Genomic DNA, 208,607 nt, shown 5'->3' with positions numbered 1-208,607 from the left:
CCGTCTTTGGTCTGCTCAATTTTGACGCCCCACATGGCATTCCACTTATCGTTGGCGTCCTTCCACTCTTTCGAAAACTCATCCAGTTTGCTGGCGTTATCCTCCGTCAGGTCGACTTTTTCCAGCAACTCCTTGCCGAGATGAGATTCGGTTATCTTGCCTTTGAAAAAATCCAGGTAACCTTCCGCATCATCGCTCGCCCGACCGACAGCCTCCACGAATGCCGATTTGCCAACGGTGTTCACACTACGAACGTAAAAATAATAATCATGGCCCGGCCTGATATTGATACTGGCAGCTATCCAGTACAGCGCCGTGCCAAGATAGCGGGCTGTGGTTTCAACCTGCCTGATATCAGCAATCCGTTTTTCCGAGAACCAGAACTCAAACTGTACCGTCGGGTCATAAACCGCAAGATGCGGCGTGGCGGTTATCTGAAAATAGCCCGGTGTCAGCTCAATCCGAGACGGCGCTGCCGGTGCGGCAATCCGGAACGATACCGATGCCGGATCGCCCTGCTGTCCCCACGCATTTACCGCCCGGACTGTCAGCCTGTAGTTCCCCAGCGCCAGTTGCGTGAAGCGGTATGTGGTTTCCGTCGTCCGGGCCGTGCTGACCAGCCGCTCACTGCCGTCATCCGCTGCCACGGTCAGGCGAAGCATAAAGCTCACCCCCTTCACCACCTTCGGCGTGTCCCAGCGCGCCAGCACCTGATATTCCCCGCTGTCTGCGGTGACTTCGGCAGTCAGGTGCTGCACCGCTGGCGGCGTGACACCATTCACCGTGCCGCTCTGGTCGCCGTCAAAGTGCGCCCCGTTATCCACGATGGCCTCTTTTTCCGGTACATGCTGCACGGCGGTGATGGCATACGTGCCGTCATCGTTCTCACGGATACTCACGCAGCGGAACAGGCGCTGGCGCAGCGTCGGCAGCTTCAGCCCCCATACGCTGTATCCGGCAACGCCGTCAGGAACACGGCTCACTTTTACCTTCACGCCGTCGGTGACGGACTGGACCTCCACGCTGACCGGATTGCCACTTCCGTCAACCAGGCTTATCAGCGTGGTACCGGAGGATGGCAGCGTGATTTCACGGTCGAGCGTCAGCGTCCGGGTCTGGCTGTTCACAGCCAGCACGCGCCCGCCGATGCGGATACCGGCATAGTCATCATCGCAGATTTCAATAACATCACCCGGCACATGGCGAAGCCCTTCGGCACCCACGCTGAAATCCACGGTCTGCGTCTCCAGCAGCTCCGTTTTAATCAGCCACAGCCCGGCGCGGTGTGCCTGCCCCCGGCTGGTACAGCCAAAGGCATCCATCTTCGTGACGTTACGACCGTAACGGGCAATGGCCTGCGTGTCCTCCACAAGCTCTGTTGCCGTCTCCCAGCCGTTGTCCGGGTCAATCCAGTTCACCTCAACGGCATTATGGCGGTCCTTCAGGGCGCTGAAGCTGTAGCGGAACGGCGCGTCATCATCCGGCATCACCACATTACTGCGGTTATAGGTCCACACCTTATCCGACGGTCGGTCCTGCACGAACGTCAGCGTCTGCCCGTTCCATACCGGCATACAGCGCATCGCCGAGCAGAAATCACTGAGCACATCCCACGCCTTTCGCTGTGTGGTCAGGTACGCATTACAGGCGATGCGCGGCTCCGTGCCGCCAAAGCCGTCCGGCACCGACTGGTCGCAATACTGGCCGATGACATACAGCGCCCATTTGTCCACATCCGCCGCACCAAGACGTTTCCCCATGCCGTAGCGCGGATGGGTCAGCATATCCCACAGACACCATGCCATATTGTTGCTGTATGCCGGTTTAAACGTCCCGTCCCAGATACCGCTGTATTGCCGCGTCTGCGGGTTATAAGTCGACGGCACCTGCAGAATACGCCCGCGCAGATGATAATTACGGCTCACCTGCTGGCTGCCGAACTGCTCCGAGTCCACCTGCACGCCGACCAGTGCCGTGTTCGGGTAGCACTGTTTCACATCGATGATTTCAGTGTATGACGACCAGAGCGTTTTGTTCTGCAGCTGGTCTGTGGTGCTGTCCGGCGTCATCCTGCGCATCCGGATGTTGAACGGGCGCGGCGGCAGGTTACCCACCACCACCGAGGCCAGATACTGCGAGGTGGTTTTGCCCTTAATGGTGATGTCTTTTTCCGTCACCCAGCCACCGTTACGTTGTATCTGAACCAGCAGGCGGACTTCCGACGGATTCCTGTCCCCCTTTGAGGTGGTTTCCACCAGTGCCTGTACACCGAAGGTAAAGCGCAGACGGTCGATGTTTGCAGACGTAATGGTGCGGGTGATCGGCGTGTCATATTTCACTTCCGTACCCAGCACCGTCTCGGAGCCGGAGGATTCAAATCCCTCCGGCCGTGTCTGCTCCTGCTCACCGGCCCGGAACACCACCGTGACACCGGCGATGTTGGTATTCCCCTCACTGTCCAGCACCGGCGTACTGTTCAGCAGCACGCTTTTTAATCCATCCACCGGACCTTCAATCGGCCCTTCACTGATGGCATCAATCACACTCAGCAACTGCGTGGATTTCAGGTTGTCCTTCGCTTCGCGCGGGGTATGCCCCTTACTGCTGCCTTTACCCATTCGTCACGCTCCATAAACGACAAACCCGCCCGCAGGCGGTTTCACATAAAACATTTTTCATCAGCGACCAATCACCACAACCTGACCACCATCACCTTCATCTGCTGTGCTGATCTCCTGAGAAACCACCCGCGACCCCACGCGCATTTCACCGTACAGAACAGGCAAAACATTGCCCTGGGCAACCATGTTATCCAGTGAGGAGAAATAGGTGTTCTGTTTGCCGTTATCCGTTGTCTGTGTACGGGGAGTTCTGGCTTTCGGTGCCAGCATCTGCGCCACACCACCGAGCACCATACTGGCACCGAGAGAAAACAGGATGCCGGTCATACCACCGGCCCCAATGGCTGCCCCCCATGCTGCAAGGGTGGCTCCGGCGGTAAAGAATGATCCGGCAATGGCGGCAGCCCCCAGGACAATCTGGAATACGCCACCTGACTTGGCCCCGGCGACTCTGGGAACAATATGAATCACAGCGCCATCAGGCAGAGTCTCATGTAACTGCGCCGTTAACCCGGACGTGCTGACGTCCCGCCCGGCAATCCGTACCTGATACCAGCCGTCGCTCAGTTTCTGACGAAACATCGGGAGCTGTGTGGCCAGTGCGCGGATGGCTTCAGCCCCCGTTTTCACACGAAGGTCGATGCGGCGGCCAAATCGTTGCAAATCCCCGTAAAGGCAGATGCGTGCCATGCCTGGTGACGCCAGAGGGAGTGTGTGCGTCGCTGCCATTTGTCGGTATACCTCTCTCGTTTGCTCAGTTGTTCAGGAATATGGTGCAGCAGCTCGCCATCACCACAGTAAATGGCGGCATGATTCGGCACCGATGAACCAAAACAGCACAGCAGCACATCGCCCGGTTGTGCTGATGACAACGGCACCTGATACAGCCCTGTGGCCTCCAGATTATCCAGATAGAGATTCTGACCGTGACGCCACCAGTCATCCTCGCGATGAAAATCCGGCATCTCAATCCCCGCCAGATGATAAGCATCCCGGAACAGCGTGTAACAGTCCGTCACCCCGTGCTCAAAGCGCCGCCCGGTGAGATGCGGCACACAGCGGAACTTATGAATCGTCCCCCGGCAGACCAGCCACCACGGCAAATCACTCTGCACCTGCAGCCGCCGGTCGGCCTCACTCAGCCAGGGCAGACCACCGGGGTGGCTGTGGACCAGCGCCACAATCTCACCCTGCATTTCTGCCTGCAGCCAGTCTTCCGGCGACATACGGAAATACGCCTCCGGCTCACCGGAGATATTCACGCAGGGGAAATATCTTTCCCCCTCCGGCGTGCTTACCACGAAGCCGCACGACTCCGCTGGCGCACATCGCCGGGCGTGCGCCAGAATCGCTGATTCTGTCTGTGTCATGGGATTTACTGCGAAAGTTTGTTAATGGAAAGGAAGCCGCCAAAGTTGCCGACATTATTGCGAAACTTACAGCCACTCAGGCATTTGCTGCATTTATCCTTCGTGATATCGGACGTCGGCTGGTCATATTCATCCGCGACCGCCGGACCGTTATAACCGCACTCATCACCGCGATAGGTCCAGGTGCAGGTATTAGCCAGCATGATGCGCCCCGGAAAAACGGCACCATCCGTTTCAGTCGGCGTGGACAGTACAAAGGAGGCACTGACCGCGCTCAGTTCGCTGCACTGCTCGATGCGCCAGCGGCTAATCACCTCCTGCTCCGGATCGGCGTCGCTGTTTCCGTTGACGAAGTTCACCGCATCCAGAAAACGGGCATAAACCTTACGCCTGACCACCGTTCCGCCGACCAGACTCTGCAGATCTTCCGCCATCCCGGTGACCATGCCATACAGGTTAGAAACCGTCAGCGTGGGGCGCGTACTGGTGCCTTTGCCATTCAGTTCGAAACCACTCCCCTGAATGGGATACGCCTGATACTGTCGCCCCTGCCAGGTGACCGGCTCACCTTTTTCGTTCTGCTCATTACAGAAAAAATAACGTTCTCCACCAACCTCTGTCAGATCGATTTCCCAGAGCACCACGCTGGCCGACTGCTCCGCACGGGTGCATTCATTCAGTGTTTCCTGTCGGATATCCTGCATCAGTTCACCACCTGTTCAAACTCTGCGCTGAACTCAACACGCAACATACTGACCCGCGACGACCATTTTGCGCAGGTCACCTTTATCTGCCGGTAGCCATAAGGCGGCGTCCACAGAAAGGATTTCCAGCCCCCGTGCTCAGCCAGAAACGACTCAAGCGCCGTGGCCTCCCAACGGGGAACAGAAAGCGTCACGCTGTACGTTTTCAGGTCGGCATTCAGCCCGGCAGGCGCTCGCTGGGAATAGCCATCACCAAAGCGCACCTTTCTTACGGAAGGGGCCGAAGCCACATCCATACCGGGTTTCACTTTCCAGCGGAAGGTTTTCATCGTCCACCTCCGGAGAACAGACCACCATCGCGCATCTGCCCGGTCACAACATCCATTGCCGCCTTACGGGCTACGTCATAAACAGCCTTCAGTGCCTGTGGCCCTATCTGACCGTTCGTGCCGTCGTTGTTAATCACCACATGGTTATTCTGCTCAAACGTCCCGGACGCCTGCGACCGGCTGTCCGCCATGCTGCCCGGTGTACCGACATAACCGCCGGTGGCATAGCCGCGCATCAGCCGGTAAAGATTTCCCACGCCAATCCGGCTGGTTGCCTCCTTCGTGAAGACAAACTCACCACGGTGAACAATCCCCGCTGGCTCATATTTGCCGCCGGTTCCCGTAAACCCTCCGGTCGCAAAATGGAATTTCGCCGCAGCTGCCTGAATGGCTGTACCGCCTGACGCTGATGCGCCGCCGCCAATGGCGCTGCCTATACTTCCGACAATCCCCACCATTGCCTGCTTAAGCAGAATTTCTGTCATCATGGACAGCACGGAACGGGTGAAGCTGCGCCAGTTCTGCTCACTGCCGGTCAGCATCGCCGCCATATTTTGTGCAATACCATCAAAGGTCTGCGTGGCTGCACTTTTTACCTGCGACATACTGTCCGTGGCGCTCTCTTCCCACTCACTCCAGCCGGACTTCAGGCCTGCCATCCAGCTCCCGCGAAGCTGGTCTTCAGCCGCCCAGGTCTTTTTCTGCTCTGACATGACGTTATTCAGCGCCAGCGGATTATCGCCATACTGTTCCTTCAGGCGCTGTTCCGTGGCTTCCCGCGCTGCCTGCCGGTCAGTCAACCCCCGGCTTTTCGCCTCAATGCTGGCCCGTTTTGCCCGTTGTTGCTGTGCGAATTTCTCCGCCTGCTGTACCAGTTCGTTCAGCCGTTTCTGGTGTTCAACCTTATCGCCAAGTTCAGCCAGCTGACGTTTGTACTCCAGCGTCTCTTTTTCATGAGCAAGAAGAGATTTTTCCTCGATACTTAGCGATTTCTTCTGTCCATCCAGAACGTCAGCAGACAACTTCTTATGCAACACGGCATACTGGCTTTCGGCTGTCCACAAATCCCGGCGCTGCTGGCTGATTTTCTCATTCGCTCCGGCATGCTTCTCCAGCGTCCGGAGTTCTGCCTGAAGCGTCAGCAGGGCAGCATGAGCACTGTCTTCCTGACGATCGCCCGCAGACACCTTCACGCCGGACTGTTTCGGCTTTTTCAGCGTCGCTTCATAATCCTTTTTCGCCGCCGCCATCAGCGTGTTGTAATCTGCCTGCAGGATTTTCCCGTCTTTCAGTGCCTTGTTCAGTTCTTCCTGACGGGCGGTATATTTCTCCAGCGGTGTCTGCAGCCGTTCGTAAGCCTTCTGCGCCTCTTCGGTATATTTCAGCCGTGATGCTTCGGTATCGCTCTGCTGCTGCGCATTTTTGTCCTGTTGACTCTGCTGTTCAGCCTTCTTTCGGGCGGCTTCAAGCGCAAGACGGGCCTTTTCACGATCATCCCAGTAACGCGCCCGCGCTTCATCGTTAACAAAATAATCATCCTTGCGCAGATTCCAGATGTCGTCCGCTTTCTTAAACGCAGCCTCTGCCTTAATCAGCATCTCCTGAGCGGTATCAGGACGACCAATATCCAGCACCGCATCCCACATGGATTTGAATGCCCGTGCTGTCCTGTCTGCCCAGGTTTCCAGCGTGCCCATGTTCTCTTTCAGGCGTCGGGTCTGGTCATCAAACCCTTTCGTTGCGGCCTCGTTCGCCGCCTGCAATGCCCCGGCTTCATCGCCGGAACGCTGCAACTGAGCAACATACGCAATCTGCTCCGCCGTCACGTTATGGAACTGGCGCGCCATCGCCGTCAGCCCCGACGTCGGGTCAGTGGTCAGCTTCCCGAAGGCTTCAGCGACCTTGTCCACCTCCACGCCGGATGCAGAAGAGAAACGCGCCACACTCTGGCTGATGGACGCAATCTGAGCCTCACCGCTTACCCCCGCCTTAACCAGTGCACTGAGTGACTCGCTGGTCTGGTTAAACGTCAGCCCTGCCGCCTGCCCGGCTCTGGACAGGACCAGCATACGATCTGCCGTCAGACCCGACTGATTACCGGAAAGGACCAGCGTTTTGTTGAAATCGGACAGGGTTGAGTTACCCTGATACCAGGCATACGCCAGCGCACCGGTCGCCACCGCCAGCGAGGTGGCCCCGACCATCGGCAGGGTGATCGCACCGGCAAGCCCCCGGAACATGGGGATCATCCCGCCGAAGGAGTCCTTAACCTGACCACCCTGTTGCAGCAGGATCAGCCACGGGCTTTGCCCGCCTGCAAGCTGCGTGGCCACGTCGGTGAACTGTGCAGGCAGCATACGCATGGCGGCTTTATACTGCCCGACGGAAATCCCCGCTTTCTGTGCAGCCAGCGCCTGTCGGCTCAGCGACTGTTCAACGACTGCCGCTGTTTTTTTCGCATCAGTTTCCGTACCGGAAAAATGACGCCTGACTCTGGCCATCTGCTCGTCAAATCTGGCCGCATCCAGACTTAAATCAACGACCAGATCGCCTACCGGTTCAGCCATACCGGACTCCTCCTGCGATCCCTTCTGATACTGTCATCAGCATTACGTCATCCTCCGTCATGTCCGCCACATACGGGGAAGCGGGGATAACTTCATTCCCGTCCGGGCCAAAACGAACGCCTCCGGCAAGCCCTGCCGCTTTCTGCATCAGCACATCATCTTCAGGCTCTTCGTCAGCCTCGCGCCGATTCAGCAGACTGAAATCCAGCGGATGCATCTCCGGATCGCTGAAAAACAGGCTGAGCACGGTGTACGTCAGCCCGGAAAAGTGCATATCCAGCAGAACATCATGAAAATAATGGGTACTGTAAAAGCGGTGCCAGTCGGCATACTCCGTGGATGACATCCCGGCAAGCATGGCGCGCCAGTCGGGTCGCCCCATCTCACGCGCCAGTTTCAGGGCAAAACTCAGCTCACCGTCGAACACTTTCCCGCAGAAACAGGCTCTGCAGGCCCGGCGTCCTCTGCCTGTTCAGGAGCATCATTCACCACAAACTCATACATACCGGACAGCCGGTACACCACGTTTTCAGCATGAGAAATTGCCTCTGTGGGCCAGGTGGTAAGCACTTCCTGCTCAATCTGTTTAACGGCTTCATTCATGGAAGGCAGCTTTGTCTTCTTCGGATGGTTATGCCACAGGGACATCGCCACCAGAAACGCGCCGGTTCTGATGGCGTCTTCCACAGTAAACCTCCGGTTGCTGTCTGACTCCGCCTGTTCTGCCTGCCGTTTCATCAGGGCGAGATGCTCAATACGCTGCAGGGCTGACAGTTCAGAAAGCGTGACGGTCACACCGTTATGTTCAAATGATTCGGTTTTCAGGAACATCGCTGACTCTCCGGATTAACTGGCGGTGACGTTGATTTCTGCAACCGCAGCAAACTCACCATTACCAGATACGACCGGAATGTTGACCTTGCCTGCAGCAACACCTTTCACGGTGATGGTCATACCACTGACCGACACGGTGGCTTTTGTTTTATCCGAAGACACCGCACGGAAGCTCTTGTCGGTTGCGCCCTCCGGCTGGAATGCCACGGTCAGCGTGGTGCTCTGCCCTTTCACTACGGAAGCACTGGCGGGTGTCACCGTCATGCCGGTTGTCGCCGTCACCGTGCTGCGATCTTCTGCCATCGACGGACGTCCCACATTGGTGACCTTCACCGTGCGGGTAATCACTTCCTTCGCCGTCACCGCCTTACCGATACTGCTGACCCAGCCACGGAACACATCGACCGTGCCGTTCGGGAAGCGGATTTTATAGGCACGGGTATCACCTTCATTAAACCACGCCAGCAGCGCCTGCTGCCCCTGCTCTCCGGGCATCCACGCCAGCGTGAAGCTGGTATCTCCGGCAGATTTCTGCCCCTGCCCGGTCGCAGTCCAGTCTGCATCTTCATCATCGAGATAGCTGTCGTCATAGGACTCAGCGGTCAGTTCGCCGGGCGTCAGGTCTTTAACTTTTGCCAGACGCGACCAGTCAACGTCTGAAAGCGGGTTCGCATAAGGGTCACCGCTCCCCTTATAAACCCACAGGGTGGTCCCGGCACCTTTCACCGGCATTGTAGGATTTGGTACAGGCATAGCGTCCTCACATTTCATAGGTAATGACATAAGTCAGATCGGCTGAACTCCACAGGCCCACATCATCGTCGCGCCGGTAGTCATAGCCACTGGCCACCATACTGGTGATCAAATCTGACAGTGCCGGGATATCGCTCATCACCGGATAAATCCGGGACTCCATCCACGAATCCAGCTCTGAATCCGGCACCTGAGCAGGCAGGAAAACTTCAATATGCAGCTCCGCCTGCCAGGTATCGCTGTCCAGCTCTTCGCCCGTGTATTCAGCGCCGGTGAGATAAACGGCAATTGCCGGAAAATCTTCCTCATCAAAAACAGCGGGGCGACCATCAAAAAGCGTCGCCCCGGTGTCATGCTTCTCCAGTGCATCCAGTACGGCTGCACGGAGTTCAGTATGTTTCATCGCTTTATTACCATTCTCAGTTGATGCTGCAGCGCATAGCCCAGCTCTTTCGGAAGACGCTCACGCCGTATCCGCTCAATATTCTGTTTAAACGCCGTGGTCAGCGGCACCGCCATCGGGATTTTCACCACATCAATGGGGTAACGGTTTTTCCCGGCCACACGCTGCATGACATGCCACCGGCCATTTTTCAGTTGCTGAATAAACGCGCCGGGAATACGACGGTTTCCCACCACAAGCACGCTGCCGCCACCTTTCAGGGATGAACGCTGCCCCTTTTTACGACGCCTGCGGCGGGACAGGACAACCCGCGCATTACCCAGCTTGATTACGGGCAAATCCCCCCGGTTAACCCTGATTCTGGCCTGCGGATTTTTGACCGTGGCCCTTTTCAGCCTGGCCCTTTCCTTTACCAGTTTCCGGCGTACCTTTGTCTCACGGGCAACCTGTGACGCAGACTGCGATATCGCGGATGACGCAACGCGGTTAATGGCCATTGCGGCGGCACCAGGCACCGCCGTTTTGCTGATACGGCTGAGGTTTTCAACGGCCTGCTCAAGACCTTTTATGGCCATACATCCCCCTTTCAGCGGCGACGGTTAACGGCAGGCGGCACGCCACGCCCAAGCCAGAGATGACAGCTTCCGCCATCATCCGGCGAAACCCGGTCTATCCAGAAGTTTTCCTCACCGATGGTCAGCGTGTCTCCACGCCGCAGCTGCCGCACCTCATCAGTCCGGACAAACAGGGACGGGCTGGAGCCTTCAACGCGCACGCCCTGTCCGGCATAGCTGATATTTTCAGGGTCATCAAAAACACCACGTATCACAGCACCGGACTGCTCACCGGATGTCATGGTGGTTGACGTTCCCATGTACCCGCGTATCGTTTCATCGGCGCGGGCAATGGCAGCATCGAACAGGTTATCGAAATCAGCCACAGCGCCTCCCGTTATTGCATTCTGGCCAGGCCGCGCTCTGTCATTTCGGCTGCCACACCGGCAGAGACACGAAACGCCGTTCCCGGCAGCACAAATGCCACAGGTTCATCCCGCGTGGCGTGAAGTGCATCAGTATGCAGCTTCACCAGTGCCACGACCGTGACCAGTTCAGACGTATCCAGAATCACGGTATCCGGCTGCGCTGATCCCACCTCATTTTCATGTCCGGTCAGCACATTTTCCCGGCTGAGAGGGGTGTCCTGACCGGCAGTTTCATCCGTGTCATCAAGCTCCTCTTCCAGCTCTGCCACACGGAGCGCCAGTTCTTCTTTCGTCCCCGTCAGGCTGACATCACGGTTCAGTTGTTCACCCAGCGAGCGGAGACGGGCAATCAGTTCATCTTTCGTCATGGACTCCTCCACAGAGAAACAATGGCCCCGAAGGGCCATGATTACGCCAGTTGTACGGACACGAACTCATCAGGGTCAGCCAGCAGCATCAGCGGTGCTGACTGAATCATGGTGAACTCACGCGCCGGATCGCCGGTGGTCACCCAGTTTTTCGGGTAACGGGCAGAGGCGTTAATGCCTTCGCGCTGTGCGTCCGCATCCTGAATGCAGCCATAGGTGCGCAGACCGCGTGCCTGAGTGTTCCCCAGCACCATCGTGTTGTCCGGCAGGAAGTTCTTTTTGACGCCGTTTTCCACGTACTGTCCGGAATACACGACGATGGCCACATCGCCATACATCCCCTTATAGGACACCGCTTTGCCCAGATCTTTCACCGCTGTCTCCAGCTCGGAATTAGAGCCACGACGGGTATCCAGCTTCTCCCTGACGGCTTTGAAGGAACGGAACAGCGCCCAGCCTTTCGGATCGAACACGATGATATTCACCACACCGCTGGCGTTCAGCGCGTAGGCTTCGATATCGTCGGTCGGGTCATACGTGGACTTGTCACGCTTGCTCCACTCCGTGCCGCCGGACTGCGTGATGTTATTCTCCTCACTGCGGCCCATATCCACCTCAACCGGATCGAAGGCTTCACCGGTCATGGTGTATTTGCCCTTAAGCACGGCAGAAACTGCCTGCATCTCTTCGACCTGAGCAATGGCCAGCTCTTCGTCACGCATGTTCTGCATGATGATGCGACGGCGGCGGTAAGCCGGGTCCGCCAGATTCTGCGGATCTTCATCCGGCAGGCGACGCAGGGTCATCTGCGGATTCACTTCATGCTTCGGCTTGACATATCCCGGCGTAAATTCAGAGGTGGAGCCGCCACGGGAACGGATAACCTCACCGGAAACAATCGGCGAAACGTACAGCGCCATGTTTACCAGTCCCGGAATTTGTGAGAGATAGACTTTCTCCGTGGTGAAGGGATAGCTCTCACGGAAAAAGAGACGCAGAAACAGCGGATCAAACTTAAATTTCTGCTCATTTGCCGCCAGCAGCTGGGCTGTTGTGTACATCGACATAAAAAAATCCCGTAAAAAAAGCCGCACAGGCGGCCTTTAGTGATGAAGGGTAAAGTTAAACGATGCTGATTGCCGTTCCGGCAAACGCGGTCCGTTTTTTCGTCTCGTCGCTGGCAGCCTCCGGCCAGAGCACATCCTCATAACGGAACGTGCCGGACTTGTAGAACGTCAGCGTGGTGCTGGTCTGGTCAGCAGCAACCGCAAGAATGCCAACGGCAGCACCGTCGGTGGTGCCATCCCACGCAACCAGCTTACGGCTGGAGGTGTCCAGCATCAGCGGGGTCATTGCAGGCGCTTTCGCACTCAATCCGCCGGGCGCGGTTGCCGTATGTGCCGAGTCACTGTTGCCCAGCGGCTGGTAATGGGTAAAGGTTTCTTTGCTCGTCATAAACATCCCTTACACTGGTGTGTTCAGCAAATCGTTAACGGCATCAGATGCCGGGTTACCTGCAGCCAGCGGTGCCGGTGCCCCCTGCATCAGACGATCCAGCGCAGTGTCACTGCGCGCCTGTGCACTCTGTGGTGCAGCTGCCAGAATGCGGCGGGCCGTTTCCACGGTCATACCGGGGGTTTCGGCCAGCACGCGTGCCTGTTCTTCGCGTCCGTGAGCCTCCTCACAGTTGAGGATCCCCATAATGCGACTGTTTTCTGCCGCAACCGCTGCGGTGATCTGCGCGTTCACGTCCGGCTGCGCAGCGCTGGCGTTCTCGCCCTCCGTCGCTTGCACCACGCCAGTAACGTCAGCCTGCGAAGCAGTGGCTGAAACAGTTGTTGATTGAGTCTCTTTGGTCATTCGCCCTCCTGAGAGACGGGATTTACGTGCATCCAGTGCATCACGCATGACGGTGATCGCATCGGTGCTGTTAACAAGTTCATCAGCCAGTCCGGCATCAATGGCCTCCTGACCGCTGTACACTGCAGCCTCGGTATCCAGCACAGCCTGCACGGACAGGCCGGTATATGCCGACACTTTCTGCGAAAATATCTGGCGGGTTGCATCCATCCGGGACTGCAGTGTTTCCCGGACGTCATCCGGAAGATGGCTGTAGGGGTTGCCATCCACCTTATGGCTGCCGCTGTAAATCAGCGTGATTTCCACGCCCTGTTTCTCCAGCGCTGCACCGTAATTGCTGTGAGCCATCATGACGCCGATGGAGCCTGTCCGGGCGGTCTGCGTGACCAGACGCCGGGAAGCGGCACTGGCAAGCAACTGACCTGCACTGCAGTTCATGTCGTTGGCAAGCGCCCATACCGGCTTTATGTCACGCACACGGGCGATGATGTCAGCGCAGTCAAATGCCCCTGCCACCATTCCGCCGGGCGTGTCCATATCGAGCAGAATGCCGTCCACCATCGGGTCGCTGGCAGCCTGTTGCAGACGGGCAATAATGCCGTTGTAACCGGTCATCCCCGAGTACGGCTGCAGCGCCCGCGTCCGGCTGACCAGCGTGCCGGACACCGGCAGCACGGCGATGCCGTTCATGACCTGATAACTGCGGGCCTGTCGTGGTCCGTCATCATCACCGGATAACGCCAGCGCCGCGGGTGCCTCTCCGGCAGTCAGGCTGTCGCCGGATACTGCATCCGTCAGGCGGCTGATCCCAAGCTGGCCTGCAAGCGCACAAAAGAAAACCCGCGCATAGGCGGGTTCAAGCATCAGCGGCTCATTAAAAGCCATGCTGGCAATATGCGGGAGATTACGCAGCTCTGCTGTCACTCTTCTCCTCCTCTGTTGATTGTCGCAGTCCGGATTCAAATGCCGCAGCCGCCCAGGCGGGTGGTTTAAGACCGGCTGCACGGCGCTCCATCGTTTCACGGACCTGCTGGGCAAAAATTTCCTGATAGTCGTCACCGCGTTTCGCGCACTCTTTCTCGTAGGTGCTCAGTCCGGCTTCTATCAGCATCACCGCTTCCTGAACTTCTTTCAGACCATCGATGGCCATACGACCGGAGCCTATCCAGTCGCAGTTCCCCCAGGCACTGCGGGCTTCCTGAAAGCTGAAGCGCGCTTTTGAAGGTAACGTCACCACGCGGCGAACGATGGCCTCTTCCAGCCAGCACAGAAACATCTGGCTCGCCTGACGGGATGCGACGAATTTTCGCCGCCCCATAAAGTACGCCCACGACTCGTTCGCACTGGCCCGTGCCGTGGAGTAGCTCATCTGGGCGTAATTCCGGGAAAGCTGCTCATACGAGACACCCAGCCCGGCAGCGATATACCGCAACAGTGACTGCTCAAACACGGAGTAGCCGTTATCCGTGTCCTGAGCCGTCTGCAGGTTCAGTGAGTCCCCCGGCATCAGGTGCGGCACTTTTGCGCCTCCCAGACGGACCGGTGCTGCGGCGTAATACGCGGCAATTTCACCAATCCAGCCCGTCAGCCTTTCCCGCTGCTCCTGACTGTTCGCGCCCAGAATAAAATCCATCGCTGACTGCGTATCCAGCTCACTTTCAATGGTGGCGGCATACATCGCCTTTATGAAAAGACAGGAAAAAATAAAATTTAAAAACAGTACATTACGAATGCTCAGACCTATCGTTTAAAGGAGTCGCAATACACACTGCAATACACGATTATTTATAAGATGAGCGGCATCCGTCATAAAGCTGGTGGATGCTTTTTCTATGCATATATGCACAGTTTTAGTGGGCGTTAATGTCGATATAGGGATCCCCATATCGAGATTGGATACCTGGCTTTTTTCCGGTTAACCTTTAATCAGGCTGGTGGGCTTTACCTGTTTTGTATGAGTGGTCATCATGACCATGTCATAACAAAAACCCCATATTCGTGGTTTTTCTGTGTCGGGCTATTCTGTCGTTGCTGTGCTGATTTGGCTGGTGGGCTGAATCATCATTACGGCGATGCAGCTATGTAGACGTTCCGGCCTCCTCAAATTGAGGATTGTGGAAGAATCAATGGGTTAGTCTTACTTTCCCGACATCCCCCAATGGGGGTTTTCGAAACAATCAATAGCTTAGGCTTACTTCTCCGATTTCCTGCATTGCAGGTTTTCGAAATAATCAATGGGTTAGGCCATCGTGCAATTTTGCACTTTGCCAGCCAGCGCAATGTCGCGTTATCAGTCCTCAGATGTGAGGGATGTAGCCAGCTTTTCCCCCAGTGGGGGATATCCAGCACCGACGGCTTAACTGTGCGTGCCAGCACAAGGTAGCCTTGAACTACTTACTGCATCCCATCTTACAGGCCGTGCCTTCCTGCTTAACTTTTTGCAATGCAACAAGTCAGCCAGCGCAATTTTGCGTTATCGGGAATATCAGCAAGTTACCGCCGCAATCGTTCCGGCTTCTTCCACTGGTAAGTGTTTTTCGCGCTCTCCCTCCGTTGTTGAGAACGGCGACGATATGCCAGCAACTCAAGGACTCTTGTTCGTATGTTGCGCATATCCACGCCGTTAAGCTCAATACCGTCACGGCGCATCACCTCAGCCACTACACGCACATAATTATCTGCGGTCACGCTGTCCGGCTGCGTGGCCTGTTCGTCATGCTGCTTGCTGATTCCACAAGCACGGCGGATTAATCGCAGTATTTCGGATTCAGTCATAGCGTACTACGTTACTTATCTTTATTCGGCTGCAACTTATCCGGTACGTTTCCGGCAGTTTCCATCAGATAATCGGATAGCATCAGCGGTATGTTTTCGTCAAGTTTTGCGCATGCGTTACAGGCTCTGATAACTTCTTTTTTCAGTCCATCCAGCATAGACGGCTTCATGTCGGGAAACTTCCTTGTCATGGCAAGCGGCAGGCTGTCCATGATTGAAGAAATCTGACTCGCCAATTTTGAAAGCACGTATATACAAAACGCGGTATCAATAACGTCGCCGCGTTCGCGCTCGTTTTTAAGCTCCTGCGCCTCTGCCTGTGCTGTCAGCAATCTGATCCTGACTCGTAGGAGTTCATCATCATCAATCTCGCCTTTGTCGTCTGTAATCTGGTTAATTGCATTGCTAACCCGATTGTCTATTACGCTGGCAACATCATAAAACGCCTCGCGGCCTTTACGTTCAACGGGAGTCACTCCCCACTTGTCGAACGCTGTCGCACTTACACGGCAGCTTTGCGCCATGTTTTTTTTGTTCATCAGGTGCGATTTCATCAATATCCCCACTTAAGTAATGTTTCAGGTTGGTGTATTGGCTTTATCTTTTCCTTTTTATTCATAGAGATAGAGCGAACAACAAAACCACCACCAGCACCCGAAAAAGGCTCATAAATAGCGAAAACCCGCGAGGTCGCCGCCCCGTAGCCTACCGGATCGCCGGAAAGGACCCGCCAGCCAGAACGGGCCCTAATTTCATCAACCAATCAACTTATAGCGACCATCCCGTGCATTGCGACGTACACGCTCAATCTTGAGGCATAGCGCCGCATCTGGCTTTTTTGGGACAGGTACGCGGCAATATTCAGAAGATCGAGGAATATTGTTTATCCAGTCGATCACTTCACTTAAATACCAGGCCTTACGCCCTTCCGTAACCTGTACGCGTTCGGGGAACTCTCCGCGAGCCTCAAGGTTTAGCAATGTGCGACGGCTAAGGGTAGTAAGTTCCATCACCTGATTCATATCAACAAGGCGTTCACTTAAACGCATTTTGTCAGCAATAGCCTTTAATTCCTCTACTGCTGGATCCGGATACATCATTTCGGCAATTGGCTTAAGGTCATTGTAATGATTCTGCATTGTATCCCCCTTTACACACGAGCCAGCGGCTGAACAGAAATACCTGAGCCAACAAACGCGGCAACCTTTGCCGACAGTTCTTTTACAGACTCAGGCCAGTTCAGAGCATCAACATTTAAAACACCTGTCTTATAAACCTGTGCCTGTGTTTTTTTCGCTGTGTCGATTTGTACAGCGGAAACATAAACCGCTTTACCTACGCTCGAACCATCCCATACCACCAGTGCACCTGTTGCATCTTCCTGCATCAGTGGCGTAAATGCAGGAATTACCCCTTTATTAGCTGAAAATATCCCCAGCGTAGTCACCAGTGCTTCAGTGCCAGCCATGAGTTCAGTGTAATGAGTAGCCATTGCTCCCCCTTAGCCAATGCGAACGGTAACAAAACGATTGATGCGGGCCGGTATTGGCTGTGGTGCTGAATGTGTCTGCACATATTCAATAGCCGGATCACCAGGCACAATATAGTTTTTCGGTGCAAGTTCGGCTTTAGTCAGCCCCATTCGGATTAGCTCCGGATCCTGAATACCGCCATAGGCGACAATCCCCTGAAGAGCCGTATTGCCAAGCACCATCAAATCAGGATCAAGGAAATGTTTTTCTGTTCCGTCCTCGTCGGTATAACGCCCGCTGTAAACAACAATCGCAACATCGCCCATATACCCTTTAAAACTCACCGAATCACCAAGGTCTTTAAGGGCCGTTTCCAGTTCGGAATTAGAACCACGACGGGTATCCAAAGCCTCTTTTATCGCTCTGAATGAACGGTATTTCTTCCATACATTACCACCCATAATGATGATATTAGTGACGCCCTCACTAAATTCTGCGTAGCTCTCAATATCATCATTTGGATCAAAAGTTTCTTTATCCTTACCTGACCACTCAGTACCGCCAGACTGAGTGATGATATTTTGTGGTTTTATATTCCAGTCCAGCTCATAACGTTCAATACCATCGCCCTCAATGATATTTTTCCCCGTTGTGATTGCCTGAACAGCAAGCCATTCAATACGTGCACGAATAGCTTTAGCCTGATTTACAATCGCCTGTTTAACTTTAATATTACGCGCCCCAAAAGCATTGTATTGCTCAGGTGACACACCAGCAGGGCGCACAGCTAACTTATTTGGATCAATGCTGCTTTTCGGCTTCATATAACCTGGACGAATTGTTTTTGATTCGTATCCCTCATCTCGTGAAACTTTACTGCCCACCATAGGAGAGCAAAACGCCGCGATCGGGATATTTGGATCGTCGATCGTATCAAGAATAATGTCTCTCGATTCAAACATTACCGAGCGAGTGAAAAACAAACTGGTAAACAACGCATTTAATTTTTTTTGCACATCTTCAGCATTAGCCACCTGCACAAGCTGTGTAGGCGAATATAAATCAACCATACTCATCCTCTTTACATTCATTACAAATAATTGTGAATATATTCTATTACCGATGTCTGCTATGCGAATACATGCAACCAAGTGCAATGTTGTATAAAATATGCCGTAACAACTTCAGTGCTGATAATTCGTGTTAATGTATTTACTTCCTTTGGTCGGGATTTATGTAGCATGCCGGAAAATCTATTTTTTTCCGGCATCTTTTTGTTTGCAGAATTTAAAACGGTATATTATCGCCGTACGGATCATCATTCCCCGACTGTTGTTTTGCCCTGTTCAGTGCGTCAGTGGCCTGCCCCTGCTGGCCTTTTTTGCCGCCCGGTCGCGCCGTTCGCGCACTGATTACGCTGTCTGCGATAACCTGCCAGCCCCGCCGCGTTTCGCCGTTCTGGCCTGTCCACTGGCTTACCTGCATGTTACCCGCCACGCTCACCAGTTCGCCTTTGTGGTGTTTTGCCAGTGCGTCGGCCTGTCTGCCAAACGCCAGGACGGATAACCACATCGTCGCCGTTCCGTCATCTGCCTGGCTGCACGGCAGGGGAACCGCCATACTCGCCATCGCCATTTGTGTCCCTTTGCTGGTGGTCTTTAACTGCGGGTCAGCCACCAGCCGCCCGTAAGCCGCTATCTGTGCTGTCATGCTGTCTGCTCTCCGGTTTTAACATTGATGGTTGTCACCTGTTCCGCTTCGGCAATCTCCCGTTCTGTCAGCGTGGCAAAGTTTGCCGCTGCTGTGGTCATGAATGCGCTTATCAGGTCGGGATGTTCCTTCGCGTATCCTGCCCGTGTGTGGTGGTCTATCGCTTTGATTGCCACCTTTAAGGAAAGCTCTGTCATGTCTAACGCTTTATATTTTGCCTGTGTTCTGTCTCTGCGAATTTTGGTCATTTGTCGCCCCTGATTCATGTTTTCGGCTGGCATGTTTGTTAAGTGATTTTTATGTATGCGCATTTATTTTCACCCCCCCTCGTTTAAAAAGTTTTTAGTTGTGCCTCCCCCCCTCTACCCATCTACCCGAATGCTCATCATGTCAGTAATGGCGCGGCTTTCAGCGGGTAGATAGCTTTTTGACTCCTCTACCTGCCGTCTACCCTGCTACCTGAAACTGATAAAATCAGGTAGAAGAGGTAGAGAGCTTTTATTAGCCTTCTACCTAGCCCTATACCCACTTATCATGTTGAATAATATGCGTTTATTTTGTTCAGGTAGATGGGGTAGATGGCTTTTACAAAAAATTATAAAAACGCGTCGCAATCGTCTGTTGTAATTGCGTTGGTCTGCGTTACTCCCTTAACTTTTCGCGTAATATATTCATGCCCGTAAACTTTCGCCGCTGGCTTCATGGCCTTGCTGAACTCAGCCACGTTTAGCGGTTTGCTCCTGCCCGCGTATGCCATAAACGCCAGATAGACGCGGTAAAGGCTGTTCCTGGTCGTGTACTTCACTGAATCACCACCGCCACCCATCATCAGGCCGCGCGCTTCCTCCAGAAAATTCAGGAACTGGCAAAACTCAATAACCGGATCCGTCTGTTGCTTTATTGCCAGTGCTTCATCACCGTCACGCTGTTCCAGTAGTAAAGCCCGTGCCTTCTCAGGGTCGGTAAAGTTCGCCAGCAATCGGCGGATAATAACGGGGATTTCAGCCGCAATCTTTTCCAGTAGCTCCCTGTCTTTTTCGGCCTCACTGACGATATTGTCGAAACGGAAAATCACGCGACGACGTGCCACACCTCCGGCCCGTTCGGTGAATATCATCGGGTTGTTGTTGGTCGCCAGCACCACCGCCCTGATTACCGCCGTGAAACGCTTTTCATATTTCGGGTTAATTTCCACGGGGTCGCCGCCTGTGATTTTCTTGATGCCCGTTCCTTCGCCTGTATATTTCGGCTGGTCAGCCAGGACGATAAGACGACTCCCGACAACCTGCGCACGTCCACCAGCATCATCAAGCGATGTCATTTCAGCGCTTACCGTGTTCTGTTTCCCTGCCAGAAGGCTGGCTATGTGTGTGAATGTACTTTTACCGCTCCCGCCGTCTCCGGTGGCCTCAATAAACATCTGCCAGTCGTACCGGTTCGCCATAATCATGTACAGCGCGGCACATATACGCATCATCTTGCGCGGGTCTTTTCCGGCTGCGTGCTCAAGCCATTTATGAAAGTTTGGCGCGTTATCGCGGATGTTCTCCCCTGGTGCTGGTGGCGTGTACTCAATGCCGTTGTGCGTGGTGATCCAGTTCTCCGGCGTGTGCGGGGAAAATTCCCCCGTTTTCAGGTCAAGCGCACCATTGGCGAACGGCAGCAAATCGCCAGACGGCTCGCCCATTGGTTCGGCAATAACTTTTAACGCTTCCACGGCGTTATTGATTACGCGCTTGCTGAAAGTGGCCCTGTGCTCTGAATAGATCGCCACCATTTCGCGGCTAAGTTCCATTGTGCTGACCGGACACCATACCCCGCCGCGCCATACGTGAACGATTTCACTTTCAGGATGTACGCAAACGCCATCAAAGCGATCGGCAAGCAACTGCGCGCGCTCACTGTCCGCCATCTGCGAAAGTTGCGCCTTTTGCTTTACCGGAAGCTCAATGACCAGACCATCAGAAAGATTCTGGCGTTCACGGGCCAGATATTCGCGCCAGTTCTGCACCTCCTGGCCGTGCATACCCTCAGGATAAAAATTTGCATCCTGTACGCCTGCTGCCGCCAGCTTCTGACCAATCGCCTTTATCATTACAGGCGCAAGATATCCGGCCCTGTATATGCGTGCTGATTTTCGGCCTTCCGGCACAATTTGCAGATTATCCAGTTCGGATAGCTGCTGCTCCCCAAGCCACACAGGAGGCTCATTATCTCCGGCCATACGCGCATCATGTTCCTGCCATTGTTTCGCGTGTGCCCAGGCATCACTACCCGCAAAAATAATGACTTCTGTTCCTTTGTGTTTTATGCCGCGTGACTGCTGTTTTACGTTCGGTGCCAGTTTCATTTTTTACCTCTGAATCCGTTAATCATGGTTTTCATTTTCTGGATATTTCCCCACGCTTTTTCCCTGCTGATGGGCTTACTGCGGGGTGCGGCATATACCAGGGAAAAATCACGCCGGAACTGATAAACAGGCATCACGCAGTCATAGCTATACCCCTCACGGCGGTAAGTGATGCGCCGTTCTGCCACGCCTTTAATCGTTACCGTGCCGCCGTATTTATCGCGGTAAATATCGCCGTTCATAAATTCAGGTCGAGCGGGGCCGCTGGCAATAAAGCCAGAATTTTTCATTTCCATATTATTTATTCCTCGACTTAACTCGACTTATTTGATAGCAGGGCACTATTTATTGCGTCATTGAGTTTTTCTGCTGATTCATCAATAAGTGACAACAGGCCATAAGCAATATTTGCATCTTCATTGTCATTTATGCAATCAAGCCACATATTTAATATTGCTTTTGCTGAATTATTTAAAGTTAATGAACTTTCTGCACATGCTAACAATTTAAAAAAGACTTCCCGTTCTGTATTCATTTAATCCCCCACCAGCTTACTTTCTTCCTCAATCAAAAAACTAGCGACACTTCCCGAAAGACGCGCCAGTAGGCTCGCCAGTGCGGATATATCAGCATCTGTAATTTTGTTCGGGTATACCTCAAGAAGGCGGCAAATAATTTCTGTCTGGTGCGCACGTTCAGCGGCTTCGTGTAATGTAATTTCCTGCATTAATGCACCTCTTTTAATTCATACACTGCTGAAATAATGACTTGTGATAAGCCATATTCTGATGATTCGCTTCTCACCGCAGCAATAGCCGTCTGAACATTAACAGCCTTCACATTCTGAGCGATACCAATTGTGTGGCCTATTGGGTTAACAGCTCGGGCAAATACACGGAAGGTTTTAAGCATGACTCACTCCCTGGCGGATTTTTGCAGCGAATACAGCAACACAACCGGACGGGCAACGGCTACGCGCTTCGCGTTCCGTCCAGGCGGTTACGTGGATGATTTGAGATTCTCCGGCACTCAGTGCCAGAAAACGCCACACAAAGGCCGTTTGTGTGTGTACAAGGTGTGGTATATGATTTACAGCAACCATAACGGCTCCTAGTTTACGTTGTTGGTTAGACGCCCCGTATGTGTTCCCAGCACTGCGGGGCGTTGCTCTTTGTATTTCAACAATCCTTTCGGTGTGTTTCATGTTATGAGCGCATGAAACACACGTCAAGGCTTTTTGTATTTCTTTTTTTGTGTATACTGAAACACACCGATGATTAGGAGTTTCAGAAATGGCAACGGCTAACAAAAACGCAAAATCACAACTGACAACTGTCAGAGTCCCACTAGATGTTATGCAAGGGATGGAATCCGTTAAGCTGGACGGTGAAAGCAATGCCGGATTTATCGTAACCGCCATGCGCGGAGAAATAGCCCGCCGCCAAGCAGAAGGCAGCGGAGAAAATCCCCTTGTGTCGTCACTGGATGCCCTGGCTAAGGTCGAACAAATCGGCATCAAAGCAGCCGAGGAGATCGGGCAACTCGTCACCGTCGCGCGTGAAGAACTCCAGCGACGCAAGGTCAAAGAGCATGAATAGCCAATATCAGCGCCATAGTTTGAGGAACGCAGGCGCATTGCTTTACAGGACAGCACCATGAGCGACACAGAATCAACCAAAACACCATCACCAACTCGTAAGAGACGACGCAAAAATATAGCGCATGAACATGAATCAGAAAGATTCGCACCTTGTTCGTTTGCTCTTGAGAAATTCCTTAAAGAGCACAGGAAAAAGCTCTCGTTGCAAACCTTGGAACGAACCAAATCTGACTGATCACATTGCCCACCAGCCGCAAATGTGGCATTGTTGGTGATGCTTTTGTTTTCCCTTGTTCCCACTGGCGACCCTTTTGCGGTCGCCTTTGTTTTGTCACTGAATGCGGTTACCAAAGTAAAACTCAGGCTGATATTCACGTATCAGCGTTTTTTCTTCTTCCTCCAGCTCACGCTTTTTGCGCTTACATGCCTGTAGCTCCCTCCCCTTCTCGCTGGCACTTATTTGATATTGCTCTTTACGGCGGGAAAAATCCTGTAATGCACCCCACGGGATACCATAAGTCCCCGTTTTTCTGATACCTGGTATCACATTTCTGAATACCCAGTTACTGAAACGATGAGCAAATGTGCCAGGCGTCGTTGCTTTGCGGCTGCGGGCTATTAGTTTGTAGAAACCTGACTCAGAGATAATTCTCATATTCTGATTTCCTCCTGGGGTGTAAGTTAAATTTACTCCCTTTTCATCATCATCAAGCATCTGCAACGCCGTACGCGAATTGGTTAGTTCCAGCGCAGCACAAACATCTTTTGCAACAAACCACGGATCGCCGTTCAGATACACCACACGAACGTTCACACTATCAAAGCGCAGAACGACGAGATCACGAATATCGCAGAATTTTTTCACTGGACGAGCGTACCCCTTGCCCGTCACGGCAATATTTTTATTCATCGCGTTTTTACCTTATAGACAAAAAACCCCTCGTGATGAGGGGCATTATTTACTGGTTATTGCTGTTTTGTTTTTCCAGGTTTCCATCCAGGATGCCACTCACCACGGATCCATGCCTGAACCTCTGAAAGTCGATACCCTGCAGCACGTTCACCGATCTTGATACGTCGCGGGAATTTACCTGCCTGCTCCATTTTCCAGCGTGTTGAGTTTGCCAGCGTGGTAAGTGCTATGCACTCTTTTTCACGAATGAACCGATCAATGTCCTTCATTGTGCGCAAATCGTTTTCATCAACAAGAGAATAAATTGCCATATCACACCACCTCTTTATTAAGCTCGATAACGTTGTTGTTAAATCCTGCTATCGTATTAAGGTAATTAACCCAAATATTAAGCACCTCAAGTTTTTTCTTTATATGCCTGCTTTTATTGTAAACACCAGCAACCCCTTTCACTTTATGACCTAAAAGAAGTTCGACAATATAAGGATCCGCCCCCATATCATTAAGCGTAGTGGAAAATGTGCGCCTGAAATCATGTATGCACCACAAGCCATTAGTATCATGACCAAGACGCCTGCATATTCTGTTTGCAGCCCCTGTTATTGTCGCCCTTTGCAAAGCACAACCGACAACATAACCGCGATTTTTTGTTTCTGCGTAAAGATTAACGATCCATTGTTTTATTCCGTCAGGAACAGGCCTTACTATAGCCTCCTTGTTTTTGCTGTGCTCTTTTGGGACTGTCCATACCCAGTTTTTTAAATCCCATTCGTCCCAGGTGGATAGCCTCGCCTCCTGCTGTCGGCAACCAAACACCAGGCAGATAACCATTATTCTTCGGTTATATATTGATGACAGAGTTAGCAAATTATTACCGTAAGCATAAGACCATACATCAGCGGTTTCATTGATATTAAGAACACGATCCCTTATACCGGATGAGCGCCCGACATAACTTACGTTAATATCTCCAAAGGGATCGCACGCGATGTATTGCCTGACGCGACAAAAACGCAACGCCTGTTTGATATCAAGAAAAATTGCACCAGACATAACAGGCGCATTTTTTTTGATCCTGTCAAAGACGGTAAGCCATGTGTGTAATTTGCACTGTTCTATAGCCATATCACCGATATAGGGGAAGATATGCTTTTCAAATCGTTTTATTAAATATTCATGCTCTTTTCTGGCTGTTGTGGCGTGATTGTCGTACCAGTAAAACAGCGCATCCCTTACGGTCACTGGTTGCATAGTTTTTTCGGCAGCAAGTTTTATTTGCCTGCGGGGGTCCAGATTTTCAGCCAGCCATTCACGGCACTGATCACGCATGCGCCTGGCCGTTGCAAGAGATATGTCAGGATAGCGACCAAGTGTAAGCCATACCGGAGGGGATTCCCTGCCACCAAGACGATAGTAAAAAACAAAGCTGATCCCCCCAACCATGCTTACACGCACAGACAACCCGCGCCCATCCGCTATTGTTTTTTGTTTGTCCTGCCGTTTTCCGACAAGACTCTTTAACAGTTTGTCACTGAGTTTGTTTTCAATAGCCATTAAAAGCCCTCAAGAGATTTGCAATACACACCCATCCCGATCGCCAATTTGCAATACACATTGCAATACACAAAACCGCGAAAAACTGGAAGGGTGATGAACGGTCATCAAAAGCATGGAAAACGACATTCCAGACGCAGCAAGGGTTTCAGTGGAGTTGGCGAACGATGCGGGCAACTACGGTGAGATGATAGACATAAATCGCCTTCACAATGGCGCTCTGCAGCTGCGTGTTCTGCAGCGTGTCGAGCATCTTCATCTGCTCCATTACGCTGTAAAACACATTTGCACCGCGGGTCTGCCCGTCCTCCACGGGTTCAAAAACGTGAATGAACGAGGCGCGCCCGCCGGGTAATTCACGGGGTATCCATGTCCATTTCTGCGGCATCCAGCCAGGATACCCGTCCTCGCTGACGTAATATCCCAGCGCCGCACCGCTGTCATTAATCTGCACACCGGCACGGCAGTTCCGGCTGTCGCCGGTATTGTTCGGGTTGCTGATGCGCTTCGGGCTGACCATCCGGAACTGTGTCCGGAAAAGCCGCGACGGACTGGTATCCCAGGTGGCCTGAACGAACAGTTCACCGTTAAAGGCGTGCATGGCCACACCTTCCCGAATCATCATGGTAAACGTGCGTTTTCGCTCAACGTCAATGCAGCAGCAGTCATCCTCGGCAAACTCTTTCCATGCCGCTTCAACCTCGCGGGAAAAGGCACGGGCTTCTTCCTCCCCGATGCCCAGATAGCGCCAGCTTGGGCGATGACTGAGCCGGAAAAAAGACCCGACGATATGATCCTGATGCAACTGGATGGCGTTGGCGGCATAGCCGTTATTGCGTACCAGATCGTCTGCGCGGGCATTGCCACGGGTAAAGTTGGGCAGCAGGGCTGCATCCACACTTTCACCCGGTGGGTTCCACGCCCGCAACTGCCCACCAAATCCGCTGCCACCGCCGTGATAACCGGCATATTCACGCAGCGATGTCATGCCGTCCGGTCCCAGAAGGGTGGGAATGGAGGACGTTTTCATACATAAAATCCTGCAGGTCCCCTGCGTCGCTGTGTCATGCCGGTCTGCACTTCCAGCTCCGCAATGTATTTTTTCAGGTCAGACACGGAAGTGGCCGTAAACTCCACTCGCCGTCCGTCTTTCTGTACCGTTGCCACCCGTTTTCCTGTCATCAGGTCATGCAGTGCCGCACGGGCAGCGGCAAGTTCTTCCTGTCGCGTCATTCATCCTCTCCGGATAAGGCACGGGCGTAATCTGCCAGTGTTTTCTTGTTGGTTGCTGCACCATCCTCTTCCTGCAGGCTCGCCAGCAGTGCACTGAGATCCAGCTGCCAGCGGGAAATACTGATGCGCAGCGCCGCCAGCGCATAAACGAAGCAGTCGAGCGCCTCATTGCGTCGCTTTTTGCTGTCCCACAGTATTTTTTTCCTGCCATCCACCCATTTTTCGACCTGCTCTTCAGCAGTCAGCTGCTGCGCTTCGGTCAGATCAAAAATATCCGGGTTATTCGGGAAGTGAACGGCACCGGGAAGCGGTTCATCCCCTTCCGGCGTCAGTGTGAAGCGGTTATAAATCTGCTCTTTCGCGGTATCCGTACCGATTTCGGTAAGGTAAACCCCGTTTTTGTTTCGCTTACGTGGCATGCTGGCCACTGGCTTTCCGTAGACGGATGCCCCTTTAATGGGGATCACCCGGAACAGCCCATGCTTTTTCGAGCGTTCATACACAATGGTCGGGTCAATCCCGCCAGTATCCCAGCAGATACGGGATATCGACATTTCTGCACCATTCCGGCGGGTATAGGTTTTATTGATGGCCTCATCCACACGCAGCAGCGTCTGTTCATCGTCGTGGCGACCCATAATAATCTGCCGGTCAATCAGCCAGCTTTCCTCACCCGGCCCCCATCCCCATACGCGCATTTCGTAGCGGTCCAGCTGGGAGTCGATACCGGCGGTCAGGTAAGCCACACGGTCAGGAACGGGCGCTGAATAATGCTCTTTCCGCTCTGCCATCACTTCAGCATCCGGACGTTCGCCGATTTTCGCTTCCCACGTCTCACCGAGCGTGGTGTTCACGAAGGTTTTACGTTTTCCCGTATCCCCTTTCGTCTTCATCCAGTCTTTTACAATCTGCACCCAGGTGGTGAACGGGCTGTACGCCGTCCAGATGTGAAAGGTCACACTGTCAGGCGGTTCAATCTCTTCACCGGATGACGAAAACCAGAGAATGCCATCACGGGTCCAGATCCCGGTCTTTTCGCAGATATAACGGGCATCAGTAAAGTCCAGCTCCTGCTGACGGATGACGCAGGCATTATGCTCACAGAGATAAAACACGCTGGAGGGATCATCCGGCATCCATTTGAGGCCAAACGGCGTCTCTTTGTCGCCAAATTTAAGGTACTGCTCCTTCCCGCAGTGCGGGCAGGCAACATGAAAACGCATAAAATGCGGGGATTCACTGGCTGCACGCTCAATCTGGCAGGTGCCTCTCACTTTGGGCGTGGAGCCACGGATGGACTTTGGCCAGACCGAGCCTTCAATACGCTTGTCGCCCAGAAACGTCGGAGAGCCTTCCTGTTCAATATCCTCATCAAAGGCAGCAAGTTCATCATAACCCGCCACATCCACTGACTTTTCACGGTAGTTTTTTGCCGCTTTACCGCCCAGGCACCAGAAGCCACGACCATTGGTGAAACGCTTCATGGTGAGCGTGTTATCCCGGTGCTTTTTGCCATACCACGGGGCCAGCGCCAGCAGCGAAGGAATATCACGGATGGTCGGCTCAACGTGAGTTTTCATAAAGTTCTCGGCATCACCATCCGTCGGCAACCAGATAAGGGTGTTGCGCTGCTTATGCTCTATGAAGTAGGCATAAACACCCAGCAGCATTTTGGAATAACCAACACGGGCAGACTTCACCACATTCACCTCGCGGATGTAGTCACTGCCCATCGCATTCATGATGGCCCGCTGAAAGGGCAGTGTTTCCCAGCGCCCTTCCTGGTATGCGGATTCTTTTGGGAGATAGTAATTAGCATCCGCCCATTCAACGGCGGTCTGTGGCTCCGGCCTGAACAGTGAGCGAAGCCCGGCGCGGACAAAATGCCGCAGCCTGTTAACCTGACTGTTCGATATATTCACTCAGCAACCCCGGTATCAGTTCATCCAGCGCGGCTGCTTTGTTCATGGCTTTGATGATATCCCGTTTCAGGAAATCAACATGTCGGTTTTCCAGTTCCGGAAAACGCCGCTGCACCGACAGGGGGATCCCGTCGAGAATACTGGCAATTTCACCTGCGATCCGCGACAACACGAAAGTACAGAATGCGGTTTCCACCACTTCAGCGGAGTCTCTGGCATTTTTCAGCTCCTGTGCGTCGGCCTGCGCACGCGTAAGTCGATGGCGTTCGTACTCAATAGTCCCTGGCTGGAGATCTGTCTCGCTGGCCTGTCGCAGTTCTTCAACCTCCCGGCGCAGCTTTTCGTTCTCAATTTCAGCATCCCTTTCGGCATACCATTTTATGACGGCGGCAGAGTCATAAAGCACCTCATTACCCTTCCCACCGCCTCGCAGAACGGGCATTCCCTGCTCCTGCCAGTTCTGAATGGTACGGATACTCGCACCGAAAATGTCAGCCAGCTGCTTTTTGTTGACTTCCATTGTTCATTCCACGGACAAAAACAGAGAAAGGAAACGACAGAGGCCAAAAAGCCCGTTTTCAGCACCTGTCGCTTCCTTTCTTTTCAGAGGGTATTTTAAATAAAAACATTAAGTTATGACGAAGAAGAACGGAAACGCCTTAAACCGGAAAATTTTCATAAATAGCGAAAACCCGCGAGGTCGCCGCCCCGTAACCTGTCGGATCGCCGGAAAGGACCCGCAAAATGATAATGATTATCATCTACATGTCACAACGTGCATCTACGCCATCAAACCACGTCAAATAATCAATTATGACGCAGGTATCGTATTAATTGATCTGCATCAACTTAACGTAAAAACAACTTCAGACAATACAAATCAGTGACACTGAATACAGGGCAACCTCATGTCAACGAAGAACAGAACCCGCAGAACAACAACCCGCAACATCCGCTTTCCTAACCCAATGATTGAACAAATTAACATCGCTCTTGATCAAAAAGGGTCTGGGAATTTCTCAGCCTGGATCATTGAAGCCTGCCGCCGAAGACTGTGCTCAGAAAAAAGAGTTTCGCCTGAAGCAAACAAAGAAAAGAGTGACATTACTGAATTGCTCAGAAAGCAGGTCAGACCAGATTGATGCAATTTAGATAATCGTGCAGACTAGGTACCCTCATATCACATGGAAGGTACTACAATGGCTCAGGTTGCCATTTTTAAACAAATATTCGATAAAGTGAGAAATAATTTAAACTATCACTGGTTTTATTCTGAACTAAAACGTCACAATGTCTCACATTACATTTACTATTTAGCCACAGAGAATATTCATCTTGTTCTTGAAAACGATAATACGGTTTTAATAAAAGGACAGGGTAAGGTTGTAAATGTAAGATTTTCAAAAAATAAATGCCTTATAGAAGCCACCTTAAAAGGATTCAAATCAGGAGAGTTATCATTTTACGAATACAGGAAAAATCTTGCTACAGCAGGGGTTTTCAGATGGATTACAAATATCCACGAAAACAAAAGGTATTACTATACCTTTGATAATTCATTACTCTTTACTGAGAACATTCAGAACACTACACAAATATTTCCGCACTAAATCATAACGTCCGGTTTCTTCCGCGCCAGAACCGGACTCGCTGGCATGATGAAATATGTGTACCCGGTAACCCCGGTGTGCATCGTTTTTGATTATTCCCGCACACTCGCGCAGAAGGAGTTCCCCGTCGGGCTACGGTCTCTGTTAATACGGGAATACGGCGACGATACAGCGCATGATGTGTCAGGCTTGAATACCTTTATCCTTTAAAAGGGATATCAGTTAAGTTATCCCGTGTAGGGTATAAGCCATTATCAAAGCCACTCTGTAGGAAGTGGCTTTTGTAATGGCAATAAAAAGCCCCGCGAATGCGAGGCTAAATCCTGGTATTTGTAATGACTGGCTCTTATCTCAACGCAGCCCCTTACCGCGCGCAAAATGCTCAATATCAAGCATCAGCAATGAGATGTTTAATCTGGATTCACTCCAGAAGTGAGCACCACCCTGTCTACAGAGCCAGATGTGAAGGATGATGAGTAAAATTATCGCTATCATCGAAGGCATTGCGTCCTGATGTATTCCTGAAGCGTTCTCAATGCTGTTTGGTCGCGGATAATTCCGTCCCGGATACCGAGAACGTTTCGTCCAGCAACTGGAGAGAGTTCGACGGTGGCATCATTGCCCATGCCGGAGGCGCTGGAGGTTTCGGCTGAGGATGGCACAGGGCATTTTCCTTTGACGAGCACCCGACCACCATTATCAAGCTTGCGCCGAAGAGCATCATTTTCAGCTTTCGCATCAGCTAACTCCTTCGTGTATTTATCATCGAGTGCATCAGCATCACGCTGGCGCTGCTGCATGTCAGTAATGGTGGCGTTCGCCTTCTCCAGTTCACTGGCCTTGTTATCGCGCTGTTCTTTGTAGGCGATTGCATTATCACGGTAATGATTAACAGCCCATGACAGGCAGACGATGATGCAGATAACCAGAGCGGAGATAATCGCGGTTACTCTGTTCATTGCTGACCCCACAAACAGATTTCACGCTCAATCTCACGACGAGTCATGAGACCTTTCCATTGCTTACCGCCAGCGTATGTCCAGCGCCGTAGCTGATCACATGCGCCTTTGATATCACCCTGGTTTATTTTGCGAAGAAGCGTCGATGTTCTGAAATTGCCAGCACCCACGTTGTAGACGAACGAGTAAAGAGCGCCGCGCGTTGTTTCCGGTATATCGACTTTGATGTACGGGTTAATTTGTCTGGCGACAGTGGCAAGGTCTTTATTCAGGAGGGCTTTGCACTCTGCTTCGGTATACGTTTTACCGGGAATGATGTCTTTTCCTGTATGCCCGTAACATACAGTCCATACACCAACTATGTCTTTGTAAGGATTATGTCTCACACCTTCCAGACCATCGTTACCACTTGGGCCAGTGATTAACACAGATGCTATAGCAATAGCCCCGCCACCAATAGCAGCAGCAACAGCTTTTCGTAATGATGGAGGCATTATTCACCTCTCGCAGCCTTGCGCTTATCTTCTTTAATCTTGAAATAAAGGTTTGTCAGGTACGTCAGCAGGCCAAATACCAGGCTACCCAGCACACCTATTGCTGCCCACTGTGAGGGCGTGACTTTATCGAGCAGCTGTAAAAACCAGTACCCGGCACTACCTGCTGAGGTGCCATAGGCGACACCCGTTGTTAACTTATCCATGGATTTCATAACCCCACCTCGCAGACAAAGCGGGTGTAAATTGAGGGAATACTACGAAACGTAACAGACTCGGAGTCAGTGAATAACTCAGGTATTGGGTTATCAGCTAATATCGAGACTCAAAAAATGGAAAAACCCGCTCGACGGCGGGTTTAAGCTGTGTGACGAAGTAACCACTCTTAACAGCATAACCAATTTTTTACGTACGTAAACCACTAAATGATATTTGCGAGAATGCTACCGAGTATTGAAAACACCACTACAAATACATAAGCAAATCTCAACAAATAACCAACAAATAATTTCCAGCGTTATTTTTAGCCAATTTAAATTGAACCTTCAAATTATAGAGCACTTATAAATAACAGCCATTAATATAAATTGGCTAATAGATTTATTTTTATTCAGCCAAGAGCCATGAATAGGATTCGATAGAAAAAAGTTCAGATAAAAATAGAGATCTACTTCACAAATTAAACGAGAAACCAAAACTTACATCTTGAAATAATCACATTGATTAGATGAATATTTATCGCGCAGTGACATCATTTTTTAATAATAGTTCAAAAAAAAGGGCTCACGATGAAAAAATTAACAGTGGCAATTTCTGCTGTAGCTGCATCAGTACTGATGGCGATGTCTGCTCAGGCAGCTGAAATTTATAATAAAGACAGTAACAAGCTGGATCTGTACGGGAAAGTTAATGCTAAGCACTACTTCTCCTCTAATGATGCAGATGATGGTGATACTACTTATGCCCGTCTTGGCTTCAAAGGTGAAACCCAAATCAACGATCAACTGACTGGTTTCGGTCAGTGGGAATATGAATTCAAAGGCAACCGCGCTGAATCTCAAGGTTCCTCCAAAGATAAAACCCGTCTTGCCTTCGCTGGCCTGAAATTCGGTGACTACGGCTCCATCGATTATGGCCGTAACTACGGTGTAGCATACGATATTGGTGCATGGACCGACGTTCTGCCAGAATTCGGTGGCGATACCTGGACCCAAACAGATGTATTCATGACTGGTCGCACCACAGGTGTTGCAACTTATCGTAACAACGACTTCTTTGGTCTGGTTGATGGCCTGAACTTTGCAGCTCAGTATCAGGGCAAAAATGACCGAAATGAAGTAACTGAAGCTAATGGCGATGGTTTCGGTTTCTCAACTACTTATGAGTATGAAGGATTCGGCGTGGGTGCAACCTATGCTAAATCTGATCGCACTAATAATCAGGTTATCCACGGTAACAACGGTCTGAATGCTTCTGGTCAAAATGCTGAAGTATGGGCAGCTGGTCTGAAATATGATGCGAACAACATCTATCTGGCCACCACCTATTCTGAAACCCAGAACATGACTGTTTTTGGTAATAACCATATTGCCAACAAAGCACAAAACTTCGAAGCTGTTGCACAATATCAGTTCGACTTCGGCCTGCGTCCATCCGTTGCTTACCTGCATTCTAAAGGAAAAGACTTGGGTGTTTGGGGTGATCAGGACCTGGTTGAATATGTTGATGTAGGTGCAACCTATTACTTCAACAAAAATATGTCCACTTTTGTTGACTACAAAATCAACCTGATTGATAAGAGCGATTTCACGAAAGCATCTGGCGTTGCTACCGATGATATCGTTGCTGTAGGTATGGTTTACCAGTTCTAATTTGATTACTAAAAGATATGTTGTGGGAGGCTTTGCCTCCCCAACATATAAGTGGCTCCCTCAAGCCACTTCCTTTAGAAGCACAACCTTGCTTCTAACTATATAAACCTTCTGTTATATATTACCCTTTATTTTTGGGGGCGTCTCAACGCCCCATTTTTAATAATTTTTAGTAAACAATTGGCATATTAATTAGAGTTATTAACAACGATATCCATCTCTAACCGGATATCTAATGCCATTAACATCCCTTCAATTATGCCCTCAGCCTTCTGTAACCTTTTCCCGATATAACCATCAGAGCAGCAATGCTTACCTGCCAGTGACATGAATGTCATACCGACTACATAATAATCTACTAATAAATCGTGCAAATCGCTGTTGTTCTTTTTCAGACGGGCCATGCACCCGCAAATGATCATCGCGTCATCGTCACAACATTGCGGGCGAGATTTTACTTTTGAAGTAATTAATCCCTTAAAACCGGCGGCAATGGACGACCAGGTCACATCTTCATGATTATTAGCCGCCCACGCTCCCCAACGCTCAAGAACCATCTGAATATCACGCATCAACTTACTCCACAAAAATCAGACCAGAACGCCAATTACAAGCAAAAATCAACAAAACAGTATTAGTTGATTGTTATCTCTGACTTCATACTCCTGCTCCTGTCAGGGTTTTGGCGTAATTCTTCAGTATTCGGTAATCGGTCAAAACAGAACCGGGGAAACGATATAAGCGCAGACGCCCCCAGCGGTGGCGAAGAAGTTCTGCCATATTAAACTCAAACATCATTCATTCCCCATTTCGGTGATGGTCAGTTCCAGCCTCCCACCTTTGGTAACAGGCATCTTCACAACGCGGTAATCAACGACCTGAGCATCATCCAGCCAGAAACCTGCTTTAGTGAGTGCGTCAAAAGCGGCTTTTTGCAGATTATCCAGGTCACGGCGACGGCGATCCGGCATGTGGCACTCAATGCGGATTTTCACAGGCATAGCCAGGCCGATATCCAGCATTGCGTTTTTAATGATTCGGGCGACGTTATCGCGGTATGCCTGCCCCTCTGCGCTGACGTGCGTGCGCCCGCGATTATGGCGGTAATAGCGATTATTGCTCGGAGGCCAGGGTAATGTGATGCTGTAGGTATTCACGCGTTAATAACCCCCTCTTTCAGCCAGATAACCTGTGTTCTCGCCATACCTTCCAGCGCGCATTCTTTTGCATATCCAGCGTCAACAAAATGCGTGCGACGGTCGATCTCATCGTGACAGGCAGAACATGCAATGGTGGCAATCAGGTCTGGCGGTTTGGTACCGGTGCCACACAATCCAGCCAGCCGGATATGTGCCAGTACAGACGTTTCAGGGTTGCCATTACATATGCCAGGGATTCTTACCTGGCATTCCCGACCACGCGCTGCTTTTCTCAAATCAGCCATGATTCCTCCTTGCTGCCAGTCGCAACCATTTTTTATCAACCAGGCTGGCGGTATACCCTAGCAGTGTTGGTATTTCGGATGGCTTCAGCTCAGGCTTACGCTTACGACGATTTGGTACTCTGTAGATGTGTCCGTTCATGACACGAATAAGCGGTGTAGCCATTACGCCTCCTGCTTGTCGCGGAGCTGCTGGAACTCGCAGCTCTGCGGAATAGTCAGGTGGCAGCCAATATTCATCGCCCAGGCTTCAACCTTACAGAGGAAGACATACATCTCTCCGGTATCAAGATCGGAGGTATGGCGTAACGACTGGATAGTGGTGATATCACCGGTTACGACATCAACCAGGTCTTTGGTTTCATAACCGAGATATGTGTGTTTGAGAGCATCTTTTACCCAAGCTGGAGTGGCGAACGTTTTACCCTTGCTGATGAGGTATTCACTGATTTCGCTGTACCACATGTGGCTGAGTGCATTCTGGGAAAGACTGCGTCTCTCGCGCCACGGTTTAAGCACCATGCGAAAGCATTTGCCGTCCTCCAGATAAGGCTGGATCTGCCGACCGATAGCGGTGAAGTTACCGCGATGCAATTTGATACCATCTTGTGGGAGGTTCACGCTTCACCTCCGCAGAGATCAAACGCTGGATGCAAAATATCGCAGGTGCATTTCTGCATCTGTGAAGGGAGAAGAGAGTTTGGATTGTATGTGCGCATAAACGTCCCCGTTTAGCGCAGAAGTCACCGGAGTTGTTCAAGCTCCAATGGCATGATTATGGCTGGTTGATTATTGGAAATCAAATGTGCTGAAAATTAGTCTGCCAAGTCTTCCTCAGTCGCAACTGGGTAATTCCAAATATCAAAAAAAGCTATAGCCTCCTGCCATTTGCTCCATAAGTTATCAAGTACTTGTGTAGGTTCCGTACTTTTAAAAACAGAATCAGCCGCATCACCGTTATGAACTTCCTCGTACAGTTCCATTATTAGCAGATTAACAAAGTACTGTTTCAACATTAATGCCTGATTACCTTCTTTCTGCTGGCTATCCTGCTTGATGAGCTCCATCGCCCGTACTAGGCACCTGATGATATCCGCTGCATCATTAACGCTCCATTCAGATCCGCGCTTATCTTTAGCTGATGAATTGGCTCTCTCAGCGCAAGCCTTTAAAGACTCATAAAGGTAAACTCTATTTTGTAGCTGCAGCGCTTTTTTTGACGTGCACCAACTTGCAAGCGCCGACCCCGCTGCGGCTAATGTGCCAAACGCAGAAATGCCTGCTGCTATTGCACTTAAGTCGGCACTGTCAAAGTTCCACATCATCGTTACACCTTATATAAACACCCCTCAGTAATATCCAATAAGGTATGTGAACAATCAATATAATTTATATCCGTATCGGCACATAGCGATTTTAATGCTACTGATAATGGTATCTTTTAGATTATATCGTCCAGTTCCAGTACCCGTATTTTATGAAATGGACTCGCACATTACCAAAAAAAATGCCAGCACTTCCGTCATCGCAGAATGCTGGCAGTATTTCTAACTAGTGACTTTATTGCAACAGATTCTGACGGAAATATGGTAACACACGACTCCACTTATCATCCTGCCACGGTTGGAATTTTACATGCGCCGTTTCTCTGGCAAGGATTTCTCGCGCCCTGTTGAGTATCCGAGGATATTCTTGTTCGATTGAAGTGAATCTACCTGCTTCGCGATGCTCTGCGACCTGAAGAAGGGGCGTAACGTTCTGGCAGGCGGTTAACATCGTATCACTTGCTCGCCATAACCAGGCGAGTGTGCAAAGTTCGTTATCAGTGAATTGTTTTGTGATTGGGGATTGTTGAACTTCTCGATCGAGAATATCCAGAACCCAGCGGCGGAATTCTTTGGCCACAGGAGTACGAGCAAACATGGCGATCAAATGGGCTCCGCGAAGGCTAAATACTCGAGACTCCTGCATTCCACGAGGGGTGGTCACTTTGACCACCCTTGTCATCATATCTGTGAATTCATCTGAGTGCCGAGAGTAAATGCGCTGAACTGCTTTATCGTCCGCATATTCCAGTGCTAAACCAACTTCAGTGGCAGTAAGCCAAATTCTGTTATTGTGGCAAATCGGGGTAAACGTCGTTTTGTGGAATGCTAATTGAGTAGTCATAGTATCACCTCATCAGGTTAACCATCACCACCAACGACGCCAATCGACTGGTGGTGAACTGTGTAAGGTTGGCGTAACCGGCTACTCAAACCCGGCGCTTCCGAAGAAGCCCTCACACAGCCCACCATAATTTGGGCATAGCCGTGCTTAGCGCACAAAAAAACCGCTTAACGCGGTATGCGTTGAGTAGTATCCCGGGACGCCAATCCCGTGTGCCGATTTTGCGGCAACGCACAGAATATAGCGCCGGATAAATCATGTCGTCAACCCCAGTAAATGGACACCATGATGATCACAGCCATAGCTGCTACAACAGTTACAACTACCTCAGGCCAAAACATAACGATTTCCATATCACCTTTAGCCGCCAGACGAATAGAGACTCCCAATTCTGGCTGTCGAAGTAAAACACCGAATGTAAAAAATCGTAGGTGCATTTCTGCATCTGTGAATGGAGATGAGAGTTTGGATTGTGTGTGCGCATAAACGTCCCCGTTTAGCGCAACCCCACCACCGGGTGTTCAGGCCGACAGTAACTATATTATTCCCTACTGATTTTTGAAAATCAAAGGTCTTTATACGTCACACGAGAGCAAATATTTCCGAAGAAGAAACCTTTCGCCTTGAAAGGATAAAGAGTTCATTTCATAAATTGAAATATTCAATAAGAATATTGCAAAAAATGAAATTATTTACTAGCGAGTCTATCTAACTGATAATTATGAAGATTGTAAGCGGTAGCAATCACCCGCATACACATTGAACAGGATTTAATACAAAACGTCTTAAATTGTCCGTAAGGAATAGCACGAATGACTCAAACTCCTCTATTACTTGCAATCATATTTTTATTGGTTGTTCTTGTTCTTTATATAGCTGCAATCAAACGCATCAAAAAAATACAATTAGAATTAAGTGATAGCAATCAAAAAAATGAAGAATACAAATCTCGCTTTGCAGATTATTTTAATGTAGAAGAAGAATGTAAGAAGCTTATTGAGAAAACAGAGCAAGAATGCTCCATAATAAAAGAAGAATCCCTAAAAGTAAAAGAAAATGCCAATAATGAACTAACAAACACCATTGAAAAAATGGATGGTATCAATAAACAAATCCAAGAGCTAAGAAGAACTTATAAAGAGAAGAAAGAAATATATGATAAACTAGTAAGGCAAATTTCTATTTATTCAGAAGATGTTGAGCTAGCCGAACTAGGATTTTACGAACCTCATTTTAATTTTGAAGATTCAGAGCAATTTAAAAACAAAATAAAATCCATCAGGGATGAACAGAAATTAATGCTGCGGGATAAAACCCACTCTGGCGCAGTATATTGTACAACCCAATGGACTGTTGAAGGCTCTCGAGCAGAGGGTAAAAAAATGACAGACAGAAATATCAGGCTAACTACTAGAGCATTTAATAATGAATGTGATGCTGCAATTAGCAATTGCACGTGGAAAAACATCACTAAAATGGAAGAACGCATCACAAAGGCATTTGAGGCCATAAATAAACTAAACGAGCAAAATCACATATATATAAACACTAAATACCTCAATAAAAAACTTGAGGAATTGTGGCTTACCCATGAATATCGTGAGCAAAAACAGAAAGAAAAAGAAGAACAGGCAGAAATAAGGGCACAAATGAGAGAGGAGGAGCGTGCACAACGAGAAATAGAAAAGGCCATGCAAGACGCAGAGGCAGAAGAGCGCCGTTATAAAAAAGCAATTGAAGCTGCAAGAAAGGAAATGGAAAAAGTTACTGGTGACATGAAGCAGCGCCTCGAAAATCGCATTGCCGAACTAGAACAGAGTTTGTCGCAGGCTGAATCAAAGCATCAAAGAGCATTATCCATGGCACAACAAACCAAACAAGGTCATGTTTATATTATTTCGAACATAGGTTCTTTTGGGGAGAATGTTTATAAAATAGGCATGACACGACGTCTTGATCCGCAAGACCGTGTAAATGAGCTCGGTGATGCATCTGTTCCTTTTATTTTTGATGTACATGCCATGATTTATTCGGAGGACGCTCCATCATTAGAAAAAAAACTACATGATGTCTTCGATAAAAAGAGAGTCAATCTTGTAAATCGTAGAAAAGAGTTTTTCTATGTTACTCTGGATGAGATCAAAGAAGCTGTTAAAAAACACTCTGATTCAGAAATTGAATTTATTGAGACAGCAGTCGCAAAAGACTTTAATGAGTCATTGGCTATTCGTAATCATGAAAATAAAAAAAGTGACAACAGCAACTCATCAATTATACCTGAGCGAAAAACCCCAGAGTTTGCAGATGCAATTTAATTAATTTGTAGTAGCAATAAAGCAGGCATCGTTGAGAATATTTTGTCAGCGATGCTTACTTCTCTAACAAAAACGGTGATTACCAACGAACTAACGGACTTCAGGTAATCATAAGACAAATGGAACGACTCTCCGGTGATTAGATCCCTGCAATAACAGTAATTTTCTACTAACTGAAAAATCTTTAACTGCCGCTCCTATTTCTAAGCTGACTGCTAGATTACATGGTGTGTTACCGATGAAAACCGTCACAGCAAGTTTAAGTTCATATCTCCATACACCGCCAACACCCGCTTCATCGCGGCACTCTGGCGACACTCCTTAAAAATCAGGTTCGTGCCCACCTTCCCTTCCCGTTCTTCCCTGGTAGCGAACCGGTAATACACCGTTCGCCAGACCTTACCATCAATGACTAAGATTCCTGCCCGCGCCATTTTAGCCGCAGCCTGATTTATGCTGGTTACTGTTGCGCCTGTTACCGCAGCAACGTCCGGCGCACAGAAGCTCTTATACATCCCCAGGTAATGAATAATTGCCTCTTTGCCCGTCATACACTTGCTCCTTTCAGCCCAAACTTCGCTTTGATTTCTGCGATCTTCGCCAGAGCCTGAACACGATTAAGCGGTCTCCCGCCCATAACAGGAAGTTGTTTTACTGGTTCAGGTATCGCCTCACCACGGTTAATTCGCGCTGTCATACAGGCCAGTTCATCGGCAGCCTTGCGCCGTAATTCCGCATCAGTCAGCGCATTGGCCCGCATGTTCTGATACAGGTTGGTAACCAGCCAGTAGTGCGCGTTTGATTTCCACGGATAAGACTCTGCATCCGGATACAGGCCACGTTTCCGGCAATACTCGTAAACCATATCAACCAGCTCGCTGGCGTTTGGCAGCCCGGCGGTAACGGATGCTTCTTCCCGGCACCAGGCAACAAACTGCCCGGGTGATGGCAGGAATGGTCGATTCTGCCGACGGGCTACGCGCATTCCTGCGTTAACCTGTTCCATCGTGGTGATCCCGTTTTCCCGGAAAGCCAGAACCCACTGGCGGCGGATTTCGTTCAGTTCGTTCTGGTCCCGGTTAGCCAGGCTCGCCGGGAAAGTTGCCAGTAACTGGCTGAACACACCATTGATGATCTGCGCTACCTGTTGTACCTGCGGCTTTTCGTCGTACTGTTCCGGCATGTTGTTGGCGATCCGGCGCATCTGCTCACGGTCAAAGTTAACCATCTGTGCGGCGATGTTTTTCATAAATCCACCCCGTAAATCCAGTCAGTGTTTGTCAGGTCGAGTTTTGATTTTCCGGCTGTCACGCCAGCCTGTTGCTTGTTACGGTTGATTTCGAGTTGGGTCCACTTGTCGCGGAGTTTGGCCGGACTTAGCACGTTACCGGACCAGAAGTTGTCCTGGCATGCCCAGCGGAACAGCACGCACATGTCGCGGTGGTTACGGCCGTCACGTTCACGCATCAGACGGATATCGTTAGCCCACCCTGCAAAATTCGGTTTTCTGGCTGATGGCGCGATGGTCTTCACCATGTCAAACATCCACTCTGCGGCGGTCAGGTCTTCTGCTGTCCCCCACTTGCTGCCGCTCTGAATCGCAGCATCCGCTTTCACCACAGGAAGGTCGTTTTCTGGCAGGTCAGAGGATTCGCCAGAATTCTCGGACGAATAAGGTTTTATATTGTCTTTTGTTAGTTTGTCTTTTGTGTTTACCTGATTCGGGTAAGTGCCTTTACCTGATTTGGGTAAACTTTTCTTACCTGATTCAGGTAAATTTACCTCTTTCAGGTAAACTTTATTTTTCTTACCTGATTCGGGTAATGTTGACCATTCACTGACCACATTATTAATGCCTATATTCCGCCCGCTCTGAATAAAAATCCCACGCTTTACCAGAGCACTTTTTGCAGCAGAACACTTGTGCGGCAATATCCCGGTTAATTCGGAAAGTTGCTCGTTGCTAACCCAATCCAGTTTTTTATTAAAGCCATATGTTTTGCGCATGACAGCCAGAAAGACCAGAAGCTGGTGCTGTGTTAATCCGGCCAGCATCACAGCTTCCAGCAACTCATTTGCAATGCGCGTATAACCATCATCGAGATCTGCCACGCGCGGCTCCTTTTGTGCCGCATCCGGCACTGGAAAATTGAATATCTCAGCAGTGTTTGCCATAATTCCTCCCGCAATGAGTGTGTTACGATTTGCACCTGAAAGTCGGTTCTGTTCCCGCAGACCGACTTTCGCCATTTTTGAACCTGTCATATTGCCCCCAGCATGGTGGTGACCATCGCCATCAATGGACCAGCCAGATCTGGGTCCACTCGAAACATCGACACAATGCCTTCACTCATCTCCTTCAGTTTCTGGTGGCGTGGTGCGTTGAGAATGACCGCCTGCTTTGCCTCACTGAGTTCCTTTTCCATTTCAGCCAGCCGAGCCATGAAGCTATCCTGCTCAACCAGGTGGCCGCGATATTCCAGCGGTAGTACCGCCAGAATTGCCGGGGTCAGTTCACGCACGTTATTTCGGTATTTTTCAGAATCGAATTTGTTATCGAGGAAGCGGAACAGCTTCTGGCGTGCACGACTGACATCATCAGGAAAATCGATGGTGCCGCCGCCCTGTGCTCGATACTCATTCACAATGAGTGCGGCAACTACATCCTGATTATCTTCAGCAGACCAGGCGCGGACGGCATCACGAATTTTTTCGTGGCCTGGCACCTGTTTTATTTGAGAACGATTTATCACCGCAGTCGGGCTAAATCCGCTAGTCTGTTGGTATGTAAGTGGTTGCATAATCATCGCCTTATCAGTTAACGCCGCAGATTAGGCGGCAGAATTACTCGCGTTAAACAATGGTGCGAGGTCGGGACGAATATCTGCTGGCTTAATCTTTCCACCAGTGGCTGAGACAATTTTCATTACATAGCGGGCATCAATTCCGCCACCGTGTAGCCAACGCCAAACAGTGGGCTGGGCTACACCGCATAGATCTGCCAGTCGTTTTTGACTACCTGTAATACTGATTGCGAGTTGAATGGTTTGATTTGTCATTATCAATTCCTATTGGTATTACAATGAATGGATAATAGCAATGCGTATTAACCATGGCAATAGCAAAACGTGTTTTGACCATCAATACGCAAGCGTATAAATTAAAACTTATGAAAAAAGAAACTCTTGCTGATCGCTTAAACCTAGCGATGGAACAATCTGGGATGTCTCAAGGCGCTCTTGCAAAGGCGTCTGGCGTAGCTCAACCCACAATCTGGAGACTGACAAGCGGCAACGCGCGCGGCTCAACAAAAATTGTTGAAATAGCTAATGCATTGGGTGTTCGAACAGAGTGGCTCTCATCAGGCATAGGCCCGATGAGAAATGACGGTCAACAATCAGGGAAGCCTACTGTCAACCATTCCAAATACTTCAAGATTGACGTTCTTGATATAGAAGTGAGTGCCGGGCCGGGAGTCATCAACCGTGAGTTTGTAGAAGTCCTACGCTCGGTTGAGTACTCGTTTGACGATGCTCGTCACATGTTCGATGGCAGGAAGGCGGAAAATATCCGCATCATTAACGTACGTGGTGACAGCATGTCAGGAACAATCGAACCAGGTGATCTGCTGTTCGTTGATATCACGGTTAAATCTTTCGACGGTGATGGCATCTATGCGTTTCTGTACGACGACACAGCCCATGTAAAGCGCCTGCAAATGATGAAGGATAAGCTGTTGGTTATCTCTGATAACAAGAGCTACTCACCGTGGGACCCGATCGAGAAAGACGAGATGAACCGGGTGTTCATCTTCGGTAAGGTTATTGGGAGCATGCCCCAGACGTACAGGAAACATGGATAATCAGTACTGTGCTGATGAGTCGTTTAGGGGATAGTAAATTTAATTAGAATTAGACGAGAGCGATTTATGGATTGTGACGCTTTACAGGATATAAAAATCTCTCTTAGGTATGACGGAAAAGATGCTTTAAATCATGAAATAGATTTGAACTGCCTAGGAGAATCCCTAAAGGGTTTTTCTAAAGTTCTCTCAACAGCAGCTTCTTTCTCTGTTACACAAAAATATAGTAAATACATTAATTATCAGGAAGTTAAGGTTTACGCACGCGAAGCAAAAGCTAACTGCTTTACTCTTGAAGCAGTTCTTAACTTCGCCACTCAGAACCAGTTGTTCTCGGGGATCGCCGCAACTATACTTGGCGCAATACTACAATATATTTTTGCGAGAAATTCTAACAAGAAAGATGAAATGAAAGCTTTGCAGCAGTCACTTGAAAAGGCCATAGAGGCACTAGGAAACAAGGATGCTGGAACCATTGATAAGTTGATCTCTTTGATTGACCGAATGGCTGTAGAGCTTCGCCCCTCTGTAAGGCAGGCAGTATCACCTATTGGTAATACTTGCGATCAGATAAGTGTTGCAACAAATGTTGACGGCTGCCTTCTAAAAGTTAACGAGAGAGATAAAGCTGAAATTGATAGGCTTGATGATGATGAAGTTCTCGGTCTTCGTGAGTATCGTGCTTTTCTTACAGAATTTGATGCACAAAATATGACAGCTAAAATAATTTTAGATGGTGATGACTCAAAAAAGAGAATCACTGCTGAAATTAGCGATCCAGCTGCAGGAAAGAAGAATAACCCGTATATTAGAGCTCTTAGTGCATATATATCAACCAAAGGTGATCCATCTGCAGTATTCACTATAACCGCAAAGGCTACTGTTAAAAAAGGCCAGATAAACAGGTTATTTATTGTAGATGCGAAATGATTTCCCCGGCCGTCGAGCCGGGTTTTCTTTTGCCTCCCCTCATCACACACCGTTCAAAAAACCACCACAACCCCCGCTTCAGTTATCGCTATGCGATGCAAGTCACAAAATTAATTCCTTTTGCTATCAAACAGTTAATATCAAAATACATCAATCAATAGCAATAAGTATTGATATCACCAATAGCAATAGCTATTATCACCATGTCGCAACAACACAACGATACGGCAACCACCTGTTTCACCGTTGCGATGACCGCTTAGATCCGCAGTTTGAATTTCAGCAGGCTTCGGGGAGTGCGAGGGGTGAAACGGACGCGTGAACGTCGGTGTGACCAGCTGAAATCAACACAACACTTTATACCTCAGTCGCTTCAACGAGGCGGCTTAGTTATGACAACCGGCGGCCATCCACCGCCTGAATACGCGCAGAAGTCTCTATATGTTCAGCAGCCCAGCTTACGGGCAGGAGTTTTTATGGTTCATCAACATTACGGAACGCAGACCGTTAATCGCGGCGCGGTCATGCCAGGAATGCTGGTCAAACACAAAGATGGTACCTGGACTGCATCAGCTAATTTACGCGGGCGGCTTTATCTGCATCGCGGCATCGAGCGCACTTATACCCGTGATTTGCTCGTAGAAGTTTTTCTCGACGGACGCGGTAACGGCCTGAATCACTAACCCCCCTTTCCTGTTTTCCTAATCAGCCTGGCATTTCGCGGGCGATTTTTTCACAGCCATTTTCAGGAGTTCAGCCATGAACGCTTATTACATTCAGGATCGTCTTGAGGCTCAGAGCTGGGCGCGTCACTACCAGCAGATCGCCCGTGAAGAGAAAGAGGCAGAACTGGCAGACGACATGGAAAAAGGCCTGCCCCAGCACCTGTTTGAATCGCTATGCATCGATCATTTGCAACGCCACGGGGCCAGCAAAAAAGCCATTACCCGTGCGTTTGATGACGATGTTGAGTTTCAGGAGCGCATGGCAGAACACATCCGGTACATGGTTGAAACCATTGCTCACCACCAGGTTGATATTGATTCAGAGGTATAAAACGGATGAGTACAGCACTCGCAACGCTGGCAGGGAAGCTGGCTGAACGTGTCGGCATGGATTCTGTCGACCCACAGGAACTGATCACCACTCTTCGCCAGACGGCATTTAAAGGTGATGCCAGCGATGCGCAGTTCATCGCATTGTTGATCGTCGCCAACCAGTACGGCCTTAATCCGTGGACGAAAGAAATTTACGCCTTCCCTGATAAGCAGAACGGCATTGTTCCGGTGGTGGGCGTTGATGGCTGGTCCCGCATCATCAATGAAAACCAGCAGTTTGATGGCATGGACTTTGAGCAGGACAATGAATCCTGTACATGCCGGATTTACCGCAAGGACCGTAATCATCCGATCTGCGTTACCGAGCGGATGGATGAATGCCGCCGCGAACCATTCAAAACCCGCGAAGGCAGAGAAATCACGGGGCCGTGGCAGTCGCATCCCAAACGGATGTTACGGCATAAAGCCATGATTCAGTGTGCCCGTCTCGCCTTCGGATTTGCTGGTATCTATGACAAGGATGAAGCCGAGCGCATTGTCGAAAATACCGCATACACTGCAGAACGTCAGCCGGAACGCGACATCACTCCGGTTAACGATGAAACCATGCAGGAGATTAACACTCTGCTGATTGCCCTGGATAAAACATGGGATGACGACTTATTGCCGCTCTGTTCCCAGATATTTCGCCGCGACATTCGCGCATCGTCAGAACTGACACAGGCCGAAGCAGTGAAAGCTCTTGGATTCCTGAAACAGAAAGCCACTGAGCAGAAGGTGGCAGCATGACACCGGACATTATCCTGCAGCGTACCGGGATCGACGTGAGAGCTGTCGAACAGGGGGATGATGCATGGCACAAATTACGGCTCGGCGTCATCACCGCTTCAGAAGTTCACAACGTGATAGCAAAGCCCCGATCAGGAAAGAAGTGGCCTGACATGAAAATGTCCTACTTCCACACCCTGCTGGCTGAGGTTTGCACCGGTGTGGCTCCGGAAGTTAACGCTAAAGCGCTGGCCTGGGGAAAACAGTACGAGAACGACGCCAGAACCCTGTTTGAGTTCACTTCCGGCGTAAATGTTATTGAATCCCCGATCATCTATCGCGACGAAAGTATGCGCACCGCCTGCTCTCCCGATGGTTTATGCAGTGACGGCAATGGCCTTGAGCTGAAATGCCCGTTTACCTCCCGGGATTTCATGAAGTTCCGGCTCGGTGGTTTCGAGGCCATAAAGTCGGCTTACATGGCCCAGGTGCAGTACAGCATGTGGGTGACGCGAAAAGATGCCTGGTACTTTGCCAACTATGACCCGCGTATGAAGCGTGAAGGCCTGCATTATGTCGTGGTTGAGCGGGATGAAAAGTACATGGCGAGTTTTGACGAGATGGTGCCGGAGTTCATCGAAAAAATGGACGAGGCACTGGCTGAAATTGGTTTTGCATTTGGGGAGCAATGGCGATGAAGCATCCTCACGATAATATCCGGGTAGGCACGATCACTTTCGTCTACTCCGTTACAAAGCGAGGCTGGGTATTTCCCGGCCTTTCTGTTATCCGAAATCCCCTGAAAGCACAGCGGCTGGCTGAGGAGATAAATAATAAACGGGGGCTGTATGACTGATTTCACCGGAAGCAATACTCCTGCCGAACATCGCGACAGCTGGCGCACACCACCAGAGATTTTTGCTGCGCTTAATGCAGAGTTCGTTTTTCAACTTGATGCTGCCGCCAGCGAAAAAAACCGACTATGTCGGCTTTTTATCTCACAGGAGCAGAACACATTAACCACTTCATGGCCTGAAGCAATGGGATATGCCTCTGGTTATGTCTGGTTGAATCCACCATACAGCAATATTTCCCCTTTTGTGAAAAAGGCAGCCACTGAAAACAAATTCAGTAGTGTGGGATGTGTAATGTTATTGCCTGCTGACACATCTGTCGGATGGTTTCATGAAGCGATACAAACCGCCAGTGAGGTCAGATTCATCACGGCAGGACGACTGGCATTTATTAACCCACTCACTGAGAAACCCGTCAGTGGAAATAATAAAGGCTCGATGCTCATTATCTGGCACCCATACCCCCGTACACACTGCCACTTTACGACTGTTGATCGTGGAGAGTTGATGGCGTTCGGCTCAAGGATTCTTGCCCGTCGGGAGGCTGCATGACAACCACGGAATGCATTTTTCTGGCAGCGGGCTTCATATTCTGTGTGCTTATGCTTGCCGACATGGGACTTGTTCAATGACACCTCAGCAGGAAAACGCCCTTCGCAGCATTGCCCGTCAGGCTAATTCTGAAATCAAAAAAGCCAGACAGCAGTTTCCGGATAAAAACGTCGATGACATTTGCCGTAGCGTACTAAAGAAGCACCGCGAAACGGTAACGCTGATGGGATTCACACCGACTCATTTAAGCCTGGCGATCGGCATGTTAAACGGCGTCTTTAAGGAACGGTGAACATGAAAAGCAAAATCATCAGGGAGCTACAGGCTCCTTTTTTATTGTTCGCATTCATCCTCAAGCGTATTAACCAACAATTCAGGGATTAATGGAAGATGGCAGACATCATTGATTCAGCATCAGAAATCGAAGAATTACAGCGCAATACAGCAATAAAAATGCGTCGTCTGAACTACCAGACTGTATCCGCAACTCATTGTTGTGAGTGTGGCGATCCGATAGATGAGCGAAGACGCCTGGCTGTTCAGGGTTGTCGGACTTGTGCAAGTTGCCAGGAGGAGATCGAACTTAAGAACAAACAATGGGGACTGTGATGGCCTCAAAGCAGCAAATTTCAACATCGTCCAACTGAGGTGTAAAAATGTTCAGAATCATTTTTCCTAACACCTGGTACGTCGACCACCACGGCACTCCCTGCAAAATCCTGCGTTCTACCCACAACAAAGTTCACTACATCCGAAAAGGCAGAACATGTATCGCCAGCATGTTCCGCTTTAATCATGACTTTGAACCTGTGAATAAAGCTGATGCAGATCGGATAGCAGAAGAGATCGAAACGGCAGAACACATTAAGAAGTTACGTGACATGCGTTCAAAAAGCAGAGGTAACCATGGAATCATACAGCCTCACACTCGATGAGGCCTGTCAGTTTCTTAAGATATCCAGACCAACCGCCACCAACTGGATACGAACAGGCCGCCTACAGGCAACACGTAAAGATCCAACCAAGCCAAAATCTCCTTACCTCACAACACGGCAAGCCTGCATTGCGGCGCTTCAGTCTCCGCTGCATACTGTCCAGGTGAGCGCGGGTGATGGCATAACAGAGGAAAGAAAATGTCACTCTTCCGCAGAAATGAAATATGGTATGCCTCGTATTCGCTCCCGGGCGGGAAACGAATTAAGGAATCTCTTGGCACAAAGGACAAGCGGCAAGCTCAGGAGTTGCACGACAAGCGAAAAGCAGAACTCTGGCGAGTAGAAAAGCTAGGGGATTTACCTGATGTCACTTTTGAAGAGGCCTGCCTAAGATGGCTTGAGGAAAAAGCTGATAAAAAATCTCTCGATTCAGATAAAAGCCGGATTGAGTTCTGGCTTGAACATTTTGAGGGTATAAGGCTTAAAGATATCTCGGAGGCAAAGATTTACTCTGCTGTAAGCAGAATGCATAACAGAAAGACGAAAGAAATATGGAAACAGAAAGTTCAGGCCGCCATCAGGAAAGGTAAAGAACTGCCTGTTTATGAACCAAAGCCAGTATCAACTCAGACAAAGGCAAAGCATCTTGCCATGATAAAGGCCATTCTCCGTGCTGCAGAACGCGACTGGAAGTGGCTGGAAAAAGCGCCTGTCATCAAGATACCAGCGGTCAGAAACAAGCGAGTCAGATGGCTGGAAAAGGAGGAAGCAAAACGCCTTATTGATGAGTGCCCCGAACCACTGAAATCTGTCGTCAAGTTTGCGCTGGCAACTGGTCTGAGAAAGTCGAACATCATAAATCTGGAATGGCAACAAATCGACATGCAGCGACGAGTTGCCTGGGTGAATCCAGAAGAGAGCAAATCAAACCGCGCCATTGGTGTGGCGCTGAACGATACCGCCTGTAAAGTGTTGCGTGATCAAATAGGCAAGCATCACAAATGGGTGTTTGTACATACCAAGGCGGCTAAGCGAGCAGATGGAACATCAACGCCTGCGGTCAGGAAGATGCGCATCGACAGCAAGACATCATGGCTATCAGCTTGTCGTCGTGCAGGAATTGAAGATTTCCGTTTCCATGACCTCAGACACACCTGGGCAAGCTGGCTGATTCAGTCAGGCGTCCCATTATCAGTGCTTCAGGAAATGGGCGGATGGGAGTCCATAGAAATGGTTCGTAGGTATGCTCACCTTGCGCCTAATCATTTGACAGAGCATGCGAGGAAAATAGACGACATTTTTGGTGATAATGTCCCAAATATGTCCCACTCTGGAATTATGGAGGATATAAAGAAGGCGTAACTGATTGAATTGTAATGGCGCGCCCTGCAGGATTCGAACCTGCGGCCCACGACTTAGAAGGTCGTTGCTCTATCCAACTGAGCTAAGGGCGCGTTGATACCGCAATGCGGTGTAATCGCGTGAATTATACGGTCAACCCTTGCTGAGTCAATGGCTTTTGATCTGGTTGCTGAACAAGTGAACGACCGCGTCTGATTTTCTGATTTATTTCGCTATAGCGGCAAACAAACACACACCGCTGCGCGTCTGAATCAAGAAAACCCGTATTTTCATGTATCAAAGTACAATTTACCGCCCTAACGGAAAATTGTCCGCTCCTATGAGACTGGTAACTATGAAACCAACGTCGGTGATCATTATGGATACTCATCCTATCATCAGAATGTCTATTGAAGTTCTGTTGCAAAAAAACAGTGAATTGCAGATTGTCCTGAAAACGGATGATTACCGCATAACCATCGATTATCTCCGAACCCGTCCTGTTGATTTAATCATTATGGATATAGACTTGCCCGGAACAGACGGTTTTACCTTCCTGAAAAGGATCAAACAAATCCAGAGCACAGTGAAAGTGTTATTTTTATCATCGAAATCAGAATGCTTTTATGCTGGCAGAGCGATACAAGCTGGTGCTAACGGTTTTGTCAGTAAATGCAATGATCAGAATGATATTTTTCATGCCGTTCAGATGATCCTCTCCGGATACACGTTTTTTCCCAGCGAAACGCTTAACTATATAAAAAGCAATAAATGTAGTACGAATAGTTCAACGGTCACTGTGCTATCTAATCGTGAAGTGACCATATTACGTTATCTGGTTAGCGGATTATCTAATAAAGAAATTGCCGATAAGTTATTACTTAGCAATAAAACAGTTAGTGCGCATAAATCTAATATTTATGGCAAGCTAGGTTTGCATTCAATTGTAGAGCTTATCGACTACGCCAAATTATACGAATTAATATAATATTAATTATAATTGATCATAAATATCGCATCCGCTTTCGCCACACCTGGCCGAACACCGCTGGCTAACGCTCGATAATTGGCAAAAAAGTTTAGTGTGACATTGCCATTTGCATCTACTTCCTCAGTCGGGCTCGCCGCTCCCAGTGCGAGCCGGGAGCGATCGCTATTACGTAATTCGATGGCGATGGTTTGCGCCATTGCGGGATCATCCAGAGCCAGCAGGTTGGTATCGGATGCCGGCGTTCCCGTAAATAAAATCGCAACTGAACCCGGAGGACATCCCTCCAGCCGCAGGCTAAAAGGGACGAGTGCCGTGGTATCGCCAGCGTTCAGTAATTGTGTCGTAGGCCATCTGCCTAAATCTACCGTCTTATCAATATCCGCAGTGTTTACGGTACAGGAGAAATCAACAACGTTACCGTGCAAATTGATATTAATCGTTCCCAAAGGGTCAGCTGCCCATCCACTGGAAATCCACAGTAACCCGCAGAAACAGCTAAAGAGTGCTCTTCTCATTCTCCGTACCTCATTGATAATCGACGCGTAAATACCCCAGCGCGCTAAACGGCCCTTCGGTCGGTTTTTGACCGGTAATACTGATAGGCCAGGCGCGAAGTGTGACATTGGCTGCCGCAGCTGCATCCAGACGGAAAGGAATAACGCTATTGAGATCGTTAGGCGTGATCGGCGTATCGTTCTGATCGGCGACAATAAAACCTAAATCCTGATTGTCCGACACCATCGCCTGACCAGAAACGGCACTGGCTTCCAGACGCATTGTTAAATAAGCCTGCGCAGCAACATTCGTACATTTGACCGCAATGCTCTTGGTTTGCGGCATGACACCAGCAGGTCGATTACCCGGCCCTGCCGCACTAAATAACGATGCGCCGATATCACCAAAATCAAATTCAACAATCTGCCCGGCATTTAATTCGCAGTTTTGCGGTACTTCAACCCGGCCACCAAAACTAATGGTATAAACAGGTGTAACCAACGGATCGTAAGGCGTTGATGTCACATACACGGTAAACATCACCTGTCTGGGGATCTCCACCATGTTAATAAAGGGACGAATAACCTTTAAACGAAATATTAAACGAGAATCCATCACCCCGAATGGAAGGTTTTGTGAAACGTTAGGATCTGTTCCCATCCGAATATAATTTTGCGGGGGGAACTGAATATCCATCACACTATCAACCAGACTCATCGCACCTAATAGATAATCATTTAATTGCATATATTTATAATTATCGATAGTTTCCTGAACAATAAAGTTGGTGACATAACTACGGTATGTATAATTCACCAGCGTGCCGGGTGGACAAATTGCTGACACACCTACCCAGCCGGATTTTTCCGGTAAAACAACAATCTGCCCTGGCTGGTTATTGGTGCTATTAAAGATATTTGAGAGATCATAGTGTTCATCTTCTGCTACGCCAGTACTATTTGCACAAACAGTAGCCCAGGATATGTTTGCCAGACACAAACATGCCATCGCCAATAATAATCTGCAGATTATCTTCATTGATAATTTCCTTTATGAGCCAGGATGTGTGCAAACTGCCGAAATAACAGTGACGGCTTGCTGTAAGCTTTGCTTCGGCAATACATAGTGCGCAATGCAGCGTGAGTTCGCGCCGTCTCCCCACTGAACCAGTAATTCACCAGACAATGGCGCACCACTTAAATAAACTTGCCCGTCATCACCCACCATACTGGTTATTCCGGTACTGTTTTCCCGTACCAGTGATCCAAACGGCACCGGTTTTCCGCCCTGGGTAACGGTAATGAGCGCCCGCACGCCTATGCGGGTATCAAAATTGGCACGAACCAACGCGCCTTGCGTCGGCACAACGCTGCTAATATTTTTTTCAACATCGATGGAATTCCCCATCGTATTGGTATCAAGCGCGATACGGTTATACCGATAAACCGTGGCATACGGCATCACCGCATAGCCGCGCCAGTCGGTTAAAATGCCAGTTTGATTTTCAATGCGTACACCGCCTGCGCCAGGCGCTTTAATCAAAACATTGGTATCCCCTAAAGGCTGGCTCAGCGTTATGCCATTTTCGTGCCCGACCACACCGCCAGACAGCTGCCAGTTAACGTCATGTTGATCGCGGTCGTAGTTATACCCGACCCCCAGCGTACCGTAAGTGGCCTGCCAGTTTGCCGTGGCGCTGCCCGTATACCCATTATTCGAGGTATCACCCTGGCTTACGTGATAACTCAGGTTGTGGCCTTCCAGTAAGGTCCCACCTACACCTGCCAGCCAGCTATTTTGCCCGTTGCTGTTACGGTTGGCGTTAAAGGAGGCATAAGCGCGGTCGAGCGCATTTTCCCGGGTGTAGCGACGTTTGGTCAAAACATTGAAAGGCACTGAAACATTAAGTCCGACAATACGTTCGTTATCGGGGATCCCTACAGATTCATTCCACGAAAATGAGAGCGAATAACTGATGCCAACCCAGCTGCTGGTATACCCCACCTGATACCAGGTATCTGAATCCGAAGTATTCCAGTATTTTTGATGGGTACCAGAGATATAAAGCGAGCCAAAGTCATTAAGTGATTGTGAAATATTTAACTGCAAACGGTCTTTACGGCTAAAGCGTAAATTGTGGTAATTCACGATTATCGGTTCATCGCGATGCTCACCGTCGTAATCGTAATCATATTCGTACCCCTCCATTCGACGATACGCAACATCATCAAGGGTATAAAAACCTTGTGTCGAATAGCGGTAACCCATTAACTGAAAATTGGTGCCGAAGGTGTTCATCGATTTCGCATAGAGGAAGCGAATGGAATCCCCCTCATGACGACTGTCGTCGGCTAACTGACTGCGCGCATGGGTCACATCCAGCGACACTGCCCCCCAGTTCCCGAGGTTGCGCCCCAGCCCTAATAAAAAGGCGGTGTAATTGGCAGATAATTGCGTCCCGCCGTAGGCAGTAAATTCCTGTGGTAAACCGCCGAGTGCCGTGCCCTGAAAAAAGAAAGGCGATGATTGCTGACTATTACCGCTACGAAAATCGCCCGCCGTCAGGTCAAATTTGAAACGCCCTTCGCGTTGTAAAATTGGCACTGTTGAATACGGGATAGTGTAATTCTGCTGATTACCATCGCGCTCGTCGATGGTGACGTCCAGATCGCCATTTGAAGATGTCGGGTGCAAATCTGTAATTTCAAAAGCGCCGGGGGAAACATAGCTTTGATAGATAATAAAACCATTTTGCCGAATCGTTAGCTGGGCCGCCGTACGGGCAATCCCACGTACCGTTGGGGCAAACCCTTGCTGGCTATCAGGATACATATTATCGGAAGAATAAAGCCGTACACCACGAAATCCAACACCATCGAAAATATCACTTCCTGTATTGCCGTCTCCCATTACCAGTTCACTTTTCAGCGGAATAATGGCGCGCTGTACCCAGGTGCCAATATTATTCCACTGTTCTGAATGATATCCATTTCCGCGAAAATAGTTCCAGGAACCATTGTTGCGTAAACGCCACGGGCCAATATTAATCCCGCTGAGCTCACTAAAAAAATAGCTATCGTTACCATTACCTCTGTTACCGGTGAAATTATAATTCAGGAGTAAAGCAGGAATACCTTCATCCCACTCTTCAGGCGGAATGTAACCGTGAGCGCTACTCAACAACGTTATCTGAGGAATAGTGATGTTCAGGCGCATCGCTGCAAAATCAAAGTTAATTGTGGCATCAGGTACAGCTTTCAGTAAATTGATGCATTTATTGTTTTGCTGCTGGGCTAACTCGGGAAATGCACTGCTATTAAGGCCAATTCGTTCAAGGAGTACCTGGTTAAAACAGGGCATTAACCCACCTGATTTATCACCTGTATTTTCTGTTGTCGATTCAAATACGATATCCTGTGAACCAATGAACTCATCATTACGCCAGAGATCCACCCGATACACTCCCGCAGGTTGATGATTGCCTCTCTCAAAGCGCGATAAATCAGCAACGGATGTGCCATTCTCTAATAAAAATGCCGGGTTGAAATAACTTTCCGCATAGCTTAAAAAGGAGGGTAAAATGGCAAGAGATGAATAACAAATTCCGGCCAGACACCAGGTATACCTCTGCGGAATATCCGTAGTAGTGGGTATTTTCATAATTAGCTCTGATATTGTCAGATGATTCGGTTAGTTTAAGTTCACTTCTCTGACCGGGGTTACTGAACCATAATCATTAACGGTCTGAAATTTCAGCTTTCCCTGCACTCCTGAGGGTAAGGGAATTTGTGAATTAACTCTGGGTGCAGCCATAGCATTCCCCAACTTTTGGCTGCCCACTTGTAAGTTAACCAGGGTGACATAAAAAGGTGAGGGATTATGAACATTGATATAGTTACCGGATCGCGAAAACTTGAGTGTGTCCGGCGCTTCTGCGGGTAATTCTTGTAATTGAATTGGACGGAGAAATAATTTCATGCGCGATAAAATCGCCAGTTGCAAAACATTCCTGCCGTTCAATGCATTTTTATCTACCGAAGGGATCGTCTTAACATTCATCCAGAACAGAGACTCACGATCTGCCGCCAGCGGTGGACCGGTGTAAATAATACGCAAGGTATTTTCGCTTTTGGGTTCACTAACAAACAGTGGCGGTGTAATGATGAATGACTTTTCTTTTACACCGCTGCTGTTTTCAATCCACGAATTGACCAGAAAGCGCTCATTGGTATGGCTATTTCTAATCCATACCGCAGTCTGTTGAGCATCAGCGGGATAAATAATACGCGTGGCACCTAATGCGATCCCTCCGGCAGCATGGGCGCTGGCCGAAATGATTAAATAAAATATAATGAGCATCAATAACTTTATTTTAGTCATCATAGTTAATACGCCTTGTGTATTCCTGACGGCAAAAATAAGAAATATAAAGAAATGATTGCTTTGGTTTCTTACAACACATCATTCCCTTTTCATTTAATAAAGCGGCATGATACAAAGTGAACATGATTTCGATTTACATTGCCACCATACCGCTTCAGACAACCGGTACATTACTTTGTTATAAGACGTGATATATAATTCAAAACAACGTGGTTTTGATTATTCGTATCTCATAATAAAAGTCGCGTCAGCATTTGCTTGCCCTGCTGATGCACTTGTACCGGTGCCTTTATAACGTGCAGAAAAATGAAGAACGTTGGTCCCGGGGATCAAGTTCTGGTTGGTTGAGAAGCTATTCCCATCAGGTTTGAGAATTGCGGATGTATTATCAAGTATTTCAATACCGACACCCGTTGCTGTTGTTGTATTGGTACTGGATGCAATGGCCAATAAATTATCATTGATTGCATCAGCCTGACCAGAAAATGCAACGGCAGCATTAGCGGCAACAACAGGATCGCAGTCGTTCAACTGAATGGTGAATGGAATTAATGCAGAGGTATTACCAACAGCATTGAAAATATCGATACGATATTGACCGAGTGTGACAACCTGGTCTGCCGAGTCAGTATTCACTGAACAGGCAGCATTCACCAGTTCGCCTTCAAAGTGAATTGTACCGCCATCTACAACGGCAGCATAACTACCCGTAGCGGCGAATAGTGCGGCAGCCAGCGCAGACGAAATAAATCTTAATTTCATATATATTCCTTCAATCTCATTTATCGACTCCACATCCGTATATAACCGATTACTTTATTTAAGACACTGATAGTAGTAAAATTCCTTTTTATCCTCTAAGAATGTCTTAATTGAAAATATGCACTCTATTCTAAAAAATAGAGAGCCCCGTTAGATGAATACTTCCGCGCAAAATATATTCAACACAAATATAGACCTGAAGCGGTAAATTACCAGGCTGAAAATTCTTTTTATATTGTCAGGTATTTCTTAAATTATCTTAATCCTTAAACAAGGAAATAAATCAGTTCCAGATTTACAACGCCATCATGGACGAAAAATGAAGCTTTCAATCTCAGCGACCTCAGCGACGGTGCGCCTAACCTTCGCAAGAGGTCGCTTCACGCGATAAATCTGAAACGAAACCTGACAGCGCGCCCCGCTTCTGACAAAATAGGCGCATCCCCTTCGACCTACGTAACAGATGGAATCCTCTCTCTGATGGCAGCAAAGATTATTGACGGTAAAACGATTGCGCAGCAGGTGCGCTCTGAAGTTGCTCAAAAAGTTCAGGCGCGTATTGCAGCCGGACTGCGGGCACCAGGACTGGCCGTTGTGCTGGTGGGTAGTAACCCTGCATCGCAAATTTATGTCGCAAGCAAACGCAAGGCTTGTGAAGAAGTCGGGTTCGTCTCCCGCTCTTATGACCTCCCGGAAACCACCAGCGAAGCGGAGCTGTTGGAGCTTATCGATGCGCTGAATGCCGACAACACCATCGATGGCATTCTGGTTCAACTGCCGTTACCGGCGGGTATTGATAACGTCAAAGTGCTGGAACGTATTCATCCGGACAAAGACGTGGACGGTTTCCATCCTTATAACGTCGGTCGTCTGTGCCAGCGCGCGCCGCGTCTGCGTCCCTGCACCCCGCGCGGTATCGTCACGCTGCTTGAGCGTTACAACATTGATACCTTCGGCCTCAACGCCGTGGTGATTGGCGCATCGAATATCGTCGGTCGTCCAATGAGCATGGAACTGTTGCTCGCAGGTTGCACCACTACCGTGACTCACCGTTTCACTAAAAATCTGCGTCACCACGTAGAAAATGCCGATCTGTTGATCGTTGCCGTCGGCAAGCCGGGCTTTATTCCTGGTGACTGGATCAAAGAAGGCGCAATTGTGATTGATGTCGGCATCAACCGTCTGGAAAATGGCAAAGTTGTGGGCGACGTCGTGTTTGAAGACGCGGCTAAACGCGCCTCATACATTACGCCTGTTCCCGGCGGCGTTGGCCCGATGACGGTTGCCACGCTGATTGAAAACACGCTACAGGCGTGCGTTGAATATCATGATCCACAGGATGAGTAACATGGCGACATTTTCTTTAGGTAAACATCCGCACGTTGAGCTGTGCGACTTGCTGAAACTGGAAGGCTGGAGCGAAAGCGGCGCGCAGGCGAAAATCGCGATTGCCGAAGGCCAGGTGAAAGTCGACGGTGCGGTTGAAACGCGCAAACGCTGCAAAATCGTCGCCGGTCAGACAGTGAGTTTTGCAGGTCACAGCGTACAGGTTGTTGCCTGATCCCTTTCCCGGCCTGTATCAACAGGCCGGTTCTCTTTTCAGACTTTTGCCCTCTACGCCCCGTTCATCCATGCTGATAGCATCGACATTTTGCCGAAGCGACCATCATGCCAACCGTTATTACGCACGCCGCTGTTCCCCTATGCATTGGTTTAGGGTTGGGTTCGAAAGTCATCCCTCCGCGTCTGTTATTTGCCGGAATCATCCTGGCGATGCTGCCCGACGCCGACGTATTGTCGTTTAAATTTGGCGTTGCTTACGGCAATGTTTTTGGTCATCGCGGGTTTACCCATTCGCTGGTGTTTGCGTTTGTTGTCCCGCTGTTATGTGTGCTGATTGGACGCCGATGGTTCAGGGCTGGGCTGATTCGCTGCTGGCTGTTTTTAACCGTCTCGTTGCTATCGCACAGCTTGCTGGATTCGGTAACCACTGGCGGTAAGGGCGTTGGCTGGCTGTGGCCGTGGTCAGATGAACGCTTTTTCGCTCCCTGGCAGGTGATTAAAGTCGCGCCGTTTGCATTGTCTCGTTACACCACGCCGTACGGGCATCAGGTGATAATTTCTGAATTGATGTGGGTGTGGTTGCCGGGGATGGTGCTTATGGGAATGTTGTGGTGGCGCAGGCGATAACCGGATGCGAAAACTCGCATCCGGCAACAGCGCAATTACTTACGACGCCAGGTGGTCCCTTGCGGGCCATCTTCCAGCACGATCCCCATCTCGTTAAGACGGTCACGCGCCGCATCTGCCGCCGCCCAGTCTTTCGCTTTACGGGCATCCAGACGCTGTTGAATTAACGCTTCAATCTCAGCCACTTCGCTGTCGTCTGCCTGCGCGCCGCTTTGCAGGAACGCTTCCGGTTCTTGCTCCAGCAGGCCCAATACAGCGGAAAGTTTACGCAGGTGAGATGCCATTGCATTCGCCGCTGCCATATCTTCTGCTTTCAGACGGTTTACTTCACGCGCCATATCAAACAGTACGGAATAGGCTTCCGGGGTGTTGAAATCGTCGTCCATCGCTTCAATAAAGCGCGCTTCAAACGCTTCGCCACCGGCAGGCGCAACGGTTTTATCTGTGCCGCGCAGCGCAGTGTAGAGACGCTCCAGCGCCGCACGCGCCTGCTTCAGGTTCTCTTCGCTGTAGTTCAACTGGCTGCGATAGTGGCCCGACATCAGGAAGTAACGCACGGTTTCCGCGTCGTAGTATTTCAGCACATCGCGCACGGTAAAGAAGTTACCCAGCGATTTGGACATCTTCTCGCGGTCAACCATCACCATCCCCGAGTGCATCCAGTAGTTCACATACTGGCCATCATGGGCACAGGTGGACTGCGCGATTTCGTTCTCGTGGTGCGGGAACATCAGGTCTGAACCGCCGCCGTGGATATCAAAGTGGTTACCCAGCTGCTTGCAGTTCATTGCCGAACATTCAATGTGCCAGCCTGGACGGCCCGCGCCCCACGGAGACGGCCAGCTCGGTTCGCCCTCTTTCGACATCTTCCACAGAACGAAGTCCATCGGGTTGCGTTTGTCGTCGACCACGTCAACGCGCGCACCTGCCTGCAGCTGGTCGAGATCCTGACGCGACAGCACGCCATATGTCGGATCGGTCGGGACGTCGAACATCACGTCGCCGTTGTCCGCCACATAAGCGTGACCTTTGGCGATCAGTTGTTCAGTGAGTTCAATAATTTCTGCGATATGGTGCGTCGCGCGCGGCTCCATATCCGGGCGCAGAATGTTCAAAGCATCAAAATCTTTGTGCATTTCGGCGATCATGCGATCCACCAGCGCCACAAAGCTTTCGCCATTTTCATTGGCGCGTTTGATGATTTTGTCGTCGATATCGGTAATGTTGCGCACATACTTCAGTTTATAGCCGAGGAAACGCAGATAGCGCGCAACCACGTCAAAAGCAACAAAGGTACGCCCGTGACCGATATGACAGAGATCGTAAACGGTGATTCCACACACATACATGCCGACTTCCCCGGCGTGAATAGGCTTAAATTCCTCTTTTTGGCGTGTCAGAGTATTGAAGATTTTTAGCATCGAAGATTCCGTTTAGACATGTGTGGGTAATTGAGTTGCGTATAATACCCATATTTCCCGCGCGAATCAGCATACATTGCGTGATGATCCGATCGTGCGGTTATGCTATAACACCACCCTATATATGACCCGAACTGGGTTGAAGCACCAATCAAACGGAACAGGATGCAAAAATGGTTACTTTCCACACCAATCACGGCGATATTGTCATCAAAACTTTTGACGATAAAGCACCTGAAACAGTTAAAAACTTCCTGGACTACTGCCGCGAAGGTTTTTACAACAACACCATTTTCCACCGTGTTATCAACGGCTTTATGATTCAGGGCGGCGGTTTTGAACCGGGCATGAAACAAAAAGCCACCAAAGAACCGATCAAAAACGAAGCCAACAACGGTCTGAAAAATACCCGTGGTACGCTGGCAATGGCCCGTACTCAGGCTCCGCACTCTGCAACTGCACAGTTCTTCATCAACGTGGTTGATAACGACTTCCTGAACTTCTCTGGCGAAAGCCTGCAAGGTTGGGGCTACTGCGTGTTTGCTGAAGTGGTTGAAGGCATGGACGTGGTAGACAAAATCAAAGGTGTTGCAACCGGTCGTAGCGGTATGCACCAGGACGTGCCAAAAGAAGACGTTATCATTGAAAGCGTGACCGTTAGCGAGTAATCGTGGCGACACTCTTTATTGCAGATCTTCATCTCTGCGTGGAAGAACCGGCGATCACCGCCGGTTTTCTGCGTTTTTTAGCGGGGGAAGCCCGCAAGGCCGACGCGCTGTATATTCTTGGCGATCTGTTTGAAGCATGGATTGGCGACGACGATCCCAACCCACTCCATCGCCAGATGGCGGCAGCGATCAAAGCGGTGTCCGATTCCGGCGTTCCCTGTTATTTCATTCATGGCAACCGTGATTTTCTGCTCGGCAAACGCTTTGCCCGTGAAAGCGGCATGACATTATTGCCGGAAGAAAAGGTGCTCGAACTTTATGGTCGCCGGGTGTTGATTATGCATGGCGACACGCTGTGCACCGATGACGCGGGTTATCAGGCTTTTCGCGCCAAAGTCCACAAACCCTGGCTGCAAATGCTATTCCTCGCCCTGCCGTTGTTTGTGCGCAAACGCATTGCCGCGCGAATGCGAGCGAACAGTAAAGAAGCCAACAGCAGTAAATCGCTGGCGATCATGGACGTTAACCAAAACGCGGTAGTCAGTGCGATGGAAAAACATCAGGTGCAATGGCTGATCCACGGACATACCCATCGCCCGGCGGTACATGAACTTATCGCCAACCAGCAACCTGCTTTTCGCGTGGTACTCGGTGCCTGGCATACGGAAGGTTCGATGGTGAAAGTCACGGCGGATGACGTTGAGCTGATTCATTTTCCGTTTTAAAAAACCCGCAACTTTGCTGATTTCACAGCCACGCAACCGTTTTCCTTGCTCTCTTTCCGTGCTATTCTCTGTGCCCTCTAAAGCCGAGAGTTGTGCACCACAGGAGTTTTAAGACGCATGTCTTCCCGCAATAATCCGGCGCGTGTCGCCATCGTGATGGGGTCCAAAAGCGACTGGGCTACCATGCAGTTCGCCGCCGAAATCTTCGAAATCCTGAATGTCCCGCACCACGTTGAAGTGGTTTCTGCTCACCGCACCCCCGATAAACTGTTCAGCTTCGCCGAAAGCGCCGAAGAGAACGGTTATCAGGTGATTATTGCGGGCGCAGGTGGCGCAGCGCACCTGCCAGGCATGATTGCCGCCAAAACGCTGGTGCCGGTGCTGGGCGTGCCAGTACAGAGCGCCGCACTGAGCGGTGTCGATAGCCTCTACTCCATCGTACAAATGCCGCGCGGCATTCCGGTGGGTACGCTGGCGATTGGTAAAGCTGGCGCGGCAAACGCGGCATTACTGGCAGCACAAATTCTCGCGACTCACGATAAAGAGCTACACCAGCGTCTAAATGACTGGCGCAAAGCCCAGACCGACGAAGTGCTGGAAAACCCGGACCCGCGAGGTGCGGCATGAAACAGGTTTGCGTCCTCGGTAACGGGCAGTTAGGCCGTATGCTGCGTCAGGCAGGCGAACCGTTAGGCATTGCTGTCTGGCCGGTCGGGCTGGACGCTGAACCGGCGGCGGTGCCTTTTCAACAAAGCGTGATTACCGCTGAGATCGAACGCTGGCCGGAAACCGCATTAACCCGCGAGCTGGCGCGTCATCCGGCCTTTGTGAACCGCGATGTGTTCCCGATTATTGCTGACCGTCTGACTCAGAAGCAGCTTTTCGATAAGCTCCACCTGCCGACCGCGCCGTGGCAGTTACTTGCCGATCGCAGCGAGTGGCCTGCGGTGTTTGATCGTTTAGGTGAACTGGCGATTGTTAAGCGTCGCACTGGTGGCTATGACGGTCGCGGTCAATGGCGTTTACGCGCCAATGAAACCGAACAGTTACCGGCAGAGTGTTACGGCGAATGTATTGTCGAGCAGGGCATTAACTTCTCTGGTGAAGTGTCGCTGGTTGGCGCGCGCGGCTTTGATGGCAGCACCGTGTTTTATCCGCTGACGCATAACCTGCATCAGGACGGTATTTTGCGCACCAGCGTCGCTTTTCCGCAGGCCAACGCACAGCAGCAGGCGCAAGCCGAAGAGATGCTGTCGGCGATTATGCAGGAGCTGGGCTATGTGGGCGTGATGGCGATGGAGTGTTTTGTCACCCCGCAAGGTCTGTTGATCAACGAACTGGCACCGCGTGTGCATAACAGCGGTCACTGGACACAAAACGGTGCCAGCATCAGCCAGTTTGAGCTGCATCTGCGGGCGATTACCGATCTGCCGTTACCGCAACCAGTAGTGAATAATCCGTCGGTGATGATCAATCTGATTGGTAGCGATGTGAATTATGACTGGCTGAAATTGCCGCTGGTGCATCTGCACTGGTACGACAAAGAAGTCCGTCCGGGGCGTAAAGTGGGGCATCTGAATTTGACCGACAGCGACACATCGCGTCTGACTGCGACGCTGGAAGCCTTAATCCCGCTGCTGCCGCCAGAGTATGCCAGCGGCGTGATTTGGGCGCAGAGTAAGTTCAGTTAAGCAGGTGCTCATTTGATTGCCGGATGCGGCGTAAACGCCTTATCCGGCTTACCGCTCCGGTACCCATTGTAGGCCTGATAAGACGCGTCAAGCGTCGCATCAGGCATGGTGCACCGATTGCCGGATGCTCTCATCACTACAGCGAAATACAGGTCCCTGCTTCGCCCGCCAGCGTATCTTCAATCCGCGATAACGCCCCAATCCACGCGGGTTTACCACGGCTTCTGACATAACCACTCACCGCCGTTACCTTCGGCCCCATCGAACCATCGGCTTTGGCAAATGGCGCTAACTCATCCGGTGTGGCATGGCGAATGGCGCGTTGCTGCGGCGTTCCCCAGTTTTCATATACCGCATCAGCATCGGTGAGGATCACCAGCCCATCGGCGTTAATCTGCTCGGCAAGCAAGGCAGCGGCGAGATCTTTATCAATCACCGCTTCACTCCCTGCCCCGTCTTCCGTCACAGGCACACCGCCGCCGCCACTGCAAATCACCACATGCCCCTCTTTGAGCAACAACTCGATGGCTTCGCTGTCGAGAATTTTACGCGGTTGCGGAGACGCCACCACCCGGCGCAAATATTTACCATCACGTTTCATCTGCCAGCCGTAAGCCGCTTCCAGTGCCTCTTGTTCTTCTGGCTGATAAACCGGACCAATAAATTTCTCTGGCTGCAAAAACGCCGGATCATCAGGCGAAACCTCAATGCGCGTCAGCACCGTCGTAACAGGCGGCATCTGCGGCTGTGCGCTCAAGCTCTGCGCCAGCATATAGCCAATCATCCCCTGGCTTTCCGCCACCAGCACATCCAGCGGATACGGTTCTACCTTTTTCCACGCCAGATTCTGTAACGCCAGCAGCCCCACCTGCGGCCCGTTGCCGTGAACAATCGCCAGCCGATAAGAACGGGCCAGGCGTGCCAGCGCGGGTACAGCACTGGCGATATTGCGATATTGATTTTCCGCCGTCAGCGCCTCACCGCGCTGGAGTAAGGCGTTGCCCCCAAGAGCTACAACCAGTGTTTTCATGGTTTTCCTTGTAATAATTGTTGGCCAAGCCAGAACCCCAGCAGCGTATCTGCCCCTGACGTATGCCCCAGCGCCAGCAGCGAATCAATCGCAACAGCGGTACGTTTCGGGCAACTCAGAGCATGGACAAAGTGCAGGAGTGGCGAGGCGAAATATCCTTGCGCGGCATAACGTAAATAACTGACGCTCACCGCTGTGGTAACGAGTTGAAGATTGTCGGAACAGGCAAAAAACGGGCGACCGGCGCGCGCATCTAAAGCGCCATAATACCAGGCCGCCAGCAGCATTCCGCTCAACGTGTCATCATGACTTGGCGTTAATCCGGGGCCTTTACCCAGCCAGTGCCGCCAGTCGGTCTTAACGCCATTGAGCGCGGCCTGAAAACAGTGACGAAACTGGCGTAATTCAGCGGGCAGCGGATCGCTTGCCGCCATCGCCAGTGGTCCGAAAAGTCCGGTTTCCTCCGCGCGTTGCATCCATGCAGCTGCAAGCGGTTGAGGATGCGAAGGCGGCGTAATACGCAGCAAACAATAACGCTGTGGCTGTTTAACCGTGAAACGCCCGAGGCGAATCCCTTGAGCCACAACCTGTGGTCGTTCATTGCCGCATAATCCACCGCATAACGCATCGAATTGCGCGCGGCGAAGCACCCATCCTCCGGGGCCGAAACCACTACCCTGACGATGCAGCGTTAACAGTTCGCCGCTTTCCGTCATCAGGTTAATCGCCCGTCGCCACACTCCCGCTAACCGCCAGGACTGGCGATAATTCGGTGCACTACGGCTGGCAAGCAGAGGATGGATGATCGTCATTGCGCGTTCCTCAACCAATCCCCATGCTTTCAGCCAGTGCTTCCAGCGCCTGTTCAAAACACGCCAGCGGTGCTCGCACAGTGCCTGCGCCAATCTGCCCGATCCCCGCCTCTTTATGGGCGATACCGGTATTGATGAGTGGCGTAATGCCGGTTTCTACCACGCGACGAATGTCCAGTCCCAGGCACGCGCCCTGAAAATCCCAGCCTGGGATCTGCAACTGCATATTGCGCTCAAGGTAAATTTCCGCCATCTCTTCAGATACCGCTCTGGCCGCTTCCATGCCACCCGCACCGACAAAGCGCGTTACGCCAGGCGCTGCGATCATTGCCGCACCTCCGATACCAAAGGTTTCGGTAATCGCGCTATCGCCCATATCCGGGTTCGCCTGCTCCTGCGAGAAGCCGGTGAAAAACAGACCTTGCGGAGTGTTTACAGGCGCAGTAAACCAGCGTTCGCCCAGCCCGCTTACCCGAATCCCGAACATATTGCCGTTGCGGGTCATTGCCGTGACGATGCTGCCTGCGCGGATCATCGCGCCAGCATCCATCGCCGCCTTGCAGTAAGCCATCGCGAGGTTGAGGAAGAACTGATCGGTCACGCTGAGGAAATCCATCACTTCGGCGATGTGCTGTTTATCATGATCGAGGCGAGCAATTTGTGGGGCCAGCGCACGCATTAACAGTGCAGAGGAAGCAATATTGCGTTGATGGAACTCATCGCCCATCGTAATGCCCTGCGCCATCATCGCCGTGAGATCGATACCGCGCTCCATGCGCCCCAGCGCCGCGCTTAATACTGGCATTAACACATCGCGCATCCAGCGATGGCGAGTCAGGACATCTTCGCCGTAAGCGCCAAAACGCATCACTTTGCCGATACCTTCGTTGAGGTTGCAGTACGCCCGGTTGCCGTCGGTCACGTTCTCGACCACCAGCATCGGCATACTGGCAGAAGTAATGCCGCCCATTGGCCCGACGGCATTCACATGGTGACAAGGAATGAAGTTCACTTCCCCCTGCTCCAGTATTGCCAGCGCCTGCGCTTCATCTTTCGCCCAGCCTTCGAACAGACATGCGCCCACGCACGCCCCTTTCATGGGTCCGGTCATCTCCTGCCAGCGCATTGGCGGCCCGGCGTGAAGCAGTGTTTTGCCCTCGTTTAGTTCGCTGATAAGTGAAGAAGCCGGTTGCACATCCAGCCAGTGTGGACGAGCGCGACGAATTTGTTCGATAACCGCAGCATTGGCTTGCGCCACTGATGTAAACATGGGAACCCCTTATTGCAAACGTTCTAATAAACGAGCCAGTTTTTTATTGCCGCCGGCGACTGGCGACCATTGGTAATGCACAACCGGTTTGCTGGCGCTTTGTAGCTCCAGCGCAAAGCTGCGTAATCCGATGTTAATCACGGCGACGTTTTCCAGTAATGACGGTGTGTGTTGCTGAGTGGCAGGCGAAAGCGGACGAATCAGTGCCGCCGCCAGCAAGGTGGCTTCCGGCAGCGAACTCACTACCGCGATCCCTGCATCTTCCAGCGTGGCGATTTGCTGCGAGCGGCATTGCGGGTCACGTTCAGTGCCTGTCACCGTGGCAATGGCATACAGTGGTTGATTGTCTGAACGCGCGGCACATGCTTTTTGCCAGGCGCTTACCAGCGAGGCGGCTGGATCGGCGGTCGCACCGAAGCCAATCACGACATCAAGCAGCAATACGCGCACTTGCGGTTTAGCGCCGAGATCGGCAATTAACTGATTGCGTAAGGCTGGGTCGATCATCGGATGGGGACGCCCGACGGTGTAGAAATCATCGCCGAGGTCAATAATCTGGTGACCATCGGCGTCGAGCATCATGCCGTGATGATGGGTATCGTCGGCTTCCACGCCAAGGTGTCCAGCAAGTAATCCCGCCGCTTCGGCAGCCAGCGTACCGCCGGTATACAAACCGCAAATAAATCCGCTGCTGGCAGGCGTTATCGCGTTACGTCGCGCCGTAACGCGTGAAAGCAGGCAAGCCAGGCGTGCGGCCTCATCCAGCGAGGAGGCAAACCAGACATTCTCGTCGCGTGCCACCGCCGGGGTATAACCTAAAAACAGCGCCACCGTCGGTTTGCCGGTTGCTTTCATGGCATTAACAATTTTCAGACGCACAGCTTCGGCAGGTGGTTTTGAAACAAATGCCAGCACTTCGCTTTTCTCGTCTGCACTGAGCATTTCCAGCGCTGTTAGCGCACTGATGCCGCCCACTTCACGGCTGAGGTCGCGCCCGCCAAGGCCAATCGCGTGAGTAATTCCCTCCCCTGCCAGCGCAATCTGCGAACACAGCTCCTGAATCCCGGTACCGGAAGCGCCAATGACGCCAATATTGCCTTCTGGCATCACGTTAGCAAAAGCCAGCGGTGTGCCGGCAATCATCGACGTACCGCAGTCCGGCCCCATCACCAGCAAGCCTTTTTCCCGCGCGCGGGTTTTAAGTTGGATTTCATCTTCCAGCGTGACGTTATCGGAGAACATCATCACGTTGAGGTTGCGATCCAGCGCCTGGTTTGTCAGCTCCGCCGCATACTCGCCAGCCACTGAAATCAGCGCCAGATTGGCATCGGATAATTTCTGACAGGCACTGTCCCAGCGACGCACCTGCGTCAAGGACTGGCTGCTGCCTGACCCCTGCGCCAGTTGTTTTAGCGCCTCTTCAAGCTGCTGCATAATCGCCTGCGCGATCCCCGCATCCGCCGCTTCGCTACGTATTGCCACGCAAATATCGTTCGGCGTGGCGTTATTAAAATCGTCATGCCAGAAACCTGTGGTATCTAATAACGCTTTATTGGCGGGCGTACCCATCATTACGGAAACATCATCAACATTTTCTGATTCGCTGAGTTTTCGTGAAATAATCATTAAACTGACCGAATCCTGAAAACACCCTTTTTTAATAAAGGCGTGGATCATAACAACTCCTTAAAAATTGCACCCATGGCAATTGCACGAGCAGTGTTAATGTGGCGATTACGGTATCGATGACAACGGATAAATAAGGTGATGAATATCACACAGGGATTATTAACAAAAGAATTCAAATAACCGCCATGCTATTACGTGTTATTTTTTAATAAGCGTGGTTGTTTTAAAAACCAGGTTAAAAGCGAGCGGATTATCAAATAAATTCTAACTATATTTTTTTGCCTGTCTGGATCACATAATCCAGATATTTTCCCTGTATGTTAATTGCAGTCATGCTTCACACCGTCGTTAAAAAGGAAGACAGATGAAAATCAGTCGGGAAACACTCCACCAGCTAATTGAGAATAAACTCTGCCAGGCTGGGTTAAAACGTGAGCACGCTGCAACCGTGGCTGAAGTATTGGTTTACGCCGATGCCAGAGGGATCCACTCTCATGGCGCGGTGCGCGTGGAATACTACGCGGAACGCATTTCAAAAGGCGGCACCAACCGCGAACCGGAGTTTCGTCTTGAGGAAACCGGGCCGTGCTCGGCAATTTTACATGCCGACAATGCCGCCGGACAGGTCGCGGCGAAAATGGGTATGGAACATGCCATCAAAACCGCCCAGCAAAATGGCGTTGCGGTGGTCGGTATCAGCCGGATGGGTCACAGCGGCGCAATCTCTTATTTTGTGCAGCAGGCAGCCCGCGCCGGATTAATTGGTATTTCGATGTGCCAGTCCGATCCAATGGTGGTGCCGTTTGGCGGCGCGGAAATTTACTACGGTACTAACCCACTGGCCTTTGCCGCGCCGGGAGAAGGCGACGAGATCCTTACCTTTGATATGGCGACTACCGTACAGGCATGGGGAAAAGTGCTCGACGCCCGCTCGCGTAATATGTCTATCCCGGATACCTGGGCGGTCGATAAAAACGGTGCACCAACAACCGATCCGTTCGCGGTACATGCTCTGCTCCCCGCCGCCGGGCCAAAAGGGTATGGCCTGATGATGATGATTGACGTCCTCTCAGGCGTCTTACTCGGCTTACCGTTCGGGCGACAGGTTAGTTCGATGTATGACGATTTACACGCCGGGCGTAATTTGGGGCAATTACATATCGTTATTAACCCGAACTTTTTCTTCTCCAGCAAATTATTTCGTCAACATCTTAGCCAGACCATGCGCGAATTAAATGCCATTACCCCCGCGCCCGGTTTTAATCAGGTTTATTATCCCGGACAGGATCAGGATATTAAACAACGCAAAGCCGCCGTCGAAGGCATCGAAATTGTTGATGATATTTACCAGTATTTAATTTCCGACGCGCTTTATAACACGTCATACGAAACGAAAAATCCCTTTGCGCAATAATTATTGAGACAGGACTTTCTTATGATTACACATTTTCGTCAAGCCATAGAAGAAACGCTGCCCTGGCTTTCCTCTTTTGGCGCTGACCCAACGGGTGGTATGACCCGTTTACTTTATTCGCCGGAATGGCTGGAAACTCAGCAGCAATTTAAAAAAAGAATGGCAGCAAGCGGGCTGGAAACACGTTTCGATGAAGTGGGGAATTTATATGGTCGCCTGAGTGGCACCGAATATCCACAAGAAGTGGTTCTGAGCGGTTCGCATATCGATACCGTGGTTAACGGCGGTAACCTCGACGGGCAATTCGGCGCGCTGGCGGCGTGGCTGGCAATTGACTGGCTGAAAACGCAATACGGCGCGCCGCTACGTACGGTCGAAGTGGTGGCGATGGCAGAAGAAGAAGGCAGCCGCTTCCCGTATGTCTTCTGGGGCAGTAAAAATATCTTTGGGCTGGCGAATCCTGACGACGTGCGGAATATCTGTGATGCCAAAGGAAATAGTTTTGTCGATGCGATGAAGGCTTGCGGATTTACTCTTCCGAACGCCCCACTAACTCCGCGTCAGGATATTAAAGCCTTTGTTGAACTGCATATTGAACAGGGCTGTGTGCTGGAAAGTAATGGGCAATCAATTGGCGTGGTGAATGCAATTGTCGGGCAGCGTCGTTATACGGTAACGCTGAACGGCGAATCAAACCATGCAGGCACCACGCCGATGGGTTATCGTCGTGATACAGTTTACGCTTTCAGTCGCATTTGCCATCAGTCGGTCGAAAAAGCGAAAAGGATGGGCGATCCGCTGGTTCTGACCTTTGGCAAAGTAGAGCCGCGCCCGAATACGGTAAATGTGGTGCCGGGTAAAACCACGTTCACCATTGATTGTCGTCATACCGACGCTGCCGTGCTGCGCGATTTCACCCAACAGTTAGAAAACGACATGCGGGCGATTTGCGATGAAATGGACATTGGTATTGATATCGATTTATGGATGGACGAAGAACCCGTGCCGATGAATAAGGAGCTGGTCGCCACCCTGACAGAATTGTGTGAAAGAGAAAAACTGAATTACCGGGTGATGCACAGTGGTGCCGGGCACGACGCGCAAATTTTCGCGCCTCGCGTACCAACCTGCATGATTTTCATTCCCAGCATCAACGGGATCAGCCATAACCCGGCGGAACGCACCAATATTACCGACCTTGCCGAAGGGGTCAAAACGTTGGCACTCATGCTTTATCAACTTGCCTGGCAGAAATAAGGAGTCATAAATGGGATATTTAAATAACGTCACCGGTTACCGCGATGATTTACTGGCTAACCGTGCGATTGTTAAACACGGTAATTTCGCACTGTTAACCCCGGATGGTCTGGTAAAAAATATTATTCCGGGCTTTGAAAATTGTGACGCGACAATCCTCTCCACGCCAAAGCTGGGTGCCTCTTTTGTTGATTATCTGGTCACACTGCATCAAAACGGTGGCAACCAACAGGGCTTCGGTGGCGAAGGCATTGAAACGTTCCTGTATGTGATCTCTGGAAATATCACTGCCAAAGCCGAAGGCAAAACATTTGCCTTAAGCGAAGGTGGCTATCTTTATTGCCCACCAGGCTCCTTAATGACGTTTGTTAACGCCCAGGCCGAAGACAGCCAAATCTTTTTATATAAGCGTCGCTATGTTCCGGTAGAAGGCCATGCACCGTGGCTGGTTTCTGGCAATGCCAGCGAACTGGAACGCATTCACTATGAAGGTATGGATGATGTGATCCTGCTGGATTTTCTGCCCAAAGAGTTAGGTTTTGATATGAACATGCATATCCTCTCTTTTGCACCAGGTGCCAGCCACGGTTATATCGAAACACATGTTCAGGAACACGGTGCCTATATTCTTTCCGGTCAGGGGGTTTATAACCTCGACAATAACTGGATCCCGGTGAAAAAAGGCGATTACATCTTTATGGGCGCTTATTCTTTACAGGCTGGTTATGGCGTAGGGCGTGGTGAAGCGTTCAGCTATATTTACTCGAAAGATTGCAACCGCGACGTAGAGATTTAAGTCATACCACTCGCCTGATTATTTTTAGCTATGTTGGATTTTGCCACGGTTTATACCGTGGCTTTTTTTGTAGTAAATTCAGGTAAAAAAAGATGCGAAATAAATCGCATCCGCTTTAAAGGTAAGGGTCAGTTTTTAATTCCCTGACCTATTTTAATGGCGCAGGCAATATTTCGCGCGCTGTTGAAGAGATTGGTTTCACCGCTGGCGAGCACTTCGGCTAAAGGTGCCAGACGAGGCAAAATGCTGAATACCGCGTCAATGCCGTACTGGTGCACCACTTCCACGCCATCACCCAATACGCCAGCAATCCCAATCACCGGGACATTAAACTGCTTCGCCACCGACGCAACGCCCAGCGGCGCTTTACCGCCTGCCGTTTGCGAGTCAATGCGCCCTTCCCCGGTGATCACCAGTGCTGCGCCCTGCACCGCCTGCTCCAGGTTGACCGCCCGCAGTACAATCTCAATACCCGGTTTAATATCCGCATTGAGGAATACCGCCGCCGCAATACCCATACCGCCCGCAGCGCCGCCGCCCGCCATCTGGCAGACATTAATTTCAGTTTGCTGTTGTAAAACACGGGCGTAATTTTGCAGCCCCTGTTCAAGTTCTTCGACCATCTCCGGCGTTGCCCCTTTTTGCGGGCCAAACACCGCCGCCGCGCCGCGTGCCCCTACCAGCGGGTTATCAACGTCACATGCTACTTCAATATGGCAATTCGCCAGACGCGGATCGCATTCATCCATCTCAATGCTTGCCACGCGCGCTAAATTACCGCCGTTAGCCGCCAGCACCTGGCCGTCGGCATCAAGGAAACGCACACCAAGCGCCTGAGCCATGCCCATACCGCCGTCGACCGTCGCACTGCCGCCAATGCCGAGAATAATATGGCGAATGCCGTTATCCAGCGCATGACGAATTAACTCCCCCGTACCAAAACTGGAGGCCAGCAACGGATTACGCTTTTCAGGCGCGACCAGCATCAGGCCACTTGCTGCCGCCATCTCAATCACCGCCGTTTTCCCGTCGCCGGTAAGGCCATAAAAAGCATTCACTGTTTCGCCCATCGGCCCGCAGACTTCAAGCGTCACGATGTTGCCGCCCGTCGCGGCGACCATCGCATCCACCGTCCCTTCGCCGCCATCCGCTATCGGCAAACAGATATAGTTCGCATCGGGAAAGAGGGTCGAAAACCCGGCTTTAATTGCCTGACAACATTTTTCTGCACTTAAGCTCTCTTTAAAAGAGTCTGGCGCAATGACAATCTTCATTATCAATCCTTTTTCAACAAATTATTCGATGCGTTCCCACGGAATAAGATTATCCATAAGAACAGCCAGTAAAATTCCGACCAGTAAGCCGTTACTGAGCAGAGGACGCAGCGTTAATGGAAGGTCTTGCAGATACACAGGCGGTAATGCCATTAAAAATATGCCGACAAATAACGGCAATGCGAGTCGATAAATATTGCGAGCGGTAAAGGTTATTTGCTGGCTAAACACCAGCGCGGAAAAGAGTAAAGGCAGATAAGAAACCAGCATGACCGCGCTACTCACGGGTAAAGGGATACTGCAAAACAGTCGTGTGAGTGCCGGAACCAGCGCCACCAGCAGGCAAATAACGCTGCCATAAATAAACGAACGCCGCGTGTAATCGCCTGTCTGGGTTAATAAACCAATGGATGAAACAAACGGTGAAAATGGAATTACCGCCAGCGGTACGGTTATCAGCGTCATAAATCCGGTCGCCACAAAGCTGCGACGATAACGCGTATTCCCCGCGCCCTGCTGCGGATAAAAAACATCCGTGCCCCGAATCGCACCGTAGGTATTGCTGATATTCACCAGACCTGTAATCACCGCCGTCAGAATAATTCCCGGAGACAAAGCACCTCCACTGCCGAGCGGGAACCACTGCCAGTGCAACTCACCGGAGAGCGAGTGCGAAGAAGGAAAGCAAAAGTACCACAACAACCAGCCGGTTATGGTGCCGACCAGCAGGCCATAACGGGCAAAACGTTGCGGCAGGAAGATAATCATCCCCAGTACCAGGCACATCACCGCCACCGAGAGCGCGAACGGCGGTAACTGAATTTTAAAATTTGGGTCGGCTATGCCAAACGGCAGCCCGAGCATACCTTTGAAAAAGATAGTGGTCAGCTGCGCGCCCAGCATCAACATAAACAAGACCATCACCGACGGCGTAAATAACCGTGCCAGGCGATGGCCTAATCCGCTAAAACCAATCAACATCGTCAGCACGCCGGAGAGCGCAATCCCCACCGCCAGGCTGGTAGCGATATCGTTGATCGGTGTCCCGCGCGATGCTTCGCCAAGGGTGATAGTAAGGATGGTTCCCCACCACAGGCCACCCGGCCCTTCCATAATAGCGCGACGATGACCGCAGAACGCCTGAGCGAAGCAGGCCAGTGCGGTAGCAAGAAAAGCATATTGCGTGAGCGTAAGCAGGCTACTTTGCGGCAACTGAAAAGCAGAAAGTAGCGTAGGAGGAACCACAACCGTGTTGCAAAAAATAAAGAAAAACCACTGAAATCCTGATAACAGGCTTTCGCGGCTCACTGCAAAATTGAACATAAACACACCTTAACCGGAGAATGCCCGCCGCAAGGACGGGCATTGCAGGGGCCAGATTACTGCTGATGTTTAAGGATAAATTGACCTTTCGGCGCAACAGGGAAGCCCTGTTCAATGTCGTAAATCACATCACCACGTAAGATGGTTTTCGTGATACGCGCGCCAATGGTACGGCCAACATACGGGCTGACTTTGTGGCGATATTCCAGATCGTCATTGGTAAGAACATAGCTGCTATTCGGCTGAATGAAGACGAAGTCGGCATCTTTTCCTGGGGCGATACGGCCTTTTTGCTGCAGACCGAAAATATCTGCTGCGTTAGTCGCCATTAATTTGCCGAACATTGGCAGAGACATTCCGCGTTTCTGTACCGCTTCATCGAACATCACGTCCATACAGTTTTGCAGACCGGCAATACCGCCCCATGCTTCCATGATGTTGCCGGCTTTCATTTCCGGAGGGCATGGTGAGTGGTCGGAAACCAGGCAGTCGATTTCACCGTTAAACAGTTTTTCCCACATGCCTTTCTGGTTTTCCAGATCGCGGATCGGCGGTGAACACTTCGCCAGAGTGCCGATTTCTTCGAACTGATCGGTATCCAGTACAAAGTAATGCGGGCAGGATTCACAAGTAACGTCCTGACCTTCCTGACGTGCACGAGTCACTTCTTCAACGCCTTCCGGGCTGCTGATATGGCAAACGTGCAGACGGCAACCGGCAACTTTCGCCAGATACAGCACGCGGCGAATCGCTTCCACTTCGGTAAATACCGGACGCGAAGCCACATAGTCATGGGCAGTTACGCGACCTTCACGTTTCGCTTCTTCGCCCAGTGCGTCACAGATCAGCGCGTTTTCGCAGTGCACCAGCACCGGCTGCCCCAGTTCGCCCAGCTTCTGCGCACCTTTGAAGAACTGCCAGTCGTTTACATCACGGAAGTCGTTGTCGATACCGCGATCGCCACAGGTCGCAACGAAGCATTTGAAGCCGACAACGCCCACTTCATCCAGCTCATGCAGACGGTCGATGTTGTAAGACACTAGGCCACCGAGTTGTGCCGCATCGATAGTCAGCTTGCCTTTAGCGGCATCGAACTTCAGTTCAATTGAAGCGCGGTCAACCGTTGCAGGCAGCTGGTTGAGCGGCATTTCGATCATGGTGGTGATACCACCTTTTGCCGCTGCGCGAGTACCGGTTTCATAACCTTCCCAGTGGCTACGACCCGGTTCAGAAATATGGGTGTGCGCATCAACCATGCCCGGCGAAACCACCAGACCAGACGCATCCATAACTTCTTTTGCATCGCCCAGATCCTGACCGATAGCAGCAATTTTCCCGCCTTTAACGGCGATATCTACAACGCGAGCTTCGTTTTCTAAAATAACGGTGCCGTTTTTAATGATTAAATCAAAAGACATAACAAACTCCTTGTAAAATACAGATTGGTTTTTAACTCAATGTTCAATATCGGGATTAATTAACCTATGGTTTTTTGCTCTCCTGTTTTTTCTGCTGTTGTACGTTTCTTTAATAAGGCGTAGGCCGCAAAGGCGACGATGACGCCGACAAACCATGAAACACGCGATAACGGTTCCATAAAGGGAATAAACTTACCGCCAAGAGATAAAATAACGGCCACCAGAGTTACTGAAAACGCGGTGAGGTTAAAACCGTTATCGTAATATTTATAATCGCCAGGTGCGGTGTACAGTTCATCAAGATTAATTTGCCCACGCATCACCACAAAATAATGTGCCATCATGACACCAATTACCGGACCCAGCATTCCGCCGATGATATCGAGGAACAGATAAATACTGTCCTGATTTTCCATTAATTTCCACGGGCAGATCAGCAGGCTGATAATACTGGCAATCAGTACGCCGTTTTTATAGGTCAGTTTTGTCGGTGCAATGGCAGCAATCTGATAACCGGCCGGAATAATATTACCGGTGGCGTTAGTGGAAATAGTCGTCATCAGAATAACCAGTACCGCAAAGAACGAGGCAAACAGGCTGTCCCAACGCTGAACAATATCCAGCACGTTCCAGGTGTCAGCGCCGTAGTGAATACTGGCTCCGGCAATAATACATACCCCAGCGACCGCAAAAAGAATATAGGCCACAACTAAACCCAGCGTTTGCCCCAGCGCTTGCTCACGAAACGAGTGGGCGTTTTGCGTAAAGTCGGATGCGCTCACCGCCGGTGCCGCCCAGACCGCAACTACCGCGTTAATCACCACCAGGAACAAGAATCCACTGTTTTCTGCTTTCTGAATACCGCTCGGAATGTAGTCAAAGATTGGACCGAGCCCGACCAGCGAAATCGCCCAAATCGCCATACCGCCGAAAACGATATAGATGCACGGGTTAAGAATGGCAGTGAATTTATTTAAAACTTTGCCACCGCCAAAACCTATACCAACGTTGACCAGCCAGAAGAGTAAGAAAGTAATTAAGCCCGGTAGAGAAAGCCCTAACAGCGTGAAATCACCACCGAGAGTTAAAAATCCCGGCCAGATTTTGCCAATCAGAATCAAGCAGGCCAGTGACCCCGCGTAACATTGCAGGCCAAACCACATAATGGCAGCAATACCGCCTCTTAATAATCCGGGAAACAGTGCGCCACGTACGCCGTAAGAAGCACGCAGGATCATGGCAAACGGTACGCCGTATTTACTGCCCGCAGCGCCGTTTAATACCATTACCGCGGCAATGAAAAAGGCGCTGAGGATAATTGCCAGCATAATACTAAAGGTAGACAAGCCGAGAATAAAAAAGCCGCCGACCATCACATAATTGGGAACGTTATGAACCGAACCCATCCATAAGGTAAAATAGTTAAATGTTTTCCAGGTCCGCTGGCTTTGCGTTTTCGGCAATAGATCTTCGCTATAGCCGCGTTGCTGGAATAGTTTTCTCTGATGTTCCATAAATCCCTCTTAATTTCACGTATCGAATAACGTTGTTTTAATCTAGCTATGAGGAACAAATAAAATAAAAATATTATTTTTAATACTGAAGCAACATCTTTGGCTGCTTTCTTTTTTAATATTGCTGGCCGATTCATTTTCTGATATCGGCCATTTTTATTGCGGGTATCAGGCCAGTTTATGGTTAGCCATTAATTCCAGCGCCTGCACTAACGCAGAGTGATCCAACTGGCTGCCACCGTTTGCCGCACAGGTATTAAATAACTCCTGGCAGGTCGCAGTGTTTGGCAGGTTCAGCGCAAGTGCTTTCGCACTTTGCAGTGCCAGGTTGAGATCTTTCTGGTGCAGAGCGATTTTGAAGCCCGGATTAAAGGTGCGTTTAATCATACGCTCGCCATGAACTTCCAGAATACGTGAGGAAGCAAAGCCGCCCATCAGCGCCTGGCGCACACGTACCGGGTCCGCACCGGCTTTTGAAGCAAATAGCAGGGCTTCAGAAACCGCTTCAATATTGAGCGCCACAATAATCTGATTTGCCACTTTGCAGGTTTGGCCGTCGCCGTTACCGCCCACGAGGGTGATATTTTTACCGAGCAGTTCAAACAGCGGTTTAACACGTTCAAATACCGCTTCATCACCGCCAACCATAATCGACAACGTCCCTTCACGCGCACCGATTTCACCGCCGGAGACTGGCGCATCGAGATAATCGCCGCCCAGTTCATTCACCTGACGAGCGAAACGCTTAGTTTCAATCGGGGAAATGGAGCTCATATCAACAATGGTTTTGCCCTTCAGCGAGGCTTTGGTACAACCATTTTCACCGAACAGAACTTCTTCAACCTGTGGTGTATCTGGCACCATAATAAAAATGATGTCCGATGCTTCCGTTACCTGGCGCGCAGTTTCAACACTGACGGCACCCAGTGACAGTAATTCATCAGCAACCGGTCCAATGGTTGTGACATGCAGTTGATGACCGGCACGCGCCAGATTAATGGCCATCGGTGTACCCATAATGCCTAAGCCAATAAATCCCAGTTTCATAATTAACCTCTTTTAAATTTCGCTTTTCCTGAATTCAGACAACACGATCCCCTGCCAACTTAGCGGCCTAAAAAAGCATTGCCTGAACAGCGTTACGTTTTAACGGTACGGATCCATCCAGCGTAAACCGGCTTCCGTGGTGGTTTGGGGTTTATATTCACACCCAACCCAACCGTTGTAGTCAGAATTTTCGATTACCTTAAAGAGATAATCATAATTAATTTCTCCGGTCCCCGGTTCGCCGCGATGCGGATTATCAGCAATTTGCAGGTGGCCAATTTTATCGGCCCACTGAGTCATGGTGTTGGTTAATTCACCTTCCATCCGCTGCATGTGATAAATGTCATACTGAATTTTCAAATTGCAGCAACCAACATCATCAATCAATTTCAGCGCCTGCCGAGTTCCGGTGAGATGGAAACCAGGAATATCAAAATGGTTAATAGGTTCAATCAGTAATAAAATATCTTCTTTCATCAGCATATTCGCGGCATAACGCAGGTTTTCTACAAGCGTTGCGTGAATCTGTTCACTGCTGAAACCAGCCGGCGTTTTACCGACCAGACAGTTAATTTTTTTATTACCCAGCGCACGGGCATAACGAATCGCTGCTGCTACGCCATCCCGAAACTCTTCTTCACGGCCAGGAATACAGGCAATACCGCGCTCCCCCGCCGCCCAGTCACCCGCCGGTAAATTGTGCAGCGTATGTTCGAGTTTATTACTCGCCAGCACCTGTTTTAATTCTTCAATGTCGTAGTCATAAGGAAACATAAATTCAACGCCGCGAAAACCACACTGCGCAGCTTTCTCAAAACGGGCGAGAAAATCATATTCTCCAAATAACATCGATAAATTAGCAGAGAAACGTAACATTATTTATCTCCCTTATTCATAGTGCATGAAGCAGGTTTCAGTCGGTGCGTCCGCTGCGTTATCGGCGATATCTTCAAATTCCATGACGTTATCCAGTTCGCTGCCCATCGAAATATTGGTCACACGCTCGAGAATAACTTCCACGACTACCGGTACCCGATATTGCGCCATTAAGGCTTTCGCCTGTTCAAAGGCTGGCGCAATATCTTCCGGTTTGAAGACGCGAATCGCTTTACAACCTAAACCTTCCGCTACTTTTACGTGGTCAACACCGTAGCCATTCACTTCACTGGAGTTGATATTCTCGAAAGCGAGTTGCACGCAGTAGTCCATATCAAACGCGCGCTGCGACTGGCGAATCAGCCCCAGATAAGCGTTATTGACCAGTACATGGATGTACGGAATGTTGAACTGTGCGCCAACAGCTAACTCTTCAATCAGGAACTGGAAGTCAAAGTCGCCAGAAATCGCCACCACATTGCGTTTCGGATCAGCGGCACAAACCCCTAGCGCAGCCGGAATCGTCCAGCCTAACGGACCAGCCTGACCACAGTTGATCCAGTGGCGGTCTTTAAAGACATGCAGCATTTGTGCCGCAGCGATTTGTGACAGACCAATGGTGGTGACATAGCAAACATCGCGACCAAAGGCTTTGTTCATCTCTTCATACACGCGCTGCGGTTTCACCGGCACGTTGTCGAAATGGGTTTTGCGCAGCAAAGTGCGTTTGCGCTGCTGGCAGTCGGCGACCCATTCTTTACGACACGGCAGACGACCCGCTTTTTGCATCTCCTGCGCCACTTCAACCAGCAGTGTCAGCGCCGCTTTAGCATCAGAGACAATGCCGAGATCCGGACACAGCACGCGACCAATTTGCGTCGGCTCAATATCGATATGAACGATTTTGCGCCCTTCGGTGTATTTCTCTACCGAACCGGTATGACGGTTAGCAAAACGGTTACCGATACCAAACACCATGTCGGACGCCAGCAACGTTGCGTTACCGTAACGATGCGCGGTTTGCAGACCAACCATCCCGGCCATCAGTTCATGATCGTCCGGGATACAGCCCCAGCCCATCAGCGTTGGGATCACCGGAACGCTGGTCAGTTCAGCAAACTGTTGTAACAGTGCAGCTGCGTCAGCATTAATTACCCCGCCCCCGGCAACAATCACCGGACGTTCGGCCTGGATTAACATTTCTACAGCTTTTTCGATCTGCATACGGCTGGCAGCAGGTTTGTAGACCGGCAGCGGTTCGTACATGTCAGGATCAAACTCGATTTCCGCAACCTGAACGTCGAACGGTAAATCCACCAGTACCGGACCCGGACGACCAGAACGCATCAGGTGAAATGCCTGTTGCAGCACGCGAGGCACCAGCGCCGCTTCACGAACTGTAACCGCCATTTTGCTGACCGGTTTAGCAATTGCTTCAATATCTACGGCCTGAAAATCTTCTTTATGCAGACGGGCGCGCGGTGCCTGGCCGGTAATGCACAGAATAGGAATGGAATCAGCAGAAGCGGAATAGAGCGCGGTGATCATGTCCGTGCCCGCAGGACCGGAAGTCCCCAGACATACGCCGATATTTCCTGCCGTTGCGCGGGTATAACCTTCCGCCATGTGCGAAGCACCTTCCACATGACGCGCCAGAATGTGACGAATACCGCCGTGCTTACGCATCGCTGAGTAGAACGGATTGATTGCAGCTCCCGGAACACCGAAGGCGGTGGTGATACCTTCTTTCTCCAGCACATACATTGCCGCGTCAACGGCTCTCATTTTTGCCATTTTATTCCTACCTCTATTTATTGGAAAATTTTTCCAACTTTCAAATTTTGTCAAAAAAACCCGCTCCGCAGAGCGGGATGCGACAGACATTATGGATGTGCTTTCAGTCCCAACGCCGTGCTGATATCGCGGGCGGTGTCTCTGACCAGCTCACCCTGACTGACAAAACGATCTTCTGTCAGTCTTGATGAAGGCCCGGAGATGGAGATAGCGGCAACAACACTACCGACATCATCGTAAATTGCTGAAGCTATGCAATTCAGACCTACAACATGCTCTTCTTTATCTACGGTATAGCCCAGTTCACGCGCTTGTTCCAGGTCCTTCAGCAAGGTGGGCATATCCACAAGCGTAGTTGGCGTAAACTGCTGCAAACCGGTTTGCAGAATGATGCTCATCAACTCCTCTTCCGCCAGCGGATAAAGCAGCGCTTTGCCCGCACCGGAAGCATGCAGCGGCAGACGACTGCCCAGTGGCGCACACATCCTGACCATCGATTTACACTCTAACTGACCAATTAATACTGCTTCATTGCCGTTACGGATCGCGACATTGACCGTTTCGCCGGAAAGTAACATCAGGCGGCGCATAAACGGCCCGGCGACGGAGAGGACATCGCGGTTATGGATGTACGCTGCACCGACGTTAAAGACACCTAATCCTATATGCCACCAGCCTAATTGACTGTCCTGATAGACAAAATCCGCTGCTTGTAAAACCTTCAGCAAGCGAAAGGTCGTGGAGAGCGGCAAATCCAGATTGAGAGAAATATCGCTAACCGACGAACTTCCCCCACTTTTTTCCAGATATTGCAGAATCGCAATTCCCCGCTCTAACGCCTGTGCGCCCTTCTGTGCCACAGGCTCCGCCTGTCCTGGCCTGCCGCGCCGTCTAACTTCCGTCATACCTACGTTAACTCCGACCTACAAGTGAGCATAAACAATGAACAATTAGTTTATCTTATGCAAGTCGGTTGCAGGCGTCACGCAAAACAGAGTTCCTGTTCAGGAATACTTTCAACATCACAGTTGTCACTGCCGCCGCGATCGATGGTCAGAAAATCGGTGACGCGCTGCCAGGCGAAAAGTGGGTGATGCCAGACGTTACGATGGTAATTCACTCCCTGTTCGCCGTTGGTGATAAACGCCCGCAGCGTTGACAGGTCTGGTTTGTCGTCGCCTAACGCCACGACCACCACAAACACTTCACCTTTCATCGGGATAAAGGCCTGAGTGCCCAGCGGATGACGTTCGAGTTCGTGAATGGTCAGCGGCAGATTCGCCGGTTGCGCGCGGTTAATGCTGATAAGCGTACGGTCTTGCTCAAGAATCTCAACCAGCGCCAAATCGTGGTAACGCTCCACCAGGCCATTGTTAATATGGAAAAAATCCCGTTGCTGAGTTTCGATTACGTCGCCATAAGCACTAAAGGCTTCCTGACTTAACGGTAATACCTGAAGTTTCATCTTTTTGTCCTTGTAACATAATTCCGTTCAACCATCGCCGACCGGTCAGCTTGGTTTCAATAACAGGCAATCTAAAACCTTAAGAGAACAACATCAATACAAAAGTTGGAATATTTTTCCAAAACTAGATTTAGTCCACAAATTGAACAGGGTTATCATGTAAAAATACTGATAAATCAGAGGATAAGAAAATCACGCAACTTGCGGATTTAAAAGGGGATACCTGAAGATGTTCGATCCAGAAACCTTGCGGACTTTCATTGCGGTTGCTGAAACAGGAAGTTTTTCAAAAGCGGCAGAACGATTATGTAAAACCACGGCGACGATCAGTTATCGCATTAAACTTCTGGAAGAGAATACCGGAGTAGCGCTGTTTTTCCGTACGACTCGTAGCGTGACGTTGACAGCGGCTGGCGAGCATCTACTTTCCCAGGCCAGAGACTGGCTGAGCTGGCTGGAAAGTATGCCAAGCGAGCTGCAACAGGTGAATGATGGCGTGGAACGCCAGGTGAATATTGTCATCAACAACCTGCTCTACAACCCCCAGGCCGTCGCCCAGTTGCTGGCGTGGCTGAATGAACGTTACCCCTTTACCCAGTTTCACATCTCCCGACAAATCTATATGGGCGTCTGGGATTCGCTATTGTACGAAGGTTTTTCACTGGCTATCGGCGTCACGGGAACCGAGGCGCTGGCAAATACCTTTAGTCTTGATCCCTTAGGATCGGTGCAATGGCGCTTTGTCATGGCGGCGGATCATCCGCTGGCGAACGTTGAAGAGCCGCTAACAGAAGCGCAGTTGCGGCGCTTTCCGGCGGTCAATATTGAAGACAGCGCCCGCACCTTAACCAAACGCGTCGCCTGGCGATTGCCAGGGCAAAAAGAGATTATTGTTCCTGATATGGAAACGAAAATCGCCGCCCATCTTGCGGGCGTTGGCATTGGTTTTTTGCCAAAATCGCTTTGCCAGTCAATGATCGATAATCAACAACTGGTTAGCCGGGTAATCCCAACGATGCGCCCTCCTTCGCCATTGAGTCTGGCATGGCGCAAATTTGGCAGCGGCAAAGCGGTAGAAGATATTGTGACCTTGTTTACCCAGCGCAGGCCGGAAATCAGCGGATTTTTAGAAATTTTCGGCAACCCACGCAGTTAAAAATCAAGTTTCCTTGCGCGTTGGCGCGTAAAATAGCGCGCAAGCTGATTTGAGGTTCACTTTTAACTATGCAAGAGAGACACACGGAACAGGACTATCGTGCCCTGCTGATTGCTGATACGCCCATTATTGATGTTCGCGCCCCTATCGAGTTTGAGCAAGGCGCAATGCCCGCCGCTATCAATCTGCCGTTAATGAATAACGATGAACGCGCCGCCGTTGGCACCTGCTATAAACAGCAAGGCTCAGACGCAGCGCTGGCGCTGGGGCATAAACTGGTGGCGGGTGAAATTCGTCAGCAGCGCATGGACGCCTGGCGGGCAGCGTGCCTGCAAAATCCGCAAGGTATTCTCTGCTGCGCCCGTGGCGGTCAGCGCTCACATATTGTGCAAAGCTGGTTGTATGCAGCGGGGATTGATTATCCGCTGGTGGAAGGCGGTTATAAGGCACTGCGCCAGACCGCGATTCAGGCGACTATTGAACTGGCACAAAAACCGATAGTGCTGATTGGCGGTTGTACTGGCAGCGGTAAAACGCTGTTAGTGCAGCAACAGCCGAACGGTGTTGATCTGGAAGGGCTGGCGCGCCATCGCGGTTCGGCGTTTGGTCGCACGTTACAACCACAACTTAGCCAGGCGAGTTTTGAAAACCTGCTGGCTGCCGAAATGCTGAAAACCGACGCCCGTCAGGATTTGCGCCTGTGGGTGCTGGAAGACGAAAGCCGGATGATCGGTTCGAATCACCTGCCGGAATGTCTGCGCGAGCGAATGACTCAGGCGGCGATTGCGGTGGTAGAAGATCCGTTTGAGATCCGTCTTGAACGCCTGAACGAAGAGTATTTCTTGCGTATGCATCATGATTTTACCCACGCTTATGGCGACGAACAGGGCTGGCAGGAATATTGCGAATACCTGCATCACGGACTTTCGGCGATTAAGCGTCGGCTGGGGTTACAGCGCTATAACGAACTCGCTGCCCAGCTGGATACGGCGCTGACAACGCAACTCACCACCGGCAGCACCGACGGTCATCTGGCCTGGCTGGTGCCGTTACTTAAAGAATATTACGACCCAATGTATCGCTATCAGCTTGAGAAAAAAGCGGAAAAAGTTGTCTTTCGCGGTGAGTGGGCGGAAGTGGCGGAATGGGTTAAGGCGCAGTGATGGGCGGTATTCTGAAACGGCGATTGTCGTGAGAACAGAATGGTTGCACCAGAATACAGATATAAAAAAACCGACATGACAGTCGGTTTTTTTATTTTTTCCGCCCAAGACTTGGTGGTTCCGGGCAGAAATGAAACAGTCCTCATCTAGCAAGCGAATTATAAGTCAGGATGCCTACATATTCAAACAGCTATGTTGGCGATACAATCCCGACGCTAGTAGTGATACTGCCTCAAGGGATTACCGCAGTGCGGAAAAGTACTTTTAAGTCCTGGTCAGGATACAGGTGGTGCTGATTCTGGTGCTCTAATTTGGAGAGAGGCAGTCCTCATCTAGCACATGAAGAAAATCATAGTTACAGGCAACGTAAGGGTAAGCTGTGATTGTCTTTCTCCCTTAAGGGAGCAACGGATGAAAACTTTTCTCGATAAAGTTCTCATCGTTCTTAAGGCGCTAATCGCGCTGCTGGAACTGATCCGTCAGTTTATTGAATAACTGAGGAAACGTAGCTAAGGCCGAAGGTTTACCACCTTCGGCCTTTAAAAAAACCGACATGACAGTTGGTTTCATATTTATTGCCAAAATGCACACTGTTCATGCCGGATGCGGCGTAAACGCCTTATCCGGCCTACACAATCTTGCAAAATCAATATATTGCACGATCTTCGTAGACCAGATAAGCGTAGCGCATCAGGCAATCTAACGCCTGTCATCACCCCGCAAACTGCCTGAACAGCGCCTTACCCTTAACCAGTCTCGCGCCCAGCCAGCCGCCGAAAAGCGACAGCAGCAGCGCACCGCTGCACGGCAGCACAATCCACAATCGCCAGTCTGGCTCCCACGGGAAATCAAACACTTTCGCCTGCAACACTGCCAGTGCCGTTTCCGCACCAATTGCGGCCACCAGGCCGGAAACAAACCCAAGCATGGCGAACTCACACCACAATGTCGTGCGCAGCAGTTTTTTCCCCGCACCGAGTGTGCGCCATACCACCAGCTCCTGATGACGCTGGCGCATTCCCACCTGCACCTGTGCCAGCAACAGCAACATACCGCAGGCGGTGACCAGCACCACCATCACCTCCAGCGCCCGACTTACCTGCTCCAGCACCTGACCGACCTGTTTTAAAATCGCGCCAATATCTAACAGGCTAATGGTCGGGAACTGGCGGTTGAGTTGTGTCAACATGCCGTTGCCATTCTCCCAGCGGAAACTGGTAAGCCAGCTCTGCGGTTGCCCGTCTAATGCCCCTTCAGGGAAAATAAAATAGAAATTAGGCCGCAGACTTTCCCAGTCCACTTTGCGCAGGCTGGTCACTTTAGCGCGGAACTCCTGGGTATCGCCCATAAAAGTCACGGTATCACCGAGGGCAACGTTTAAGCGTTTCGCCAGCCCCTCTTCCATCGACACTTCATCGGCTTTTGGCGGCCAGTTACCGGCGACAATCGGATTATGATCGGGCCGCGTATTTTGCCAGGTAAGATTGAGTTCGCGATTAAGCGCCTCATCTTCATTACCTTCTGTCGGCTTATCGTTAATCGCCGTCAGCCGCGCCCGCACTACCGGATAAAATGATTCCGGGACTATATGATGTTCCGCGAGGAACGCTTTTAGCGGTGCTACCTGTTCTGTGGCGATGTTAATTAAAAAGTAGTTCGGGCTTTCTGGCGGTAGCTGCTGCTGCCAGCGGTCGAGCAGATCGCCACGCAATACCAGCAACAGCGCCAGCAGCATAAAGGAGAGCGAAAATGCCGAAAGCTGGCTTAACGTTGACCACGGCTGACGTAACAGGCGGCTAACCGCCAGGCGCAGAGGTAGCGATTTCAGCGTCATGCGGCGAAGTACATTCAGCTGCATCCAGCCCAGCACACCGCACAGCAAAGCCAGTACTACCGCGCCCGCCAGCACCGCCCAAAGCAGCATGCTGCCACCCATTAATCCGGCGAGCAGCAGCACAACCACCACACTGACAATCGGCAGATAAAACTTCAGCGGCCAGACGTTCGCTACCACATCATTACGTAATACGCGTAAAGGCTGCGTTGCCAGCAACAAGCGGTATGGTCGTAGCCCCACCAGCAGCGAGATGACCGTCATGGTGCCAAGCGCCCACAGCCACGGCCAGAGGCTGGCTGGCGGTAGTGCAGCAGGCAGAACGGGCTTGAGCAGCACCATCAACACGTTTTCGAACAACAGGCCTATGGTCCCACCGGTAACGGCTGAAAGCGTCAGCACCATCAACCACTGACCGACAATTAGCTTACGCAGTTGCGCTCGCCCTGCCCCCAGCGTTTTGAGGATCGCCACCAGATCGTAGCGACTGCGACAGTAATGATTCATCGCTACCGCCACCGCTGCCACTGCCAGCAGCAAGGTCAGAAGCGCCGAAAGCAGCAGGAACTGTTGCGAGCGTTCCATCGATCGCCCCAGCGCGCCTTCGTCCTGTTCCAGACCGTACCAGCGTTGTTCGGGTTTAAGCTGGGGTAACAACCATTTCTCATAGCCGTCGAGCTGGTTCTCGTTGCCGCCGAATTTATAACGCCAGGTGACCCGACTCCCCGGCTGCACGGCTCCGGTTTTATCGACATCCGCCAGATTCATCATCAGACGCGGAGCCATCTGGAAGGGGTTAAAACCGGAATCCGGTTCCTGAATCACTTCTCCGGCAATCCGCAAGGTGGCATCGCCCACGTCAATGGTGTCGCCCGTTTTCAGGTTAAGTAGTGCCATCAGGCGTGGGGCCAGCAATACGCTGCCCGCCTGCGGTTTCAGGCCAGGGGGATTGGTTTGCAGATCGCCATACATCGGATAGATATCATCCACCGCTTTGACGTTCGCCAGCTGCGGTGTGTCGCCTGCAAATGTCATGGTGGCGAAAGTCAGCTGCTTGCCGACTTTCAGGCCGCGCTTTTGCGCTTCCTCCAGCCACGCTTGCGGCACTTCGCGCGAACTGCGCAACGCCCGATCGCCCGCCATAAACTCCCGGCTTTGCTGGCTTAAGCCCTTCTCCATGCGATCGCTGATATTGCCCAGCGCCAGCACGCAGGCCACCGCCAGGCTTAGCGCCAGCCAGACAATTAATAGCGACGGCGAGCGCCATTCGCGCCAGAACCAACGTGCAATCATGCTTCCTCCTGCAACTGCCCGTTCACCAGCCGTAAGCAGCGGTCGCAGCGTGCCGCCAGTTGCAGGTCGTGGGTCACCATAATCAACGTGGTGCCATGCTCACGGTTGAGGGAAAACAGCAAGTCGGCAATTTTATCGCCCGTCTGGCGGTCAAGGTTGCCGGTGGGTTCGTCGGCAAACAGCACATCAGGTCGACCATTAAAGGCTCGCGCCAGCGCCACTCGTTGCTGTTCGCCGCCGGAAAGCTGTGTCGGAAGATGATCAAGACGTTTACCCAGCCCTAACTGTTCGAGCAACGCTTTCGCCCCGTTACGACTTTCCGCGCTACTCTCACCGCGCAGCAGCGCCGGAAGCTCGACGTTTTCCAGGGCGTTAAGGGTAGGAATTAACATAAATGACTGAAAAACAAAGCCTACGTGCTTCGCGCGCAACTTTGCCCGCGCTTCTTCGTCCATATTATGTAGCGGTTGTCCCACCAGACTCACTTCGCCACTGCTGCCGTCATCCAGCCCGGCGAGGATCGCCAGCAAGGTTGACTTACCCGATCCCGACTCGCCCACCAGTGCAATGGTCTCGCCACGTTTGACAACCAGCTCAACTCCGGTGAGGATGGAGAGTTCATGCTCCCCCTGACCGACGGACTTCTTAAGATGATGAACTTCAACAATGTTTTCCGCTGGCATTTGCCCTTCCTGTTCCTGGTCCTGTTAACCTTCCGTGCCGCCGCAGCGGACACGTTATTGATTCTGGGTGATAGCCTGAGCGCCGGGTATCGAATGTCTGCCAGCGCGGCCTGGCCTGCCTTGTTGAATGATAAGTGGCAGAGTAAAACGTCGGTAGTTAATGCCAGCATCAGCGGCGACACCTCGCAACAAGGACTGGCGCGCCTTCCGGCTCTGCTGAAACAGCATCAGCCGCGTTGGGTGCTGGTTGAACTGGGCGGCAATGACGGTTTGCGTGGTTTTCAGCCACAGCAAACCGAGCAAACGCTGCGCCAGATTTTGCAGGATGTCAAAGCCGCCAACGCTGAACCATTGTTAATGCAAATACGTCTGCCTGCAAACTATGGTCGCCGTTATAATGAAGCCTTTAGCGCCATTTACCCCAAACTCGCCAAAGAGTTTGATGTTCCGCTGCTGCCCTTTTTTATGGAAGAGGTCTACCTCAAGCCACAATGGATGCAGGATGACGGTATTCATCCCAACCGCGACGCCCAGCCGTTTATTGCCGACTGGATGGCGAAGCAGTTGCAGCCTTTAGTAAATCATGACTCATAAAGCAACGGAGATCCTGACAGGTAAAGTTATGCAAAAATCGGTCTTAATTACCGGATGTTCCAGTGGAATTGGCCTGGAAAGCGCGCTCGAATTAAAACGCCAGGGTTTTCATGTGCTGGCAGGTTGCCGGAAACCGGATGATGTTGAGCGCATGAACAGCATGGGATTTACCGGCGTGTTGATCGATCTGGATTCGCCAGAAAGTGTTGATCGCGCAGCCGACGAAGTGATCGCCCTGACCGATAATTGTCTGTATGGGATCTTTAACAATGCCGGATTCGGCATGTATGGCCCCCTTTCCACCATCAGCCGCGCGCAGATGGAACAGCAGTTTTCCGCCAACTTTTTCGGCGCACACCAGCTCACCATACGCCTGTTACCCGCGATGTTACCGCACGGTGAAGGGCGTATTGTGATGACATCATCGGTGATGGGATTAATCTCCACGCCGGGTCGCGGCGCTTACGCGGCCAGTAAATATGCGCTGGAGGCGTGGTCAGACGCACTGCGCATGGAGCTGCGCCACAGCGGAATTAAAGTTAGCCTGATCGAACCCGGTCCTATTCGTACCCGCTTCACCGACAACGTCAACCAGACGCAAAGTGATAAACCAGTCGAAAATCCCGGCATCGCCGCCCGCTTTACGTTGGGACCGGAAGCGGTGGTGGACAAAGTGCGCCATGCTTTTATTAGCGAGAAGCCGAAGATGCGCTATCCGGTAACGCTGGTGACCTGGGCAGTAATGGTGCTTAAGCGCCTGCTGCCGGGGCGCGTGATGGACAAAATATTGCAGGGGTGAGTTGAAGCGCGCGCTTAAGCCCCCATGTCAAAGAAAATATCGACAACAGAGAGCGACTCCATGTCCGTAGAAAATATTGTCAACATTAACGAATCTAACCTGCAACAGGTTCTTGAACAGTCGATGACCACTCCGGTGCTGTTCTATTTTTGGTCTGAACGTAGCCAGCACTGTTTGCAGTTAACCCCAATTCTGGAAAGCCTTGCGGCGCAGTACAACGGGCAATTTATTCTGGCGAAGCTGGACTGCGACGCGGAGCAGATGATTGCCGCCCAGTTTGGTCTGCGCGCGATTCCGACCGTGTATCTGTTCCAGAACGGGCAACCGGTAGATGGCTTCCAGGGGCCGCAACCGGAAGAGGCGATCCGCGCCCTGCTGGATAAAGTGCTGCCGCGCGAAGAAGAGCTGAAAGCGCAGCAGGCGATGCAACTGATGCAGGAAGGCAATTACACCGATGCCCTGCCATTGCTGAAAGACGCCTGGCAGTTGTCGAATCAGAACGGGGAGATCGGCCTGCTGCTGGCAGAAACGCTGATTGCGCTGAACCGTTCTGAAGATGCGGAAGCGGTGCTGAAAACCATTCCGTTGCAGGATCAGGACACCCGCTACCAGGGGCTGGTGGCGCAAATCGAACTGCTGAAGCAGGCGGCTGATACGCCGGAAATTCAACAGTTGCAACAGCAGGTGGCGGAGAATCCAGAAGATGCCGCACTGGCGACGCAACTGGCTCTGCAACTGCACCAGGTTGGGCGCAATGAAGAGGCGCTGGAGTTGCTGTTCGGGCATCTGCGTAAAGATCTCACCGCCGCAGACGGTCAGACGCGTAAAACGTTCCAGGAGATCCTCGCTGCGCTGGGTACGGGTGATGCACTGGCGTCGAAGTATCGCCGCCAGCTGTATGCATTGTTGTATTGATATTCCGTTGATCGGCACATGAACCACAACGCCGGATGCGATGCTGCGCATCCGGCATCGCATCATTTCTTCTTCAATTGCGTCACCACCAACTGGTGGCGCGAATTATAAAACTTACGATAGGTTAAATAGCAGGCAATAATGGTCGACAAGCTGGCGGTTGAGAGCAGCATAAAGGTCACCATAATCTGATATTTAATCGCCTTCACCGGATCAATCCCGGCAAATATCAGCCCGGACATCATTCCTGGTAAACTCACTAAGCCAACCGTTTTTGCTGAATCGACCGTCGGAATTAAAGCCGCGCGAATACTGTCGCGAATCAATATCGCTGAAGCCTGCTTCGGCGTCGCACCAAGACTCAGTTTCTCCTGAATCTGTTGCTGTTCGCTAATGACCCGTTGCCCTAAATTGTTGTAACACAACCCCACCGCTACCATGGCGTTACCGGCAATCATCCCGGCGATAGGGATCACCTGCATCGGGATAAATTCAATCGACCCAGAGAGAATCAGCACCGCCAGGGTAATTCCCGCCCCGACCGTAATGGCAATAAACGATGAGATAAAAGCTTTAGCAATATATTTACTGCGTTTTTGCGCGTTCCACGCCGCATTAAAGCAGATAAATAACACCATCAATAATGTCAGGCTGGCATCATCCACGCTGAAAATATACTTCAGCACATAGCCGACAATAATCAGCTGAATTATCGCTCGCCCGACGCTCCAGAAAATATCTTTCTCCAGCGCCAGTTTTTCTTTATGGCTAATTAAGATTGCCACCACCACCAGCATTAATGCCAGTGCCAATGATTCGTTAGTAATATTATGCGAGTTCATAGCGTGCTTCCTGCATTTCTCCGGCATGCGGTTGCAGTGTAATCACTTTATCCGCATGATTAATTTCGTCTTTATCGTGTGTCACCCACAGCACGGCAATATTTTGCTCGCGCACATAACGATGGATCATCTCATTAACGTTATGTTTATTACTTTCATCCAGCGCACTGGTGATTTCATCCAGCAATAAAACCTTCGGCATAAATTGCAGGTTACGAATCAGTGAGATGCGTTGTTTTTCACCACCAGATAGCTCGGCGATATTTTTCGTCAAAATGCTGTCCGGCAAAGCGAAGCGTTCGAGAAAATCGAGAAAAATGGCCGGGTCAGGCTGCTGGTTACGGATCTGCCAGGGAAAGATCAGATTATCGTATACCGTATCGCCAAACAGCGTCGGCGTCTGGGCGCAGTAAGAGACTTGCTGGCGGTAGATTTCTGGCTTTAGTGTGCTGACATCCTCACCTTCAAACAGTAACGTTCCGCTGGTTGGGCTGATCAATGAAGCAACTATTTTTAGCAGCGTACTTTTGCCACAACCGGAAGGACCGGTAATTAACTTAAATTCGCCAGCACGCAGCGAAAAATTGATGTTATTAAGAATCTTCGCATCACCCGCCAGATATCCTACGTTTTGTAGCTGAAGCAAAGGACTATTTTCCTGCATCACTGTTCCCTTTTTCTGATTTTTACTAAAAACAGTTTATCCTTCGCAGGAATAAGGGGGAACTCTCTTTCAGTAATCAGGTATAATTTGTTTAATCAAGCAGCAATTTTGCTGATTATGGACGGTACAACAGGAGGTTTTTCCGATGCTTATCTTTATCCCGATTCTCATTTTTGTCGCGCTGGTCATTGTCGGCGCGGGCGTCAAAATCGTGCCGCAGGGCTATCAATGGACGGTAGAACGTTTTGGTCGCTATACCAAAACGTTACAGCCGGGGCTCAGTCTGGTGGTGCCGTTTATGGATCGCATTGGTCGCAAGATCAATATGATGGAGCAAGTGCTCGATATCCCTTCCCAGGAAGTTATCTCGAAAGATAACGCCAACGTTACCATCGACGCAGTCTGTTTTATTCAGGTGATTGACGCGCCGCGCGCGGCTTATGAAGTCAGCAATCTGGAGCTGGCGATCATCAACCTGACCATGACTAACATCCGTACCGTGTTGGGTTCAATGGAACTTGACGAAATGCTCTCTCAGCGCGACAGCATCAACTCACGCCTGCTGCGTATTGTCGATGAAGCCACCAACCCGTGGGGGATTAAAGTCACCCGTATTGAAATTCGCGACGTGCGCCCACCGGCAGAGCTTATCTCTTCAATGAACGCGCAGATGAAAGCGGAACGTACCAAACGCGCTTACATTCTTGAAGCGGAAGGGATCCGTCAGGCGGAAATCCTCAAAGCCGAAGGTGAAAAACAGTCGCAAATCCTGAAAGCGGAAGGCGAACGTCAGTCGGCGTTTTTACAGGCTGAAGCGCGTGAACGTTCCGCTGAAGCAGAAGCCCGCGCCACCAAAATGGTGTCTGAAGCCATCGCCTCCGGTGATATTCAGGCGGTGAACTACTTCGTAGCGCAGAAATACACCGAAGCGTTACAGCAGATCGGTTCCTCCAGTAACAGCAAAGTAGTGATGATGCCATTAGAGGCCAGCAGCCTGATGGGGTCGATTGCCGGGATTGCCGAGCTGGTGAAAGACAGCGCCAACAAACGGACTCAGCCATGATGGAGTTAATGGTCGTTCATCCACATATTTTCTGGCTCAGTCTCGGCGGTTTGCTGCTGGCAGCCGAGATGCTGGGCGGAAATGGTTATTTGTTGTGGAGCGGCGTGGCAGCGGTGATTACCGGCCTGGTGGTCTGGCTGGTGCCGCTGGGTTGGGAGTGGCAAGGGGTAATGTTTGCCATCCTGACGCTGCTCGCCGCCTGGCTGTGGTGGAAATGGTTGTCGCGGCGGGTGCGCGAACAAAAGCACAGCGATAGTCATTTAAACCAGCGCGGGCAGCAGCTGATTGGCCGACGTTTTGTGCTGGAATCTCCGCTGGTCAACGGGCGCGGTCATATGCGCGTCGGTGACAGTTCATGGCCTGTCAGCGCCAGCGAGGATCTCGGTGCAGGTACGCATGTTGAAGTCATTGCGATAGAAGGGATAACCCTACATATCCGAGCCGTCTCGTCTTAATCACCCTGCCCGATGATGACAGCAGCCGGAGAGATTTTCGATAATCGGGCAGTCGGCGCTGTCATCGCCAGGGCAGGCATTCGCCAGTGCCAGCAGCTGGTCGCGCATGGATTGCAGCTCCTCAATGTGTCGTTCGATCTCCGCCACCTTCTCCAGCGTGCGCCGTTTGACGTCGGCGCTGTGCCGCTGCGGGTCGTTAAACAGATTCACCAGCTCGCCGCTCTCTTCCAGGTTAAAGCCCACCTGCCGTGCCTGGCGCAGTAAGGTCAGTTCGTTGAGATGCTGCTGCGTGTAGGTGCGATAACCGTTTTCGCTGCGCATCGGCGGCGTCACCAGCCCCTTCTCTTCATAGAAGCGAATGGCTTTGCTGGTCAGGCCGGTAATTTTTGCTACATCGCTGATGTTCATCGTTCGCGCAACGCCTCCTGTGCTTTGTTAAAGGGTTTCAACAGATATTCAAGCACGTTTTTTTGCCAGTGCGAATATCGACCGCCACCACAATAATACAGGAAGTACTGCGCACAGAGAGATGTTATACGGTTTTATTGCGCTTCATGACCATTGCCACAATAAGGCTGAGTAAGAGTGAGCCAATAATCCATATCAACGCACGGCTACCCTGGGACCACAGACTGTAGATAAAGCCAACGATCACCAACAACATCACCAACGTACCAACGATAAGAATCGGCAACGAGGCGTGAATATCATGACGCAGGCGGATCGCCACCACAAACACCGCCAGGTAGCAAATCAAAAAGGTGGCGCTGGCAACACTGGCGAGTGAGCCTAAATTTAGCGCCGCCGTCATCAGCATAATCAACACCACGACAATGATGTTGCCCCAGGTACTCTGCCGCCACAGGGATTTATTCATTAGCTTCGGCAGTTCGCGTTCGCTGCCCATGTTGTCCATGATGTTAAACACGGCGAACAGGTTCGCGTTAATGGCTGAAGCCGTCGCCAGTAAAGCGCCGATGACGACGATCACATAACCCACATGTCCGAGCAGCGGAGAAGCAGCCTGCGCTACGGCGGTATCGGCATATTTTTCTAACTCTAATGCCGATACATCGCTAAGCAAAACCAGTGCCAGCGAGATATAAAGCAACGTGGTAACGCCAATCGCCACCAGAAACGCCCGCGGCATAATGACCTGCGGATCTTTCACTTTATCCGCCGCGTTCGCCATCATGCCAAAGCCCGCATAGGCAAGGAAGGTTATCCCGATACAGGAGAAGAACGCACCGGAGCTGGGGGGCGCAGAGACGGAAATATGCGCCGGTTGCAGCGACCAGACACCGGCAATAATCAGCAATAACAGGATCATCATTTTAATGCCGACGAGGATCACTTCCAGCCGCCCTACCGCATGGTTGCTTAAGGAGTTGAAAAGCGTCATCACCGCAATGATCCCCAACGCGTAGAGCAAAATAAGGTGCTCCTCCTGGCTGCCTTCATGCAAAAACTGCACGGCATAAGCGCCAAAAGCACGGGCGACCATGGCGATGCTCACCGCCAGCGTCAACAGGTACAGTAACGAGAGCGCCAGCGAAAAGACGCCGTTGCCTAATCCGCGACGAAAGAAGTCGATAATGCCGCCATTGCTGGGATAGCTCGCCCCCAGACGCGCATAGGCATAACCGGAAAACATCGCCACAATACCGCCAAAAGCAAAGGCGACCCAGGTCGAGGCTTCCATTAGCAACGCAGCCTGCCCCAGCAGCGCGAAGATCCCCGCCCCCACCATTGCCCCAATACCGATGGAAACGACATTCCATAGACCGAGGGGTTTGTTACCGTTATTACCTTCCGTGTTCATCATGATCAGCCCTTAAACACGTTATAGCCGAGTTGCTTAGCGACCGATGCCACCATTTTTTGACCGCGAACACTGTTGCCTTCTTCGTCCAGCGGTGGTGAGAACGCGGCAATTCCCATCACACCAGGGACGACCGCCAGAATACCGCCACCTACACCGCTTTTGCCCGGTAAACCAACGCGATATGCCCACTCACCGGAGCGACCATACAGCCCTTCCATCATCATTTCGGCCAGAATGTACGGCACGTTATCGGCCTGAAGAACGCGTTTATGCGTCAGCGGATTCACTCCCCCCGCCGCCAGCGTCGCGCCAAGTGTTGCCAGTTCAACAGTATTGAGGAGCGTGGAGCACTGACGGGTGTACACGTCACAGGCTTCCATTGCATCACAATAGAGATATCCGGCGGAGTACAGCAGCCAGGCAATGGCCCGGTTATGGAAGTTGGTTGTTTGTTCCGACTGGTTGACTTCGTCAGAGAGCGCTACCTGCTCACCAGCCAGTTGCTGTTGGATATGTAAAATTCGCTGCCAGCGTTGTTCAACATTTTCAGCGTTAATCAGGCTGGTGGTGGCAATGGCGCCAGCATTTACCAGTGGCGAAAGCGGTTTGCCGCCATGCAACTCTAAGGCGATAACTGAGTTAAAGGGCAATCCGGTCGGGTCAGCGCCAATTTTGTCCTGTACCGCCTGCGGGCCGACATCCTCTAACGCAAGGGCTAACGTACAGACTTTCGAGATGGATTCCAGCGCAAAGCGGTAATCACTGTCACCCGCACTATAGACCTTGCCATCGCAGGTCACGATAGCCACTGCCGCCAGTTGACCAGGCACATTCGCCAGAAAGGGAATGTAGTCGGCATTTTGACCGCCGTTAAGTGAGTGAAATTGGGTGTAAGCCTGATCCACTGCCTGCTGTAATTTGTTTGCATCTAACATCTTTTGTTAACTCCTTTTTATAGATGCGGGAGGTAATTCCTCACCCCGGTGCCGATTTTGAGGCATCCTGATTTAACTTAGCACCCGCAACTTAACTACAGGAAAACAAAGAGATAAATGTCTAATCCTGATGCAAATTGAGCCAATTTTTTAATCTTTACGGACTTTTACTCGCCTGGTTTATTAATTTCTTGACCTTCCCCTTGCTGGAAGGTTTAACCTTTATCACAGCCAGTCAAAACTGTCTTAAAGGAGTGTTTTATGTCACAAATTATCGACCTGACCCTGGACGGCCTGTCCTGCGGTCACTGCGTTAAACGCGTGAAAGAAAGTCTCGAACAGCGCCCGGATGTGGAACAAGCGGATGTGTCTATCACTGAAGCGCACGTTACCGGGACTGCCAGTGCAGAACAGCTGATCGAAACCATCAAACAAGCGGGTTATGACGCATCTGTAAGCCACCCAAAGGCTAAACCGCTGGCGGAGTCATCAATCCCGTCGGAAGCACTGACAGCGGTTTCTGAGGCGCTTCCGGCAGCGACCGCCGATGACGATGACAGCCAGCAGTTGCTGCTGAGCGGCATGAGCTGCGCCAGCTGTGTCACCCGCGTACAAAATGCGCTGCAAAGCGTACCGGGCGTCACTCAGGCACGGGTAAACCTGGCGGAGCGTACTGCGCTGGTGATGGGCAGTGCCTCCCCACAAGATTTAGTGCAGGCGGTGGAAAAAGCGGGCTACGGCGCGGAAGCGATTGAAGATGACGCGAAACGCCGTGAGCGCCAGCAGGAAACCGCCGTTGCTACGATGAAGCGCTTCCGCTGGCAGGCAATTGTCGCACTGGCGGTGGGTATCCCGGTGATGGTCTGGGGGATGATTGGCGATAACATGATGGTCACCGCTGACAACCGCAGCCTGTGGTTGGTTATCGGCCTGATAACCCTGGCGGTGATGGTTTTCGCCGGCGGCCATTTTTACCGCAGTGCATGGAAAAGCCTGCTGAACGGTGCAGCGACGATGGATACGCTGGTGGCGCTGGGTACTGGCGTGGCGTGGCTCTATTCGATGAGCGTCAACCTGTGGCCGCAGTGGTTCCCGATGGAAGCGCGACATCTTTATTACGAAGCCAGCGCGATGATTATCGGTCTGATCAATCTCGGCCATATGCTGGAAGCACGCGCACGTCAGCGTTCTTCTAAGGCGCTGGAGAAATTACTCGATTTAACCCCACCGACGGCGCGCCTGGTTACTGACGAAGGTGAAAAAAGCGTGCCTCTGGCGGAAGTGCAGCCAGGTATGTTGCTGCGCCTGACGACCGGCGATCGCGTGCCGGTAGATGGCGAGATTACCCAGGGCGAAGCATGGCTGGATGAAGCGATGCTGACGGGCGAACCAATCCCGCAGCAAAAAGGCGAAGGCGAAAGCGTCCATGCCGGGACAGTGGTACAGGACGGTAGCGTGCTGTTTCGTGCCAGTGCGGTTGGCAGCCATACCACGCTGTCACGGATCATTCGCATGGTGCGCCAGGCCCAGAGCAGCAAGCCAGAAATCGGTCAGCTGGCGGATAAAATCTCAGCCGTATTTGTACCTGTGGTGGTGGTGATTGCGCTGGTCAGTGCGGCAATCTGGTACTTCTTTGGTCCGGCACCGCAAATTGTTTATACCCTGGTGATTGCCACCACGGTACTGATTATCGCCTGTCCGTGTGCGCTGGGGCTGGCGACGCCGATGTCGATTATTTCCGGCGTCGGGCGGGCGGCTGAGTTTGGCGTGCTGGTGCGGGACGCCGACGCGCTGCAACGCGCCAGTACACTCGATACCGTCGTGTTCGATAAAACCGGGACGCTGACCGAAGGGAAGCCGCAGGTTGTCGCAGTGAAAACGTTTGCTGATGTTGATGAAGCGCAGGCATTGCGTCTGGCGGCGGCACTGGAGCAAGGTTCCAGCCATCCGCTGGCACGGGCGATCCTCGATAAAGCAGGTGATATGCAGCTGCCGCAGGTCAACGGTTTCCGCACATTGCGCGGGCTGGGCGTGAGCGGTGAAGCTGAAGGTCATGCGTTATTGCTGGGCAATCAGGCGCTGTTAAATGAGCAACAGGTTGGTACCAAAGCTATCGAAGCGGAGATTACTGCTCAGGCATCGCAAGGAGCAACGCCTGTGCTGCTGGCGATTGACGGGAAAGCAGTAGCCCTGCTGGCTGTACGCGATCCGTTGCGTAGTGATAGCGTGGCGGCGCTGCAACGCCTGCATAAAGCGGGATATCGTCTGGTGATGTTGACCGGGGATAACCCAACCACCGCCAATGCGATCGCCAAAGAAGCTGGAATTGATGAAGTGATTGCCGGAGTGCTGCCGGACGGTAAAGCCGAAGCGATCAAACGTCTGCAAAGTGAAGGACGTCAGGTGGCAATGGTGGGCGACGGCATTAACGACGCGCCAGCGCTGGCCCAGGCGGATGTCGGCATTGCGATGGGTGGCGGCAGTGATGTTGCCATTGAAACCGCGGCGATTACCCTGATGCGCCATAGCCTGATGGGCGTTGCGGATGCGCTCGCGATTTCCCGCGCAACGCTGCGCAACATGAAGCAGAACCTGCTCGGTGCCTTTATCTACAACAGCATCGGTATTCCGGTCGCCGCCGGTATTTTGTGGCCGTTTACTGGAACACTGCTTAACCCGGTAGTTGCCGGAGCGGCAATGGCGCTCTCGTCGATTACCGTAGTGAGTAACGCCAACCGGTTGCTGCGGTTTAAACCGAAGGAATAAGTACGTCATTGCGGATGCGCTGCTTTAGGGCGGCGCATTTGGCATCGACGCATGACTGCCGGATGCGGCGTAAACGCCTTATCCGGCCTACGAGATGAAGCGATGTTTTGGCCTTACGCGACCTTTTTTGCACGCTCTTCACGGCGTGCCAAATATTCAGCCACTGTTTCAATCCGTCCCAATTCTTCCTGGGTGCGCATGTTGTTTTCAACTTCCCAAAGATCAACTGCCGCCTGGAGGTTTAGCCTAAAATCGACTGTGGTATCAAAAACTTTCGCCAGACGGAATGCCATCTCAGTGGTGAGTTTACGATTGTTATTGATCAGTGCACTGACGCTATTACGATGAACATGCAGCAACTCTGCTAACTCATTGATTTTCAAATCGAGCGGTTCCAGATATTCATAGAGAAGAATATCTCCGGGTGTCGTCGGTTTTCTTGTTGCCTGTTTCATGGTTTTTAACTGTTGCTTCCCTGTGAATAGCGATGCAAGAACATACTGAATCATACAAACACATTAAACAAGTCCCCAACTCCATTTGCGCCATCCCTCACCGCGCGCTAGCATGATATTTCACAAAGGGAGGTCGTATGGATCTGTTGTACCGGGTAAAAACGCTTTGGGCCGCGCTGCGCGGTAATCATTACACCTGGCCTGCCATCGATATCACCCTTCCCGGCAATCGCCATTTTCATCTGATTGGCAGTATTCATATGGGTAGCCACGATATGGCTCCCCTGCCCACCCGTTTGCTCAAAAAGCTCAAAAACGCCGATGCGCTGATCGTCGAGGCGGATGTTTCCACCAGCGATACGCCTTTTGCTAATTTGCCTACTTGCGAGGCGCTGGAAGAGCGCATTAACGAGGAGCAACTCCAAAATCTGCAGCACATTAGCCAGGAGATGGGCATTTCTCCGTCGCTCTTTTCTACTCAACCGCTGTGGCAAATCGCGATGGTTCTTCAGGCGACGCAGGCACAAAAACTGGGGCTGCGGGCAGAATACGGTATCGATTACCAGTTATTGCAGGCGGCGAAGCAACAACATAAACCCGTGATTGAACTGGAAGGGGCTGAAAACCAGATTACCATGTTGCTCCAGCTCCCTGACAAAGGACTGGCGCTGCTGGACGATACGCTGACCCACTGGCATACCAACGCACGGTTGCTGCAACAAATGATGAGCTGGTGGCTGAATGCACCTCCGCAAAATAATGATATAACGCTGCCCAATACGTTCAGTCAGTCGCTGTACGATGTGCTGATGCATCAGCGAAATCTCGCCTGGCGGGATAAATTACGCGCCATGCCGCCGGGGCGATATGTGGTCGCGGTCGGTGCACTACACCTGTATGGAGAAGGGAATTTGCCGCAAATGTTGCGCTAAAAAAATGGCCAATATCGCTATTGGCCCGTCAAAGAGGAATTTCATTTTTTTATTATTATGCCGTCACTTTAAGCGACGGTGTAACTCGATTGTCGCTCAATCTCACCATCCTGCCAATACTCTTAGGCAAGATGACTCTTTTTTTTGGACCGCCATCAGGCGTATGCTTGCTTCGTTTTTTTGTTTAAGGCAGGAAAATTACCATGACACCCGCAGTTAAATTACTCGAAAAAAACAAGATTTCGTTTCAAATCCATACCTACGAGCACGATCCGGCTGAAACCAATTTTGGCGATGAAGTCGTCAAAAAATTAGGTTTGAATCCGGATCAGGTCTACAAAACGCTGCTGGTGGCAGTGAACGGTGATATGAAACACCTTGCCGTGGCCGTTACGCCGGTCGCAGGTCAACTGGATCTTAAAAAAGTAGCAAAAGCGCTGGGTGCCAAGAAAGTTGAGATGGCCGATCCGATGGTCGCGCAGCGTTCGACGGGATACCTGGTTGGGGGGATTAGCCCACTGGGGCAGAAAAAACGTCTGCCAACGATTATCGACGCCCCCGCACAAGAATTTGCCACTATTTATGTTTCCGGCGGCAAGCGCGGACTGGATATCGAACTGGCGGCAGGCGATCTGGCAAAGATCCTCGATGCCAAATTTGCTGATATCGCCCGCCGCGATTAAGCATTGTGCCGGATGCAAACATCCGGCACTTTCGGATTACTGCCAGCTCACCTCACCTTTCGGTTCATAAACACTCACATCCAGCGGCGAGCTTTTCTGGATATACGCTTTCAGCACTTCGGCATCAATAAAGCCGGTATTCACATAGCCCGGTTTGTTATCAAGGCGCGGATATCCATCACCGCCGGTGGCATTGAAGTTTAATGTCGCCATACGGTAAGTTTTCGCCGGATCGACCGGTTCGCCTTTGATTTTAAGGTCGTTCAGTTTGCCGTCTTTCGCCACAAAGCTAACGTTGGCAAATTGCGGGTAGGCACCTGAATCTGGCTTCATCTGCGCGACGGCGGTCAGGTAATCAATCACCTCTTTACCGGTCATGTCGGCATACACCACCACATTGCCGAATGGCTGCACTTTCAGCACGTTTTTATAGCTGATATCGCCTGCTTCGATAGAATCACGAATTCCGCCTCCGCTCATCACCGCAAAGTCGGCACCAGTGCGATCCATTTGGGCTGCCAGAATCAACCGCCCCATATTGGTCTGTACAAAACGCACTTTGTCACGATCGCCTTCCAGACGACCATTGGTTTCGCCTATTTTCACTTCCAGCTGCGCTTTGCCTTTGTTCTGGAACGGTGATAACAGCGAGATCATTTGCTGGTTTTCAGCGATTTCAGGAGTGTAAAGCACGCGCTCGCTTTTCCCGTCTTCCCAGGTCACTTTCTTCTTCAGGTTCACCGGAATCAGCTGGTAGTTAACCATTTTCATTTCGCCATTACGAAACTCAAAATCAGCCCGTCCCACGTATTTGCCCCACTCATGCGCCTGCACAATCCAGATGCCGTTTTGTTGATCTGGCTTGCATGGCGTACCCGGCACGTAATCGACCTGTTTTTTGTTTTCTGCCGCCATGCAGACCGGATCTTGCGAGTGACCACCGACGATCATCGCCAGCGATCCGGCAGGCAGCGCGCGTGCCATCTCCACATCGCCCGGTGCGTTAGAGCCGTGCTCACCATTATCGTAATGCCCCATATGGGTCGCCGCGATAATAATGTCTGGCTTTTCTGTCTGTTGCAGCTCCTGAATCACCAGCTTCGCTTCATCGGCGGGCTTACGAAATTCGACATCAGTGAAGTATTCCGGGTTACCAATTTTTGCTGTGTCATCGGTTGTCAGCCCAATGACGGCAATTTTCAGATCCTGACGCTTAAACAGCGCCCACGGTTTAAACAGGCGCTCGCCAGTACTTTTCTGGTAGATATTCGCGGAAAGCAACGGGAACTTGGCCCACTTTTCCTGCTGGCGTAATACGGTGAGCGGATTATCAAATTCATGATTACCGATCGCCATCGCGTCATAGCCCACCAGATTCATACCGCGAAAATCAGGTTCGGCATCCTGTAAGTCAGACTCGGGCACGCCAGTGTTAATGTCGCCACCGGAAAGTAGCAGCACGCTACCGCCTTCAGCCGCAACCTCTTTGCGGATACCATCCACCAGCGTTTTTTGCGCCGCCAGACCATATTCGCCATATTCATTGCGCCAAAAATGCCCATGATGATCATTGGTATGCAGAACTGTAATTTTGTAGGTTTTATCCTGCTCATACGCCAGAGCAGTTTCACTCGCCAGTGTAAATGTGGTTAACAGCGCTAACGCCACGCCCCGCTGCAATAATTTCATACTTCTCTCCCTGACCTGATTTCAACGTGTTGAAAAATAGTATGACGCGACATCATAGACAAGTCTGCGTCCGGTGAAGATAAATCTGCATCCAGATTAGAAATTCTGTATTCGGCGTTGAGACTTCCTTCAGGCGACGCATACAGGTATGTTAGTCGGGTAATAATCACAAATAAGATCATTCTTTACATCGCAACCCTGAAAAAGTGACTTTCCTATGGCAATGAGTGAACAACCCCAGCCTGTGGCGGGCGCGGCTGCGTCAACGACCAAGGCCCGAACATCGTTTGGTATTTTAGGTGCTATCAGCCTCTCACATCTGCTGAACGACATGATCCAATCGCTGATTCTGGCGATTTATCCGCTGCTTCAGTCAGAATTTTCTCTGACATTTATGCAGATTGGCATGATAACCCTCACCTTCCAGCTCGCCTCTTCGCTACTGCAACCAGTGGTCGGCTACTGGACCGATAAATATCCGATGCCGTGGTCGTTGCCAATTGGCATGTGCTTTACCTTAAGTGGTCTGGTGCTGCTTGCGCTGGCGGGCAGTTTTGGCGCAGTTCTGCTGGCGGCGGCGCTGGTCGGTACCGGTTCATCGGTCTTTCATCCGGAATCTTCTCGCGTAGCCCGTATGGCTTCCGGCGGGCGGCATGGCCTGGCGCAATCTATCTTTCAGGTCGGCGGCAACTTTGGCAGTTCCCTGGGACCCTTGCTGGCGGCGGTGATTATCGCGCCTTATGGCAAAGGCAACGTTGCCTGGTTTGTGCTTGCGGCACTGCTGGCGATCGTGGTGTTGGCGCAAATCAGCCGTTGGTACTCGGCACAGCACCGAATGAATAAAGGAAAACCCAAAGCGACGATTATCAATCCACTGCCGCGCAACAAAGTGGTACTGGCGGTCAGCATTCTGTTAATCCTCATTTTCTCGAAATATTTCTATATGGCGAGCATCAGCAGCTATTACACCTTTTATCTGATGCAAAAATTCGGATTATCTATCCAGAATGCTCAGCTTCATCTGTTTGCCTTCCTGTTTGCCGTTGCGGCAGGTACGGTGATCGGCGGGCCTGTAGGGGATAAAATTGGGCGGAAATATGTGATTTGGGGCTCTATCCTCGGCGTTGCGCCGTTTACGCTGATTTTACCCTACGCCAGCCTGCACTGGACGGGGGTTTTAACGGTGATTATTGGATTTATCCTCGCTTCGGCATTCTCTGCCATTCTGGTTTACGCTCAGGAGCTGCTTCCGGGACGTATCGGTATGGTTTCTGGACTCTTTTTCGGTTTTGCTTTTGGTATGGGAGGTCTGGGAGCGGCAGTTCTGGGGCTTATCGCCGATCACACCAGTATCGAGTTAGTCTATAAAATCTGTGCTTTCCTGCCACTATTGGGGATGTTGACCATATTCCTGCCTGATAACCGGCATAAAGACTGATTTCATTGCAGCCAAAGGCAAACTTTGGCTGCATCGTTTTACAGTCGCCATAAGCCTTTCCTCTGTTAAACCGCCTTCTGTTTTCCGATCCGTGCTTTTTTTGCAGCTAATTCCATTTTTCTGCAAAATTCAATAATTATTCATGAACATCATCAATGAAATTGTCATAAACTATTACCTGTAATTTTGGTTTCCCCGGCCAAAAATGGACAATAACCACCAGGAAAAGGAGACGGAATGCATCACGCCACCCCGCTTATCACCACCATTGTTGGCGGCCTTGTGCTCGCCTTTATCCTCGGCATGCTGGCCAATAAACTACGTATTTCTCCTCTGGTGGGATATCTGTTAGCGGGTGTGCTGGCAGGACCATTCACTCCGGGCTTTGTTGCCGATACCAAGCTTGCGCCGGAACTGGCTGAACTGGGCGTTATTTTGCTGATGTTCGGCGTCGGTTTGCACTTTTCGCTGAAGGATTTGATGGCGGTAAAGGCCATCGCCATTCCCGGTGCGATCGCCCAGATAGCCGTGGCGACGCTGCTGGGTATGGCGCTCTCTGCCGTGCTGGGCTGGTCGTTAATGACCGGTATCGTGTTCGGTTTATGTCTTTCCACCGCCAGTACCGTGGTGTTACTGCGCGCACTTGAAGAACGGCAATTAATTGACAGTCAGCGTGGGCAAATCGCCATCGGTTGGTTGATTGTGGAAGACCTGGTAATGGTTCTGACGCTGGTGTTGCTGCCCGCAGTGGCAGGAATGATGGAACAGGGCGATGTGGGCTTTGCCACTCTTGCAGTCGATATGGGGATCACCATCGGCAAAGTGATCGCATTTATCGCCATTATGATGCTGGTAGGTCGCCGTCTGGTGCCGTGGATTATGGCACGCAGCGCGGCAACCGGTTCTCGCGAGCTGTTTACCCTGTCGGTGCTGGCGCTGGCGTTAGGGATTGCCTTTGGTGCGGTAGAGCTGTTTGATGTCTCCTTTGCACTCGGTGCGTTCTTTGCCGGGATGGTACTGAACGAGTCTGAACTGAGTCACCGTGCCGCCCACGATACGCTGCCATTGCGCGACGCGTTTGCGGTGCTGTTTTTTGTCTCCGTCGGGATGTTGTTTGATCCGTTAATTCTGATTCAGCAACCGCTGGCAGTGCTGGCGACGCTGGCGATTATTCTGTTTGGTAAGTCGTTAGCCGCATTTTTCCTGGTGCGACTGTTTGGTCACTCCCAACGTACGGCATTAACCATCGCCGCCAGCCTGGCGCAGATTGGTGAGTTCGCGTTTATCCTGGCGGGACTGGGAATGGCATTGAATTTACTGCCGCAGGCCGGACAAAACCTGGTACTGGCAGGGGCGATCCTGTCGATTATGCTCAACCCGGTACTGTTCGCACTACTGGAGAAATATCTGGCGAAGACCGAAACGCTGGAAGAGCAGACGCTGGAAGAGGCAATCGAAGAAGAGAAACAGATCCCAGTGGATATTTGCAACCATGCGCTATTGGTGGGTTACGGTCGTGTAGGCAGCCTGCTGGGGGAGAAATTGCTCGCCTCTGATATTCCGCTGGTGGTGATTGAGACGTCACGAACCCGTGTTGATGAGCTGCGAGAGCGTGGGGTCCGCGCTGTATTGGGCAATGCAGCGAACGAAGAAATTATGCAACTGGCGCATCTGGAATGTGCAAAATGGCTGATCCTGACGATCCCCAACGGTTATGAAGCGGGTGAGATTGTGGCGTCTGCCCGCGCGAAAAACCCGGATATTGAGATTATCGCCCGCGCCCATTATGACGATGAAGTGACGTATATCACCGAACGTGGCGCGAATCAGGTAGTGATGGGTGAACGTGAAATTGCCCGTACTATGCTGGAATTGCTGGAAACGCCACCGGCAGGTGAGGTGGTGACGGGGTAAAACAAGACGTTATTGCCGGATGCGATGCTAGCGCATCTTATCCGGCCTACGGATGCCATCGTCGTCCGGTCTGGTCGATAACTTAACGATCCCAGTAAGACTCTTCCAGGCTGTCTTCACGCTCCGGCAAGCCGCGCGTTAAACGAGGTGAATGCTGGTTCAGTACCTGATAGCTCACACGGTTAGCATATTTACACACCTGCGCTAACGATGAATAAGTTAACCAGGTGAATTTATGTTTGCTGGAGTTTGGTACGTTGCTACGATGGTAGCTGTTGGCGGTAATGTCATGCAGCAACGCTGCCAATGCGCCATCCCCCGCTCCATTAGTGTTCATGATTTTTTCCGGCCCGCCCATGTACGGCGCAATGTGCGAATATACACGCAGCGGATTCTGGCAATCCTTGTGGCGCATGGCGCGGCTAAACTCATACTGGTTGAATTCCGCTATAGCGCCCGGCAGCAGCGGATGCTGGGTTTTACGTTTCGCTTCGTCTTCGGTAAAGCCCGCCATATACAAGCCGATTGGCCCGGCGGTGCACAGCACCAGATCTACCCAGTCCAGCGCCTTGTCAGATGCCAACAACGGATCGCTTTCTCCGGTCAACGCTTCGGCTTCATCTTCGTTCATCGCAAGGATAGAGACGTGGTCTTTGAGGAATTGCTGCCACCACTGCGGATTCTCGGCAATGACAAACTTAGTTCCCAGCGTCAGCACCACCGGTACGTTATATTTCTTCGCGTACTCAATGGCTTTCATGGTTGCTTCCGGCATGGGTTCACCCGGCTTGCAACGCACCAGATAAGAGGTGAGAACCAGAGCCGAGGCTCCGGCAATCACATCTTCCGGAATACTTTCAGCCCGCAGCTGGTTCATGTGGCCAGGGCTGATAGCAAAGGTACGTTCCCCGGACTCGCCAATCAGCGTAAAGCAACGACCAATCGGGCCATCCACGCCTTGTAGATAGTTAAGATCGGTACGGCTGGAGGTGTTACACAGGTAACGATAGGCATAGCTGCCAATTTCAATATTGCTGCACATGACGCCCAGCAGCACCGAACGGTCGTCCGCGAGCACCGAGTAGTTATGCATGGTGTTACCAATGGTGCCACCCGCAAACTGATGGGTAATCAGGTTTTTCTGTTTTAGTTCCTGATAAAGCGCTTCGGCTACATCATCCTCAATCACCAGTGAATGCCCGGCGCTTAATCCATAACGCTCAATGAATTCATCATCCACTTTCGCTTCAATATCGACCAGCGTCTGGTCAATACCTACGACCCAGGCGGCGCTGGTTTCGTTTTCTGGCTGGAATTGCTGAAGCAGCGGATCGCGTGCATTTACAGGGAAGTAATGTTTGGATTTACGTTTACCGGGAAATTTCATGGTTGTTTTTACGGGTGGTTAACTGAGCGGCGAATGTTAACACAATCTGACGGGAGCGCGCGAGACGCAGCCAGTTTCAATATCAGCAGGCGGGATCGCATTTTCATGGCAGTGGTTCCTTACAATGACGTAATTTGAAAGGAGTTTTTGTATGAAGCCGGAAAACAAACTACCTGTTCTGGACCTTATTTCTGCTGAAATGAAGACCGTTGTGAATACTCTTCAGCCGGATTTACCGTCCTGGCCCGCAACGGGAACGATTGCTGAGCAACGACAGTATTACACGCTTGAGCGCCGATTCTGGAATGCGGGCGCTCCAGAAATGGCAACCAGAGCTTACATGGTTCCAACAAAATATGGGCAGGTGGAAACACGTCTCTTTTGTCCGCAGCCAGATAGCCCGGCGACGCTATTTTATTTGCATGGAGGCGGTTTTATTCTCGGCAATCTCGATACCCACGATCGCATCATGCGCCTGCTGGCAAGCTACAGCCAATGTACGGTGATTGGTATTGATTACCCCCTTTCACCTGAAGCGCGTTTTCCGCAAGCGATAGAGGAAATTGTGGCTGCTTGTTGTTATTTCCACCAGCAGGCGGAGGATTATCAAATCAATATGTCCCGCATTGGCTTTGCCGGTGATTCCGCAGGTGCCATGCTGGCGCTCGCCAGTGCGTTGTGGTTGCGTGATAAACAGATCGATTGCGGTAAAATTGCGGGTGTTTTGCTGTGGTATGGGCTTTACGGATTACGGGATTCCGTGACTCGTCGTCTGTTGGGCGGTGTCTGGGATGGCTTAACGCAACAGGATTTGCAGATGTATGAAGAGGCGTATTTAAGCAACGACGCGGACCGCGAGTCACCGTATTACTGTCTGTTTAATAATGATCTCACTCGCGAAGTTCCGCCCTGTTTTATTGCCGGGGCGGAGTTCGATCCGCTGCTGGATGACAGCCGTCTGCTTTACCAGACGTTAGCGGCGCATCAGCAGCCCTGTGAGTTCAAACTCTACCCAGGTACGCTGCATGCCTTTTTGCATTATTCACGAATGATGAAAACCGCCGACGAGGCTCTTCGCGACGGCGCTCAGTTCTTTACCGCTCAGCTTTAGCGATACGCGGCAACAAGATTAGCCATCATTTCGATATGTTCCGGCGTGGCATTAAGCGCTGGAATATATTCATATTTTTTCCCGCCGGCACCGAGGAAGACCTCACGGTTTTGCTCGGCAATCTCTTCCAGCGTCTCCAGACAATCCGCAGCAAAGCCCGGGCACATCACCTGTATATGACCTACGCCTTTTTCTCCGAGCATTTTCAGCGTTTCGTCGGTATAAGGCATCAGCCAGGGTTCCCGGCCAAAGCGCGACTGAAAGGTCATCATCACTTTTTCCGGTGCCATCCCCAGTGCGGAAGCCAGTTCGCGAGTCGTTGTGCGGCAACGTTGCGGGTAATCATCGCCTTCATCTGCATAACGCTGGGGAATGCCATGATAAGAGAGCAGCAGCAGATCCGGTTCGCCATGTTTGGCAAAAGAAGCGCGTACGCTGTTCGCCAGTGCATTAATGTAATCGTGGTTATCGGCGTAATCACGAATAAACGATATCCCCGGAATGCTACGTTTGCGCGCCAGAATGCGTGCCAGTTCATCCCATACCGCACCGACCGTAGAACAGGAGAATTGCGGATAAAGCGGCAGCACCACAATATGATCTACATGCTCTGCCAGGAGTTCATCGACGGCGCTTTCCAGTGATGGCGAGCCGTAGCTCATGCCCAGCGCTACGGGCGTATCCGGTAAACGTTGTGCCAACGCCTGCTGTTGCTGGCGGCTGTAAACCATCAGCGGCGAGCCGTCTTCCATCCAGACCGAGGCGTACAGCTTCGCCACACGCGGCGAGCGCAGCGGCAAAATCACGCCGCGCAGCAACGGCCACCATAACAACCGTGAGGTATCAACCACGCGTCTGTCGCTTAAAAATTGTTTCAGATAGCGTTTTACCGCTTCAGGTGTGGGGGCATCGGGCGTACCCAGGTTTGCCAGCAGGATACCGGTTTTAGTCTGACGCATTACCGCCTCTTATCGATTCAACTTGTTGATAATTGTAGCGGAAAAGTGAGGAAGAAGAACTAATTGCTGTGAGAGGTCAAATCAGAAAAAGGAATAGCGCAGATTGAGGTTTTTGTAAAAGGCCGAATGAATATCCGGCCTGAGATTGCTGATAAGTTTGCTTGTGCGGGCCTGTTCCCCTCACCCTAACCCTCTCCCCGAGGGGGCGAGGGGACTGTCCGTGCGCGCTTTCGAATTAGCCGAGGATTTTTTCCAGATCAGCGCGAACTTCAGCAACCGGCTTGGTGCCGTCAACTTTCGCGTATTTGGTGTTACCCGCTTCCGCTTCTTTGGAGTAGTAGCCGATCAGCGGTGCAGTCATCTGATGGTATTCAACCAGACGTTTACGCACGGTTTCTTCCTGATCGTCTTTACGGGTAGTCAGTTCTTCACCGGTAACGTCGTCTTTGCCTTCTACTTTCGGCGGATTGAATTTAACGTGATAAACACGACCAGACGGCGCATGAACGCGGCGGCCTACGATACGATCAACAATCAGTTCGTCCGGTACGTCGAATTCCAGAACGTAATCAACATTGATGCCCGCTTCTTTCATCGCGTCTGCCTGCGGAATGGTACGCGGGAAGCCGTCCAACAGGAAACCATTACGGCAGTCTTCCTGAGCAATGCGCTCTTTAACCAGCGCGATCACCAGTTCGTCGGTGACCAGTTTGCCAGCATCCATAATGTCTTTTGCTTGTTTACCCAGCTCGGAGCCAGATTTGACCGCAGCACGCAGCATATCGCCAGTGGAGATTTGCGGAATACCATATTTCTCCATGATGAACTGAGCCTGAGTCCCTTTCCCCGCGCCCGGAGCGCCAAGCAGAATGATACGCATTGCGAAAATCCCCTTAAAATGTGTCGAATTTTTTGAAAAAGCGATAAACGATACCACCAACAGGCGATTGCCTCAAGAAAGGCACCTGAGGCTGAAACGGTTAATGGCGAGATAATTTGCGGAAAGTGCAGATGATGAAAAGAAAAATGCCGGATGACACAAAGGTCATCCGGCATGACATCAGGAAACCAGCAGCTGGTTCATACGACGAATAAACAGGTTCGGATCTTCCAGCGTGCCGCGTTCTGCCAGCAGCGCCTGATCCAGCAGCAGTTCTACCCACTCGCTGAACTTCGCTTCATCTTCAGTATCTGCCGCACGTTTCACCAGTACGTGATCCGGGTTCAGTTCGAAGATGTATTTCACTTCTGGCACTTTCTGGCCCGCCGCAGCGAACAGTTTCGCCATCTGAGTGCTCATTTCGTCCGCGTCGGTCGAAACGATCGCTGGCGTATCGGTCAGACGGTGAGTCAGACGGACATCTTTCACGCGCTCGCCGAGCAGGGCTTTCACACGGTCGATGAACGGAGTCAGTGCTTTCTCCGCTTCTTTCGCGCTCTCATCAACTTCGTCAGCCAGTTTTTCCAGCGACTCGTCAACTTTAGACACCGACTGGAACGGTTTACCGTCGAACTCAGTCAGATAGTTCATCATCCACTCATCGATGCGGTCGGAAAGCAGCAGAACTTCGATGCCTTTCTTACGCAGCAGTTCCAGGTGTGGGCTGCTCTTCGCTGCCGCATAGCTGTCTGCAGTGATGTAGTAGATTTTCTCCTGCCCTTCTTTCATGCGGGAAACGTAGTCTTCCAGAGACACGGTCTGCGCAGAAGAATCGGTATAAGTAGAAGCAAAACGCAGCAGTTTGGCGATCGCTTCCTGGTTAGCGAAATCTTCCGCCGGACCTTCTTTCAGTACCAGGCCAAACTGTTGCCAGAAGGTCTGGTATTTTTCCGCGTCGTCTTTCGCCAGTTTTTCCAGCATTTGCAGCACACGCTTGGTCAGCGCATTGCGCAGGTTACGCGTTACCGTGCTGTCCTGGAGGATTTCACGGGAAACGTTCAGCGGCAGATCGCTGGAGTCAATCAGACCACGCACGAAGCGCAGATAGTTCGGCATGAACTGTTCTGCGTCGTCCATGATGAACACACGCTGGACGTACAGTTTCAGGCCGTGTTTATGATCACGGTTCCACATATCCCACGGAGCCTGGGACGGGATGTACAGCAGGCTGGTGTACTCCTGCTTACCTTCAACGCGGTTGTGGCTCCAGGTCAGCGGATCATTAAAGTCGTGGGCGATGTGTTTGTAGAACTCTTTGTACTCTTCATCGGTGATTTCCGACTTGTTACGAGTCCACAGCGCCTGCGCTTTGTTGATTTTCTCCCAGGAGATAACGGTTTCGCCGTCTTTCTCTTCGCGTTTTTCGATCTCTACCGGCAGCGCGATATGGTCGGAGTATTTGCTGATGATGGAACGCACGCGCCAGTCATCGAGGAACTCGTCTTCGCCTTCACGCAGATGCAGGGTGATTTCAGTACCACGATCTTCTTTGGTGATGTCGGCAACGGTATATTCACCTTCGCCAGCCGATTCCCAGAAGACGCCGTTTTCTGGTTTTTCGCCTGCCGCGCGAGTACGCACGGTCACTTTGTCGGCCACGATAAACGCAGAGTAGAAACCAACACCAAACTGACCGATCAGCTGGCTGTCTTTCGCCTGGTCAGAACCCAGGGATTCGAGGAATGATTTGGTACCGGATTTAGCGATAGTCCCCAGATGGTCAATCACTTCGTCGCGGGTCATCCCCACGCCGTTATCGGAGATGGTCAGCGTGCGCTTGTCTTTATCGAAAGAGACACGAACGCGCAGTTCGCCATCACCTTCGTACAGGTCCGGGTTAGATAGCGCACGGAAACGCAGCTTGTCCGCCGCATCGGAGGCGTTAGAGATAAGCTCACGCAGGAAGATTTCTTTATTGGAATAGAGAGAATGGATCATCAGGTGCAGAAGCTGTTTCACTTCTGACTGAAAACCACGAGTTTCTTGTCCTTTCATGTAGGTCTACCTCAATAATGCCATTTTAAGGTTAAAAACAGGATGAGGGAGAGATGGGGACAAGGGAGAATAATTTCAAGCGAGAGCAGGTGATCCTGCTCTCGTTTGCTTAAAAACGAATCTTATGACGCCCGGCAAGGGAGTGTGACAGCGTGGTGCCATCGACCATTTCCAGTTCGCCGCCAACCGGTACGCCATGAGCGATTCGGCTGGCTTCCACGTCATATTGCGCGCAAAGCTCGGCAATGTAGTTAGCGGTAGCTTCACCTTCAACCGTGGGATTGGTGGCGAGGATCACTTCAGTGATTTTTTCCTCTGCCAGACGCTGTTCCAGACGATCAAGGCCGATATCATCCGGACCGATGCCGTCCAGCGGTGACAGGTGCCCCATCAACACAAAATAACGGCCTGAAAACTGCCCCGTCTGCTCAATGGCGTAGATGTCCGCCGGACTCTCCACCACACAGATTTGACCGTTTTCCTGACGACGCGGATTCGAACAGATGTTACAGACTTCCTGTTCGGTGAAAGTGCGGCAATCGGCGCAGTGGCCGATTTCCGACATCGCCCGGGTGAGCGCCTGCGCCAGACGCATCCCGCCGCTACGATCGCGCTGAAGCAGCGTGAACGCCATACGCTGCGCCGACTTCGGGCCAACGCCCGGCAGACAGCGCAGTGCTTCCATAAGCTGTGTTAACAGCGGGCTGGTTTGCATCAGAACGGCATCTTAAAGCCAGGCGGCAGCTGCATTCCGGAGGATACAGAGGCCATTTTTTCTTTCTGCGTTTCTTCAATACGACGTGCTGCGTCGTTGAATGCTGCAGCCACCAGGTCTTCCAGCATCTCTTTGTCGTCTTCCAGCAGGCTCGGGTCGATCTCTACGCGACGGCAGTTGTGTGCACCGTTGATGGTCACTTTTACCAGACCTGCGCCAGATTCGCCGGTGACTTCCAGCTGCGCGATCTCTTCCTGCATTTTCTGCATTTTTTCTTGCATCTGCTGGGCTTGCTTCATCAGGTTACCCAGACCGCCTTTACCAAACATAGGTTTCTCTCTCAATCACGTTAAGGATGACGAACGTAAGCTGTGCTTACGATCAAATGGGGCGGATACTTTCTTCATCCAGCTCCGCATCGAAGAACCGACGCAGGGTCTGAATATTATTATCCGCAATAATGGACTCGCGCGCCTGCGCAAGTTTTTCTTCGTATATCGCCTGACGCCACTCCAGCGGCGTACGCACCGCGGGATTATCATCTTCAACGATAGTCAGTTCAACCGTTGAACCTTTTAACGTGCTCAACGCTTCAGCCAGTTTTTGCTGTGCACCGCGGTTGTTCAAATGCCGCTGAGAGGAGCGCAAATGCAGACATACTGCGTTGTCGCTCTCCTCTTTCCAGGCATTTAAGGCCACCTGTTCGACCAGTTTTGGTAGCGAAAGTTGACTCACCTGTGCCGCCCACGCGTCGCGCTCAATGGCTTCTGCCGCCAGCTTCGCCGCCAGTTCCGGCGTTTTTTCATGTTCCAGCGCTTTTTTCAGCGCCTTCGGCGTGGCGACCACTTCTTTTTGCTGCATCACTGGAGTGGTAGCCTTCCAGCGATACGCTTCTTTTTTGGCTGGCGCTTTTTCCAGCGCCGATGGCACCGGACGCGCCTGAACGCGATCGGTGACCGAAGCCAGTCTTTCCAGCGCAGCGTTATTCACCGGCCGCGCGCGGGTAGCGGCTGCCGGTTCACTCTTTTTTGCTTTGGTTGCTCCCTGCACGCGCTGCAACTGCTGGCGCGCCGCCAGCACCTGGCTGGTGGTTTCCGGGAGCGGTACAGTCGGTGCCTGCTGCGGCGCTGATTGCGGTTGCGGCGGCACCTGGGTTGGCGTCATTACTGCCGTTGGCGCGACGGGCGCAAAGGACTGGCGTGGCACTTCTGGCTCAGGCAGAGGCATACGTGGATGGAACGCCAGCGCGCGCAGCAGCGTCATCTCAACGCCCATGCGGCGGTCCGGCGCATACGGTAATTCTTTGCGACCAATCAACAGCGTCTGATAGTAAAGCTGAATATCCGTCGGCGGTATGGTGCGCGCCAGTTCACGCATCCGCAGCTCAATGGCGGCCATGTCGTTGCCAAGTGCAGCAGGCGAAAGTTGTACCATCGCAATACGATGCAACAGGCCGAGCATTTCCACCAGCAACGCTTCCCACTCGATACCACGGGCAGCGGCTTCATTAATCAGCGCCATTACGCGCTCGCCGTTGGCCTCGACCATCGCTTCAACCAGCGACAGCGCCTGATCGTCGTCAAGCGTACCCAGCATCGCACTGACTGCCTGGGTTGAAACCTGGCCGTCACCGCTGGCAATCGCCTGGTCGGTCAGACTTAAGGCATCTCGCAGGCTGCCTTCAGCGGCGCGCGCCAGCAATTGCAACGCCCGCGGCTCGTGAGCGATATGTTCTTCGTTGAGGATGTGCTCAAGTTGATGGCGAATTTGCTCGACATCCAGCGCCTTGAGATGAAATTGCAAACAGCGCGACAAAATCGTCACCGGCAATTTCTGTGGATCGGTCGTCGCCAGCAGAAACTTAACGTGCTCCGGCGGCTCTTCAAGGGTTTTTAACAGTGCGTTAAAGCTGTGGCGCGACAGCATATGCACTTCGTCGATCAGATAAACTTTGAAACGACCACGCGCCGGAGCGTACTGGACGTTATCCAGCAGGTCGCGGGTATCTTCAACTTTGGTGCGCGAGGCGGCGTCGATTTCAATCAGATCGACAAAGCGCCCCTGCTCGATTTCACGACAGTTATCGCACACGCCGCACGGCGTCGCGGTAATGCCGGTTTCGCAGTTTAGCCCCTTCGCCAGCAGTCGGGCGATAGAGGTTTTTCCGACGCCACGGGTACCGGAAAAAAGATAAGCATGATGAATACGCCCTAACGACAAGCCGTTCGCCAGTGCGGTCAGCACATGTTCCTGGCCGACGACGTCAGCAAAGGTTTGTGGGCGCCATTTTCGGGCTAAGACCTGATAACTCATTGGCAGGCTCTGAAACGCTGGAAGGTGGATTCACGAAGGGGTAATGCTAACACAGCCCCGTCAGAACGGCGAGGCTGAATGCACATCTTGTGCTGTCCGTAGCGTGGGCAGCACAAGACTGGCGATAATTAATGGCCCGGGAACGGGACAAGGCTGTAGCTGGTAATGCCCTGTTTTTCGAGACGCTGTTCGCCGCCGAGATCGAACAGGTTGATAATGAACGCAGCGTCAGCCACTTCACCACCCAGACGACGGATCAGTTTAACGGTCGCTTCGATAGTGCCGCCGGTTGCCAGCAGATCGTCCACCACCAGAACTTTGTCGCCCGGTTTGATGGCATCAACGTGGATCTCCAGCTGATCGGTGCCGTATTCCAGGTCGTAAGTTTCACTGATGGTTTCACGCGGCAGTTTGCCCGGTTTACGGACCGGTACAAAGCCAACGCCCAGACCCAGAGCTACCGGAGCGCCAAACAAGAAGCCACGCGCTTCGGTGCCGACAACTTTGGTAATGCCCGCATTTTTGTAACGCTCAACCAGCAAGTCGATGCTGAGAGCGTAAGCTTTCGGGTCTTCCAGTAAGCTGGTGACATCGCGGAAAAGAATGCCGGGTTTTGGGTAGTCCTGAATGCTTTTGATGCTATTTTTGAGATACTCAAGCTGCTGTGCAGTCGCGGTCATAAGTGTATGCCTGCTTGTTACGGTGGTACTCACGGCGCGTTTTAAACGTATCAAAAGTAACAGTTGTTTAACCTTTGACCGCCTGCGCCTGTGCTCGAAAACGCCAGAATGTACTGGCTGTACGCAATAATTGCAACTGCGATTGTTGTGCTTCAGTGCTTTTCTTGCTTTTCATCAATCACCGGAATTCGCCACATATAGAAAAGCAAACAGGCGAGAATTACCAGCAACATGATGCGCACCCATGGCATCTGGACGAACCACAGAGAAATGGCAAACGTGAGCAAAATAAGCAAAATCGCCCGCGGTTTGACGCCGCGCGGCATCGCATGATGTTTCTGCCAGAAACGTAGATAGCTGCCAAACCATGAGCGGTACAGCAACCAGGCGTGAAAGCGCGGGGAAGAACGGGCAAAGCACCAGGCCGCCAGCAGGATAAACGGCGTCGTCGGTAATACCGGTAATACCACGCCCAGCGTACCCAGCACTACCGCCAGCCAGCCAATGATGATTAAAATGATTCGTTGCATATTGAGTGTTGTCAGCTTACAGAGTGGCTACTTTAGCATAACAATTATCATTTTCATTGAGGTCTTATCGTGAAAACCGCCCTGCTGCTGGAAAAACTGGAAGGACAGCTCGCTACGCTGCGTCAGCGTTGTGCCCCGGTAGCGCAATTTGCCACGCTAAGTGCCCGTTTTGACAGACACCTTTTTCAAACCCGTGCGACAACACTGCAGGCTTGTCTCGATGAGGCGGGCGATAATCTGGCTGCGCTTCGTCATGCAGTTGAGCAGCAACAGCTGCCGCAAGTGGCCTGGCTGGCGGAACATCTGGCGGCACAACTGGAAGCCATCGCGCGTGAAGCCTCCGCCTGGTCATTGCGCGAGTGGGACAGTGCGCCACCGAAAATTGCCCGCTGGCAGCGTAAACGTATTCAGCATCAGGATTTTGAGCGGCGGCTACGTGAGATGGTTGCCGAACGCAGAGCCCGCCTGGCGCGGGTGACCGATCTCGTGGAACAGCAAACGCTGCATCGTGAAGTGGAAGCCTATGAAGCGCGCCTGGCACGCTGCCGCCATGCGCTGGAAAAAATCGAAAACAGGCTAGCGCGCTTAACCCGCTAGCAATGGAGAGAGTATGTCACTGGAAAATGCCCCTGACGATGTCAAACTGGCTGTCGATTTGATTGTGCTGCTGGAAGAAAATCAGATCCCAGCCCGCACCGTGCTGCGCGCGCTGGATATTGTAAAACGCGATTATGAAAAGAAATTAACGCGCGATGATGAGGCGGAAAAGTGAGAAATAAATGGGGCCGCTAAATGTCCCCTAAGATTGTGGGCAAACGCAAAACTGCCTGATGCGCTACGCTTATCAGGCCTACACCGCTCCTGCAATACATTGAATTCTTGCGGTTTCGTAGGCCGGATAAGGCGGTCACGCCGCATCCGGCATGAACAACGCGCACTTTGTCAGTAATCTCGGGGCAACTAAATGTCGCCCCCTTTGGTTATTACCCTACCGCTGGCGTCGGGTCATCGCCTTTGTAGTCGCGTTTGACTTCCGTCACCTCATCGCCCTTCTCGTTGTGCAGATGCACTTCAAGCTGGTTAAAGGCAATGTTGATGTCGTTTTCACGGCACAGCTGATCGATAGTACGGTTCAGCTCATCGACAGTACGACTACGGTCACGCAGTTCACGCACATACAGACGCAGCTCATGATCCAACGTGCTGGCACCAAACGCCGTAAAGAAGACTTCCGGCATTGGTTCGTGCATCACCCTTGGGTGCTCAGTCGCCGCCTTCAGTAACACTTTACGCACTTTTTCCAGATCGGAGCCATAGGCCACGCCGAGACGGATCACCAGACGCGTAGTAGTGTCAGTCAACGACCAGTTGATCAGACGCTCGGTAACAAACGCTTTGTTCGGGATGATCACTTCTTTGCGATCGAAATCGGTAATCGTTGTCGCACGAATACGGATCTTACTTACCGTCCCCGAGAAGCTACCAATGGTTACCGTATCGCCAATACGCACCGGACGTTCGAACAGAATGATCAAACCGGAGACGAAGTTACCGAAAATTTCTTGTAAACCAAAACCAAGACCTACGGATAATGCTGCGGCCAGCCACTGGAGTTTATCCCAAGAGACGCCCAGCGATCCGAACACCGTCATCGCACCAACGGCAATAATGATGTAGTTAAGGATGGTAGTAATGGCATACGACGCGCCCTGACGCATATTCAGTCGCGAGAGCACCAGCACTTCCAGTAAACCAGGCAGGTTGCGAATCAACGCCCAGGCCACCATTGAGGCGATAATCGCAAACAACAGACTGCCCATGGTGACGTTTTTCACCACCGCAGCGCCAGCTTCAGTGCCGTTGTAATGCCAGAGCGTGATGCTGTCGAGATAGCTGAACACGGTGATCAAATCGGACCAAATTGCCCAGAACATGACACCGAACAGCGCAAACATCAGCAACATGGTAATACGCAGCGTCTGCTGGTTAACTTGCTCCAGTGCAATGGTGGGTTCTTCCGGCGGTTCGGCACCTTCTGCGCCCTCTTTCACCAGATTCTGCCGACGCGCCAGCGCACGACGCCAGGCGATACGCCGCGCCGCTACGCTTAAGCCGCGCAATACCGTCTGGTAGAGCAAGTTCCAGATGATCACCAGATAAACGGTTTCAATCCAACGCCCGGAGAGGCGCAGCGTGGTGTAGAAATAACCCGTGGCAGTCAGCACCATCAATGCAATCGGGATAATCGACAGCACGGTAATGGTGACCAGTCGCATGGTGTGCGACTCTTTATCACGCCAGCTTTCGCGGCACATTGGCCATACCAGGAAGGCAATCAGCAGCAGGTTGAAGAAAATCATCGCCTGCCCCAGCACATCATCCATCAGATGCAGCGGGGAAAGTTCTGCCACCACAGACCAGAAATGGATAGGCAGCAACGCGAGACTGATGCGGACAATTTGCCGACGCCAGTGGCTGGTCTGCTGCCCCGGCATGCCGAAGTGACGCACGGCAACGCCATTTTTCTCCAGTACCTTCCAGCACAGGCCAAACACCAGCCAGAAAATCGCCAGTTTTTTACTGAACGACCATAGCAGTTCGCTGATGTTGAGCTGCATGGTCAACAGAATCAGGCCAACCGCGAGAATAATCAGGCACACCGGCAGCGCGCGGATCAGGTCGATAAGGATCGCTTTTGGTGTGTTGAGCTGGCTATCGTTACGCAGGGAACCCACAGCGGAAGCCAGTTTCTGTTGATACGCTTTCAGCCAGCCCAGACGCCAGTGGATCAGCCCGGCAATCAACAGCAGCGGCAAACCAGCGAGGAAAGCGATAAAAACGGCAGGCCAGGCTTTTTCCCAGTTCACCGTGATTTTCATCGACTTAAATTCATCTTTCAGGCTTTGCGGGAACGCTTTGATCCAGTCCCAGTCCATTGGACGGTTACTGTTCACCCAAAAGATTTGCTGAGTCAGGATGGATTTCAGGTTTTTCGATACGCTCATTAACTGCTGCTGGTTGATTTGCAGGTTAATGGCCATCATCAGCTGGTTACCCAACTGTTTGTTGAGTTGATCCAGCAATTCGCGACGCATATCAACCACTTGCAATAACGCATCGTGAACTTCGCTGTTGACTTCGTTGGTGTGACCTTCTTCCAGTTTGTTGACGAACGCATCGCTCTGGAAGAGTGCATCACGCTGCTGGTTAACTTCAAACTGTTCGAGACGCAAATCCGCGATGCGGTTGGTCATGTTTTCCAGTTCATCCGCCGAGGGCAGCGTTTGTTGTTGCTGGTAAAGGATACGAGACAACAGCAGGCTGCCCTTCAGGACGGCAATCTGCTCTTTAATATTGCGTTCCGATTGCAGCGCCCGCTCCAGCCAGTTTTTGACTTTAATGTTTTGCTGCATCAACTGATTACCGTTTTCAGTCGCGGTAATCAGACGCTGACTTAACTGCTGGTTAATTTCCAGTTCCTGTTTCACCAGCGGATTAGCCTGAATACGCGCGGCTTCATCCGGGGAGACGGCTTCCTGCGCCGTTTTTTCAGTTAAAGTCAGGCGCTTGCTGTTTACCGCTTCTTGCAACAGCTGCAACTGGTGCTCCAGACGGGCGCTGTTCGCCGTCACGTAATCACGTTGCTTTTGCAAGGTATCCTGCAAGACGGTGTTCCCTTCCAGGCTTTTACGCTGCTGGTCAATCTCCGCATTCAGCAACGCCTGCTGAGCCTGCATTAACACTTTCTGGCTGGGACGTAAGGCAGTCTCGCCGACATCAGTCCCATCCAGACGACTGCGAATTTGTTGCAGCTGCTGCGAAGCGTTATACATCGCATTTTGCACGCGTTCGGGCTGCGTCTGTAACGAAACCAGCTGGCTGTTATAAGACGCCAGATCGTTTTGTGCGTTTTGCAAATCGTCCAGCGCCTGGGCAACGCGAGTTTCCAGCTGGCGCAACGAAAGCGTACTCAGAATTTTGCGCGTTTCTTCGTCGTTATCGACATCGCTAAGTGCTGTTAACGCCGCGGTCGCCTGGCGCATTTTTTCCGGCGCTTCAGCGACTTTTTGCCGTAGCTGAACTGTCTCTTCTTTTATGCGATCGATTTTATCGAGGGTGGCTAATGTATCTGTCAGATCCTGCTGCACCAGTTTGTCCTGAGCAGAAAGATCTTTTTGTTTATTTAGTGAGTCAAGTTGCGCCTGCAGGTCCGCTTTTGTCGGCAGATCACCATTCGATGACGCCCGCGCAAACGCCGTGTTCTGGCATAACAAGACAAAAACAAAAGCAATAAATGCTGAAAAAACAAAATGCCGTGATCGTTTGTAATACTGGAACATAGTCATGATGAATGAAGGTTTCTGAACCTGAAGAACGACCTGAAAAAGTCAAACCGCAAGAATATCACGACGCAGTGAACCAGAATAGCAACGACGAAAATGTCCAGGAAAAATCCTGGAGTCAGATTCAGGGTTATTCGTTAGTGGCAGGATTACGAAGCGTGGGGCACAGGAGATACATCTCCAGTAAGATGGCGACGTAATCGCGGGCTTCTTTTTTAAGATCAAAAGATTGCGGGGCAAAGAGCCAGTTTTCCATCAGGCCGGAAATATAGCCGCGCATAATAATTGCTGCCCGACGCGTCATTAAATCCGCAGGCAACATTTTCGCTTCAATACAATGTTTTAACGTTTGTTCTATACGGTCATAACTTTCCAGACAGAGATTACGTTGTGCCTGTTGCACAACAGCCATTTCTCCGACAAATTCGCATTTGTGGAATATAATCTCCATCAATAATCGACGTCGTTCTTCTGTCACCGTGGATTCAAGAACATGAATTAATATCTCTCTTAATACTGAGAGTGGATCGCCAGGGAATTTTGCCTGATACTCAAGCTCTAGTTCACCAATATTGGATTCTGACAGTTCCCAGATCTCACTGAACAAATCCGACTTGTCTTTAAAATGCCAGTAGATTGCACCGCGCGTAACGCCAGCTGCTTTTGCAATCTCGCCCAGCGAGGTGGATGATACCCCCTGCTGTGAGAAAAGACGTAGAGCCACATCGAGGATGTGTTGGCGCGTTTCTTGCGCTTCTTGTTTGGTTTTTCGTGCCATATGTTCGTGAATTTACAGGCGTTAGATTTACATACATTTGTGAATGTATGTACCATAGCACGACGATAATATAAACGCAGCAATGGGTTTATTAACTTTTGACCATTGACCAATTTGAAATCGGACACTCGAGGTTTACATATGAACAAAAACAGAGGGTTTACGCCTCTGGCGGTCGTTCTGATGCTCTCAGGCAGCTTAGCCCTAACAGGATGTGACGACAAACAGGCCCAACAAGGTGGCCAGCAGATGCCCGCCGTTGGCGTAGTAACAGTCAAAACTGAACCTCTGCAGATCACAACCGAGCTTCCGGGTCGCACCAGTGCCTACCGGATCGCAGAAGTTCGTCCTCAAGTTAGCGGGATTATCCTGAAGCGTAATTTCAAAGAAGGTAGCGACATCGAAGCAGGTGTCTCTCTCTATCAGATTGATCCTGCGACCTATCAGGCGACATACGACAGTGCGAAAGGTGATCTGGCGAAAGCCCAGGCTGCAGCCAATATCGCGCAATTGACGGTGAATCGTTATCAGAAACTGCTCGGTACTCAGTACATCAGTAAGCAAGAGTACGATCAGGCTCTGGCTGATGCGCAACAGGCGAATGCTGCGGTAACTGCGGCGAAAGCTGCCGTTGAAACTGCGCGGATCAATCTGGCTTACACCAAAGTCACCTCTCCGATTAGCGGTCGCATTGGTAAGTCGAACGTGACGGAAGGCGCATTGGTACAGAACGGTCAGGCGACTGCGCTGGCAACCGTGCAGCAACTTGATCCGATCTACGTTGATGTGACCCAGTCCAGCAACGACTTCCTGCGCCTGAAACAGGAACTGGCGAATGGCACGCTGAAACAAGAGAACGGCAAAGCCAAAGTGTCGCTGATCACCAGTGACGGCATTAAGTTCCCGCAGGACGGTACGCTGGAATTCTCTGACGTTACCGTTGATCAGACCACTGGGTCTATCACCCTACGCGCTATCTTCCCGAACCCGGATCACACTCTGCTGCCGGGTATGTTCGTGCGCGCACGTCTGGAAGAAGGGCTTAATCCAAACGCTATTTTAGTCCCGCAACAGGGCGTAACCCGTACGCCGCGTGGTGATGCCACCGTACTGGTAGTTGGCGCGGATGACAAAGTGGAAACCCGTCCGATCGTTGCAAGCCAGGCTATTGGCGATAAGTGGCTGGTGACAGAAGGTCTGAAAGCAGGCGATCGCGTAGTAATAAGTGGGCTGCAGAAAGTGCGTCCTGGTGTCCAGGTAAAAGCACAAGAAGTTACCGCTGATAATAACCAGCAAGCCGCAAGCGGTGCTCAGCCTGAACAGTCCAAGTCTTAACTTAAACAGGAGCCGTTAAGACATGCCTAATTTCTTTATCGATCGCCCGATTTTTGCGTGGGTGATCGCCATTATCATCATGTTGGCAGGGGGGCTGGCGATCCTCAAACTGCCGGTGGCGCAATATCCTACGATTGCACCGCCGGCAGTAACGATCTCCGCCTCCTACCCCGGCGCTGATGCGAAAACAGTGCAGGACACGGTGACACAGGTTATCGAACAGAATATGAACGGTATCGATAACCTGATGTACATGTCCTCTAACAGTGACTCCACGGGTACCGTGCAGATCACCCTGACCTTTGAGTCTGGTACTGATGCGGATATCGCGCAGGTTCAGGTGCAGAACAAACTGCAGCTGGCGATGCCGTTGCTGCCGCAAGAAGTTCAGCAGCAAGGGGTGAGCGTTGAGAAATCATCCAGCAGCTTCCTGATGGTTGTCGGCGTTATCAACACCGATGGCACCATGACGCAGGAGGATATCTCTGACTACGTAGCGGCGAATATGAAAGATGCCATCAGCCGTACGTCGGGCGTGGGTGATGTTCAGTTGTTCGGTTCACAGTACGCGATGCGTATCTGGATGAACCCGAATGAGCTGAACAAATTCCAGCTAACGCCGGTTGATGTCATTACCGCCATCAAAGCGCAGAACGCCCAGGTTGCGGCGGGTCAGCTCGGTGGTACGCCGCCGGTGAAAGGCCAACAGCTTAACGCCTCTATTATTGCTCAGACGCGTCTGACCTCTACTGAAGAGTTCGGCAAAATCCTGCTGAAAGTGAATCAAGATGGTTCCCGCGTACTGCTGCGTGATGTGGCGAAGATTGAGCTGGGTGGTGAGAACTACGACATCATCGCAGAGTTTAACGGCCAACCGGCTTCCGGTCTGGGGATCAAGCTGGCGACCGGTGCAAACGCGCTGGATACCGCTGCGGCAATCCGTGCTGAACTGGCGAAGATGGAACCGTTCTTCCCGTCGGGTCTGAAAATTGTTTACCCGTACGACACCACGCCGTTCGTGAAAATCTCTATTCACGAAGTGGTTAAAACGCTGGTCGAAGCGATCATCCTCGTGTTCCTGGTTATGTATCTGTTCCTGCAGAACTTCCGCGCGACGTTGATTCCGACCATTGCCGTACCGGTGGTATTGCTCGGGACCTTTGCCGTCCTTGCCGCCTTTGGCTTCTCGATAAACACGCTAACAATGTTCGGGATGGTGCTCGCTATCGGCTTGTTGGTGGATGACGCTATCGTTGTGGTAGAAAACGTGGAGCGTGTTATGGCGGAAGAAGGTTTGCCGCCAAAAGAAGCTACCCGTAAGTCGATGGGGCAGATTCAGGGCGCTCTGGTCGGTATCGCGATGGTACTGTCGGCGGTATTCGTACCGATGGCCTTCTTTGGCGGTTCTACTGGTGCTATCTATCGTCAGTTCTCTATTACCATTGTTTCAGCAATGGCGCTGTCGGTACTGGTAGCGTTGATCCTGACTCCGGCTCTTTGTGCCACCATGCTGAAACCGATTGCCAAAGGCGATCACGGGGAAGGTAAAAAAGGCTTCTTCGGCTGGTTTAACCGCATGTTCGAGAAGAGCACGCACCACTACACCGACAGCGTAGGCGGTATTCTGCGCAGTACGGGGCGTTACCTGGTGCTGTATCTGATCATCGTGGTCGGCATGGCCTATCTGTTCGTGCGTCTGCCAAGCTCCTTCTTGCCAGATGAGGACCAGGGCGTATTTATGACCATGGTTCAGCTGCCAGCAGGTGCAACGCAGGAACGTACGCAGAAAGTGCTCAATGAGGTAACGCATTACTATCTGACCAAAGAAAAGAACAACGTTGAGTCGGTGTTCGCCGTTAACGGCTTCGGCTTTGCGGGACGTGGTCAGAATACCGGTATTGCGTTCGTTTCCTTGAAGGACTGGGCCGATCGTCCGGGCGAAGAAAACAAAGTTGAAGCGATTACCATGCGTGCAACACGCGCTTTCTCGCAAATCAAAGATGCGATGGTTTTCGCCTTTAACCTGCCCGCAATCGTGGAACTGGGTACTGCAACCGGCTTTGACTTTGAGCTGATTGACCAGGCTGGCCTTGGTCACGAAAAACTGACTCAGGCGCGTAACCAGCTGCTTGCAGAAGCAGCGAAGCACCCTGATATGCTGACCAGCGTACGTCCAAACGGTCTGGAAGATACCCCGCAGTTTAAGATTGATATCGACCAGGAAAAAGCGCAGGCGCTGGGTGTTTCTATCAACGACATTAACACCACTCTGGGCGCTGCATGGGGCGGTAGCTATGTGAACGACTTTATCGACCGCGGTCGTGTGAAGAAAGTTTACGTCATGTCAGAAGCGAAATACCGTATGCTGCCGGATGATATCGGCGACTGGTATGTTCGTGCTGCTGATGGTCAGATGGTGCCGTTCTCGGCATTCTCCTCTTCTCGTTGGGAGTACGGTTCGCCGCGTCTGGAACGTTACAATGGCCTGCCATCCATGGAAATCTTAGGCCAGGCGGCACCGGGTAAAAGTACCGGTGAAGCAATGGAGCTAATGGAACAACTGGCGAGCAAACTGCCTACCGGTGTTGGCTATGACTGGACGGGGATGTCCTATCAGGAACGCCTCTCCGGCAACCAGGCACCTTCACTGTACGCGATTTCGTTGATTGTCGTATTCCTGTGTCTGGCGGCGCTGTACGAGAGCTGGTCGATTCCGTTCTCCGTTATGCTGGTCGTTCCGCTGGGGGTTATCGGTGCGTTGCTGGCTGCCACCTTCCGTGGCCTGACTAATGACGTTTACTTCCAGGTAGGCCTGCTCACAACCATTGGGTTGTCGGCGAAGAACGCGATACTTATCGTCGAATTCGCCAAAGACTTGATGGATAAAGAAGGTAAAGGTCTGATTGAAGCGACGCTTGATGCAGTGCGGATGCGTTTACGTCCGATCCTGATGACCTCGCTGGCGTTTATCCTCGGCGTTATGCCGCTGGTTATCAGTACTGGTGCTGGTTCCGGCGCGCAGAACGCAGTAGGTACCGGTGTAATGGGCGGGATGGTGACCGCAACGGTACTGGCAATCTTCTTCGTTCCGGTATTCTTTGTTGTGGTTCGCCGCCGCTTTAGCCGCAAGAATGAAGATATCGAGCACAGCCATACTGTCGATCATCATTGATACAACGTGTAATCACTAAGGCCGCGCAAGCGGCCTTTTTTATGCATAACCTACGAACATTAAGGAGTAATTGAACCACCAACTCAGGATCTCATACGAAAACCAGTATTAACCACGGATAAAATTCATAAAAAATACTGATTGTTAGTTAATTTATATTAAGTAGCGCTAATAGATTTAATAATCCATAATCATTTAGAGGCTATTCTTAATTATTTGCGGTAATTCTTTATTCATTCCTCGGTTATTACGTCATATTCAGAGCAATCCTGGTATTAGTGTCACCAATTTCATCTGGCGATAATCCTGAAATGTTATGAACAGTTCGAGCAGACTGCTTTTACCTGCTGCGGGTTAGTGCTAGTATGAAAAAGTGAGTCCTGTCCCGATTCCTTCCTAATTGTAATTTTTCGTAATAATGCGATGAAAACCTGCAAAGAGTGGCTTATAGTTAAGCTAACAAACGAGAGGGCAAGTCCAGGTCAGTAAGTTTTTTCCATCCCGAAAGGTGTCCGTTAGTTCAACCGCTAAGAAGGGGACGCGTTATGGATGAATACTCACCCAAAAGACATGATATCGCACAGCTTAAGTTTCTCTGTGAAACCCTGTATCATGACTGCCTTGCAAACCTTGAAGAAAGCAATCATGGCTGGGTTAACGACCCAACCTCGGCGATCAACCTCCAGTTGAATGAACTGATTGAGCATATTGCGACCTTCGCACTTAATTACAAAATTAAGTATAATGAAGACAATAAGCTCATTGAGCAGATCGACGAATATCTGGATGACACCTTTATGTTGTTCAGTAGTTATGGTATTAATATGCAGGATCTTCAGAAATGGCGGAAGTCAGGTAATCGACTATTCCGTTGTTTTGTCAATGCGACGAAAGAGAATCCTGCGAGTTTATCTTGTTAGAATTATTACAACCATGGGTAGAAGTATGTCCGAAAAACCTTTAACGAAAACCGATTATTTAATGCGTTTACGTCGTTGCCAGACAATTGACACGCTGGAGCGTGTTATCGAGAAAAATAAATACGAATTATCAGATAATGAACTGGCGGTATTTTACTCAGCCGCAGATCACCGCCTCGCCGAATTGACCATGAATAAACTGTACGACAAGATCCCTTCCTCAGTATGGAAATTTATTCGCTAATAAATAATTCGCTTTCGGAGCTATAACCGGCTGTTTATTAAGAATTTTATACTTTTTCGCCATGAAGACATACCCTATGTGATCTTTATCACACAGATGTAATGGGAACGTTCTCTTCACTGACTTTTCGTCTTACTGTGTTGCCGCATTTTCAGCAACCGGAGGTCAGTAATGAGCACAGAAAAAGAAAAGATGATTGCTGGTGAGTTGTATCGCTCGGCAGATGAGACGTTATCTCGCGATCGCCTGCGCGCTCGTCAGCTTATTCACCGATACAATCATTCCCTGGCGGAAGAGCACACATTACGCCAGCAAATTCTCGCTGATCTATTCGGTCAGGTGACAGAGGCTTATATTGAGCCAACGTTTCGCTGTGACTATGGCTATAACATTTTTCTCGGTAATAATTTTTTCGCCAACTTCGATTGCGTGATGCTTGATGTCTGCCCTATTCGCATCGGTGATAACTGTATGTTGGCACCAGGCGTTCATATCTACACGGCAACACATCCCATCGACCCTGTAGCACGTAATAGCGGTGCTGAACTGGGGAAACCCGTCACCATCGGTAATAACGTCTGGATTGGCGGACGCGCGGTCATTAACCCTGGTGTGACCATTGGTGATAACGTCGTGGTAGCCTCAGGTGCAGTTGTCACAAAAGATGTCCCGAACAACGTTGTCGTGGGCGGTAATCCAGCCAGAATAATTAAAAAATTGTAATCGGTTTTTCGCAACTGTTATGCAAAATTGTGGTAAATCTGTTACTTCCCCTCTACTATTCCCACGTTAAAATAGGGTGTTCCCTGGAAAGTTGCAGATACCACGAAGGCAAACGATGACCGAAATACAACGCCTGCTGACCGAAACGATTGAGTCTCTGAATACCCGCGAAAAACGCGACAACAAACCCCGCTTTAGTATCAGTTTTATCCGTAAACATCCGGGGCTGTTTATCGGTATGTACGTTGCTTTTTTTGCCACCCTGGCGGTGATGTTGCAGTCCGAAACGCTGTCAGGCTCTGTCTGGCTACTGGTTGTATTATTTATCCTGCTTAATGGTTTCTTCTTTTTCGATGTCTACCCACGCTACCGTTATGAAGATATCGACGTGCTGGATTTCCGCGTTTGCTATAACGGCGAATGGTACAACACGCGCTTTGTACCTGCCGCGCTGGTTGAAGCCATCTTGAACTCTCCGCGTGTCGCGGATGTTCATAAGGAACAACTGCAAAAAATGATCGTCCGTAAAGGTGAACTGTCTTTTTACGATATTTTTACCCTCGCTCGCGCCGAATCAACATCTTAAGTTAGGGTTACATACCAGGCGTAAAGCTCTGCGCCTGGTCAAATGACAATGATCGTTTCCACCCATCACTTCATGAAATACCAGCTCTACCTCCTTATCTCCTGCCAGCCTTTTTCCACAATCAGATATACTTTCCCTACACTGTGTTAATAAGGATATGCTGGTGAGAACACGACATCTGGTCGGCCTTATTTCGGGAGTACTGATTCTTTCAGTATTGCTGCCTGTCGGCTTAAGCATCTGGCTGGCCCATCAGCAGGTAGAAACATCGTTTATTGAAGAGCTGGATACCTATTCCTCCCGCGTCGCTATTCGGGCCAATAAGGTGGCGACACAAGGGAAAGATGCGCTGCAAGAGCTGGAAAGATGGCAAGGCGCTGCCTGTAGCGAAGCCCATCTCATGGAAATGCGTCGGGTATCTTACAGTTATCGCTATATTCAGGAAGTGGTTTATATCGATAACAACGTTCCCCAGTGTTCGTCTCTGGAGCATGAAAGTCCGCCCGATACCTTCCCCGAGCCAGGTAAAATTTCGAAAGATGGTTATCGTGTCTGGTTAACATCGCATAACGATTTAGGCATTATCCGTTACATGGTCGCCATGGGAACGGCACATTATGTCGTCATGATCGACCCCGCTTCCTTTATTGATGTCATTCCCTATAGCTCATGGCAAATTGATGCCGCCATTATTGGCAATGCCCATAACGTTGTCATAACCAGCAGCGATGAAATTGCTCAGGGAATTATTACCAGGCTACAAAAAACACCCGGTGAGCATATCGAAAATAATGGAATCATTTACGATATCCTGCCCTTCCCGGAGATGAATATTTCGATCATCACCTGGGCTTCAACGAAAATGTTGCAGAAAGGCTGGCATCGGCAAGTCTTTATTTGGTTACCGCTCGGGTTGGTGATTGGCCTGCTGGCAGCGATGTTTGTGCTGCGTATTTTGCGCCGTATCCAGTCACCGCATCATCGGCTGCAGGATGCTATCGAAAATCGTGATATTTGCGTGCACTATCAGCCGATTGTCTCCTTAGCCAATGGCAAAATTGTCGGTGCTGAGGCACTGGCGCGCTGGCCGCAGACAGACGGTAGTTGGTTGTCACCAGATAGTTTTATTCCGCTGGCACAGCAAACGGGCCTTTCTGAGCCATTGACGCTACTGATTATAAGAAGCGTCTTTGAAGATATGGGCGACTGGCTGCGTCAGCATCCACAGCAGCATATTTCGATCAATCTTGAATCCACCGTGCTCACCTCGGAAAAAATCCCGCAATTGCTGCGTGAAATGATCAATCACTATCAGGTTAATCCCAGACAGATCGCGCTTGAACTCACTGAACGCGAGTTTGCCGATCCGAAAACCAGCGCCCCGATAATTTCTCGCTACCGGGAGGCGGGCCATGAAATTTATCTTGATGATTTTGGTACGGGATATTCAAGTTTAAGTTATTTACAGGATCTGGATGTCGACATTCTGAAGATCGATAAATCTTTCGTTGATGCGCTGGAATATAAAAATGTCACGCCGCATATCATCGAAATGGCAAAAACACTGAAACTGAAAATGGTAGCGGAGGGAATCGAAACCAGTAAACAAGAAGAGTGGCTACGCCAGCATGGCGTGCACTACGGTCAGGGCTGGCTCTACAGCAAGGCATTACCGAAAGAAGATTTCTTACGCTGGGCCGAGCAACATTTGTGAATTTTTGGGCTGACGGCACGCCGCACAGCCCGTCACGCTACCTATTCGTCGATGATTGACTCGAATCCGCCATAGATCATTCGCTTGCCGTCAAACGGCATGGACTCGCCGAACTCTTTCATCCGTGGGTCCGACATCATCTTTTGATTAGCAGCGTCGCGGACCTCTTTTGAAGGGTATTCAATCCAGCTAAAGACAACCTCTTCATTCTCTTCCGCTTTCACCGCCATACGAAAATCGGTCACTTTGCCATCCGGTACATCGCTGGCCCAGCATTCGACAATACGAAGCGCGCCAAACTCTTTAAACAATGGCGCAGCCTTAGCGGCCATTTCCCGATAGGCATCCTTTTTATCGGCAGGAACGGCAACCACAAAACCATCAACATACTTCATCAGACATACCTCCGAAGCGTACTGCGCAGCCAGACAATTCTTGCGACGTCAGTTGTGGTTAAAGTTTAGCCATGTTGGGGTTTTTTGACGAAACGGTGGGAGGCAGAAATGGGTGGGGGCCCTGCCAGCTACATCCCGGCACACGCGTCATCTGCCTTGGCTGCTTCCTTCCGGACCTGACCTGGTAAACAGAGTAGCGTTGCGGGAGAACCAACAGAGCCCCCATTGAGAGCGTTGAGAACCAACGCACAGGCGCATTATCACTGCTGCCCCGGCTAATTGCAACCCATCGCGTGCCAGATGCTGGTTTCTTGCGCAATGCGACTTCACTCGGGCGTTTTTCCAGATTATGCTGAAAAATTACCTCAGGAAGAAAAGATGGAAAAAGAAGATTCATTTCCCCAACGCGTCTGGCAAATCGTCGCCGCTATTCCCGAAGGCTATGTCACCACTTACGGTGATGTGGCGAAACTGGCGGGATCGCCCCGCGCCGCGCGCCAGGTGGGCGGTGTGTTAAAGCGTCTCCCTGAAGGCAGCACCTTACCCTGGCACCGGGTGGTTAATCGCCACGGCACAATTTCGCTAACCGGACCGGATTTACAGCGTCAGCGACAGGCATTACTGGCAGAAGGTGTGATGGTATCGGGAAGCGGGCAAATCGACTTGCAGCGTTATCGCTGGAACTACTAACCCTCTCCGGGCGGAGAGGGTTAACGTCGCTTAATATTGCGTAGGAGCTGGAACTGCCGAAGACGGATTCACCTGAGTTGGTGAAGTCGAAGGTACGGTAGTCGTTGCACCACCGCTGGCCTGAACCGGCACGGCGGTTTGCTGTACCGGCACCAATGTCAGGTCGGCTTTAGTTCCGCCCTGGTTGATCACCGGCTGAACGGTATCGGTGATAAATACCAGTTTGTCATTCACGGTAATCGCCGCACTCAACAGAATACGCGCGTTCGGCTGAACATCTGCCGGATTAAATGGCAGAACAAAGCTGAATGGTGACTGTTTACCTTCGGTACGCACCGCTTTCTGCGCCAGCACTTTTGACGGTGCATCGGCTAACGACGCGTCAGAAAGTGTCACGGTCAGCACAGCATCAGGCGGCAGTGCGACTTTCTGCCGGATCCAGACGGTACCGGAGACATTCGGTTGCTGGATAGCAGGTTGTTGTGTTGCTGAAATAGATGTATTTGCAGCCGGGGCTGGCGTCTGAATATCCGCGCTTTTATCTGCGCAAGCCGCCAACGCAATCGCAACCGCTAAACCACTGGCCATGTGCACGAGTTTCATTCATTTCTCCTTATTATCAATGCACCAGCGGGCTAACTTTCCTCGCCGGAAGAGTGGTTAACAAAATAGTAACGTCAACAAGTGTGGCACACATCACGCATTTCTGCCTGTAATTAGCCCGTAATTCAGACCATTGCACCCATCGGACCAGTAGCAAATTTGCGTTATACTCAACTCACTTTGGCTTGCTGCGGCAGCTTTGTTACTGGAGAGTTATATGAGTCAGGCGCTAAAAAATTTACTGACATTGTTAAATCTGGAAAAAATTGAGGAAGGACTCTTTCGCGGCCAGAGTGAAGATTTAGGTTTACGCCAGGTGTTTGGCGGCCAGGTCGTGGGTCAGGCCTTGTATGCTGCAAAAGAGACCGTCCCTGAAGAGCGGCTGGTACATTCGTTTCACAGCTACTTTCTTCGCCCTGGCGATAGTAAGAAGCCGATTATTTATGATGTCGAAACGCTGCGTGACGGTAACAGCTTCAGCGCCCGCCGGGTTGCTGCTATTCAAAACGGCAAACCGATTTTTTATATGACGGCCTCTTTCCAGGCACCAGAAGCGGGTTTCGAACATCAAAAAACAATGCCGTCCGCGCCAGCGCCTGATGGCCTGCCTTCGGAAACGCAAATCGCCCAATCGCTGGCGCACCTGCTGCCGCCAGTGCTTAAAGATAAATTCATCTGCGATCGTCCGCTGGAAGTCCGTCCGGTGGAGTTTCATAACCCACTGAAAGGTCACGTCGCAGAACCACATCGTCAGGTGTGGATCCGCGCAAATGGTAGCGTGCCGGATGACCTGCGCGTTCATCAGTATCTGCTCGGTTACGCTTCTGATCTTAACTTCCTGCCGGTAGCTCTACAGCCGCACGGCATCGGTTTTCTCGAACCGGGGATTCAGATTGCCACCATTGACCATTCCATGTGGTTCCATCGCCCGTTTAATTTGAATGAATGGCTGCTGTATAGCGTGGAGAGCACCTCGGCGTCCAGCGCACGCGGCTTTGTGCGCGGTGAGTTTTATACCCAGGACGGCGTGCTGGTTGCCTCGACCGTTCAGGAAGGGGTGATGCGTAATCACAATTAAAAAAATAGCCGGAGGTAAAACCGTCCGGCTATTTTTTGCAGTGCTTGTTACGCGTTATAGGCATTCTCGCCGTGACTGTTGACATCCAGCCCTTCTCGCTCCTGCTCTTCCGGTACACGCAGACCAACCGTCAGATCCGCCAGTTTGTAGCCAATAAATGCCACCACACCGGACCAGACGATCGTAATGGCGATGCTTTCCAGCTGTACCAGCAACTGATGGCCCATCGTCACACCTTCAGCGAAGCCCACGCCACCCAGCGAACTGGCGGCAAAAATCCCAGTCATGATACAGCCGACAATGCCACAAACGCCGTGCACACCGAAGACATCGCAGGGATCATCCACCCGCAGCAAGCGTTTGAGCATAGTAACGCCCCACAAGCCCGCCAGACCAGCTACCACGCCGATAATCAACGCGCCGCCAACCCCAATGTAGCCACACGCTGGCGTCACGCCGACCAGACCGGCAATCGCGCCAGAACACGCTCCCAGCAGAGAAGGCTTACCACGCAGCGCCCATTCACCGAAGATCCAGCCAAGAATTGCCGCCGCCGTTGCGACCACAGTATTCACAAATGCCAGTGCCGCGATTTCATTCGCCGTGCCCGCTGACCCGGCGTTAAAGCCAAACCAACCAATATAGAGAATGGCAGTACCGGTGAAGACCATTGGCAGGTTGTGCGGTTTAAACGCCTCTTTGCCGAAGCCCACGCGTTTGCCTATCAGATACGCGCCCACCAGACCGGCGATTGCGGCGTTAATATGCACCACCGTGCCACCCGCGAAATCCAGCGCACCGTGAGAAGCCAGCAAACCACCGCCCCACACCATATGCGCAATCGGAATGTAAGAGAGCGTCAGCCATACCACCACGAAAATCAACACAGCTGAGAAGCGGATTCGTTCCGCCAGCGCCCCAACGATCAAGCCGACGGTAATGCAGGCAAACGAGCCCTGAAACGCCACGTGGATATACTGATAAATGCTGCCCATCACCGCCGTCAGTTCGATGTTTTTTAGCATCAACCAGTTAATGTTGCCGAAGAAGTTGTTGCCCTCACCAAACGCCAGCGAGTAACCGTAAACCACCCAGAGAATACAGACCAGTGCAAACGTCACCGTCACCTGCGTCAGCATCGACAGCACGTTTTTGCCGCGAATCAACCCACCGTAAAACAGGGCAATCCCCGGAATAGTCATAAACAGCACCAGCGCAGTACAAATCATCATAAACGCATTGTCGGCTTTATCGGCCACCGCAGGTGCAGCCATTACCAGTCCCGGCAGCATCGCCAGTGAAGCAAGCCCAGTTTTTATCGTCGCTATCTTCATTTTTCGTTCCTGTTGCTGTGTGCCAGAGATTACAGCGCCGCTTCGTCGGCTTCGCCGGTACGAATACGAATGACGCGTTGCAATTCAGCGACGAAGATTTTGCCGTCGCCAATTTTTCCGGTGTAAGCCGCCTTACTGACGATATCGATCACTTCATCGAGTTGGTCATCAGCAATCGCCACATCAATTTTTACTTTTGGCAGGAAGTTGACGCTGTATTCCGCCCCCCGGTACAGCTCGGCATGCCCTTTCTGACGCCCGAAACCTTTCACTTCGGTGACGGTCAGGCCCTGAATACCAATGGAAGATAACGCTTCACGAACGTCTTCCAGCTTGAATGGTTTGATTATCACGGTCACCAGCTTCATAGATCCCCTCCGGTCAGAATTCGGTAATGGTTCTGCTACACGAAGAAGGTATTGCAAGCGGTGTGCCAGAAATGAAAAACGAGAAAGAGAGCAGGAAGTTAAGAAGATTGAAAATGAAAACGCACTATGACAGTGCACAGTGCGTTACATTTTTGCACCAACGATGAAATATTGCGCTATTCAGGCGCTCAATGATTCTTCTTCACGCACGCTGGCTGCCAGCTCTTCGCCCGCAAGTTGCAGTTGATACATCTGCCAGTAGCGTCCCTGGGCCGCCAGCAGTTGCTGGTGAGTGCCCTGCTCCACGGCTTGCCCACGATGAAGCACCAGAATGGTGTCGGCATCAACAATGGTCGATAAGCGGTGAGCAATCACCACCAGCGTGGTATGTTCACGCACAGCCGCCAGAGCATGTTGAATCGCCTGTTCAGTACCGGAGTCAATGCTGGCGGTTGCCTCATCAAGGATCAGGATTTGCGGCGTCTCCACCAACACGCGTGCCAGTGCCAGCAGTTGCTTTTGCCCGACGGAGAGATTATTCCCCTGCTCGCCCAGCGGCGTATAAATACCATCACTCATGCTGCGCGCCAGCTCCGCCAGTTGCACGGTTTCCAGCGCCTGCCAGACGCGTTCTTCGGAGATATCACGCCCCAGCGTCACGTTGGCGAGGAAGGTATCCGCCAGCACCACCGGATCTTGCTGCACCATTGCCACGCCCTGGCGCAGCGCGCTGTGACTTAGCGAACTTAATGGACGACCATCAAGGCGAATCTCACCTTCCGTTAGCGGGTAATAGCCCATCAATAAACTGGCGAGGGTGCTTTTGCCACTGCCGGTATGCCCGACCAGTGCCACAAAGTTACGCGAAGGCACAGAGAGATTAATGTTCTTTAGCACCAGATTGTCATCGCGATAAGCAAATGACACGTTATCGACTTCGATGGTGCCACTCTGTAACGGGCGATCATCATTGCCATATTGCTGGCGCGGTCCGTCCATCAGTTCAAACACGCGCTCACCAGCAACAACAGCCTGTTGCAGCATCGCCTGTTGCGTGGTCAGTTCGATTAATGGTTCGTTAAGTCGCCCAAGATAGCTGATAAACGCATACAGCACGCCCACTTCAATGGTGCCGCTAGCGGAGAAGCCAAACAGCATCAACAAGCCACAAAGAATGAGCGATGAAAACAGACTCAGCAGCGGACGCAGCAGAAAACCGTCGAGGCGCAGGGTTTGCATCCTGGCCATATAGTGTGAACGACTGGCCTCCCCCATACGTTCGCCAAATCGCGCCTGCTGACGGAACTGCTGGATAACGCTCATGCCATTGATGATTTCGTTAAAGCCGTCGTTGATATCCGCTAGATAGGCGCGCACACGACGGACAATCGGCGTGCTGTAACGCTGGTATATCACCATTACCACCAGCACCACCGGGAAAATCATTATCGCCACCAGCGCCATTCGCCAGTCGAGGCTGAACATCGCCACCAGCATCGCGCCCACCAGTGCGGCGCTACGCAGGACAGTTGCCACTACGGTAACGTAGAGATCGCGGATCACTTCAGTGTCATTAGTGACGCGGGAAATCACCTGCCCGACGGGTTGGGTATCAAACTCGCTTAATGGCTGGCGTAACGCAGCATCCATCACGTCGGTACGCAACTGTTGCACTACGCCTACTGCCGCCCGATTAAACAGCAGCGACTGCGCGTAATGTAGCCCGGCGGCAAACAGTTGTAGCCCAACATACGCCGCCGCCAGCCCTGCAACCATTTTCAACGGCAGGTTATTTTTCGCTACCATATTGTCGATAAAATAGCTGATAAGCAGCGGCCCACTGACTTCTGCCGCTGCCGCAACCCACATCATCAGGACCGCAATCCCCAGCGGTTTCCGCCACGGCGAACCGTACGCTAACAGACGCTTGAGAGTCGGCCACAGTTGGCTAAAACTACGCATCGACGGCCTCCTCGCGAATTTCCGGAACGTCGTCGAGCGCCGCCTCCAGTTGTTGATAGCGATACATATCGCGATACCAGCCGCTTTGTTGCGCCAGCTCATCATGATTGCCACGCTGGGCGATATGTCCGTGCTGCATCACAATAATTTCACTGGCTTCCGTCAGTGCCGAAAGGCGATGGGCACTGATGATTACCGTTCTTCCCTGCCCCCACTGACGCAGGTTATGCAGGATCTGGTGCTCTGTGCGTCCGTCCACCGCCGAAAGCGCATCATCAAGGATGAGGATTTCCGCGTTGACTAATAACACACGAGCAATAGAGATACGCTGTTTTTGCCCGCCGGAAAGCATCACGCCGCGCTCGCCCACCTCTGTATCGTAACCTTGCGGTAAACGCAAAATATCGTCATGTACGCTGGCTAACCGCGCGACATGCTCAATCTCTTGCTGGGTGGCATTCGGGCAACCCAACGCGATGTTGTTCGCTACGGTGTCGGAAAAAAGGAACGGTGTCTGGCTAACTACCGCTAGGCGGCTACGCCAGCTATCGAGTTGTAACTTCGTCAGAGGAATATCATGAAAGCGAATATCCCCCTCGCTGACGTCGAAATGACGCTGAATGAGCGACAACAGGGTACTTTTGCCGGAACCAGTCGGCCCGCAAATACCCAGCATCTGACCGGGTTTCAGGGCGAAATTGACGTTTTCCAGCGCAGGATGGTCAGTCTGCGGATACGTGAACTGGTGAATATTTACATCCAGTTCGCCACGCCCTTCCGGCACGGGTTCGCTACCATCGTTCACCACCGGCGCTTCCGCCAGCATCGCGCGAATACGGCTGTACGCAGCACTACCACGTTCCACAATGTTAAACATCCATGCCAGCGCCAGCATTGGCCAAATCATCAGACCTAAATACATCATAAAACTGGTGAGCTGGCCCAGCGTTAAACTGCCCTGCACCACCATCCAACTACCGCCGCCAATCGCCAGCAAGTTCGCCATACCAATCGCGATATAGATGGTCGGGTCGAAACGAGCATCAATACGCGCCACCCGCATGTTTTTTTTGCCGGTATCTTCGGCATCCGCGGCAAATAACGCCGACTGGCGATCTTCCAGACCAAAGGCTTTGATCATGCGAATACTGGTGAGGCTTTCCTGGGTGCGGTCATTAAGACTAGAAAACGCCGCCTGTGCCAGCTTAAAGCGTTCATGCAAGGCATCGCCGTTGCGCTTAATCATGATCGCCATCACTGGCATCGGTAACAGGGCAAATAAGGTCAACTGCCAGCTAATTTGCGTAGACATCATAATCAACACAGCGCAGCCCATTACCAGTGAATCCACCAGCGTCAGCACCCCTTCTCCGGCGGCAAACACGACGCGATCGACGTCATTAGTCGCACGAGCCATGAGGTCACCCGTGCGATGACGCAGGTAAAACTCAGGATGCTGCCGGCTTAGCTGACGGTAATAATCTTCACGCAGTTCAACAGCCAGTTGATAAGACGCACCAAACAGCAATACGCGCCAGACGTAACGCAGGAGATAAACCACAACGGCAATCAGCACCATGGTGGCGATCCACATCAGGATCTGCCCGGTAGTAAAGTGTTGTTCTGTCACGCCATCGACAACAATACCAACCACTTTTGGCGGAACCAGTTGCAGCATCGCGATAATGACAAGCAAGGCGACAGCCCCGAGATAGCGACGCCATTCCCGACGGAAATACCAGCTTAATTGAGCAAATAATCGCACGCGTTGTGTCCTGACCTGATTCTGGATATTTATTCGATGGGTAAAGAAGTGGTGTATTTAATCTGTTCCATCGCGAAGCTGGAAGTGACGTCCGACAGCCCCGGCACGCTGTTTACCAGACGCTTATAAAACTCGTCGTAGCGTTTCATGTCGGCAACCTGGACGCGCATCAGATAATCGTATTCACCAGCCATGCGCCAGAACCCCAGCACTTCTGGCATTTCGGTAACCACCGTGACAAAGCGGCAATACCATTCGCTGCTGTGATGTTGCGTTTTTATCAGCACAAAGGCGGTCAGGCCGAGGCCTATTTTTTCCGGATCCAGCAGGGCGACTTTGCCGATAAGGATACCGTCGTCCTCCAGCCGTTTCAGGCGCTTCCAGCAGGGGGTGGTTGTCAGATTAACGGCTTCAGCCAGTGCCTGCAAAGAGAGGGTGCAATCCTGCTGTAGTAAGGCCAGCAGCTTACGGTCAATTTTATCTAACATAGCCCTTCCACAGAGAATTTTTTTCTCTTTTAATTCTATTTTAAAGGTGAAATCGCGACAATTTATTCTGTGCGGTTTAAACACCATGGCACAAAATGACAAACTCAACGCAAAAAAAACCGGGCAATTGCCCGGTGCTGGAAGGGATCTCGTTATTCGGGGGAATAAGGTAGATGTGGATAGTCCAGCCAGTGCGTCAAATAGTGAGAGACAGCCTGATTTCGGCAATGTCCAATCACCGGTAAATGCGGGAGCTCCGCGCGCAGTTGCGGCATCGCATTGCCCATAATAAATCCGCTACCGACGCTGCCTAACATTTCGCGATCGTTCATCGCATCACCAAAGGCCATGCAATCGCGCAACGATAAACCTAAATGTTGGGTCAGCACCGTCAATGCAGCGCCTTTATTGCAGCCCACCGGCAGCACTTCGAGGCAATCCGTGGCGGAAAAACACAAATGTGCACGCTCGCCTAATGCTTCGTATAGCTGGATCTGCAAGCGTGTAAGATCGTCGTGATCGCCACAGAAGCAGATCTTGGTGACGCTGCCGAGTGGCATTTTTTTGACATCGATTATCTGATAACGAAAACCGCTATAGACAAATGCCTGCAACAACGCAGGGATCTCTTTCCCGGTAAACCAACCGTCGTCATTGAAGATATGCATGCTGGCTCGGGTATCCCATTGCTGATACAGCACCAGCTCCGCGACATCCGCAGGTAAATCATCACGATGTAAAAGTTCACCTTCCAGAGAATGCACGCGCGTTCCGTTGCCGGTAATCAAATATGCATCCAGCGATAGCGCCCCGAGAATATGCTGCATCTCCAGCGCATGACGCCCCGTGGCAAAAGTGAGGGTAATGTCGCGTTCACGCAGTCGCGCCAAAGTAGAGAGGGTTTTCTCACCTAAATGATGGTCAGGCATCAATAAAGTGCCATCCATATCAAATGCTGCCAGACGAGCCATTTCTTTCTCCACTCTGTGACACGGTTAATGGTGATTGAGTATCACCTGATATATACGGAAGTAATAGTGAATAGTTAAATAATATTGTTCCGGGTTTATATGCGATTGCTCAACCGTCTTAACCAGTATCAACGTCTGTGGCAACCTTCAGCCGGAAAGCCGCAAACCGTCACCGTCAGCGAACTGGCCGAACGCTGTTTTTGCAGCGAACGCCATGTTCGTACGCTGTTGCGTCAGGCACAGGAGGCGGGATGGCTGGAGTGGCAGGCGCAGTCAGGACGCGGAAAGCGCGGACAATTACGCTTTCTGGTCACGCCGGAATCGCTACGCAATGCGATGATGGAACAGGCACTGGAAACCGGAAAGCAGCAAGATGTGCTGGAGCTGGCGCAACTGGCCCCAGGTGAGCTGCGCACTCTGTTACAGCCGTTTATGGGCGGACAATGGCAAAACGATACACCCACGTTGCGTATTCCCTACTATCGCCCGCTCGAACCGCTACAACCAGGCTTTTTGCCCGGCCGTGCCGAGCAGCATCTCGCCGGGCAGATATTTTCCGGCCTGACCCGCTTCGATAATAATACTCAGCGCCCGATTGGCGATTTAGCGCATCACTGGGAAACCTCTACTGACGGGTTACGCTGGGACTTTTATCTTCGTTCAACCCTACACTGGCATAACGGCGATGCAGTAAAAGCCTCACACTTACACCAGCGATTATTGATGCTGTTACAACTGCCAGCACTGGATCAATTATTTATTAGCGTGAAGCGTATTGAAGTCACCCATCCGCAGTGTCTGACCTTCTTTTTACATCGCCCCGATTACTGGCTTGCGCACCGGCTGGCGAGCTATTGCAGCCATCTGGCGCATCCGCAATTCCCACTGATCGGCACTGGTCCTTTTCGCTTAACACAATTCACAGCGGAGCTGGTGCGCCTGGAGAGCCATGATTATTACCATTTGCGTCATCCGCTGCTTAAAGCGGTTGAGTACTGGATAACTCCGCCGCTTTTCGAAAAAGATTTGGGAACCAGTTGTCGGCATCCCGTGCAAATCACCATCGGCAAACCGGAGGAGCTGCAACGGGTCAGCCAGGTCAGTAGTGGCATCAGTTTAGGTTTTTGCTATTTAACGTTGCGCAAAAGTCCCCGACTCTCCCTCTGGCAGGCGCGAAAAGTGATCTCCATTATTCATCAATCCGGTTTATTACAAACGTTAGAAGTCGGAGAAAACCTGATCACCGCCAGTCATGCATTACTGCCAGGCTGGACTATTCCGCACTGGCAAGTACCGGATGAAGTCAAACTACCGAAAACCTTGACGCTGGTTTATCACTTACCGATAGAACTTCATACCATGGCAGAACGCCTACAGGCGACACTGGCAGCGGAAGGCTGTGAACTCACAATTATTTTTCATAACGCAAAAAACTGGGACGACACGACCCTACTGGCACACGCAGACCTCATGATGGGCGACAGATTAATTGGCGAAGCACCGGAATATACTCTGGAGCAATGGCTACGTTGCGATCCACTATGGCCACATGTTTTCGACGCTCCAGCATATGCACATCTGCAATCGACGCTGGACGCGGTGCAAGTAATGCCTGATGAGGAAAACCGATTTAATGCCCTGAAAGCGGTTTTTAGCCAGTTAATGGCAGACGCGACGCTGACGCCGCTGTTCAACTATCACTATCGCATTAGTGCCCCTCCCGGCGTGAACGGTGTGCGACTGACACCGCGCGGCTGGTTTGAATTTACCGAAGCCTGGCTTCCCGCGCCGTCGCAATGAATAGCTGGTCCGGGTTAATCGCAGGCGTTACCATAACGCTTTTATTGTTCAAGCAGGATTATCTATGAAACGTGCTGTCGTTGTGTTCAGTGGAGGCCAGGATTCCACCACCTGTCTGGTGCAGGCATTACAACAATATGATGAAGTCCATTGCGTGACGTTCGATTACGGTCAGCGACATCGCGCAGAAATCGACGTGGCACGCGAACTGGCGCTGAAACTGGGAGCACGCGCGCATAAGGTTCTTGATGTAACGCTGCTCAACGAGCTGGCGGTCAGCAGCCTGACACGTGACAGCATTCCGGTGCCTGATTATGAACCTGAAGCCGATGGCATCCCGAATACGTTTGTCCCAGGGCGTAATATTTTGTTCCTGACGCTGGCGGCAATATATGCGTATCAGGTAAAAGCAGAAGCCGTAATTACCGGCGTCTGTGAAACGGATTTCTCCGGCTACCCGGATTGCCGCGATGAGTTTGTGAAAGCACTAAACCATGCCGTCAGTTTGGGCATGGCGAAAGATATTCGTTTTGAAACGCCGCTGATGTGGATTGATAAAGCGGAAACCTGGGCGCTGGCAGATTATTACGGCAAACTGGATTTAGTCCGTAACGAAACGTTGACCTGCTATAACGGCATTAAAGGCGACGGTTGCGGTCATTGTGCGGCATGTAATTTACGCGCCAACGGTTTGAATCATTATCTGGCCGATAAACCGACGGTGATGGCAGCGATGAAGCAGAAAACCGGGTTGAGGTAATTATTCCGGGTGTCGCCGGATGCGGCTTGAGCATCCGGCACCACAAAACGTTTACTTAACCATCTGCTCCAGCTTTTCGCGCAATTCCCCTTCCAGAGCTAATGCTTTCTGCGTTTTAAGATCAATACAAACAAACGTAATAAGCGCATCCGCTACCACCTGCCCTTCCGGCTCCAGTGTAATGACCTGGCTTAAGATGCCGCTTTTACCGTTTAATTGCTGCAACTGACTGGTAATAGTTAACAGGTCGCTTAATACCGCTGGGCGACGATAGTTAATATTGATATTGACCACGACGAAGGCGATGTTATGGGCCGTCATCCACTGAAAACTGTCGCTATTTTCCAACCCATCCCAGCGGGCTTCTTCGAGAAATTCAAGGTAGCGGGCGTTGTTGACGTGTTGGTAAACGTCGAGATGATATCCACGAACTTTGATTTGTGTTTGCATAGCGCAATAACCTTACGTTGTTGTTATAAGTACAGAGGTCATAACTGGTATGACCTCTTCAGTCTGGCAAAAAATTGCCACTATGCAAATTAATTACAGGGTTAATACCGCCAGATTACGTTCCACCAGCGAATTGCCCATCCCCGGCACCTGCTTTAGATCCTCCACCGTTTTAAACGGACCGTACTCTTCGCGATAACTGACAATCGCCTGCGCTTTCTTCAGGCCAACGCCATTCATCGCGCGGGCTAGCTCTTCCGCGCTGGCATTATTAATGCTGACCCGGGTGCCTTCTTCGTCACTGGCTTTCGCCGGTACTGCTGCTTTACTTTGTGCTGCAGGAGCTTCCGCTTTGGTTTCTACCGCCGTCGGTTTCGCCACAGAAGCTGCCGCCAGCGCGCTATGAGACATTCCGGCACAGGCCAGGGACAGGGTAATGAGCAGTGCTTTAATTCCGTGTTTCATACTGTTTTCTCCTTGTTTGTTAACAGTGGAATCACCTTAACGGCAGTGAAAACAGTAAACAAATGGCAATGTTCAGAAATGGAAAAGGCCGCGAAAGCGACCTTTTCTTGTTACAGCTGCAACGCATTTTTTTGCGAGGCGGCTTCAGGATTATTGCTGTTCCAGCGCATCGCCAATTTTGATTTTCGCCTCTTTACGCAGGTTACTCATCAGAGCTTCAAAGACGATTTGTGCGTTGTTCTGGGTGATACCCTGCACCATCGCTTTTTTCTGATCTTCCGGCATTGAACCTTGTTTCACTTCATCCAGCGCCAGCAGAACCACATTACCTTGCATATCGGTCGCCATACCGTAGCTCGGTTTGTCTTTCGCTGGCAGTGGCAGTGCAAACGCCGCCTGGCTAATCGGGTCACGACCGGAACGGCTTAAGGTTTTCGGCTCGCCAAATTTCAGACCGGCAGCCTGCATAGCTTCCGCACCTTTGCCGGCTTTCAAATCAACCAGCAGTTTCTCAGCATCCACTTTCGCCTGTTGTTCAGCTTTGTTGTGCTGAACCAGTGCCTTAACTTGTTCCTGAACATCTGCCAACGGTTTCACCACTTCCGGTTTGTGCTCGCTGATGCGCAGCACGAATGCGCGGTCGCCATCTACGGTGATGATGTCAGAGTTGATGCCTGGCGCGCCGTTTTCACCTACCAGACCGCCGTTAAAGATAGCGTCGGCAACCGGCTTGAAGTTCAACTCTTCCGGCAGGTTATCTTTGCTAAACCACCCCGTCTGAGTGGCTTTAACGCCGGCTGCTTGCTCTGCACCGGCCAGAGACTCGGTGTCGTTGCTTGCCGCATCGCTCACTTTCTGCTGCAGCGCATAGTACGCATCGAGGGCTTTTTCGTGTTTCACTTTCGCCGCGACATCGTCACGCACTTCGTCTAACGACTTCACTTTCGCTGGCTGAATGTCGTCCAGACGTACAATCAGGAAACCGACCGAAGATTTGATGACACCAGACAGTTGCCCTTTTTCTTTCAGACCAGCATTTTTCAGTTCGTCGGGGATAGTGGCATCTTCTAACCAACCCATATCGCCGCCGTTACGGGCAGAGATAATATCGGCAGATTTTTCTTTGGCTAATGCAGCAAAATCACCGCCTTTATTCAGCTCATCAAGTACCGCTTTCGCTTCATCTTCAGTTTTGGTCTGGATGATGCTGTAGCGGGTACGCTGCGGCTGGGTGAATTGATCCTGATGCTGATCGTAGTAGCTCTGGATATCCGCATCGCTAACCGGTTGCTGCATCGTTGCGGCATCCAGCTTGATGTAACTCACGCGGAATTGTTCCGGCGTCATGAAATTGTTTTTGTTTTGTTCGTAGTAGCTGGCAATCTCCTGTTCGGTCACAGGCTGCTTCGCCGCCAGCGCGTTAACATCGATAGTCGCCTCACGCACCACGCGTTGTTGCGCGACCAGTGCCGCCAGCTCGTCGGTTTCACCTTTCAGCATAAAATCGGTACCGGCAACACCGTTAATCAGCTGTTGGGTAGTGAGCTGGTTACGCAGCGCCTGGGCGTACTGATCGGCGGTCATCCCCATCTGGTTGAGGATACCGTTATAGCGGCTGTTATCAAATTTGCCGTCAACCTGGAAGGCTGGGGTCGCGAAAATCGCCTGTTTAACCTGCTCATCACTGATACCCAGTTTCAGCTCACGAGCGTACTGATCCAACAGCGCCTCGTCGATCAGACGATTCAGCACCTGTTGACGCAGGGTTTTCATATAGCCTTCATTCGCTGCCAGCTCGGAGTATTGATCGCCCAGCTGTTGCTGCATGCGATTACGCTCGCTGTTAAAGGCGTTCTCGAACTGCCCACGGCTGATTTCCTGGTCATTCACTTTTGCGGCGTAGTTATTGCCTCCGCCAATCAGGTAACCACTCACGCCGGTCAATATGAACGACACGATAATGATACCGAAAATAATCTTGAGCACGAGACTGTTTGCAGCCGTGCGTAAGCTGTCCATCATGGTGTAACAACACTCCGCTGTAGATGACTGTGTACCTCACGCAACGTATCGATGCGCGCAAAGGCCTATTGTGACAAGAAACGGGGGCAATTGTCAGCCCACAAGACGCAGAAAGTCACCGAATACAAATAAAAAAGGCACATCAGTAGATGCGCCCTTGAACTTCGTCACATCCCCACCGGGGACAACGCTTAGTTTACCGCGTCTTTCAGTGCTTTACCTGCACGGAAGCTCGGTACTTTAGCAGCAGCGATGGTGATCTCTTTACCGGTCTGCGGGTTGCGGCCAGTACGGGCAGCACGCTCTTTAACGGCAAAAGTACCAAAACCTACCAGTGCTACATCATCCCCTTCTTTCAGAGATTCAGTTACGGAAGCAATAATAGCATCTAACGCACGGCCAGCCGCAGCTTTAGAGATATCAGCCCCTGCAGCAATCTTGTCGATCAATTGAGATTTATTCACTCTTCTCTTCCTCTTTATAATTTATATCGCACTTGAATCCTTCAAGGTACGAACGCGCAGCAGTTATATCAGGCCAGCCATCCCCTTACAACACCCCTTAATAAGGGCAAGCCCGATCCGCCATCTAACTTAGCGAGACAAAAAAAGGCTGGCAAGCCCGAATTAGCCTGCCAGCCCTGTTTTTATTAGTGCATTTTGCGCGAGGTCACTATTTTGCAGTCACAACCTGCATACCAGACGGTTCATTTTGTAGCGCCAGAGTCAGAACTTCCTCAATGCGCTTCACAGGATGAATGTCCAGATCGGCAATTACGTTGTCAGGAATCTCTTCCAGATCGCGTTTATTTTCGAACGGAATTAGCACTGTTTTAATCCCGCCGCGATGCGCTGCCAGGAGTTTTTCTTTCAAACCACCGATCGGCAGTACCTGACCACGCAGAGTGATCTCACCGGTCATTGCCACATCGGCACGAACCGGGTTACCGGTCAGGCAAGAAACCAGCGCGGTGCACATAGCAATACCGGCACTCGGACCATCTTTCGGCGTCGCACCTTCCGGAACGTGGACGTGGATGTCACGTTTTTCGTAAAAATCAGGGTTGATCCCCAGTTTTTCCGCACGCGCACGAACCACCGTTAACGCCGCCTGAATAGACTCCTGCATCACTTCGCCGAGCGAACCGGTATAGGTCAGTTTGCCTTTACCCGGAACACATGCGGTTTCAATGGTCAGCAAGTCACCGCCCACTTCCGTCCACGCCAGACCGGTTACCTGACCGACACGGTTTTCGTTATCAGCGCGACCATAGTCGAAACGCTGAACACCGAGGTAGTCATGCAGGTTATCGCCGTTAATTTCGATATGTTTTAATGACTTATCGAGCAGTAACTGCTTAACCGCTTTGCGGCACAGTTTGGAGATTTCACGCTCCAGACCACGCACGCCCGCCTCACGGGTGTAGTAACGAATAATGCCGATAATGGCGCTATCGTCGACGGTCAGCTCACCTTTTTTCAGTGCATTACGTTCAATCTGCTTCGGCAGCAGGTGACGTTTGGCGATGTTCAGTTTTTCATCTTCGGTATAACCGGAGAGGCGAATCACTTCCATACGATCCAGCAGCGGTGCCGGAATGTTCATGGAGTTCGACGTCGCGACAAACATCACGTCGCTGAGATCGTAATCCACTTCCAGGTAGTGGTCGCTGAACGCTACGTTCTGCTCTGGATCCAGCACTTCAAGCAGTGCAGAGGCCGGATCGCCTCGCATGTCAGAAGACATTTTGTCGATCTCATCAAGCAGGAACAGCGGGTTTTTCACGCCCACTTTCGCCATTTTCTGGATCAGTTTACCCGGCATAGAACCGATGTAAGTACGGCGGTGACCACGGATTTCCGCTTCATCACGCACGCCGCCCAGCGCCATACGGACATATTTACGCCCGGTGGCTTTGGCAATGGACTGACCAAGAGAGGTTTTACCTACCCCCGGCGGCCCTACCAGGCAGAGGATCGGTCCCTTGATTTTGTTGACACGGCTTTGAACCGCAAGGTACTCAAGGATGCGATCTTTCACGCGCTCCAGACCATAATGGTCGGTATCAAGGATTTCCTGCGCCTGACGCAGGTCTTTTTTGACCTTGCTGCGCGCATTCCACGGTACCTGTACCATCCAGTCGATATAACCACGCACTACGGTCGCTTCTGCCGACATCGGAGACATCATTTTCAGCTTCTGCAACTCTGCTTCCGCTTTCTCTTTTGCCTCTTTCGGCATCTTCGCCGCGTCGATTTTGCGCTTCAGGGCTTCGTTTTCGTCCGGCGCGTCGTCCATTTCACCGAGTTCTTTCTGAATAGCTTTCATTTGCTCGTTCAGATAGTACTCACGCTGGGATTTCTCCATCTGCTTTTTAACGCGGTTGCGAATGCGTTTCTCAACCTGCAGCAGATCGATTTCCGATTCCATCATTGCCATCAGATATTCCAGACGTTCGTTAACGTCGGACATCTCCAGAACGGACTGTTTGTCAGCCAGTTTCAGCGGCATATGTGCAGCAATGGTATCCGCCAGACGCGCCGGATCGTCGATGCTATTCAGCGACGTCAGCACTTCTGGTGGGATTTTTTTGTTCAGCTTGATGTAGCCTTCGAACTGGCTGATTGCAGTACGCACCAGCACTTCCTGTTCCCGCTCATCAATGGTCGGCGACTCCAGATACTCCGCCTTCGCAGAAAAGTGTTCGCCATTGTCAGAGAGCGCAGAAATACGCGCGCGCTGTAACCCCTCGACCAGCACTTTGACGGTGCCGTCAGGCAGTTTCAGCATCTGCAATATAGAGGCCACGGTCCCGACGGTGAAAAGATCGTTTACACCCGGCTCATCCGTTGAAGCTTCTTTCTGCGCGACCAGCATAATTTTTTTATCATGGTCCATCGCCGCTTCCAGACAACGGATAGATTTTTCCCGCCCGACAAATAAGGGGATGACCATGTGCGGATAAACCACCACATCGCGCAGCGGCAATACGGGGATTTCAATGCGTTCAGAACGCTCAGGATTCATAGAGCTCTCTCTTAGTTTAATTTCCGCCAGGTAATCAGATGACACGACTGTGCTTCACGCCATCTATTAACATGTACGTCAGTATATGGGGATGTTTCCCCCACATTCAACGCCGAGAATAGAGGAAAAATTAAAGGGGAGATAAAATCCCCCCTTTTTGGTTAACTAATTGTATGGGAATGGTTAATTATTCACCAGATGCCTGTTGCGCTTCCGGCTTACCATAAATCAGCAACGGTTTGCTTTGACCATCAATTACCGACTCGTCGATAACCACTTTTTCGACGTCTTCCATGGACGGCAGATCGTACATGGTATCGAGCAGTGCGGCTTCTACGATGGAACGCAGGCCACGGGCACCGGTTTTACGCGCCATCGCTTTCTTAGCGATAGCATCCAGCGCCTCGTCACGGAATTCCAGATCCACGCCTTCCAGATTAAACAGCGCCTGATACTGCTTGGTCAGGGCGTTTTTCGGCTCTTTGAGGATCTGAATCAGAGCTTCTTCGCTCAGTTCATTCAACGTTGCGACAACCGGCAGACGACCAATGAACTCAGGGATAAGACCAAACTTGATCAGATCTTCCGGTTCAACCTGCGCCAGCAGCTCGCCTTCGCTTGCTTTGTCGGACTTCGCTTTTACCGTCGCGCCAAAACCAATGCCGGAGCCGGTTTCTACACGGTGGGAAATCACTTTATCCAGACCGGCAAACGCACCGCCACAAATAAACAGGATCTTGGAGGTATCAACCTGCAAAAATTCCTGCTGCGGATGCTTACGCCCGCCCTGCGGTGGAACGGCAGCAACAGTACCTTCGATCAGTTTCAACAGTGCCTGCTGTACGCCTTCACCGGAAACGTCACGGGTAATAGACGGGTTGTCCGACTTACGAGAAATCTTGTCGATTTCATCGATGTAGACAATACCACGCTGTGCTTTCTGGACATCGTAGTCGCATTTCTGCAACAGTTTCTGAATGATGTTTTCAACGTCTTCGCCCACATAACCGGCTTCGGTCAGCGTGGTTGCGTCGGCCATGGTGAACGGGACGTCCAGCAGGCGCGCCAGCGTTTCAGCCAGCAGCGTTTTACCGGAACCGGTCGGACCGATCAGCAGAATGTTACTTTTGCCCAACTCGACACCATTGCTGGTATCGCCGTTGCGCAGACGTTTGTAATGGTTGTATACCGCGACCGCCAGCACTTTTTTCGCCTGTTCCTGGCCGATAACGTAATCGTCCAGGTGGTTGCGAATTTCATGCGGCGTCGGTAGCGCACTGCGTTCACGATGCGGTGCAACTTCTTTAATCTCTTCGCGAATGATGTCGTTACATAAATCAACACATTCGTCGCAGATATACACGGATGGACCGGCAATCAGCTTGCGCACTTCATGCTGGCTTTTGCCGCAAAAAGAGCAATACAGCAATTTGCCTGAGCCATCTTTGCGTTTATCTGTCATGGGTCAAAACCTCTTCTTTGTTCTTTGTGCCGCACACGACGACGCAAATGCCATTCTCAGGCGCAAGCCGCTTACAGCGTTGTGCCGCCCTGGATAAGTATAGCGGCACAGTTGCGCCTCTGGCATCAATTACGATGGGTCAGAATCGAATCGACCAGACCGTATTCCACCGCTTCAGGGGCGGAAAGGAAGCGATCGCGCTCGGTATCACGTTCAATCTGTTCTAATGATTGACCCGTATGAAGCGCCATAAGTTCATTCATGCGCCCTTTAACTTTCAGAATTTCACGGGCATGAATTTCGATATCGGTCGCCTGGCCCTGGTAGCCGCCCAACGGTTGGTGAATCATCACGCGCGAATTCGGCAGGCAAAAACGTTTACCTTTTGCCCCTGCGGTCAGCAAGAAAGCGCCCATCGAGGCCGCCTGGCCCATACAGATGGTGCTGACATCAGGCTTGATAAACTGCATGGTGTCATAGATAGACATCCCGGCAGTGATCACCCCGCCTGGGGAGTTAATGTACAGATAGATATCTTTTTCTGGGTTTTCTGCTTCCAGGAACAGCATCTGCGCCACAATCAGGTTAGCCATGTGGTCTTCAACCTGGCCAGTCAGAAAAATGACGCGTTCCTTAAGTAGACGAGAATAGATATCAAAAGAGCGCTCACCACGTGAGGTCTGTTCAATGACCATCGGCACCAGCGCCATATGGGGTGCAAAGTTATCTCGTTCGCCGCTGTATGACATTTCCGTCTCCTGGATAAAATTGAAAAAACCTGCTGTACCGATTGTAACCTTATGGACGGATTATCAGCTAGTCCCTGTGTTATGGGTACGGCATCACCATATTTCAAGCATAACAATCTTTTGTTGTTACGCTAACACCGAAAGAGGCTTTTCGCACGGTTCCATGCAAAATTCATGACAAAAAAAAGCCCACCACCTGGCGGTGACGGGCCTTTGTGCGAATTTAGCGCGTTATGCTGCGTAAATTACGCCTGCTGGTTCATCAGCTCGTTGAAAGTGGTTTCTTTTTCAGTCACTTTCGCTTTCGCCAGTACAGCTTCAACAGCCTGTTCTTCCAGAGCAACATTGCGCATGTTGTCCATCAGTTCTTTGTTTTTGCTGTAGAACTCGATAACTTCTTTCGGATCTTCGTACGCAGAAGCCATCTCTTCGATCAGGCCTTTCACGCGCTCTTCGTCAGCTTTCAGCTCGTTGGTGCGGATAACTTCGCCCAGCAGCAGGCCAACAACTACGCGACGTTTAGCCTGTTCTTCGAACAGTTCGCGCGGCAGTTCCAGAGCTTGTTTTTCGTTGCCACCGAAACGCTGTGCAGCCTGGCGACGCAGAACGTCGATTTCGCTGTCGATCAGCGCAGCCGGTACGTCGATGTCGTTAGCTTTTACCAGACCTTCGATCGCCTGAGACTTAACGCGGTTACGGATGGCGCTCTTCAGCTCGCGCTCCATGTTTTTACGCACTTCAGCGCGCAGACCTTCTACGGAACCATCTTCAACGCCGAAACGTTTGATGAATTCTGCAGTCAGTTCCGGCAGTTCACGCTCTTCAACTTTCTTCAGGTTGATAGCGAATTTCGCTGCTTTACCTTTCAGGTTTTCTGCGTGGTATTCTTCCGGGAAGGTCACGTCGATGGTGAACTCTTCGCCAGCTTTGTGGCCTTTGATACCGTCTTCAAAGCCCGGGATCATACGACCCTGGCCCATCGCCAGTACGAAATCAGACGCTTTACCGCCTTCGAACTCTTCGCCGTCTACAGAACCGGTGAAGTCGATGGTTACGCGGTCTTCTGCTTCAACAGCGCCGTCTTTTTCTTTCCAGGTTGCCTGCTGTTTACGCAGAGTATCCAGCATGCCGTCAACGTCAGCATCGGTCACTTCAACGATCGGTTTTTCAACTTCGATCGCTTCCAGACCCTGCAGTTCAACTTCCGGATAAACTTCAAACTCTACAGAGTAGGTGAAGTCTTCACCCAGCTTGTATTCGCCCGGAACATAAGTCGGTGCGCCAGCCGGATTGATTTTTTCTTTAATGATGGCGTCAATGAAGTTACGGCTCATCAGGTCACCCAGAACGTCCTGGCGTACAGACGCGCCATAACGCTGAGCAACGATATTCATTGGCACTTTGCCTTTGCGGAAGCCGTCAATACGTACTTTTTTCGCAACGTTGACCAGCTCGCTTTTAACAGCGGTCTCGATGCTGTCAGCAGCGATAGTAATCGTTACACGGCGGCCAAGGCCTTGAGTGGTTTCAACTGAAACTTGCATCTTGTTACCTCAAAAAATCACAGTGCTCGGTCAACTCTTACCCCGCAAGCACAGGTTGTTGGCTTCGCGGAACCGGGATGTTCTTATAATCAATCACATTCCCTGTTACCAGAATCATCCCGAAAGCATTCAAATAGGACGCGGCATTATAGCGGCATCACTTTTATGAGTCGAGAACGGTTATTGCGCGCTGTCGCGTATTTTTTCACAATTCCCGGGCAATTTTCGTCTGAATGCTGGGCAAAAAGCGCAAAATCCAGACAAAACAAAACGGCCCGCAGGCCGTTTTTCATAAAATCTTTAGCAACATACTGGAAAAGCGCCGACAGTTGCAAATGCGTTTTTACGCGATGCTTCCTGCTCCACGACAGGGAGGAGAGGCAAAGACGGTGTCCTGCAACCCTTCCCACTCCTTAATAGTGTAAGTATGCAGAGCCAGCGCATGAACGGTAGTAGAGAGTTCCTCCGCTAAAGTACTGTAAATCATTCGATGACGATTCAGAAAACGTTCACCCGTAAAACGATCGCTGACCAGCACAACTTTAAAATGGCTTTCAGAGCCGGCTGGGACATTGTGACGATAGCTTTCATCCACTACTTCGAGGAATACGGGTTGGAACGCCGCCCTTAATTTTTCTTCTATCCGCTCACGTATCATCATGAAATATCTCCTCCGACAACGCTGAGATGTCATCCATCCCTTTAAATACTAGCCGCTTTTACCGTTTCCATTGCAGCTTAACAACAAATATTTAGGTTTCGTCCTGGTTTTTCCGTCAAGCGTATGAAGTTTACTGATTTAAAGATTGAAACACAGGCCTCGCATCAGCGTTTCTTTTACCAGGGGTGATTATTTCGTCAACATGATGAATTTACATGCCTTACCCACTTCCCCTCGCCGTTGGCAATGTTATGATGGCGGGAATTTTTACCAAACACGCTTAAGAGTCTCTGAGAGCCCAAACATGTTCAAAAAAATCCTCTTCCCGTTAGTTGCTCTGTTTATGCTTGCAGGATGCGCAAAACCGCCAACAACTATTGAAGTTTCCCCGACGATTACACTGCCACAGCAGGATCCAAGCCTGATGGGCGTCACCGTAAGCATTAATGGTGCCGATCAGCGTACCGATCAGGCGCTGGCAAAAGTCACCCGCGATAATCAAATCGTTACCCTGACCGCCTCCCGAGATCTGCGTTTCCTGCTGCAAGAAGTGCTGGAAAAACAGATGACCGCGCGTGGTTACATGGTTGGTCCGAATGGCCCGGTTAATCTGCAAATCATCGTTAGCCAACTGTATGCTGACGTGTCCCAGGGCAACGTGCGCTATAACATCGCTACCAAAGCGGATATCGCCATCATCGCTACCGCGCAGAATGGCAACAAAATGACCAAAAACTATCGTGCCAGCTACAACGTTGAAGGTGCGTTCCAGGCCTCCAACAAAAATATCGCCGATGCGGTTAACAGTGTGCTGACCGATACCATCGCTGATATGTCTCAGGACACCAGCATTCACGAATTTATCAAGCAGAACGCGCGTTAATTTCTGCCCTCTGGCCCGGTGCAAACCGGGCCTGTAGACGCCCATGTCCAGTCAATATTTACGTATTTTTCAACAGCCGCGTTCAGCCATATTGCTGATCCTGGGTTTTGCTTCCGGGCTACCGCTCGCCCTGACATCCGGCACCTTACAGGCCTGGATGACGGTCGAGAATATTGATCTCAAAACCATTGGTTTCTTCTCTCTGGTAGGCCAGGCTTACGTTTTTAAATTCCTCTGGTCACCGCTGATGGACCGCTACACGCCCCCATTTTTTGGGCGGCGGCGCGGTTGGCTGCTCGCCACGCAAATCCTGTTATTAGTCGCCATTGCGGCGATGGGTTTTCTCGAACCTGGCACCCAACTCCGCTGGATGGCGGCACTGGCGGTGGTGATCGCTTTTTGCTCGGCCTCCCAGGATATTGTCTTCGATGCGTGGAAAACCGATGTGCTCCCGGCAGAAGAACGTGGTGCGGGCGCGGCAATCAGCGTTCTGGGTTACCGTTTAGGGATGCTGGTTTCCGGCGGCTTAGCCCTGTGGCTGGCAGATAAATGGCTGGGCTGGCAGGGCATGTACTGGTTGATGGCGGCGCTGTTGATCCCCTGTATTATCGCGACGTTGCTTGCACCAGAACCGACCGACACCATTCCTGTGCCAAAAACGCTGGAACAAGCGGTTGTTGCACCTCTGCGAGATTTCTTTGGTCGCAATAATGCCTGGCTTATTTTGCTTCTTATCGTGCTGTATAAGCTGGGCGACGCATTCGCCATGAGCCTGACAACCACGTTTTTGATTCGCGGCGTCGGGTTTGATGCGGGTGAAGTAGGCGTGGTTAACAAAACGCTTGGCTTACTGGCGACCATTGTTGGCGCATTGTACGGTGGGATTTTGATGCAGCGCCTGTCGCTGTTCCGGGCGCTGCTGATTTTCGGCATTTTACAAGGTGCGTCTAACGCTGGTTACTGGCTGCTGTCGATTACTGATAAGCATCTCTACAGCATGGGCGCAGCCGTCTTTTTCGAAAACCTCTGTGGCGGGATGGGCACATCAGCCTTTGTCGCGCTGTTAATGACGCTGTGTAATAAGTCATTTTCCGCTACTCAATTTGCCCTGCTCTCAGCGCTTTCCGCTGTAGGACGAGTTTATGTCGGCCCCGTGGCGGGTTGGTTTGTTGAAGCACACGGCTGGTCGACATTCTATCTATTCTCCGTCGCCGCTGCCGTACCGGGGCTTATTTTGCTGCTGGTTTGCCGCCAGACGCTTGAATATACACGAGTAAATGACAACTTTATCTCCCGTACCGAATATCCGGCAGGTTATGCCTTTGCCATGTGGACACTGGCGGCGGGCGTCAGCCTGTTGGCCGTGTGGTTACTGCTGTTGACGATGGACACGCTGGATTTGACGCACTTCTCTTTCCTGCCTGCTCTGCTGGAAGTCGGGGTTTTAGTCGCCCTTTCTGGCGTCGTGCTTGGTGGTTTGCTGGATTATCTGGCTCTACGAAAAACGCATCTGACGTAATCTGTAAATATTATTTAGCTGTAGTAATCACTCGCCGTAATTATTACGGCTAAATAAACATCAGTATCGCTTAATAATATTTGTTCTTTTGTGCGGCTTAGCGTTTGGAAATTATTGACGCTATTTATGAATTCTATTTTTCTTACACGATTCAGCTAATTAGTTTTTATTTTCTCACTACCCAGTTGTCACCTTAATGATAATTATTTGTTAAATAATTGTTTTATTTTGTATTGGTTATACCAATTGCCCGTCCAAACTCCTTCTGCACTCCCCTTTCGTTATAACGCCCTTTTGCAACAGCTTCTTAAAATCAACTTGATATGTTTTGCAACATATGTGACCTGACAGCCAAATCCAAGTAACAGGAATTTAATCATGTTTACAGTAATGTAACCTTCCCGTAAAATGCCCACACACTTTAAACGCCACCAGATCCCGTGGAATTGAGGTCGTTAAATGAGACTCAGGAAATACAATAAAAGTTTGGGATGGTTGTCATTATTTGCAGGCACTGTATTGCTCAGTGGCTGTAATTCTGCGCTGTTAGATCCCAAAGGACAGATTGGTCTGGAGCAACGTTCACTGATACTGACGGCATTTGGCCTGATGTTGATTGTCGTTATTCCCGCAATCTTGATGGCTGTTGGTTTCGCCTGGAAGTACCGTGCGAGCAATAAAGATGCTAAGTACAGCCCGAACTGGTCACACTCCAATAAAGTGGAAGCTGTGGTCTGGACGGTGCCTATCTTAATCATCATCTTCCTTGCGGTACTGACCTGGAAAACCACTCACGCTCTTGAGCCTAGCAAGCCGCTGGCACACGACGAGAAGCCCATTACCATCGAAGTGGTTTCCATGGACTGGAAATGGTTCTTCATCTACCCGGAACAGGGCATTGCTACCGTGAATGAAATCGCTTTCCCGGCGAACACTCCGGTGTACTTCAAAGTGACCTCCAACTCCGTGATGAACTCCTTCTTCATTCCGCGTCTGGGTAGCCAGATTTATGCCATGGCCGGTATGCAGACTCGCCTGCATCTGATCGCCAACGAACCCGGTACTTATGACGGTATCTCCGCCAGCTACAGCGGGCCGGGCTTCTCAGGCATGAAGTTCAAAGCTATTGCAACACCGGATCGCGCCGAATTCGACCAATGGGTCGCAAAAGCGAAACAGTCGCCGAACACCATGTCTGACATGGCTGCGTTCGAAAAACTGGCCGCGCCTAGCGAATACAACCAGGTGGAATATTTCTCCAACGTGAAACCAGACTTGTTTGCCGATGTGATTAACAAGTTTATGGCTCACGGTAAGAGCATGGACATGACCCAGCCAGAAGGTGAGCACAGTGCACACGAAGGTATGGAAGGCATGGACATGAGCCACGCGGAATCCGCCCATTAAAGGGGTTGAGGAAGAATAAAGATGTTCGGAAAATTATCACTTGATGCAGTCCCGTTCCATGAACCTATCGTCATGGTTACGATCGCTGGCATTATTTTGGGAGGTCTGGCGCTCGTTGGCCTGATCACTTACTTCGGTAAGTGGACCTACCTGTGGAAAGAGTGGCTGACCTCCGTCGACCATAAACGCCTCGGTATCATGTATATCATCGTGGCGATTGTGATGTTGCTGCGTGGTTTTGCTGACGCCATTATGATGCGTAGCCAGCAGGCTCTTGCCTCGGCGGGTGAAGCGGGCTTCCTGCCACCTCACCACTACGATCAGATCTTCACCGCGCACGGCGTGATTATGATCTTCTTCGTGGCGATGCCTTTCGTTATCGGTCTGATGAACCTGGTGGTTCCGCTGCAGATCGGCGCGCGTGACGTTGCGTTCCCGTTCCTCAACAACTTAAGCTTCTGGTTTACTGTTGTTGGTGTGATTCTGGTTAACGTTTCTCTCGGCGTGGGCGAATTTGCGCAGACCGGCTGGCTGGCCTATCCACCGCTATCGGGAATAGAGTACAGTCCGGGAGTCGGTGTTGATTACTGGATATGGAGTCTCCAGCTATCCGGTATAGGTACGACGCTTACCGGTATCAACTTCTTCGTTACCATTCTGAAGATGCGCGCACCGGGCATGACCATGTTCAAGATGCCAGTATTTACCTGGGCATCACTGTGCGCGAACGTACTGATTATTGCTTCCTTCCCAATTCTGACGGTTACCGTCGCGTTGTTGACCCTGGATCGCTATCTGGGCACCCATTTCTTTACCAACGATATGGGTGGCAACATGATGATGTACATCAACCTGATTTGGGCCTGGGGCCACCCGGAAGTTTACATCCTGATCCTGCCTGTTTTCGGTGTGTTCTCCGAAATTGCGGCAACCTTCTCGCGTAAACGTCTGTTTGGTTATACCTCGCTGGTATGGGCAACCGTCTGTATCACCGTGCTGTCGTTCATCGTTTGGCTGCACCACTTCTTTACGATGGGTGCGGGCGCGAACGTAAACGCCTTCTTTGGTATCACCACAATGATTATCGCCATCCCGACCGGGGTGAAGATCTTCAACTGGCTGTTCACCATGTATCAGGGCCGCATCGTGTTCCATTCTGCGATGCTGTGGACCATCGGTTTTATCGTCACTTTCTCGGTGGGCGGGATGACTGGCGTGCTGCTGGCAGTACCGGGCGCGGACTTCGTTCTGCATAACAGCCTGTTCCTGATTGCGCACTTCCATAACGTGATCATCGGCGGCGTGGTCTTCGGCTGCTTCGCAGGGATGACCTACTGGTGGCCTAAAGCCTTCGGTTTCAAACTGAATGAAACCTGGGGTAAACGCGCGTTCTGGTTCTGGATCATCGGCTTCTTCGTTGCCTTTATGCCGCTGTATGCGCTGGGCTTCATGGGCATGACCCGTCGTTTGAGCCAGCAGATTGACCCGCAGTTCCACACCATGCTGATGATTGCAGCTAGCGGTGCAGTACTGATTGCGCTGGGTATTCTCTGCCTCGTTATTCAGATGTACGTTTCTATTCGCGACCGCGACCAGAACCGTGACCTGACTGGCGACCCGTGGGGTGGCCGTACGCTGGAGTGGGCAACCTCTTCCCCGCCTCCGTTCTATAACTTTGCCGTTGTGCCGCACGTTCACGAGCGTGATGCATTCTGGGAAATGAAAGAGAAAGGCGAAGCGTATAAAAAGCCTGACCACTATGAAGAAATTCATATGCCGAAAAACAGCGGTGCAGGTATCGTCATTGCAGCTTTCTCCACCATCTTCGGTTTCGCCATGATCTGGCATATCTGGTGGCTGGCGATTGTTGGCTTCGCAGGCATGATCATCACCTGGATCGTGAAAAGCTTCGACGAGGACGTGGATTACTACGTGCCGGTGGCAGAAATCGAAAAACTGGAAAACCAGCATTTCGATGAGATTACTAAGGCAGGGCTGAAAAATGGCAACTGATACTTTGACGCACGCGACTGCCCACGCGCACGAACACGGGCACCACGATGCAGGCGGAACCAAAATCTTCGGATTTTGGATCTACCTGATGAGCGACTGCATTCTGTTCTCAATCTTGTTTGCTACCTATGCCGTTCTGGTGAACGGCACCGCAGGCGGTCCGACAGGTAAGGACATTTTCGAACTGCCGTTCGTTCTGGTTGAAACTTTCTTGCTGTTGTTCAGCTCCATCACCTACGGCATGGCGGCTATCGCCATGTACAAAAACAACAAAAGCCAGGTTATCTCCTGGCTGGCGTTGACCTGGTTGTTTGGTGCCGGATTTATCGGGATGGAAATCTACGAATTCCATCACCTGATTGTTAACGGCATGGGTCCGGATCGCAGCGGCTTCCTGTCAGCGTTCTTTGCGCTGGTCGGCACGCACGGTCTGCACGTCACTTCCGGTCTTATCTGGATGGCGGTGCTGATGGTACAAATCGCTCGTCGCGGCCTGACCAGCACTAACCGTACCCGCATCATGTGCCTGAGCCTGTTCTGGCACTTCCTGGATGTGGTTTGGATCTGTGTGTTCACTGTTGTTTATCTGATGGGGGCGATGTAATGAGTCATTCTACCGATCACAGCGGCGCGTCCCATGGCAGCGTAAAAACCTACATGACAGGCTTTATCCTGTCGATCATTCTGACGGTGATTCCGTTCTGGATGGTGATGACAGGGGCTGCCTCTCCGGCCGTAATTCTGGGAACAATCCTGGCAATGGCAGTGGTACAGGTTCTGGTGCATCTGGTGTGCTTCCTGCACATGAATACCAAATCAGATGAAGGCTGGAACATGACGGCGTTTGTCTTCACCGTGCTAATCATCGCTATCCTGGTTGTAGGCTCCATCTGGATTATGTGGAACCTCAACTACAACATGATGATGCACTAAGAGCGGCGGTTATGATGTTTAAGCAATACCTGCAAGTAACGAAACCAGGCATCATCTTTGGCAACCTGATCTCGGTGATTGGGGGATTCCTGCTGGCCTCAAAGGGCAGCATTGATTATCCCCTGTTTATCTACACGCTGGTTGGGGTGTCACTGGTTGTGGCGTCGGGTTGTGTGTTTAACAACTACATCGACAGGGATATCGACAGAAAGATGGAAAGGACGAAGAATCGGGTGCTGGTTAAAGGCCTGATCTCTCCTGCTGTCTCGCTGGTGTACGCCACCTTGCTGGGTATTGCTGGCTTTATGCTGCTGTGGTTTGGCGCGAATCCGCTGGCCTGCTGGCTGGGGGTGATGGGCTTTGTGGTTTATGTCGGCGTCTATAGCCTGTACATGAAACGCCACTCAGTCTACGGCACATTGATTGGTTCGCTCTCCGGCGCTGCGCCGCCGGTGATTGGCTACTGTGCAGTAACCGGCGAGTTCGATAGCGGCGCAGCGATCCTGCTGGCTATCTTCAGCCTGTGGCAGATGCCTCACTCCTATGCCATCGCCATTTTCCGCTTTAAGGATTACCAGGCGGCAAACATTCCGGTATTGCCAGTGGTAAAAGGCATTTCGGTGGCGAAGAATCACATCACGCTGTATATCATCGCCTTTGCCGTTGCCACGCTGATGCTCTCTCTTGGCGGTTACGCTGGATATAAATATCTGGTGGTCGCCGCGGCGGTTAGCGTCTGGTGGTTAGGTATGGCTCTGCGCGGTTATAAAGTTGCTGATGACAGAATCTGGGCGCGCAAGCTGTTCGGCTTCTCTATCATCGCCATCACTGCCCTCTCGGTGATGATGTCCGTTGATTTTATGGTACCGGACTCGCATACGCTGCTGGCTGCTGTGTGGTAACAAAACCTCTCTATTAAAAAGGTGCTACGGCACCTTTTTTATTGTCTGAGATCAGAGATACGGCTAATAACCGTATGTCTTGACAGAGTGAGCAGATGAACATAAATTAATCATACGGTTGATAGCCGTATTATGTATGAGATCGACTCCCTACGATTTCATTCAGTTAATCAAAGAGGTCATAATGCCTGGAAAAACAGCCACTCTACCCGATGTCGATAAAACGCTGAAAAATGCGCGGGTCGAACTCAAAACCAGTCCCGACGCCAAAAACAAACTTCGTGAAGCTGCGCAAGCCGTTGGGGTAGATTTAAGCGCTTTTATTTTGAGCGCTGCTATGGAACGCGCCGAAAGTGTGCTTGATAACCAACGTCGCCGTGAGCTTTCGAATCAAAGCTGGGAACTGATGAACCAACTCATCGCTGAACCTGCTCAACCGACGCTCGCCCTCAAGGCGTTAATGAAAAGGAAAAACAGCGATGGTCGACAAGCATGAAGAGATTACTCTGCCCATAGTCCTCTCCTGTAATTATCAGTCTGATATTACTTATCCTGGGCAAAAACAGTTTGATTGCGGTAACCCTGTTATCGATAAATTTGTACGCGCATCGCTAAAGAAAAGTGTGCGTAATAGCGACTGTGCGGCTAAAGCACTTATTGACAGACAAAGTGGTGAACTGATCGGCATCTGTACTTTTACGGCATATTCGCTGGAAAAACAACGCGTTTCTGGCGTCCTTCAGGGTTCACAACCTTCAGAAATTGGTGTTGTCAGATTAGTCATGTTGGGGGTAGCACGGAAGTATCAAAAGCGGGGCTTTGGTCAGGACCTACTATGTGATTTTTTTGAACATGTAAAAATAATTCACCAGGCATTACCAATTAAAGGGGTTTATCTTGATGCTGACCCTGCCGCCATTAATTTTTATGCTCGTCTCGGCTTTGTTCAGCTTTCAGCGACACCAAATGCTTTTGGTGCTGTACCTATGTTTTTGGCGATTCAGCATATTCTCGCGGCTTAGATTATTATCGCCACCCGCCAGGGCAAGTTTTGCCTCAGCCGGGGGCTGAGCAGCGTTACCACTTTTGTTCAATTGCCCCCGCTTTCAGCAACTCCACATCCTTGCCGTTAATGGTTGCCGTTGCGGCAACGATTGTGGTCCTTACAGTTGCACAAGATTTTCGCTCAAATTCCGGTTTATAAAGAATAAGAGACGAATTACTGGTAAATGAACCAAATAGGTAATCAGTAAAGCTAATATTCAGCCGGTTTAAACCGAAAGGCGCGAAGCCAACCGTTTGGTTAATCTCCTTACCGGATGGGCGACGAATGCTGAATGTCACGCGAAGATTGGCCACTTCGCCTAATTTATTGGTGGTGGCGAAGAGGCTATCCATGCAGGAAAAACCTTTATCTAAAAAATTATCTCGCATCCCAGAACGGGTAACCGTAATCACGGGTAACGTATCGTCAACCGTTTTTCTGTCAATCATGTCTTTTCGACAAGTAGCCAGAAAGTCTTCTGGGCCACCATAAATGTGGACACCTTTATCAAGATATTCCTTCGCTTTCTTACAATCTACCTCAACATACTGACCATTGGCGTACATAATGCCCAACCTGGACCATGCTAAATTCACACCGTGCTGCGCGGCCTGATTAAATAGTGCATACGCTTTGGCATAATCCACCCGCACCTGCTCACCGTCGTAGTAGATACCCCCCAGCGCTAACGGAGCTTCTCTGTCACCTTGTTTAGCCGCTAACTCGAACCATTTAATCGCTTCCTGAACATCAGGTTTGGTATCATAACGAGGCTGATAATATTCCCAGCCTAACAGGCTCTGCGCGTCGATATCTCCCGATTCAGCCATTTTATGCAGTGTATTTATAACATCGGGAGCAGGTTTACCACCGTATATGCTGTCATACAATTCATGCGCTTTCTCGCTGGCCACCACGCTTGGTGAAACTATCAGCATTACAGAAAATAATATTCTTTTAGTTAACATGTATACCTTTATGTCCTCACTGTCATATATTTCCATAATAATTAACCACCAAATATCCATTTAATGAATAAATACAGTGCCATAAAGGTCCAAGTAATAAGCACACATTTAGCCTGAAACATTATCATCCATGTCACCAAATCGTTTATTTAGTGAGATAAAACTAGCATATTCGTAAGATAAAAAATGCACATGGCAATCAAGAAATGATATTATTACTTTTTTGATGTAAAACTATTTAGTTTTAAAATTCATTTTTTCAACATATAGAGCATTCATTTTATGAATGCAAAAAAACATACCTGACACACAAATTACTCTCCTCTGTAATATTTTCTCATTAACACTCTGTTTACCCAACATGCGCTCCGCACTACACTATGTGGGCATTTTTTTAAGGGGTGGTAATGAACGATTATAAAATGACGCCAGGTGAGAGGCGCGCGACCTGGGGTTTAGGGACCGTATTCTCGTTGCGCATGCTGGGCATGTTTATGGTTCTGCCGGTTCTGACCACGTACGGCATGGCTCTGCAAGGTGCCAGCGAAGCATTAATCGGTATTGCCATTGGTATTTATGGTCTGACTCAGGCCGTTTTTCAGATTCCGTTTGGCCTGCTTTCCGACCGCATTGGTCGCAAACCATTAATTGTCGGTGGGCTGGCGGTGTTTGCCGCCGGTAGCGTTATCGCTGCGCTTTCCGACTCCATCTGGGGAATTATTCTGGGCCGGGCGCTACAAGGCTCTGGAGCAATTGCCGCCGCCGTTATGGCGCTGCTTTCCGATCTCACGCGCGAACAAAACCGCACCAAAGCGATGGCGTTTATCGGCGTGAGCTTTGGCATTACCTTTGCCATTGCGATGGTGCTTGGCCCGATCATCACTCACAAACTTGGGCTGCACGCGCTGTTCTGGATGATCGCTATTCTGGCAACAACCGGCATTGCGTTGACCATTTGGGTTGTGCCCAACAGTAGCACTCACGTACTTAATCGTGAGTCCGGAATGGTGAAAGGCAGTTTCAGTAAAGTGCTGGCGGAACCGCGGCTGCTAAAACTCAACTTTGGCATTATGTGTCTGCACATGCTTCTGATGTCTACGTTTGTTGCCCTGCCCGGACAGCTAGCTGATGCGGGGTTCCCGGCGGCTGAACACTGGAAGGTCTATCTGGCGACGATGTTAATCGCCTTTGGCTCGGTCGTGCCTTTCATTATCTACGCTGAAGTTAAGCGCAAAATGAAGCAAGTCTTTGTCTTCTGCGTCGGGTTGATCGTGGTTGCGGAAATTGTGTTGTGGAACGCACAAACGCAGTTCTGGCAACTGGTGGTCGGCGTGCAGCTTTTCTTTGTGGCGTTTAATTTGATGGAAGCCCTTCTGCCCTCACTTATCAGTAAAGAGTCGCCAGCAGGTTACAAAGGTACGGCGATGGGTGTCTACTCCACCAGCCAGTTTCTTGGCGTGGCGATTGGCGGTTCGCTGGGCGGCTGGATTGACGGCATGTTTGACGGTCAGGGGGTATTTCTCGCTGGCGCAATGCTGGCCGCAGTGTGGCTGGCAGTCGCCAGTACCATGAAAGAACCGCCGTATGTCAGCAGTTTGCGCATTGAAATCCCGGCGGACATTGCCGCAAACGAAGCGTTAAAAGTGCGTTTGCTGGAAACTGAAGGCGTCAAAGAAGTGTTGATTGCAGAAGAAGAGCATTCAGCTTATGTGAAAATCGACAGCAAAGTGACAAATCGCTTTGAGGTTGAACAGGCAATTCGTCAGGCATAAAAAACGCGGCGAATTGCCTGCTGCGCTACGCTTACCAGGCCTACAAAGTTCTTGAGTTACAAACCGTTGTAGGCCGAATCAGGCGTTCATGCCGCATCTGACATGAACAAAACGCACATTGTCGCGATTAATCGCGGAAGTTTTTGAACTGGAACGGCTGGCCGAGATCGCCACCACGTACCATCGCCATGACAGCCTGCAAATCATCACGAGATTTGCCAGTCACACGGATCTCATCGCCCTGAATTTGCGCCTGCACTTTCAGTTTGCTGTCTTTAATCATCTTGACGATTTTCTTCTGGGTCGCGCTCTCAATGCCCTGTTTCAGTTTCGCTTCCACAAACCAGGTTTTACCGCTATGAACGATATTTTCCGGTACATCCAGTGAACTGCCTTCAATGCCGCGCTTCAGCAGCTTGGCACGCAGAATATCCAGCAACTGATTGACCTGGAAGTCGGACTCGCTCAACACTTTGATGGTTTTGCTGGCGTCGTTCAGCTCAAATGAGGCTTCAACGTTACGGAAGTCAAAACGGGACTCCACTTCGCGACTCGCGTTATCGACCGCGTTACGTGCTTCCTGAAGATCAACTTCAGAGACAATATCGAAAGATGGCATCTTTTCCTCTCCCTTCATTTTTGATGCGAAGCATAATACCTGCAAAGTTAAATAACCAACAGTCCTGCACCAGGACGTATCCCTTAATTGTGCATAGTCGCAACAGCATGCACAATTAAGGGATAGCCTTATTGAACACCCGGAGTGGTTGCGGGTGAGGAGGAACAATGAAAATTACCGTATTGGGATGCGGTGCCTTAGGGCAATTATGGCTTACAGCACTTTGTAAACAGGGTCATGAAGTTCAGGGCTGGCTGCGCGTACCGCAACCTTATTGTAGTGTGAATCTGGTTGAGACAGATGGTGCGATATTTAACGAATCGCTGACCGCCAACGATCCCGATTTTCTCGCCACCAGCGATCTGCTCCTGGTGACGCTGAAAGCATGGCAGGTTTCCGATGCCGTCAAAAGCCTCGCATCCACACTGCCTGTAGCTACGCCAATACTGTTAATTCACAACGGCATGGGCACCATCGAAGAATTGCAAAACATTCAGCAGCCATTACTGATGGGCACCACCACCCATGCCGCCCGCCGCGACGGCAATGTCATTATTCATGTGGCAAACGGAATCACGCATATCGGTCCGGCACGGCAACAGGATGGCGATTACAGTTATCTGGCGGATATTTTGCAAACCGTGTTGCCTGACGTTGCCTGGCATAACAATATTCGCGCCGAGCTGTGGCGCAAGCTGGCCGTCAACTGTGTGATTAATCCACTGACCGCCATCTGGAATTGCCCGAATGGTGAATTACGTCATCATCCGCAAGAAATTATGCAGATATGCGAAGAAGTCGCGGCAGTGATCGAGCGCGAAGGGCATCATACTTCAGCAGAAGATTTGCGTGATTACGTGATGCAGGTGATTGATGCCACAGCGGAAAATATCTCGTCGATGTTGCAGGATATCCGCGCGCTGCGCCACACCGAAATCGACTATATCAATGGTTTTCTCTTACGCCGCGCCCGCGCGCATGGGATTGCCGTACCGGAAAACACCCGCCTGTTTGAAATGGTAAAAAGAAAGGAGAGTGAATATGAGCGCATCGGCACTGGTTTGCCTCGCCCCTGGTAGTGAAGAGACTGAAGCCGTCACCACTATCGATCTGCTGGTTCGCGGCGGTATCAAAGTCACCACTGCCAGCGTCGCCAGCGATGGCAACCTGGCCATTACCTGCTCGCGCGGCGTGAAGCTGCTGGCGGATGCGCCGCTGGTCGAGGTGGCTGATGGCGAATATGACGTGATCGTACTGCCTGGTGGCATTAAAGGCGCAGAGTGTTTTCGCGATAGTACCCTGCTGGTTGAAACCGTTAAACAGTTCCACCGTTCCGGGCGTATCGTCGCGGCTATTTGCGCCGCGCCAGCCACCGTGCTGGTGCCGCACGATATCTTCCCGATTGGTAATATGACCGGCTTCCCGACGCTGAAAGACAAAATTCCCGCTGAACAATGGCAGGACAAGCGCGTCGTCTGGGATGCACGGGTAAAATTGCTGACCAGCCAGGGGCCGGGGACAGCTATCGACTTTGGTCTGAAAATTATCGACCTGCTGGTTGGGCGCGAGAAAGCCCATGAAGTGGCATCACAACTGGTGATGGCGGCAGGGATTTATAATTATTACGAGTAGTGTCGGATGCGGTAAGCGTCGCATCTGACCAGATGCGACGTTACAACCACAAATTACGGGCGATATACCTTCACATTGTTAAAGCCCTGCTCGCGCAGATAGAGCGCCTGCAGACGGCTCATCACCCCGCGCTCACACCACAGTAGCCAGGTTCTGTTCTGGTCGAGATCGCCAAACTTGGTGCTCAGTTTATAGAACGGCAGAGAAACTACATCAATCCCTTCGACTTTCAGTGGCTTATCTTCCTGTTCATCGATAGAACGGATATCGAGGATCACGTCGTTCGGGCCGAAGCCATTGACGGTTTCCACTTCCACCACTTCCTGCTCGGTCTGCTGGGCGATTTCGCGGATATCAACGTTATTCGCTTCTTCAACCACTTTATCGAGAATGCTGAAGTCGAATTTCTCTTCTTCCGCTTCAATCTTCGACTTAACCGCTTTCACCGTCGGGCTTTTGGAGATAACACCGCAATATTCCGGCATCGTGCGAGCAAAGTCTTCGGTGCCAATCTGGCGAGCCAGGTTGATGATGTGCTCTTTGTCGTAAGAAATCAGCGGACGCAGGATCAGCGTATCGGAGACGTTATCAATCAGGCGCAGGTTGGTCAGCGTCTGACTGGACACCTGGCCGAGCGCTTCGCCGGTGACCAGCGCCTGTACGCCGTAACGTTCAGCCACTTTAGACGCGGCACGCACCATCATACGTTTGAGGATAACGCCCATCTGACCGTCGTCGATTTTCTCGAGAATTTCCCCGACGACCGGTTCGAAATTAATAGCGACAAAACGCACGCGGTGGGAGCTGCCAAAACGGTTCCACAGATAATGCGCCACCTGACGCACGCCAATTTCATGCGCCGCGCCGCCAAGGTTAAAGAAACAGTAATGCACGCGGCAGCCGCGACGCATCAACATATAACTGGAAACACCGGAGTCGAAACCACCGGAAATGAGCGACAGCACATCTTCCTGGGTGCCGATCGGGAAACCGCCAATACCTTCGTAGCGGCCTTTAATCAGCAGGAGACGATCGTCTTCCACTTCCAGATGGACAGTCACTTCCGGATTGGTCAGCTTCACGCGCGCGGACTCAATATGCTGATTTAAACCGCCGCCGACGTAACGTTCCACATCAATCGAGCTAAAATCATGTTTGCCACGGCGCTTCACGCGTACGCAGAAGGTTTTGCCTTCCAGCTGATCGCGATACTGAACCAACGCTTTCTCAAAAATATCGTGCATGTCGGTAAACGGCACGTCTTCGACTTCGAGAATATGGTGGATACCCGGAATACGGGTCAGGGCGTCGCGAATAGCCAGACGCTGGTTTTCATCTTTTGCGCGAACTTCGATGTTATCCCAGTGGCGGACGACAGCGAGCGTCTCATCATAGTGCTTTAAAACGTTACGAATGTTCCCGGTAAGGATTTTTATAAAGCGCAAGCGCACAGATTGGCTTTTGATGGTGATTTCCGGGAACAATTTAATGATAAACTTCATGGCGGCAATGGTTCGTTGGCAAGCCTTAAGCGACTTGTATAGGGAAAAATACAGCAGCCCACACCTGCGGCTGCATCCAGGCGCGGAAGTATACCACTAACATCGCTTTGCTGCGCACATCACCTTACCATTGCGCGTTATTTGCTATTTGCCCTGAGTCCGTTACCATGACGGGGCGAAAAATATTGAGAGTCAGACATTCATTATGCCGAAGAAAAATGAGGCTCCCGCCAGCTTTGAAAAGGCGCTGAGCGAGCTGGAACAGATTGTAACCCGTCTGGAAAGTGGCGACCTGCCGCTGGAAGAGGCGCTGAACGAGTTCGAACGCGGCGTGCAGCTGGCACGTCAGGGGCAGGCCAAATTACAACAAGCCGAACAGCGCGTACAAATTCTGCTGTCTGACAATGAAGACGCCTCTCTAACCCCTTTTACACCGGACAATGAGTAATGGACTTTCCGCAGCAACTCGAAGCCTGCGTTAAGCAGGCCAACCAGGCGCTGAGCCGTTTTATCGCCCCACTGCCCTTTCAGAACACTCCCGTGGTCGAAACCATGCAGTATGGCGCATTATTAGGTGGTAAGCGTCTGCGACCCTTCCTGGTTTATGCCACCGGTCATATGTTTGGCGTTAGCACAAACACGCTGGACGCACCCGCTGCCGCCGTAGAGTGTATCCACGCTTACTCATTAATTCATGATGATTTACCGGCGATGGATGATGACGATCTGCGTCGCGGTTTGCCGACCTGCCATGTGAAGTTTGGCGAAGCAAACGCGATTCTCGCTGGCGACGCTTTACAAACGCTGGCGTTCTCGATTCTAAGCGATGCCAATATGCCGGAAGTGTCGGATCGCGACAGAATTTCGATGATTTCTGAACTGGCGAGCGCCAGCGGTATTGCCGGAATGTGCGGTGGTCAGGCATTAGATTTAGACGCGGAAGGCAAACACGTACCTCTGGACGCGCTTGAGCGTATTCATCGTCATAAAACCGGCGCATTGATTCGCGCCGCCGTTCGCCTTGGTGCATTAAGCGCCGGAGATAAAGGGCGTCGTGCTCTGCCAGTACTCGACAAGTACGCAGAGAGCATCGGCCTTGCCTTCCAGGTTCAGGATGACATCCTGGATGTGGTAGGAGATACTGCAACGTTGGGAAAACGCCAGGGTGCCGACCAGCAACTTGGTAAAAGTACCTACCCTGCACTTCTGGGTCTTGAGCAAGCCCGGAAGAAAGCCCGGGATCTGATCGACGATGCCCGCCAGTCGCTGAAACAACTGGCTGAACAATCACTCGATACCTCGGCACTGGAAGCGCTAGCGGACTACATCATCCAGCGTAATAAATAAACAATAAGTATTAATAGGCCCCTGATGAGTTTTGATATTGCCAAATACCCGACCCTGGCACTGGTCGACTCCACCCAGGAGTTACGACTGTTGCCGAAAGAGAGTTTACCGAAACTCTGCGACGAACTGCGCCGCTATTTACTCGACAGCGTGAGCCGTTCCAGCGGGCACTTCGCCTCCGGGCTGGGCACGGTCGAACTGACCGTGGCGCTGCACTATGTCTACAACACCCCGTTTGACCAATTGATTTGGGATGTGGGGCATCAGGCTTATCCGCATAAAATTTTGACCGGACGCCGCGACAAAATCGGCACCATCCGTCAGAAAGGCGGCCTGCACCCGTTCCCGTGGCGCGGCGAAAGCGAATATGACGTATTAAGCGTCGGGCATTCATCAACCTCCATCAGTGCCGGAATTGGTATTGCGGTTGCTGCCGAGAAAGAAGGCAAAAATCGCCGCACCGTCTGTGTCATTGGCGATGGCGCGATTACCGCTGGCATGGCGTTTGAAGCGATGAATCACGCGGGCGATATCCGTCCTGATATGCTGGTGGTCCTCAACGACAATGAAATGTCGATTTCCGAAAATGTCGGCGCGCTCAATAACCATCTGGCACAGCTGCTTTCCGGTAAGCTTTACTCTTCGCTGCGCGAAGGCGGGAAAAAAGTTTTCTCTGGCGTTCCGCCAATTAAAGAGCTGCTCAAACGTACCGAAGAACATATTAAAGGCATGGTAGTGCCTGGCACGTTGTTTGAAGAGCTGGGCTTTAACTACATCGGCCCGGTTGACGGTCACGATGTGCTGGGGCTTATCACCACGCTGAAGAACATGCGCGACCTGAAAGGCCCGCAGTTCCTGCATATCATGACCAAAAAAGGTCGTGGTTATGAACCGGCAGAAAAAGACCCCATCACTTTCCACGCCGTGCCTAAATTTGATCCCTCCAGCGGTTGTTTGCCGAAAAGTAGCGGCGGTTTGCCGAGCTATTCAAAAATCTTTGGCGACTGGTTGTGCGAAACGGCAGCGAAAGACAACAAGCTGATGGCGATTACTCCGGCGATGCGTGAAGGTTCCGGCATGGTCGAGTTTTCACGTAAATTCCCGGATCGTTACTTCGACGTGGCAATCGCCGAGCAACACGCGGTGACCTTTGCCGCCGGTCTGGCGATTGGTGGGTACAAACCCATTGTCGCGATTTACTCCACTTTCCTGCAACGCGCCTATGATCAGGTGCTGCATGACGTGGCGATTCAAAAGCTCCCGGTCCTGTTCGCCATCGACCGCGCGGGCATTGTTGGTGCTGACGGTCAAACCCATCAGGGCGCTTTTGACCTCTCTTACCTGCGCTGTATACCGGAAATGGTCATTATGACCCCGAGCGATGAAAACGAATGTCGCCAGATGCTCTATACCGGCTATCACTATAACGACGGCCCGTCCGCGGTGCGCTACCCGCGCGGTAACGCGGTTGGCGTGGAACTGACGCCGCTGGAAAAACTGCCAATTGGCAAAGGCATTGTGAAGCGTCGTGGCGAGAAACTGGCGATCCTTAACTTTGGTACGCTGATGCCAGACGCGGCGAAAGTCGCTGAATCGCTGAACGCTACGCTGGTCGATATGCGTTTTGTGAAACCGCTTGATGAAGCGTTAATTCTGGAAATGGCCGCCAGCCATGAAGCGCTGGTCACCGTAGAAGAAAACGCCATTATGGGCGGCGCAGGCAGCGGCGTGAACGAAGTGCTAATGGCCCATCGTAAACCAGTACCCGTGCTGAACATTGGCCTGCCTGACTTCTTTATTCCACAAGGAACTCAGGAAGAAATGCGCGCCGAACTCGGCCTCGATGCCGCCGGTATGGAAGCCAAAATCAAGGCCTGGCTGGCATAATCCCTACTCCACTCCTGCTATGCTTAAGAAATTATTCATAGACTCTAAATAATTCGAGTTGCAGGAAGGCGGCAAACGAGTGAAGCCCCAGGAGCTTACATAAGTAAGTGACTGGGGTGAACGAATGCAGCCGCAGCACATGCAACTTGAAGTATGACGAGTATAGCGGGAGTGGCAGCATGCAATACAACCCCTTAGGAAAAACCGACCTTCGCGTTTCCCGACTTTGCCTCGGCTGTATGACCTTTGGCGAGCCAGATCGCGGTAATCACGCATGGACACTGCCGGAAGAAAGCAGCCGTCCCATAATTAAACGTGCACTGGAAGGCGGCATAAATTTCTTTGATACCGCCAATAGCTATTCCGATGGCAGCAGCGAAGAGATCGTTGGTCGCGCACTGCGGGATTTCGCCCGTCGTGAAGACGTGGTCGTTGCGACGAAAGTGTTCCATCGCGTTGGTGATTTACCGGAAGGATTATCCCGTGCACAAATTTTGCGCTCTATCGACGACAGCCTGCGCCGTCTCGGCATGGATTATGTCGATATCCTGCAAATTCATCGCTGGGATTACAACACGCCGATCGAAGAGACGCTGGAAGCCCTGAACGACGTGGTAAAAGCCGGGAAAGCGCGTTATATCGGCGCGTCATCCATGCACGCTTCGCAGTTTGCTCAGGCCCTGAAGCTACAAAAACAGCACGGCTGGGCGCAGTTTATCAGTATGCAGGATCACTACAATCTGATTTATCGCGAAGAAGAGCGTGAGATGCTGCCTCTGTGTTATCAGGAGGGCGTGGCGGTGATTCCGTGGAGCCCGCTGGCGCGGGGGCGACTGACGCGTCCGTGGGGAGAAACTACCGCACGACTGGTGTCTGATGAGGTGGGGAGAAATCTCTATAAAGAAAGCGATGAAAATGACGCGCAGATCGCAGAGCGGTTAACGGGCGTCAGTGAAGAACTCGGTGCAACACGAGCACAAGTTGCGCTGGCCTGGTTGTTGAGTAAACCGGGCATTGCCGCACCGATTATCGGTACATCGCGGGAAGAACAGCTTGATGAGCTGCTGAACGCGGTGGATATCACTTTGAAGCCAGAACAGATTGCCGAACTGGAAACGCCGTATAAACCGCATGCGGTCGTAGGATTTAAATAAGAGTCCAGGCCTGATGAGACGCAACAAGCGTCACATCAGGCACTGGTGCACAACTACGACAGAATACCCAGCGGCCAGTGATGACCGATAAAGTACAGGATACCTGCGGAGATCACCCCGGCGACAATATCATCGATCATGATCCCCATGCCGCCATGTACATTGCGATCAAACCAGCGGATCGGCCACGGCTTCCACATATCCAGAATACGGAAAATCACAAACCCGGCGGCAACCCACTGCCAGTCATTGGTCGGCAGCGCCATGAGCGTGATCCACATACCAATAAATTCGTCCCAGACAATGCTGCCGTGATCGTGCACGCCCATATCTTTCGCCGTTTGATGACAAAGATAGACGCCGATACAGATCCCCAACATCACCACCAGCGAGTAGAGCTGCCAGGGTAAAAAGGTCATCAGATACCAGAACGGAATCGCTGCCAGCGATCCCATCGTGCCAGGAACGATTGGGCTTAATCCACTTCCGAATCCGACAGCAAGCAGATGCCACGGATTACTCATCTTCAGGCGACTTTTCGCGACATCTTTATGGCGTGGCAAAATGGTCATATCCTTTCCAGTCAAACGTGACAGGTTCGCCGTCACGAATAAAACAAAGCCCTTCGATATCGGCGGTCATTTGCCCGATACAGGTAAACGGTACGCCCAGGTGTCCGAGAGCCACATCCAGCGCGCCACGGTTCAGTTCCGGCACAGTGAAACACAACTCGTAATCTTCACCGCCAGAGAGCGCCCAGCGCAGCGCCTGTTCCGGTTCAACATGGCGAGAAAGCGCATCAGAAAACGGCAGCAATGCCAGGTCAATACGTGCGCCGCAGTCGCTGGCTTTCACGATATGCCCGAGATCGGAAATCAGACCGTCAGAGAGATCGATAGCTGAATTTGCCAGATCGCGCAGTGCCTGTCCCTGTAAAATACGCGGCGATGGACGGAGATGACGTTTGATCAAGTAGTCCGCATCTTTAGCATCGGCAACCTGCAAACGGTTTTGCAAAATCGCCAGCCCGGCGGCGCTATCGCCCGGTGTACCGGTCACATAGATCCAGTCACCCGGTTTCGCTCCAGAGCGCGTTAAGGCTCGTCCCATCGGAACAAAGCCGTGGATACCCAACGTCATTGATAATGGCCCACGCGTGGTATCGCCGCCAATGAGTTGCATATCGTAATAATTGAGAAGATCAAACAAACTGTCGCTGAAGGACTCAAGCCACGCTTCGTCTACGTCCGGTAAGGTTAATGCCAGCGTCAGCCAGGCCGGATCGGCCCCCATCGCTGCCAGATCGCTTAGGTTCACCGCCAGTGCTTTATACGCCAGATCAGCAGGATCGATATCATGGAGGAAGTGGTTGCCCGCCACCAGCGTATCAGTGCTGATCGCCAGGGTCTGTTTCTCGGGGATATTGAGAAGAGCGCAATCGTCGCCGATGCCCAGTTCGACATCAAGACGAGAACTTCTTACACGGTCAAAATAACGGGCAATCAGGGAGAACTCGCCACATGCCATACGTTATGCCTCAGCAGGTAAAAAAGAAAAGGCCGGCGATCGCGGAACGGTCTTCCGTGAATCTACCGGCCTGGATATCACTTTTTGTTAGGGCGAATCACAGGTGCTGCTTTATCGAGTACGCCGTTGACGAACTTATGGCTGTCTTCTGCGCCGAACGATTTCGCCAGTTCGATCGCTTCGTTAATGGCCACTTTGTATGGCACATCGCTACGTTTAGACAGCTCGTACAGCGCAATGCGCAGTACTGCTTTTTCTACCTGTCCCAGTTCTTCCAGCAGGCGGGACAGGTATGGCTTCATCAGTCCGTCGAGGTATGCGGTGTTAGTCGCCACCCCGGCCAGCAGCTCACGGAAGTACAGGACGTCAACGTCTTTTACATCCTGTTCAGCCAGGAACTGGTATTCAACATCAGCGATGTCGTTCTGGGACAACTGCCAGGAGTAGAGCGCCTGGACGGCACACTCACGAGCGCGGCGACGAGCAGCAGGTTTCACGGATTTCCCCTTACTAATTTCAGGCCTTGATGGCTTTCAATACATTAATCATTTCAAGCGCGGTCAGTGCAGCTTCTGCACCTTTGTTGCCAGCTTTGGTGCCAGCACGTTCGATCGCTTGTTCAATGCTTTCAGTGGTCAGAACCCCAAAAGCAACCGGAATTTCGCTGTCCTGGGCAACATGCGCCAGGCCGTTGCTTGCACCACCAGCGACATATTCAAAGTGGGCAGTGCCACCACGAATAACCGTACCCAGCGCAATCACCGCGTCGTATTTACCGGTTTTAGCCAGTGCACCCGCCGCCAGCGGCAGCTCATAGGCACCAGGCACCCAAACAACGGTAATGTTTTCATCTTTTACCTGACCGATACGTTTCAGTGCGTCAATTGCACCTTCCAGCAGGCTGTCATTGATAAAGTTGTTGAAACGCGCGATGGTGATGGCGACGCGAGCGTCCGGGGTAGCAACGTTAGCTTCAATAATGTTCATTTTCTTCCTTCGGGTTCGAGTATGGCCCCGCAGGGGGGCGGATTTTAGCATAATATTTCGTGCGCTGCTTCCCTTTCGAGCCGGGAGATCATGCACCCACTAAATGCAGGCAAACATCCGGGCCTACATGACGTATCTCTTTGAATTTAAATTGGGGGGCGTCGGCTAATTTCTCAAGCCCTGGCAGCGTGCATAATCCGCGGGCGTCGCTGCCTAATAGTTTAGGTGCGATATAGACAATCAGCTCATCGACTAAACCCGCCTGCAGCAATGCGCCAGCGAGCGTTGGCCCCGCTTCCACCCAGATGCTGTTAATTTGCTGTTTACCCAGTTGCATCATCAGTACAACCAGATCCAGATGACCTTTATGCTCTGGAATCAGCAAGGTACGCACCGTTTCCGGCCACTCACTAGAATCTTCCTGCGTACGCGCGAACCAGGTTTCGCCGGGCTGCTGCACAATGCGATGTTCCGGCGTCACGCGATTTTGGCTATCAATCACAATACGTACTGGCTGGCGGAGATTTTGTTGCGGGTAGAGCGCCTGAGTTTGTTCATCCAGTTCAGACCAACGCACTGTTAAGGCTGGATCATCCGCCAGCACCGTGGCGCTGCTGGTTAAAATGGCATGACTTTGTGCGCGCTGTCGTTGTACGTCGCGCCGCGCCTGAGGCGAAGTGATCCACTGGCTTTCGCCGCTCGCCATCGCCGTGCGGCCATCAAGCGATGCGCCAAGTTTTAACTGAATATAAGGAAAGCCGGTGCGCATCCGCTTGAGAAAGCCTTTATTCAATTGCTCGGCTTCACTCATCATCAGCCCGTGGCTGACGTCAATGCCAGCCTGTTGCAGACGGTAAAGTCCACGCCCAGCGACCTGCGGGTTAGGATCTTGCATCGAGGCAACCACGCGCGCTACGCCAGCGGCGATGAGTGCGTCACAGCACGGTGGCGTACGACCATGATGGCTACAGGGTTCGAGTGTGACATAGGCGGTCGCACCTTTGGCTTTTTCACCCGCCATACGCAACGCGTGTACTTCGGCATGTGGTTCACCCGCACGTTGGTGGTAACCTTCACCGACAATTTCGCCATCTTTGACAATGACGCACCCGACATTCGGGTTGGGATGCGTGGTAAAACGTCCTCGTTGCGCCAGCTTTAGCGCCCGCGCCATGTAATACTCGTCCTGCACGGCTTAGTCCTCCAGGCGCGCGATCTCTTCGCCAAATTCTTTGATATCTTCGAAACTGCGGTAGACAGAGGCAAAACGGATATAGGCGACTTTATCGAGCTTTTTCAATTGCTCCATCACCAGATTGCCAATCATCTTGCTCGGTACTTCGCGCTCACCGGTGGCGCGCAGCTGCGATTTAATATGATTGATTGCCATTTCGACGTCATCGGAACTCACCGGACGTTTTTCCAGCGCCCGCAGCATTCCGCTACGCAATTTCTCTTCATTAAACGGTTCACGCACGTCGTTGCTTTTTACAACACGCGGCATAACCAGCTCCGCCACTTCAAAGGTGGTGAAACGTTCATTACACACCAGACACTGCCGACGGCGGCGTACGGATGAACCCTCGCCCACGAGACGAGAGTCAATTACCTTAGTGTCCACGGCGAAACAGAATGGGCAATGCATACGGCGTCCTGACCAGGTGGTTAACAGAAATCTATTTTACCCTGAACTGACGATACAACAAAGGCGCAACGCTTTTGAGATAAAGGATCGATGCTTTCGCTGCTTTTACCCTCTACCATTAGGCTAATTGCGACGAGAAAGGGACGACCTATGAATACTAACGTTTTTCGACTGCTCCTGCTGGGAAGCCTGTTCAGCCTTAGCGCCTGTGTGCAGCAGAGCGAAGTGCGACAGATGAAACACAGCGTCAGCACGCTGAACCAGGAGATGACGCAACTCAATAAAGAAACGGTCAAAATCACTCAGCAAAACAGGCTGAATGCAAAATCCAGCAGTGGGGTTTACCTTCTGCCTGGAGCGAAAACACCGGCAAGACTGGAAAGCCAGATCGGTACTTTACGTATGTCGCTGGTGAATATTACGCCTGATGCAGATGGCACCACCCTGACGCTACGTATTCAGGGCGAGTCGAATGATCCCTTGCCCGCATTCAGCGGAACTGTTGAATATGGGCAAATTCAGGGAACAATAGACAACTTTCAGGAAATCAATGTGCAGAATCAATTGATTAATGCCCCTGCCAGCGTCCTCGCCCCCAGCGATGTTGATATTCCGTTACAATTAAAGGGGATTTCTGTGGATCAGTTAGGCTTTGTACGTATCCACGACATTCAACCTGTTATGCAGTAAACGTATTTCGGGACGATTTTGTGCGTCCCGCAACATATTTCCCCGTCATTTTGTTACTCTGCTTACATCACCTGGATTGATAGTAAAAGTTTGCAACAAGGGCGAAAGTCAGTACAATCCCCGCCCGAATGTGTGTAAACGTGAACGCAATCGATTACGTAAATGATAGAACTGTGAAACGAAACATATTTTTGTGAGCAATGATTTTTATAATAGGCTCCTCTGTATACGAAATATTTAGAAACGCAATTTGCGCCTTTTTCACTCCCGCAAGGGATTTTCAAACAGTGGCATACATATGAAAAAAACATTACTGGCAGCCGGTGCGGTACTGGCGCTCTCTTCGTCTTTTACTGTCAACGCAGCTGAAAACGACAAACCGCAGTATCTTTCCGACTGGTGGCACCAGAGCGTTAACGTTGTCGGAAGCTATCACACCCGTTTTGGACCGCAGATCCGCAACGATACCTACCTTGAGTACGAAGCATTCGCTAAAAAAGACTGGTTCGACTTCTATGGTTATGCGGATGCGCCGGTATTCTTCGGCGGTAACTCCGATGCCAAAGGTATCTGGAACCACGGCTCTCCGCTGTTTATGGAAATCGAACCACGTTTCTCCATCGACAAGCTGACCAATACTGACCTTAGCTTCGGTCCGTTCAAAGAGTGGTACTTCGCGAACAACTACATTTACGACATGGGTCGTAATAAAGATGGTCGCCAGAGCACCTGGTATATGGGTCTGGGTACCGACATCGATACTGGTCTGCCGATGAGCCTGTCCATGAACGTCTATGCGAAATACCAGTGGCAGAACTATGGCGCAGCGAACGAAAACGAGTGGGACGGTTACCGTTTCAAAATTAAATACTTTGTGCCGATTACCGATCTGTGGGGCGGTCAGCTGAGCTACATCGGCTTCACCAACTTCGACTGGGGTTCCGATTTAGGGGATGACAGCGGTAACGCAATCAACGGTATTAAGACCCGTACTAATAACTCTATCGCTTCCAGCCATATTCTGGCTCTGAACTACGATCACTGGCACTACTCTGTCGTAGCTCGTTACTGGCACGACGGTGGTCAGTGGAACGACGATGCAGAACTGAACTTCGGCAACGGCAACTTCAACGTTCGCTCTACCGGCTGGGGTGGTTACCTGGTTGTAGGTTACAACTTCTGATTATGAAAATGCCGGGATTTATTCCCGGCATTTCAGATTGTTAACAACGTGCGCTTTGTTCATGCCGGATGCGGCGTAAACGCTTTGTCCGACCCACAAAAGCACGTAAATTCAATATATTGCTGAAATAACGTAGTCCTGATAAGCGTAGCGCATCAGGCAATTTTACGTTTTAATCACTTCTTCTTGTTCATCATCGCTTTCAGGTCAGCGAATGGGTTGTACTTCGCTTCACCGACATCTTTCTGCGCATCTTCCCCTGCGATAACGGTCGTACCATACTGATCCGCTTCGGTATATTTCGAATGCTCATGATCGTGGCAATAGAGACAAAGCAATTCCCAGTTACTGCCATCTTCCGGGTTATTGGTATGGTCGTGATCAATGTGGTGAACAGTAAGTTCACGCAGGTTGGAATAGACAAACTCGCGGGAACAGCGACCGCAGACCCACGGATAGATTTTTAATGCTTTTTCGCGATAGCCGCTTTCTAACCGCGCATAGTTTTTTGGGATGATAGCCATGAAAAGTTACCTGGATGAAATGTAGGGTTACGCGCAGTTTCCCAAGATGCGGGGATTTTCGCAATCTCCATACATCAAAAAAAATCCCGATCTTCTGACCGGGATTTTCAACATCAACGGGAACTTGATTAAGGCAGAATTGACGGCTGATCCGCCCCTTCTTTTTCCACTTTCTGCTGCAACATGTGTTCGCGCTTCATACCCAGTTTCAGAGCCAACGCAGATGCCACATAGATGGAAGATGCAGTACCGATGGAAACACCGATAAGCATGGTCAGCGAGAAGCCTTCCAGTACCGGACCACCGAAGAGGTACAGCATCAGGATAACCATCAAGGTAGTACCGGATGTGATCAAGGTACGGTGCAGCGTCTGGGTCAAGGACACGTTAAAGATTTCGTAAGGCGTACCGCGACGGATCTTGCGGAAGTTTTCACGAATACGGTCCGATACCACGATACTGTCGTTAAGCGAGTAACCGATAACCGACATCAACGATGCCACAATGGTCAGGTCAATCTCGATATGGAATAACGACAAAATACCCAGCGTAATGATAACGTCGTGCGCCAGCGCAATAACCACCCCTGCCGCCAGTCGCCACTCAAAGCGGAAACCTACGTACACGAGGATAGACAGCAGCGCTGCCATCAACGCCATCGCACCGGTTTGCGCAAGGTCTGCCCCCACGCTCGGACCGACGAACTCAATACGCTTCACTGCTGCATTCTGATTGGTGGATTCGTTAATCACCTTCAGAACCTGGCTGCCCAGCACCTGACCGCCGGTTTCGCCTTCAGCAGGCGGCATACGGACCATGATGTCGTGGCTGCTACCAAAGTTTTGCAGCATTGGCTCTTCAAAACCGGCTTTTTGCAATGCATCACGCATTACGTCAATTTCAGCCGGTTTTTCGAGCGTAATTTCGATAACCGTACCACCGGTGAAATCCAGCCCCCAGTTAAAGCCGCGCACGCCCATAATAACGATAGCGGCGATTAACAGCAGACCAGAGATGCCGAAAGCCCAGTAGTCCCAGCGCATAAAGTCATAGACTTTACGGCCGTGGTTTAGTTGTTCAACAGTATATTCCTGTGCCACATCGCACTCCTCAGATTGACAGCTTCTTGACGCGCTTGCCGCCATATAGCAGGTTTACGATGGCACGCGTACCGACAATCGCGGTAAACATCGACGTCGCCACACCGATACCGGTAGTAATCGCGAACCCTTTAATTGCCCCGGTACCCACTGCGTACAGGATGATGACTTTAATCAGCGTGGTGATGTTCGCATCGAAGATAGAACTGAATGCGCCACGATAACCTTCATCAATTGCCTGTTGAACAGTACGTCCGTTGCTCAACTCTTCTTTAATACGTTCGTTGATCAGTACGTTCGCATCGACCGCCACCGCAAGGGTTAAGACGATACCCGCGATACCTGGCATACTCAGCGTTGCGCCTGGCAACAGCGACATAATGCCGACGATTAAGATCAAGTTGGCAATCAGAGCACTGGTCGCAATCAGACCAAACTTCTTATAGAAGATGATCATGAACAGAATAGAAACCAGCAGACCGGCAAGGCAAGCCTCCAGCCCCTGTTCAATGTTCTGCATACCCAGGGTTGGGCCAATGGTACGTTCTTCAACAATCTGAATCGGCGCGATCAACGCACCGGCACGCAGCAGCAGTGACAGCTGACGGGCTTCGTTCGGGTTGTTGATGCCGGTGATACGGAAGCTGTTACCCAGACGAGACTGGATGTTGGCGATGTTAATCACCTCTTCCTGTTTCACCAGAACCGCACGACCATTTGCATCTTTCTTACCGCTGTCTTTGTACTCCACAAACAGGGTTGCCATCGGTTTGCCGATGTTGTCCTTAGTGAAGTTAGACATGATGTTACCACCAGCGCTATCGAGCGAGATGTTAACCTGCGGTTGGTTGTATTCGTCCTGGCTGGAAGTGGAGTCGGTGATATGGTCACCGGTCAGAATTACGCGTTTGTACAGCACAACTGGCTGACCTTCGCGGGTCTGTTTCACTTCAGAGTCGCCCGGTACGCGACCGGATGCCGCAGCGGCCTGGTCAACGTTGGTGTTTACCAGACGGAATTCCAGCGTTGCCGTCGCACCCAGAATCTCTTTCGCACGCGCAGTGTCCTGAATACCTGGCAGTTCAACAACGATACGGTCAGCACCCTGACGCTGAACCACCGGCTCCGCCACGCCAAGTTGGTTTACACGGTTACGCAGGATATTGATGTTCTGCTGCACCGCATATTCACGCGCTTCACTCAGACGAGCATCGCTCATTACCGCACGCAGCTGGTTGCTGCCCTGGCTACTAATCACCAGGTCCGGATGGCGCTTGCTCAGATACGCAATGGCTTCATCACGAGCTTTAGCATCGCGGAAAGTAATGCTCAGGCCGTAGTTGTTTTCTTTACGAACGGTGGTATACGGGATGCCCTTTTCACGCAGATCGCTGCGCAGGCTATCGATATTTTGTTCCTGGAGTTTGCCAAGCGCGGTGTCCATATCCACTTCCATCAGGAAGTGAACGCCGCCACGCAGGTCAAGGCCGAGCTTCATCGGCTCAGCGTGAATAGCTGCCAGCCAGCGCGGCGTTGCCGGGGCAAGGTTAAGCGCCACGACGTATTTGTCACCCATAACGCCCATTAATGCTTCACGAGCGCGCAGCTGGGTGTCAGTGGAGTCGAAGCGCGCAAGAATAGCGCCCTCTTCCAGTGCCACAGACTTAGCAGTTATTTTTTCTTCTTGTAACGTTTTCTGGACCTGGATCAGCGTTTGCTCACTGGCGGCGACTCCGCGCGCACCAGTGATCTGAACAGCCGGATCCTCACCAAACAGGTTGGGAAGCGCATACAGCAGACCGATGACAATCACCACGATCAGCATGACGTACTTCCACAAAGGATAACGGTTTAACACGGCAATTCCCTTAGGGAAAAATTTTAATTACAGCGCCTTCATGGTGCCTTTCGGCAGGACGGCAGCTACGAAGTCACGTTTAATAACTACTTCAGTGGTGTCATTCAGCGCGATAGCAATGTAGCCGTTTTCCGCTACTTTGGTTACGCGACCAACCAGGCCACCGTTCGTCAGAACTTCATCACCTTTGGCAATGGAGTCCATCAGCTTTTTGTGTTCTTTGGTGCGCTTCTGCTGTGGACGCAGGATCATGAAATAGAAAATCAGACCGAATACCACCAGCATCAAAATCAAAGACATCGGGCTACCTTGCGCCGGTGCACCCGTTGCCGCTACCGCATCAGAAATAAAAAAGCTCATTAAATTTCCCTCATTATTAATATTAATCAACGTTCAAAGGTGGTACTTCTCGCCCCTGACGCTGGTAAAAATCAGTTACGAAGCTCTCTAATTTACCCTCTTCAATAGCCTTGCGTAAACCCGCCATCAAACGCTGGTAGTAACGAAGGTTATGAATGGTGTTGAGTCGCGCGCCTAATATTTCGTTGCAACGGTCAAGATGATGCAAGTAAGCGCGTGAATAATTGCGACAGGTGTAGCAATCACACTCAGGATCGAGTGGGCCAGTATCGCTCTTATACTTCGCATTGCGGATTTTCACCACGCCATCGGTCACGAACAAATGACCATTTCGGGCGTTGCGGGTTGGCATTACGCAGTCAAACATATCGATACCACGACGTACGCCTTCAACCAGGTCTTCTGGTTTACCAACGCCCATCAGGTAACGCGGTTTGTCTGCCGGAATTTGCGGGCATACATGCTCCAGAATGCGGTGCATATCTGCTTTCGGCTCACCCACAGCCAGACCGCCGACAGCGTAGCCATCAAAACCGATATCTACCAGACCTTTAACAGAAATATCACGTAAATCTTCGTAAACGCTGCCCTGAATGATACCAAACAGCGCATTTTTGTTTCCGAGACTGTCAAAACGCTCACGGCTACGCTTCGCCCAACGCAGAGACATCTCCATGGAGCGTTTTGCGTAATCCCAGTCAGCAGGATACGGCGTACACTCATCAAAGATCATGACGATATCCGAACCAAGATCGTACTGAATCTCCATTGATTTTTCAGGATCGAGGAAAATCGGATCGCCGTTGATCGGGTTACGGAAGTGCACGCCCTGTTCGGTGATTTTACGAATATCGCCAAGGCTGAAGACCTGGAAACCGCCGGAGTCGGTGAGGATCGGCCCCTTCCACTGCATAAAATCGTGCAGATCGCCGTGCAGTTTCATGATTTCCTGGCCCGGGCGCAGCCACAGGTGGAAGGTGTTGCCGAGGATAATTTGCGCGCCAGTGGCTTCAACTTCTTCCGGCGTCATCCCTTTTACGGTGCCGTAGGTGCCAACAGGCATAAAACAAGGCGTTTCCACTACGCCACGATCAAAGACCAGGCGGCCACGGCGTGCGCGACCGTCGGTGGTGTCCAGTTCAAATTTCATTTTTTCTCCACTACGTCAGAAAAACAGTCCAACGTTTTAAACCAGCGCCGCGGAATTACTCCCCGACGCGCTCATTAATTGCCTGCGGATTGTACGTGATAAACATCGCATCACCGTAACTAAAAAAGCGATATTTCTCTTCTACCGCTGCTTTATAGGCATTCATGGTGTGTTGATAACCGGCAAAGGCCGAAACCAGCATAATCAGCGTCGATTCCGGCAGGTGGAAGTTTGTCACCAGCGCATCGACCACTTTGTACTGGAAGCCCGGATAGATAAAGATTTGGGTATCGTCAAAGAACGGTTCGATAAGATCGTTTTTCGCCGCCTGAGCCGCGCTTTCCAGCGAACGTACTGAGGTGGTGCCAACCGCAATCACCCGGTTACCGCGCGCTTTCGCCGCCAGTACCGCGTCTACCACATCCTGCGGCACTTCAGCGTATTCCGAGTGCATGATGTGATCTTCAATGGTGTCGACGCGCACCGGCTGGAAGGTGCCCGCACCAACGTGCAACGTCACAAACGCCATCTCCACGCCTTTGGCGCGTAATTTTTCCAGCAAAGGTTCGTCAAAATGCAGACCTGCGGTCGGGGCTGCAACCGCGCCCGGTTTTTCGCTATAAACGGTTTGATAAAGTTCGCGGTCAGCGTCTTCGTCCGGACGGTCGATATACGGCGGCAGCGGCATATGGCCGATGCTGTTGAGAATATCCAGCACCGAGCGTTCATCATTAAATTCGACTTCAAACAGTGCGCCGTGGCGCGCGGTCATTGTTGCGTTAATACTTTCGTCATCGCCCAGCAGCAGTTCTGCGCCAGGTTTTGGCGCTTTCGAGGCGCGAATATGCGCAAGAATGCGTTTGTCGTCGAGCATCCGTTCAACCAGCACTTCAATCTTGCCGCCGCTGGCTTTACGCCCAAACAGGCGCGCCGGGATCACGCGGGTATTATTAAAAACCAGAAGATCGCCGGGGTTGAGCTTATCAAGTAAATCGGTGAAAGTACCGTGCGTCAGCGCGCCCGTCGGCCCGTCCAGCGACAGTAAACGACAGCTACTGCGTTCAGGCATGGGATAGTGGGCAATCAGGGATTCGGGCAATTCAAAGGAGAAATCGGTAACGCGCATGACACTGACTCAGACTAAAATAAGAGGCGGGTAGTCTAGTGCCGGGGCGCTCTCCCTGCAACCTTTACCCCCTTTTGGATAGAATATAATCGATGAATTTTTTAGCTCACCTGCATTTAGCCCATCTCGCGGAAAGCTCGCTTTCCGGCAATTTACTGGCTGATTTCGTACGCGGAAATCCTGAAGAAAGTTTTCCGCCCGACGTCGTGGCTGGCATTCATATGCATCGACGTATCGACGTATTAACCGACAATCTGCCGGAAGTCCGCGAAGCACGGGAATGGTTTCGTAGTGAAACTCGCCGCGTTGCGCCTATTACGCTGGATGTCATGTGGGATCACTTTCTTTCCCGCCACTGGTCGCAGCTGTCGCCGGACTTTCCGCTACAGGAATTTGTCTGTTATGCCCGCGAGCAAGTGATGACGATTTTGCCGGACTCACCGCCACGTTTTATCAATCTGAACAATTACTTGTGGTCAGAGCAGTGGCTGGTGCGCTATCGCGATATGGATTTCATCCAGAACGTGTTAAACGGCATGGCAAGCCGCCGCCCACGTCTGGATGCCCTGCGTGACTCCTGGTACGATTTAGACGCTCATTATGACGCCCTCGAAACCCGCTTCTGGCAGTTTTATCCGCGGATGATGGCGCAGGCGTCACACAAGGCGTTATAAAACGTTAGTTCATCCATACCGTAGCCGAAATGGCAGGCAAAGCCAGAATCCCGTTTGTCAGTTGCCCATGGCCTTCTTTGCGTTGCCATTGCGCGACATTAAGAAACGGTGACGCGGGGAGCACCACTTCACAGGCCTCGCCACGGTTGATTGCCACCAGTACACGTTGCTGATTCAGCACGCGGACAAATACCACTACGTTATCTTCCGCATACAGCACCTGACAGCCGCCACGACGCAGCGCCTGACTTTTCTTACGCAGCGCAATCATTCGCTGGTACAGCGCGAATAACGCCGTATCCTGCTTTTCCACCTGCCAGGGGAACGGTTTACGGCAAAACGGATCGTTTTTGCCATCCAGTCCTACTTCATCACCGTAATAAATGCACGGTACACCAGGCCAGGTGAACAGCCAGACCACCGCCAGCGGCAGGCGCGCAATATCCCGACCGAGCAGCGTTTTAAATCGCGCAGTATCGTGGCTGTCGAGCTGATTAAACATACGTAATTGTTGTTGATGAGAAAGCCCTGCGCGGTAATTATCCATCCAGGCCATACAGGTTTGGGCATCAATTTGCTGCGGATCGTAAGAGATATCGGTATTGGCAAGAAATCCCCACAACGGGAATGTGAAGCCACGATAGTTCATGGCGGCATCTTCCACATCGGCCTGTAACCATTGCCGTGCATCGCCAAAATGTTCGCCGACAATATACGCTTCCGGCTGGGTTTCTTTCGCCGCTTCGGTGATCCCAGCAACGTGCTGCATATTATTGCGCGCCCCACCCGCCTCCCCCAGCATATGCACCACATCCAGCCGCCAGCCGTCCATACTCCACGGCGCTTTCAGCCAATGGCGGACAATACTGTCTTCCCCGCGATAAATTTCATTCACCAGACTTTCCGACTGATAATCCAGCTTCGGCAAGCTGGCATAGCCAAGCCAGTCGAGCGCCGTGCCATCATCACTAAACGAGTACCAGTCGCGCCAGGGCGATTCAGGGTTGTGACAAGCTCCCCCCGTGCCACGATTGTGCCTGTCAAACCAGGCATGGGAATCGCCACTGTGGTTAAACACGCCATCCAGCACCAGCCGCATTCCCAGCTGCTGCGTATTGTGGCGTAAGCGCAGCAACGCCCCATCACCGCCAAACTGCGGATCGACATGGCGATAATCCTCGGTATCGTATTTATGTACGCTGGGAGCTTTAAACACCGGATTGAGATACAGCGCCGTCACGCCAAGCTTTTTCAGATACGGCAGTTTTTCGCTTATCCCGTCCAGATCGCCGCCATAGAACGTTGATCCGCCCGCCTGCGCCGTGACCGGTTCATCCCAGTCACGCAAGATGATCTCTTGTCCGGCTGCATGATGGTAATAGACATGATCCTGTTCAGCTTCACGAGGAAGACTACGCGCAAAACGATCAGGGAAGATCTGATAAAAAATCTGATCCGCAGCCCATTGTGGGCCGATATCCGGTACATCGACGGCAAACTGCTCCAGTCGTGCCGGCGGCATTCGGCTGAAGCCCTGCGGTGTAAACCAACGCTGGCGATCGTGCCACAGCAGTTTGAAACTGTAACGCCGCCGGGGTTGTCCGCTGGAGAGATCAATCGCCGCACGCCATGCGGTGACGCCAGGCTGCTGCTGACTGCGCTGCTTATGCATCGATACTGACATTTCTTCGTTATCGTGTTCTGTACGCAGCATAATGCGCTGCGGTGGGTCTTCGCCCGTCAGCCACAGTGTAATGAGCAGTTGATCTTTGCTTTGTTTAACAAATGGGGGCACCGGCAGGTGCCATGCATTTAACATCATAATTCCCCTGTGATGAAAATCTGATCACCTTGCCATAGCCTAATGCAGGATCACTCATCATCTGAAGGATATTTGGGGGAGGAGGACGGGGGCGGATAACTTTCGGAATAGCCGGATCAGGATTTCCTCCTGAACCGGCTTACAGAACGCAAGGATTACTGGTTTTCAGCCAGCTGACGATCGTGGCGGCGTTTAAACATCCAGCCAATCAACAGCACAACAATCCACGCGAAACCGACATACAGCGAGATACGCGTATCCGGGTGATAACCAATCAACCCGATAATAAAGAGCAGGAAAATCAAACCGCCGATGGTCGTTGCTACCCCACCCGGCACTTTAAATTTCAGCGCCTTAACTTCTTCTGGCGGCAAACGGCGACGGAAGGCAATTTGCGACAGCAGGATCATAATCCACACCCACACCGTGGCGAAGGTTGCCAGCGAAGCGATCACCAGGAAGACGTTTTCCGGCATGATGTAGTTCAGATACACCGCAAACAGCAGCGCGGTAGTCATCACCAGCACCGTAACCCACGGAATACCGCGACGCGACGTTTTGCTGAAAATTTTCGGCGCGCTGCCCTGCTCTGCCATACCGTGGAGCATACGGCCTACGCCAAATACGTCACTGTTAATTGCCGACAGCGAAGCAGTCAGCACAACAAAGTTAAGAATGCTGGCGGCAAAGGTAATGCCCATATGCTGGAACGTCAGCACGAACGGGCTACCGGCAGTGCCAACCTGATTCCACGGGTAGATAGACATAATGACGAACAGCGTACCGACGTAGAACACCAGAATACGCATCGGCACGGAGTTAATCGCACGCGGTATCGATTTTTCAGGATCTTTCGCTTCACCGGCGGTAATCCCGATAATTTCGATCCCACCGTAAGCAAACATCACCATTTGCAACGACATCACCATCCCAAGCCAGCCGTTACTGAAGAAGCCGCCGTTGCTCCACAGGTTATGAATACCGGTCGGTTGCCCGCCGTTGCCAATCCCCCAGATGATGATGCCGAAACCGGCGACAATCATGATGATGATGGTGGCGACTTTAAAGAACGAGAACCAGAATTCCAGCTCACCGAAGACCTTCACGCTCATCAGGTTTACGGCGCAAATGATCAGCACCACGCTCAGTACCCAAATCCAGTGCGGCACCGTCGGGAACCAGACACCCATATAGATACCAAAAGCGGTCACATCGGCGATGGCGACAATAAGGATTTCAAAGCAATAGGTCCAGCCGGTAATGTAACCTGCCAGCGGGCCGAGGTTTTCCTGCGCATAACGCGAGAAAGAGCTGGCTGCCGGGTTATGTACCGACATTTCCCCCAGCGCACGCATAATGATATACGCCGCGATACCACCGATAATATAGGCCAACAACACGCTCGGACCGGCCATTTTGATGGCGTCTGCCGAACCGTAAAACAGCCCGGTGCCAATTGCTGAACCCAGTGCCATAAAGCGTATGTGGCGGGTACTTAGCCCACGCTTTAGCTTGTTCTTACTTTCCATCAATTCCTAACCCATCAACACAATAAAAAACCACGGGGCATCGCAGCCCCGTGGTTAAAACAAATGTTCAGTGATTTAGTGAGCGCTGGAGGTCACCTGACGACCTGCCGCGCGATCCCAGATAATGGCCAGAACCACCATCACCACTGTTGGCATTAACCACGCCAGACCTTGTTCGGCCAGCGGTAAACGCTGAGCCCAGGACGGTAAGATATCGCTGAATGCAGATGCTTTGATCCCGTCGAGAATACCAAAAAGCAGGCTGATAAACATCGGCGGAGCAATCACGCGGGACGAATTATGCCACCATGAGCGTGTAAAACTTAATACAACCAGTGCGATACACGGCGGATAAATAGCGGTCAGCACCGGTACGGAGATCTGGATCAGCTGGCTTAAGCCGAGGTTAGAAACCACCATCGAGAAGCCGCCGAGGATAAACACCAGCGTACGATAAGAGAGCGGTACGTACTGGGCAAAGAATTCTGCACAAGCACAGGTCAGGCCAACTGCCGTTACCAGGCAGGCGATGAAGATTAACGCCGCCAGCAGGAAGCTACCGCCGCCGCCAAAGGTGTGCTGAACGTAAGCATGCAGAATAGCAGCGCCGTTTGCAGACTGATCGACCAGCGACGCGCTGTCTGAACCCAGACGGAACAGCGCCAGGTACAGCAGAGTCAGACCAACACCCGCCATCAGGCCAGCCCAGACGGTATAACGGGTCAGCAGACGCGCTTCGGTAACGCCACGAGAACGCGCCGCGTTAACAATAACGATACCAAACACCATTGCGCCCAGCGTATCCATGGTCAGATAGCCGTTAACGAAGCCGTTAGAAAACGCAGCGTTTTGATAAGCCTCAGTCGCCGTGCTGATAGAACCCGCCGGCCAGACAATCGCGGCAACAGACAGGATGACCAGCGCGATAATTTTCAGCGGCGCAAGGAAGTTGCCCACGGTATCCAGCAGCTTGCCCGGATAGAGCGAAACCAGAATAACGATAGCGAAATAGACCAGGCTGTAGATAAACAGCGGCAGCGCGGAATCACCAGTCAGCGGCGCAATCCCCACTTCAAAGGAAACGGTAGCTGTACGCGGCGTAGCGAAAAGCGGCCCCACCGCCAGGTAACAAACCGTTGCCAGCAGTACGCCAGCGACTTTACCGATTGGCGTGCTGAGGCTGTCAACACCGCCGCCAACTTTTGCCAGCGCCACTACCGTTAGTACCGGCAGACCAACGGCAGTAATGAGGAAGCCGAATGCCGCAGTCCAGACGTGTTCGCCTGCCTGCAAGCCGACCATTGGAGGGAAAATAATGTTACCTGCGCCGACGAACAACGCAAATGTCATAAAGCCCAGAGCGATGATATCGCGCGATCTTAATTGATGGGTCATAAATCATACTGCCTGTGGATGTGGTGTTGTAACGTTAAATTTTTGTGCCAATCCCTGGGGATGATACAGCGGTATATTTAAACAATTTTAGCGGGAAATACTCCCAACCAGGCGCGGCGAAGAATAGTTTTTCGATTTACCGCGTTAATGCAGTCAGTATGACAGCACCTGAAGCGCAATTTAAACGCTTATAACGTTTTAAAGCAAGGAGGGATCTAAAAACCAGAGGTATATAGCGATAAGAAATCACCAACCAGTATAAAACACTATTTCCGTGAAAAAGACATGGCTAATCATGCGAACAAAAAATCACCAACCGTTGTAAAATCTAACGCCCGTATTTTGACTGCAAAGAAAATAAGCCAGCATCGGCTGGCTTATGGCAATAAAAGATGACAAAGGCGGATTAATCGCTGTTTTTGGCAATTAAACGTTCCGGGATAACAAAACTGAAACGTGTTCCTTTTCCTACTGTACTCTCAATATTCAGGCGACTTTCGTGATGATTCACCGCATGTTTCACGATCGCTAACCCTAATCCGCTACCGCCGGTTTGCCGGGAACGCGCTTTATCAACGCGATAAAAACGCTCGGTCAGGCGCGGAATATGCTCCGGTGCAATGCCCGGTCCGTTATCTTCAACGCTAAATTCGGCACCGTGCGGCACTCGCTGCCAGCGTACGGTGATATGCGTGCCTTCTGGAGTATGATTCACGGCGTTATAGACCAGGTTCGAAATCGCACTGCGTAGCTGATCTTCGTTGCCAGACACTTTGAGGCCGTTATCTATCTCAAAGGTAAATGTCTGTTTTTTCTGACTCAGAGTCTGAGCCTCACGCTCAACAACGCGCAGCATCATCGGCACATCAACCTTTTCATTGAGCAAATGCGTCGGTGCGGCTTCTATTTTCGACAGCGTCAGCAACTGCTTCACCAGCCCTTCCATCCGCTGGGTCTGCTCGCGCATGGTGTGCAACGCTTTTTCGCGTACCGCGCCTTCCAGCGGCTGCTCATCCATCATCTCCAGGTAACCCTGTAACACGGTCAATGGCGTACGTAACTCATGGCTCACGTTGGCAAAAAAGTTACGCCGCGCCCCTTCCAGTTGATGCATTTGCGTGACATCACGCGCCACCATCAGCAACTGTTTGTGGGTATAAGGCATGACGCGAATTTCCAGATGCCGCCCGGTGTTGAGCACCAGATTGAGCGGGCGAGAAAAATCACGCGTTTTCAGATATTGCGTAAACTCCGGGTAACGCAGCAGGTTAAGGATGTTCTGCCCGTTATCTTCCGGCCAGCGCAAACCAAGAATTTGTTGCGCCAGACCGTTACACCAGAAAATACCGCCCTCTTCAGTGGTCAGCACCACTGCGTCGGGCAGCGACTCCGCGCCGCTACGAAAGCGTTTAATCAGATTGCCCAGTTCACGGCGGCGTTTTTTATTTCGCAGCTGCATCTGGTGTAAGCCGTATAGTAGCGGTTCCCAGCTACCACGCCCCGGTGGCGGGGTCATACTACGATCCACCCACAGCCACCATGAAAGGCGCAATAAATTCCAGAAATGCCAGATAAGCAGTCCCGTTACCGATGCCAGCAAAAACCAGGGCAGGTAACCAAAAAATGCACCCAGGATGAAAGCCGGGAAGCAGCAAAGTAGCAGCTCCAGCACCAGCCTTTTCCACGACAGCCGTTCCAGCACGTAAGATACTCCAGTTAAGAAATCATAAGCCCTGCTCTGCGTCCGATGAGCAAGGCGTTAAAAGCGGGTTGAAAAACGATATCCTGTACCGCGCACGGTCTGCACCATGCGGTCATGCCCGCCTGGCTCCAGTGCTTTACGTAGGCGACGAATGTGGACATCGACCGTACGATCTTCCACATACACGTTAGTTCCCCAGACGTGGTTTAACAGCTGCTCGCGGCTGTACACGCGCTCAGGATGCGTCATAAAAAAGTGCAGCAGTTTAAATTCTGTCGGCCCCATCTCCAGCGGCTCTTCGCCCGCCATCACTCGGTGAGATGTCGGGTCGAGACTTAATCCCTGCATCTCAATCACCTCTTCCACCGCCATTGGCGAAATACGGCGCATTACCGCTTTGATTCGCGCCACCAGCTCCTTCGGCGAAAACGGCTTGGTGATATAGTCATCCGCGCCGGTTTCAAGGCCGCGCACGCGATCTTCTTCTTCCCCTCTGGCGGTCAACATCACCACTGGAATATCCCGGGTCATCGACTCGCGCTTGAGGTGTTTGATGAACTGGATACCGGAGCCGCCAGGTAACATCCAGTCAAGGAGAATTAAATCCGGCCAGGGTTCATTCAGTTGATTCACAGCACTGTCATAATCTTCCGCTTCGACCGGCTGAAAGCCATTTTGTTCGAGCACGAAGCAGACCATTTCGCGAATTGGAGCTTCATCTTCTACGACCAGAATACGTCTCGCCATGATTTGCCCTGTTGTAATAAATAGGTTGCGATCATTAATGCGACGTCATTATGCGTCAGATTTATGACAGATTTATGAAAAGCTCGTCGCACATATCTTCAGGTTATTGATTTCCGTGGCGCAGAAAAAAGCAAATGGCACATCTGTTTGGGTATAATCGCGCCCATGCTTTTTCGCCAGGGAATCGTTATGCGCATCCTTCACACCTCAGACTGGCATCTCGGCCAGAACTTCTACAGTAAAAGCCGCGAAGCTGAACATCAGGCTTTTCTTGACTGGCTGCTGGAAACAGCACAAACCCATCAGGTGGATGCGATTATTGTTGCTGGTGATGTTTTCGATACCGGCTCGCCGCCCAGTTACGCCCGCACGTTATACAACCGTTTTGTTGTCAATTTACAGCAAACTGGCTGTCATCTGGTGGTACTGGCAGGAAACCATGACTCGGTCGCCACGCTGAATGAATCGCGCGATATCATGGCGTTCCTCAATACGACCGTGGTCGCCAGCGCCGGACATGCGCCGCAAATCTTGCCTCGTCGCGACGGGACGCCAGGCGCAGTGCTGTGCCCCATTCCGTTTTTACGTCCGCGTGACATTATTACCAGCCAGGCGGGGCTTAACGGTATTGAAAAACAGCAGCATTTACTGGCAGCGATTACCGATTATTACCAACAACACTATGCCGATGCCTGCAAACTGCGCGGCGATCAGCCTCTGCCCATCATCGCCACGGGACACTTAACGACCGTGGGTGCCAGTAAAAGTGACGCCGTGCGTGACATTTATATTGGCACGCTGGACGCGTTTCCAGCACAAAACTTTCCACCAGCCGACTACATCGCGCTCGGGCATATTCACCGCGCACAGATTATTGGCGGCATGGAACATGTTCGCTATTGCGGCTCTCCCATTCCACTGAGTTTTGATGAATGCGGAAAGAGTAAATATGTCCATCTGGTGACATTTTCAAACGGCAAATTAGAGAGCGTGGAAAACCTGAACGTACCGGTAACGCAACCCATGGCGGTGCTGAAAGGCGATCTGGCGTCGATTACCGCACAGCTGGAACAGTGGCGCGATGTATCACAGGAGCCGCCTGTCTGGCTGGATATCGAAATCACTACTGATGAGTATCTGCATGATATTCAGCGCAAAATCCAGGCATTAACCGAATCATTGCCTGTTGAAGTATTGCTGGTACGCCGGAGTCGTGAACAGCGCGAGCGTGTGTTAGCCAGCCAACAGCGTGAAACCCTCAGCGAACTCAGCGTCGAAGAGGTGTTCAATCGCCGTCTGGCACTGGAAGAACTGGATGAATCGCAGCAGCAACGTCTGCAGCATCTTTTCACCACGACGTTGCATACCCTCGCCGGAGAACACGAAGCATGAAAATTCTCAGCCTGCGCCTGAAAAACCTGAACTCATTAAAAGGCGAATGGAAGATTGATTTCAGCCGCGAGCCGTTCGCCAGCAACGGGCTGTTTGCCATTACCGGCCCAACCGGTGCGGGGAAAACCACCCTGCTGGACGCCATTTGTCTGGCGCTGTATCACGAAACTCCGCGTCTCTCTAACGTTTCACAATCGCAAAATGATCTCATGACCCGCGATACCGCTGAATGTCTGGCGGAGGTGGAGTTTGAAGTGAAAGGTGAAGCGTACCGTGCATTCTGGAGCCAGAATCGGGCGCGTAACCAACCCGACGGTAATTTGCAGGTGCCACGCGTTGAGCTGGCGCGCTGCGCCGACGGCAAAATTCTCGCCGACAAAGTGAAAGATAAGCTAGAACTGACAGCAACGTTAACCGGGCTGGATTACGGGCGCTTCACCCGTTCGATGCTGCTTTCGCAGGGGCAATTTGCTGCCTTCCTGAATGCCAAACCCAAAGAACGCGCGGAATTGCTCGAGGAGTTAACCGGCACTGAAATCTACGGGCAAATCTCGGCGATGGTTTTTGAGCAGCACAAATCGGCCCGCACTGAGCTGGAGAAGCTGCAAGCGCAGGCCAGCGGCGTCGCGTTGCTCACGCCGGAACAAGTGCAATCGCTGACAGCGAGTTTGCAGGTACTTACTGACGAAGAAAAACAGTTACTTACCGCGCAGCAGCAAGAACAACAATCACTAAACTGGTTAACGCGTCTGGACGAATTGCAGCAAGAAGCCAGCCGCCGTCAGCAGGCCTTGCAACAGGCGTTAGCCGAAGAAGAAAAAGCGCAACCTCAACTGGCGGCGCTCAGTCTGGCACAACCGGCACGAAATCTTCGTCCGCACTGGGAACGCATCGCAGAACACAGCGCGGCGCTGGCGCATACTCGCCAGCAGATTGAAGAAGTAAATACTCGCTTACAGAGCACAATGGCGCTTCGCGCGAGCATTCGCCACCACGCGGCGAAGCAGTCAGCAGAATTACAGCAGCAGCAACAAAGCCTGAATACCTGGTTACAGGAACACGACCGCTTCCGTCAGTGGAACAACGAACTGGCGGGTTGGCGTGCGCAGTTCTCCCAACAAACCAGCGATCGCGAGCATCTGCGGCAATGGCAGCAACAGTTAACCCATGCTGAGCAAAAACTTAATGCGCTTGCGGCGATCACGTTGACGTTAACCGCCGATGAAGTTGCTACCGCCCTGGCGCAACATGCTGAGCAACGCCCACTGCGTCAGCACCTGGTCGCGCTACATGGACAGATTGTTCCCCAACAAAAACGTCTGGCGCAGTTACAGGTCGCTATCCAGAATGTCACGCAAGAACAGACGCAACGTAACGCCGCACTTAACGAAATGCGCCAGCGTTATAAAGAAAAGACGCAGCAACTTGCCGATGTGAAAACCATTTGCGAGCAGGAAGCGCGCATCAAAACGCTGGAAGCTCAACGTGCACAGTTACAGGCGGGTCAGCCTTGTCCACTTTGTGGTTCCACCAGCCACCCGGCGGTCGAGGCGTATCAGGCGCTGGAGCCTGGTGTTAATCAGTCTCGATTACTGGCGCTGGAAAACGAAGTTAAAAAGCTCGGCGAAGAAGGTGCGGCGCTGCGCGGGCAACTGGACGCCTTAACAAAGCAGCTTCAGCGCGATGAAAACGAAGCGCAAAGCCTCCGACAAGATGAGCAAGCACTTACTCAACAATGGCAAGCCGTCACGGCCAGCCTCAATATCACCTTGCAGCCACAGGACGATATTCAACCGTGGCTGGATGCACAAGATGAGCACGAACGCCAGCTGCGGTTACTCAGCCAACGACATGAATTACAAGGGCAGATTGCCGCGCATAATCAGCAAATTATCCAGTATCAACAGCAAATTGAACAACGCCAGCAGCAGCTCTTAACGGCATTGGCGGGTTATGCACTGACATTGCCACAGGAAGATGAAGAAGAGAGCTGGTTGGCGACACGTCAGCAAGAAGCGCAGAGCTGGCAGCAACGCCAGAACGAATTAACCGCGCTGCAAAACCGTATTCAGCAGCTGACGCCGATTCTGGAAACGTTGCCGCAAAGTGATGATCTCCCGCACAGCGAAGAAACTGTGGCGCTGGATAACTGGCGGCAGGTTCATGAACAATGTCTCGCATTACACAGCCAGCAGCAGACGTTACAGCAACAGGATGTTCTGGCGGCGCAAAGTCTGCAAAAAGCCCAGGCGCAGTTTGACACCGCGCTACAGGCCAGCGTCTTTGACGATCAGCAGGCGTTCCTTGCGGCGCTAATGGATGAACAAACACTAACGCAGCTGGAACAGCTCAAGCAGAATCTGGAAAACCAGCGCCGTCAGGCGCAAACGCTGGTCACTCAGACAGCAGAAACGCTGGCACAGCATCAACAACACCGACCTGACGGGTTGGCTCTCACTGTGACGGTGGAGCAGATTCAGCAAGAGTTAGCGCAAACTCACCAAAAGTTGCGTGAAAACACCACGAGTCAAGGCGAGATTCGCCAGCAGCTGAAGCAGGATGCAGATAACCGTCAGCAACAACAAACCTTAATGCAGCAAATTGCTCAAATGACGCAGCAGGTTGAGGACTGGGGATATCTGAATTCGCTAATAGGTTCCAAAGAGGGCGATAAATTCCGCAAGTTTGCCCAGGGGCTGACGCTGGATAATTTAGTCCATCTCGCTAATCAGCAACTTACCCGGCTGCACGGGCGCTATCTGTTACAGCGCAAAGCCAGCGAGGCGCTGGAAGTCGAGGTTGTTGATACCTGGCAGGCAGATGCGGTACGCGATACCCGTACCCTTTCCGGCGGCGAAAGTTTCCTCGTTAGTCTGGCGCTGGCGCTGGCGCTTTCGGATCTGGTCAGCCATAAAACACGTATTGACTCGCTGTTCCTTGATGAAGGTTTTGGCACGCTGGATAGCGAAACGCTGGATACCGCCCTTGATGCGCTGGATGCCCTGAACGCCAGTGGCAAAACCATCGGTGTGATTAGCCACGTAGAAGCGATGAAAGAGCGTATTCCGGTGCAGATCAAAGTGAAAAAGATCAACGGCCTGGGCTACAGCAAACTGGAAAGTACGTTTGCAGTGAAATAACTATTCAGCAGGATAATGAATACAGAGGGGCGAATTATCTCTTGGCCTTGCTGGTCGTTATCCTGCAAGCTATCACTTTATTGGCTACGGTGATTGGTAGCCGTTCTGGTAGTTGTGATGGTGGTATGAAAAAAGTCATTTTATCTTTGGCTCTGGGCACGTTTGGTTTGGGGATGGCCGAATTTGGCATTATGGGCGTGCTCACGGAGCTGGCGCATAACGTAGGAATTTCGATTCCTGCTGCCGGGCATATGATCTCGTATTATGCGCTGGGAGTGGTGGTCGGTGCGCCAATCATCGCACTCTTTTCCAGCCGCTACTCACTCAAACATATCTTGTTGTTTCTGGTGGCGTTGTGCGTCATTGGCAACGCCATGTTCACGCTCTCTTCGTCTTACCTGATGCTTGCCATTGGTCGCCTGGTTTCCGGCTTTCCGCATGGCGCATTTTTTGGCGTCGGCGCGATCGTGTTATCAAAAATTATCAAACCCGGAAAAGTCACCGCCGCCGTGGCGGGGATGGTTTCCGGGATGACAGTCGCCAATTTGCTGGGCATTCCGCTGGGAACGTATTTAAGTCAGGAATTTAGCTGGCGTTACACCTTTTTATTGATCGCTGTTTTTAATATTGCGGTGATGGCATCGGTCTATTTTTGGGTGCCGGATATTCGCGACGAGGCGAAAGGAAAGCTGCGCGAACAATTTCACTTTTTACGCAGCCCGGCCCCGTGGTTAATTTTCGCCGCCACGATGTTTGGCAACGCAGGTGTGTTTGCCTGGTTCAGCTACGTAAAGCCATACATGATGTTTATTTCCGGTTTTTCGGAAACGGCGATGACCTTTATTATGATGTTAGTTGGGCTAGGGATGGTGTTGGGAAATATGCTAAGTGGCAGGATTTCAGGACGTTATTCACCACTGCGCATTGCAGCAGTGACTGACTTTATAATTGTACTGGCACTGCTGATGCTCTTTTTCTGCGGCGGCATGAAAACAACGTCGCTTATTTTTGCTTTTATTTGTTGCGCGGGATTATTTGCCCTTTCAGCACCTCTGCAAATATTGTTACTGCAAAATGCCAAAGGCGGAGAGTTATTAGGTGCCGCAGGTGGGCAAATAGCGTTTAACCTCGGTAGCGCCGTCGGCGCATATTGCGGTGGTATGATGCTGACGCTGGGGCTGGCATATAATTACGTGGCGCTGCCTGCCGCCCTGCTTTCGTTTGCTGCGATGTCATCGTTGCTGCTGTATGGTCGCTATAAGCGCCAGCAAGCGGCGGATAGTCCGGTGCTGGCGAAACCACTGGGGTAGATTACTGTCACGGTGCGCGTTGCTTATTGCCGGATGCGGCGTGAACGCCTTATCCGCCCTACGCGGTTCTGGCACATTTTGTAGGCCTGATAAGACGCGGCAAGCGTCGCATCAGGCATGATGCGCCAATTGCCTGGTTTTTTTACTCTTGTGGCCATAACCACGCAGCGCCGCGTACGCCGCTGGAATCACCGTGCTTCGCCTTACGCACTGGCGTTTCACATTCGCCGCCGAAGACAAATTGTTTAATCAACTGCCCAACCGTTTGATATAAACGGTCTACATTGCTCATCCCGCCCCCCAGGACAATTACATCCGGATCGAGAATATTCACGACATGTGCCAGCGATTTTGCCAGCCGCAGCTCGTAGCGACGCAATGCCAGTTCCGCTACCGGATCGCTTTCTTCAACCAGGCTGATAATTTCACTGCCTTTCAGCGCATGTCCGCTCAAACGACGATAATCTGTGGCAAATCCCGTGCCCGAAATAAAGGTTTCAATACAACCTTGTTTACCGCAATAACAAGGGACTTCCTCGCGATAACGCAGTTCGTCTTCGTCCATCCAAGGTAGCGGATTGTGTCCCCACTCGCCTGCCGTGCCATTGCCGCCGATATGCGCCCGCCCATTGAATGCCACGCCCGCGCCGCATCCCGTGCCGATAATCACGGCAAATACCGTCTGTGCTCCCGCTGCCGCGCCATCTACTGCTTCTGAAACGGCCAGACAGTTGGCGTCATTTGCCAGCCGCACTTCCCGCTGCAACCGCGCGCTTAAGTCTTTATCGAATGGCTGACCGTTGAGCCAGGTTGAATTGGCATTTTTCACCACGCCGGTGTAGGGCGAAATTGAGCCAGGAATGCCCATACCTACCGTTCCGCGCTGCCCTGTCGCCTGCTCCGCCATATCAACCAACGTGGCGATCGTTTCAATAGTCTGCCGGTAATCATCACGCGGCGTGGGCAGACGATGGCGGTACAACTGCTCCCCTGCATCGCCCAGTGCAATCACTTCAGTTTTGGTGCCGCCTAAATCGATACCTATACGCACGGTACTCTCCTTATTTTTTTCAATATCAATAGCGTAGAGACGGACAACCGGATTGGCAATGCAAGGCCGCCGACAATTCGTTATCATGCCCGCTAAATTTAACGACAAGGCCGTGGACATTATCATGCTGTGGTTCAAAAATTTAATGGTTTACCGTCTTAGCCGCGAGATTTCGCTGCGTGCAGAAGAGATGGAAAAACAGCTAGCCTCGATGGCATTTACCCCATGTGGCAGCCAGGACATGGCGAAGATGGGCTGGGTTCCTCCGATGGGATCGCACAGCGATGCGTTAACGCACGTTGCCAATGGTCAAATTGTTATCTGCGCACGCAAAGAAGAAAAAATCCTCCCGTCTCCGGTGATTAAACAGGCGCTGGAAGCGAAAATCGCCAAACTGGAAGCGGAACAGGCGCGTAAGCTGAAGAAAACCGAAAAAGATTCGCTGAAAGACGAAGTGCTGCACTCTCTGCTGCCGCGAGCTTTCAGCCGTTTTAGCCAGACAATGATGTGGATCGACACGGTTAATGGTTTGATTATGGTGGACTGCGCCAGCGCCAAAAAAGCGGAAGATACGCTGGCATTACTGCGTAAAAGCCTGGGGTCGTTACCTGTTGTACCATTGAGCATGGAAAACCCGATTGAACTGACGCTAACCGAATGGGTTCGCTCCGGTAGCGCAGCACAGGGCTTCCAGTTGCTTGATGAAGCCGAGCTGAAATCGTTGCTGGAAGATGGCGGCGTGATCCGTGCGAAGAAACAAGATCTGACCAGCGAAGAGATCACCAATCACATCGAAGCCGGAAAAGTGGTGACTAAACTGGCGCTCGACTGGCAGCAGCGCATTCAGTTTGTGATGTGCGACGATGGTTCGCTCAAGCGTCTGAAGTTCTGCGACGAGCTGCGCGATCAAAACGAAGATATCGACCGTGAAGATTTCGCCCAGCGTTTTGATGCCGATTTCATCCTGATGACTGGTGAACTGGCAGCGTTAATTCAAAACCTGATTGAAGGATTAGGTGGCGAAGCACAACGTTAATTGCTGATTTTCCTTTAATGCCGGATGCGACGCCTGCCGCGTCTTATCCGGCGTACGATGCCACACCAGGCATATAATTATTCGCTACGGCGGGCAATAATTTTTAGCGCAGCAATATTATGCGTTTTACGCCGTAACTGATCTAATCGCCTCATCCCTATTCGCCTGTCAGCAGCACGCAGAATATTCACTAACCCCCATTTATCGCTGGTAAATTGTTTTGTTAACAACTCCGCTTTTGGGGTGTCAATATATTCACGCAATAAATCAGAAATTGAACAAATATCCGTCAGGTAAGGATACCAGCAAGTTTCACCGTGAAAATTACGCACTCCACCGTTACCTGCAATAAAGTCTTTCGGGTAATCCCAGATCACGTTTTTATCCAACGTGATCCAATAACGCGGTAAATCGGTGCTTCCACCATTTTGGCTGCGCATGGGATAACGGGTACAGTGAATTTGCAGGTTGATCGTTGGCGTCAGTAATTCATAGATCTCCCGCTGTAACTTGCTCCAGGGGGCGTTGTGTCATCAGTTCCGCAAAAAATACCTAGAGATCTTCACTGATATTTATATCAACCTTGATGAATTATGAATATATCGGAAATTGAAAAAATCGAAGCAAAGGAAATATTATTATGGGTTAAAGAGAGGATATTTCAGAAAAATGCCCTCCCGTTCAAGGGGAAGGCGAGGAATTACAGATAGCGGCACAGATAAGAGGTGGGTTCGGCAACTTGCAGATGAAACTCACTGTGACCGGGAACATTAAACACCGAACCGGCTTCATACACCTGCCAGTCGGTCGCGTCAGGCAGTAACACATTCAGCGCGCCACTGATTACCGTCATCTCTTCCGGCTCAGCGGTGCTGAAGGTGTATTCGCCTTCAACCATAACACCCACGCTGGCGCGACCAGTGCTGCTGCTGGAAAAGCCGATTGATTTCACTTTGCCGGAAAAGTACTCATTACTTTGAAGCATAAACTGGCCCTGTCTGGTAGTTGAACATCTACTTCACTATAGGGGCCAGAGGCGCTGACTGTCACGCAAAATTACACCAGTAATTCCGCAGCCAGCCGTGCAATCAATACGTTAGACAGCAAGACAGGAACATCGAGCTGTTTTTGCAGTAAATCGCGATGACGTTGGTGAAATCCTAAACAATCCAGCATGATGACATCAGCCCCTTTTGCCAGTAATTCTTTCCCGGCATCAATGATTTTTTGTTCTGAATCATGAATGGGGTTACCCAATGAAAATACCGGCGATTTCTGCAAAATTTGCCATTTTTGCGCCTGAACGGGCAGCATCTCCTCAACCGGAACGATAACCCCCACTTGATGATCTTCAACAATAGAGGAAACCAGCGGTGGCAATATCCGCGACGGCTCAAGAAAGATCGTATTACGCGCAGTCATACTACTAATGTTTGCCGTACTCATTAATATAATGACGTCGTAACCCCGATTATCGAGTACTTCAACCACACCTTGCAGGTCACGCTCCACTTTGCGACGCGAAACATGGGCCAGCTGGTTGTCATTTAATAATGTGAGAATGGTGTCTTCGCCTGCTTCTGGCGCGTACTCCGCCATCACTTCTTCACGACTTAACTTCCCCAGCAGGCTATGATGGGAAATATTATCTTCGTCAATGTATTCCGTCAGGAGCGGCAAAACTTCCTGCATAGGTACAATGCCGATGGTCAGGATCGCCAACGACGCACTCATTGTTCATCCACCTTACTTTTCTTTCGTCGTTAATTACCGGGCAAGTGTGAAGCACCACTGCTGACACTTACTTGTGCTACAAATGACAAAAAGCGTAGCAGCAGACGTGCACGGCATAATGTAAAGATTCCAAATGATTCCAGTAATGGATTGTTATTGTTTAATATTCTAATTATTAGAAAAACATGAATTATGAAAAATGTGACGCAGATCCCTTGTAGTGGCACTCAGAATCCCTTCCGAGCAGTCTGATGCGGTCACTCTTTGTCAGGGTCCTCATAGCGTTTTTTCGCATCCATCGCTTCCTGAGCCGTCGGATGTTCACTGATCAACGAGTCTGGTTTAGGATGATCGGCTCTGAGTTGGTACCAGGTTACCGTCTGTCCTGGCTTTCCTTTTTCAATCGTCACTATATATGCTTCACGAGGATAAGGCGGTTTCGTTGGCATCGTTCTTCCTTATTTCACGGGATGAACGTTAAGTATAGGCGCTCTAAAATCAACAATTGATCGTCTGTGCCAGGGCGCTACGAATTTCAGAAATCACCTGGCTGGGTTCGTTTGTTGCGTCGATGATAATATGCGCAACTTCGCGATATAGCGCATCGCGTTCTTCCAGCACTTCCTGAACTTCTTCGCTCAGCGGTTTTCCCGTTAAGGTTGGCCGTAAATCTTCTTCCGGTGCAGCTTGCAGTCGGTTAACCAGGACTGATACTGGCGCACACAAATAAACCACGATCCCGTTATTTTGCATAAAGTGACGATTAAATTCCGTCAGAATAATGCCGCCGCCTGTAGCGATAACGGTGGATGGCGCAGTTACCGCTTCCAGCGCCGCCGTTTCTCTGGCGCGAAATCCCGCCCACTCTTCCCTTTCGACGATCTCCGCGACCGTCATATTGAGCTGTGATTGCAACCACTGATCGGTATCGACAAACCGACGGTTAAGCGAATCGGCAAGGGCCATTCCGACCGTTGTTTTACCACAGCCCCGAGGCCCGATCAGAAAAAGAGGTTGTGTCATCGTGGGTTTTCCCCAATAGGTCGCAATGCGGCGAAAGCCGGTGTCATGAGAATAGCGATCATACCATCAAACTAGTACAATTTCGATTGTAAAGAAAAAATTCCACTTAAAGTGAAAATCTCAATACATCCCTTACTATACCAATAAATATTCAAGAATGAAGTGTAAATAATAAATTACATTTAGCCACGACTACGTTGCACTTCCAGCCACCACTTCTCCAGCTCCGCGGCAAAGGCCTGGCGGTCACGTTGTGAAAGGCTATCTGGTCCGCCGGTCTGGATCCCACTGGCACGTAAGGTATCCATAAAATCGCGCATCGTCAGGCGCTCACGAATGGTCGCTGGCGTGTAACGTTCGCCGCGCGGATTAAGCGCCGCTGCGCCTTTCTCGATGGCTTCAGCAGCCAAAGGTATATCTGCGGTGATCACCAAATCGCCCGCTTCACACTGCCGGACAATTTCGTTATCGGCAACGTCGAAACCTGCCGCGACGCGCAGCGTACGAATAAATCGCGATGGCGGCACGCGTAAACTCTGGTTTGCTACCAGTACCAGCGGCATCTGCATACGTTCCGCCGCGCGATACAAAATCTCTTTAATTACATTGGGACACGCGTCGGCATCCACCCAAATTGTCATAAAGTCATCCTTTGTTGGGTAATTCTCTATTGTGTCGCGCTTTTGCCTTCCGGCATAGTTCTGTTTATGCTTCTGCCAGCGATTATCAAAACAATGAATTTCACGGCAGGAGTGAGGCAATGGAAAAGAAAATCGGTTTTATTGGCTGCGGCAATATGGGAAAAGCCATTCTCGGCGGTCTGATTGCCAGCGGTCAGGTGCTTCCAGGGCAAATCTGGGTATACACCCCCTCCCCGGATAAAGTCGCCGCCCTGCATGACCAGTTCGGCATCAACGCCGCAGAATCGGCGCAAGAAGTGGCGCAAATCGCCGACATCATTTTTGCTGCCGTTAAACCTGGCATCATGATTAAAGTGCTTAGCGAAATCACCTCCAGCCTGAATAAAGACTCTCTGGTCGTTTCTATTGCTGCAGGTGTCACGCTCGACCAACTTGCCCGCGCGCTGGGCCATGACCGAAAAATTATCCGCGCCATGCCGAACACTCCCGCGCTGGTTAATGCCGGGATGACCTCCGTAACGCCAAACGCGCTGGTAACCCCAGAAGATACCGCTGATGTGCTGAATATTTTCCGCTGCTTTGGCGAAGCGGAAGTAATTGCTGAGCCGATGATCCACCCGGTGGTCGGTGTGAGCGGTTCTTCGCCAGCCTACGTATTTATGTTTATCGAAGCGATGGCCGACGCCGCCGTGCTGGGCGGGATGCCACGCGCCCAGGCGTATAAATTTGCCGCTCAGGCGGTAATGGGTTCCGCAAAAATGGTGCTGGAAACGGGAGAACATCCGGGGGCACTGAAAGATATGGTCTGCTCACCGGGAGGCACCACCATTGAAGCGGTACGCGTACTGGAAGAGAAAGGCTTCCGTGCCGCAGTGATCGAAGCGATGACGAAGTGTATGGAAAAATCAGAAAAACTCAGCAAATCCTGATGACTTTCGCCGGACGTCAGGCCGCCACTTCGGTGCGGTTACGTCCGGCTTTCTTTGCTTTGTAAAGCGCCAAATCTGCCGATTTCAACCACTCACGATAGTGACTCATTTGTGGGTTCAGCGGCGCAACCCCCACACTAATCCGTAAAGTTACCTGTGGCGTATTCGGCAAGCGTAACGTGTTTAGCCCTTCACGCACCCGTAACATGGCGGTAATGGCGCTCTCAGCTGGCGTACCGGACATGATTACTGCAAACTCATCGCCGCCAAACCGACCAATCACATCGCTACCGCGCAGGGTAATTTGTAACTGTCGGGTAAGCGCCACAATCGCTTCATCGCCCACATCATGACCCCAGGTATCGTTGATGCTCTTGAAATGGTCGATATCGATAATCAGTAACGTTGCATCGCGATTATGCCGCCGACAGTTATCAAATTCATTGCGTAACATAGTTTCCCAATGACGTCGGTTATACACGCCCGTCATGCCGTCGCGGGTACTCATGACCTGCAACCTGCGTTTATGTTCCGCCAGTTTGGTTGCCGTCTGGTAGCTGACCCAGCCAAACAGCAGAGGATAAACGACAATAATGGGAAGGGAGAGCCACCATTCCAGCGGCGCACTATTGAACGACACGGTAATGCCCGTAAGCTCGAGGGTGACAAGGCAGGAAACCACCATCAACACCAGACCCGCGACAAACAGACGGGGGCCGCCTGCCCCCATCAAATTCAGACACATAATCATCAACATAGCGGTGGAAGGCAGCACGTTTACGCCCATTACGCCTACCCACATTCCCGCTAATACTGCATCGGTTTTTAAGTTGTAAATTTCCCGGCTAAGCGGATCGACGGCCCTGCTCGCTATCTGCCAGGCTAAATGCGGCCAGACGAACGCCCAGCCGACCAACACCAGCCACCACCAGCCCGGCGGCGGGTGCGAAACCAGCGTTGAAGCAATCGGTAAGAACATGCCAGCCAGGCCAACCGCACGGGGTAGTCTGACGCGACGGGCGAAGCGCAGCCCGGACCGCTGATGTTCGTTTTGAGGAGTTAAAGGAGGTTCCTCCCCATGCGCCGCCGCTTTTTTGAAAAAGTTTTCATCATTCATTATTTTTGGGAACATTCAGAAACAATTTTCCCAAATTATAGAGACGGGGCTAAAGGCAGAAGTATGAAATTTCGGGTGAGCCACTTTCGTAGCTCACCCGTTAGCACTATCAGGTATCAGGCGGCTTTCTTGAGGCAGGCACTCATAAACTTATTACGATCATCACCTTTCAGAGATTGTTGCGTTGCTTGATTATTACATTCGCGCATCTTTTGCTGCTGTGGCGTCAAACTTTTTTCACCAGGCGCAGACTTGCTGTTCTTCAGGCAATCACTCATGTAGGTCTTACGAGCATCCCCTTTCAACGCCTGCGCCGTCGCCTGCTGATTACAGGATGTCATACGCTGTTGTTGTGGGGTTAAGGTTCTCTCGGCAGCGCCGACGGTGGTTAAAAAAACCAGACCAAAAAGCAAGGTAACCAGTAATGTTATTTTCATAGCACCATCCCTCTTCATGTTTTAACCATGAGCGTATGCGCCCGTGATCTGCCATTAAGTCTGGTTGCTAACAGCAAAAAAACCACCCGGCAGCGAAAATTCACTGCCGGGCGCGGTTTTATTTCAGCCCCAGGGCGGCTTTCATGGTGTAGAAGAGATCGGTCTGGTCGGTCAGTCCAACAACATTGGCGGCATGCGGGCCATACGCCGCAATACGCAACTGACTGCCGGTATGTTCTTGTGAATCCTCTTCGGAGTTCCCGTAGCTCATCACCATCACTGCGCCATCTTTGGTATTTAGCGCCTGGGTGAGGCCCGGAGCTTTGGTATCCGGCGCGACAATCTGGCTGGCGTGGGCGTGATCAGCGGTGACTATGACCAGCGTATTGCCATCCTTTTTAGCGAATTCCAGCGCCCGTTGTACGGCTTCATCGAGATCGACCGTCTCGCCAATTTGCCCACAAGGATTCGCAGCGTGATCCTGTTTATCGATTGACGCACCTTCAACTTGCAGGAAAAATCCTTTCTCATTTTTACTCAACAATTCAATGGCTTTGTCGGTCATCTGCGCCAGGGTTGGTACACTGTCATTACGTTGCGGATTAGGCGTACAGGTGACTGCGGGCTTATCGATATTGCCGTGGTACGTTGCTTTCGGTCCTAGCCAGCGCACTGGCATATTGCCGTCAGCAAACAGTCCAAGCAGAGGTTTTTGCTGATTCGCTTCCGTCACCGAATTCAGTGAGGCAGCATCGCTGACCAACTGATAACCACGCGCCTGTGCCTGTTCACGCAGCGTTTTTCCCTGCCATTCACCGGCGGTTGCCGTTTCAGCAAAGGTTTTTGCGCCACCGCCAAGCGTAACGTCGGCACGAGCGTTAAGCAGCTGTTCGGTAATCGATCCTTTTCCGCCTTTTTCCAGAGCGTTACCCGGACATTTTTCACTGGTCGCGCTCGGACCGTAGCATTTGCGCGAAGTCACATGTGCCACCAGCGCAGCGGGCGTGGCATCCTGCAACTCTGCGGTAGAAACGTTACCGGTCGCCAGACCTGCGGCTTTTGCCATTTCCAGAATCGTTGGGTGATCTTTTTCGTGAATATCGACGCCCAGCGCGCCGTTATAGGTTTTGACACCGGTTGACCAGGCGGTTGCTGATGCAGCCGAATCGGTGACGTAGTCCGGTTTGCCGGTTTTTTTATTCAGCGCATAGTGAGTGTATTGCCCGGTAAGCGGTAAGGCATCGATACCTTTAAAAAAGCCGCCCGCACCTTCGGCATAATTACGTGCGGCTGTAATTTCCGAATCCCCCATCCCATCGCCAATCAGCAAAATAATATTTTTTGCAGGTTTATCGCTAAGAGAATCACGCAGAGCGGCAGTCTGATCACCCGTTAAACGGCGAGCACCGCCGGGTGCAGTAATATCGCCCTGAGCAGCCCGGTTTTCCAGAACAGGCATTTCTGGTGTCCGGGCTTTTGTCACAGGGGTAAACAGTAACGATAAGAGTGCCAGTGCAATAGTGCTTTGTTTCACTTTATTTTCTCCATGTACAAATACATTAAAAAATAAAAACAAAGCGACTATAAGTCTCGGCCGTGACAACTTTATGACAGCTGTTGAAAAGATTAACTTTTTACTGACGAGGATGCTTCAATAACTTCTTTACGTAATCGCGCAGCAGCTCCGTATCGTCGTCAGGAATGCTGGCATCGGGCTTTACCTCGTACAGCGCCCCCTCTACCTGATCAATCAACCGCTGTTGGTCATTTTGCGCCATATTGCGAAGCATTGCAGTGACGATAATCTCCAAAGCTTCTACCTGCGCACACAGTTCTTTCGACTCTTCTTCTTTTTGGGCAAGCTTAAATAACAACTCAGCAATGAGATTTTTCATGTCTGTATTTCCTTATCCAAAGTATGGAGAAGTTAACATTATGTTTCACAACTTCATAGTGTCTGGAAGTATTATTTTTATGACAAAGGAAATACTTTGCGCAAATATTTTTTGTTTGATTACCAGCGAAACGTTTCTCTTATTTAAATAATTACCCACACAAAATATAGGCTTTTAATTATCAACCTTTATTATAAATAAAAGTTATGGGTGATGCTGCCAACTTACTGATTTAGTGTATGATGGTGTTTTTGAGGTGCTCCAGTGGCTTCTGTTTCTATCAGCTGTCCCTCCTGTTCAGCTACTGACGGGGTGGTGCGTAACGGCAAAAGCACCGCCGGACATCAGCGCTATCTCTGCTCTCACTGCCGTAAAACATGGCAACTGCAGTTCACTTACACCGCTTCTCAACCCGGTACGCACCAGAAAATCATTGATA

Annotated in this window: 219 protein-coding genes, 1 tRNA gene, 1 other RNA gene, 5 pseudogenes and 1 other annotated feature; of the genes and pseudogenes, 81 read left to right on the top strand and 145 right to left on the bottom strand. The window is 51.2% G+C overall.

The features are described 5' to 3' along the window. From ACJHXA_RS06775 to ACJHXA_RS06630, 30 genes and pseudogenes are all read right to left on the bottom strand, one after another. The coding region (locus ACJHXA_RS06775; RefSeq protein WP_283512273.1) for a host specificity protein J at positions 1-2,618 on the bottom strand (2,618 nt) is incomplete at its 3' end. A 60-nt stretch (positions 2,619-2,678) separates the two neighbouring features. Further along, positions 2,679-3,251 (bottom strand): tail assembly protein, encoded by a 573-nt coding sequence (locus tag ACJHXA_RS06770; protein ID WP_003717986.1) that lies wholly within the window; start codon positions 3,249-3,251, stop codon positions 2,679-2,681. Continuing rightward, entirely contained in the window at positions 3,248-3,991 is a 744-nt protein-coding gene (locus ACJHXA_RS06765; RefSeq protein WP_180490391.1) for a C40 family peptidase, read from the bottom strand. The genes ACJHXA_RS06770 and ACJHXA_RS06765 overlap by 4 nt, the downstream gene beginning before the upstream one ends. A 5-nt stretch (positions 3,992-3,996) precedes the next feature. After that, positions 3,997-4,695 carry a phage minor tail protein L gene (locus ACJHXA_RS06760; RefSeq protein WP_001152538.1) on the bottom strand — a complete coding sequence of 233 codons (699 nt, stop codon included), beginning with the start codon at positions 4,693-4,695 and terminating at the stop codon, positions 3,997-3,999. Then, positions 4,695-5,024: a phage tail protein gene (locus ACJHXA_RS06755; protein WP_000847333.1), complete on the bottom strand. Its 330-nt coding sequence runs from the start codon at positions 5,022-5,024 to the stop codon at positions 4,695-4,697. Before ACJHXA_RS06755 ends, ACJHXA_RS06760 begins: the two co-directional genes overlap by 1 nt. Beyond that, positions 5,021-7,591: a phage tail tape measure protein gene (locus ACJHXA_RS06750; protein WP_103262091.1), complete on the bottom strand. Its 2,571-nt coding sequence runs from the start codon at positions 7,589-7,591 to the stop codon at positions 5,021-5,023. The genes ACJHXA_RS06755 and ACJHXA_RS06750 overlap by 4 nt, the downstream gene beginning before the upstream one ends. Continuing rightward, positions 7,584-8,018, bottom strand: coding sequence for a phage tail assembly protein T (locus ACJHXA_RS06745; RefSeq protein ID WP_000459481.1), 435 nt, complete (start codon positions 8,016-8,018; stop codon positions 7,584-7,586). The genes ACJHXA_RS06750 and ACJHXA_RS06745 overlap by 8 nt, the downstream gene beginning before the upstream one ends. Then, positions 8,000-8,422 carry a phage tail assembly chaperone G gene (gene gpG / locus ACJHXA_RS06740; protein WP_077473991.1) on the bottom strand — a complete coding sequence of 141 codons (423 nt, stop codon included), beginning with the start codon at positions 8,420-8,422 and terminating at the stop codon, positions 8,000-8,002. Before gpG ends, ACJHXA_RS06745 begins: the two co-directional genes overlap by 19 nt. Positions 8,423-8,437: 15 nt before the next feature. Next, entirely contained in the window at positions 8,438-9,178 is a 741-nt protein-coding gene (locus ACJHXA_RS06735) for a phage tail protein (protein WP_103262092.1), read from the bottom strand. A gap of 7 nt (positions 9,179-9,185) precedes the next feature. Further along, the gene (locus ACJHXA_RS06730; protein WP_077473973.1) at positions 9,186-9,581 is read right to left on the bottom strand and encodes a phage minor tail U family protein; all 396 of its coding nucleotides are present in this window, start codon (positions 9,579-9,581) and stop codon (positions 9,186-9,188) included. Beyond that, complete coding sequence (locus ACJHXA_RS06725) at positions 9,578-10,156, bottom strand: phage tail protein (protein ID WP_000975081.1); 579 nt, start codon at positions 10,154-10,156, stop codon at positions 9,578-9,580. Before ACJHXA_RS06725 ends, ACJHXA_RS06730 begins: the two co-directional genes overlap by 4 nt. An 11-nt stretch (positions 10,157-10,167) precedes the next feature. Further along, positions 10,168-10,521: a head-tail joining protein gene (locus tag ACJHXA_RS06720; RefSeq protein WP_103262090.1), complete on the bottom strand. Its 354-nt coding sequence runs from the start codon at positions 10,519-10,521 to the stop codon at positions 10,168-10,170. 11 nt (positions 10,522-10,532) lie between these two features. Beyond that, positions 10,533-10,931, bottom strand: coding sequence for a DNA-packaging protein FI (locus tag ACJHXA_RS06715; protein ID WP_000158905.1), 399 nt, complete (start codon positions 10,929-10,931; stop codon positions 10,533-10,535). Between the two features lie 41 nt (positions 10,932-10,972). Beyond that, positions 10,973-11,998: a major capsid protein gene (locus ACJHXA_RS06710; RefSeq protein WP_000063286.1), complete on the bottom strand. Its 1,026-nt coding sequence runs from the start codon at positions 11,996-11,998 to the stop codon at positions 10,973-10,975. Positions 11,999-12,053: 55 nt separating this feature from the next. Then, the gene (locus tag ACJHXA_RS06705; RefSeq protein WP_103262089.1) at positions 12,054-12,386 is read right to left on the bottom strand and encodes a head decoration protein; all 333 of its coding nucleotides are present in this window, start codon (positions 12,384-12,386) and stop codon (positions 12,054-12,056) included. A gap of 9 nt (positions 12,387-12,395) precedes the next feature. Further along, a complete protein-coding gene (locus ACJHXA_RS06700) occupies positions 12,396-13,715 on the bottom strand; it encodes a S49 family peptidase (protein ID WP_103262088.1) in 1,320 nt (439 codons plus the stop codon). Beyond that, positions 13,696-14,478: pseudogene (locus tag ACJHXA_RS06695) on the bottom strand (phage portal protein); the annotation flags it as partial. The pseudogene ACJHXA_RS06695 and the gene ACJHXA_RS06700, both read right to left, overlap by 20 nt. Before the next feature lie 806 nt (positions 14,479-15,284). Continuing rightward, entirely contained in the window at positions 15,285-15,566 is a 282-nt protein-coding gene (locus ACJHXA_RS06690) for a hypothetical protein (protein ID WP_000140265.1), read from the bottom strand. Positions 15,567-15,577: 11 nt separating this feature from the next. Continuing rightward, positions 15,578-16,120: a terminase small subunit gene (locus tag ACJHXA_RS06685; protein WP_000835282.1), complete on the bottom strand. Its 543-nt coding sequence runs from the start codon at positions 16,118-16,120 to the stop codon at positions 15,578-15,580. Between the two features lie 201 nt (positions 16,121-16,321). Next, positions 16,322-16,705, bottom strand: coding sequence for a helix-turn-helix transcriptional regulator (locus ACJHXA_RS06680; RefSeq protein WP_001179424.1), 384 nt, complete (start codon positions 16,703-16,705; stop codon positions 16,322-16,324). Between the two features lie 11 nt (positions 16,706-16,716). Further along, positions 16,717-17,058 (bottom strand): head decoration protein, encoded by a 342-nt coding sequence (locus ACJHXA_RS06675; RefSeq protein ID WP_000190771.1) that lies wholly within the window; start codon positions 17,056-17,058, stop codon positions 16,717-16,719. Positions 17,059-17,067: 9 nt separating this feature from the next. Then, a complete protein-coding gene (locus ACJHXA_RS06670) occupies positions 17,068-18,108 on the bottom strand; it encodes a major capsid protein (RefSeq protein ID WP_000228106.1) in 1,041 nt (346 codons plus the stop codon). A gap of 217 nt (positions 18,109-18,325) precedes the next feature. Continuing rightward, positions 18,326-18,748 carry a single-stranded DNA-binding protein gene (locus ACJHXA_RS06665; RefSeq protein WP_000126640.1) on the bottom strand — a complete coding sequence of 141 codons (423 nt, stop codon included), beginning with the start codon at positions 18,746-18,748 and terminating at the stop codon, positions 18,326-18,328. Next, a complete protein-coding gene (locus ACJHXA_RS06660) occupies positions 18,745-18,996 on the bottom strand; it encodes a hypothetical protein (protein WP_000161636.1) in 252 nt (83 codons plus the stop codon). The genes ACJHXA_RS06665 and ACJHXA_RS06660 overlap by 4 nt, the downstream gene beginning before the upstream one ends. 347 nt (positions 18,997-19,343) lie before the next feature. Beyond that, positions 19,344-21,098, bottom strand: a complete 1,755-nt coding sequence (locus ACJHXA_RS06655) for a DUF5906 domain-containing protein (protein WP_283512271.1) — start codon at positions 21,096-21,098, stop codon at positions 19,344-19,346. Continuing rightward, complete coding sequence (locus ACJHXA_RS06650; RefSeq protein WP_000425299.1) at positions 21,095-21,394, bottom strand: DUF4222 domain-containing protein; 300 nt, start codon at positions 21,392-21,394, stop codon at positions 21,095-21,097. The genes ACJHXA_RS06655 and ACJHXA_RS06650 overlap by 4 nt, the downstream gene beginning before the upstream one ends. 17 nt (positions 21,395-21,411) lie before the next feature. Continuing rightward, positions 21,412-21,633 (bottom strand): hypothetical protein, encoded by a 222-nt coding sequence (locus ACJHXA_RS06645; RefSeq protein ID WP_001091146.1) that lies wholly within the window; start codon positions 21,631-21,633, stop codon positions 21,412-21,414. After that, positions 21,634-21,825 carry a hypothetical protein gene (locus ACJHXA_RS06640; RefSeq protein WP_001156310.1) on the bottom strand — a complete coding sequence of 64 codons (192 nt, stop codon included), beginning with the start codon at positions 21,823-21,825 and terminating at the stop codon, positions 21,634-21,636. Beyond that, on the bottom strand, positions 21,825-22,010 hold the full coding sequence (locus ACJHXA_RS06635; protein WP_000920679.1) for a hypothetical protein: 186 nt from the start codon (positions 22,008-22,010) through the stop codon (positions 21,825-21,827). Before ACJHXA_RS06635 ends, ACJHXA_RS06640 begins: the two co-directional genes overlap by 1 nt. Continuing rightward, the gene (locus ACJHXA_RS06630; protein WP_001390072.1) at positions 22,003-22,200 is read right to left on the bottom strand and encodes a host cell division inhibitor Icd-like protein; all 198 of its coding nucleotides are present in this window, start codon (positions 22,198-22,200) and stop codon (positions 22,003-22,005) included. Before ACJHXA_RS06630 ends, ACJHXA_RS06635 begins: the two co-directional genes overlap by 8 nt. A gap of 190 nt (positions 22,201-22,390) precedes the next feature. Between ACJHXA_RS06630 and ACJHXA_RS06625 the strand changes: the two genes are divergently transcribed. Continuing rightward, positions 22,391-22,696: a YlcI/YnfO family protein gene (locus tag ACJHXA_RS06625; RefSeq protein WP_000179580.1), complete on the top strand. Its 306-nt coding sequence runs from the start codon at positions 22,391-22,393 to the stop codon at positions 22,694-22,696. Between the two features lie 333 nt (positions 22,697-23,029). Here the strand turns inward: ACJHXA_RS06625 and ACJHXA_RS06620 are convergent, their stop codons facing one another. The 7 genes and pseudogenes from ACJHXA_RS06620 to ACJHXA_RS06590 form a co-directional block, all read right to left on the bottom strand. Next, complete coding sequence (locus ACJHXA_RS06620) at positions 23,030-23,608, bottom strand: Bro-N domain-containing protein (protein WP_001038675.1); 579 nt, start codon at positions 23,606-23,608, stop codon at positions 23,030-23,032. Positions 23,609-23,664: 56 nt separating this feature from the next. Next, positions 23,665-23,922 carry a helix-turn-helix transcriptional regulator gene (locus ACJHXA_RS06615; RefSeq protein ID WP_001029461.1) on the bottom strand — a complete coding sequence of 86 codons (258 nt, stop codon included), beginning with the start codon at positions 23,920-23,922 and terminating at the stop codon, positions 23,665-23,667. Between the two features lies 1 nt (position 23,923). Then, positions 23,924-25,165, bottom strand: coding sequence for a tyrosine-type recombinase/integrase (locus ACJHXA_RS06610; RefSeq protein ID WP_283512269.1), 1,242 nt, complete (start codon positions 25,163-25,165; stop codon positions 23,924-23,926). Between the two features lie 196 nt (positions 25,166-25,361). Beyond that, a pseudogene (locus ACJHXA_RS06605) lies at positions 25,362-26,195 on the bottom strand (phage portal protein); the annotation flags it as partial. Beyond that, positions 26,192-26,398 (bottom strand): phage head-tail joining protein, encoded by a 207-nt coding sequence (locus tag ACJHXA_RS06600; protein ID WP_000198149.1) that lies wholly within the window; start codon positions 26,396-26,398, stop codon positions 26,192-26,194. The pseudogene ACJHXA_RS06605 and the gene ACJHXA_RS06600, both read right to left, overlap by 4 nt. Next, complete coding sequence (locus ACJHXA_RS06595) at positions 26,395-28,320, bottom strand: phage terminase large subunit family protein (protein WP_096936650.1); 1,926 nt, start codon at positions 28,318-28,320, stop codon at positions 26,395-26,397. Before ACJHXA_RS06595 ends, ACJHXA_RS06600 begins: the two co-directional genes overlap by 4 nt. After that, complete coding sequence (locus ACJHXA_RS06590; RefSeq protein ID WP_000453587.1) at positions 28,295-28,840, bottom strand: DNA-packaging protein; 546 nt, start codon at positions 28,838-28,840, stop codon at positions 28,295-28,297. Before ACJHXA_RS06590 ends, ACJHXA_RS06595 begins: the two co-directional genes overlap by 26 nt. 388 nt (positions 28,841-29,228) lie before the next feature. Between ACJHXA_RS06590 and ACJHXA_RS06585 the strand changes: the two genes are divergently transcribed. Together ACJHXA_RS06585 and ACJHXA_RS06580 are read left to right on the top strand one after the other, a co-directional pair. Continuing rightward, positions 29,229-29,462, top strand: a complete 234-nt coding sequence (locus ACJHXA_RS06585; protein ID WP_103262087.1) for a YlcI/YnfO family protein — start codon at positions 29,229-29,231, stop codon at positions 29,460-29,462. Positions 29,463-29,519: 57 nt separating this feature from the next. Next, on the top strand, positions 29,520-29,930 hold the full coding sequence (locus tag ACJHXA_RS06580) for a DUF1398 domain-containing protein (protein ID WP_000079508.1): 411 nt from the start codon (positions 29,520-29,522) through the stop codon (positions 29,928-29,930). Between the two features lie 351 nt (positions 29,931-30,281). Here ACJHXA_RS06580 and ACJHXA_RS06575 read toward each other — a convergent pair whose 3' ends face one another. The 4 genes from ACJHXA_RS06575 to essD are packed head-to-tail and all read right to left on the bottom strand — an operon-like array spanning position 30,282 to position 31,598. Beyond that, positions 30,282-30,434, bottom strand: coding sequence for a hypothetical protein (locus ACJHXA_RS06575; protein ID WP_001139678.1), 153 nt, complete (start codon positions 30,432-30,434; stop codon positions 30,282-30,284). Continuing rightward, positions 30,422-30,889 carry a lysis protein gene (locus ACJHXA_RS06570; RefSeq protein ID WP_032161433.1) on the bottom strand — a complete coding sequence of 156 codons (468 nt, stop codon included), beginning with the start codon at positions 30,887-30,889 and terminating at the stop codon, positions 30,422-30,424. The genes ACJHXA_RS06575 and ACJHXA_RS06570 overlap by 13 nt, the downstream gene beginning before the upstream one ends. Further along, positions 30,886-31,383 carry a lysozyme RrrD gene (rrrD, locus tag ACJHXA_RS06565; protein ID WP_097294341.1) on the bottom strand — a complete coding sequence of 166 codons (498 nt, stop codon included), beginning with the start codon at positions 31,381-31,383 and terminating at the stop codon, positions 30,886-30,888. The genes ACJHXA_RS06570 and rrrD overlap by 4 nt, the downstream gene beginning before the upstream one ends. Next, the gene (gene essD, locus ACJHXA_RS06560; RefSeq protein WP_000839596.1) at positions 31,383-31,598 is read right to left on the bottom strand and encodes a phage lysis protein EssD; all 216 of its coding nucleotides are present in this window, start codon (positions 31,596-31,598) and stop codon (positions 31,383-31,385) included. Before essD ends, rrrD begins: the two co-directional genes overlap by 1 nt. Positions 31,599-32,171: 573 nt before the next feature. Here essD and ompC point away from each other — a divergent pair. Continuing rightward, on the top strand, positions 32,172-33,254 hold the full coding sequence (gene ompC / locus ACJHXA_RS06555; RefSeq protein ID WP_097451045.1) for a porin OmpC: 1,083 nt from the start codon (positions 32,172-32,174) through the stop codon (positions 33,252-33,254). 188 nt (positions 33,255-33,442) lie between these two features. Here the strand turns inward: ompC and quuD are convergent, their stop codons facing one another. The 9 genes from quuD to ACJHXA_RS06510 all read right to left on the bottom strand — a co-directional run bounded on the left by quuD (position 33,443) and on the right by ACJHXA_RS06510 (position 36,864). Then, a complete protein-coding gene (gene quuD, locus ACJHXA_RS06550) occupies positions 33,443-33,826 on the bottom strand; it encodes an antitermination protein QuuD (RefSeq protein WP_001204791.1) in 384 nt (127 codons plus the stop codon). Positions 33,827-33,911: 85 nt separating this feature from the next. Further along, a complete protein-coding gene (locus ACJHXA_RS06545; RefSeq protein WP_000971055.1) occupies positions 33,912-34,052 on the bottom strand; it encodes a YlcG family protein in 141 nt (46 codons plus the stop codon). Next, entirely contained in the window at positions 34,049-34,411 is a 363-nt protein-coding gene (rusA, locus tag ACJHXA_RS06540; protein WP_001099712.1) for a crossover junction endodeoxyribonuclease RusA, read from the bottom strand. Before rusA ends, ACJHXA_RS06545 begins: the two co-directional genes overlap by 4 nt. Beyond that, a complete protein-coding gene (locus ACJHXA_RS06535) occupies positions 34,408-34,698 on the bottom strand; it encodes a DUF1364 domain-containing protein (protein WP_000774474.1) in 291 nt (96 codons plus the stop codon). Before ACJHXA_RS06535 ends, rusA begins: the two co-directional genes overlap by 4 nt. After that, complete coding sequence (locus tag ACJHXA_RS06530) at positions 34,691-34,861, bottom strand: NinE family protein (RefSeq protein WP_000224914.1); 171 nt, start codon at positions 34,859-34,861, stop codon at positions 34,691-34,693. The genes ACJHXA_RS06535 and ACJHXA_RS06530 overlap by 8 nt, the downstream gene beginning before the upstream one ends. Continuing rightward, positions 34,861-35,316, bottom strand: coding sequence for a DNA base-flipping protein YbcN (gene ybcN, locus ACJHXA_RS06525; protein WP_001053027.1), 456 nt, complete (start codon positions 35,314-35,316; stop codon positions 34,861-34,863). Before ybcN ends, ACJHXA_RS06530 begins: the two co-directional genes overlap by 1 nt. Further along, positions 35,313-35,414 (bottom strand): hypothetical protein, encoded by a 102-nt coding sequence (locus tag ACJHXA_RS06520; protein WP_072841938.1) that lies wholly within the window; start codon positions 35,412-35,414, stop codon positions 35,313-35,315. The genes ybcN and ACJHXA_RS06520 overlap by 4 nt, the downstream gene beginning before the upstream one ends. 96 nt (positions 35,415-35,510) lie before the next feature. Next, complete coding sequence (locus ACJHXA_RS06515; protein ID WP_000990010.1) at positions 35,511-36,020, bottom strand: hypothetical protein; 510 nt, start codon at positions 36,018-36,020, stop codon at positions 35,511-35,513. Positions 36,021-36,255: 235 nt separating this feature from the next. Next, entirely contained in the window at positions 36,256-36,864 is a 609-nt protein-coding gene (locus tag ACJHXA_RS06510) for a P22AR C-terminal domain-containing protein (protein ID WP_000211451.1), read from the bottom strand. Positions 36,865-37,676: 812 nt separating this feature from the next. Between ACJHXA_RS06510 and ACJHXA_RS06505 the strand changes: the two genes are divergently transcribed. After that, positions 37,677-39,179: a DUF4041 domain-containing protein gene (locus ACJHXA_RS06505; RefSeq protein WP_000195116.1), complete on the top strand. Its 1,503-nt coding sequence runs from the start codon at positions 37,677-37,679 to the stop codon at positions 39,177-39,179. A 248-nt stretch (positions 39,180-39,427) separates the two neighbouring features. On the opposite strand, the gene ACJHXA_RS06500 is transcribed toward ACJHXA_RS06505, so the two are convergent. The 5 genes from ACJHXA_RS06500 to ACJHXA_RS06480 are packed head-to-tail and all read right to left on the bottom strand — an operon-like array spanning position 39,428 to position 42,238. Beyond that, the gene (locus ACJHXA_RS06500) at positions 39,428-39,730 is read right to left on the bottom strand and encodes a hypothetical protein (RefSeq protein ID WP_001473963.1); all 303 of its coding nucleotides are present in this window, start codon (positions 39,728-39,730) and stop codon (positions 39,428-39,430) included. Continuing rightward, entirely contained in the window at positions 39,727-40,428 is a 702-nt protein-coding gene (locus ACJHXA_RS06495; RefSeq protein WP_016239473.1) for a replication protein P, read from the bottom strand. The genes ACJHXA_RS06500 and ACJHXA_RS06495 overlap by 4 nt, the downstream gene beginning before the upstream one ends. Beyond that, positions 40,425-41,444 carry a replication protein gene (locus tag ACJHXA_RS06490; RefSeq protein ID WP_001446384.1) on the bottom strand — a complete coding sequence of 340 codons (1,020 nt, stop codon included), beginning with the start codon at positions 41,442-41,444 and terminating at the stop codon, positions 40,425-40,427. The genes ACJHXA_RS06495 and ACJHXA_RS06490 overlap by 4 nt, the downstream gene beginning before the upstream one ends. Continuing rightward, positions 41,441-41,980 (bottom strand): toxin YdaT domain-containing protein, encoded by a 540-nt coding sequence (locus ACJHXA_RS06485; RefSeq protein WP_001566184.1) that lies wholly within the window; start codon positions 41,978-41,980, stop codon positions 41,441-41,443. The genes ACJHXA_RS06490 and ACJHXA_RS06485 overlap by 4 nt, the downstream gene beginning before the upstream one ends. Positions 41,981-42,010: 30 nt before the next feature. Then, on the bottom strand, positions 42,011-42,238 hold the full coding sequence (locus tag ACJHXA_RS06480; protein WP_000184665.1) for a helix-turn-helix domain-containing protein: 228 nt from the start codon (positions 42,236-42,238) through the stop codon (positions 42,011-42,013). A gap of 110 nt (positions 42,239-42,348) precedes the next feature. Here ACJHXA_RS06480 and ACJHXA_RS06475 point away from each other — a divergent pair, with 110 nt between their 5' ends. From ACJHXA_RS06475 to ACJHXA_RS06415, 13 genes and pseudogenes are all read left to right on the top strand, one after another. Continuing rightward, a complete protein-coding gene (locus ACJHXA_RS06475; RefSeq protein ID WP_024185289.1) occupies positions 42,349-43,041 on the top strand; it encodes an XRE family transcriptional regulator in 693 nt (230 codons plus the stop codon). Positions 43,042-43,107: 66 nt separating this feature from the next. Further along, positions 43,108-43,971: a hypothetical protein gene (locus ACJHXA_RS06470; protein WP_000340376.1), complete on the top strand. Its 864-nt coding sequence runs from the start codon at positions 43,108-43,110 to the stop codon at positions 43,969-43,971. A gap of 476 nt (positions 43,972-44,447) precedes the next feature. Then, positions 44,448-44,654, top strand: coding sequence for a phage encoded cell division inhibitor protein (locus ACJHXA_RS06465; RefSeq protein WP_000233576.1), 207 nt, complete (start codon positions 44,448-44,450; stop codon positions 44,652-44,654). A gap of 76 nt (positions 44,655-44,730) precedes the next feature. Further along, positions 44,731-45,027 carry a host-nuclease inhibitor Gam family protein gene (locus ACJHXA_RS06460; protein ID WP_000995439.1) on the top strand — a complete coding sequence of 99 codons (297 nt, stop codon included), beginning with the start codon at positions 44,731-44,733 and terminating at the stop codon, positions 45,025-45,027. Between the two features lie 5 nt (positions 45,028-45,032). Then, on the top strand, positions 45,033-45,818 hold the full coding sequence (gene bet, locus ACJHXA_RS06455; protein ID WP_103262115.1) for a phage recombination protein Bet: 786 nt from the start codon (positions 45,033-45,035) through the stop codon (positions 45,816-45,818). Next, entirely contained in the window at positions 45,815-46,495 is a 681-nt protein-coding gene (locus tag ACJHXA_RS06450) for a lambda exonuclease family protein (RefSeq protein ID WP_000186811.1), read from the top strand. Before bet ends, ACJHXA_RS06450 begins: the two co-directional genes overlap by 4 nt. After that, complete coding sequence (locus ACJHXA_RS06445) at positions 46,492-46,653, top strand: DUF1317 family protein (RefSeq protein ID WP_000682319.1); 162 nt, start codon at positions 46,492-46,494, stop codon at positions 46,651-46,653. Before ACJHXA_RS06450 ends, ACJHXA_RS06445 begins: the two co-directional genes overlap by 4 nt. Next, positions 46,646-47,203 (top strand): phage N-6-adenine-methyltransferase, encoded by a 558-nt coding sequence (locus ACJHXA_RS06440; protein ID WP_000129285.1) that lies wholly within the window; start codon positions 46,646-46,648, stop codon positions 47,201-47,203. Before ACJHXA_RS06445 ends, ACJHXA_RS06440 begins: the two co-directional genes overlap by 8 nt. A 76-nt stretch (positions 47,204-47,279) precedes the next feature. Next, complete coding sequence (locus tag ACJHXA_RS06435) at positions 47,280-47,495, top strand: hypothetical protein (protein WP_000188870.1); 216 nt, start codon at positions 47,280-47,282, stop codon at positions 47,493-47,495. A gap of 98 nt (positions 47,496-47,593) precedes the next feature. Beyond that, positions 47,594-47,812, top strand: coding sequence for a TraR/DksA family transcriptional regulator (locus ACJHXA_RS06430; protein WP_000763385.1), 219 nt, complete (start codon positions 47,594-47,596; stop codon positions 47,810-47,812). 47 nt (positions 47,813-47,859) lie between these two features. Further along, the gene (locus ACJHXA_RS06425; RefSeq protein ID WP_000488407.1) at positions 47,860-48,138 is read left to right on the top strand and encodes a DUF4222 domain-containing protein; all 279 of its coding nucleotides are present in this window, start codon (positions 47,860-47,862) and stop codon (positions 48,136-48,138) included. After that, positions 48,110-48,175, top strand: a pseudogene (locus tag ACJHXA_RS06420) (helix-turn-helix domain-containing protein); the annotation flags it as partial. The gene ACJHXA_RS06425 and the pseudogene ACJHXA_RS06420, both read left to right, overlap by 29 nt. A 161-nt stretch (positions 48,176-48,336) precedes the next feature. Beyond that, entirely contained in the window at positions 48,337-49,500 is a 1,164-nt protein-coding gene (locus ACJHXA_RS06415; RefSeq protein ID WP_001299447.1) for an integrase, read from the top strand. A gap of 15 nt (positions 49,501-49,515) precedes the next feature. Here the strand turns inward: ACJHXA_RS06415 and ACJHXA_RS06410 are convergent. Beyond that, a tRNA-Arg gene (locus ACJHXA_RS06410) sits at positions 49,516-49,592 on the bottom strand. A 242-nt stretch (positions 49,593-49,834) separates the two neighbouring features. On the opposite strand from ACJHXA_RS06410, the gene fimZ reads away from it, so the two are divergent. Further along, the gene (fimZ, locus tag ACJHXA_RS06405; protein ID WP_000805428.1) at positions 49,835-50,467 is read left to right on the top strand and encodes a fimbria biosynthesis transcriptional regulator FimZ; all 633 of its coding nucleotides are present in this window, start codon (positions 49,835-49,837) and stop codon (positions 50,465-50,467) included. A gap of 2 nt (positions 50,468-50,469) precedes the next feature. On the opposite strand, the gene sfmF is transcribed toward fimZ, so the two are convergent. From sfmF to fimA, 5 genes are all read right to left on the bottom strand, one after another. After that, positions 50,470-50,985: a fimbria assembly protein gene (gene sfmF / locus ACJHXA_RS06400; RefSeq protein ID WP_001250422.1), complete on the bottom strand. Its 516-nt coding sequence runs from the start codon at positions 50,983-50,985 to the stop codon at positions 50,470-50,472. A gap of 10 nt (positions 50,986-50,995) precedes the next feature. Continuing rightward, a complete protein-coding gene (gene fimH / locus ACJHXA_RS06395; protein WP_000691056.1) occupies positions 50,996-52,003 on the bottom strand; it encodes a type 1 fimbria D-mannose specific adhesin FimH in 1,008 nt (335 codons plus the stop codon). Positions 52,004-52,015: 12 nt separating this feature from the next. Beyond that, positions 52,016-54,625, bottom strand: a complete 2,610-nt coding sequence (locus ACJHXA_RS06390) for a fimbrial biogenesis usher protein (RefSeq protein WP_001306954.1) — start codon at positions 54,623-54,625, stop codon at positions 52,016-52,018. Positions 54,626-54,655: 30 nt separating this feature from the next. Further along, complete coding sequence (gene fimC, locus ACJHXA_RS06385; RefSeq protein ID WP_000988375.1) at positions 54,656-55,348, bottom strand: type 1 fimbria chaperone FimC; 693 nt, start codon at positions 55,346-55,348, stop codon at positions 54,656-54,658. Positions 55,349-55,567: 219 nt separating this feature from the next. After that, positions 55,568-56,110, bottom strand: coding sequence for a type 1 fimbrial major subunit FimA (fimA, locus tag ACJHXA_RS06380; protein WP_001315309.1), 543 nt, complete (start codon positions 56,108-56,110; stop codon positions 55,568-55,570). A gap of 480 nt (positions 56,111-56,590) precedes the next feature. On the opposite strand from fimA, the gene folD reads away from it, so the two are divergent. The 3 genes from folD (at position 56,591) to ACJHXA_RS06365 (ending at position 58,300) form a co-directional block, all read left to right on the top strand. Beyond that, positions 56,591-57,457, top strand: a complete 867-nt coding sequence (folD, locus tag ACJHXA_RS06375) for a bifunctional methylenetetrahydrofolate dehydrogenase/methenyltetrahydrofolate cyclohydrolase FolD (protein ID WP_000729154.1) — start codon at positions 56,591-56,593, stop codon at positions 57,455-57,457. A 1-nt stretch (position 57,458) separates the two neighbouring features. Then, positions 57,459-57,671, top strand: a complete 213-nt coding sequence (gene ybcJ / locus ACJHXA_RS06370) for a ribosome-associated protein YbcJ (RefSeq protein ID WP_000190288.1) — start codon at positions 57,459-57,461, stop codon at positions 57,669-57,671. Between the two features lie 107 nt (positions 57,672-57,778). Further along, a complete protein-coding gene (locus ACJHXA_RS06365; RefSeq protein WP_001143552.1) occupies positions 57,779-58,300 on the top strand; it encodes a metal-dependent hydrolase in 522 nt (173 codons plus the stop codon). Positions 58,301-58,335: 35 nt separating this feature from the next. On the opposite strand, the gene cysS is transcribed toward ACJHXA_RS06365, so the two are convergent. After that, positions 58,336-59,721, bottom strand: coding sequence for a cysteine--tRNA ligase (gene cysS / locus ACJHXA_RS06360; protein WP_000912345.1), 1,386 nt, complete (start codon positions 59,719-59,721; stop codon positions 58,336-58,338). 173 nt (positions 59,722-59,894) lie between these two features. On the opposite strand from cysS, the gene ppiB reads away from it, so the two are divergent. The 4 genes from ppiB to purK all read left to right on the top strand — a co-directional run bounded on the left by ppiB (position 59,895) and on the right by purK (position 62,805). After that, positions 59,895-60,389: a peptidylprolyl isomerase B gene (gene ppiB, locus ACJHXA_RS06355; RefSeq protein WP_000256002.1), complete on the top strand. Its 495-nt coding sequence runs from the start codon at positions 59,895-59,897 to the stop codon at positions 60,387-60,389. Between the two features lie 2 nt (positions 60,390-60,391). Beyond that, complete coding sequence (gene lpxH, locus ACJHXA_RS06350) at positions 60,392-61,114, top strand: UDP-2,3-diacylglucosamine diphosphatase (protein WP_000212252.1); 723 nt, start codon at positions 60,392-60,394, stop codon at positions 61,112-61,114. A gap of 117 nt (positions 61,115-61,231) precedes the next feature. Continuing rightward, positions 61,232-61,741: a 5-(carboxyamino)imidazole ribonucleotide mutase gene (purE, locus tag ACJHXA_RS06345; RefSeq protein ID WP_001295318.1), complete on the top strand. Its 510-nt coding sequence runs from the start codon at positions 61,232-61,234 to the stop codon at positions 61,739-61,741. Then, positions 61,738-62,805 (top strand): 5-(carboxyamino)imidazole ribonucleotide synthase, encoded by a 1,068-nt coding sequence (gene purK / locus ACJHXA_RS06340; RefSeq protein WP_000815539.1) that lies wholly within the window; start codon positions 61,738-61,740, stop codon positions 62,803-62,805. The genes purE and purK overlap by 4 nt, the downstream gene beginning before the upstream one ends. Positions 62,806-62,941: 136 nt before the next feature. Here purK and ACJHXA_RS06335 read toward each other — a convergent pair whose 3' ends face one another. The 4 genes from ACJHXA_RS06335 to ACJHXA_RS06320 are packed head-to-tail and all read right to left on the bottom strand — an operon-like array spanning position 62,942 to position 67,594. Then, entirely contained in the window at positions 62,942-63,835 is an 894-nt protein-coding gene (locus tag ACJHXA_RS06335; protein WP_000855400.1) for a carbamate kinase, read from the bottom strand. Continuing rightward, positions 63,832-64,647 carry a DUF2877 domain-containing protein gene (locus tag ACJHXA_RS06330; protein ID WP_000152513.1) on the bottom strand — a complete coding sequence of 272 codons (816 nt, stop codon included), beginning with the start codon at positions 64,645-64,647 and terminating at the stop codon, positions 63,832-63,834. Before ACJHXA_RS06330 ends, ACJHXA_RS06335 begins: the two co-directional genes overlap by 4 nt. Positions 64,648-64,657: 10 nt before the next feature. After that, entirely contained in the window at positions 64,658-65,917 is a 1,260-nt protein-coding gene (locus ACJHXA_RS06325; RefSeq protein WP_000495365.1) for a DUF1116 domain-containing protein, read from the bottom strand. Positions 65,918-65,926: 9 nt separating this feature from the next. Next, positions 65,927-67,594 carry an acyl-CoA synthetase FdrA gene (locus tag ACJHXA_RS06320; protein WP_000580870.1) on the bottom strand — a complete coding sequence of 556 codons (1,668 nt, stop codon included), beginning with the start codon at positions 67,592-67,594 and terminating at the stop codon, positions 65,927-65,929. A gap of 316 nt (positions 67,595-67,910) precedes the next feature. Here ACJHXA_RS06320 and allD point away from each other — a divergent pair, with 316 nt between their 5' ends. Genes allD through allE form a run of 3 tightly spaced genes read left to right on the top strand, consistent with a single transcriptional unit; the run spans position 67,911 to position 71,013 of the window. Further along, complete coding sequence (allD, locus tag ACJHXA_RS06315; protein WP_000703909.1) at positions 67,911-68,960, top strand: ureidoglycolate dehydrogenase; 1,050 nt, start codon at positions 67,911-67,913, stop codon at positions 68,958-68,960. A 21-nt stretch (positions 68,961-68,981) separates the two neighbouring features. Continuing rightward, on the top strand, positions 68,982-70,217 hold the full coding sequence (allC, locus tag ACJHXA_RS06310) for an allantoate deiminase (protein WP_001301144.1): 1,236 nt from the start codon (positions 68,982-68,984) through the stop codon (positions 70,215-70,217). A 10-nt stretch (positions 70,218-70,227) separates the two neighbouring features. Beyond that, positions 70,228-71,013 carry a (S)-ureidoglycine aminohydrolase gene (allE, locus tag ACJHXA_RS06305; RefSeq protein ID WP_000540946.1) on the top strand — a complete coding sequence of 262 codons (786 nt, stop codon included), beginning with the start codon at positions 70,228-70,230 and terminating at the stop codon, positions 71,011-71,013. Between the two features lie 128 nt (positions 71,014-71,141). Here the strand turns inward: allE and glxK are convergent, their stop codons facing one another. The 9 genes from glxK to allA form a co-directional block, all read right to left on the bottom strand. Beyond that, positions 71,142-72,287 (bottom strand): glycerate 3-kinase, encoded by a 1,146-nt coding sequence (glxK, locus tag ACJHXA_RS06300; RefSeq protein ID WP_001315307.1) that lies wholly within the window; start codon positions 72,285-72,287, stop codon positions 71,142-71,144. 21 nt (positions 72,288-72,308) lie between these two features. Beyond that, positions 72,309-73,610, bottom strand: a complete 1,302-nt coding sequence (locus ACJHXA_RS06295; protein ID WP_001298987.1) for a uracil/xanthine transporter — start codon at positions 73,608-73,610, stop codon at positions 72,309-72,311. 56 nt (positions 73,611-73,666) lie between these two features. Continuing rightward, a complete protein-coding gene (gene allB, locus ACJHXA_RS06290) occupies positions 73,667-75,028 on the bottom strand; it encodes an allantoinase AllB (RefSeq protein ID WP_000006887.1) in 1,362 nt (453 codons plus the stop codon). Positions 75,029-75,087: 59 nt separating this feature from the next. Beyond that, positions 75,088-76,542, bottom strand: a complete 1,455-nt coding sequence (locus tag ACJHXA_RS06285) for an allantoin transporter (RefSeq protein ID WP_000401139.1) — start codon at positions 76,540-76,542, stop codon at positions 75,088-75,090. 168 nt (positions 76,543-76,710) lie between these two features. Next, positions 76,711-77,589: a 2-hydroxy-3-oxopropionate reductase gene (gene glxR / locus ACJHXA_RS06280; protein ID WP_000765839.1), complete on the bottom strand. Its 879-nt coding sequence runs from the start codon at positions 77,587-77,589 to the stop codon at positions 76,711-76,713. Positions 77,590-77,688: 99 nt separating this feature from the next. Continuing rightward, the gene (hyi, locus tag ACJHXA_RS06275; RefSeq protein ID WP_000943556.1) at positions 77,689-78,465 is read right to left on the bottom strand and encodes a hydroxypyruvate isomerase; all 777 of its coding nucleotides are present in this window, start codon (positions 78,463-78,465) and stop codon (positions 77,689-77,691) included. A 12-nt stretch (positions 78,466-78,477) separates the two neighbouring features. Further along, positions 78,478-80,259 (bottom strand): glyoxylate carboligase, encoded by a 1,782-nt coding sequence (gene gcl, locus ACJHXA_RS06270; RefSeq protein ID WP_001096881.1) that lies wholly within the window; start codon positions 80,257-80,259, stop codon positions 78,478-78,480. A gap of 89 nt (positions 80,260-80,348) precedes the next feature. Further along, positions 80,349-81,164 carry an HTH-type transcriptional repressor AllR gene (gene allR, locus ACJHXA_RS06265; RefSeq protein WP_000141275.1) on the bottom strand — a complete coding sequence of 272 codons (816 nt, stop codon included), beginning with the start codon at positions 81,162-81,164 and terminating at the stop codon, positions 80,349-80,351. Between the two features lie 77 nt (positions 81,165-81,241). Continuing rightward, complete coding sequence (allA, locus tag ACJHXA_RS06260) at positions 81,242-81,724, bottom strand: ureidoglycolate lyase (protein ID WP_000776388.1); 483 nt, start codon at positions 81,722-81,724, stop codon at positions 81,242-81,244. A gap of 229 nt (positions 81,725-81,953) precedes the next feature. Between allA and allS the strand changes: the two genes are divergently transcribed. The 3 genes from allS (at position 81,954) to dinQ (ending at position 84,538) form a co-directional block, all read left to right on the top strand. Continuing rightward, positions 81,954-82,880, top strand: coding sequence for an HTH-type transcriptional activator AllS (gene allS, locus ACJHXA_RS06255; protein WP_000460145.1), 927 nt, complete (start codon positions 81,954-81,956; stop codon positions 82,878-82,880). 68 nt (positions 82,881-82,948) lie between these two features. Then, positions 82,949-84,043 carry a tRNA 2-selenouridine(34) synthase MnmH gene (mnmH, locus tag ACJHXA_RS06250; RefSeq protein ID WP_001158000.1) on the top strand — a complete coding sequence of 365 codons (1,095 nt, stop codon included), beginning with the start codon at positions 82,949-82,951 and terminating at the stop codon, positions 84,041-84,043. A 339-nt stretch (positions 84,044-84,382) separates the two neighbouring features. Continuing rightward, entirely contained in the window at positions 84,383-84,538 is a 156-nt protein-coding gene (dinQ, locus tag ACJHXA_RS06245) for a damage-inducible type I toxin DinQ (RefSeq protein WP_001308457.1), read from the top strand. 217 nt (positions 84,539-84,755) lie between these two features. On the opposite strand, the gene ybbP is transcribed toward dinQ, so the two are convergent. Beyond that, positions 84,756-87,170 (bottom strand): putative ABC transporter permease subunit YbbP, encoded by a 2,415-nt coding sequence (gene ybbP / locus ACJHXA_RS06240; protein WP_000561877.1) that lies wholly within the window; start codon positions 87,168-87,170, stop codon positions 84,756-84,758. Next, a complete protein-coding gene (ybbA, locus tag ACJHXA_RS06235) occupies positions 87,167-87,853 on the bottom strand; it encodes a putative ABC transporter ATP-binding protein YbbA (RefSeq protein WP_001110579.1) in 687 nt (228 codons plus the stop codon). Before ybbA ends, ybbP begins: the two co-directional genes overlap by 4 nt. Between ybbA and tesA the strand changes: the two genes are divergently transcribed. Genes tesA through cnoX form a run of 3 tightly spaced genes read left to right on the top strand, consistent with a single transcriptional unit; the run spans position 87,824 to position 90,161 of the window. Further along, positions 87,824-88,447 (top strand): multifunctional acyl-CoA thioesterase I/protease I/lysophospholipase L1, encoded by a 624-nt coding sequence (gene tesA, locus ACJHXA_RS06230; protein WP_001295836.1) that lies wholly within the window; start codon positions 87,824-87,826, stop codon positions 88,445-88,447. The two genes, ybbA and tesA, sit on opposite strands and share 30 nt — an antisense overlap. Next, the gene (ybbO, locus tag ACJHXA_RS06225; RefSeq protein WP_000148953.1) at positions 88,437-89,246 is read left to right on the top strand and encodes an NADP(+)-dependent aldehyde reductase; all 810 of its coding nucleotides are present in this window, start codon (positions 88,437-88,439) and stop codon (positions 89,244-89,246) included. The genes tesA and ybbO overlap by 11 nt, the downstream gene beginning before the upstream one ends. 60 nt (positions 89,247-89,306) lie before the next feature. Further along, the gene (cnoX, locus tag ACJHXA_RS06220) at positions 89,307-90,161 is read left to right on the top strand and encodes a chaperedoxin (RefSeq protein ID WP_001295322.1); all 855 of its coding nucleotides are present in this window, start codon (positions 89,307-89,309) and stop codon (positions 90,159-90,161) included. 62 nt (positions 90,162-90,223) lie between these two features. Here the strand turns inward: cnoX and fetB are convergent, their stop codons facing one another. Beyond that, positions 90,224-91,003, bottom strand: a complete 780-nt coding sequence (fetB, locus tag ACJHXA_RS06215; protein ID WP_001297299.1) for an iron efflux ABC transporter permease subunit FetB — start codon at positions 91,001-91,003, stop codon at positions 90,224-90,226. Continuing rightward, positions 90,990-91,667 carry an iron efflux ABC transporter ATP-binding subunit FetA gene (gene fetA / locus ACJHXA_RS06210; protein ID WP_001157535.1) on the bottom strand — a complete coding sequence of 226 codons (678 nt, stop codon included), beginning with the start codon at positions 91,665-91,667 and terminating at the stop codon, positions 90,990-90,992. The genes fetB and fetA overlap by 14 nt, the downstream gene beginning before the upstream one ends. A gap of 145 nt (positions 91,668-91,812) precedes the next feature. Here fetA and ACJHXA_RS06205 point away from each other — a divergent pair, with 145 nt between their 5' ends. Both ACJHXA_RS06205 and ACJHXA_RS06200 read left to right on the top strand, forming a co-directional pair. Next, the gene (locus ACJHXA_RS06205; protein ID WP_000904502.1) at positions 91,813-92,730 is read left to right on the top strand and encodes an SPFH domain-containing protein; all 918 of its coding nucleotides are present in this window, start codon (positions 91,813-91,815) and stop codon (positions 92,728-92,730) included. Continuing rightward, a complete protein-coding gene (locus ACJHXA_RS06200; protein WP_000970323.1) occupies positions 92,727-93,185 on the top strand; it encodes an NfeD family protein in 459 nt (152 codons plus the stop codon). Before ACJHXA_RS06205 ends, ACJHXA_RS06200 begins: the two co-directional genes overlap by 4 nt. Here the strand turns inward: ACJHXA_RS06200 and cueR are convergent, their stop codons facing one another. The 4 genes and pseudogenes from cueR to glsA form a co-directional block, all read right to left on the bottom strand. After that, complete coding sequence (gene cueR / locus ACJHXA_RS06195) at positions 93,186-93,593, bottom strand: Cu(I)-responsive transcriptional regulator (RefSeq protein WP_001026747.1); 408 nt, start codon at positions 93,591-93,593, stop codon at positions 93,186-93,188. After that, positions 93,590-93,687: pseudogene (locus ACJHXA_RS06190) on the bottom strand (hypothetical protein); the annotation flags it as partial. The gene cueR and the pseudogene ACJHXA_RS06190, both read right to left, overlap by 4 nt. Positions 93,688-93,717: 30 nt before the next feature. Next, on the bottom strand, positions 93,718-95,010 hold the full coding sequence (locus tag ACJHXA_RS06185; protein WP_000982172.1) for an APC family permease: 1,293 nt from the start codon (positions 95,008-95,010) through the stop codon (positions 93,718-93,720). Between the two features lie 2 nt (positions 95,011-95,012). Next, entirely contained in the window at positions 95,013-95,945 is a 933-nt protein-coding gene (gene glsA / locus ACJHXA_RS06180; RefSeq protein WP_000883017.1) for a glutaminase A, read from the bottom strand. Between the two features lie 261 nt (positions 95,946-96,206). Between glsA and copA the strand changes: the two genes are divergently transcribed. Continuing rightward, on the top strand, positions 96,207-98,711 hold the full coding sequence (gene copA / locus ACJHXA_RS06175; protein WP_000078268.1) for a copper-exporting P-type ATPase CopA: 2,505 nt from the start codon (positions 96,207-96,209) through the stop codon (positions 98,709-98,711). A 113-nt stretch (positions 98,712-98,824) separates the two neighbouring features. Here copA and ACJHXA_RS06170 read toward each other — a convergent pair whose 3' ends face one another. Further along, positions 98,825-99,166, bottom strand: coding sequence for a HigA family addiction module antitoxin (locus ACJHXA_RS06170; RefSeq protein WP_001344274.1), 342 nt, complete (start codon positions 99,164-99,166; stop codon positions 98,825-98,827). Positions 99,167-99,303: 137 nt separating this feature from the next. Between ACJHXA_RS06170 and ACJHXA_RS06165 the strand changes: the two genes are divergently transcribed. Beyond that, the gene (locus ACJHXA_RS06165) at positions 99,304-100,098 is read left to right on the top strand and encodes a TraB/GumN family protein (RefSeq protein ID WP_000365182.1); all 795 of its coding nucleotides are present in this window, start codon (positions 99,304-99,306) and stop codon (positions 100,096-100,098) included. A 203-nt stretch (positions 100,099-100,301) separates the two neighbouring features. Then, a complete protein-coding gene (ybaK, locus tag ACJHXA_RS06160; RefSeq protein WP_000186631.1) occupies positions 100,302-100,781 on the top strand; it encodes a Cys-tRNA(Pro)/Cys-tRNA(Cys) deacylase YbaK in 480 nt (159 codons plus the stop codon). Between the two features lie 36 nt (positions 100,782-100,817). On the opposite strand, the gene ushA is transcribed toward ybaK, so the two are convergent. After that, positions 100,818-102,470 (bottom strand): bifunctional UDP-sugar hydrolase/5'-nucleotidase, encoded by a 1,653-nt coding sequence (ushA, locus tag ACJHXA_RS06155; RefSeq protein WP_000771766.1) that lies wholly within the window; start codon positions 102,468-102,470, stop codon positions 100,818-100,820. Between the two features lie 217 nt (positions 102,471-102,687). Between ushA and fsr the strand changes: the two genes are divergently transcribed. After that, the gene (gene fsr / locus ACJHXA_RS06150) at positions 102,688-103,908 is read left to right on the top strand and encodes a fosmidomycin MFS transporter (protein WP_001251608.1); all 1,221 of its coding nucleotides are present in this window, start codon (positions 102,688-102,690) and stop codon (positions 103,906-103,908) included. A 237-nt stretch (positions 103,909-104,145) separates the two neighbouring features. Then, positions 104,146-105,822 (top strand): YbaL family putative K(+) efflux transporter, encoded by a 1,677-nt coding sequence (ybaL, locus tag ACJHXA_RS06145; RefSeq protein WP_000546229.1) that lies wholly within the window; start codon positions 104,146-104,148, stop codon positions 105,820-105,822. 82 nt (positions 105,823-105,904) lie between these two features. Here the strand turns inward: ybaL and gsk are convergent, their stop codons facing one another. Continuing rightward, complete coding sequence (gene gsk / locus ACJHXA_RS06140) at positions 105,905-107,209, bottom strand: inosine/guanosine kinase (protein WP_000671574.1); 1,305 nt, start codon at positions 107,207-107,209, stop codon at positions 105,905-105,907. Between the two features lie 151 nt (positions 107,210-107,360). On the opposite strand from gsk, the gene aes reads away from it, so the two are divergent. Beyond that, positions 107,361-108,320: an acetyl esterase gene (gene aes, locus ACJHXA_RS06135; RefSeq protein ID WP_000801832.1), complete on the top strand. Its 960-nt coding sequence runs from the start codon at positions 107,361-107,363 to the stop codon at positions 108,318-108,320. Here the strand turns inward: aes and hemH are convergent. The 8 genes from hemH to ACJHXA_RS06095 all read right to left on the bottom strand — a co-directional run bounded on the left by hemH (position 108,317) and on the right by ACJHXA_RS06095 (position 116,452). Beyond that, entirely contained in the window at positions 108,317-109,279 is a 963-nt protein-coding gene (gene hemH, locus ACJHXA_RS06130) for a ferrochelatase (protein WP_001250088.1), read from the bottom strand. The genes aes and hemH overlap by 4 nt on opposite strands. A gap of 235 nt (positions 109,280-109,514) precedes the next feature. Further along, positions 109,515-110,159 carry an adenylate kinase gene (gene adk / locus ACJHXA_RS06125; RefSeq protein WP_001220233.1) on the bottom strand — a complete coding sequence of 215 codons (645 nt, stop codon included), beginning with the start codon at positions 110,157-110,159 and terminating at the stop codon, positions 109,515-109,517. Positions 110,160-110,339: 180 nt separating this feature from the next. After that, the gene (gene htpG, locus ACJHXA_RS06120; RefSeq protein WP_000678208.1) at positions 110,340-112,214 is read right to left on the bottom strand and encodes a molecular chaperone HtpG; all 1,875 of its coding nucleotides are present in this window, start codon (positions 112,212-112,214) and stop codon (positions 110,340-110,342) included. 109 nt (positions 112,215-112,323) lie between these two features. Beyond that, a complete protein-coding gene (gene recR / locus ACJHXA_RS06115; protein WP_001195025.1) occupies positions 112,324-112,929 on the bottom strand; it encodes a recombination mediator RecR in 606 nt (201 codons plus the stop codon). Then, positions 112,929-113,258: a YbaB/EbfC family nucleoid-associated protein gene (locus ACJHXA_RS06110; RefSeq protein WP_000467098.1), complete on the bottom strand. Its 330-nt coding sequence runs from the start codon at positions 113,256-113,258 to the stop codon at positions 112,929-112,931. Before ACJHXA_RS06110 ends, recR begins: the two co-directional genes overlap by 1 nt. A gap of 52 nt (positions 113,259-113,310) precedes the next feature. Further along, positions 113,311-115,242 carry a DNA polymerase III subunit gamma/tau gene (dnaX, locus tag ACJHXA_RS06105; protein ID WP_000122008.1) on the bottom strand — a complete coding sequence of 644 codons (1,932 nt, stop codon included), beginning with the start codon at positions 115,240-115,242 and terminating at the stop codon, positions 113,311-113,313. Beyond that, positions 113,914-113,978: a sequence feature (DnaX frameshifting element), on the bottom strand. (Overlaps the previous gene by 65 nt.) A gap of 128 nt (positions 115,243-115,370) precedes the next feature. Beyond that, positions 115,371-115,922, bottom strand: coding sequence for an adenine phosphoribosyltransferase (gene apt / locus ACJHXA_RS06100; RefSeq protein ID WP_000127356.1), 552 nt, complete (start codon positions 115,920-115,922; stop codon positions 115,371-115,373). A 152-nt stretch (positions 115,923-116,074) separates the two neighbouring features. Further along, positions 116,075-116,452, bottom strand: a complete 378-nt coding sequence (locus ACJHXA_RS06095) for a DUF454 family protein (protein ID WP_001188905.1) — start codon at positions 116,450-116,452, stop codon at positions 116,075-116,077. 69 nt (positions 116,453-116,521) lie between these two features. Between ACJHXA_RS06095 and priC the strand changes: the two genes are divergently transcribed. Next, positions 116,522-117,049 (top strand): primosomal replication protein N'', encoded by a 528-nt coding sequence (priC, locus tag ACJHXA_RS06090; RefSeq protein ID WP_000844848.1) that lies wholly within the window; start codon positions 116,522-116,524, stop codon positions 117,047-117,049. A 13-nt stretch (positions 117,050-117,062) separates the two neighbouring features. After that, a complete protein-coding gene (gene rsmS / locus ACJHXA_RS06085; RefSeq protein ID WP_000051146.1) occupies positions 117,063-117,224 on the top strand; it encodes a pleiotropic regulatory protein RsmS in 162 nt (53 codons plus the stop codon). 211 nt (positions 117,225-117,435) lie between these two features. On the opposite strand, the gene mscK is transcribed toward rsmS, so the two are convergent. Both mscK and acrR read right to left on the bottom strand, forming a co-directional pair. Further along, positions 117,436-120,798, bottom strand: coding sequence for a mechanosensitive channel MscK (mscK, locus tag ACJHXA_RS06080; RefSeq protein ID WP_000177729.1), 3,363 nt, complete (start codon positions 120,796-120,798; stop codon positions 117,436-117,438). A gap of 127 nt (positions 120,799-120,925) precedes the next feature. After that, positions 120,926-121,573 carry a multidrug efflux transporter transcriptional repressor AcrR gene (gene acrR, locus ACJHXA_RS06075; RefSeq protein ID WP_000101737.1) on the bottom strand — a complete coding sequence of 216 codons (648 nt, stop codon included), beginning with the start codon at positions 121,571-121,573 and terminating at the stop codon, positions 120,926-120,928. Positions 121,574-121,714: 141 nt separating this feature from the next. On the opposite strand from acrR, the gene acrA reads away from it, so the two are divergent. The 7 genes from acrA (at position 121,715) to pdeB (ending at position 130,267) form a co-directional block, all read left to right on the top strand. Beyond that, positions 121,715-122,908: a multidrug efflux RND transporter periplasmic adaptor subunit AcrA gene (acrA, locus tag ACJHXA_RS06070; protein WP_001295324.1), complete on the top strand. Its 1,194-nt coding sequence runs from the start codon at positions 121,715-121,717 to the stop codon at positions 122,906-122,908. Positions 122,909-122,930: 22 nt separating this feature from the next. Continuing rightward, positions 122,931-126,080 carry an efflux RND transporter permease AcrB gene (acrB, locus tag ACJHXA_RS06065; protein ID WP_001132469.1) on the top strand — a complete coding sequence of 1,050 codons (3,150 nt, stop codon included), beginning with the start codon at positions 122,931-122,933 and terminating at the stop codon, positions 126,078-126,080. A 545-nt stretch (positions 126,081-126,625) separates the two neighbouring features. Continuing rightward, complete coding sequence (gene tomB / locus ACJHXA_RS06060) at positions 126,626-127,000, top strand: Hha toxicity modulator TomB (protein ID WP_000344800.1); 375 nt, start codon at positions 126,626-126,628, stop codon at positions 126,998-127,000. A 25-nt stretch (positions 127,001-127,025) separates the two neighbouring features. Next, positions 127,026-127,244 (top strand): HHA domain-containing protein, encoded by a 219-nt coding sequence (locus tag ACJHXA_RS06055; RefSeq protein ID WP_001291435.1) that lies wholly within the window; start codon positions 127,026-127,028, stop codon positions 127,242-127,244. Between the two features lie 171 nt (positions 127,245-127,415). After that, on the top strand, positions 127,416-127,967 hold the full coding sequence (maa, locus tag ACJHXA_RS06050; RefSeq protein WP_000102568.1) for a maltose O-acetyltransferase: 552 nt from the start codon (positions 127,416-127,418) through the stop codon (positions 127,965-127,967). 115 nt (positions 127,968-128,082) lie between these two features. Further along, positions 128,083-128,553 carry a YlaC family protein gene (locus ACJHXA_RS06045; RefSeq protein ID WP_000136192.1) on the top strand — a complete coding sequence of 157 codons (471 nt, stop codon included), beginning with the start codon at positions 128,083-128,085 and terminating at the stop codon, positions 128,551-128,553. A gap of 163 nt (positions 128,554-128,716) precedes the next feature. Then, positions 128,717-130,267 carry a cyclic-guanylate-specific phosphodiesterase PdeB gene (gene pdeB, locus ACJHXA_RS06040; protein WP_001299455.1) on the top strand — a complete coding sequence of 517 codons (1,551 nt, stop codon included), beginning with the start codon at positions 128,717-128,719 and terminating at the stop codon, positions 130,265-130,267. A gap of 41 nt (positions 130,268-130,308) precedes the next feature. Here pdeB and ACJHXA_RS06035 read toward each other — a convergent pair whose 3' ends face one another. Further along, the gene (locus ACJHXA_RS06035) at positions 130,309-130,662 is read right to left on the bottom strand and encodes a DUF1428 domain-containing protein (RefSeq protein WP_000878140.1); all 354 of its coding nucleotides are present in this window, start codon (positions 130,660-130,662) and stop codon (positions 130,309-130,311) included. 119 nt (positions 130,663-130,781) lie between these two features. Further along, positions 130,782-130,878: signal recognition particle sRNA small type (gene ffs / locus ACJHXA_RS06030), an RNA gene on the bottom strand. Between the two features lie 162 nt (positions 130,879-131,040). On the opposite strand from ffs, the gene ACJHXA_RS06025 reads away from it, so the two are divergent. After that, positions 131,041-131,352 (top strand): MGMT family protein, encoded by a 312-nt coding sequence (locus ACJHXA_RS06025; RefSeq protein WP_000409911.1) that lies wholly within the window; start codon positions 131,041-131,043, stop codon positions 131,350-131,352. 30 nt (positions 131,353-131,382) lie between these two features. Here ACJHXA_RS06025 and ACJHXA_RS06020 read toward each other — a convergent pair whose 3' ends face one another. Continuing rightward, positions 131,383-131,955 carry a YbaY family lipoprotein gene (locus ACJHXA_RS06020; protein ID WP_000779831.1) on the bottom strand — a complete coding sequence of 191 codons (573 nt, stop codon included), beginning with the start codon at positions 131,953-131,955 and terminating at the stop codon, positions 131,383-131,385. 217 nt (positions 131,956-132,172) lie between these two features. Between ACJHXA_RS06020 and tesB the strand changes: the two genes are divergently transcribed. Then, on the top strand, positions 132,173-133,033 hold the full coding sequence (gene tesB / locus ACJHXA_RS06015; protein WP_000075876.1) for an acyl-CoA thioesterase II: 861 nt from the start codon (positions 132,173-132,175) through the stop codon (positions 133,031-133,033). 47 nt (positions 133,034-133,080) lie between these two features. Here tesB and amtB read toward each other — a convergent pair whose 3' ends face one another. From amtB to cof, 6 genes are all read right to left on the bottom strand, one after another. After that, positions 133,081-134,367, bottom strand: a complete 1,287-nt coding sequence (gene amtB, locus ACJHXA_RS06010) for an ammonium transporter AmtB (protein ID WP_000685029.1) — start codon at positions 134,365-134,367, stop codon at positions 133,081-133,083. Between the two features lie 29 nt (positions 134,368-134,396). Then, on the bottom strand, positions 134,397-134,735 hold the full coding sequence (glnK, locus tag ACJHXA_RS06005; protein WP_000780338.1) for a P-II family nitrogen regulator: 339 nt from the start codon (positions 134,733-134,735) through the stop codon (positions 134,397-134,399). A 180-nt stretch (positions 134,736-134,915) separates the two neighbouring features. Next, a complete protein-coding gene (locus tag ACJHXA_RS06000; protein ID WP_001256174.1) occupies positions 134,916-136,697 on the bottom strand; it encodes a SmdB family multidrug efflux ABC transporter permease/ATP-binding protein in 1,782 nt (593 codons plus the stop codon). Then, on the bottom strand, positions 136,690-138,462 hold the full coding sequence (locus tag ACJHXA_RS05995; protein WP_283512264.1) for a SmdA family multidrug ABC transporter permease/ATP-binding protein: 1,773 nt from the start codon (positions 138,460-138,462) through the stop codon (positions 136,690-136,692). Before ACJHXA_RS05995 ends, ACJHXA_RS06000 begins: the two co-directional genes overlap by 8 nt. A 29-nt stretch (positions 138,463-138,491) precedes the next feature. After that, entirely contained in the window at positions 138,492-138,950 is a 459-nt protein-coding gene (gene decR, locus ACJHXA_RS05990) for a DNA-binding transcriptional regulator DecR (protein WP_000884589.1), read from the bottom strand. Positions 138,951-139,102: 152 nt separating this feature from the next. Next, positions 139,103-139,921 carry an HMP-PP phosphatase gene (cof, locus tag ACJHXA_RS05985; RefSeq protein WP_000113027.1) on the bottom strand — a complete coding sequence of 273 codons (819 nt, stop codon included), beginning with the start codon at positions 139,919-139,921 and terminating at the stop codon, positions 139,103-139,105. Between the two features lie 99 nt (positions 139,922-140,020). Here cof and ACJHXA_RS05980 point away from each other — a divergent pair, with 99 nt between their 5' ends. Together ACJHXA_RS05980 and queC are read left to right on the top strand one after the other, a co-directional pair. Next, positions 140,021-141,721, top strand: coding sequence for an SgrR family transcriptional regulator (locus tag ACJHXA_RS05980; RefSeq protein WP_001238231.1), 1,701 nt, complete (start codon positions 140,021-140,023; stop codon positions 141,719-141,721). Between the two features lie 64 nt (positions 141,722-141,785). After that, positions 141,786-142,481, top strand: coding sequence for a 7-cyano-7-deazaguanine synthase QueC (queC, locus tag ACJHXA_RS05975; RefSeq protein WP_000817229.1), 696 nt, complete (start codon positions 141,786-141,788; stop codon positions 142,479-142,481). A gap of 51 nt (positions 142,482-142,532) precedes the next feature. On the opposite strand, the gene fadM is transcribed toward queC, so the two are convergent. The 9 genes from fadM to bolA all read right to left on the bottom strand — a co-directional run bounded on the left by fadM (position 142,533) and on the right by bolA (position 152,861). Then, positions 142,533-142,931: a long-chain acyl-CoA thioesterase FadM gene (gene fadM, locus ACJHXA_RS05970; RefSeq protein ID WP_001194534.1), complete on the bottom strand. Its 399-nt coding sequence runs from the start codon at positions 142,929-142,931 to the stop codon at positions 142,533-142,535. 93 nt (positions 142,932-143,024) lie between these two features. Then, entirely contained in the window at positions 143,025-143,396 is a 372-nt protein-coding gene (locus tag ACJHXA_RS05965; protein ID WP_000680312.1) for a helix-hairpin-helix domain-containing protein, read from the bottom strand. A 150-nt stretch (positions 143,397-143,546) separates the two neighbouring features. After that, positions 143,547-145,418 (bottom strand): peptidylprolyl isomerase, encoded by a 1,872-nt coding sequence (gene ppiD / locus ACJHXA_RS05960; protein WP_000969384.1) that lies wholly within the window; start codon positions 145,416-145,418, stop codon positions 143,547-143,549. A 191-nt stretch (positions 145,419-145,609) separates the two neighbouring features. Further along, positions 145,610-145,900, bottom strand: a complete 291-nt coding sequence (gene hupB, locus ACJHXA_RS05955) for a nucleoid-associated protein HU-beta (RefSeq protein WP_254892905.1) — start codon at positions 145,898-145,900, stop codon at positions 145,610-145,612. Between the two features lie 190 nt (positions 145,901-146,090). Further along, positions 146,091-148,445 (bottom strand): endopeptidase La, encoded by a 2,355-nt coding sequence (gene lon / locus ACJHXA_RS05950; RefSeq protein ID WP_001295325.1) that lies wholly within the window; start codon positions 148,443-148,445, stop codon positions 146,091-146,093. Positions 148,446-148,632: 187 nt separating this feature from the next. Beyond that, on the bottom strand, positions 148,633-149,907 hold the full coding sequence (clpX, locus tag ACJHXA_RS05945; protein ID WP_000130305.1) for an ATP-dependent protease ATP-binding subunit ClpX: 1,275 nt from the start codon (positions 149,905-149,907) through the stop codon (positions 148,633-148,635). Between the two features lie 125 nt (positions 149,908-150,032). Next, a complete protein-coding gene (clpP, locus tag ACJHXA_RS05940) occupies positions 150,033-150,656 on the bottom strand; it encodes an ATP-dependent Clp endopeptidase proteolytic subunit ClpP (RefSeq protein WP_000122253.1) in 624 nt (207 codons plus the stop codon). 245 nt (positions 150,657-150,901) lie between these two features. Continuing rightward, positions 150,902-152,200, bottom strand: a complete 1,299-nt coding sequence (gene tig / locus ACJHXA_RS05935; protein WP_001198386.1) for a trigger factor — start codon at positions 152,198-152,200, stop codon at positions 150,902-150,904. A gap of 343 nt (positions 152,201-152,543) precedes the next feature. Next, the gene (bolA, locus tag ACJHXA_RS05930; protein WP_000973448.1) at positions 152,544-152,861 is read right to left on the bottom strand and encodes a transcriptional regulator BolA; all 318 of its coding nucleotides are present in this window, start codon (positions 152,859-152,861) and stop codon (positions 152,544-152,546) included. Between the two features lie 304 nt (positions 152,862-153,165). Between bolA and ACJHXA_RS05925 the strand changes: the two genes are divergently transcribed. From ACJHXA_RS05925 to ACJHXA_RS05885, 9 genes are all read left to right on the top strand, one after another. Then, positions 153,166-153,744, top strand: a complete 579-nt coding sequence (locus tag ACJHXA_RS05925) for a lipoprotein (protein ID WP_001295326.1) — start codon at positions 153,166-153,168, stop codon at positions 153,742-153,744. Positions 153,745-153,787: 43 nt separating this feature from the next. After that, positions 153,788-155,263, top strand: coding sequence for a muropeptide MFS transporter AmpG (gene ampG, locus ACJHXA_RS05920; protein WP_000098440.1), 1,476 nt, complete (start codon positions 153,788-153,790; stop codon positions 155,261-155,263). 459 nt (positions 155,264-155,722) lie between these two features. After that, positions 155,723-156,670, top strand: coding sequence for a cytochrome o ubiquinol oxidase subunit II (gene cyoA / locus ACJHXA_RS05915; protein WP_001239441.1), 948 nt, complete (start codon positions 155,723-155,725; stop codon positions 156,668-156,670). Between the two features lie 21 nt (positions 156,671-156,691). Continuing rightward, the gene (cyoB, locus tag ACJHXA_RS05910; RefSeq protein ID WP_000467180.1) at positions 156,692-158,683 is read left to right on the top strand and encodes a cytochrome o ubiquinol oxidase subunit I; all 1,992 of its coding nucleotides are present in this window, start codon (positions 156,692-156,694) and stop codon (positions 158,681-158,683) included. Continuing rightward, positions 158,673-159,287, top strand: coding sequence for a cytochrome o ubiquinol oxidase subunit III (locus ACJHXA_RS05905; protein ID WP_000179819.1), 615 nt, complete (start codon positions 158,673-158,675; stop codon positions 159,285-159,287). The genes cyoB and ACJHXA_RS05905 overlap by 11 nt, the downstream gene beginning before the upstream one ends. Beyond that, the gene (locus ACJHXA_RS05900) at positions 159,287-159,616 is read left to right on the top strand and encodes a cytochrome o ubiquinol oxidase subunit IV (RefSeq protein WP_000019869.1); all 330 of its coding nucleotides are present in this window, start codon (positions 159,287-159,289) and stop codon (positions 159,614-159,616) included. Before ACJHXA_RS05905 ends, ACJHXA_RS05900 begins: the two co-directional genes overlap by 1 nt. Positions 159,617-159,627: 11 nt before the next feature. Continuing rightward, positions 159,628-160,518 (top strand): heme o synthase, encoded by an 891-nt coding sequence (gene cyoE / locus ACJHXA_RS05895; protein WP_000971336.1) that lies wholly within the window; start codon positions 159,628-159,630, stop codon positions 160,516-160,518. A gap of 184 nt (positions 160,519-160,702) precedes the next feature. Continuing rightward, complete coding sequence (locus tag ACJHXA_RS05890; protein WP_001297137.1) at positions 160,703-161,014, top strand: DUF1778 domain-containing protein; 312 nt, start codon at positions 160,703-160,705, stop codon at positions 161,012-161,014. Beyond that, positions 160,998-161,540: a GNAT family N-acetyltransferase gene (locus ACJHXA_RS05885; RefSeq protein WP_000227784.1), complete on the top strand. Its 543-nt coding sequence runs from the start codon at positions 160,998-161,000 to the stop codon at positions 161,538-161,540. The genes ACJHXA_RS05890 and ACJHXA_RS05885 overlap by 17 nt, the downstream gene beginning before the upstream one ends. A gap of 55 nt (positions 161,541-161,595) precedes the next feature. On the opposite strand, the gene ACJHXA_RS05880 is transcribed toward ACJHXA_RS05885, so the two are convergent. Further along, the gene (locus tag ACJHXA_RS05880; RefSeq protein WP_001297127.1) at positions 161,596-162,531 is read right to left on the bottom strand and encodes a tetratricopeptide repeat protein; all 936 of its coding nucleotides are present in this window, start codon (positions 162,529-162,531) and stop codon (positions 161,596-161,598) included. A gap of 407 nt (positions 162,532-162,938) precedes the next feature. Between ACJHXA_RS05880 and ACJHXA_RS05875 the strand changes: the two genes are divergently transcribed. Continuing rightward, positions 162,939-164,303: an MFS transporter gene (locus ACJHXA_RS05875; RefSeq protein WP_001000978.1), complete on the top strand. Its 1,365-nt coding sequence runs from the start codon at positions 162,939-162,941 to the stop codon at positions 164,301-164,303. Between the two features lie 127 nt (positions 164,304-164,430). On the opposite strand, the gene yajQ is transcribed toward ACJHXA_RS05875, so the two are convergent. Beyond that, the gene (gene yajQ, locus ACJHXA_RS05870; RefSeq protein WP_001138904.1) at positions 164,431-164,922 is read right to left on the bottom strand and encodes a nucleotide binding protein YajQ; all 492 of its coding nucleotides are present in this window, start codon (positions 164,920-164,922) and stop codon (positions 164,431-164,433) included. Positions 164,923-165,089: 167 nt separating this feature from the next. On the opposite strand from yajQ, the gene panE reads away from it, so the two are divergent. Beyond that, positions 165,090-166,001 carry a 2-dehydropantoate 2-reductase gene (gene panE / locus ACJHXA_RS05865; protein ID WP_000705847.1) on the top strand — a complete coding sequence of 304 codons (912 nt, stop codon included), beginning with the start codon at positions 165,090-165,092 and terminating at the stop codon, positions 165,999-166,001. After that, positions 165,964-166,554, top strand: a complete 591-nt coding sequence (gene yajL, locus ACJHXA_RS05860) for a protein deglycase YajL (protein ID WP_001276309.1) — start codon at positions 165,964-165,966, stop codon at positions 166,552-166,554. The genes panE and yajL overlap by 38 nt, the downstream gene beginning before the upstream one ends. A 53-nt stretch (positions 166,555-166,607) precedes the next feature. Here the strand turns inward: yajL and thiI are convergent, their stop codons facing one another. After that, positions 166,608-168,056: a tRNA uracil 4-sulfurtransferase ThiI gene (gene thiI, locus ACJHXA_RS05855; protein WP_000668685.1), complete on the bottom strand. Its 1,449-nt coding sequence runs from the start codon at positions 168,054-168,056 to the stop codon at positions 166,608-166,610. A 205-nt stretch (positions 168,057-168,261) separates the two neighbouring features. Between thiI and xseB the strand changes: the two genes are divergently transcribed. The 4 genes from xseB (at position 168,262) to yajO (ending at position 172,444) form a co-directional block, all read left to right on the top strand. Beyond that, the gene (xseB, locus tag ACJHXA_RS05850) at positions 168,262-168,504 is read left to right on the top strand and encodes an exodeoxyribonuclease VII small subunit (RefSeq protein WP_001124935.1); all 243 of its coding nucleotides are present in this window, start codon (positions 168,262-168,264) and stop codon (positions 168,502-168,504) included. Next, positions 168,504-169,403 carry a (2E,6E)-farnesyl diphosphate synthase gene (ispA, locus tag ACJHXA_RS05845; RefSeq protein ID WP_000347235.1) on the top strand — a complete coding sequence of 300 codons (900 nt, stop codon included), beginning with the start codon at positions 168,504-168,506 and terminating at the stop codon, positions 169,401-169,403. The genes xseB and ispA overlap by 1 nt, the downstream gene beginning before the upstream one ends. Before the next feature lie 24 nt (positions 169,404-169,427). Then, positions 169,428-171,290: a 1-deoxy-D-xylulose-5-phosphate synthase gene (gene dxs / locus ACJHXA_RS05840; RefSeq protein WP_000006806.1), complete on the top strand. Its 1,863-nt coding sequence runs from the start codon at positions 169,428-169,430 to the stop codon at positions 171,288-171,290. A gap of 179 nt (positions 171,291-171,469) precedes the next feature. After that, positions 171,470-172,444, top strand: coding sequence for a 1-deoxyxylulose-5-phosphate synthase YajO (gene yajO, locus ACJHXA_RS05835; RefSeq protein WP_001199813.1), 975 nt, complete (start codon positions 171,470-171,472; stop codon positions 172,442-172,444). Between the two features lie 53 nt (positions 172,445-172,497). Here yajO and pgpA read toward each other — a convergent pair whose 3' ends face one another. The 6 genes from pgpA to nrdR form a co-directional block, all read right to left on the bottom strand. After that, positions 172,498-173,016 (bottom strand): phosphatidylglycerophosphatase A, encoded by a 519-nt coding sequence (gene pgpA / locus ACJHXA_RS05830; RefSeq protein ID WP_000154044.1) that lies wholly within the window; start codon positions 173,014-173,016, stop codon positions 172,498-172,500. After that, positions 172,994-173,971, bottom strand: a complete 978-nt coding sequence (thiL, locus tag ACJHXA_RS05825; protein ID WP_000742089.1) for a thiamine-phosphate kinase — start codon at positions 173,969-173,971, stop codon at positions 172,994-172,996. Before thiL ends, pgpA begins: the two co-directional genes overlap by 23 nt. A gap of 77 nt (positions 173,972-174,048) precedes the next feature. Then, positions 174,049-174,468, bottom strand: a complete 420-nt coding sequence (gene nusB / locus ACJHXA_RS05820) for a transcription antitermination factor NusB (RefSeq protein WP_000801125.1) — start codon at positions 174,466-174,468, stop codon at positions 174,049-174,051. 19 nt (positions 174,469-174,487) lie between these two features. Continuing rightward, positions 174,488-174,958, bottom strand: a complete 471-nt coding sequence (ribE, locus tag ACJHXA_RS05815) for a 6,7-dimethyl-8-ribityllumazine synthase (RefSeq protein ID WP_001021161.1) — start codon at positions 174,956-174,958, stop codon at positions 174,488-174,490. 88 nt (positions 174,959-175,046) lie between these two features. Continuing rightward, the gene (gene ribD / locus ACJHXA_RS05810) at positions 175,047-176,150 is read right to left on the bottom strand and encodes a bifunctional diaminohydroxyphosphoribosylaminopyrimidine deaminase/5-amino-6-(5-phosphoribosylamino)uracil reductase RibD (RefSeq protein ID WP_001150472.1); all 1,104 of its coding nucleotides are present in this window, start codon (positions 176,148-176,150) and stop codon (positions 175,047-175,049) included. Positions 176,151-176,153: 3 nt separating this feature from the next. Further along, positions 176,154-176,603: a transcriptional regulator NrdR gene (gene nrdR, locus ACJHXA_RS05805; protein ID WP_000543535.1), complete on the bottom strand. Its 450-nt coding sequence runs from the start codon at positions 176,601-176,603 to the stop codon at positions 176,154-176,156. Positions 176,604-176,753: 150 nt separating this feature from the next. Between nrdR and ACJHXA_RS05800 the strand changes: the two genes are divergently transcribed. Continuing rightward, positions 176,754-177,293 carry a DUF3251 domain-containing protein gene (locus tag ACJHXA_RS05800; RefSeq protein ID WP_001297136.1) on the top strand — a complete coding sequence of 180 codons (540 nt, stop codon included), beginning with the start codon at positions 176,754-176,756 and terminating at the stop codon, positions 177,291-177,293. A 298-nt stretch (positions 177,294-177,591) separates the two neighbouring features. Then, the gene (gene tsx, locus ACJHXA_RS05795) at positions 177,592-178,476 is read left to right on the top strand and encodes a nucleoside-specific channel-forming protein Tsx (RefSeq protein ID WP_001295328.1); all 885 of its coding nucleotides are present in this window, start codon (positions 177,592-177,594) and stop codon (positions 178,474-178,476) included. A 176-nt stretch (positions 178,477-178,652) separates the two neighbouring features. Here the strand turns inward: tsx and yajD are convergent, their stop codons facing one another. The 6 genes from yajD to queA form a co-directional block, all read right to left on the bottom strand. Then, a complete protein-coding gene (yajD, locus tag ACJHXA_RS05790; RefSeq protein ID WP_000974813.1) occupies positions 178,653-179,000 on the bottom strand; it encodes an HNH nuclease YajD in 348 nt (115 codons plus the stop codon). A gap of 128 nt (positions 179,001-179,128) precedes the next feature. After that, positions 179,129-180,100, bottom strand: coding sequence for a protein translocase subunit SecF (gene secF / locus ACJHXA_RS05785; protein WP_000046637.1), 972 nt, complete (start codon positions 180,098-180,100; stop codon positions 179,129-179,131). A 10-nt stretch (positions 180,101-180,110) separates the two neighbouring features. Then, entirely contained in the window at positions 180,111-181,958 is a 1,848-nt protein-coding gene (gene secD / locus ACJHXA_RS05780) for a protein translocase subunit SecD (protein ID WP_000934822.1), read from the bottom strand. 27 nt (positions 181,959-181,985) lie between these two features. Then, positions 181,986-182,318: a preprotein translocase subunit YajC gene (gene yajC, locus ACJHXA_RS05775; protein ID WP_000007629.1), complete on the bottom strand. Its 333-nt coding sequence runs from the start codon at positions 182,316-182,318 to the stop codon at positions 181,986-181,988. Between the two features lie 22 nt (positions 182,319-182,340). Further along, the gene (gene tgt / locus ACJHXA_RS05770; RefSeq protein ID WP_000667319.1) at positions 182,341-183,468 is read right to left on the bottom strand and encodes a tRNA guanosine(34) transglycosylase Tgt; all 1,128 of its coding nucleotides are present in this window, start codon (positions 183,466-183,468) and stop codon (positions 182,341-182,343) included. A 55-nt stretch (positions 183,469-183,523) separates the two neighbouring features. Then, positions 183,524-184,594 carry a tRNA preQ1(34) S-adenosylmethionine ribosyltransferase-isomerase QueA gene (gene queA, locus ACJHXA_RS05765; protein ID WP_001266503.1) on the bottom strand — a complete coding sequence of 357 codons (1,071 nt, stop codon included), beginning with the start codon at positions 184,592-184,594 and terminating at the stop codon, positions 183,524-183,526. Between the two features lie 92 nt (positions 184,595-184,686). On the opposite strand from queA, the gene acpH reads away from it, so the two are divergent. Then, positions 184,687-185,268 carry an ACP phosphodiesterase gene (gene acpH / locus ACJHXA_RS05760; RefSeq protein WP_001009884.1) on the top strand — a complete coding sequence of 194 codons (582 nt, stop codon included), beginning with the start codon at positions 184,687-184,689 and terminating at the stop codon, positions 185,266-185,268. Between the two features lie 4 nt (positions 185,269-185,272). Here the strand turns inward: acpH and malZ are convergent, their stop codons facing one another. The 5 genes from malZ to phoB all read right to left on the bottom strand — a co-directional run bounded on the left by malZ (position 185,273) and on the right by phoB (position 192,463). Next, positions 185,273-187,090: a maltodextrin glucosidase gene (malZ, locus tag ACJHXA_RS05755; RefSeq protein WP_001299113.1), complete on the bottom strand. Its 1,818-nt coding sequence runs from the start codon at positions 187,088-187,090 to the stop codon at positions 185,273-185,275. 155 nt (positions 187,091-187,245) lie between these two features. Further along, entirely contained in the window at positions 187,246-188,619 is a 1,374-nt protein-coding gene (gene proY, locus ACJHXA_RS05750) for a proline-specific permease ProY (RefSeq protein ID WP_001295329.1), read from the bottom strand. 75 nt (positions 188,620-188,694) lie between these two features. Beyond that, positions 188,695-190,014 (bottom strand): branched-chain amino acid transporter carrier protein BrnQ, encoded by a 1,320-nt coding sequence (gene brnQ, locus ACJHXA_RS05745; protein ID WP_000149639.1) that lies wholly within the window; start codon positions 190,012-190,014, stop codon positions 188,695-188,697. Positions 190,015-190,420: 406 nt separating this feature from the next. Beyond that, positions 190,421-191,716 carry a phosphate regulon sensor histidine kinase PhoR gene (gene phoR / locus ACJHXA_RS05740; RefSeq protein WP_000893578.1) on the bottom strand — a complete coding sequence of 432 codons (1,296 nt, stop codon included), beginning with the start codon at positions 191,714-191,716 and terminating at the stop codon, positions 190,421-190,423. Between the two features lie 57 nt (positions 191,717-191,773). Continuing rightward, positions 191,774-192,463, bottom strand: coding sequence for a phosphate response regulator transcription factor PhoB (phoB, locus tag ACJHXA_RS05735; RefSeq protein WP_000113933.1), 690 nt, complete (start codon positions 192,461-192,463; stop codon positions 191,774-191,776). 189 nt (positions 192,464-192,652) lie between these two features. Between phoB and sbcD the strand changes: the two genes are divergently transcribed. The 3 genes from sbcD to araJ all read left to right on the top strand — a co-directional run bounded on the left by sbcD (position 192,653) and on the right by araJ (position 198,305). After that, positions 192,653-193,855 (top strand): exonuclease subunit SbcD, encoded by a 1,203-nt coding sequence (gene sbcD, locus ACJHXA_RS05730; protein ID WP_001221319.1) that lies wholly within the window; start codon positions 192,653-192,655, stop codon positions 193,853-193,855. Beyond that, positions 193,852-196,995 carry an exonuclease subunit SbcC gene (gene sbcC, locus ACJHXA_RS05725; RefSeq protein WP_000698839.1) on the top strand — a complete coding sequence of 1,048 codons (3,144 nt, stop codon included), beginning with the start codon at positions 193,852-193,854 and terminating at the stop codon, positions 196,993-196,995. The genes sbcD and sbcC overlap by 4 nt, the downstream gene beginning before the upstream one ends. Positions 196,996-197,120: 125 nt before the next feature. Beyond that, positions 197,121-198,305 carry an MFS transporter AraJ gene (gene araJ, locus ACJHXA_RS05720; protein WP_001306939.1) on the top strand — a complete coding sequence of 395 codons (1,185 nt, stop codon included), beginning with the start codon at positions 197,121-197,123 and terminating at the stop codon, positions 198,303-198,305. A gap of 142 nt (positions 198,306-198,447) precedes the next feature. On the opposite strand, the gene mak is transcribed toward araJ, so the two are convergent. Next, entirely contained in the window at positions 198,448-199,356 is a 909-nt protein-coding gene (gene mak / locus ACJHXA_RS05715; RefSeq protein ID WP_001219320.1) for a fructokinase, read from the bottom strand. A 124-nt stretch (positions 199,357-199,480) separates the two neighbouring features. On the opposite strand from mak, the gene rdgC reads away from it, so the two are divergent. Then, a complete protein-coding gene (gene rdgC, locus ACJHXA_RS05710) occupies positions 199,481-200,392 on the top strand; it encodes a recombination-associated protein RdgC (protein ID WP_001298537.1) in 912 nt (303 codons plus the stop codon). 77 nt (positions 200,393-200,469) lie between these two features. Here rdgC and ACJHXA_RS05705 read toward each other — a convergent pair. From ACJHXA_RS05705 to ACJHXA_RS05680, 6 genes and pseudogenes are all read right to left on the bottom strand, one after another. Beyond that, positions 200,470-200,926 (bottom strand): annotated as a pseudogene (locus ACJHXA_RS05705) (hypothetical protein). Positions 200,927-201,092: 166 nt separating this feature from the next. Further along, a complete protein-coding gene (ppnP, locus tag ACJHXA_RS05700) occupies positions 201,093-201,377 on the bottom strand; it encodes a pyrimidine/purine nucleoside phosphorylase (RefSeq protein WP_000941942.1) in 285 nt (94 codons plus the stop codon). 71 nt (positions 201,378-201,448) lie between these two features. Then, positions 201,449-202,126: an AroM family protein gene (locus tag ACJHXA_RS05695; protein WP_001276425.1), complete on the bottom strand. Its 678-nt coding sequence runs from the start codon at positions 202,124-202,126 to the stop codon at positions 201,449-201,451. A gap of 257 nt (positions 202,127-202,383) precedes the next feature. Continuing rightward, complete coding sequence (gene yaiA / locus ACJHXA_RS05690; RefSeq protein ID WP_001142439.1) at positions 202,384-202,575, bottom strand: protein YaiA; 192 nt, start codon at positions 202,573-202,575, stop codon at positions 202,384-202,386. A 49-nt stretch (positions 202,576-202,624) separates the two neighbouring features. Continuing rightward, positions 202,625-203,149 carry a shikimate kinase AroL gene (gene aroL / locus ACJHXA_RS05685; protein ID WP_000193393.1) on the bottom strand — a complete coding sequence of 175 codons (525 nt, stop codon included), beginning with the start codon at positions 203,147-203,149 and terminating at the stop codon, positions 202,625-202,627. Between the two features lie 182 nt (positions 203,150-203,331). Then, on the bottom strand, positions 203,332-203,790 hold the full coding sequence (locus ACJHXA_RS05680) for a YaiI/YqxD family protein (RefSeq protein ID WP_000158159.1): 459 nt from the start codon (positions 203,788-203,790) through the stop codon (positions 203,332-203,334). Between the two features lie 119 nt (positions 203,791-203,909). Between ACJHXA_RS05680 and proC the strand changes: the two genes are divergently transcribed. After that, on the top strand, positions 203,910-204,719 hold the full coding sequence (gene proC, locus ACJHXA_RS05675) for a pyrroline-5-carboxylate reductase (protein ID WP_001295331.1): 810 nt from the start codon (positions 203,910-203,912) through the stop codon (positions 204,717-204,719). 16 nt (positions 204,720-204,735) lie between these two features. On the opposite strand, the gene adrA is transcribed toward proC, so the two are convergent. From adrA to iraP, 4 genes are all read right to left on the bottom strand, one after another. Beyond that, positions 204,736-205,851, bottom strand: a complete 1,116-nt coding sequence (gene adrA, locus ACJHXA_RS05670; protein WP_000484055.1) for a diguanylate cyclase AdrA — start codon at positions 205,849-205,851, stop codon at positions 204,736-204,738. 101 nt (positions 205,852-205,952) lie between these two features. After that, positions 205,953-206,273, bottom strand: a complete 321-nt coding sequence (gene psiF / locus ACJHXA_RS05665) for a phosphate starvation-inducible protein PsiF (protein WP_001295332.1) — start codon at positions 206,271-206,273, stop codon at positions 205,953-205,955. A gap of 118 nt (positions 206,274-206,391) precedes the next feature. Beyond that, complete coding sequence (phoA, locus tag ACJHXA_RS05660; RefSeq protein WP_001297128.1) at positions 206,392-207,807, bottom strand: alkaline phosphatase; 1,416 nt, start codon at positions 207,805-207,807, stop codon at positions 206,392-206,394. Between the two features lie 100 nt (positions 207,808-207,907). Continuing rightward, positions 207,908-208,168 (bottom strand): anti-adapter protein IraP, encoded by a 261-nt coding sequence (gene iraP, locus ACJHXA_RS05655; protein WP_000792970.1) that lies wholly within the window; start codon positions 208,166-208,168, stop codon positions 207,908-207,910. A 264-nt stretch (positions 208,169-208,432) separates the two neighbouring features. Here iraP and ACJHXA_RS05650 point away from each other — a divergent pair. Then, the coding region (locus ACJHXA_RS05650; protein WP_001348133.1) for an IS1 family transposase at positions 208,433-208,607 on the top strand (175 nt) is incomplete at its 3' end.

This window comes from Escherichia sp. WS33, from assembly GCF_046486385.1.
Lineage (GTDB): Bacteria > Pseudomonadota > Gammaproteobacteria > Enterobacterales > Enterobacteriaceae > ECMA0423.
This window is presented reverse-complemented; position numbering and strand designations above follow the sequence as displayed.

What these genes read in the sequence shown, in the direction of transcription:
- allS (WP_000460145.1), top strand. Translation starts at nt 81,954, where the DNA reads ATGTTCGATCCAGAAACCTTGCGGACTTTCATTGCGGTTGCTGAAACA.
- ACJHXA_RS06590 (WP_000453587.1), bottom strand. Translation starts at nt 28,840, where the DNA reads ATGGAAGTCAACAAAAAGCAGCTGGCTGACATTTTCGGTGCGAGTATC.
- ACJHXA_RS06185 (WP_000982172.1), bottom strand. Translation starts at nt 95,010, where the DNA reads ATGATGAACACGGAAGGTAATAACGGTAACAAACCCCTCGGTCTATGG.
- ACJHXA_RS06320 (WP_000580870.1), bottom strand. Translation starts at nt 67,594, where the DNA reads ATGATCCACGCCTTTATTAAAAAAGGGTGTTTTCAGGATTCGGTCAGT.
- queA (WP_001266503.1), bottom strand. Translation starts at nt 184,594, where the DNA reads ATGCGCGTTACCGATTTCTCCTTTGAATTGCCCGAATCCCTGATTGCC.
- tsx (WP_001295328.1), top strand. Translation starts at nt 177,592, where the DNA reads ATGAAAAAAACATTACTGGCAGCCGGTGCGGTACTGGCGCTCTCTTCG.
- fimA (WP_001315309.1), bottom strand. Translation starts at nt 56,110, where the DNA reads ATGAAATTAAGATTTATTTCGTCTGCGCTGGCTGCCGCACTATTCGCC.
- yajL (WP_001276309.1), top strand. Translation starts at nt 165,964, where the DNA reads ATGAGCGCATCGGCACTGGTTTGCCTCGCCCCTGGTAGTGAAGAGACT.
- dxs (WP_000006806.1), top strand. Translation starts at nt 169,428, where the DNA reads ATGAGTTTTGATATTGCCAAATACCCGACCCTGGCACTGGTCGACTCC.
- ispA (WP_000347235.1), top strand. Translation starts at nt 168,504, where the DNA reads ATGGACTTTCCGCAGCAACTCGAAGCCTGCGTTAAGCAGGCCAACCAG.
- ACJHXA_RS06020 (WP_000779831.1), bottom strand. Translation starts at nt 131,955, where the DNA reads ATGAAACTCGTGCACATGGCCAGTGGTTTAGCGGTTGCGATTGCGTTG.
- ACJHXA_RS06615 (WP_001029461.1), bottom strand. Translation starts at nt 23,922, where the DNA reads ATGGCAATTTATTCTCTTGTTGATGAAAACGATTTGCGCACAATGAAG.
- aes (WP_000801832.1), top strand. Translation starts at nt 107,361, where the DNA reads ATGAAGCCGGAAAACAAACTACCTGTTCTGGACCTTATTTCTGCTGAA.
- htpG (WP_000678208.1), bottom strand. Translation starts at nt 112,214, where the DNA reads ATGAAAGGACAAGAAACTCGTGGTTTTCAGTCAGAAGTGAAACAGCTT.
- rrrD (WP_097294341.1), bottom strand. Translation starts at nt 31,383, where the DNA reads ATGCCTCCATCATTACGAAAAGCTGTTGCTGCTGCTATTGGTGGCGGG.
- ACJHXA_RS06655 (WP_283512271.1), bottom strand. Translation starts at nt 21,098, where the DNA reads ATGAAACTGGCACCGAACGTAAAACAGCAGTCACGCGGCATAAAACAC.
- ACJHXA_RS06480 (WP_000184665.1), bottom strand. Translation starts at nt 42,238, where the DNA reads ATGACAAATCAAACCATTCAACTCGCAATCAGTATTACAGGTAGTCAA.
- ribE (WP_001021161.1), bottom strand. Translation starts at nt 174,958, where the DNA reads ATGAACATTATTGAAGCTAACGTTGCTACCCCGGACGCTCGCGTCGCC.
- ACJHXA_RS05885 (WP_000227784.1), top strand. Translation starts at nt 160,998, where the DNA reads ATGGTCGACAAGCATGAAGAGATTACTCTGCCCATAGTCCTCTCCTGT.
- ACJHXA_RS06630 (WP_001390072.1), bottom strand. Translation starts at nt 22,200, where the DNA reads ATGGTTGCTGTAAATCATATACCACACCTTGTACACACACAAACGGCC.
- allD (WP_000703909.1), top strand. Translation starts at nt 67,911, where the DNA reads ATGAAAATCAGTCGGGAAACACTCCACCAGCTAATTGAGAATAAACTC.
- folD (WP_000729154.1), top strand. Translation starts at nt 56,591, where the DNA reads ATGGCAGCAAAGATTATTGACGGTAAAACGATTGCGCAGCAGGTGCGC.
- araJ (WP_001306939.1), top strand. Translation starts at nt 197,121, where the DNA reads ATGAAAAAAGTCATTTTATCTTTGGCTCTGGGCACGTTTGGTTTGGGG.
- ACJHXA_RS06295 (WP_001298987.1), bottom strand. Translation starts at nt 73,610, where the DNA reads ATGTTCAATTTTGCAGTGAGCCGCGAAAGCCTGTTATCAGGATTTCAG.
- ppnP (WP_000941942.1), bottom strand. Translation starts at nt 201,377, where the DNA reads ATGCTTCAAAGTAATGAGTACTTTTCCGGCAAAGTGAAATCAATCGGC.
- amtB (WP_000685029.1), bottom strand. Translation starts at nt 134,367, where the DNA reads ATGAAGATAGCGACGATAAAAACTGGGCTTGCTTCACTGGCGATGCTG.
- ACJHXA_RS05905 (WP_000179819.1), top strand. Translation starts at nt 158,673, where the DNA reads ATGGCAACTGATACTTTGACGCACGCGACTGCCCACGCGCACGAACAC.
- ACJHXA_RS06620 (WP_001038675.1), bottom strand. Translation starts at nt 23,608, where the DNA reads ATGAATAAAAATATTGCCGTGACGGGCAAGGGGTACGCTCGTCCAGTG.
- cyoE (WP_000971336.1), top strand. Translation starts at nt 159,628, where the DNA reads ATGATGTTTAAGCAATACCTGCAAGTAACGAAACCAGGCATCATCTTT.
- purK (WP_000815539.1), top strand. Translation starts at nt 61,738, where the DNA reads ATGAAACAGGTTTGCGTCCTCGGTAACGGGCAGTTAGGCCGTATGCTG.
- ACJHXA_RS06610 (WP_283512269.1), bottom strand. Translation starts at nt 25,165, where the DNA reads ATGGCTATTGAAAACAAACTCAGTGACAAACTGTTAAAGAGTCTTGTC.
- ACJHXA_RS06535 (WP_000774474.1), bottom strand. Translation starts at nt 34,698, where the DNA reads ATGGCTGATTTGAGAAAAGCAGCGCGTGGTCGGGAATGCCAGGTAAGA.
- ACJHXA_RS06475 (WP_024185289.1), top strand. Translation starts at nt 42,349, where the DNA reads ATGAAAAAAGAAACTCTTGCTGATCGCTTAAACCTAGCGATGGAACAA.
- ACJHXA_RS06490 (WP_001446384.1), bottom strand. Translation starts at nt 41,444, where the DNA reads ATGACAGGTTCAAAAATGGCGAAAGTCGGTCTGCGGGAACAGAACCGA.
- mscK (WP_000177729.1), bottom strand. Translation starts at nt 120,798, where the DNA reads ATGACTATGTTCCAGTATTACAAACGATCACGGCATTTTGTTTTTTCA.
- acpH (WP_001009884.1), top strand. Translation starts at nt 184,687, where the DNA reads ATGAATTTTTTAGCTCACCTGCATTTAGCCCATCTCGCGGAAAGCTCG.
- ACJHXA_RS06585 (WP_103262087.1), top strand. Translation starts at nt 29,229, where the DNA reads ATGTCAACGAAGAACAGAACCCGCAGAACAACAACCCGCAACATCCGC.
- ACJHXA_RS06485 (WP_001566184.1), bottom strand. Translation starts at nt 41,980, where the DNA reads ATGCAACCACTTACATACCAACAGACTAGCGGATTTAGCCCGACTGCG.
- sbcC (WP_000698839.1), top strand. Translation starts at nt 193,852, where the DNA reads ATGAAAATTCTCAGCCTGCGCCTGAAAAACCTGAACTCATTAAAAGGC.
- ACJHXA_RS06580 (WP_000079508.1), top strand. Translation starts at nt 29,520, where the DNA reads ATGGCTCAGGTTGCCATTTTTAAACAAATATTCGATAAAGTGAGAAAT.
- ACJHXA_RS06200 (WP_000970323.1), top strand. Translation starts at nt 92,727, where the DNA reads ATGATGGAGTTAATGGTCGTTCATCCACATATTTTCTGGCTCAGTCTC.
- ACJHXA_RS06000 (WP_001256174.1), bottom strand. Translation starts at nt 136,697, where the DNA reads ATGCGTAGTTTTAGCCAACTGTGGCCGACTCTCAAGCGTCTGTTAGCG.
- fimC (WP_000988375.1), bottom strand. Translation starts at nt 55,348, where the DNA reads ATGATGACTAAAATAAAGTTATTGATGCTCATTATATTTTATTTAATC.
- ACJHXA_RS06440 (WP_000129285.1), top strand. Translation starts at nt 46,646, where the DNA reads ATGACTGATTTCACCGGAAGCAATACTCCTGCCGAACATCGCGACAGC.
- gpG (WP_077473991.1), bottom strand. Translation starts at nt 8,422, where the DNA reads ATGTTCCTGAAAACCGAATCATTTGAACATAACGGTGTGACCGTCACG.
- hyi (WP_000943556.1), bottom strand. Translation starts at nt 78,465, where the DNA reads ATGTTACGTTTCTCTGCTAATTTATCGATGTTATTTGGAGAATATGAT.
- ACJHXA_RS06515 (WP_000990010.1), bottom strand. Translation starts at nt 36,020, where the DNA reads ATGATGTGGAACTTTGACAGTGCCGACTTAAGTGCAATAGCAGCAGGC.
- fadM (WP_001194534.1), bottom strand. Translation starts at nt 142,931, where the DNA reads ATGCAAACACAAATCAAAGTTCGTGGATATCATCTCGACGTTTACCAA.
- ACJHXA_RS06505 (WP_000195116.1), top strand. Translation starts at nt 37,677, where the DNA reads ATGACTCAAACTCCTCTATTACTTGCAATCATATTTTTATTGGTTGTT.
- dinQ (WP_001308457.1), top strand. Translation starts at nt 84,383, where the DNA reads ATGAAGAAAATCATAGTTACAGGCAACGTAAGGGTAAGCTGTGATTGT.
- essD (WP_000839596.1), bottom strand. Translation starts at nt 31,598, where the DNA reads ATGAAATCCATGGATAAGTTAACAACGGGTGTCGCCTATGGCACCTCA.
- purE (WP_001295318.1), top strand. Translation starts at nt 61,232, where the DNA reads ATGTCTTCCCGCAATAATCCGGCGCGTGTCGCCATCGTGATGGGGTCC.
- clpX (WP_000130305.1), bottom strand. Translation starts at nt 149,907, where the DNA reads ATGACAGATAAACGCAAAGATGGCTCAGGCAAATTGCTGTATTGCTCT.
- ACJHXA_RS06755 (WP_000847333.1), bottom strand. Translation starts at nt 5,024, where the DNA reads ATGAAAACCTTCCGCTGGAAAGTGAAACCCGGTATGGATGTGGCTTCG.
- tesB (WP_000075876.1), top strand. Translation starts at nt 132,173, where the DNA reads ATGAGTCAGGCGCTAAAAAATTTACTGACATTGTTAAATCTGGAAAAA.
- ACJHXA_RS06645 (WP_001091146.1), bottom strand. Translation starts at nt 21,633, where the DNA reads ATGAATACAGAACGGGAAGTCTTTTTTAAATTGTTAGCATGTGCAGAA.
- cueR (WP_001026747.1), bottom strand. Translation starts at nt 93,593, where the DNA reads ATGAACATCAGCGATGTAGCAAAAATTACCGGCCTGACCAGCAAAGCC.
- rsmS (WP_000051146.1), top strand. Translation starts at nt 117,063, where the DNA reads ATGTCACTGGAAAATGCCCCTGACGATGTCAAACTGGCTGTCGATTTG.
- ACJHXA_RS06735 (WP_103262092.1), bottom strand. Translation starts at nt 9,178, where the DNA reads ATGCCTGTACCAAATCCTACAATGCCGGTGAAAGGTGCCGGGACCACC.
- ACJHXA_RS06205 (WP_000904502.1), top strand. Translation starts at nt 91,813, where the DNA reads ATGCTTATCTTTATCCCGATTCTCATTTTTGTCGCGCTGGTCATTGTC.
- ACJHXA_RS06330 (WP_000152513.1), bottom strand. Translation starts at nt 64,647, where the DNA reads ATGACGATCATCCATCCTCTGCTTGCCAGCCGTAGTGCACCGAATTAT.
- ACJHXA_RS06635 (WP_000920679.1), bottom strand. Translation starts at nt 22,010, where the DNA reads ATGCTTAAAACCTTCCGTGTATTTGCCCGAGCTGTTAACCCAATAGGC.
- ACJHXA_RS06415 (WP_001299447.1), top strand. Translation starts at nt 48,337, where the DNA reads ATGTCACTCTTCCGCAGAAATGAAATATGGTATGCCTCGTATTCGCTC.
- ACJHXA_RS06670 (WP_000228106.1), bottom strand. Translation starts at nt 18,108, where the DNA reads ATGGTTGATTTATATTCGCCTACACAGCTTGTGCAGGTGGCTAATGCT.
- fetA (WP_001157535.1), bottom strand. Translation starts at nt 91,667, where the DNA reads ATGCAGGAAAATAGTCCTTTGCTTCAGCTACAAAACGTAGGATATCTG.
- gsk (WP_000671574.1), bottom strand. Translation starts at nt 107,209, where the DNA reads ATGAAATTTCCCGGTAAACGTAAATCCAAACATTACTTCCCTGTAAAT.
- ushA (WP_000771766.1), bottom strand. Translation starts at nt 102,470, where the DNA reads ATGAAATTATTGCAGCGGGGCGTGGCGTTAGCGCTGTTAACCACATTT.
- nrdR (WP_000543535.1), bottom strand. Translation starts at nt 176,603, where the DNA reads ATGCATTGCCCATTCTGTTTCGCCGTGGACACTAAGGTAATTGACTCT.
- glsA (WP_000883017.1), bottom strand. Translation starts at nt 95,945, where the DNA reads ATGTTAGATGCAAACAAATTACAGCAGGCAGTGGATCAGGCTTACACC.
- ACJHXA_RS06445 (WP_000682319.1), top strand. Translation starts at nt 46,492, where the DNA reads ATGAAGCATCCTCACGATAATATCCGGGTAGGCACGATCACTTTCGTC.
- ACJHXA_RS06690 (WP_000140265.1), bottom strand. Translation starts at nt 15,566, where the DNA reads ATGACTGAATCCGAAATACTGCGATTAATCCGCCGTGCTTGTGGAATC.
- ybaL (WP_000546229.1), top strand. Translation starts at nt 104,146, where the DNA reads ATGCATCACGCCACCCCGCTTATCACCACCATTGTTGGCGGCCTTGTG.
- ACJHXA_RS06625 (WP_000179580.1), top strand. Translation starts at nt 22,391, where the DNA reads ATGGCAACGGCTAACAAAAACGCAAAATCACAACTGACAACTGTCAGA.
- yajQ (WP_001138904.1), bottom strand. Translation starts at nt 164,922, where the DNA reads ATGCCATCTTTCGATATTGTCTCTGAAGTTGATCTTCAGGAAGCACGT.
- brnQ (WP_000149639.1), bottom strand. Translation starts at nt 190,014, where the DNA reads ATGACCCATCAATTAAGATCGCGCGATATCATCGCTCTGGGCTTTATG.
- xseB (WP_001124935.1), top strand. Translation starts at nt 168,262, where the DNA reads ATGCCGAAGAAAAATGAGGCTCCCGCCAGCTTTGAAAAGGCGCTGAGC.
- glnK (WP_000780338.1), bottom strand. Translation starts at nt 134,735, where the DNA reads ATGAAGCTGGTGACCGTGATAATCAAACCATTCAAGCTGGAAGACGTT.
- ompC (WP_097451045.1), top strand. Translation starts at nt 32,172, where the DNA reads ATGAAAAAATTAACAGTGGCAATTTCTGCTGTAGCTGCATCAGTACTG.
- ACJHXA_RS06660 (WP_000161636.1), bottom strand. Translation starts at nt 18,996, where the DNA reads ATGACCAAAATTCGCAGAGACAGAACACAGGCAAAATATAAAGCGTTA.
- clpP (WP_000122253.1), bottom strand. Translation starts at nt 150,656, where the DNA reads ATGTCATACAGCGGCGAACGAGATAACTTTGCACCCCATATGGCGCTG.
- ACJHXA_RS05925 (WP_001295326.1), top strand. Translation starts at nt 153,166, where the DNA reads ATGTTCAAAAAAATCCTCTTCCCGTTAGTTGCTCTGTTTATGCTTGCA.
- yajD (WP_000974813.1), bottom strand. Translation starts at nt 179,000, where the DNA reads ATGGCTATCATCCCAAAAAACTATGCGCGGTTAGAAAGCGGCTATCGC.
- ybaK (WP_000186631.1), top strand. Translation starts at nt 100,302, where the DNA reads ATGACACCCGCAGTTAAATTACTCGAAAAAAACAAGATTTCGTTTCAA.
- fimZ (WP_000805428.1), top strand. Translation starts at nt 49,835, where the DNA reads ATGAAACCAACGTCGGTGATCATTATGGATACTCATCCTATCATCAGA.
- ACJHXA_RS06715 (WP_000158905.1), bottom strand. Translation starts at nt 10,931, where the DNA reads ATGACGAAAGATGAACTGATTGCCCGTCTCCGCTCGCTGGGTGAACAA.
- thiI (WP_000668685.1), bottom strand. Translation starts at nt 168,056, where the DNA reads ATGAAGTTTATCATTAAATTGTTCCCGGAAATCACCATCAAAAGCCAA.
- ACJHXA_RS06600 (WP_000198149.1), bottom strand. Translation starts at nt 26,398, where the DNA reads ATGACGCGACAGGAAGAACTTGCCGCTGCCCGTGCGGCACTGCATGAC.
- maa (WP_000102568.1), top strand. Translation starts at nt 127,416, where the DNA reads ATGAGCACAGAAAAAGAAAAGATGATTGCTGGTGAGTTGTATCGCTCG.
- ACJHXA_RS06710 (WP_000063286.1), bottom strand. Translation starts at nt 11,998, where the DNA reads ATGTCGATGTACACAACAGCCCAGCTGCTGGCGGCAAATGAGCAGAAA.
- ACJHXA_RS05890 (WP_001297137.1), top strand. Translation starts at nt 160,703, where the DNA reads ATGCCTGGAAAAACAGCCACTCTACCCGATGTCGATAAAACGCTGAAA.
- ACJHXA_RS06500 (WP_001473963.1), bottom strand. Translation starts at nt 39,730, where the DNA reads ATGACGGGCAAAGAGGCAATTATTCATTACCTGGGGATGTATAAGAGC.
- panE (WP_000705847.1), top strand. Translation starts at nt 165,090, where the DNA reads ATGAAAATTACCGTATTGGGATGCGGTGCCTTAGGGCAATTATGGCTT.
- sbcD (WP_001221319.1), top strand. Translation starts at nt 192,653, where the DNA reads ATGCGCATCCTTCACACCTCAGACTGGCATCTCGGCCAGAACTTCTAC.
- cnoX (WP_001295322.1), top strand. Translation starts at nt 89,307, where the DNA reads ATGTCCGTAGAAAATATTGTCAACATTAACGAATCTAACCTGCAACAG.
- ppiB (WP_000256002.1), top strand. Translation starts at nt 59,895, where the DNA reads ATGGTTACTTTCCACACCAATCACGGCGATATTGTCATCAAAACTTTT.
- ACJHXA_RS06730 (WP_077473973.1), bottom strand. Translation starts at nt 9,581, where the DNA reads ATGAAACATACTGAACTCCGTGCAGCCGTACTGGATGCACTGGAGAAG.
- glxK (WP_001315307.1), bottom strand. Translation starts at nt 72,287, where the DNA reads ATGAAGATTGTCATTGCGCCAGACTCTTTTAAAGAGAGCTTAAGTGCA.
- ACJHXA_RS06530 (WP_000224914.1), bottom strand. Translation starts at nt 34,861, where the DNA reads ATGGCTACACCGCTTATTCGTGTCATGAACGGACACATCTACAGAGTA.
- ACJHXA_RS06680 (WP_001179424.1), bottom strand. Translation starts at nt 16,705, where the DNA reads ATGCAGAATCATTACAATGACCTTAAGCCAATTGCCGAAATGATGTAT.
- ACJHXA_RS06765 (WP_180490391.1), bottom strand. Translation starts at nt 3,991, where the DNA reads ATGACACAGACAGAATCAGCGATTCTGGCGCACGCCCGGCGATGTGCG.
- fimH (WP_000691056.1), bottom strand. Translation starts at nt 52,003, where the DNA reads ATGAAGATAATCTGCAGATTATTATTGGCGATGGCATGTTTGTGTCTG.
- ACJHXA_RS05880 (WP_001297127.1), bottom strand. Translation starts at nt 162,531, where the DNA reads ATGTTAACTAAAAGAATATTATTTTCTGTAATGCTGATAGTTTCACCA.
- ACJHXA_RS06760 (WP_001152538.1), bottom strand. Translation starts at nt 4,695, where the DNA reads ATGCAGGATATCCGACAGGAAACACTGAATGAATGCACCCGTGCGGAG.
- fsr (WP_001251608.1), top strand. Translation starts at nt 102,688, where the DNA reads ATGGCAATGAGTGAACAACCCCAGCCTGTGGCGGGCGCGGCTGCGTCA.
- ACJHXA_RS06575 (WP_001139678.1), bottom strand. Translation starts at nt 30,434, where the DNA reads ATGCCTTCGATGATAGCGATAATTTTACTCATCATCCTTCACATCTGG.
- phoB (WP_000113933.1), bottom strand. Translation starts at nt 192,463, where the DNA reads ATGGCGAGACGTATTCTGGTCGTAGAAGATGAAGCTCCAATTCGCGAA.
- copA (WP_000078268.1), top strand. Translation starts at nt 96,207, where the DNA reads ATGTCACAAATTATCGACCTGACCCTGGACGGCCTGTCCTGCGGTCAC.
- lon (WP_001295325.1), bottom strand. Translation starts at nt 148,445, where the DNA reads ATGAATCCTGAGCGTTCTGAACGCATTGAAATCCCCGTATTGCCGCTG.
- ACJHXA_RS06165 (WP_000365182.1), top strand. Translation starts at nt 99,304, where the DNA reads ATGGATCTGTTGTACCGGGTAAAAACGCTTTGGGCCGCGCTGCGCGGT.
- tgt (WP_000667319.1), bottom strand. Translation starts at nt 183,468, where the DNA reads ATGAAATTTGAACTGGACACCACCGACGGTCGCGCACGCCGTGGCCGC.
- psiF (WP_001295332.1), bottom strand. Translation starts at nt 206,273, where the DNA reads ATGAAAATAACATTACTGGTTACCTTGCTTTTTGGTCTGGTTTTTTTA.
- ybbA (WP_001110579.1), bottom strand. Translation starts at nt 87,853, where the DNA reads ATGCCAGCGGAAAACATTGTTGAAGTTCATCATCTTAAGAAGTCCGTC.
- ACJHXA_RS06570 (WP_032161433.1), bottom strand. Translation starts at nt 30,889, where the DNA reads ATGAACAGAGTAACCGCGATTATCTCCGCTCTGGTTATCTGCATCATC.
- ACJHXA_RS05980 (WP_001238231.1), top strand. Translation starts at nt 140,021, where the DNA reads ATGCGATTGCTCAACCGTCTTAACCAGTATCAACGTCTGTGGCAACCT.
- ACJHXA_RS06055 (WP_001291435.1), top strand. Translation starts at nt 127,026, where the DNA reads ATGTCCGAAAAACCTTTAACGAAAACCGATTATTTAATGCGTTTACGT.
- ACJHXA_RS06450 (WP_000186811.1), top strand. Translation starts at nt 45,815, where the DNA reads ATGACACCGGACATTATCCTGCAGCGTACCGGGATCGACGTGAGAGCT.
- ACJHXA_RS06750 (WP_103262091.1), bottom strand. Translation starts at nt 7,591, where the DNA reads ATGGCTGAACCGGTAGGCGATCTGGTCGTTGATTTAAGTCTGGATGCG.
- rdgC (WP_001298537.1), top strand. Translation starts at nt 199,481, where the DNA reads ATGCTGTGGTTCAAAAATTTAATGGTTTACCGTCTTAGCCGCGAGATT.
- pgpA (WP_000154044.1), bottom strand. Translation starts at nt 173,016, where the DNA reads ATGACCATTTTGCCACGCCATAAAGATGTCGCGAAAAGTCGCCTGAAG.
- iraP (WP_000792970.1), bottom strand. Translation starts at nt 208,168, where the DNA reads ATGAAAAATCTCATTGCTGAGTTGTTATTTAAGCTTGCCCAAAAAGAA.
- allC (WP_001301144.1), top strand. Translation starts at nt 68,982, where the DNA reads ATGATTACACATTTTCGTCAAGCCATAGAAGAAACGCTGCCCTGGCTT.
- adk (WP_001220233.1), bottom strand. Translation starts at nt 110,159, where the DNA reads ATGCGTATCATTCTGCTTGGCGCTCCGGGCGCGGGGAAAGGGACTCAG.
- sfmF (WP_001250422.1), bottom strand. Translation starts at nt 50,985, where the DNA reads ATGAGAAGAGCACTCTTTAGCTGTTTCTGCGGGTTACTGTGGATTTCC.
- ACJHXA_RS06285 (WP_000401139.1), bottom strand. Translation starts at nt 76,542, where the DNA reads ATGGAACATCAGAGAAAACTATTCCAGCAACGCGGCTATAGCGAAGAT.
- allR (WP_000141275.1), bottom strand. Translation starts at nt 81,164, where the DNA reads ATGACGGAAGTTAGACGGCGCGGCAGGCCAGGACAGGCGGAGCCTGTG.
- ACJHXA_RS06335 (WP_000855400.1), bottom strand. Translation starts at nt 63,835, where the DNA reads ATGAAAACACTGGTTGTAGCTCTTGGGGGCAACGCCTTACTCCAGCGC.
- ACJHXA_RS05680 (WP_000158159.1), bottom strand. Translation starts at nt 203,790, where the DNA reads ATGACAATTTGGGTGGATGCCGACGCGTGTCCCAATGTAATTAAAGAG.
- ybbP (WP_000561877.1), bottom strand. Translation starts at nt 87,170, where the DNA reads ATGATTGCACGTTGGTTCTGGCGCGAATGGCGCTCGCCGTCGCTATTA.
- glxR (WP_000765839.1), bottom strand. Translation starts at nt 77,589, where the DNA reads ATGAAACTGGGATTTATTGGCTTAGGCATTATGGGTACACCGATGGCC.
- ACJHXA_RS06025 (WP_000409911.1), top strand. Translation starts at nt 131,041, where the DNA reads ATGGAAAAAGAAGATTCATTTCCCCAACGCGTCTGGCAAATCGTCGCC.
- ybcJ (WP_000190288.1), top strand. Translation starts at nt 57,459, where the DNA reads ATGGCGACATTTTCTTTAGGTAAACATCCGCACGTTGAGCTGTGCGAC.
- ACJHXA_RS06685 (WP_000835282.1), bottom strand. Translation starts at nt 16,120, where the DNA reads ATGAAATCGCACCTGATGAACAAAAAAAACATGGCGCAAAGCTGCCGT.
- ACJHXA_RS06325 (WP_000495365.1), bottom strand. Translation starts at nt 65,917, where the DNA reads ATGTTTACATCAGTGGCGCAAGCCAATGCTGCGGTTATCGAACAAATT.
- ACJHXA_RS05900 (WP_000019869.1), top strand. Translation starts at nt 159,287, where the DNA reads ATGAGTCATTCTACCGATCACAGCGGCGCGTCCCATGGCAGCGTAAAA.
- queC (WP_000817229.1), top strand. Translation starts at nt 141,786, where the DNA reads ATGAAACGTGCTGTCGTTGTGTTCAGTGGAGGCCAGGATTCCACCACC.
- ACJHXA_RS06095 (WP_001188905.1), bottom strand. Translation starts at nt 116,452, where the DNA reads ATGCAACGAATCATTTTAATCATCATTGGCTGGCTGGCGGTAGTGCTG.
- ACJHXA_RS06170 (WP_001344274.1), bottom strand. Translation starts at nt 99,166, where the DNA reads ATGAAACAGGCAACAAGAAAACCGACGACACCCGGAGATATTCTTCTC.
- ACJHXA_RS06545 (WP_000971055.1), bottom strand. Translation starts at nt 34,052, where the DNA reads ATGATGTTTGAGTTTAATATGGCAGAACTTCTTCGCCACCGCTGGGGG.
- ACJHXA_RS05965 (WP_000680312.1), bottom strand. Translation starts at nt 143,396, where the DNA reads ATGAAACACGGAATTAAAGCACTGCTCATTACCCTGTCCCTGGCCTGT.
- ACJHXA_RS06520 (WP_072841938.1), bottom strand. Translation starts at nt 35,414, where the DNA reads ATGCGCACATACAATCCAAACTCTCTTCTCCCTTCACAGATGCAGAAA.
- yaiA (WP_001142439.1), bottom strand. Translation starts at nt 202,575, where the DNA reads ATGCCAACGAAACCGCCTTATCCTCGTGAAGCATATATAGTGACGATT.
- cyoB (WP_000467180.1), top strand. Translation starts at nt 156,692, where the DNA reads ATGTTCGGAAAATTATCACTTGATGCAGTCCCGTTCCATGAACCTATC.
- quuD (WP_001204791.1), bottom strand. Translation starts at nt 33,826, where the DNA reads ATGCGTGATATTCAGATGGTTCTTGAGCGTTGGGGAGCGTGGGCGGCT.
- ACJHXA_RS06045 (WP_000136192.1), top strand. Translation starts at nt 128,083, where the DNA reads ATGACCGAAATACAACGCCTGCTGACCGAAACGATTGAGTCTCTGAAT.
- allA (WP_000776388.1), bottom strand. Translation starts at nt 81,724, where the DNA reads ATGAAACTTCAGGTATTACCGTTAAGTCAGGAAGCCTTTAGTGCTTAT.
- tomB (WP_000344800.1), top strand. Translation starts at nt 126,626, where the DNA reads ATGGATGAATACTCACCCAAAAGACATGATATCGCACAGCTTAAGTTT.
- ACJHXA_RS06650 (WP_000425299.1), bottom strand. Translation starts at nt 21,394, where the DNA reads ATGGAAATGAAAAATTCTGGCTTTATTGCCAGCGGCCCCGCTCGACCT.
- adrA (WP_000484055.1), bottom strand. Translation starts at nt 205,851, where the DNA reads ATGTTCCCAAAAATAATGAATGATGAAAACTTTTTCAAAAAAGCGGCG.
- hemH (WP_001250088.1), bottom strand. Translation starts at nt 109,279, where the DNA reads ATGCGTCAGACTAAAACCGGTATCCTGCTGGCAAACCTGGGTACGCCC.
- ACJHXA_RS06495 (WP_016239473.1), bottom strand. Translation starts at nt 40,428, where the DNA reads ATGAAAAACATCGCCGCACAGATGGTTAACTTTGACCGTGAGCAGATG.
- thiL (WP_000742089.1), bottom strand. Translation starts at nt 173,971, where the DNA reads ATGGCATGTGGCGAGTTCTCCCTGATTGCCCGTTATTTTGACCGTGTA.
- acrR (WP_000101737.1), bottom strand. Translation starts at nt 121,573, where the DNA reads ATGGCACGAAAAACCAAACAAGAAGCGCAAGAAACGCGCCAACACATC.
- ppiD (WP_000969384.1), bottom strand. Translation starts at nt 145,418, where the DNA reads ATGATGGACAGCTTACGCACGGCTGCAAACAGTCTCGTGCTCAAGATT.
- cof (WP_000113027.1), bottom strand. Translation starts at nt 139,921, where the DNA reads ATGGCTCGTCTGGCAGCATTTGATATGGATGGCACTTTATTGATGCCT.
- ACJHXA_RS05800 (WP_001297136.1), top strand. Translation starts at nt 176,754, where the DNA reads ATGAATACTAACGTTTTTCGACTGCTCCTGCTGGGAAGCCTGTTCAGC.
- ACJHXA_RS06390 (WP_001306954.1), bottom strand. Translation starts at nt 54,625, where the DNA reads ATGAAAATACCCACTACTACGGATATTCCGCAGAGGTATACCTGGTGT.
- yajC (WP_000007629.1), bottom strand. Translation starts at nt 182,318, where the DNA reads ATGAGCTTTTTTATTTCTGATGCGGTAGCGGCAACGGGTGCACCGGCG.
- ACJHXA_RS06035 (WP_000878140.1), bottom strand. Translation starts at nt 130,662, where the DNA reads ATGAAGTATGTTGATGGTTTTGTGGTTGCCGTTCCTGCCGATAAAAAG.
- yajO (WP_001199813.1), top strand. Translation starts at nt 171,470, where the DNA reads ATGCAATACAACCCCTTAGGAAAAACCGACCTTCGCGTTTCCCGACTT.
- aroL (WP_000193393.1), bottom strand. Translation starts at nt 203,149, where the DNA reads ATGACACAACCTCTTTTTCTGATCGGGCCTCGGGGCTGTGGTAAAACA.
- tig (WP_001198386.1), bottom strand. Translation starts at nt 152,200, where the DNA reads ATGCAAGTTTCAGTTGAAACCACTCAAGGCCTTGGCCGCCGTGTAACG.
- ACJHXA_RS06510 (WP_000211451.1), bottom strand. Translation starts at nt 36,864, where the DNA reads ATGACTACTCAATTAGCATTCCACAAAACGACGTTTACCCCGATTTGC.
- ACJHXA_RS06665 (WP_000126640.1), bottom strand. Translation starts at nt 18,748, where the DNA reads ATGACAGCACAGATAGCGGCTTACGGGCGGCTGGTGGCTGACCCGCAG.
- apt (WP_000127356.1), bottom strand. Translation starts at nt 115,922, where the DNA reads ATGACCGCGACTGCACAGCAGCTTGAGTATCTCAAAAATAGCATCAAA.
- ACJHXA_RS05695 (WP_001276425.1), bottom strand. Translation starts at nt 202,126, where the DNA reads ATGAGTGCGTCGTTGGCGATCCTGACCATCGGCATTGTACCTATGCAG.
- ACJHXA_RS06640 (WP_001156310.1), bottom strand. Translation starts at nt 21,825, where the DNA reads ATGCAGGAAATTACATTACACGAAGCCGCTGAACGTGCGCACCAGACA.
- ACJHXA_RS06365 (WP_001143552.1), top strand. Translation starts at nt 57,779, where the DNA reads ATGCCAACCGTTATTACGCACGCCGCTGTTCCCCTATGCATTGGTTTA.
- bet (WP_103262115.1), top strand. Translation starts at nt 45,033, where the DNA reads ATGAGTACAGCACTCGCAACGCTGGCAGGGAAGCTGGCTGAACGTGTC.
- acrA (WP_001295324.1), top strand. Translation starts at nt 121,715, where the DNA reads ATGAACAAAAACAGAGGGTTTACGCCTCTGGCGGTCGTTCTGATGCTC.
- ACJHXA_RS06110 (WP_000467098.1), bottom strand. Translation starts at nt 113,258, where the DNA reads ATGTTTGGTAAAGGCGGTCTGGGTAACCTGATGAAGCAAGCCCAGCAG.
- ACJHXA_RS06725 (WP_000975081.1), bottom strand. Translation starts at nt 10,156, where the DNA reads ATGGCCATAAAAGGTCTTGAGCAGGCCGTTGAAAACCTCAGCCGTATC.
- ACJHXA_RS06460 (WP_000995439.1), top strand. Translation starts at nt 44,731, where the DNA reads ATGAACGCTTATTACATTCAGGATCGTCTTGAGGCTCAGAGCTGGGCG.
- ACJHXA_RS06435 (WP_000188870.1), top strand. Translation starts at nt 47,280, where the DNA reads ATGACACCTCAGCAGGAAAACGCCCTTCGCAGCATTGCCCGTCAGGCT.
- recR (WP_001195025.1), bottom strand. Translation starts at nt 112,929, where the DNA reads ATGCAAACCAGCCCGCTGTTAACACAGCTTATGGAAGCACTGCGCTGT.
- fetB (WP_001297299.1), bottom strand. Translation starts at nt 91,003, where the DNA reads ATGAACTCGCATAATATTACTAACGAATCATTGGCACTGGCATTAATG.
- ACJHXA_RS06425 (WP_000488407.1), top strand. Translation starts at nt 47,860, where the DNA reads ATGTTCAGAATCATTTTTCCTAACACCTGGTACGTCGACCACCACGGC.
- proY (WP_001295329.1), bottom strand. Translation starts at nt 188,619, where the DNA reads ATGGAAAGTAAGAACAAGCTAAAGCGTGGGCTAAGTACCCGCCACATA.
- decR (WP_000884589.1), bottom strand. Translation starts at nt 138,950, where the DNA reads ATGTTAGATAAAATTGACCGTAAGCTGCTGGCCTTACTACAGCAGGAT.
- ACJHXA_RS06705 (WP_103262089.1), bottom strand. Translation starts at nt 12,386, where the DNA reads ATGACGAGCAAAGAAACCTTTACCCATTACCAGCCGCTGGGCAACAGT.
- allE (WP_000540946.1), top strand. Translation starts at nt 70,228, where the DNA reads ATGGGATATTTAAATAACGTCACCGGTTACCGCGATGATTTACTGGCT.
- mnmH (WP_001158000.1), top strand. Translation starts at nt 82,949, where the DNA reads ATGCAAGAGAGACACACGGAACAGGACTATCGTGCCCTGCTGATTGCT.
- gcl (WP_001096881.1), bottom strand. Translation starts at nt 80,259, where the DNA reads ATGGCAAAAATGAGAGCCGTTGACGCGGCAATGTATGTGCTGGAGAAA.
- ACJHXA_RS06470 (WP_000340376.1), top strand. Translation starts at nt 43,108, where the DNA reads ATGGATTGTGACGCTTTACAGGATATAAAAATCTCTCTTAGGTATGAC.
- cysS (WP_000912345.1), bottom strand. Translation starts at nt 59,721, where the DNA reads ATGCTAAAAATCTTCAATACTCTGACACGCCAAAAAGAGGAATTTAAG.
- ACJHXA_RS06465 (WP_000233576.1), top strand. Translation starts at nt 44,448, where the DNA reads ATGGTTCATCAACATTACGGAACGCAGACCGTTAATCGCGGCGCGGTC.
- ACJHXA_RS05875 (WP_001000978.1), top strand. Translation starts at nt 162,939, where the DNA reads ATGAACGATTATAAAATGACGCCAGGTGAGAGGCGCGCGACCTGGGGT.
- ampG (WP_000098440.1), top strand. Translation starts at nt 153,788, where the DNA reads ATGTCCAGTCAATATTTACGTATTTTTCAACAGCCGCGTTCAGCCATA.
- malZ (WP_001299113.1), bottom strand. Translation starts at nt 187,090, where the DNA reads ATGATGTTAAATGCATGGCACCTGCCGGTGCCCCCATTTGTTAAACAA.
- dnaX (WP_000122008.1), bottom strand. Translation starts at nt 115,242, where the DNA reads ATGAGTTATCAGGTCTTAGCCCGAAAATGGCGCCCACAAACCTTTGCT.
- bolA (WP_000973448.1), bottom strand. Translation starts at nt 152,861, where the DNA reads ATGATGATACGTGAGCGGATAGAAGAAAAATTAAGGGCGGCGTTCCAA.
- tesA (WP_001295836.1), top strand. Translation starts at nt 87,824, where the DNA reads ATGAACTTCAACAATGTTTTCCGCTGGCATTTGCCCTTCCTGTTCCTG.
- proC (WP_001295331.1), top strand. Translation starts at nt 203,910, where the DNA reads ATGGAAAAGAAAATCGGTTTTATTGGCTGCGGCAATATGGGAAAAGCC.
- ACJHXA_RS06430 (WP_000763385.1), top strand. Translation starts at nt 47,594, where the DNA reads ATGGCAGACATCATTGATTCAGCATCAGAAATCGAAGAATTACAGCGC.
- ybbO (WP_000148953.1), top strand. Translation starts at nt 88,437, where the DNA reads ATGACTCATAAAGCAACGGAGATCCTGACAGGTAAAGTTATGCAAAAA.
- cyoA (WP_001239441.1), top strand. Translation starts at nt 155,723, where the DNA reads ATGAGACTCAGGAAATACAATAAAAGTTTGGGATGGTTGTCATTATTT.
- ACJHXA_RS06675 (WP_000190771.1), bottom strand. Translation starts at nt 17,058, where the DNA reads ATGGCTACTCATTACACTGAACTCATGGCTGGCACTGAAGCACTGGTG.
- allB (WP_000006887.1), bottom strand. Translation starts at nt 75,028, where the DNA reads ATGTCTTTTGATTTAATCATTAAAAACGGCACCGTTATTTTAGAAAAC.
- acrB (WP_001132469.1), top strand. Translation starts at nt 122,931, where the DNA reads ATGCCTAATTTCTTTATCGATCGCCCGATTTTTGCGTGGGTGATCGCC.